This window comes from Pleomorphomonas diazotrophica, assembly GCF_002844595.1.
Classification (GTDB): Bacteria; Pseudomonadota; Alphaproteobacteria; order Rhizobiales; family Pleomorphomonadaceae; genus Pleomorphomonas; species Pleomorphomonas diazotrophica.
In genome coordinates, this window is record NZ_PJNW01000016.1 from 1 (window position 1) to 227,532 (window position 227,532).

General features: G+C 65.0%; 205 protein-coding genes, 3 tRNA genes, 3 pseudogenes and 1 riboswitch (1 of these 212 only partly in view). Of the genes and pseudogenes, 114 read left to right on the plus strand and 97 right to left on the minus strand.

All coding sequences use genetic code 11. The features are described 5' to 3' along the window. Nucleotides 1–82: 82 nt before the first annotated feature. The 5 genes from CXZ10_RS17720 to CXZ10_RS17740 form a co-directional block, all read right to left on the minus strand. Nucleotides 83–766, minus strand: coding sequence for a glycosyltransferase family 2 protein (locus CXZ10_RS17720; protein WP_101290703.1), 684 nt, complete (start codon nt 764–766; stop codon nt 83–85). Beyond that, nucleotides 763–1,341 carry a DedA family protein gene (locus CXZ10_RS17725; protein WP_101290704.1) on the minus strand — a complete coding sequence of 193 codons (579 nt, stop codon included), beginning with the start codon at nt 1,339–1,341 and terminating at the stop codon, nt 763–765. Before CXZ10_RS17725 ends, CXZ10_RS17720 begins: the two co-directional genes overlap by 4 nt. After that, nucleotides 1,334–2,476, minus strand: coding sequence for a ceramide glucosyltransferase (locus tag CXZ10_RS17730; RefSeq protein ID WP_101290705.1), 1,143 nt, complete (start codon nt 2,474–2,476; stop codon nt 1,334–1,336). The genes CXZ10_RS17725 and CXZ10_RS17730 overlap by 8 nt, the downstream gene beginning before the upstream one ends. Beyond that, nucleotides 2,473–3,282, minus strand: coding sequence for a UDP-2,3-diacylglucosamine diphosphatase (locus tag CXZ10_RS17735; RefSeq protein ID WP_210199960.1), 810 nt, complete (start codon nt 3,280–3,282; stop codon nt 2,473–2,475). Before CXZ10_RS17735 ends, CXZ10_RS17730 begins: the two co-directional genes overlap by 4 nt. Before the next feature lie 366 nt (nt 3,283–3,648). Beyond that, entirely contained in the window at nt 3,649–4,911 is a 1,263-nt protein-coding gene (locus CXZ10_RS17740; RefSeq protein WP_101290707.1) for an ROK family transcriptional regulator, read from the minus strand. Nucleotides 4,912–5,138: 227 nt separating this feature from the next. On the opposite strand from CXZ10_RS17740, the gene CXZ10_RS17745 reads away from it, so the two are divergent. The 4 genes from CXZ10_RS17745 to CXZ10_RS17760 all read left to right on the plus strand — a co-directional run bounded on the left by CXZ10_RS17745 (nt 5,139) and on the right by CXZ10_RS17760 (nt 9,884). Beyond that, nucleotides 5,139–6,770, plus strand: a complete 1,632-nt coding sequence (locus CXZ10_RS17745; protein ID WP_101290708.1) for an FGGY-family carbohydrate kinase — start codon at nt 5,139–5,141, stop codon at nt 6,768–6,770. A gap of 124 nt (nt 6,771–6,894) precedes the next feature. Beyond that, entirely contained in the window at nt 6,895–7,917 is a 1,023-nt protein-coding gene (locus CXZ10_RS17750) for a substrate-binding domain-containing protein (RefSeq protein ID WP_101290709.1), read from the plus strand. 180 nt (nt 7,918–8,097) lie between these two features. After that, the gene (locus CXZ10_RS17755) at nt 8,098–9,084 is read left to right on the plus strand and encodes an ABC transporter permease (RefSeq protein ID WP_101290710.1); all 987 of its coding nucleotides are present in this window, start codon (nt 8,098–8,100) and stop codon (nt 9,082–9,084) included. Continuing rightward, nucleotides 9,084–9,884, plus strand: a complete 801-nt coding sequence (locus tag CXZ10_RS17760; RefSeq protein ID WP_101290711.1) for an ATP-binding cassette domain-containing protein — start codon at nt 9,084–9,086, stop codon at nt 9,882–9,884. Before CXZ10_RS17755 ends, CXZ10_RS17760 begins: the two co-directional genes overlap by 1 nt. An 8-nt stretch (nt 9,885–9,892) precedes the next feature. Here the strand turns inward: CXZ10_RS17760 and CXZ10_RS17765 are convergent, their stop codons facing one another. Further along, the gene (locus tag CXZ10_RS17765; protein WP_180336064.1) at nt 9,893–10,717 is read right to left on the minus strand and encodes a DeoR/GlpR family DNA-binding transcription regulator; all 825 of its coding nucleotides are present in this window, start codon (nt 10,715–10,717) and stop codon (nt 9,893–9,895) included. Between the two features lie 215 nt (nt 10,718–10,932). On the opposite strand from CXZ10_RS17765, the gene CXZ10_RS17770 reads away from it, so the two are divergent. The 12 genes from CXZ10_RS17770 to CXZ10_RS17825 all read left to right on the plus strand — a co-directional run bounded on the left by CXZ10_RS17770 (nt 10,933) and on the right by CXZ10_RS17825 (nt 23,021). Next, the gene (locus CXZ10_RS17770; protein ID WP_101290713.1) at nt 10,933–12,249 is read left to right on the plus strand and encodes an ABC transporter substrate-binding protein; all 1,317 of its coding nucleotides are present in this window, start codon (nt 10,933–10,935) and stop codon (nt 12,247–12,249) included. Continuing rightward, on the plus strand, nt 12,246–13,193 hold the full coding sequence (locus CXZ10_RS17775; RefSeq protein ID WP_101290714.1) for a carbohydrate ABC transporter permease: 948 nt from the start codon (nt 12,246–12,248) through the stop codon (nt 13,191–13,193). Before CXZ10_RS17770 ends, CXZ10_RS17775 begins: the two co-directional genes overlap by 4 nt. A 10-nt stretch (nt 13,194–13,203) precedes the next feature. After that, nucleotides 13,204–14,049: a carbohydrate ABC transporter permease gene (locus CXZ10_RS17780; protein WP_101290715.1), complete on the plus strand. Its 846-nt coding sequence runs from the start codon at nt 13,204–13,206 to the stop codon at nt 14,047–14,049. A 5-nt stretch (nt 14,050–14,054) separates the two neighbouring features. Next, nucleotides 14,055–15,368, plus strand: a complete 1,314-nt coding sequence (locus CXZ10_RS17785; RefSeq protein WP_143741561.1) for an ADP-dependent glucokinase/phosphofructokinase — start codon at nt 14,055–14,057, stop codon at nt 15,366–15,368. Next, a complete protein-coding gene (locus CXZ10_RS17790) occupies nt 15,368–16,444 on the plus strand; it encodes an ABC transporter ATP-binding protein (protein WP_101290717.1) in 1,077 nt (358 codons plus the stop codon). The genes CXZ10_RS17785 and CXZ10_RS17790 overlap by 1 nt, the downstream gene beginning before the upstream one ends. A 71-nt stretch (nt 16,445–16,515) precedes the next feature. Beyond that, the gene (locus CXZ10_RS17795; protein ID WP_101290718.1) at nt 16,516–17,520 is read left to right on the plus strand and encodes a hypothetical protein; all 1,005 of its coding nucleotides are present in this window, start codon (nt 16,516–16,518) and stop codon (nt 17,518–17,520) included. A 210-nt stretch (nt 17,521–17,730) separates the two neighbouring features. Next, complete coding sequence (locus CXZ10_RS17800; RefSeq protein WP_101290719.1) at nt 17,731–18,504, plus strand: amino acid ABC transporter substrate-binding protein; 774 nt, start codon at nt 17,731–17,733, stop codon at nt 18,502–18,504. A gap of 126 nt (nt 18,505–18,630) precedes the next feature. Further along, nucleotides 18,631–19,311 (plus strand): amino acid ABC transporter permease, encoded by a 681-nt coding sequence (locus CXZ10_RS17805; RefSeq protein ID WP_101290720.1) that lies wholly within the window; start codon nt 18,631–18,633, stop codon nt 19,309–19,311. Continuing rightward, nucleotides 19,308–20,069 (plus strand): amino acid ABC transporter ATP-binding protein, encoded by a 762-nt coding sequence (locus CXZ10_RS17810; protein WP_101290721.1) that lies wholly within the window; start codon nt 19,308–19,310, stop codon nt 20,067–20,069. Before CXZ10_RS17805 ends, CXZ10_RS17810 begins: the two co-directional genes overlap by 4 nt. 76 nt (nt 20,070–20,145) lie before the next feature. Further along, entirely contained in the window at nt 20,146–20,460 is a 315-nt protein-coding gene (locus tag CXZ10_RS17815; protein ID WP_101290722.1) for a hypothetical protein, read from the plus strand. Nucleotides 20,461–20,469: 9 nt separating this feature from the next. Then, the gene (locus CXZ10_RS17820) at nt 20,470–21,465 is read left to right on the plus strand and encodes a ligase-associated DNA damage response exonuclease (protein WP_101290723.1); all 996 of its coding nucleotides are present in this window, start codon (nt 20,470–20,472) and stop codon (nt 21,463–21,465) included. After that, nucleotides 21,462–23,021 carry a cisplatin damage response ATP-dependent DNA ligase gene (locus CXZ10_RS17825; protein ID WP_101290724.1) on the plus strand — a complete coding sequence of 520 codons (1,560 nt, stop codon included), beginning with the start codon at nt 21,462–21,464 and terminating at the stop codon, nt 23,019–23,021. The genes CXZ10_RS17820 and CXZ10_RS17825 overlap by 4 nt, the downstream gene beginning before the upstream one ends. Nucleotides 23,022–23,076: 55 nt before the next feature. Here the strand turns inward: CXZ10_RS17825 and CXZ10_RS17830 are convergent, their stop codons facing one another. From CXZ10_RS17830 to CXZ10_RS17850, 5 genes are all read right to left on the minus strand, one after another. Continuing rightward, entirely contained in the window at nt 23,077–24,087 is a 1,011-nt protein-coding gene (locus CXZ10_RS17830; RefSeq protein ID WP_101290725.1) for an ABC transporter permease, read from the minus strand. A gap of 11 nt (nt 24,088–24,098) precedes the next feature. Then, nucleotides 24,099–25,586 (minus strand): sugar ABC transporter ATP-binding protein, encoded by a 1,488-nt coding sequence (locus tag CXZ10_RS17835; protein ID WP_101290954.1) that lies wholly within the window; start codon nt 25,584–25,586, stop codon nt 24,099–24,101. Between the two features lie 89 nt (nt 25,587–25,675). After that, nucleotides 25,676–26,623 carry a sugar-binding protein gene (locus CXZ10_RS17840; protein WP_101290726.1) on the minus strand — a complete coding sequence of 316 codons (948 nt, stop codon included), beginning with the start codon at nt 26,621–26,623 and terminating at the stop codon, nt 25,676–25,678. A gap of 126 nt (nt 26,624–26,749) precedes the next feature. Then, nucleotides 26,750–27,742 (minus strand): sugar-binding protein, encoded by a 993-nt coding sequence (locus tag CXZ10_RS17845; RefSeq protein WP_101290727.1) that lies wholly within the window; start codon nt 27,740–27,742, stop codon nt 26,750–26,752. Between the two features lie 41 nt (nt 27,743–27,783). Next, nucleotides 27,784–28,764 (minus strand): NAD-dependent epimerase/dehydratase family protein, encoded by a 981-nt coding sequence (locus CXZ10_RS17850; protein ID WP_101290728.1) that lies wholly within the window; start codon nt 28,762–28,764, stop codon nt 27,784–27,786. Nucleotides 28,765–28,909: 145 nt separating this feature from the next. Here CXZ10_RS17850 and CXZ10_RS17855 point away from each other — a divergent pair, with 145 nt between their 5' ends. From CXZ10_RS17855 to CXZ10_RS17865, 3 genes are read left to right on the plus strand one after another with little or no spacing between them, the layout of a single operon-like run. Continuing rightward, nucleotides 28,910–29,650 carry an ATP-binding cassette domain-containing protein gene (locus CXZ10_RS17855; RefSeq protein ID WP_101290729.1) on the plus strand — a complete coding sequence of 247 codons (741 nt, stop codon included), beginning with the start codon at nt 28,910–28,912 and terminating at the stop codon, nt 29,648–29,650. Nucleotides 29,651–29,663: 13 nt separating this feature from the next. Next, nucleotides 29,664–30,653 carry an ABC transporter permease gene (locus CXZ10_RS17860; RefSeq protein ID WP_101290730.1) on the plus strand — a complete coding sequence of 330 codons (990 nt, stop codon included), beginning with the start codon at nt 29,664–29,666 and terminating at the stop codon, nt 30,651–30,653. Between the two features lie 49 nt (nt 30,654–30,702). Continuing rightward, nucleotides 30,703–31,701 carry a LacI family DNA-binding transcriptional regulator gene (locus CXZ10_RS17865; RefSeq protein WP_244617199.1) on the plus strand — a complete coding sequence of 333 codons (999 nt, stop codon included), beginning with the start codon at nt 30,703–30,705 and terminating at the stop codon, nt 31,699–31,701. Between the two features lie 84 nt (nt 31,702–31,785). Here the strand turns inward: CXZ10_RS17865 and CXZ10_RS17870 are convergent, their stop codons facing one another. The 9 genes from CXZ10_RS17870 to CXZ10_RS17910 all read right to left on the minus strand — a co-directional run bounded on the left by CXZ10_RS17870 (nt 31,786) and on the right by CXZ10_RS17910 (nt 41,774). Then, nucleotides 31,786–32,556 (minus strand): 2-keto-4-pentenoate hydratase, encoded by a 771-nt coding sequence (locus CXZ10_RS17870; protein ID WP_101290732.1) that lies wholly within the window; start codon nt 32,554–32,556, stop codon nt 31,786–31,788. 86 nt (nt 32,557–32,642) lie between these two features. Then, a complete protein-coding gene (locus CXZ10_RS17875; protein WP_101290733.1) occupies nt 32,643–33,392 on the minus strand; it encodes a FadR/GntR family transcriptional regulator in 750 nt (249 codons plus the stop codon). 88 nt (nt 33,393–33,480) lie between these two features. Further along, complete coding sequence (locus CXZ10_RS17880) at nt 33,481–34,737, minus strand: four-carbon acid sugar kinase family protein (protein WP_101290734.1); 1,257 nt, start codon at nt 34,735–34,737, stop codon at nt 33,481–33,483. Nucleotides 34,738–34,780: 43 nt separating this feature from the next. Then, nucleotides 34,781–35,854 carry a sialidase family protein gene (locus CXZ10_RS17885; protein ID WP_180336065.1) on the minus strand — a complete coding sequence of 358 codons (1,074 nt, stop codon included), beginning with the start codon at nt 35,852–35,854 and terminating at the stop codon, nt 34,781–34,783. A gap of 168 nt (nt 35,855–36,022) precedes the next feature. Further along, nucleotides 36,023–37,033, minus strand: a complete 1,011-nt coding sequence (locus CXZ10_RS17890; protein ID WP_101290736.1) for an ABC transporter ATP-binding protein — start codon at nt 37,031–37,033, stop codon at nt 36,023–36,025. After that, on the minus strand, nt 37,030–38,031 hold the full coding sequence (locus CXZ10_RS17895; protein WP_101290737.1) for an ABC transporter ATP-binding protein: 1,002 nt from the start codon (nt 38,029–38,031) through the stop codon (nt 37,030–37,032). The genes CXZ10_RS17890 and CXZ10_RS17895 overlap by 4 nt, the downstream gene beginning before the upstream one ends. A gap of 32 nt (nt 38,032–38,063) precedes the next feature. Continuing rightward, nucleotides 38,064–39,020 carry an ABC transporter permease gene (locus CXZ10_RS17900; RefSeq protein ID WP_425298936.1) on the minus strand — a complete coding sequence of 319 codons (957 nt, stop codon included), beginning with the start codon at nt 39,018–39,020 and terminating at the stop codon, nt 38,064–38,066. Further along, nucleotides 39,017–39,973, minus strand: coding sequence for an ABC transporter permease (locus CXZ10_RS17905; protein ID WP_101290738.1), 957 nt, complete (start codon nt 39,971–39,973; stop codon nt 39,017–39,019). The genes CXZ10_RS17900 and CXZ10_RS17905 overlap by 4 nt, the downstream gene beginning before the upstream one ends. Before the next feature lie 193 nt (nt 39,974–40,166). Next, a complete protein-coding gene (locus CXZ10_RS17910; protein WP_101290956.1) occupies nt 40,167–41,774 on the minus strand; it encodes an ABC transporter substrate-binding protein in 1,608 nt (535 codons plus the stop codon). Nucleotides 41,775–42,020: 246 nt separating this feature from the next. Here CXZ10_RS17910 and CXZ10_RS17915 point away from each other — a divergent pair, with 246 nt between their 5' ends. Further along, entirely contained in the window at nt 42,021–43,898 is a 1,878-nt protein-coding gene (locus CXZ10_RS17915; RefSeq protein WP_180336066.1) for a sigma 54-interacting transcriptional regulator, read from the plus strand. A gap of 90 nt (nt 43,899–43,988) precedes the next feature. Here the strand turns inward: CXZ10_RS17915 and CXZ10_RS17920 are convergent, their stop codons facing one another. The 3 genes from CXZ10_RS17920 to pdxA are packed head-to-tail and all read right to left on the minus strand — an operon-like array spanning nt 43,989 to nt 47,091. Continuing rightward, on the minus strand, nt 43,989–44,879 hold the full coding sequence (locus CXZ10_RS17920) for a dihydrodipicolinate synthase family protein (RefSeq protein WP_101290740.1): 891 nt from the start codon (nt 44,877–44,879) through the stop codon (nt 43,989–43,991). Between the two features lie 26 nt (nt 44,880–44,905). Continuing rightward, a complete protein-coding gene (locus CXZ10_RS17925) occupies nt 44,906–46,036 on the minus strand; it encodes an iron-containing alcohol dehydrogenase (protein ID WP_101290957.1) in 1,131 nt (376 codons plus the stop codon). A gap of 8 nt (nt 46,037–46,044) precedes the next feature. Continuing rightward, nucleotides 46,045–47,091 (minus strand): 4-hydroxythreonine-4-phosphate dehydrogenase PdxA, encoded by a 1,047-nt coding sequence (gene pdxA, locus CXZ10_RS17930; protein ID WP_101290741.1) that lies wholly within the window; start codon nt 47,089–47,091, stop codon nt 46,045–46,047. Nucleotides 47,092–47,694: 603 nt separating this feature from the next. Between pdxA and CXZ10_RS17935 the strand changes: the two are divergent. Both CXZ10_RS17935 and CXZ10_RS17940 read left to right on the plus strand, forming a co-directional pair. After that, nucleotides 47,695–47,940: pseudogene (locus CXZ10_RS17935) on the plus strand (sugar phosphate isomerase/epimerase family protein); the annotation flags it as partial. 10 nt (nt 47,941–47,950) lie between these two features. Beyond that, a complete protein-coding gene (locus tag CXZ10_RS17940) occupies nt 47,951–49,135 on the plus strand; it encodes a Gfo/Idh/MocA family protein (protein WP_101290742.1) in 1,185 nt (394 codons plus the stop codon). Between the two features lie 80 nt (nt 49,136–49,215). On the opposite strand, the gene CXZ10_RS17945 is transcribed toward CXZ10_RS17940, so the two are convergent. Both CXZ10_RS17945 and CXZ10_RS17950 read right to left on the minus strand, forming a co-directional pair. Continuing rightward, nucleotides 49,216–49,292, minus strand: a tRNA-Met gene (locus CXZ10_RS17945). A gap of 245 nt (nt 49,293–49,537) precedes the next feature. Continuing rightward, nucleotides 49,538–51,091 carry an NAD(P)H-hydrate dehydratase gene (locus CXZ10_RS17950; protein WP_244617200.1) on the minus strand — a complete coding sequence of 518 codons (1,554 nt, stop codon included), beginning with the start codon at nt 51,089–51,091 and terminating at the stop codon, nt 49,538–49,540. A gap of 372 nt (nt 51,092–51,463) precedes the next feature. Between CXZ10_RS17950 and CXZ10_RS17955 the strand changes: the two genes are divergently transcribed. From CXZ10_RS17955 to CXZ10_RS17965, 3 genes are all read left to right on the plus strand, one after another. Then, nucleotides 51,464–51,802, plus strand: coding sequence for a P-II family nitrogen regulator (locus CXZ10_RS17955; protein ID WP_026790983.1), 339 nt, complete (start codon nt 51,464–51,466; stop codon nt 51,800–51,802). 142 nt (nt 51,803–51,944) lie between these two features. After that, a complete protein-coding gene (gene glnA / locus CXZ10_RS17960) occupies nt 51,945–53,354 on the plus strand; it encodes a type I glutamate--ammonia ligase (RefSeq protein WP_101290743.1) in 1,410 nt (469 codons plus the stop codon). A gap of 275 nt (nt 53,355–53,629) precedes the next feature. Next, a complete protein-coding gene (locus CXZ10_RS17965; RefSeq protein WP_101290744.1) occupies nt 53,630–54,457 on the plus strand; it encodes a shikimate 5-dehydrogenase in 828 nt (275 codons plus the stop codon). A gap of 4 nt (nt 54,458–54,461) precedes the next feature. Here the strand turns inward: CXZ10_RS17965 and CXZ10_RS17970 are convergent, their stop codons facing one another. The 4 genes from CXZ10_RS17970 to CXZ10_RS17985 form a co-directional block, all read right to left on the minus strand. Continuing rightward, nucleotides 54,462–55,202 carry a DUF7847 domain-containing protein gene (locus CXZ10_RS17970; protein WP_101290745.1) on the minus strand — a complete coding sequence of 247 codons (741 nt, stop codon included), beginning with the start codon at nt 55,200–55,202 and terminating at the stop codon, nt 54,462–54,464. A 134-nt stretch (nt 55,203–55,336) separates the two neighbouring features. Further along, nucleotides 55,337–55,819: a hypothetical protein gene (locus CXZ10_RS17975; RefSeq protein ID WP_143741562.1), complete on the minus strand. Its 483-nt coding sequence runs from the start codon at nt 55,817–55,819 to the stop codon at nt 55,337–55,339. Nucleotides 55,820–55,889: 70 nt separating this feature from the next. After that, nucleotides 55,890–57,137, minus strand: a complete 1,248-nt coding sequence (locus CXZ10_RS17980) for an Hsp70 family protein (protein ID WP_101290747.1) — start codon at nt 57,135–57,137, stop codon at nt 55,890–55,892. Nucleotides 57,138–57,204: 67 nt separating this feature from the next. Further along, nucleotides 57,205–57,411: a hypothetical protein gene (locus CXZ10_RS17985; RefSeq protein WP_101290748.1), complete on the minus strand. Its 207-nt coding sequence runs from the start codon at nt 57,409–57,411 to the stop codon at nt 57,205–57,207. 222 nt (nt 57,412–57,633) lie between these two features. Here CXZ10_RS17985 and parE point away from each other — a divergent pair, with 222 nt between their 5' ends. From parE to CXZ10_RS18005, 4 genes are all read left to right on the plus strand, one after another. Then, nucleotides 57,634–59,676 (plus strand): DNA topoisomerase IV subunit B, encoded by a 2,043-nt coding sequence (gene parE, locus CXZ10_RS17990; protein WP_101290749.1) that lies wholly within the window; start codon nt 57,634–57,636, stop codon nt 59,674–59,676. Between the two features lie 151 nt (nt 59,677–59,827). Then, complete coding sequence (locus tag CXZ10_RS17995) at nt 59,828–60,757, plus strand: prohibitin family protein (protein ID WP_244617201.1); 930 nt, start codon at nt 59,828–59,830, stop codon at nt 60,755–60,757. A gap of 424 nt (nt 60,758–61,181) precedes the next feature. Further along, nucleotides 61,182–62,753 (plus strand): DEAD/DEAH box helicase, encoded by a 1,572-nt coding sequence (locus CXZ10_RS18000; RefSeq protein ID WP_101290751.1) that lies wholly within the window; start codon nt 61,182–61,184, stop codon nt 62,751–62,753. A gap of 220 nt (nt 62,754–62,973) precedes the next feature. Beyond that, nucleotides 62,974–64,026, plus strand: a complete 1,053-nt coding sequence (locus tag CXZ10_RS18005; protein WP_101290752.1) for a GGDEF domain-containing protein — start codon at nt 62,974–62,976, stop codon at nt 64,024–64,026. Between the two features lie 2 nt (nt 64,027–64,028). On the opposite strand, the gene CXZ10_RS18010 is transcribed toward CXZ10_RS18005, so the two are convergent. Then, a complete protein-coding gene (locus CXZ10_RS18010; RefSeq protein ID WP_101290753.1) occupies nt 64,029–66,203 on the minus strand; it encodes a ComEC/Rec2 family competence protein in 2,175 nt (724 codons plus the stop codon). A gap of 158 nt (nt 66,204–66,361) precedes the next feature. Here CXZ10_RS18010 and gltX point away from each other — a divergent pair, with 158 nt between their 5' ends. Both gltX and gltA read left to right on the plus strand, forming a co-directional pair. Beyond that, nucleotides 66,362–67,786 (plus strand): glutamate--tRNA ligase, encoded by a 1,425-nt coding sequence (gene gltX / locus CXZ10_RS18015; RefSeq protein WP_101290754.1) that lies wholly within the window; start codon nt 66,362–66,364, stop codon nt 67,784–67,786. 363 nt (nt 67,787–68,149) lie between these two features. Continuing rightward, nucleotides 68,150–69,442, plus strand: coding sequence for a citrate synthase (gene gltA, locus CXZ10_RS18020; RefSeq protein WP_101290755.1), 1,293 nt, complete (start codon nt 68,150–68,152; stop codon nt 69,440–69,442). A 79-nt stretch (nt 69,443–69,521) separates the two neighbouring features. On the opposite strand, the gene lpxB is transcribed toward gltA, so the two are convergent. The 17 genes and pseudogenes from lpxB to CXZ10_RS21625 form a co-directional block, all read right to left on the minus strand. Continuing rightward, the gene (lpxB, locus tag CXZ10_RS18025) at nt 69,522–70,709 is read right to left on the minus strand and encodes a lipid-A-disaccharide synthase (protein WP_101290756.1); all 1,188 of its coding nucleotides are present in this window, start codon (nt 70,707–70,709) and stop codon (nt 69,522–69,524) included. Further along, nucleotides 70,706–71,566, minus strand: coding sequence for an LpxI family protein (locus CXZ10_RS18030; RefSeq protein ID WP_101290757.1), 861 nt, complete (start codon nt 71,564–71,566; stop codon nt 70,706–70,708). The genes lpxB and CXZ10_RS18030 overlap by 4 nt, the downstream gene beginning before the upstream one ends. Beyond that, nucleotides 71,563–72,369, minus strand: a complete 807-nt coding sequence (gene lpxA / locus CXZ10_RS18035) for an acyl-ACP--UDP-N-acetylglucosamine O-acyltransferase (RefSeq protein ID WP_101290758.1) — start codon at nt 72,367–72,369, stop codon at nt 71,563–71,565. The genes CXZ10_RS18030 and lpxA overlap by 4 nt, the downstream gene beginning before the upstream one ends. Before the next feature lie 123 nt (nt 72,370–72,492). Continuing rightward, the gene (gene fabZ / locus CXZ10_RS18040; RefSeq protein ID WP_101290959.1) at nt 72,493–72,921 is read right to left on the minus strand and encodes a 3-hydroxyacyl-ACP dehydratase FabZ; all 429 of its coding nucleotides are present in this window, start codon (nt 72,919–72,921) and stop codon (nt 72,493–72,495) included. A 65-nt stretch (nt 72,922–72,986) separates the two neighbouring features. Beyond that, entirely contained in the window at nt 72,987–74,033 is a 1,047-nt protein-coding gene (gene lpxD, locus CXZ10_RS18045; protein WP_101290960.1) for a UDP-3-O-(3-hydroxymyristoyl)glucosamine N-acyltransferase, read from the minus strand. Nucleotides 74,034–74,395: 362 nt separating this feature from the next. Further along, nucleotides 74,396–76,636, minus strand: coding sequence for an outer membrane protein assembly factor BamA (bamA, locus tag CXZ10_RS18050; RefSeq protein WP_210199963.1), 2,241 nt, complete (start codon nt 76,634–76,636; stop codon nt 74,396–74,398). 252 nt (nt 76,637–76,888) lie between these two features. Further along, a complete protein-coding gene (gene rseP, locus CXZ10_RS18055) occupies nt 76,889–77,998 on the minus strand; it encodes an RIP metalloprotease RseP (RefSeq protein WP_101290760.1) in 1,110 nt (369 codons plus the stop codon). Between the two features lie 134 nt (nt 77,999–78,132). Continuing rightward, on the minus strand, nt 78,133–79,341 hold the full coding sequence (gene dxr / locus CXZ10_RS18060; protein ID WP_101290961.1) for a 1-deoxy-D-xylulose-5-phosphate reductoisomerase: 1,209 nt from the start codon (nt 79,339–79,341) through the stop codon (nt 78,133–78,135). Between the two features lie 5 nt (nt 79,342–79,346). Next, nucleotides 79,347–80,204 (minus strand): phosphatidate cytidylyltransferase, encoded by an 858-nt coding sequence (locus CXZ10_RS18065; protein ID WP_101290761.1) that lies wholly within the window; start codon nt 80,202–80,204, stop codon nt 79,347–79,349. Beyond that, nucleotides 80,201–80,959, minus strand: a complete 759-nt coding sequence (locus CXZ10_RS18070; protein WP_101290962.1) for an isoprenyl transferase — start codon at nt 80,957–80,959, stop codon at nt 80,201–80,203. The genes CXZ10_RS18065 and CXZ10_RS18070 overlap by 4 nt, the downstream gene beginning before the upstream one ends. A gap of 56 nt (nt 80,960–81,015) precedes the next feature. Beyond that, nucleotides 81,016–81,579: a ribosome recycling factor gene (gene frr / locus CXZ10_RS18075; protein ID WP_101290963.1), complete on the minus strand. Its 564-nt coding sequence runs from the start codon at nt 81,577–81,579 to the stop codon at nt 81,016–81,018. Between the two features lie 81 nt (nt 81,580–81,660). Beyond that, nucleotides 81,661–82,377 carry a UMP kinase gene (gene pyrH / locus CXZ10_RS18080; protein WP_101290762.1) on the minus strand — a complete coding sequence of 239 codons (717 nt, stop codon included), beginning with the start codon at nt 82,375–82,377 and terminating at the stop codon, nt 81,661–81,663. Nucleotides 82,378–82,562: 185 nt separating this feature from the next. Next, entirely contained in the window at nt 82,563–83,489 is a 927-nt protein-coding gene (tsf, locus tag CXZ10_RS18085; RefSeq protein ID WP_101290763.1) for a translation elongation factor Ts, read from the minus strand. Nucleotides 83,490–83,729: 240 nt separating this feature from the next. Continuing rightward, nucleotides 83,730–84,497, minus strand: a pseudogene (gene rpsB / locus CXZ10_RS18090) (30S ribosomal protein S2); the annotation flags it as partial. A gap of 343 nt (nt 84,498–84,840) precedes the next feature. Further along, nucleotides 84,841–85,446 (minus strand): NADH-quinone oxidoreductase subunit E, encoded by a 606-nt coding sequence (locus tag CXZ10_RS21620; protein WP_180336067.1) that lies wholly within the window; start codon nt 85,444–85,446, stop codon nt 84,841–84,843. A gap of 148 nt (nt 85,447–85,594) precedes the next feature. Further along, nucleotides 85,595–88,027 carry a BON domain-containing protein gene (locus tag CXZ10_RS18100; protein WP_180336068.1) on the minus strand — a complete coding sequence of 811 codons (2,433 nt, stop codon included), beginning with the start codon at nt 88,025–88,027 and terminating at the stop codon, nt 85,595–85,597. A 220-nt stretch (nt 88,028–88,247) separates the two neighbouring features. Further along, nucleotides 88,248–89,264: a porin gene (locus tag CXZ10_RS21625; protein WP_180336069.1), complete on the minus strand. Its 1,017-nt coding sequence runs from the start codon at nt 89,262–89,264 to the stop codon at nt 88,248–88,250. Between the two features lie 660 nt (nt 89,265–89,924). Between CXZ10_RS21625 and CXZ10_RS18110 the strand changes: the two genes are divergently transcribed. From CXZ10_RS18110 to CXZ10_RS18135, 6 genes are all read left to right on the plus strand, one after another. Next, nucleotides 89,925–91,088: a benzoate/H(+) symporter BenE family transporter gene (locus CXZ10_RS18110; protein WP_101290767.1), complete on the plus strand. Its 1,164-nt coding sequence runs from the start codon at nt 89,925–89,927 to the stop codon at nt 91,086–91,088. A 21-nt stretch (nt 91,089–91,109) separates the two neighbouring features. Beyond that, entirely contained in the window at nt 91,110–91,682 is a 573-nt protein-coding gene (locus tag CXZ10_RS18115; protein ID WP_101290768.1) for a histidine phosphatase family protein, read from the plus strand. Nucleotides 91,683–91,793: 111 nt separating this feature from the next. Next, nucleotides 91,794–92,492, plus strand: coding sequence for a TerB family tellurite resistance protein (locus CXZ10_RS18120; protein ID WP_101290769.1), 699 nt, complete (start codon nt 91,794–91,796; stop codon nt 92,490–92,492). 54 nt (nt 92,493–92,546) lie between these two features. Continuing rightward, complete coding sequence (locus CXZ10_RS18125; RefSeq protein WP_101290770.1) at nt 92,547–93,182, plus strand: GNAT family N-acetyltransferase; 636 nt, start codon at nt 92,547–92,549, stop codon at nt 93,180–93,182. Nucleotides 93,183–93,308: 126 nt separating this feature from the next. Beyond that, complete coding sequence (locus CXZ10_RS18130; protein WP_210199964.1) at nt 93,309–94,808, plus strand: AMP nucleosidase; 1,500 nt, start codon at nt 93,309–93,311, stop codon at nt 94,806–94,808. Between the two features lie 42 nt (nt 94,809–94,850). After that, nucleotides 94,851–95,528, plus strand: a complete 678-nt coding sequence (locus tag CXZ10_RS18135) for an HAD family hydrolase (protein ID WP_101290771.1) — start codon at nt 94,851–94,853, stop codon at nt 95,526–95,528. Between the two features lie 24 nt (nt 95,529–95,552). On the opposite strand, the gene CXZ10_RS18140 is transcribed toward CXZ10_RS18135, so the two are convergent. The 9 genes from CXZ10_RS18140 to CXZ10_RS18180 form a co-directional block, all read right to left on the minus strand. After that, the gene (locus CXZ10_RS18140; RefSeq protein ID WP_101290772.1) at nt 95,553–96,080 is read right to left on the minus strand and encodes a hypothetical protein; all 528 of its coding nucleotides are present in this window, start codon (nt 96,078–96,080) and stop codon (nt 95,553–95,555) included. A gap of 113 nt (nt 96,081–96,193) precedes the next feature. Continuing rightward, a complete protein-coding gene (locus CXZ10_RS18145) occupies nt 96,194–96,454 on the minus strand; it encodes an EscU/YscU/HrcU family type III secretion system export apparatus switch protein (RefSeq protein ID WP_101290773.1) in 261 nt (86 codons plus the stop codon). Next, complete coding sequence (locus tag CXZ10_RS21405) at nt 96,451–98,844, minus strand: hypothetical protein (protein ID WP_143741564.1); 2,394 nt, start codon at nt 98,842–98,844, stop codon at nt 96,451–96,453. Before CXZ10_RS21405 ends, CXZ10_RS18145 begins: the two co-directional genes overlap by 4 nt. A gap of 123 nt (nt 98,845–98,967) precedes the next feature. Next, entirely contained in the window at nt 98,968–100,515 is a 1,548-nt protein-coding gene (gcvPB, locus tag CXZ10_RS18160) for an aminomethyl-transferring glycine dehydrogenase subunit GcvPB (protein WP_244617207.1), read from the minus strand. 2 nt (nt 100,516–100,517) lie between these two features. Next, the gene (locus CXZ10_RS21630; RefSeq protein ID WP_180336070.1) at nt 100,518–100,676 is read right to left on the minus strand and encodes a hypothetical protein; all 159 of its coding nucleotides are present in this window, start codon (nt 100,674–100,676) and stop codon (nt 100,518–100,520) included. Continuing rightward, nucleotides 100,673–102,019, minus strand: a complete 1,347-nt coding sequence (gene gcvPA, locus CXZ10_RS18165; protein ID WP_101290777.1) for an aminomethyl-transferring glycine dehydrogenase subunit GcvPA — start codon at nt 102,017–102,019, stop codon at nt 100,673–100,675. Before gcvPA ends, CXZ10_RS21630 begins: the two co-directional genes overlap by 4 nt. Before the next feature lie 103 nt (nt 102,020–102,122). Continuing rightward, entirely contained in the window at nt 102,123–102,494 is a 372-nt protein-coding gene (gene gcvH, locus CXZ10_RS18170; RefSeq protein ID WP_101290778.1) for a glycine cleavage system protein GcvH, read from the minus strand. Nucleotides 102,495–102,598: 104 nt separating this feature from the next. Continuing rightward, nucleotides 102,599–103,756 carry a glycine cleavage system aminomethyltransferase GcvT gene (gene gcvT / locus CXZ10_RS18175; protein WP_101290779.1) on the minus strand — a complete coding sequence of 386 codons (1,158 nt, stop codon included), beginning with the start codon at nt 103,754–103,756 and terminating at the stop codon, nt 102,599–102,601. Between the two features lie 152 nt (nt 103,757–103,908). After that, nucleotides 103,909–104,002: riboswitch (glycine riboswitch) on the minus strand. A gap of 97 nt (nt 104,003–104,099) precedes the next feature. After that, nucleotides 104,100–104,675, minus strand: coding sequence for a hypothetical protein (locus CXZ10_RS18180; RefSeq protein WP_101290780.1), 576 nt, complete (start codon nt 104,673–104,675; stop codon nt 104,100–104,102). A 226-nt stretch (nt 104,676–104,901) separates the two neighbouring features. On the opposite strand from CXZ10_RS18180, the gene ispH reads away from it, so the two are divergent. From ispH to CXZ10_RS18200, 4 genes are read left to right on the plus strand one after another with little or no spacing between them, the layout of a single operon-like run. After that, complete coding sequence (gene ispH, locus CXZ10_RS18185) at nt 104,902–105,888, plus strand: 4-hydroxy-3-methylbut-2-enyl diphosphate reductase (RefSeq protein WP_244617202.1); 987 nt, start codon at nt 104,902–104,904, stop codon at nt 105,886–105,888. A gap of 1 nt (nt 105,889) precedes the next feature. Further along, nucleotides 105,890–106,870, plus strand: coding sequence for a homoserine kinase (locus tag CXZ10_RS18190; protein WP_101290782.1), 981 nt, complete (start codon nt 105,890–105,892; stop codon nt 106,868–106,870). Further along, complete coding sequence (gene rnhA, locus CXZ10_RS18195) at nt 106,867–107,352, plus strand: ribonuclease HI (protein WP_101290783.1); 486 nt, start codon at nt 106,867–106,869, stop codon at nt 107,350–107,352. Before CXZ10_RS18190 ends, rnhA begins: the two co-directional genes overlap by 4 nt. Continuing rightward, entirely contained in the window at nt 107,342–108,217 is an 876-nt protein-coding gene (locus CXZ10_RS18200) for a diacylglycerol/lipid kinase family protein (protein ID WP_101290784.1), read from the plus strand. Before rnhA ends, CXZ10_RS18200 begins: the two co-directional genes overlap by 11 nt. A gap of 3 nt (nt 108,218–108,220) precedes the next feature. Here the strand turns inward: CXZ10_RS18200 and CXZ10_RS18205 are convergent, their stop codons facing one another. After that, a complete protein-coding gene (locus CXZ10_RS18205; RefSeq protein WP_101290785.1) occupies nt 108,221–108,703 on the minus strand; it encodes a peroxiredoxin in 483 nt (160 codons plus the stop codon). A gap of 39 nt (nt 108,704–108,742) precedes the next feature. After that, the gene (locus tag CXZ10_RS18210; protein ID WP_101290786.1) at nt 108,743–109,567 is read right to left on the minus strand and encodes a protein-disulfide reductase DsbD domain-containing protein; all 825 of its coding nucleotides are present in this window, start codon (nt 109,565–109,567) and stop codon (nt 108,743–108,745) included. A 221-nt stretch (nt 109,568–109,788) separates the two neighbouring features. Here CXZ10_RS18210 and CXZ10_RS18215 point away from each other — a divergent pair, with 221 nt between their 5' ends. Both CXZ10_RS18215 and CXZ10_RS18220 read left to right on the plus strand, forming a co-directional pair. After that, nucleotides 109,789–111,882 carry a methyl-accepting chemotaxis protein gene (locus CXZ10_RS18215; RefSeq protein ID WP_180336071.1) on the plus strand — a complete coding sequence of 698 codons (2,094 nt, stop codon included), beginning with the start codon at nt 109,789–109,791 and terminating at the stop codon, nt 111,880–111,882. 130 nt (nt 111,883–112,012) lie between these two features. Next, nucleotides 112,013–112,603, plus strand: a complete 591-nt coding sequence (locus tag CXZ10_RS18220) for a YqgE/AlgH family protein (RefSeq protein ID WP_101290788.1) — start codon at nt 112,013–112,015, stop codon at nt 112,601–112,603. Here CXZ10_RS18220 and purD read toward each other — a convergent pair whose 3' ends face one another. Continuing rightward, a complete protein-coding gene (gene purD / locus CXZ10_RS18225; RefSeq protein WP_101290789.1) occupies nt 112,604–113,887 on the minus strand; it encodes a phosphoribosylamine--glycine ligase in 1,284 nt (427 codons plus the stop codon). A 142-nt stretch (nt 113,888–114,029) separates the two neighbouring features. Here purD and ubiA point away from each other — a divergent pair, with 142 nt between their 5' ends. Then, nucleotides 114,030–114,974, plus strand: coding sequence for a 4-hydroxybenzoate octaprenyltransferase (gene ubiA / locus CXZ10_RS18230; RefSeq protein ID WP_101290790.1), 945 nt, complete (start codon nt 114,030–114,032; stop codon nt 114,972–114,974). A 50-nt stretch (nt 114,975–115,024) separates the two neighbouring features. Here the strand turns inward: ubiA and CXZ10_RS18235 are convergent, their stop codons facing one another. Then, on the minus strand, nt 115,025–115,585 hold the full coding sequence (locus CXZ10_RS18235) for a DUF6101 family protein (RefSeq protein WP_101290791.1): 561 nt from the start codon (nt 115,583–115,585) through the stop codon (nt 115,025–115,027). Between the two features lie 437 nt (nt 115,586–116,022). Between CXZ10_RS18235 and CXZ10_RS18240 the strand changes: the two genes are divergently transcribed. The 6 genes from CXZ10_RS18240 to lpxK all read left to right on the plus strand — a co-directional run bounded on the left by CXZ10_RS18240 (nt 116,023) and on the right by lpxK (nt 121,584). Continuing rightward, on the plus strand, nt 116,023–117,366 hold the full coding sequence (locus CXZ10_RS18240) for a TldD/PmbA family protein (RefSeq protein ID WP_101290792.1): 1,344 nt from the start codon (nt 116,023–116,025) through the stop codon (nt 117,364–117,366). After that, nucleotides 117,353–118,147, plus strand: a complete 795-nt coding sequence (locus CXZ10_RS18245; RefSeq protein WP_101290793.1) for a 3'(2'),5'-bisphosphate nucleotidase CysQ — start codon at nt 117,353–117,355, stop codon at nt 118,145–118,147. The genes CXZ10_RS18240 and CXZ10_RS18245 overlap by 14 nt, the downstream gene beginning before the upstream one ends. Before the next feature lie 86 nt (nt 118,148–118,233). Next, the gene (locus CXZ10_RS18250) at nt 118,234–118,467 is read left to right on the plus strand and encodes a DUF4170 domain-containing protein (protein WP_101290794.1); all 234 of its coding nucleotides are present in this window, start codon (nt 118,234–118,236) and stop codon (nt 118,465–118,467) included. 69 nt (nt 118,468–118,536) lie between these two features. After that, entirely contained in the window at nt 118,537–119,280 is a 744-nt protein-coding gene (locus CXZ10_RS18255; protein ID WP_101290795.1) for a lysophospholipid acyltransferase family protein, read from the plus strand. Further along, nucleotides 119,273–120,571, plus strand: a complete 1,299-nt coding sequence (locus CXZ10_RS18260; protein WP_101290796.1) for a 3-deoxy-D-manno-octulosonic acid transferase — start codon at nt 119,273–119,275, stop codon at nt 120,569–120,571. Before CXZ10_RS18255 ends, CXZ10_RS18260 begins: the two co-directional genes overlap by 8 nt. Beyond that, nucleotides 120,565–121,584 (plus strand): tetraacyldisaccharide 4'-kinase, encoded by a 1,020-nt coding sequence (lpxK, locus tag CXZ10_RS18265; protein ID WP_101290797.1) that lies wholly within the window; start codon nt 120,565–120,567, stop codon nt 121,582–121,584. Before CXZ10_RS18260 ends, lpxK begins: the two co-directional genes overlap by 7 nt. Nucleotides 121,585–121,620: 36 nt before the next feature. Here lpxK and CXZ10_RS18270 read toward each other — a convergent pair whose 3' ends face one another. From CXZ10_RS18270 to thrC, 10 genes are all read right to left on the minus strand, one after another. Further along, a complete protein-coding gene (locus CXZ10_RS18270; protein ID WP_101290798.1) occupies nt 121,621–121,845 on the minus strand; it encodes a DUF2093 domain-containing protein in 225 nt (74 codons plus the stop codon). Nucleotides 121,846–121,885: 40 nt separating this feature from the next. Next, nucleotides 121,886–123,235, minus strand: a complete 1,350-nt coding sequence (locus CXZ10_RS18275; RefSeq protein WP_101290799.1) for an MATE family efflux transporter — start codon at nt 123,233–123,235, stop codon at nt 121,886–121,888. Between the two features lie 51 nt (nt 123,236–123,286). Continuing rightward, a complete protein-coding gene (locus tag CXZ10_RS18280; protein ID WP_101290800.1) occupies nt 123,287–123,988 on the minus strand; it encodes a TerC family protein in 702 nt (233 codons plus the stop codon). 117 nt (nt 123,989–124,105) lie between these two features. Beyond that, complete coding sequence (locus tag CXZ10_RS18285) at nt 124,106–124,753, minus strand: HAD family hydrolase (RefSeq protein WP_101290801.1); 648 nt, start codon at nt 124,751–124,753, stop codon at nt 124,106–124,108. Between the two features lie 64 nt (nt 124,754–124,817). Then, a complete protein-coding gene (gene tldD, locus CXZ10_RS18290) occupies nt 124,818–126,239 on the minus strand; it encodes a metalloprotease TldD (protein WP_101290802.1) in 1,422 nt (473 codons plus the stop codon). A gap of 116 nt (nt 126,240–126,355) precedes the next feature. Further along, nucleotides 126,356–126,886, minus strand: coding sequence for an invasion associated locus B family protein (locus tag CXZ10_RS18295; protein WP_101290803.1), 531 nt, complete (start codon nt 126,884–126,886; stop codon nt 126,356–126,358). Between the two features lie 94 nt (nt 126,887–126,980). Next, entirely contained in the window at nt 126,981–129,971 is a 2,991-nt protein-coding gene (locus tag CXZ10_RS18300) for an EAL domain-containing protein (protein ID WP_244617203.1), read from the minus strand. A gap of 190 nt (nt 129,972–130,161) precedes the next feature. Continuing rightward, the gene (locus tag CXZ10_RS18305) at nt 130,162–130,749 is read right to left on the minus strand and encodes a GNAT family N-acetyltransferase (RefSeq protein ID WP_101290805.1); all 588 of its coding nucleotides are present in this window, start codon (nt 130,747–130,749) and stop codon (nt 130,162–130,164) included. Beyond that, a complete protein-coding gene (locus CXZ10_RS18310; protein WP_101290806.1) occupies nt 130,746–132,026 on the minus strand; it encodes a M16 family metallopeptidase in 1,281 nt (426 codons plus the stop codon). The genes CXZ10_RS18305 and CXZ10_RS18310 overlap by 4 nt, the downstream gene beginning before the upstream one ends. Nucleotides 132,027–132,154: 128 nt before the next feature. Further along, nucleotides 132,155–133,555, minus strand: coding sequence for a threonine synthase (gene thrC, locus CXZ10_RS18315; RefSeq protein WP_101290807.1), 1,401 nt, complete (start codon nt 133,553–133,555; stop codon nt 132,155–132,157). Nucleotides 133,556–133,731: 176 nt separating this feature from the next. Between thrC and CXZ10_RS18320 the strand changes: the two genes are divergently transcribed. After that, nucleotides 133,732–134,637, plus strand: coding sequence for a patatin-like phospholipase family protein (locus CXZ10_RS18320; protein ID WP_210199965.1), 906 nt, complete (start codon nt 133,732–133,734; stop codon nt 134,635–134,637). A gap of 85 nt (nt 134,638–134,722) precedes the next feature. Here CXZ10_RS18320 and CXZ10_RS18325 read toward each other — a convergent pair whose 3' ends face one another. Beyond that, nucleotides 134,723–135,163, minus strand: coding sequence for a nucleoside deaminase (locus CXZ10_RS18325; protein ID WP_425298938.1), 441 nt, complete (start codon nt 135,161–135,163; stop codon nt 134,723–134,725). Between the two features lie 129 nt (nt 135,164–135,292). Here CXZ10_RS18325 and CXZ10_RS22020 point away from each other — a divergent pair. Both CXZ10_RS22020 and rsmD read left to right on the plus strand, forming a co-directional pair. Beyond that, nucleotides 135,293–136,105, plus strand: a pseudogene (locus CXZ10_RS22020) (pseudouridine synthase); the annotation flags it as partial. A 538-nt stretch (nt 136,106–136,643) separates the two neighbouring features. Beyond that, entirely contained in the window at nt 136,644–137,204 is a 561-nt protein-coding gene (rsmD, locus tag CXZ10_RS18335; protein ID WP_101290809.1) for a 16S rRNA (guanine(966)-N(2))-methyltransferase RsmD, read from the plus strand. Between the two features lie 8 nt (nt 137,205–137,212). Here rsmD and CXZ10_RS18340 read toward each other — a convergent pair whose 3' ends face one another. Continuing rightward, nucleotides 137,213–137,875 (minus strand): HugZ family pyridoxamine 5'-phosphate oxidase, encoded by a 663-nt coding sequence (locus CXZ10_RS18340; protein WP_101290810.1) that lies wholly within the window; start codon nt 137,873–137,875, stop codon nt 137,213–137,215. Nucleotides 137,876–138,139: 264 nt separating this feature from the next. Between CXZ10_RS18340 and CXZ10_RS18345 the strand changes: the two genes are divergently transcribed. From CXZ10_RS18345 to CXZ10_RS18370, 6 genes are all read left to right on the plus strand, one after another. Then, nucleotides 138,140–138,844: a response regulator transcription factor gene (locus CXZ10_RS18345; protein WP_101290811.1), complete on the plus strand. Its 705-nt coding sequence runs from the start codon at nt 138,140–138,142 to the stop codon at nt 138,842–138,844. Between the two features lie 97 nt (nt 138,845–138,941). Next, nucleotides 138,942–140,714: a sensor histidine kinase gene (locus tag CXZ10_RS18350; protein WP_425298939.1), complete on the plus strand. Its 1,773-nt coding sequence runs from the start codon at nt 138,942–138,944 to the stop codon at nt 140,712–140,714. After that, on the plus strand, nt 140,711–141,163 hold the full coding sequence (locus CXZ10_RS18355) for an HPr kinase/phosphorylase (RefSeq protein ID WP_101290812.1): 453 nt from the start codon (nt 140,711–140,713) through the stop codon (nt 141,161–141,163). The genes CXZ10_RS18350 and CXZ10_RS18355 overlap by 4 nt, the downstream gene beginning before the upstream one ends. Nucleotides 141,164–141,426: 263 nt before the next feature. Further along, nucleotides 141,427–141,828: a PTS sugar transporter subunit IIA gene (locus CXZ10_RS18360; protein WP_026790909.1), complete on the plus strand. Its 402-nt coding sequence runs from the start codon at nt 141,427–141,429 to the stop codon at nt 141,826–141,828. Beyond that, on the plus strand, nt 141,825–142,118 hold the full coding sequence (locus CXZ10_RS18365) for an HPr family phosphocarrier protein (RefSeq protein ID WP_101290813.1): 294 nt from the start codon (nt 141,825–141,827) through the stop codon (nt 142,116–142,118). The genes CXZ10_RS18360 and CXZ10_RS18365 overlap by 4 nt, the downstream gene beginning before the upstream one ends. A gap of 5 nt (nt 142,119–142,123) precedes the next feature. Then, a complete protein-coding gene (locus CXZ10_RS18370; RefSeq protein WP_101290814.1) occupies nt 142,124–142,636 on the plus strand; it encodes a GNAT family N-acetyltransferase in 513 nt (170 codons plus the stop codon). Nucleotides 142,637–142,739: 103 nt separating this feature from the next. Here CXZ10_RS18370 and mutL read toward each other — a convergent pair whose 3' ends face one another. Then, nucleotides 142,740–144,611, minus strand: coding sequence for a DNA mismatch repair endonuclease MutL (gene mutL / locus CXZ10_RS18375; RefSeq protein ID WP_101290815.1), 1,872 nt, complete (start codon nt 144,609–144,611; stop codon nt 142,740–142,742). 148 nt (nt 144,612–144,759) lie between these two features. Between mutL and CXZ10_RS18380 the strand changes: the two genes are divergently transcribed. After that, complete coding sequence (locus CXZ10_RS18380) at nt 144,760–145,497, plus strand: NAD-dependent deacylase (RefSeq protein WP_101290816.1); 738 nt, start codon at nt 144,760–144,762, stop codon at nt 145,495–145,497. 32 nt (nt 145,498–145,529) lie between these two features. After that, a complete protein-coding gene (locus tag CXZ10_RS18385; protein ID WP_101290817.1) occupies nt 145,530–146,396 on the plus strand; it encodes a TIGR01459 family HAD-type hydrolase in 867 nt (288 codons plus the stop codon). Nucleotides 146,397–146,456: 60 nt separating this feature from the next. On the opposite strand, the gene CXZ10_RS18390 is transcribed toward CXZ10_RS18385, so the two are convergent. Together CXZ10_RS18390 and CXZ10_RS18395 are read right to left on the minus strand one after the other, a co-directional pair. Then, the gene (locus tag CXZ10_RS18390) at nt 146,457–147,092 is read right to left on the minus strand and encodes a protein phosphatase CheZ (protein ID WP_210199966.1); all 636 of its coding nucleotides are present in this window, start codon (nt 147,090–147,092) and stop codon (nt 146,457–146,459) included. Nucleotides 147,093–147,253: 161 nt separating this feature from the next. Then, nucleotides 147,254–147,637: a response regulator gene (locus CXZ10_RS18395; protein ID WP_026782148.1), complete on the minus strand. Its 384-nt coding sequence runs from the start codon at nt 147,635–147,637 to the stop codon at nt 147,254–147,256. A gap of 456 nt (nt 147,638–148,093) precedes the next feature. Here CXZ10_RS18395 and CXZ10_RS18400 point away from each other — a divergent pair, with 456 nt between their 5' ends. From CXZ10_RS18400 to CXZ10_RS18420, 5 genes are all read left to right on the plus strand, one after another. Then, entirely contained in the window at nt 148,094–149,068 is a 975-nt protein-coding gene (locus tag CXZ10_RS18400; protein ID WP_101290818.1) for a bifunctional riboflavin kinase/FAD synthetase, read from the plus strand. Between the two features lie 174 nt (nt 149,069–149,242). Further along, complete coding sequence (locus CXZ10_RS18405) at nt 149,243–151,144, plus strand: methyl-accepting chemotaxis protein (protein WP_180336072.1); 1,902 nt, start codon at nt 149,243–149,245, stop codon at nt 151,142–151,144. Nucleotides 151,145–151,525: 381 nt separating this feature from the next. Continuing rightward, complete coding sequence (gene ileS, locus CXZ10_RS18410) at nt 151,526–154,486, plus strand: isoleucine--tRNA ligase (RefSeq protein WP_101290820.1); 2,961 nt, start codon at nt 151,526–151,528, stop codon at nt 154,484–154,486. After that, on the plus strand, nt 154,483–154,986 hold the full coding sequence (lspA, locus tag CXZ10_RS18415; protein WP_101290821.1) for a signal peptidase II: 504 nt from the start codon (nt 154,483–154,485) through the stop codon (nt 154,984–154,986). Before ileS ends, lspA begins: the two co-directional genes overlap by 4 nt. A gap of 71 nt (nt 154,987–155,057) precedes the next feature. After that, nucleotides 155,058–155,723 (plus strand): hypothetical protein, encoded by a 666-nt coding sequence (locus CXZ10_RS18420; RefSeq protein WP_143741565.1) that lies wholly within the window; start codon nt 155,058–155,060, stop codon nt 155,721–155,723. 134 nt (nt 155,724–155,857) lie between these two features. On the opposite strand, the gene CXZ10_RS18425 is transcribed toward CXZ10_RS18420, so the two are convergent. Continuing rightward, on the minus strand, nt 155,858–157,264 hold the full coding sequence (locus CXZ10_RS18425; RefSeq protein WP_101290823.1) for an EAL domain-containing protein: 1,407 nt from the start codon (nt 157,262–157,264) through the stop codon (nt 155,858–155,860). 242 nt (nt 157,265–157,506) lie between these two features. On the opposite strand from CXZ10_RS18425, the gene CXZ10_RS18430 reads away from it, so the two are divergent. The 12 genes from CXZ10_RS18430 (at nt 157,507) to hisG (ending at nt 170,305) form a co-directional block, all read left to right on the plus strand. Further along, nucleotides 157,507–157,701, plus strand: a complete 195-nt coding sequence (locus CXZ10_RS18430; protein ID WP_101290824.1) for a heavy-metal-associated domain-containing protein — start codon at nt 157,507–157,509, stop codon at nt 157,699–157,701. 209 nt (nt 157,702–157,910) lie between these two features. Beyond that, nucleotides 157,911–159,239, plus strand: coding sequence for a sigma-54-dependent transcriptional regulator (locus CXZ10_RS18435; RefSeq protein ID WP_101290825.1), 1,329 nt, complete (start codon nt 157,911–157,913; stop codon nt 159,237–159,239). Between the two features lie 226 nt (nt 159,240–159,465). Further along, nucleotides 159,466–160,050 (plus strand): hypothetical protein, encoded by a 585-nt coding sequence (locus CXZ10_RS18440; protein WP_101290826.1) that lies wholly within the window; start codon nt 159,466–159,468, stop codon nt 160,048–160,050. Nucleotides 160,051–160,054: 4 nt separating this feature from the next. Next, on the plus strand, nt 160,055–160,543 hold the full coding sequence (locus CXZ10_RS18445; RefSeq protein WP_101290827.1) for a GNAT family N-acetyltransferase: 489 nt from the start codon (nt 160,055–160,057) through the stop codon (nt 160,541–160,543). A 132-nt stretch (nt 160,544–160,675) separates the two neighbouring features. Continuing rightward, complete coding sequence (locus CXZ10_RS18450) at nt 160,676–161,569, plus strand: DMT family transporter (protein ID WP_101290828.1); 894 nt, start codon at nt 160,676–160,678, stop codon at nt 161,567–161,569. 155 nt (nt 161,570–161,724) lie between these two features. Further along, complete coding sequence (gene groES / locus CXZ10_RS18455) at nt 161,725–162,012, plus strand: co-chaperone GroES (protein ID WP_026782155.1); 288 nt, start codon at nt 161,725–161,727, stop codon at nt 162,010–162,012. Nucleotides 162,013–162,065: 53 nt separating this feature from the next. Then, entirely contained in the window at nt 162,066–163,697 is a 1,632-nt protein-coding gene (groL, locus tag CXZ10_RS18460) for a chaperonin GroEL (protein ID WP_101290829.1), read from the plus strand. 443 nt (nt 163,698–164,140) lie between these two features. After that, the gene (locus CXZ10_RS18465; RefSeq protein ID WP_101290830.1) at nt 164,141–165,946 is read left to right on the plus strand and encodes an ABC transporter ATP-binding protein/permease; all 1,806 of its coding nucleotides are present in this window, start codon (nt 164,141–164,143) and stop codon (nt 165,944–165,946) included. Between the two features lie 169 nt (nt 165,947–166,115). Further along, complete coding sequence (locus CXZ10_RS18470) at nt 166,116–166,532, plus strand: DoxX family protein (protein ID WP_101290831.1); 417 nt, start codon at nt 166,116–166,118, stop codon at nt 166,530–166,532. A gap of 157 nt (nt 166,533–166,689) precedes the next feature. After that, a complete protein-coding gene (gene hisS, locus CXZ10_RS18475) occupies nt 166,690–168,183 on the plus strand; it encodes a histidine--tRNA ligase (protein WP_101290832.1) in 1,494 nt (497 codons plus the stop codon). Next, entirely contained in the window at nt 168,180–169,316 is a 1,137-nt protein-coding gene (locus CXZ10_RS18480; protein ID WP_180336073.1) for an ATP phosphoribosyltransferase regulatory subunit, read from the plus strand. Before hisS ends, CXZ10_RS18480 begins: the two co-directional genes overlap by 4 nt. Continuing rightward, nucleotides 169,313–170,305, plus strand: coding sequence for an ATP phosphoribosyltransferase (gene hisG, locus CXZ10_RS18485; protein ID WP_101290834.1), 993 nt, complete (start codon nt 169,313–169,315; stop codon nt 170,303–170,305). The genes CXZ10_RS18480 and hisG overlap by 4 nt, the downstream gene beginning before the upstream one ends. Nucleotides 170,306–170,344: 39 nt before the next feature. Here hisG and CXZ10_RS18490 read toward each other — a convergent pair whose 3' ends face one another. Both CXZ10_RS18490 and CXZ10_RS18495 read right to left on the minus strand, forming a co-directional pair. Next, nucleotides 170,345–170,965, minus strand: coding sequence for a DNA-3-methyladenine glycosylase I (locus CXZ10_RS18490; protein WP_101290835.1), 621 nt, complete (start codon nt 170,963–170,965; stop codon nt 170,345–170,347). A 118-nt stretch (nt 170,966–171,083) separates the two neighbouring features. Then, nucleotides 171,084–171,788, minus strand: a complete 705-nt coding sequence (locus CXZ10_RS18495; protein WP_101290836.1) for a protein phosphatase CheZ — start codon at nt 171,786–171,788, stop codon at nt 171,084–171,086. A gap of 305 nt (nt 171,789–172,093) precedes the next feature. Here CXZ10_RS18495 and CXZ10_RS18500 point away from each other — a divergent pair, with 305 nt between their 5' ends. Then, complete coding sequence (locus tag CXZ10_RS18500) at nt 172,094–172,801, plus strand: L,D-transpeptidase (protein ID WP_101290837.1); 708 nt, start codon at nt 172,094–172,096, stop codon at nt 172,799–172,801. Nucleotides 172,802–172,959: 158 nt separating this feature from the next. Next, entirely contained in the window at nt 172,960–173,631 is a 672-nt protein-coding gene (locus tag CXZ10_RS18505) for a L,D-transpeptidase (RefSeq protein WP_244617204.1), read from the plus strand. Nucleotides 173,632–173,638: 7 nt separating this feature from the next. On the opposite strand, the gene CXZ10_RS18510 is transcribed toward CXZ10_RS18505, so the two are convergent. After that, nucleotides 173,639–173,971, minus strand: a complete 333-nt coding sequence (locus tag CXZ10_RS18510; protein WP_101290838.1) for a lysozyme inhibitor LprI family protein — start codon at nt 173,969–173,971, stop codon at nt 173,639–173,641. A 317-nt stretch (nt 173,972–174,288) separates the two neighbouring features. Here CXZ10_RS18510 and CXZ10_RS18515 point away from each other — a divergent pair, with 317 nt between their 5' ends. From CXZ10_RS18515 to CXZ10_RS18530, 4 genes are read left to right on the plus strand one after another with little or no spacing between them, the layout of a single operon-like run. Further along, nucleotides 174,289–175,056: a (Fe-S)-binding protein gene (locus tag CXZ10_RS18515; protein ID WP_101290839.1), complete on the plus strand. Its 768-nt coding sequence runs from the start codon at nt 174,289–174,291 to the stop codon at nt 175,054–175,056. Beyond that, nucleotides 175,053–176,477 carry a LutB/LldF family L-lactate oxidation iron-sulfur protein gene (locus tag CXZ10_RS18520; RefSeq protein WP_101290840.1) on the plus strand — a complete coding sequence of 475 codons (1,425 nt, stop codon included), beginning with the start codon at nt 175,053–175,055 and terminating at the stop codon, nt 176,475–176,477. The genes CXZ10_RS18515 and CXZ10_RS18520 overlap by 4 nt, the downstream gene beginning before the upstream one ends. Beyond that, a complete protein-coding gene (locus CXZ10_RS18525) occupies nt 176,474–177,148 on the plus strand; it encodes a LutC/YkgG family protein (RefSeq protein ID WP_342212724.1) in 675 nt (224 codons plus the stop codon). The genes CXZ10_RS18520 and CXZ10_RS18525 overlap by 4 nt, the downstream gene beginning before the upstream one ends. 3 nt (nt 177,149–177,151) lie before the next feature. Further along, nucleotides 177,152–177,766: a LysE family translocator gene (locus CXZ10_RS18530; protein WP_101290842.1), complete on the plus strand. Its 615-nt coding sequence runs from the start codon at nt 177,152–177,154 to the stop codon at nt 177,764–177,766. A gap of 14 nt (nt 177,767–177,780) precedes the next feature. Here CXZ10_RS18530 and CXZ10_RS18535 read toward each other — a convergent pair whose 3' ends face one another. Further along, nucleotides 177,781–178,674 (minus strand): LysR substrate-binding domain-containing protein, encoded by an 894-nt coding sequence (locus CXZ10_RS18535; protein ID WP_101290843.1) that lies wholly within the window; start codon nt 178,672–178,674, stop codon nt 177,781–177,783. 273 nt (nt 178,675–178,947) lie between these two features. Here CXZ10_RS18535 and CXZ10_RS18540 point away from each other — a divergent pair, with 273 nt between their 5' ends. The 6 genes from CXZ10_RS18540 (at nt 178,948) to xseA (ending at nt 183,995) form a co-directional block, all read left to right on the plus strand. Beyond that, on the plus strand, nt 178,948–179,271 hold the full coding sequence (locus CXZ10_RS18540) for a YjiS-like domain-containing protein (protein WP_101290844.1): 324 nt from the start codon (nt 178,948–178,950) through the stop codon (nt 179,269–179,271). Between the two features lie 187 nt (nt 179,272–179,458). After that, nucleotides 179,459–179,797, plus strand: a complete 339-nt coding sequence (locus tag CXZ10_RS18545) for a DUF1127 domain-containing protein (protein WP_180336074.1) — start codon at nt 179,459–179,461, stop codon at nt 179,795–179,797. Then, nucleotides 179,794–180,030: a glutathione S-transferase gene (locus CXZ10_RS18550; RefSeq protein WP_101290846.1), complete on the plus strand. Its 237-nt coding sequence runs from the start codon at nt 179,794–179,796 to the stop codon at nt 180,028–180,030. Before CXZ10_RS18545 ends, CXZ10_RS18550 begins: the two co-directional genes overlap by 4 nt. Nucleotides 180,031–180,192: 162 nt before the next feature. Beyond that, nucleotides 180,193–180,936: a 16S rRNA (uracil(1498)-N(3))-methyltransferase gene (locus CXZ10_RS18555; protein WP_101290847.1), complete on the plus strand. Its 744-nt coding sequence runs from the start codon at nt 180,193–180,195 to the stop codon at nt 180,934–180,936. Nucleotides 180,937–181,059: 123 nt separating this feature from the next. Beyond that, entirely contained in the window at nt 181,060–182,448 is a 1,389-nt protein-coding gene (locus CXZ10_RS18560; RefSeq protein WP_101290848.1) for a glutamate--cysteine ligase, read from the plus strand. Nucleotides 182,449–182,510: 62 nt separating this feature from the next. Beyond that, nucleotides 182,511–183,995, plus strand: a complete 1,485-nt coding sequence (gene xseA / locus CXZ10_RS18565; RefSeq protein ID WP_101290849.1) for an exodeoxyribonuclease VII large subunit — start codon at nt 182,511–182,513, stop codon at nt 183,993–183,995. An 8-nt stretch (nt 183,996–184,003) separates the two neighbouring features. Here xseA and CXZ10_RS18570 read toward each other — a convergent pair whose 3' ends face one another. Next, nucleotides 184,004–185,632, minus strand: a complete 1,629-nt coding sequence (locus CXZ10_RS18570; protein ID WP_101290850.1) for a histidine kinase N-terminal 7TM domain-containing diguanylate cyclase — start codon at nt 185,630–185,632, stop codon at nt 184,004–184,006. Between the two features lie 212 nt (nt 185,633–185,844). Here CXZ10_RS18570 and CXZ10_RS18575 point away from each other — a divergent pair, with 212 nt between their 5' ends. The 8 genes from CXZ10_RS18575 (at nt 185,845) to CXZ10_RS18610 (ending at nt 197,653) form a co-directional block, all read left to right on the plus strand. Further along, the gene (locus tag CXZ10_RS18575) at nt 185,845–188,013 is read left to right on the plus strand and encodes a malate synthase G (RefSeq protein WP_101290851.1); all 2,169 of its coding nucleotides are present in this window, start codon (nt 185,845–185,847) and stop codon (nt 188,011–188,013) included. A 123-nt stretch (nt 188,014–188,136) separates the two neighbouring features. Further along, nucleotides 188,137–188,967 (plus strand): universal stress protein, encoded by an 831-nt coding sequence (locus tag CXZ10_RS18580; RefSeq protein WP_101290852.1) that lies wholly within the window; start codon nt 188,137–188,139, stop codon nt 188,965–188,967. A gap of 66 nt (nt 188,968–189,033) precedes the next feature. Then, nucleotides 189,034–191,739, plus strand: coding sequence for a bifunctional acetate--CoA ligase family protein/GNAT family N-acetyltransferase (locus CXZ10_RS18585; RefSeq protein ID WP_101290853.1), 2,706 nt, complete (start codon nt 189,034–189,036; stop codon nt 191,737–191,739). A 289-nt stretch (nt 191,740–192,028) separates the two neighbouring features. Beyond that, a complete protein-coding gene (locus CXZ10_RS18590; protein ID WP_101290854.1) occupies nt 192,029–194,416 on the plus strand; it encodes a methyl-accepting chemotaxis protein in 2,388 nt (795 codons plus the stop codon). Nucleotides 194,417–194,604: 188 nt separating this feature from the next. Then, the gene (tal, locus tag CXZ10_RS18595; protein ID WP_101290855.1) at nt 194,605–195,564 is read left to right on the plus strand and encodes a transaldolase; all 960 of its coding nucleotides are present in this window, start codon (nt 194,605–194,607) and stop codon (nt 195,562–195,564) included. Between the two features lie 123 nt (nt 195,565–195,687). Next, nucleotides 195,688–196,638, plus strand: a complete 951-nt coding sequence (locus CXZ10_RS18600) for a sugar-binding transcriptional regulator (RefSeq protein ID WP_101290856.1) — start codon at nt 195,688–195,690, stop codon at nt 196,636–196,638. A 55-nt stretch (nt 196,639–196,693) separates the two neighbouring features. After that, nucleotides 196,694–197,089 (plus strand): YybH family protein, encoded by a 396-nt coding sequence (locus CXZ10_RS18605; RefSeq protein ID WP_101290857.1) that lies wholly within the window; start codon nt 196,694–196,696, stop codon nt 197,087–197,089. Nucleotides 197,090–197,254: 165 nt separating this feature from the next. Continuing rightward, nucleotides 197,255–197,653: a dihydrofolate reductase family protein gene (locus CXZ10_RS18610; protein WP_101290858.1), complete on the plus strand. Its 399-nt coding sequence runs from the start codon at nt 197,255–197,257 to the stop codon at nt 197,651–197,653. A 110-nt stretch (nt 197,654–197,763) separates the two neighbouring features. Here the strand turns inward: CXZ10_RS18610 and CXZ10_RS18615 are convergent, their stop codons facing one another. Together CXZ10_RS18615 and CXZ10_RS18620 are read right to left on the minus strand one after the other, a co-directional pair. Then, on the minus strand, nt 197,764–198,462 hold the full coding sequence (locus tag CXZ10_RS18615) for a beta/alpha barrel domain-containing protein (protein WP_101290859.1): 699 nt from the start codon (nt 198,460–198,462) through the stop codon (nt 197,764–197,766). Nucleotides 198,463–198,689: 227 nt separating this feature from the next. Further along, nucleotides 198,690–199,217, minus strand: a complete 528-nt coding sequence (locus tag CXZ10_RS18620; RefSeq protein ID WP_101290860.1) for a hypothetical protein — start codon at nt 199,215–199,217, stop codon at nt 198,690–198,692. Nucleotides 199,218–199,418: 201 nt separating this feature from the next. Here CXZ10_RS18620 and CXZ10_RS18625 point away from each other — a divergent pair, with 201 nt between their 5' ends. Next, the gene (locus CXZ10_RS18625; RefSeq protein ID WP_101290861.1) at nt 199,419–200,132 is read left to right on the plus strand and encodes a response regulator; all 714 of its coding nucleotides are present in this window, start codon (nt 199,419–199,421) and stop codon (nt 200,130–200,132) included. Further along, nucleotides 200,129–201,442 carry an ATP-binding protein gene (locus CXZ10_RS18630; protein ID WP_101290862.1) on the plus strand — a complete coding sequence of 438 codons (1,314 nt, stop codon included), beginning with the start codon at nt 200,129–200,131 and terminating at the stop codon, nt 201,440–201,442. The genes CXZ10_RS18625 and CXZ10_RS18630 overlap by 4 nt, the downstream gene beginning before the upstream one ends. A 64-nt stretch (nt 201,443–201,506) precedes the next feature. On the opposite strand, the gene CXZ10_RS18635 is transcribed toward CXZ10_RS18630, so the two are convergent. From CXZ10_RS18635 to CXZ10_RS18650, 4 genes are read right to left on the minus strand one after another with little or no spacing between them, the layout of a single operon-like run. Next, a complete protein-coding gene (locus CXZ10_RS18635; RefSeq protein ID WP_101290863.1) occupies nt 201,507–202,514 on the minus strand; it encodes a DUF4340 domain-containing protein in 1,008 nt (335 codons plus the stop codon). Between the two features lie 22 nt (nt 202,515–202,536). Continuing rightward, nucleotides 202,537–204,411, minus strand: a complete 1,875-nt coding sequence (locus CXZ10_RS18640) for a Gldg family protein (RefSeq protein ID WP_101290864.1) — start codon at nt 204,409–204,411, stop codon at nt 202,537–202,539. 8 nt (nt 204,412–204,419) lie between these two features. Then, the gene (locus CXZ10_RS18645; protein WP_101290865.1) at nt 204,420–205,166 is read right to left on the minus strand and encodes an ABC transporter permease subunit; all 747 of its coding nucleotides are present in this window, start codon (nt 205,164–205,166) and stop codon (nt 204,420–204,422) included. Between the two features lie 26 nt (nt 205,167–205,192). After that, nucleotides 205,193–205,933 (minus strand): ABC transporter ATP-binding protein, encoded by a 741-nt coding sequence (locus tag CXZ10_RS18650; protein ID WP_101290866.1) that lies wholly within the window; start codon nt 205,931–205,933, stop codon nt 205,193–205,195. A gap of 253 nt (nt 205,934–206,186) precedes the next feature. On the opposite strand from CXZ10_RS18650, the gene CXZ10_RS18655 reads away from it, so the two are divergent. From CXZ10_RS18655 to hcp, 4 genes are all read left to right on the plus strand, one after another. Then, nucleotides 206,187–207,590, plus strand: coding sequence for an ethanolamine ammonia-lyase subunit EutB (locus tag CXZ10_RS18655; protein WP_101290867.1), 1,404 nt, complete (start codon nt 206,187–206,189; stop codon nt 207,588–207,590). Beyond that, nucleotides 207,587–208,336 carry an ethanolamine ammonia-lyase subunit EutC gene (eutC, locus tag CXZ10_RS18660; RefSeq protein ID WP_101290868.1) on the plus strand — a complete coding sequence of 250 codons (750 nt, stop codon included), beginning with the start codon at nt 207,587–207,589 and terminating at the stop codon, nt 208,334–208,336. The genes CXZ10_RS18655 and eutC overlap by 4 nt, the downstream gene beginning before the upstream one ends. A gap of 115 nt (nt 208,337–208,451) precedes the next feature. Continuing rightward, nucleotides 208,452–209,771 (plus strand): ABC transporter substrate-binding protein, encoded by a 1,320-nt coding sequence (locus CXZ10_RS18665; RefSeq protein WP_101290869.1) that lies wholly within the window; start codon nt 208,452–208,454, stop codon nt 209,769–209,771. A gap of 120 nt (nt 209,772–209,891) precedes the next feature. Beyond that, nucleotides 209,892–211,478, plus strand: coding sequence for a hydroxylamine reductase (hcp, locus tag CXZ10_RS18670; RefSeq protein WP_101290870.1), 1,587 nt, complete (start codon nt 209,892–209,894; stop codon nt 211,476–211,478). A gap of 84 nt (nt 211,479–211,562) precedes the next feature. Here the strand turns inward: hcp and CXZ10_RS21930 are convergent, their stop codons facing one another. Continuing rightward, complete coding sequence (locus CXZ10_RS21930) at nt 211,563–211,697, minus strand: hypothetical protein (RefSeq protein WP_280178924.1); 135 nt, start codon at nt 211,695–211,697, stop codon at nt 211,563–211,565. A 217-nt stretch (nt 211,698–211,914) separates the two neighbouring features. On the opposite strand from CXZ10_RS21930, the gene hydE reads away from it, so the two are divergent. Both hydE and CXZ10_RS18680 read left to right on the plus strand, forming a co-directional pair. Continuing rightward, complete coding sequence (gene hydE / locus CXZ10_RS18675; RefSeq protein ID WP_101290871.1) at nt 211,915–212,964, plus strand: [FeFe] hydrogenase H-cluster radical SAM maturase HydE; 1,050 nt, start codon at nt 211,915–211,917, stop codon at nt 212,962–212,964. A 199-nt stretch (nt 212,965–213,163) separates the two neighbouring features. Then, nucleotides 213,164–213,556 (plus strand): DUF1236 domain-containing protein, encoded by a 393-nt coding sequence (locus tag CXZ10_RS18680; protein WP_101290872.1) that lies wholly within the window; start codon nt 213,164–213,166, stop codon nt 213,554–213,556. 46 nt (nt 213,557–213,602) lie between these two features. Here CXZ10_RS18680 and hydF read toward each other — a convergent pair whose 3' ends face one another. The 3 genes from hydF to hydG are packed head-to-tail and all read right to left on the minus strand — an operon-like array spanning nt 213,603 to nt 217,677. Next, a complete protein-coding gene (gene hydF, locus CXZ10_RS18685; RefSeq protein WP_101290873.1) occupies nt 213,603–214,844 on the minus strand; it encodes a [FeFe] hydrogenase H-cluster maturation GTPase HydF in 1,242 nt (413 codons plus the stop codon). A gap of 16 nt (nt 214,845–214,860) precedes the next feature. Next, entirely contained in the window at nt 214,861–216,252 is a 1,392-nt protein-coding gene (locus CXZ10_RS18690) for an aspartate ammonia-lyase (protein ID WP_101290874.1), read from the minus strand. Nucleotides 216,253–216,276: 24 nt separating this feature from the next. After that, complete coding sequence (hydG, locus tag CXZ10_RS18695; RefSeq protein WP_101290875.1) at nt 216,277–217,677, minus strand: [FeFe] hydrogenase H-cluster radical SAM maturase HydG; 1,401 nt, start codon at nt 217,675–217,677, stop codon at nt 216,277–216,279. Between the two features lie 244 nt (nt 217,678–217,921). On the opposite strand from hydG, the gene hpaR reads away from it, so the two are divergent. The 7 genes from hpaR to CXZ10_RS18730 all read left to right on the plus strand — a co-directional run bounded on the left by hpaR (nt 217,922) and on the right by CXZ10_RS18730 (nt 220,928). After that, complete coding sequence (hpaR, locus tag CXZ10_RS18700) at nt 217,922–218,467, plus strand: homoprotocatechuate degradation operon regulator HpaR (RefSeq protein WP_101290876.1); 546 nt, start codon at nt 217,922–217,924, stop codon at nt 218,465–218,467. Nucleotides 218,468–218,478: 11 nt separating this feature from the next. Continuing rightward, entirely contained in the window at nt 218,479–219,066 is a 588-nt protein-coding gene (locus tag CXZ10_RS18705; RefSeq protein ID WP_101290877.1) for a DUF1349 domain-containing protein, read from the plus strand. Nucleotides 219,067–219,079: 13 nt separating this feature from the next. Continuing rightward, on the plus strand, nt 219,080–219,883 hold the full coding sequence (locus CXZ10_RS18710) for an ABC transporter ATP-binding protein (RefSeq protein ID WP_101290878.1): 804 nt from the start codon (nt 219,080–219,082) through the stop codon (nt 219,881–219,883). A 40-nt stretch (nt 219,884–219,923) separates the two neighbouring features. After that, nucleotides 219,924–220,000: transfer RNA gene (locus tag CXZ10_RS18715), tRNA-Pro, on the plus strand. 68 nt (nt 220,001–220,068) lie between these two features. Continuing rightward, complete coding sequence (locus CXZ10_RS18720) at nt 220,069–220,374, plus strand: ETC complex I subunit (RefSeq protein ID WP_101290879.1); 306 nt, start codon at nt 220,069–220,071, stop codon at nt 220,372–220,374. Between the two features lie 28 nt (nt 220,375–220,402). Further along, nucleotides 220,403–220,479 (plus strand) — tRNA-Arg (locus tag CXZ10_RS18725). A gap of 74 nt (nt 220,480–220,553) precedes the next feature. Continuing rightward, nucleotides 220,554–220,928, plus strand: a complete 375-nt coding sequence (locus tag CXZ10_RS18730) for a VanZ family protein (RefSeq protein WP_101290880.1) — start codon at nt 220,554–220,556, stop codon at nt 220,926–220,928. 2 nt (nt 220,929–220,930) lie between these two features. On the opposite strand, the gene CXZ10_RS18735 is transcribed toward CXZ10_RS18730, so the two are convergent. From CXZ10_RS18735 to CXZ10_RS18755, 5 genes are all read right to left on the minus strand, one after another. Then, nucleotides 220,931–221,695, minus strand: coding sequence for a DeoR/GlpR family DNA-binding transcription regulator (locus tag CXZ10_RS18735; RefSeq protein WP_101290970.1), 765 nt, complete (start codon nt 221,693–221,695; stop codon nt 220,931–220,933). Nucleotides 221,696–221,931: 236 nt separating this feature from the next. Next, complete coding sequence (locus CXZ10_RS18740) at nt 221,932–222,750, minus strand: ABC transporter permease (RefSeq protein ID WP_101290881.1); 819 nt, start codon at nt 222,748–222,750, stop codon at nt 221,932–221,934. A gap of 3 nt (nt 222,751–222,753) precedes the next feature. Further along, complete coding sequence (locus CXZ10_RS18745; protein WP_101290882.1) at nt 222,754–223,632, minus strand: ABC transporter permease; 879 nt, start codon at nt 223,630–223,632, stop codon at nt 222,754–222,756. Between the two features lies 1 nt (nt 223,633). Further along, on the minus strand, nt 223,634–224,740 hold the full coding sequence (locus tag CXZ10_RS18750; RefSeq protein ID WP_101290883.1) for an ABC transporter ATP-binding protein: 1,107 nt from the start codon (nt 224,738–224,740) through the stop codon (nt 223,634–223,636). Between the two features lie 73 nt (nt 224,741–224,813). Then, nucleotides 224,814–225,953: an ABC transporter substrate-binding protein gene (locus CXZ10_RS18755; protein WP_101290884.1), complete on the minus strand. Its 1,140-nt coding sequence runs from the start codon at nt 225,951–225,953 to the stop codon at nt 224,814–224,816. 302 nt (nt 225,954–226,255) lie between these two features. On the opposite strand from CXZ10_RS18755, the gene fabG reads away from it, so the two are divergent. Beyond that, nucleotides 226,256–227,032 (plus strand): 3-oxoacyl-ACP reductase FabG, encoded by a 777-nt coding sequence (gene fabG, locus CXZ10_RS18760; protein ID WP_101290885.1) that lies wholly within the window; start codon nt 226,256–226,258, stop codon nt 227,030–227,032. A 100-nt stretch (nt 227,033–227,132) separates the two neighbouring features. On the opposite strand, the gene CXZ10_RS18765 is transcribed toward fabG, so the two are convergent. Beyond that, nucleotides 227,133–227,532, minus strand: the 3' portion of a protein-coding gene (locus CXZ10_RS18765) for a TetR/AcrR family transcriptional regulator (RefSeq protein ID WP_101290886.1). The gene runs 155 nt beyond the window's last position; only the last 400 of its 555 coding nucleotides appear in the window; the start codon falls outside the window, past its right edge — the gene reads right to left on this strand; its stop codon occupies nt 227,133–227,135.

The window sequence follows — 227,532 nt, forward strand, 5'->3', positions numbered from 1 at the left end:
CCTGTCCCTGGCCATGGTCGACCTCGTCCTCGACGACTATTTCAAAGCCTGCCTCTGACCGAGTGCCCCGTCGACCAAAGCGTCACGGCGCCGCCAACCGTCGCAGCTCACGGATCTGGCCGACAAAGCCCATGACGCCGATGGTGCGGGCGATATCGGCGAGCATGCCGGCGTCGGCCAGAAGACCGCGCCACAGGCCGCGCTTGACGGACTTGGCGGGGCTGGCGACGCCCGGCCATTGCACGATGGCAATGGGTCGACCGCTGGCGACGAGAAGCTCGTTGAGAAAAACCTCGAAGCCAAAGCGGCGAAGATGATCCAATGCCTCCAGCCGGTCGGCGATCAGCGCCATCGGCAGGACGCGCTCACCGGAGATGTAGTCGATGCCGATTCGTCGCCAAACCCACGGCGCATTGCCGCGCAAGGATACCGAGGCGAAGGCTTTTCCGGCAACGACCGGGGCGATCAGCTGATCGATGACGGCCGGCGTCAACCCAAGGAGGTCGGCGTCGATCAGGACGACATGGCTGGTGCGTATGGTTGTAAGGCCGAGACGCAGCGCCCTTGTCTTGCCGCCATTCGTCGGCACACGCAGCAGTTCGGCACCGTGCTCAAGAGCAACGTCGCCGGTGCCGTCACTCGAACCGTCATCGACGACCAGAACGCGGTCGAAACGCGGATGGCCGACCACCGCGGCGAGGACGCCGGGCAGACGCTTCGCCTCGTTGAAGGCGGGGATGAGACAGGTGAAGCTCGGGCCGGTCATCGGCTCACCCGCCGGCGCTGCAGGTAGACGATGGTGAAAAGGCCAAGACCGAGGGCCAGCATGATCAATGCCGCCTCACCCGACAGCCACTTGCCGATGGTCTCATAGGCGCTGCCGAACAGATAGCCGAGAGCAATGAAGAAGAGACACTTCGGAATGCCGGCCAGGATATTGGCGACGAGAAAATCCGAAAATGGCATGCGTGCAGCGCCGGCGGCCGTCAGGGCGGCAAAGCCGGCGGCGTGGGTCAACTTGGCCGCCACCAGAATGCGGGTGCCATTGCGCCGGAATCCACGCATCAGGCAGTACAGTCGGTGCGGCGACAAGCCCAACCGACCGCGCCAGGCAGGGCTGAGACCGCCGAGTGCCAGGCGGCCGAGGAAATACAGCAGGCTGTCGCCCAGGATGTCGGCCACGACCACGCAAGGAACGACCTGCCAGAGGCTGAGGATCGACAGCTTGGCGAGGTAACCGGCGATGACGGTGACGATCGGCCCCTCCAGCACGGCGAGCGGTGTCAGCACCCACAGGCCGTAGCTCGACATCATCGAGACGAGTTCGGCGTGCTCAATCATGGTCGGCCAGGGCCGGCGTCATGCGCTCATCGGAACTGAGCGGCTCGATGGCATTGCCGCGCCATTCGATGTCGCGTTTCCGGAAGGTCGCCAGCCACAGGACCGGCAACAGCGCGTCCCGGAGCGGCAGAGCCAGAACGTCGCGCCAGGACGATGGCCAACCGGCCCGCCGCATCAGCACATACTCGGCGCCATACCAGATGGCGGCGATGGCCGGCAGCAGAACGATCGACATATCCAGCCGGGCAGCGGCGATCCCCGCCAGGATGAAAGGCACCATCGGCCCGTTGAAGGGTTCGGCGGCGAACAGGAGCGGGAAGCCGTCGCGGCGCACCCGGCTCCAGCGGAGCTGACGATTCCACACGTCGCGAAACGACCGCCGGCCGATCGGCTGGGCGAAGGGCAGCGGCGTCAATCTCACCTTGAGGCCGGCGCCGCGCACCAGCTTGGTGGCGTTGACGTCCTCGGCGAGATAGCGCCCGAGCGCCTCGAGACCACCTGCCTCGTTCAGCATCCTGCGGTTCCAGAACAGCGTCTTGCCCTGGGCGAACCCATTGCCGAGGCTGTCGGAGGCAAACTGCAGACGGGCCTGGTTGCCATTGAGGAAGGCGCATTCCAGCGAGCCGGCCAAACCATCGGGCCGCTCGCCCATCGGTGGTGAGGAAACGAGGCCGGTTTCTTCATCCCATGACGCGACGACGGTGCGAAGATAGTCGGCCGGCAGACGAAGGTTGCTGTCGGCCATGCACACCCAGTCGGCATCGGCAGCCTGCCAGCCGGACCAGAGATTGTTGAGCTTGGGATTGCGGGTCACCCGCCGTTCGCCAACAAGAAGGCGGGCCTGACGATGTGTATGTTCGGCAATCAGTTCACGAAGCAAGGGCACCGACGGATCTTCCTCCGACGGTGCACAGAAGATCACCTCGTAGTCGGGATAATCCTGCGCGAAGGAACTCGCGAGCGTTTCCCTGTCGAAAGCCTCCCGGCCGCAGACCGGTCGAAGCAGGGTCACCCTGGGCATGCCGATCGCGCCTTCCGCCGGCAACCGGCGTCGCAATCGGAAAAGATAGAGGCTTACGGTCAGGAGATGGGCGGCGAGCAAGGCTGCGGCAAGAACGATCACGGCTTCTGTCATGCGTGAACCACCTGGGCTTCAGTGCGGAGACCAGAGCCGAAAACCGACAGGGCCTGGCCGTCGACCAGATGCAGGCGGCCATTGTAGTCCTCGGACAGGCACGTGATGCTTGTAACCCAGTCGCCACAGTTGGCATAGAGGAGACCGTGGCGGTCGTGCAAGCCAGCCATATGATAGTGGCCGCAAATCACCCCGTCGACACCCCGCTGGCGCGCCAGCTCGACCAAGCGGCGCTCGTGCCCCCGGCCGAGATGCAACGCGGCGTTGACCGCGGCGAACGCCCTGTCGACCCGGCCGCCGAACCGCGGCGCGCCCCTCCCCTCGCTTGGCATGACAGCGGCGCAGAGCAGGCGGGCAAGGCTTTCGAGATAGGTGCCGATGCGCGTCAGGAGGTGGCTGCGAATGAAGGCCCGATCCTGACAGTCGCCGTGGACGACCAGATAGCGGCGGCCGTCGGCGGCGACATGCACCATCTCCTCGATGGGATCGACCGGCAGGCGGCGATGGTCGGGCGTGAGTGCGGGAGCCGGATCGTGGTTGCCGATCAGGTAGATCAGCTCGGCGCCCTCGGCATGCCGCCGGCGCAGATGGTCGATCACCGCGTCACAGGCGGCGGCGCGCCCCAGAGAGAACGGGACACCAGCGTCGAGAATATCCCCGACGAGGATGTAGGTGTCGGCCCGGTTCTGATCGAGGAAGCGGAGAACCAGATCGGCCCGCGCGCCGATCGCACCGAGATGCAGGTCGGAAAGAAACAGACTGCGATGGCGACGGACCGGTGCCTTTTTGGGTGCGGGATCGGACAAGGCGCTCTCCTTCAGTTCCTGCATCTTCCCCATGGGCAGAAGATCGACTGATTACCCGCCAAAGAAACTTTGCAGAATGATGACGGTTCCACCGGAATGCACGGTCAGAAACACAATACCTTTGCCAATGCGCAATATTATTCTGCAAATAGGACAGAATACATCGCTCGCTGCCTTATGTTTGTTCGATTATGCTTGAATGCAAGGGGCCCGGCTTTCGTAACCGAGCCGACAGGCGCCAGCGGTGAACACTGGCGCGTTTCCGCAGCGACGGCACGGCTGAGCCAGACGGAATGGTTCGGTGCAGACGGGACAGCTGGGGCTGACGCTCTCAAGAACAAGTCCGCATCTCGGAGCCTAAATGGATCAGTCGGCCCGCTCCATCGAACGCTCTCCGTTTGCCGACCGACCAGTGGGCGATCGGGCTGCGGCGGAGGCGATGCGGTTGAGCAAAGCCACCGCGCCGGCCGGAGAGAAGGCATTGTCGACCACCAGTTGGCCGGTGCCGAACAGGGCGATATCGGCCTGCGGCGGCGCAAGCACGATGGTCAGCTCCCGCGTCGCCAACGGCAGGCCGCGTTGGTAGACCAGCTCGCGAATACCTGACAGCAGGAAGTCGCCGCCGCGCGCCAGGGTCCCGCCCACCACGATCAAGCCTGGATTGAGGATACTGACCACGTCGGCCGTCACCTCGCCGATGACGCGGCCAGCCTTGCGCAGCATCATGATCGCTTCGGGGACTTGTTGCTCGACGAGCGCGATCACGTCACGGGCATTGTCGGCCTTGAAGCCACGCGTTCGCAAATCGCGCGCGATGGCCCAGCCTGCCGCGCGCGCCTCGACGCAACCCAGTTTTCCGCAACGGCAGAGGGGCGCATCGGCCGAATCGAACTGGATGTGGCCGATATCGCCCGAGGCGCCATGGGCACCGCGGAAGATCTTGCCGTCGGCGATGAAGCCGGCGCCGATGCCGGTACCAACCTTGATGAACAGCATGTCGTCGGCTTGCGGAAAGTGCCGGCGGTATTCGTAGAGGGTCATCAGGTTGACGTCGTTGTCGACATAAACGGGCACGCCGAAATGCTCGACCATCGGTCCGATGATGTCGACGTCGTCCCAGCCCCTCATGATCGAAGGCCCGACGACGCGGCCACGCTTGTAATCCACCGGGGCGGGCAGACTTAGCCCTATACCGAGCAGGATACCGTTGCCGCCACCGGCGTCCGACAGCAGGCGGCGGAATCCGTCGGCAATCTTGTCCAGCGTTGCCGCAGGTCCCTCGGCCACCTCGTAGCGCAACGTGCTCTGGGCGATGACCGCCGGCTCCGGCGACATCAGCGCCAAATGAAGGTGCGCCTCGCCGATGTTGGCCACCAGCACATGGCCGGCCCGCCTGTTGACGGCCAACACCCTGGTGGGCCGCCCGCCACTCGGTAGCGTCCGTGCCGCCTCCTCGATGAGATCGGCGGCGATCAACGCATTCAGTCGCTGGGTCACGGTGACCCGTGACAGGCCCGACCGTTCGAGCAGCGCCGAGCGCGATACCGCCTCGCCGGTGGCAATCAGCGAGAAGATGTCGCTGGCGTTGGTCAGCGCGGAGGCGTCGCTGGCGCTGTCTTTGATCGGCATCCCAATACTCCTGCTGGGTCACGTGTAGCCAAGAATCGGGGCCGGATAAAGCGTCGAGGAGCGTCGTCGCTATTACTTATGTATAGAAATATACAAAATGATGTTGACTTTTGACCATACCAAGCCTTTGTTCGGATGAGGAGAGAGCTCTGCCGGCCGGAAGCAATGTGGCCGAGGCCGCTTCCAGTATGGGGCGGACGCAGCAGCGTCGATCAGGGGAGCGGTGCATGACCGGGCGGTATCTCATCGGCCTCGACTTCGGGACGCTGTCAGTACGCGGAGTGCTGATCGACGCCGAGTCGGGCATCGCGATCGATTACCATGCCTCACCCTACCGCCATGGTGTCATGAGCGGGTCTTTGGCGGACGGCACGCCCCTGCCCTCCGGCTTCGCCCTGCAAGACGCCCATGATTACGTCGTTGCCGCCGAGGAGGTGCTCTGTCGCCTGGGGCAGCATCGCCATATCCTGTCGATCGGCATTGATTTCACGGCCTCGTCTCCCCTGCCGGCGACGGCCGACGGCACGCCTCTGTCGGCACTGTTGCCAAACGAGCCCCACGCCTATGTGAAGCTCTGGAAACACGCTGCCGCCCAACGCTACGCCGACGCCATCAACGCCGCGGGCGGCGCCTTTCTCGACAACTTCGGCGGGCGGCTGTCGGGGGAGTGGCTGCTCGCCAAGGCGGCGCAGGTGGCGAGCGAAGCGCCGACGGTCTGGGCGCTGACCGAACGCTTCATCGAGGCCGGCGACTGGATGGTCTCGCAGCTTACCGGATGTGAGGCGCGCAATCTCGGTTTCGCCGCCTACAAGGCGCAATACTCTGCCGCTACCGGCTATCCGGAAGGCATCGTTCCCGGTCTGAACGCCCGCCTTGCTCCGCCACTGAAGGCCGGCAGCCCGGCCGGTGAGCTCAACGCCGAGTGGCGCCGAAAAGCCGGCATCAAGGGGCCGGCAGTGGTGGCCGTGGCAGTGATCGACTCGCATGCAGTCTTGCCCGCGGTCGGCGCGGTCGAGGACGGCATGGCAGCCGGAGCTCTCGGAACATCGGCCGCATATTTGTTTCTAGCCGAGCGTCCGCTCAGCCTGCCTGCCGGTCTCGAAGGCATGGCGCGCGACGGCTCCCTGCCGGGCTTCTGGCTCCACGAGGCAGGACAAGCGGCCTTCGGCGACCTCCTCGCCTGGTTCGTCCGCACCTTCCCGCGCGGCTCAGATCTGGCGGCAAGCTTCGCAGCCTACAACGCCGAGGCGGCGATGCTGGAGCCGGGCGACAGTCATCTCGTCGGTCTCGATTGGTGGAATGGAAATCGCGTCCCCCACGCGGACTCACGGCTTTCGGGACTTCTGATGGGCTTCGGCATGGATACGACGGCCGCTGGCATCTACAGGGCTCTGATGGAGGCGATCTGCTACGGAACGCGGCAGGTCATGGAGCTGGCCGCCGCAGGCAGCCTCGGCACGGGGCGGGTCGTCATGACCTCAGGCCTCGCCGAGACCAACCCGCTCTTGTTGACGATCATGGCGGATGTCCTCGGCAGGGACATCGAGCTGCCGGAGATCGCGCATGCCACGGCGACCGGAGCCGCCATCCATGGCGCCGTCGCCGCGGGCGTGGTCGCCGATTTCCGCGACGGCGCCGCACGCTTCGGCGCGCGCTCGCGGCGGGTCTTCCATCCCGACCCGGACCGGTCCAAGCGCTATCAGCCGCTGTTTTCCATCTACTGCGAGTTGGCAAGCCTCACGCCTGTGCAGGCGGCGATGCGGCGTATCGGACCGCAGAGGCGCGCACCTGACAACGCGCCGAACGCCATCGCCGGCCCATCGCTTGAAGATGGCAAACTGACGGCTACTTTTGGATAAAAATATACAAATATAGATCGTTTATGTTTGACTTCATCCATAATAGGTGTCAAATCGAGGTGGCCTCGGAGGAAGGCCAGGAGCCGACGAGGAACCGGCTCCGAACATAAACCGGGAGGAAACGATGCAGGCTTCTCGTCACGGCAGGTCTCGCCATGCGATCTCGGAGTTCACGGCGGGCTGCGCCGCATTTGCGCTCGTCTTCGGCCTCGCCGGCGCAGCCGGTGTCTCCGGCGCCCAGGCTGCCGACGTTATCGTCGGTCTGGTGACCAAGACCGAGGTCAATCCATTCTTCGTCAAGATGCGTCAGGCGGCCGAGGCCGAGGCAAAGGCCAAGGGGCTGACGCTGATCGCCCGCGCCGGCAAGTTCGACGGCGACAATGAGGGTCAGGTCGCAGCCATCGAAGACCTGATCTCGGCCGGCGCCAAGGGCATTCTGGTGACGCCCAACAACTCCTCCGGCATGCTCGGCGTCATCAAGAAGGCACGCGACGCCGGCGTGCTGGTGATTGCGCTGGATACGGCCACCGATCCGGCCGACGCGGTCGATGCCACCTTCGCCACCGACAACTTCCAGGCCGGCGTGCAGCAGGGCGCCTATGCCAAGGCGGCGCTCGGCGACAAGACGCCGGTGATTGCCATGCTCGACGGCACGCCCGGTGGCACGGTGGACACCTTCCGCCACGACGGCTTCCTGAAGGGCTTCGGCATTGCCGAAGGCGATCCGGCCATTGCCGGCGCCGCCATCACCAACGGCGCCCAGGACAAGGGCCAGATCGGGATGGAAAACCTTCTGTCCAAGAACGGCGACATCAACGTCGTCTATACCATCAACGAACCGGCGGCGGCCGGCGGCTACCAGGCCCTGAAGTCCTTCGGCAAGGAAAAGGACGTGATCCTGACCTCGATCGATGGCGGCTGCGCCGGCGTGCGCAATGTCCAGGCGGGGGTCATCGCGGCAACCGTGATGCAGTTCCCCTACAAGATGGCGTCGATGGGCGTCGACGCGGTGGCCGAATATGCCGCGTCGGGCAAGAAGCCGTCCGGTTTCGTCAACACCGGCTCCTATCTGATCACCGACAAGCCGATGCCGGGGCTCGAGTCCAAGGACAGCGCATGGGGCCTCGAGAACTGCTGGGGTGACTGACCTCCTCCCAGTCCCGATGGTGCGCATTCGGCAGCGAAGGCGCGCCATCGGGTGCCGGCAGGCGTCTGGCGTCGCCGTTCTTCGGCTTCCCCCTGAGCCGACCGGCTGATGCCTTCACGGACCGGCGGGCTGACAGCGTCCGCCGGTCCGCTTTCACGATACGTCAGTTGCGAGGTCCCCATGAGCAGCGCAACCCCGTCAGCCCCCGAGGCCAGCGCCGGATTGCTTTCGCGCGTCAAGACCATACCCTCGGTGGGACCGGTCCTGGTTCTCCTGGCGTTTTGCCTGGTGTTCGCCGTCACCAACCCGCGCTTTCTTGCCCCACACAATCTGTCGATCATCCTGCAGCAGACCATCGTGGTAGGTACCCTGGCCATCGGCCAGACACTGGTGATCCTCACCGCCGGCATCGATCTCGCCGTCGGCGCCATCTGCGTGCTCGGAACCATCGTCGCCGGAAAACTCGTCAATCTCGGCTACGATCCGATGCTGTCTATGCTGTTCGCAGTGGTCCTCTGCACCCTCTCGGGGCTTGTCGCGGGAACGCTGGTGAGCCGGCTCGACCTGCCACCGTTCATCGTGACTCTTGGCACACTCGGCATTCTGACGGCCGCCTTACGCCTCATCTCGCAGGGCGGTGCCTTTCCAGTGCAGGACAGCTTTCTCGGCCTGACCGGGAACACCTTCCGGGTCGGAAGCTTCGTTCTCACCTATGGCGTGCTGGCCATGCTGCTGCTTTACGCGGCGGCCTGGTATCTTCTCAACGAGACGCGCTGGGGGCGACATGTCTACGCCATCGGCAACAACCCCGAGGCAGCACGACTGGTCGGCATTCCGGTTCGGCGACACCTCCTGCAGGTCTATGCGCTGGCCGGACTCATCTACGGCATCACCGCCTGGCTCGCCCTCGGCCGCATTCCCAACGCCGATCCCAACGCCCTACAGACCGCCAATCTCGATTCCATCACCGCCGTGGTGATCGGCGGTACCAGCCTGTTCGGCGGGCGCGGCGGCCTTGTGGGAACCTTGATCGGCGCCCTGATCGTCGGCGTTCTTCGCAACGGCCTGACGCTGGCCGGCATCGACCCGCTCTGGCAGGACCTCGTCACCGGCATCCTGGTGATCCTGGCCGTGGCCTTCGACCAGCTTTCCCGCAGGAGGCGCTGATGTCCGTGCTCGCCGCACCGGAGGCCAAGGCCGCCCCCGTTCGCAACGTGCTCGAGGCACGCGGCATCGTGAAAAGCTATGGCCATGTCGTCGCCCTCGATGGCGTCGATTTCGAGCTGCGCGCCGGTGAAATCCTGGCCGTCGTCGGCGACAACGGCGCCGGCAAGTCGACGCTGATCAAGACGCTGACCGGCGCCGTCGTGCCCGACAGCGGCGAGATCCTGCTCGACGGAGAGCCTGTGCACTTCAAGGGACCGCTCGATGCCCGCCACCGCGGCATCGAGACGGTCTACCAGGATCTCGCCGTGGCCCCAGCCCTCGACATCCCAAGCAACCTCTTTCTGGGACGCGAGTTGCTATCGCCAGGCCTCCTTGGCAGCCTCTTCCGCCGGCTCGACAAGCGCCGCATGCGCGACGAGGCGGAACGCGCCATGGCCGAGCTGAAGTTCCGCCTGCCGTCGATCGCCAGCCGCGTCGAGAACCTGTCGGGCGGGCAGCGTCAGGGCGTCGCCGTGGCGCGGGCGGCGGTCTTTGCCCGCAAACTGGTGATCATGGATGAACCCACCGCAGCCCTCGGTGTGCGGGAGACCGGCCAAGTGCTGGAGCTGATCCGAACGATCCGCGACCGGGGCCTGCCGGTGGTGCTGATCAGCCACAACATGCCGAATGTCTTCGACCTTGCCGACCGCATCTTCATCATGCGCCTCGGGCGGCGGGCGGCGGTCGTGTCGCCGAAGTCCCACAGCATGGCCGACGTCGTCGCCATCATGACCGGCGCCGTCAAGGCCGACGGCGGATGATGGCCGGGTCAGCCGGCATCCGCCTCGCCGTCGTCGGGCGCGACGATGAGCAGCGTGCCGGCGGCCTCAAGCGCCGCCTGGATATCGGACGGCGGCGGCGTGTCCGTAACCAGCGCGAAGACCCGCTCGAGCGAAGCCACCTTGGCGAAGGCATGACGACCGAACTTGCGACTGTCGGCCAGGACGATGGTCCGCCGCGCCGCCTCGATCATCGCCGCCATCATGGTGGCCTCGGACAGGTGGCTGGTCCAGAAGCCGGTGGCGTCGACGCCACCAACGCCGATGACGGCCGTGTCGGCGGCAATGGCTCCGGTGCCGACGAAGCCGACCGGACCGACCGTCACCTGGGCGCCGGTGCGGATTTCGCCCCCGAGCAGATAGAGGTTCAGGATGGCGGCCGGCGGCACGACCGGCGGCAATCCGAGATTGTTGGTGACGATGGTCAGGCGCCGACGCATCTCCAGCGCTGCGGCAAAAGCGAGCGTGGTGGTACCGCCATTGACCAGCAGCGTCTCGCCATCGGCGATCAGCTCCGCCGCCGCCTGCCCGATGCGTGTTTTTGCCGCATGATGCGACTTCATGCGGAGATCGAAGGGCGTATCGGCGGTAGCCATGCTGGACGAAGGAAGCGCACCGCCATGGATCCGGCTGACCAGACCCTGCTCGGCCAGGATGTCGAGATCGCGCCGGATGGTATCGAGCGACACGTCGAAACGCGCGCTCATATCCGTCACGGTGATCTGCCCCAACTGTTGGGCAAGACGGAGAATATCGGCCCGCCGTCGCGCCGGCAGCGTCGCGTCCGAGCCCGCCTTTTCCACGTCTTCCGTCATCATCGCCGCCTGGACCGCTGTTGCACATATTCAGATTTGATCGAACCCTAGCATACCGCATTTGACGTCACAAAGTGGCACAAAGACGCATAATGACGCAAAATATCGTGCTGTTTTATGCTTGACAGTTCCGCTTTATGCGGCTTTTATCGGCCAGCTCATGAGAGAAGTTTCGCCAATCGGACGAAACCCCGGAGCACAAGGGAGTGAAACGCATGACTGACAAAGACGATCATGTCGGCAAGCCCATGGGTGTCGGGCGCCGTCAATTCCTGAAAGTGGCTGGTCTCACCACCGGCGGCGTGCTGGCCGCACCGGCGATCCTGAAGCTCACGTCGGTCGCCTCCGCGGCGGACCGCACCAACATCACCTTCGCCAGCGCGAAGTTCTTCGGCAAGCGCACCGTCGCCGAGATGGTGGATGTGTTCAACCAGTCCCAGAGCCGCATCCTCGTCCGCTACGACGAGCTGCCGCCGCCGAGTTCCTCGACGGAAGTCCATCAGGGCTTGGTGCAGCGCCTCGCCAAGAAGGACGGCTCGCCCGACGTCTTCACGCAGGACGTCGTCTGGATCGCCGAATTCGCTGGCGCCGGCTGGGCTCTGCCGCTCGACGAGTATGTGAGCGCCGACGAGGCGGGAGCCTATTTCCCCGGCGTGCTGGCGGCCTGCAAATGGCAAGGCAAGCTGACCGCCCTGCCCTGGTATGTCGACAGCGGCATGCTCTACTACCGAAAAGATCTCGTCTCCAAGGCGCCGGAAACCTGGGACGAGCTGGTCGCCGCCGCGACGGACCTCATGAAGGCAGGCAAGGCCAAGATCGGCTTCTCCTGGCAGGCCAAGCAGGCCGAGGTGCTGATCTGCGATCTCGTGGAGTTCGTGACCTCCAACGGCGGCAGCATCCTCGGCGACGACGGCAAGACCGTTCACATCGCCGACGACGCGGCGATCGAGGCCGTGCAGTTCATGTATGACACCATCGAGAAGTACAAGATCAGCCCGCCGGACGTCCGGAGCTGGGACGAGGAGCCCTCGCGCACGCCGTTCACCGGCGGCGACGTCGCCTTCCTGCGCAACTGGTCCTACGTTTACTCCATCTGCCAGGACAAGGCGGCCTCCTCGGTGGTCGACAAGGTCGGCGTCGTGCCGCTGCCGCATTTTGCCAACGGCAAGAGCGCTGCCTGCCTCGGCGGCTACCAGTATGGCGTCAATGCCTCGACCAAGAACCGGGACGCGTCCGTCGAGTTCCTGAAATGGCTGTCGAGCCCGGAGACGCAGCTGCTGTTCGCCACCGAACTCGGTCTCGCTCCGAGTCGGCCGGCCGTGTTCGACAGCGCCGAACTCGGCAAGGCGCAGCCGTTCATGCAGACGCTGAAGCCGGTGTTCGTCGGCGCCACGGCGCGTCCGGTCACGCCGAAATACTCTCAGGTCTCCCTGGCGCTGCAGTCGGCCGTTTCCAAGGCCGTCACCAACGGCAACGTCGCCGACGCGCTCAAGGACGCCAAGGCCAAGCTTGAGGGCATCGTCGGCGCATGACCACGCTTCCGTCAGCCGGCCTCACGGCCGGCAACCGACGGAGCAAACGACTGACGCAGAGGAGCCGTGCCGAACGGTGGGCGCCTCTGCTCTTTCTCCTGCCCGCGGTCCTCACCCTCATCACCGTCTCCGTCTATCCCGTTCTCGACGGCATGCGCCTTTCCTTGCGCAACACCATGCTGTCGACCCAGGAAGACGACTTCGTCGGCCTCGCCAACTATGTCCGGCTCACCGGCGATCCGCAATTCTGGTCGGCCTGGCAGCACACCATGCTGTTTACCGCCGCATCGACGCTGCTCGAGACGGTGATCGGCATGGCCATGGCGCTGGTTCTCTACGAGACCTTCAAGGGCCGGGGCTGGGTGAGGGCCGCGATGCTGGTTCCCTGGGCCATTCCCACCGTCGTGACCTCCAAGATGTTCGGCTGGCTGTTCGACGGCCAGCACGGCGTGGTCAACTGGTTGCTGAGGCAAGCCGGCCTGATCGACGGCTACGTCAACTGGTATGGCGACAGCCAGACCGCGCTTCTCACCATCATCATCGCCGACGTCTGGAAGACGACGTCCTTCATGGCGCTGTTGCTGCTGGCCGGTCTGCAAACGGTGCCGCATTCGCTGGTCGAGGCCGCACGGATCGACGGCGCGGGTTCCTGGCAGTGCTTCTGGTCGATCCGGCTGCCGCTGTTGTTCACGACGCTGCTGATCGCCGGCATGTTCCGCGCCCTCGACGCCTTCCGCATCTTCGACCTCGTCTACGTGCTGACGGGCGGCGGGCCGGCCGACTCCACCGAGGTTCTGTCGACCCTGTCCTACAAGGTCCTCTTCTCGGGGCTCGACTTCGGCTACGGCAGCGCGCTCTCGGCGGCCATGTTCATCACCGAGGCGATCATCGCGCTGGGCTTCGGTCTTTTCATCGTTCGCCGCATGCGGCGCGACAACGGCTGAGGAGGAAACCATGCTGTCTTCCTGGCGCACCCAGCTCCTGATCACCCGGATCGCGCTCTACGTGGCCTCGGCCCTGATCGTCGTCTGGTCGGTGGCGCCCTTCCTGTGGCAGGTGTCGACGTCCTTCCAGGAGGATCGACTACTGTCGGCGCCAACACCGAGTTTCCTGCCCTGGCCGGGCACCCTCGACCATTTCCGCAACATCTTCGTCGAGAAAGAGTTCCACCTCTACATAGTCAACTCGGCCATCGTGGCGGGATTGACCACGCTGTTCTGTCTCGCCATCGGCGGAGCCGCCGCCTTCGCTCTGGCCCGTCTGCGCGTCTACTACCGCTTCGGCATCCTGGCGCTGATCCTGTCGGTGTCGATGTTCCCGCAGATCGCCATCGTCGCGCCGCTCTATCTCGCCGCGTCGGCGCTCGGGCTGATGAACACCTACACCATCCTCGTCATCATCTACCTGTCGCTCGGCCTGCCGCTGGTGATCTGGGTGCTGTTCGGCTACTTCCAGACCATTCCGCGAGAGATCGACGAGGCCGCCATCATCGACGGCGCCGGGCCGTTGCGCCTGATGATCTCGGTCATCCTGCCGATGTCGCTGCCCGGCTTCGTCACCACCGGCCTCCTCGCCTTCATCATGGCCTGGAACGAGTTCATGTTCGCGCTCGCCTTCACCTCGGGCGTCGATCGCCAAACCATTCCCGTCGGCATCGCCAACTTCACCAACCTCTACTACGTCCCCTGGGGCGACCTCGCCGCCGCCTCCGTGGTGGTGACGCTGCCGCTGGTCCTGCTGGTGCTCGGCTTCCAGCGCTGGATCATCCAGGGGCTGACGCAGGGCGCGGTCAAGGAATGATCGCCATGAGCATCCCCCATGCCAAACCCACGGCGTCGATCGATTGGGCCCGCGCCTATGACCGGCTCGTTGACGGGATACCGGCTGTCGTTGCGGACGCGACAAGGCTGGTCACCGGCTTTGCCGTCTGCCTCGATCGGCGGATCGACCTGCACGCCGTCGCACCAATCCTCGCCGATCGCCCGGAAGTCGGCGCCCAGCGCCTGTTCGCCGAGTTGATGGCCCGCGCCAAGGCCGGTCGCGGCGGTGAAATGCTGGTAGGCGACTGGCCCGGCGGGCCATCCTTCTTCGATCCGCATACCTTGCCGGGCGGCACGGCGATCGGCGGCACGTCGGCCCAGGCGGCCTGGACGCTGGCGGCGATCGGAGCGCCCTCCCTGCTCGCTCTCGGCGAGGTCGGGCCGGAGGAGCTCGCCGCGCTGCACGCCGGCATCGGATTGGCCGAAAGCGAGACGACGGTCGGCTCGCCGCGCCGCCGCTGGCCGGCGCTTTGCGACAAGCCGGCGCACTACATCGTCGAGTATACCGCCGGCCACCCCCTGCCCGGCTTCGTTGCCGAACGGTCGACCCGCATCATCGTCCGTTTCGCCGACGAAGCCCTGCATGAAGACGCCCTGTTCGACCGTTGGGTCGCGGCGAATGGACATCAGTTGCGCGCCGGTCTGCTGTCATCTCCGAATACCATTCCGCTTGCCGAGCTGCCGGTCGCCCTTGCGCGCCTGTCAGGGGCGGCACGGGCCTGGCGCAGGTCCGGCTTGTCGGTCGTCCACCTCGAACTCGGCGCCTATCCCTGGCCCGGAACGCTCGATGCGACGCTGGAAAGCCTGGCGCCCGAGGTCACGTCGATCGGTCTCAATCAGAACGAGCTGCGCGGCCTGGTGCCGGGCGATGATCCGGTCGAGCAGGCGGACGCGCTGTCGCGGTGGCTCGGCGTCGATCGCCTGGTCGTTCACGCCGACGGTTGGGCGCTTGCCGTCACCCGCGGCGACGCAAGGGTGGAGATGGACGCGCTCGCCATGGGCTGCCTGCTCGCCGCCTCGCGTGCCGAGGCCGGCCAGCCGTCGTCGCGACCACGTATCCCGCATGGAGCGCGCTTCGATCCGCCGCCTGCTCCGCCGGTGTCGCGGCTGCCGGATGGTCGCCAGATCGTCTGCGTCGCCGCTCCCTATCTCGAACGCCCCGCCTCGACCGTCGGCCTCGGCGACAGTTTTACCGCCGGCTGCCTCCTCATTCATTCCATCGTCGATCACCAGCCCGTTCTCGGCTTGGCCGATTTGGCCGCGCCGGCTGGCTCCGAAACAGACTTACGGAGACCGTAATGGCACCCGTTTCCCTCAGGTCCGTCACCAAGGCCTATGGCTCATTCGAGGTGATCCACGGCATCGATCTGGAGATCGAGGACGGTGCCTTCGTCGTCCTGGTCGGCCCGTCGGGCTGCGGCAAGTCGACGCTGCTCCGAATGATCGCCGGCCTTGAAACGATCAGTGGCGGTGAGGTGGTCATCGACGGCGAGGTGATGAACGATGTGCCGCCCAAGCACCGCGACATTGCCATGGTGTTCCAGAACTACGCGCTTTACCCGCATATGACGGTGGCGCAGAACATGGGCTTCTCGCTACGCCTCACCAAGGTGCCCCAGGCGGAAGCGGCGGAAAAGATCAGGGCCAGCGCCGACATCCTCGGCCTCACCGACCTGCTCGACCGCTATCCCCGCCAGCTGTCCGGCGGTCAGCGCCAGCGCGTCGCCATGGGCCGGGCGATCGTCCGCAACCCCAAGGTCTTCCTGTTCGATGAGCCGCTCAGCAACCTCGACGCTGCCCTGCGCATGCAGATGCGCGTCGAGATCGCCGAACTGCACCAGAAGCTCGGTACCACCATGATCTACGTGACGCACGATCAGGTGGAGGCGATGACGCTCGCCACCAAGATCGCCGTCGTCAACAAGGGCAGGCTCGAACAGGTGGCGCCGCCGGTTCGTCTCTATGAGCGGCCGCAGAACCTCTTCGTCGCCCGGTTCATCGGCGCACCGCAAATGAACATTCTGCCCGCCCGCCTTGCCGGCGCCGCTGAGGCGCGCCTTGGCGATGGAAGCGTGATCGCCCTGCGGCGATCGATGCCGCTTGGCGAAGGGAGCGGCGTGAGCGTCGGCATCCGCCCCGAAGCCCTGCTGCTTTCAGAAGACGGACCGCTCGGTGGCCGCGTCACCCTCGCCGAGCATCTCGGCGGCCTGACGCTCGTCCATATCGCCCTCACCGACGGAACGCCGGTGGTTCTACAGGCGGTCGGAGCTCCCACCGTCGCAGTGGGCGACCTCGTCCGCCTGCGCATCGATCCGGCTGGATTGCATCTGTTCGATCCAGAGGGGCGCCGCATCTCCACCCCCGGCGAAAGCTGACCTTCCCGCAACGCCGCCACGAAAGCCGGCGGCAACCCAACCCAAGAAACCAAGTACCCAAGGAGAACTCGATGTTTCGCATGAATGCCAAGCTCGCCAAGATCCGGGCCGGCAACTACGCCAAGGGCGACTTCATCATCGCCGACGCCAAGGACGGCGACATGTCCAACCCTATCCCCGGCACCGGGCCGATCCGCGACAAGGACGGCAAGTTCGTCCGTTTCCGGACGCGAGCCGAGTTCCTGGAGATGATCACCGATCTGATCCGCCAGGACCTGCTCGACATCATGCTGGTGTCCTGTTCCAACCTTGAGCTGCTGCAGGAGGCCGGTGCCTTCAAGAACAGCCCGGTGCGGCCGGCCTTCCGCGCCAACGACACCACCGACATCTGGGGCGCCCGGCCCAACGGCTATGGCAAGCTCGGCCCGTCGCGCCCGTTCCGCACCCCGTCGCTGAAGCGGATATCCGAGGCCAAGCTCGGAAACCTCGGCCTTTACTCGATCACCTTCGTCAACGACATCGAGGCCGACTTGAGGTCGCTCGAAGCCTTCAGCGAGTTCCGCGAGGACGCGGCCAAGAACGGCATCGAGTATTTCCTGGAAGTGTTCAATCCCAACGTCGAGTGCGGCATCGCGCCGGCGGACGTCGGCTCGTTCGTCAATGACAACCTCGCCCGCTGCCTGTCGGGCGTGCTGCGCGCCGACCGGCCGCAGTTCCTGAAGTATCCCTACAACGGCGCCAAGGCGCTGGAGGAACTGGCCTCCTATGACCCGCAGCTGGTGGTGGGCGTGCTCGGCGGTGGTGCCGGCACCACGCGCGACACCTTTGAGCTGCTGTTCCAGGCCGAGAAATACGGCGCTCGCGTCGCCCTGTTCGGCCGCAAGATAAATCTCGCCGAAAGCCAGCTCGACATGGTCCGCCACATGCGCGCGGTGGCCGACGGCGAGATGAGGCCGCTCGAAGCCGTCAGGTCCTACCACGCCGTGCTCAAGGAAAAGGGCATCTCCCCGGTCCGCAGTCTCGACGACGACAGCATCGTCACCGAGGCGGTCCTGAAGGCCGCGGCCTCCGCCTGACACCGTTTCCATGCAGCCTCTCGCCCGGAGCGATCCTCCCGCTCCGGGCGTTTTCCGGACGCCGGGGTGGAGCTGTCGATCCAGAGCGCTTTAGAAAAAAATTCTACCCACCCCGAGAATTCGCCCACTTCTTGCCCATACTGCCAACCGAAATGATGCGAGGATAGGCAATCAGAAAGTTTTTCCTCCATTTTTCGGGGCAAGAAGACAATGAAATCTGTTGGTCTCTGGGCGGCCGCTGCTGCCATCAATCTCGCGTTTGCCGGCGCAGCCGTAGCTGCCGACGACCTCGCCGCTGTCAAGGAAGCCGGCGTTCTCCGCATCGGCACCGAAGGTACTTATGCGCCCTTCACCTACCATGACGAGAGCGGCAAGCTGGTCGGCTTCGACGTCGAGATCGGCGAGGCGATTGCCGGCAAGCTGGGCGTCAAGCCCGAGTTCATCGAGGGCAAGTGGGACGGCCTGATCGCCGGCCTCGACGCCAACCGCTACGACACCGTCATCAACCAGGTCGGCATCACCGAAAAACGCAAGGAGAAGTATGACTTCTCCAAGCCCTACATCGTGTCCAAGGCTGTGCTGATCGTCCGCGCCGATGACGAGAGCATCAAGGGCTTTGCCGATCTCAAGGGCAAGAAGTCGGCTCAGTCGCTGACCAGCAACTTCGGTGCGTTGGCCACCGAAGCGGGAGCCGAACTGGTCGGCACCAACGGCTTCGACGAGTCGATCCAGCTCGTGCTGACCCGGCGTGCCGACGCGACCATCAACGACAGCCTGTCCTTCCTGGACTTCAAGAAGCACAAGCCCGACGCGCCGGTGAAGATCGTCGCCGAAAAGGAGGAAGCCGACGCCTCCGGCATCATCGTGCGCAAGGGGCAGACGGACCTGGTCGCCGCCATCGACAAGGCGCTCGATGACATCAAGGCCGACGGTACCTACCAGAAGATCGCTGACAAGTATTTCGGGCAGGACGTGTCGAAATAATCGGTGCCCCAGGCCGGAACCGAACATCGACGTTGCGTTTTCCTGACAAGTGCTCTGAACTGACCGGGGTGGCAACCTGCCGCCCCGGCTCTGCTGTGTCTGCTTTCCGAATTCGAGGAGTCCGAGGTGCCCCCCTGGCTTCATCTCATGGCGGAGTCGCTGCCTTCCCTGCTCTGGGCCGGGCTCGTCTTCACCATCCCGCTGACCCTTCTGTCTTTCACCTTCGGACTGGCGCTGGGTCTTGTGACCGCGCTGGTGCGCCTGTTCGGGCCGCTGCCGCTCGCCCTCCTCGCCCGTTTCTTCGTCTGGGTCTTCAGAGGAACGCCGCTGCTCGTCCAGCTGTTCGTGATCTTCTATGGACTGCCGAGCCTCGGCATCTATCTCGACGCTTTCCCGGCCGCGCTGATCGGCTTCACCCTCAACGTCGGCGCCTATGGCTCCGAGACCATCCGCGCGGTGATCTCGGCGGTTCCCAAGGGGCAATGGGAGGCCGCCTACTCGATTGGCATGAGCTGGCGGCAGTGCCTCATCCGAACCATCCTGCCGCAGGCCACCAAGATCGCCGTGCCGCCGCTCTCCAACAGCTTCATTTCCCTGGTGAAGGACACATCGCTCGCTGCCGCCATCACCGTGCCGGAGCTGTTCCAAGCGGCACAGCGCATCGTCGCCACCACCTATGAGCCGCTCATCCTCTATATCGAGGCGGCGCTGATCTACCTTGCGCTGAGCTCGGTGCTGTCGCATCTGCAGCAGCGCCTCGAGCAGCGCTTCGGCCGCTATGGTGGCAGCCTGGAGGCGAACCCGTGATCGAGCTCAGGAACATCGTCAAGCGCTTCGGCGAGACCACCGTTCTCAACGATATCAACGTCGCCATCGCCGAGGGTACGGTGACGGCGCTGGTCGGGCCATCCGGCGGCGGCAAGAGCACGCTCCTGCGCTGCATCAATCTCCTGGAGATTCCCACCTCCGGCACGCTCCTCCTCGGCGGCGAGAGCCTCACCTTCCGGCCGGGCCACCGACCCGGCTGGCCGGCGATCCAGGCCATCCGCCGCCAGACCGGCATGGTGTTCCAGAACTTTCAGCTCTTCCCCCACCGCACCGCCATCGAGAATGTCATGGAGGGACCGCTGACGGTGCTGAACTGGCCGAAGGACAAGGCACGGCAACGGGCCGGCGAGTTGCTCGAAAAGGTCGGCCTTTCGCAGAAGGCGGATGCCTGGCCCTCAACGCTGTCGGGCGGCCAGCAGCAGCGCGTCGCCATCGCCCGGGCGCTCGCCATGTCGCCGCGCGTGTTGCTCTGCGACGAACCGACCTCGGCGCTCGATCCGGAACTGGCGCTCGAGGTGGTGGACGTGTTGAGCCGGCTCGCCGACGAAGGCACCACCATGGTGATCGCCACACACGATCTCCGCCTCGCGTCCCGCATCGCCAGGAACGTCGTGTTCCTGGAAGGCGGCCTCGTCGTGGAAACCGGTCCGTCGCAGCAGATCTTCACCAACCCGGCCCAGGAGCGCACCAAGCGCTTCGTGTCGTCGATCACAGCGCCGCAGGTCTACGACATCTAGAGTCCAACATTCGATGCGGGAACCTTTTCGATTGCTGCATGTTTGCAAGCGATCCACTGGTAACTGGAGTCGCGTGATGGCCAATGCCTATGAAATCCGCGCCAACCTGGAAAAGCAGGTTGCCGATCTGATGAAAGAAGTATTGCACATCAACAAGTTGCTATCCTCGCGAGCGTCCGGCGCAATGGAAGATGCGCAAGAGGTATTCGAGGACGGCAAGGGTCATGCCCGCCACGCGGTCGCTCATGTGCGCGAACAAGCCAATGTTGCGGTCGGCGCAATGCGCGATAATCCCGGCACTGCCGCGACCATCTTGTCGACCGTTGGTATTCTCGGCGTCGTAGCAGGCTTCGTGCTTGCCGGAATTGTCTTTGAGAATCGTCGCCGCTGAGGGTTTGGCATGACACGGAGGGCGGAGGAGGTCATCTACCCCACTGACGCGGGGCTTTACTGCGTGCCGGGGGACTTCTACATCGACCCGCTCCGTCCTGTTCCCCGCGCCCTCGTCACACACGGCCATGCCGATCACGCCCGTCCCGGCCATGGCGCAGTGATGGCCACCCGCGAGACGCTCGACATCATGGCGATCCGCTACGGCGACGATTTCGCCGGTAGCCGCCAGATCGCCGAGGGACCGGTCCGGATCGGGGCCGTGACGGTGAGCTTCCATCCGGCGGGCCATGTGCTCGGCTCGAGCCAGATCCTGATCGCCCCCGATCACGGCCCACGCATCCTGATCTCGGGCGATTACTGTCGCACGCCGAACCCGGTCTGCCAGCCTTGGGAGCCGGTTAACTGCGATATCTTCATCACGGAGGCGACCTTCGGCCTGCCGATCTTTCGCCACCCAGATCCCATGACCGAGGCCGGACGGTTATTGACCAGCATGGCCGAGTTTCCGGGCCGCCCTCACCTGATCGGGGCCTATGCCCTCGGCAAGGCGCAGCGCGTGATCGCGTTGGCGCGGGCGGCGGGCCATCATGGCCCCATTGCCATTCATGGCGCGCTGAAACGCCTCTGCGACTATCACGTCGACCAGGGGATTGACCTTGGCCCGCTGGTTCCGGCAACCGATCCCGGCGAGGCGCAACTGATTTTGGCGCCGCCCTCGGCCTTTGCCTCACCCTGGGTGCAGCGCTTCCGCGATCCGGTTCTCTCCTACGCCTCCGGCTGGATGACCGTCCGCGCCCAAGCCCGCCGGCGCGGCATCGAGCTACCGCTGGTGATCAGCGACCATGTCGACTGGCCGCAACTGACCGCTACCATCCGCGAACTCGCCCCACAGGAGGTCTGGATTACCCATGGCGCCGAGGACGGCCTGACGCGGTGGTGCGAGATCGAGGGCATTTCCTCCCGTCCGCTCAGGCTGATCGGCTATGAGGACGAGCCGGAATGAAAGCCTTTGCCCGCCTCTTGGAGCGCCTGGCCTTCACGCCCGCCCGCAATGCCAAGCTCACCATCCTCTCGCATTATTTCCAGACCACGCCCGATCCCGATCGCGGCTATGCCCTGGCGGTTCTGACGGGAACGCTGGATCTCAGACAGGTGTCGCCCTCGCTCCTGAAACGTCTGGTCTCCGAGCGCGTGGACGAGCAGCTTTTTCGTCTGTCCTATGATTTCGTCGGCGACCTGGCCGAGACCATCGCGCTGATCTGGCCAACGGACGCGGAGGCCAGAGCGGAGGAGGTTTCCCTCTCGCAGGCGGTGACGGTGCTGCGCGAGACCGGCAAGCTGGCGCTGCCCGGCGTGATCGCCGACCTTCTCGACCGTCTGACCCCACCCGAACGGCTGGCCCTCCTGAAGCTTGCGACGGGCAATCTCAGGATCGGCGTCTCGGCGCGGCTCACCCACACGGCGCTGGCGATGGGCACTTCCCGCAGCAGCGAGGAGATCGAGGAGATCTGGCACGGCCAAGCTGCTCCTTTCCTGCCGCTCTTCACCTGGCTCGCCGGCGGCGCGTCCCCTGCCGTGGCACTCGCACCGTTTCGCCCGGTGATGCTCGCCACCCCGATCACCCCGGAGGAGCTCGCGCCGCTCGACCCCGCTGCCCATGTTGCCGAGTGGAAGTGGGACGGCATCCGCGTCCAGGCGGTTGCCGAGGGTGGACTGCGCAAACTCTATACCCGCGCGGGAGAGGAGATCGGCACCGCCTTCCCCGACATCATCGAGGCCATGACCTTCGAGGGCGCGGTGGACGGGGAACTGCTAATCCGCCGCGGCGAGGAGATCGCGCCTTTCGGCGACCTGCAAAAGCGGCTCGGCCGCAAGTCGATCAGCCGGACCATGCTGCAAAGCCATCCGGCGGCGCTCATGCTCTACGATATACTGACCTGGGAGGGCGAGGACCTGCGCCCGCTGCCGCTTTCCGCCCGGCGCGCGCGCCTGGAATCCGCGCAGTTCGACAGTCCTCGAATAGGCCTGTCGCCGCTTCTCCCATTCGAAACCTGGGAAGAGCTCACCCGGATACGCGCCGAGCCCCATTCCCCGGTGATCGAGGGCGTGATGATCAAGCGCCTGGACACGCCCTATATCGCCGGTCGGCCGCGCGGTCCCTGGTTCAAATGGAAACGCGATCCGATGGTGATCGATGCGGTGCTGCTTTATGCGCAGTCCGGGCATGGGAAACGCTCGGGTTTCTACAGCGATTTCACCTTCGGGCTCTGGGAGGGTGAAGAGCTGATCCCAGTCGGCAAGGCCTATTTCGGCTTCACCGATGAGGAACTGCGGGAACTCGATCGCTTCGTGCGCAAGAACACCGTCCAGCGCTTCGGCCCCGTGCGCCAGCTGGCACCCAACCTGGTGGTCGAGGTGGCGTTCGAGGGGCTGAATGTCTCGCAGCGTCACCGCTCCGGCATCGCGATGCGCTTTCCCCGCATCTCGCGCATCCGAACCGACAAGCCCGCTTCCGAAGCCGACCGGCTCGAGACGCTCAAGGCCATGCTGCGATCATAGTGTCAGGCAGACGTTCGAGGCAGCGGCCCCATCCCGCCCGCAGGTCATCTTCACCTCAGGCGGCATCCTTGGCCGGATCGCCAAGACCCACCGTCAGCGCCGATCTGGCAGCCGCCTGACGAACTCTTTCGCGATAAGCCCGAAACTGGACGTCGGCGATGACACCCAAGAGGATCACGGTGCCCATCACGGCGAAGTTCAGCGACGAGGGAATGCCCAGGAGGTTCACCAGGTTCTGCAATATCTGTAGGAGCACCACACCGAGGACGACGCCGACGATCGATCCCTCCCCTCCGCGAAGCGAAAACCCGCCGAGCACCGCGGCCGCAATGCCATAGAGTTCATAGAAGTTTCCATGCGAGGACGGCTGGACGGACTTGGTGTACATGGCGAAGAAGACGGCGGAGACGCCGGTGAGGAACATGCAGATCACATAGGCGCACACGATCACCCGCCTGGTGTCGATCCCCGAATAGCGCGCCGCCTCCTCGTTCTTCCCGACAGCAAGGAGATGACGGCCAAACACCGTCCGATGCAGGAGAAACCACGCCGCGACGGCGAACACCGCGAAGGCGATCACGGAATGGGGGACGCCCGCCGTTCGTCCGACGAAGAGATAGTCGAGCGTCGGCATGTCGGCCCCGAATGTGAAGCCGGCCGTACCGTCCTTGGTGTAGAAGCGCGCGACGCCGCGATAGATCAAAAGTCCGCACAGCGTCACGACAAATGGCTGCAGTCTGAGTCTGGTGATCAGCCAGCCATGCAGAAGTCCGATGACCACCGCCAGCGCGAGAACAACACTAAGCGCGACGGGCCATGGCACGCCGTAGGAGGCAATCAGGTCGACGAAGACGACGCCGAGAAGGGCAATGACGGAGCCAATCGAAAGTTCTATGCCGGCCGTCACGATGACGAAGGCTTCGGCGATCGAGAAAAGGCCGAACAGGCCGATCAGGTTGGCGGTGTTGGCGAGGTTGATCGGGGAGAGGAAGCGCGGGTTGACGATCGCGACGATGGCGCCGACCGTGATGACGAGCAGGGCTAGGCCGATATCTTTCTTGTGCATCTCTTCCTCTCTTACTCGACCGCAAGATGCAGGATGGCTTCTTCGCTGAGATCCTGTCGCTCCAGAAGCCCGGTAATCCTGCCCCGGGACATGACCCCGACCCTGGTCGATACGCCGATCACCTCTTCCATGTCCGACGAGATCATCAAGACCGCGACACCTTGGGCCGCGAGCTCGCCCATGAGGTGATAAACCTCGGCCTTTGCGCCGACGTCGATCCCTCGGGTGGGTTCATCGAGGATGACGAGACGGGGGGCCATGCCCAGCCATTTGGCGAGCACCACCTTTTGCTGGTTTCCGCCGGAGAGCTCACCCGCCGCGCGATCGAGGCGGTGGGTTTTGATCGACAGACGCGAGCGAAATCTGTCCGCGAGTAAGTATTCGCGTCGCCGATCGACAAATCCGCGCCTGGAGACGGCGTCGAGGTTCGGCATGACCATGTTCTCGGAAATCGAGAAATCGAGGAAGAGTCCCTCGCTCTTTCTGTCCTCCGGAACAAGACAGATACCTGCCTTGATCGCTTCCGCCACCGATCCCGGCGGAACCCGGTCGCCGTTCATCTCCACCGTTCCCGCCAACGGAGGGTCCAGGCCAAAAATTGTCCTTGCGAGTTCGGTCCTGCCGGCACCGATAAGGCCTGCAAGGCCAAGAATCTCCCCGGCGTGAATCGCAAGTTCGACCTCGGCGCTCGGATAGGCCGCGGTTCTGAGCCCCTTGACCCGCAAGACCACCTGCCCTTCTCGAGCGGCTGCGCCTTCGTGGAATTGCTTGATGTCGCGACCGATCATCAGGCGCACCATGGCGTCCCTGTCGATCATGTCGCGTTGCAGCTCGCCGGCGTTTTTCCCGTCGCGAAGCCCGACGACGCGGTCGGCGACAGTCTTTACCTCCGACAATCGATGGGTGATGAAGAGCACGGCGACCCCATCGTCGCGCAGCTTCCGGATTACGCTCATGAGGCGCTGCGTTTCAGTGAGGGTGAGACTCGAGGTCGGTTCATCGAGAATGAGCAGCCGAACGCTGATCGACAAGGCCTTGGCGATCTCCAGCAGTTGCAGATCGGCAAGGGACAACTCCGACGCCGCCGTGGAGGGCGAAAATCTCGCGCCCAGCATCTCCAGGATCGGATGAACGTGGCGTTCCATGGCACCCTGGTCGAGCAAGCCGAAGACGCCCTTGCGGATCTCCCGCCCGAGCAGGATATTGCCAGCGACATCAAGGTTGGTAAGCGGATTGAGCTCCTGGTGGACAAAGGCAATTCCGTGCCCGAGGGCCTGAGCAGGTGAGAGTTCGGCAAAGCGCTGGCCGTCAATCACGATCTCGCCCTTGTCCGGACGGATCGCTCCGCCGAGGACCTTCATCAAGGTGGACTTGCCGGCGCCGTTCTCGCCAATCAATCCGACGACTTCGCCACCTTTGATGCCGAGAGACACCGCATCGAGCGCGACAGCACCTGGATAGATCTTGGTGATACCGAGCAGATCGAGCGTGATCGGCATGTTCCGCCGATGATCCATTGGCAGCCCCTCCCCGATCGGCTGGGCCTGGCGGAAGCATGTCCGCGCAGGCCCAGGCAAGTGTCAGCGGATCAGCCGCCAATGCGCTCCTTGAGTTGTTTCTCGAACGCATCGACATTGCCCTTGTCGATCACCTGCGTCGGGACGATGATCAGCCCGTCGGCCGGAATCTGCGACCTGTCGCCCTTCAGGTAGGATGCCATCAGCTTCATGCCCTGATAGCCCCACTGATAGGGATCCTGGACCACGGTTCCGGCGAAGGATCCTTCCCGAACGGCGCCGAGCGTGATCGGATCCTCGTCGAAGGCGATCACCGTGACGCTTCCGAGCTTGCCGGCCGCTTGCAACGCCTCGTAGATCTTCGGCGGGTTGTAAGAGTAGAAGCCAACCATGCAGTCGATCTCGGGATTTGCCGCAAGCACGTCGTCGACGTTGGAGCGGGCGCGGGCGAAATCGACATCGTCGCCACGCACGTCGATGAGTTCGATCCCCTTGCCCTCGACCGCTTGGCGGAAACCTTCGATCCGCTCCTTGGCGTTGTCCGCGCCAAGAAACCCGACGAAGCCCATGCACTTTCCGCCTTTTGGCAGGGCCTTGACGGCGATCTCGCCGGCCTGAATGCCTGCCTGCGTGTTCGACGAGCCGAGATAGGCGATGCGCTTGGACTGCGGTGCGTCGCTGTCGGTGGTAAACAGCGGCACCTGTTCGGCAATGCGATTGAATGCATCGACGGAGCTCTTGGGATCCACCGAGGAGATCATGATCGCATCCGTCCCGGCCGCGACAAGATCGTCCATCAGGGCATTCTGCAGCGCCGCCGTCCCTTGCGCCGGATAGCGGAACTGCAGTTCGTAATCGGGGAGTTCGGCTTGGGCGGCCTTCACTCCGGCTTCGGCGAGTTTCCAGAAATCGGATGCCGCGTTCACCACGAAGGCGAGCGCCTGCTTTTCCTGTGCAAGCACTGGGGTCGCGGTCATGGTCAGGATGGCCGCAAGGGCCGCAATTGAAACTCGTTTCATCTCATCCTCCCGCAGCCTCTCCTCCGGCTGCCAATGTGGTGGGGTCGCGATCCGGACGCCGCATACGGCCTTCCGGATGGCTCTACGCGGTGCGATGTGGGAGACGTTGCCTCTCCTCGGCGTCGCTCAGTTGTCCTTGCAGAAGCCAGGATCTTCCGTGTTGCAGACGTCGAGGCCGGTGAACAACGGATCCTCCACGCTCTCGCCCTTGATCAGCTGGATCATCACGTCGGGCGCCTTGTAGCCCATCTCGAAGGGCCGCTGGCCGACCTGGGCATGGCTGCGCCCCTCCCGGAAAGCCTGGGCCTGCGGCGGCAGCGTGTCGCCGGCGACGATGATCAGCTCCTTGGACTTCAGCTTGGCCATCACCTGGTCGGTCACCTGGGTGTAGGCCTGCGGCGCAAACTGCGCCCAGCCCCCAACAAGAATGAAGGCGTCGAGGTCCGGATTGGCGGTGAACACGTCCGACATCTGCTGATTGGCGAGATCGGCCTGGTCGTTGGTGTAGACCGGGCAGCCGGCGATCTCCGTCCAGCCGTTCTGTCCCGTGAGGCGGTCGACACCCTTGACACCGGCGATCGTATCGCGGAACCCTTGGGCACGGGCGTTGATGTTGGCAGCAGCAACATTGCCAAGCTGGAGGCAAACCGAGCCTCCCTCCGCCTTCAGCTTCTTGGCCTCCTCGGCCATCTTCACGCCCATCAGGTAATTGTCGGTTCCGAGATAGGTCTTGCGAAGATCGTGGTCCTTCTCGAGGAAGTCCGCGTCGACGGTCATCACGGGAATGGTTGGAGCGATCTCGCGTATCCGGTTTGCCATTGCCGGCGCATTCGATGGCGAGATCGCGATCGCGGCAACGCCTCGCGAGAGAAGATCGTCGACGATCTGCACTTCGCCTGCCTCGTCGGCGGACGATGCCGGACCGGTATAGAGGCATGCGTATTCGCTGTCGGGATTCTCCGACAGCCACTTCTTGCATCCGAGGTTGATCTGCTCGAAGAACGGATTATCGAGACCCTTGACGACAATCGCCAGCGTCTTCTTGTCCTGGGCGGCCGTTTCTCCTGCCAGAAGCATGAGGACGGGTATCGCCGTACCTGCCAAGACTTTGATATCCATTGCCGTTTCCTCCTCCAAACCCCCGGCGAAAGCCCTCATGCTCAGCCGGGATACCAAATGATGCGGGGATCATTCTCCGCGCGGCGGTAGCTCCAGGCGCGGTCGATAAGCCCGGAGAGATCGATGTCGGGCGTCCAGCCGAGCACCTTGCGGGCCTTGGAGTTGTCGAGCCAGTTGCTGTGAAACGATGTCTCGACGTCGCAAGGGGCAAGATCTGCGACCCGGGCGGCGAGGTCGGCGGCTCGCCGGTAGTCGACCGGTTCGTTCATGGCGATGTTGAAGAGCTCGCCGAAGGCCTTTTCGTTGTCGATGCTGGCCAGGATCGCGCGAACCAGATCATCCACGTGGATGAAGCCGCGCTTCAGCGGTCGCCCTTCCGCATCCCGCATGACCGGGAAAGCCCGTTGGCATCGAAGCTGGGCAAGGCGCTCCGGCTCGACGATCTCATCCCAGGAAGGTCCCCCGAACTGCGCGTCCGACAGATCAAAGGCGAACCGAAAGTCGTCCTTCTCCATGACCCAAGGCGCTCTCAGCGTCGTCCAGTTGAGGCCATACTGGATGCCGAATTGCTCCAGCATGACCTCCTCGAGAACCTTGGTGAGGGCATAGCTGCCTTTATAGGCCTTGCGAGGGGACTGCTCGGTGATCGGGTCGGCATATTTCTGGAAGACATGTCCGACGACGCAGTCACCGCTCAGCAAGATGAACTGACGCGCATCCGCCTTGTGTCGGAAACCTTCGAGCAGAAGGAAGAGCCCCTTCAAGGCCACGTCGATGGCCCGATCCGGGCTTTCCTTGACCGCGGCGAGATGCAGCACATGGGTCACGCCGTCGAGAGCTCGTGAAACCGTCTGCGCATCAGCGATCGACCCCTGCACGACAGACAGTCTGGCACGCGTCTCCACCGGCCGATTGTTGCAGAGCGCGACCACATCCCACCGCGAGAACCGCGGCTCATCGAGGAAGGCTGGCAGGAAGACCTGACCAACCTTTCCGGACGCGCCAGTCACAAGCAGCTTCATTCGCGCCTCCCTTCTTTCCCGTTGACCATTTAATGTTTAGTAATAATATTAAGTCAAGACGCGATTGATAATATTTATAGCCGGCATGACCTCCGGCCATTGATCGGGGTCGCGTCGGTTGGGAGAACAACGGGAGGAGTCAGCAGTGACGCGACTGAAACTTGAAGGGATTTCAAAACACTATGGGGCAATCCAAGCGCTGTCGGCGGTGTCTCTGTCGATCGCGCCCGGCGAGGTGCTGGGCCTCATGGGAGACAACGGCGCTGGCAAGAGCACACTGGTGAAGATCATCGCTGGGAATTTTTCGCCATCTTCCGGCGAGATCCGGATCGATGATCGCCCGGTCGCCTTTCATAGTCCCCGCGATGCACAGCGTGAGGGGATAGAGGTCGTCTACCAGGACCTCGCCCTGTGCGACAACCTTTCGGCCGCGTCCAACGTCTTCTTGGGGCGTGAACCGGTAAGGCGGGTCGGTCCGGTCGCATACGTCGATTATGCCGAGATGAACCGCGTATCAGCGAGGCTCTTCAGCCGCCTCAAGTCGGAGACGCGGCCGCGCGATCTCGTCCGGCGCATGTCCGGCGGGCAACGTCAGGCGGTGGCGATCGCCCGCACCCTTCTGTCGGAACCGAAGATCGTCATGATGGACGAGCCGACGGCCGCCATCTCGGTGCGCCAGGTGGCCGAGGTGCTGGACGTCATCCGCCGCCTCAGGGATCACGGCATCAGCGTCATCCTGATCAGTCATCGCATGCCGGATGTGTTCGCCGTCTCCGACAGGATCGCTGTCCTGCGGCGTGGGGAACTCGTGGCCAACAAGAAGGCTGCCAACTCTTCGCCAGAAGAGGTCACCGGTCTCATCACCGGCGCGATCCAGGCGGCGTAACGGAGGAAAGCCGATGACCACAGTTGACGACGTCATTTCGACGAGCGAGCACAAGAACTGGTTTTCACGGATCACAAGCCTGCAGTCATTTTGGGTGTTCATGGCAGCTATCGTCGCCTGCCTTGCACTCACCTTCCTCACGGATTCCTTTGCGAGCGAGAGAAACCTCTTCAACGTCGCCCGGAATTTCGCCTTCGTGGCGATCATCGCCATCGGCATGACGGCGGTTATCGCATCCGGCGGCATCGACCTGTCGGTTGGGTCGAGCGTGGTCCTGAGCGCCATGGTCATCAGTATCACGATGGCTGCCGGTTCGCCCTTCTGGCTGGCCGCCGCTCTGGCGCTCGGGGCCTCGCTGCTGGTCGGTCTGCTCAATGGACTGCTGGTGGCCTATGCCGGAATGCCGGCATTCGTCGTCACACTCGGTACCCTGTCGGCCGCGCGCTCTCTCGCAATGGTGCTGTCCGACAACAAGATGATCTGGGAGTTTGGTCCCGATCACAACGTCCTCCTGTGGGTCGGCGGCGGCTCGACACTCGGCGTTCCGCATCCACTTTTCGTACTGACGGCCCTAGCCGTGTTGATGTCTTGCATCTTCAGGTGGACGCGCTGGGGCCAGCATCTCTTTGCGATCGGCGGCAACGAAAACGCGGCCCTTCTGACCGGAATCCCCGTGCGACGCATGAAGGTCAGCATCTACATGTTTTCGGCTTTCACCGCCGGGCTTGCCGGCATTCTGATGGCGGGCTGGCTCGGCAGCGTCACCACCAATCTCGGACAGGGGATGGAGCTGACGGTCATCGCGGCAGCCGTCATCGGCGGCGCCAATCTCGCCGGCGGCGAAGGCAGCGCATTGGGCGCGGTGGTCGGAGCGCTGCTGATTGAGGTCATTCGCAACTCCCTGATCCTACTTGGCATCTCGACATTCTGGCAAGGAATGTTCATAGGTACCTTCATCGTGGTCGCCGTCGCCTTCGATCGTGTCCGGCATTTCAGGTCCTGAAGACCGGGCCGCTGCGCTGGCGACCAGGATGCTTGCCGGGGAGACTGCCTTGAAACCGACGATGATGGATGTTGCCGCGCTGGCGCGCGTATCTCAGGCGACAGTCTCCCTCATTCTCAACGGCAGCTCGGGCGCCCGCTTCAGCGAAGCCACTCGAAAGCGGGTTTTGGATGCAGCGCAGGAGCTCGGATACCGTCTTTCCAGCAGATCGGTGGCATCGGCGAACTCGAACAGCAAGGTGATCGTCTTCGCCGTTGACGAGCTCACCACGGATCCATGGATGTCACTGGCCTTCGAGGGGGCCCGCGAGAAGGCGCTGGAGCTTGGCATCAGGGTCGTCCTTGGGGTCTTTCGGCAGGACGAGGATCCCGAGGGAAGCATCTTTTCCGTCTCCGACAGCCAGTCCTTGGTGGGCTATATCTTCGGGACGATCCTTACGCGCAAGATCGACCCACCCGAGCCTCTCTTCAAGGTGCCGTCAGTTCTGGTCAACTGTTACGATCAGCAACGACGCCTACCCTCGATCTTGCCGGGCGATGTGGCGGGAGGGCGCGCGGCAACCGAGCGGCTGATCGCGGCCGGCTGCAAACGCATAGCGTTGATCAACGGACAGGAAGGATTGGACAACCCGCGCGACCGCCTGCGAGGCTACAAGCAGGCCCTCGCGAGCAACGATCTCGCCTACGACCCGGAGCTCGTGCATTACGGGAACTGGGAACCTTCGTCCGGCTACGAGAAAACGCACGCCCTGATGAAGCTGCCGGATCCGCCGGACGGCATATTCTGCGCCAATGACCTTATGGCGCTTGGCTGTATCGAAGCCCTGAAGGAAATCGGAAAGACCATCCCGTCCGACGTCGCGGTCGTCGGCTTCGACAATCGCGACATCGCCCAATTCACGTTTCCGCCGCTCACGACCTTCCACCTCCCCATGTTCGAGATGGGCGGAATGGCGGTCGAGATGATGACCGACATTGCCGGCGGCCTGAACAGCTCGCACGATCAGCTGAAGGTGGAATGCCGTCTGGTGGAACGACAATCCGCTTGAAACCATAGTCCCGGGTGGTGACCTCGAGACCGACATTCTCTGGAAGGACTGATTTAGTCTGCAACACCCGATCCTTCCGCGCCGTCAGACTTGAAGCGTGAAGCGGATAGGAGCGAAGCCTTCGATGGTGGCGACCGCTGTCTCGCCTCTAGCGATGGGGTGGCCGCCGCCGAAAGCGCCAGTGGTCACCACATCGCCCTTCTTCAGCGGATGCCCGACCGCCGCGAGCGCGTTGGCGAGCCATGTCAACGCATGCGCGGGATGGCCGGAGGGATGGCCGCCTTTCTGGTCCACCACGGCGCGCCCTCCAACTTCGAGCCGAACGGAAAGGTTGGCGTGCACGCGGGTGCTCCAGTCCGCGGCGACAGGGCTGCGAACGAGCCCCCAGTTGCTCAGGAAGTCGGCACGGCTCAGTAGGGGGGACGGTTTCGGCTCGGCGGCGAGACGGGTTTCCAGGATCTCGAAGGCGACAAAAGCCCCCTCGACCGCCTCACCGACCTCGCCCGCCGAGTAAGGGGTGCCATCTGCCTTGCCGGGCAGATCGCGGGCAAACAAGAAAGCCACCTCGGCCTCGACCTTGAGATCGGACAGTGAATAGCCAACGGCGGCGGGCGCCTCATAGATGCGCTCGGCTAGAATGGGCGACCAGGCGCCGGCGGCATCGCCCACCTGCAGCACCTTGTAACCGCCGATCGGCCCGAGGCGACCGGCAACGGCGAGTTGCACCGCATCGGCTGACGCGCCATCCTTCGGAACAAGGCCGCCTATCGCCTCAGGCGTGAGTTTTGTTCCCTTGCTGCGCGCCTCAATCAACAGATCGACCAGCGCGGCGACGGACCTACTATCCTGACACACCTTTGAAACTCCCTGTCCCGAACCAGCAGCCGGATCGGCTGATGGTCATTGTTCGTCAAGAACATGTCTCACGAGGCTTTCACCGCTCAGTTCCGACCGCCATCCGACGTGGGCGGAGAATGGCGCGACATGCGAAGGTCCAAAAGGCCACCGCCAAACAAGCGGTCGCGCGAATGCTCGAGATGAGCCCGCATCAACGCCGCCGCTTGCGGACCGTCGCCCGTCGAGATCGCGGCAAACAGGCCGGCATGCTCCGCCAGCGTCTCCTCCAAGCCGCCGCCGCTGATCAGCGACATGCCATGCAGGCGCATGCCGACGTTGATGTGTTCGCGGAGAGCCCTGAAAGTCGCCTCGAAATACTGGTTGTTGGACGCCTGTGCGATCGCCAGATGGAACGCAAAATCGGCGTCTTCCCGGTGCTGATGGGAGCCCGTCGCCGCGCGCATCAGATCGAGGGCCTGGGCGATCCTGTCGAGCGCCACCTCGTCATGTCGGTCAGCGGCAAGCATGGCTGCCTGCGTTTCGATGGTCAGGCGAAACTCATAGCAGCGCTGGATGTCGGCCAGCGTCTCCACCGGAGAAAACCCGACCGGGGTCGAAATGGCCCCGCGCACATAGCTGCCGGCGCCCTGACGGGAGAGGATCAATCCCTCTTCGCGCAAGCGCTCGAGGGCCGCTCGAAGAACCGGTCTCGAAACGCCGAATTCCTGCGACAGCACGGCCTCCGGCGGCAGCTTCTCGTTCACCTGATACTCGCCGTTGGAGATGCGGCCGAGCAGAGCTTGATAGACGCTGTCTGCCAACGTCGTCCGGCGCCTAGCGCTCTGGTTTGTCACGATCTCTGGCCTCGGGTGATACGGAGGGGGAACCAGAGACAACTAAGCCCAATTTGTAAACTTGTGCAAGCCGATTGGCCGGAAGCGGTCAGGCACTGACACAGCGGGCGTCGATTTCTGTAAGGAGACTGTCATCGCCGAAGCCGCCGGCTTTCGAAATGAACCATTCGATGCTGCCATCCGGTTGATTGCAGGCTCCGACGACGATACCCGGCAGGATCTCGTCGATGAGATCGACCGACTCGATGCCCAGGGCTTCGGCAACTGCCATCGATGTGCTGCCGCCGGTCGATACGACCGTCCGGCAAGGCACGAGAGAGCAGATGCTCGCCGTGGCAAGGCCCAGCTTCTCGGCCACCCGCTCGCCATCCTCGCGGGAAATCTTGTCCGGCCGTTCGCCGTCCACCACACGCAACAAAATGTTCGGCTGGCTCCGGCTGGGATCACTGAGGCGCGTCTCGCAGGCCATGCGGATGTCGGCAGCCGGCGCATCGGAGGAGATATCTATGGTTCGGAACAAGCCGCTCTTGTCAGCATGTGCGGCCTGGCGGCGAGAGACTTCCGTCAGGCTGCCGACCACCGAGACGATCGGCCGCTGCAACAAGAGCTTGCGCTCTTCGCGGCCCTCCAGCCCTTCCGGGGCGCAGAGCCGAGCCAACGCTTCGGCCAAACCACCGGCGCCGACCGATAGGAGATCGCCCGCCGCCAGTTGCTGCGCCAGCGCCGCAAGGTGCCGATCTTCGGTAGCGTCCGCAATGATCAGGCGGATTCCCCGCTCCAGCATGGCAAGAATGGTCCGCCGTAGCGCCGCCTCGCCGGCCTCGATCTCGTTGAGACCGACGAAGCCGATCGGCAGGTCGGTCTGAAGGCGCAGGAGATCGGCGATACTGGAGCTTGAGAGCGGATGGAAGGGGTCGTGGCCGATATCGCTTTGATGCAGCGGAACTCCGTCGAGATAGATCTCCCCGTCGACACAGGTTCGTCCGGTCTTCGGCATGGCGGGGCAGATCAGGGCGGCGGAGAGACCGGTGGCCGCCAACACGGCTTCGATCTCACTGCCGGGGTTGCCGCGCATTGTGGAGTCGATCTTCTTGAAGATACGGTCGTAACCGGCGGCCCGGCATTGCCGCACCATGTCCGACACCACACCCTTCGCCGCGTCGGGATCGAGAAACCGCGTCTCGCTGGTCAGGGCGATATCGATATTATCCCGGCGCTTTCGCGTGAGGGCATCGATATGAAGTAGAAGCTCCACCTTGCGGCCGAACCTTGCAAAATGAATGCCCGCGTCTCCAGCCCCCGTGTAGTCGTCAGCAATAATTGCGATCTTTTCAATTCTTATCATGACGAGCTCCTGCTCGGATCGGCTTGAGTTCGAGCAAAGACATCTAGGCGGCAAGCGTCACGTGCTTGATGTAATCGCGAAGGTAGGAGTAGCTGACGTGCACCAGACCATCGTTTGACTGGATAATCGACGGATAGGAGTAGTCGCCGACGAAGGCGCCGCGCTCGTCGTGGGACGAGCGGAGCGTGGCATCCGCCTCCAGCACCAGATCCTCGCGCCAGGTCAGCCCGAGATCGGTTGAGGTTGCGAGAATGAGGGGATGCCGCGGCACGCCCCAGATGGCGCCGTTCTCGATGGTCCCGCAGGCGGCAAGGAACGCCTGTCGGTCCTTGATCCAGGGCGGAACGGCACTTTCGCTCGCACGACCGGCGGCGGAGATGTGATTGTAGACGATGGCAAGGCGTCCGTCGCTGAGCGAGCGAGCCTGGATGGAAGAGTTGTTGTTGGGCAAGGTAGTGGCCGCCGGTACCGACCAACTCAGCCCGCTATCCTCGGAAACACTGCGGAAGATGAAATCGGACTGGCGGCGGCGAAAGAAGGCCACTTGGCAGTTGCCGAGGATGTTCATGTGCACGCATCCCCGGCTGCCCGGCACCGGCACGATATCCCAGGTGCGCCCACCATCGGCGGACACCTGAACCAAGCTTGAGTCATCACCGAAGGCGTTCCGCATGTCGCTATGCCAGACCGGCAGGAGCAGCAGGCCGGACGGATTGACCACCGGCGCATGGCGGATGAACGTACCCGGCCGCGCGATGAGATCGACCGTCTTGCTCCACGTCAGCCCGTTGTCGGCCGACCGCCGCAGGCGGACCACGGCGGTTCCCTGATCTGCCTTGTCCTGCGCGGTATAGAGCAGCCACAGCTCGCCCGCCGGATGCCTGAACAACGCCGGATTCTGTTCCGAACGCGTCGCATCGTCCGACATCTTCTCCGGGGCGAGCCAGACATCGCGGCCACGATCGTATCGCGCCATGTAGATGCTGATGTCGGAAGATCCCTCCATGGAACCGCCGAACCAGACGCAGAGAAGATCGCCGTTGTCGAGCTCCATGAGATTGGAGGCATGATTGCTCACGCAGGGCGTCGGGATCTTCCTCTCTTGAAGCACTTTCATCGGCGTATTCCCGTTTTCATGTCTTTCAAGTCGCCGCAGCACAACGGTGCTCACCATTTGAGGCGTCGCCGGAGGGTACTTTTATCAAGCACAGCACTCCTCCCCTCCCGTTCGCCTCTGGCTAGGCTGAACGGGGCGACATCTCGGTCCGGCTGGTCTGTCAGTGGGCTAGGCGGTCTCTTTTTCAATCTCGGCCAGGCGAAGGCAGGCGACCCGATGCCCGCCCCCCTGGTCACTGAGTTCAGGAATCGATTGGGAGCAGATCTCCGTCGCGTAGGCACAGCGTGGGTGGAACCGGCAACCGGCCGGGGGATCGATGGCGTTCGAAACGTCGCCCTGCAGGATGATGCGCTGGCGCGACCGCTCCAGATCCGGATCGGCCTCCGGAACGGCCGACAGCAGCGCCTGGGTGTAGGGGTGCATCGGGTGTCCGAACAGGTCATCCTTGGAGGCGATCTCCATGATCTTGCCGAGATACATCACGGCGACCCGGTCGGAGATGTGCCGAACCACCGCGAGATCGTGGGCGATGAACAGGTAGGTCAGGTTGTATTTTTCCTGGATGTCCATGAGCAGATTGATGATCTGCGCCTGGATCGACACGTCGAGCGCCGAAATCGGCTCGTCGCAGACAATGAACTCCGGATTGCTGGCCAACGCCCGGGCGATACAGATACGCTGCCTCTGGCCGCCCGAAAACTCATGCGGATAGCGGTTGGCAACGTTGGGATTGAGGCCGACATCGCGGATCAGCTGGGCGACGCGATGCTGGATCTCCTTCTCCTCGCAGATCTTGTGGACCCTCATCGGCTCGGCCAGCGCCTCGCCGATGGTCATGCGCGGATTGAGCGTCGAATAGGGGTCCTGAAAGACGATCTGGACCCGCTTGCGCATCGCCCTCAACTGCTTGGTGGGCAGTTGGGCAAGATCGACACCATCGAACTTCACGCTGCCGGAGGTCGCCTTGTGCAATTGCAGGAGGGCAAAGCCGGTGGTCGACTTGCCGCATCCCGATTCACCGACAAGGCCCAGCGTTTCGCCCTGATAGATCTCGAAGCTGACGCCGTCGATGGCGTGAACGACGGCCGACTTGCCGCCAAAGGCCCCGATCTTGACCGGGAAATGCTTGACGAGGTTCTCCACCACGACAAGTGGCTTCTGCTGCGCGCGCGTGCTCATTGCTTCACCCCCTTGCCGCGCATGTCGACCCAGCAGGCAACGCGATGCGGCCTTTCCCCCGTCTCGCCCGGAACGGCGGTCAATGCCGGAACTTCGCTCTGGCAGCGGTCGACCCGATAGGTGCACCGCGGCGCAAAGGGGCAGCCCGTCGGCTGGGAGAACAGGTTGGGCGGCGCGCCGGGGATCGACGGCAGGCGGCTGCCGGCCTCGGTCTTCAGGCTCGGGATCGATTTCAGGAGACCGATCGTGTAGGGGTGCAGCGGCGACTTGTAGATGTCGTCGAGCACCGCCTCTTCGACGACGTAACCGCCATACATGACCATGATCCGGTCAACCATGCCCGCCAGCAGGCTGAGGTCATGAGTGATCCAGATGATCGACATGTTGAGCTTTTCGCGAAGGCTCTTCACCAGCTCGACGATCTGCGCCTGGATGGTCACGTCGAGCGCCGTCGTCGGCTCGTCGGCGATCACCAGGGACGGCTCGTTGAGCAGCGCCATGGCGATCATCACGCGCTGCCGCATGCCGCCCGACAGTTGGTGGGGATACTCGTTCAGCCGATGCTCGGCGTTGGAAATACCGACCATCTTCAGATATTTGGCGGCCTGTTGCAGCGCATCGGCCTTCGTTATCTTCTTGTGATAGACGATGCCCTCGATGAGCTGGTCGCCGATCTTCATGAACGGATTGAGCGAGGTCATCGGATCCTGGAAGATCATTCCCACCTTGGATCCGCGAATGGCATTGACCCGGCTCACGCTGGCGTGGGTGATGTCCTCCCCGTCAAGCAACACTTCGCCTTCGGTGATCTGAGCCGCCGGCGGCAGCAGGCGGATCAGGCTCATCATCGACACGCTCTTGCCGCAGCCCGACTCGCCGACCACGCCAAGCATCTCTCCCTTGTCGAGGCTGAACGACACGCCGTTGACGGCATGAAGGTAGCCGTTTCGGACCTTGAAGCGGGTGTGCAGGTTGTTGACTTCCAGGAGCTTGGCCACAGCGCCCTCCCTTGCTTCTTGTTGTTGTGGGCTCATTTCCACTGCCGCGGATTGAGGGCGTCGTTCAGGCCGTCGCCGAGGAAGCTGAACGCGATGGTGACCACCGCCAGCACCGCCGCCGGCGCCGCAAGGACGTGCGGATAAAGCTGCCAGATGCGCAGGCCATCGCTGATCATGTTGCCCCAGCTCGGAATGGGCGGGCGCACGCCGACGCCAAGGAAGCTGAAGGAGGATTCCAGCACCATGGCCTCGCCCAGCGCTGCGCTGATGTAGACGATGATCGGACCGATCGCGTTGGGAATGACGTAGCGCCGGACGATCTTGGAGGTCGGCACACCGAGCGCCTCGGCCGCTACAACATAGTTCTTGTTGCGGATCGACAGGATCTGGCCACGGATGATGCGAGCCGCCTTCGGCCACTTGATCAGTGCGAGCGAGCCGAACACCAGCACAAAGTCGACCCAAATGGTGTTGCGGTAGAACTCGTTGCCGGTGGCGACGAACTGGGCGTCCATCCAGTTGACCAGCGGCGGCTTCAGCGACACGTTGATCACGATGACGAGCAGCAGCGACGGGATCGACATGGTGATGTCGATCAGCCAGACGATGAAGGCATCGACCTTGCCGCCGAAATATCCGCCGAGCGCGCCCAGGAACAGGCCGATCACCAGACTGAACGATACGGTCGAGAAGCCGACGATCACCGCGGTCCGCGACCCATAGATGACGCGGCTCAGGATATCGCGCCCGAGGTCGTCGGTGCCGAACCAGTGCTCCCAGGAGGGCGGCTTGTTGCGCGCCAGGAGATCCTGGCTGAGGAAGTCATAGGGCGTCAGATACGGGCCGAAAATGGCCACGAAGAACAGGAAGACCACAAGCACCATGCCGACGACGGCCAGGCGGTTGGCAACCAGACGGATGAAGGCGTCCTTGGCCAAGCTGAACTGCTTTTCTTCCTGCGGCAAAAGGAGAGCTTGGTCAGTCATCATTCATCCTCCGTCTTCTTCGCGGCGGCGCGGGGATCGAGCAAGGGATAGGAAATGTCCACGAGAAGGTTCGAGGCCATGACTACGACTGAAAAGATCAGAACGATGGCAAGTATGACCGGGTAGTCCGAAGACTTGATGGCCGTCTCGGTCATGCGCCCAAGACCTGGGAGACCGAACACCTTCTCGATAAGGATCGAATTGTTCAGCGTGGCGATCACCAGAAGACCGATTTGACTGACGACCGGCGTCAGCACCGGCCGCATGATGTGGCGCATGACCACCTGATAGTTTGGAATGCCTTTGGCCCTGGCGGTGCGCACATAGTCTTCGCTCAGAACCTCCAGCACACCGGCGCGCGCCTGGCGGATGATCAGCGCCATGGGGTTGAGGCCGATGACGAGAAGCGGCACGATGACCTTGGGGCTGAACAGGCCGCCCCAGCCGTAAGGGACGTCAAAGTCGAGAACCAAAACGAGAAAGACGGTGATCAGCGGACCGGCGACGAACACGGGAATGCCCCAGATGACCAAGGCAAAACCCACGATGAGATTGTCGAGCCACTTGTTCTGGTTGAGGGCCGCGATCACGCCCAGAAGGATTCCGAGCAGCGACACGAGGACGATCGCCGTGAGGCCGATCTTGAGCGTCACCGGCACTGCCGCGGAAATCATCGCGTTGACCGACCGGCCCGACACCAGCGAATTGCCGAAATTTCCCTGGGCTACATTCAGAATGTAGTCCCAGAACTGCAAGAGGAACGGCCGGTTGAGGCCGGCCGCCTCGCGAATTGCGTCAACACGTGCCGGATCGTAGGCAACATCGCCCGGCGCCTGCAGGAAGATCAGCTTGATGGGGTCGCCTGCACCAAAGAACACCAGTGCATAGACGAGCAGGAGAAGGATGAAAACAGATGGTATCCACCTGACAAGTCTATTGATTATATAGCGCCCCATGGCGTGTTCCTCCGGCAAGTTCTGGAGCGTTCGGCTGAACGAAGAGCCGTGCTGTCAGACAAACGCTCCAGCTTCTTTTTCTTGAGCGACCGCCTTCCGGTCGGGTTGAGCTACCCTAGTCGGCGGACGCTTTGGGCATAGGGGAGCGGGCGAAGAAATCGCCTCTCAGCCCACCCCCTTTTGGTATTGGTCGTTACGGGCGCTTCTCTTCGTCGATGCTGACGTTCCAGGGCTCGATGACCTGCCAGTCGTCGTTCTTGTCGAAGCTCTGCACCCAGGGCATCGCCCACTTCGACATGACGTCGTAGTAGTAGGGGATATACATCCAGTCCTCGCGGAACAGACGCTGCGCCTTCTGGGCGTTGCCGATACGGTCCGGGTCGTCGACGCCCTTGACGGAAGCCTCGTCCAGAAGCTTGTCGACCTCGGGGTTCTTGTATCCGCCCATCTTGTTCAGGGCGTTGCCGGAGCCGGAGTGAATCGAGCCCATCAGGTAGGAGACGGCGTCCGGCACGCGTGTACCGACGTCATCGCGGAAGACCTGAACACTCTTCTGGTCCGGGCCGGCATAGGTTTCGATGGCCGGCTTCATCTCGGTGCCCTGGATCCCCAGAACCTTGCGCCACTGCTCGGCGATATACTGGGCGGCAGCCTCGTGGGTCGGCGTCGAGATGCCGACGAACATGATCTTGGGCAGCCGATCGGAGCCCTTGTACTTGGACGCGGCGAGCGCCGCCTTGGCCGCTTCCGGATCGTACGTGTACTTGGGATAGTCCGGATCGACGCCGGGCACCTTGTTGAGGATTTGATCGGCGACCGTGAACGGGCCGTCCGGGAAGGCGGCGAGCGCCAGTTCCTGCGGGTTGACCGACATCGTCAGGGCCTTGCGGACGTTGATGTCGTCCATCGGCGGCTTGGAGGCGTCGAACCAGAACTGCTGGCCCTTGGCGAGCGCCGGGCCTCCGAGGAAGTCGGCACCGAGATCCTGGATGACCGTCGGCGTAATCAGCTCGGTGGCAGCGTCCATGTCGCCGCGCTGCAGCATCAACGTGGCGGTGATCGGGTCGGACACCGTGGTGATGACAACCTTCTCGAGCTTGGGTTTCGGCCCGAAGAAGTGGGGGTTCGGCACCAGCGTGACGATGCCCTGGTCAAGGTCCATGCTCTCGGGCATGAACGGACCGGACACGACGACACCGTTCTCGGGCCGCCACCAGTCGGCCTTCTGTGCGCCGCTCTCGTCCACTGCCTGCGAAATCTTCACCGGCGGGATCAGCGCGGTGGCAATCTTCTGATCGAAGATCGGATCGGCCGTCGCCAGGGTGACGGTGACGGTCTGATCATCCTTGACGACGAGACCTGCCATGTCCTTGGCCTTGCCGACGACCACGTCGTTGAAGCCTTCGACGTCGCCGAGGAACAGGTTGACACGAGCGTGCTTGGTGGCCGGACGGGCACAGAGATTCCAGGTGCCGACGATGTCCTGCGCCGTGATCTTCGAGCCATCCGAGAAGACGGCCTTGGGGTCAATCGTCAGTGTCCAGGTCTTGAAACCTTCGTCATGGGTGGCGCTGGCCAGAACGTAAGGCGTCAGCTTGCCATCCTTGTCGAAATACATCGGCGCCGCCCACCAGAGCGACTGCCAGCGAGCAACATGCCCACCACCCTGCAACGGCGACCAGCTCTGCTCGAGGACGGGATGAGCGATGTTCAGCACCTGATCGGCCCACGCGGGCAAACCTGCGGTCGACAACGCCGTCGCCGCAAGACCGATCATGAGATATTTCCGGAAGCCCTTCATCATGGATGTCTCCTCTCCACTTGTCATCATCCGTTCCTCAGCGCTCCTCCAGCGCCTTGGGACTATTAATCGCAAACGGCGTGCCAGACAGGTTAAAATACTGAATTTCTTAATCTTTCCCTTGGAGACACGTTAAAACACGGCATTAGGCGATGAAAAATGCCGGCGCGTCCGATGCAATACGCAACAGCGACATCTTGCCTTTCCTTTCAACCGCTCCCATCCTCGACGGTGGGAGGACAATCGATGGCCATCGCATTCATTGCGCCGCACGAGCGCATAAGCATCGCTGCCCAGAGCATCGTCGAAGCGACGGGTTATCCTGCCAAGGTCTATCTCGGTGACCTGCAGCAGGGCGTCAGGGCGGCCCGGCAGGCCCTGGCCGAGGGCGCCAAGATCATCATCAGTCGTGGCGGGACGGCGCGGCTGATCCGCGAGGAACTCGGCGTCGAGGTCATCGAGGTCGAAGCCTCGGTGCAGCGCACCCTCGCCTATGTCTACAAGGAAACCACGGAAGAAACGAAGATCGCCGTTGCCGGCTTCGAGCCGCTGATCAATCTGGTGGCGCCGGTGTGCGATGTCCTCGGCCGCACCTACCGCTCCTTCGAGCTGAAGGAAAAACCCTCCTTCCAGTCGCAGATGGAACAGATTGCCAAGTGGAACCCGGATGTCGTGATCGGCGACGCCATCGCCTATCACTGGGCTCAGGCAAGGGGCTTTTCCGCCTATCTGATCGAGTCCAGCCTCGAAACCCTGCTCGACGCCTTCGAGCGCGCCATGCTGGTCTACAACAATCTCTGTCGTTACATCCTGGCCGAGGAAAAGCTGGCGACGGTGCTCAACTGCTCGCGCGAAGGCGCCATGCTGGTGAACCGGGAGGGCGTCATCGAGGAGATCAATCGGCAGGGCTGCGACATTCTCTCGCAGTCGAGAGACGAGCTGATCGGCTCCACCCTGCCCGAGTATTTCGATAGCGCCGAGCTCATCAAGGCGTTCGGCAAGCACCAGACGGCCCGCAACATGCTGGTCAACTATCGCGAGGAGAAGCTGGCGCTCGACCACATCACGGTCTCGGCCGGCGACAACGTCAACGGCGCGTCGGTCATCCTGTTCCAGCCCGTCCAGAAGATCCAGGACACCGGCAACGCCATTCGCCGGAAGCTCGCCGACAGTGGCTTCTATGCCAAGTACACATTCGACGACATCGTCTTTGCCAGCGAGAAGATGCGCCAGTTGGTCGCCGTGGCGAAGCAATACAGCCAGACCGACAGCAACATCATGATCGTCGGCGAAACCGGCACCGGCAAGGAGCTGTTCGCCCAGTCCATTCACAACGCCGGACCGCTCGCCAAGGGGCCCTTCGTCGCGGTGAACTGCGCGGCACTGCCCGGCGAACTGCTGGAAAGCGAATTGTTCGGCTATGCGCCGGGCGCCTTCACCGGTGCGTCCCGCTCGGGCAAGATCGGCCTGTTCGAGCTGGCCCACGAGGGAACGCTGTTTCTCGATGAGCTGACCGAGATGGACTTCTTCCTGCAGTCCAAGTTGCTCCGGGCGCTGCAAACCCAGGAGATCATGCGCATCGGCGGCAACAGAATCATCCCGATCAAGGTCCGCATCATCGCCACGACCAATAGGAAGCCGCTCGAAGAAATCCGCGAGGGGCGCCTGCGCGCCGATCTCTTCTATCGCATCAATACGCTGGACCTGAAGATCCCGCCGCTCCGCGAACGCGAGAGCGATCCCGAAAGGCTGTTCGAGCTGTTTCTCGCCAAGAAGTGCCAGCGGCGCGGCATTGCCGTTCCCACCGTCCCGGAACAGATCACCTCGCTGCTTCGCCATTACGCGTGGCCGGGGAACGTCAGAGAGCTCGAAAACTTCGCAGAGAAATACGCGACGCTGCACAGGCTCACGCCCTTCGATGTATCGCTGATCAGCGAGTTCACCGATACTGACACGGCGGAGACCGGCGGCGAGGCCGAGGACGGAGCGACGCTCGACGACTTCATCGCCACTAAGGTCAACAAGGTCTTTCGCGCCGAAAACGGCAACGTGACACGGACCGCCCAGCGGCTTGGCATCGACCGCAACACCGTCAAGCGCTGGCTGGAAAAGGCGGTGAGCTAACGGAAACGGGGACCGGCGCGCCAATCCGCCCGCCGCTCACCAGGAATCTGGCTGTGGCGGGGGACTGGACGAGATCTGATCAGCCTATCGTCAGGCCACGGCCTCGGCGAAGGTCTTCGAGACGAGCGCCACCTTGTCGTTGACCTCGTCGCTGACGATGGCCGGGCCACGGCTCTTGCCGACCTCCGGCATGGCGAGATAGAGGGCGCGCTTGACCATGGTCGGCGGGAAGCCATGGGCGTAGAGAGCCTTGCGCAGGTCGCCATAGTGGGCCTGGGCGGCATCCGCGGCGGCTGCATCGCCGGCGACATGGGCGTTCCAGATGGCGTTCAGCGTCAGCGGGGCGATGTTGCCGAGACCGGAAATGCAGCCGGATGCGCCATTTCTGAGACCATGCAGGATCAAATGGTCCGGGCCGACCAGCACGTCGAAATTCTTGCGTGACCTGGCAATGGCAAGGAAGCCGTCGAGACTTTCCTCCGAGCCGGCACTGTCCTTGATCCCCACGATATTCGGATGATCAGCCAGCCGCGCGGCCGTTTCCGGCTCGATCTTGTTCCCAGTGCGAGCAGGTATGTTGTAGAGATACACCGGCACCGACAGCGCATCGGCAACCCGCGTGTAGTGGGTGATGAGCTCATCCTGCGAGCAGGCGATGAACGAGGGCGCTACCACCGAAACGGCTGCGACACCGAGTTTTTCCACCGCCTTGCCGAGCACGATGGTCTGATGGGTCGAGATCTCGCCGACGTGGGCGAGCACCGGCACGCGACCGGCGGCGGCCTCGACCGAGGTCTTTGCCACCAGAACCTTCTCCTCGAAGGAGAGCGTGTAGAACTCGCCGTTGGTGCCGGCGCAGAACACACCGTTGCCGGCGGCCGCCTGCCGCTCGATCTGGCGGGTGAGAGCGGTGACGTTGACCTCCTCGCGGTCGTCAAACGGCGTGACAATGGCGACGAAGGGGCCCTTGGGGTTGCTCATGAGGCTTTCCACTTCCGTTGAACGCGTCAGAAGGCGGCGCGATAGATCGCGAGGATGTCGGCTTCGCCGAGATCGCGCGGGTTGTTGTCGAGAAGGCGCCGGATGGCATGCGCTTCCCTCGCCATGTCGGACAGCGCGCTTTCCGGCACACCAAGGGCAGACATGCGCATCTCGCAGCCGAGCTGCACGCACCAATCCCGAGCGGCGGCGAAAACCCTTGCCGGCTCGGAGGAAACGGGCAGACCGAGGGCCTCCAGTATCGCCGCCGTCCTCTGGGATGTCGCAGGTGCATTGAAGGCAAGCACATGCGGAAAGATCAGCGCGTTGGCCGCACCATGGGCCACATGGTAGCGCGCACCGAGCGGATAGGACACGGCATGGCCACCGGCCGTATTGACCGGTCCCAGACAATAGCCGCCATAGAGGGACGCCAGCGCCATGCCGGCGCGGGCCTCTGGATCGTCGAGATCTTGGGCGGCCTTGGCCAGCCAGCGGCCGGCAAGACGAATGCCCTCGAGCGCATAGATGTCGATGAGCGGATGCGCCTTCTTGTTGGTGAAAGCCTCGACACAGTGTGCGAGCGCGTCGACGCCCGTTGCCACCGTGATCGACCGAGGCATTCCCAGCGCCAGATCGGGGTCGACAACGGCCAGATCGGCCAGCATGTGCCGGCTCTGCACCGCACATTTGGCCGCCTTGGCAAGGTCGGTGACCAGCGCCCGCGTCCCCACTTCGCTGCCCGTACCGGCCGTCGTCGGTACCTGAACGATCGGCAGCTTCTTGCCTGCGACCTTTTCAGGACCGATCACTTCCGAGAAGCTCTGATCGCTCCCCGAGAGAACGCCAACCAGCTTGGCAAGATCCATCGAGCTGCCGCCGCCGAAGCCAACCACGGCATCGGCCTTCGCCGCTTCCGCCGCCGCGATGACGCGAGCGAGATCGTCGGTCGTCGGCTCGCCAGCCAGCTCCCCCCAGACGATCGGATCGCCCGGCAGACCAAGGCTTCCGACGCGGGCGGCATTGAAGGTGTCGGTGACCACCATCGGGCGGCGGCTGCCGCACTGTTCCAGCCATCGGCCGGCCTCGGCCGCCGTTCCCCGGCCGAAAACCAACCGGGGCGGCTGCATCATGTCGATGGGAGTCGTCAGCGGGTTCAACGGGGTGATCACGATTTGACGCTCCCCTCAAGTCCGGTGATGCGCGTCGCAGCCAGACGTACGGCGTAGTCGATCGCCTCCAGAAGGCTCAGCTCGTTGGCGATGCCCTTGCCGGCAATGTCGAAGGCCGTGCCATGATCGACCGAGGTGCGGATGATAGGCAGCCCCAGCGTGATGTTGACGCCGGACAGGGAGTCCCACTTGCCGGTCTTCGGATCGACGTTGAAGCCGAGCAGCTTGACCGGGATATGGCCCTGGTCGTGATACATGGCGATCACCGCGTCGAACTGGCCGGCATGCAGCTTGACGAACACCGTATCGCCGGGCACCGGTCCAACGACGTCGAGCCCTTCGGCAACGCACTGAGCAATCACCGGCATGCTCACATCGATGTCCTGCCGGCCGAAAAGCCCACCCTCGCCGGCATGCGGATTGAGAGCGGCGACGGCTATGCGGCGGCGCGGAAGGCCTAGGCCGGTCAGGGTCTCGGCCGTGAGGTCGATGACATAACGCAGCCGCTCCGGCGTCAGCTTCTTAGGTACGTCCTCAAGCGCAATGTGCGTGGTGACGTGGCTCACGCGCATATTGCCGTGGGCCAGCATCATCACCGATCCCTTGGCGCCGGTCAGATGGGCCAGCAGGTCGGTATGTCCGGCGAAGTGGAAGCCGGCCTTGTTCAGCGCTTCCTTGTTGAGCGGCGCGGTGACGATGCCGTGGATGCGGCCGGCCTTGGCCAATTCGACGGCCTGCTCCACCGCGTGATAGGCGAAGCGGCCGCCATCGGTCGATAGCACGCCGGGCAGGATGGGCTCCCCTTCGGGGCAGGCCTGAAGTGAGGCAAGCCCCGGCCACTGCCCCATCGCCTGCACGGACGGGATTTCAATTTCGGGCGCGAAGGTACGGCAGGCCCGGTTGAGCGCATCGTTCGAACCGATGACCAGGAGACGCAGCTCATCCGAATCAAGGCGCGGCTTCAGCGCTTTGCAAGCCTTGGCGATGATCTCGGGGCCGACGCCGGCCGGGTCGCCCATGGTGATGGCTAGATGTGGGATCAACGGGTGGCTCCTCTCGTGTCCGGAAAGCGGACGCTGCCGGTAAACGTCGGAAAGAGAAGGGACGAACTGTCTCGGTTGACGCGCCGCGACGCTTTGCAGCCATCACCGCCCCTCACGCGACGTATCGACTGGCACGCCACGGGCCTCTCTCCCAACCCCAGAAGGCGCGCCATTTGGCCACTTGTCAATATGTTGTCACATGATTTGTATTTAAGCGTAGACAGAAGGGCATCACGCCCTCATTCACCAACTTATCTATACCAACGATATCAATGCAGTACCCGAACAGCGCCAAATCCACGCTCTGATCTGAATCCAGAGAGACGACGGACACGCTTTGCCACGTTCGTTTCTGACTATCCAAAATATGGGTTTATCCGTTCATATTCAATTATTTACCAGATTCATCAAACACAGCCTCAGCACGCCGCTATCGCAAGTTAACAACTTTCATGATGAACTTACAACTTAATGACATATTCTGAACGGTGATGAAGACGATCAAGGGACCGGCGATCTTTCTCGCCCAGTTCGCTGACCACGCGGCACTGTTCGCCAGTCTCGTCGATCTTGCCGCTGGGTGACCGCCCTCGGCTACAAGGTTTCCGGTCGCTCGGCGACGGTCAGGTCGACTTCTCGTCCATGTTCTCCAAGCTCGCTCAATACGGCTTCGACGGCTGGGTGGTGCTGGAATGGGTATGCTGCCTGAAGCACCACGAACAGGGCGCGGCCGAGGGCGCCCAGTTCATTGCGGATCACATCATCCGTGTGACACAAAAGGTGTTCGACGACTTCGCCGGAACGGGGACCGATCTTGCGGCCAACAAGGCGATCCTTGGCCTCACATGAAGGAGTTGCCATGACAATCGAAGCATCTAGCACCACCACAGTGAGCCGGCGTTTGCGGCTTGGCATGGTCGGCGGCGGGCGCGGCGCCTTCATCGGTGCCGTCCACCGCATCGCCGCTCGGCTCGACGACCGCTACGAGCTGGTCGCGGGGGCGCTATCATCCGATCCCGAACGGGCGCGGGCCAGCGCGGCCGATCTCCACATTGCGCCGGACCGGGCCTACTCCGATTTCAAGGCGATGGCGAAAGCCGAAGCGGCGCGCCCCGATGGTATCGACGTCGTGGCGATCGTTACGCCCAACCACATGCACGCCCCCATTGCCACCGCCTTTCTCAACGCCGGAATCCACGTCATCTGCGACAAGCCGATGACGCGCACTGTTGCCGAAGCGGAAGCGTTGGCGACGCTGGTCGCGGATACCGGGCTGATTTTCGTGCTTACCCACAACTACAGCGGCTATCCGATGATACGGCAGGCCCGGTCCATGGTCGCAGCCGGCGAACTCGGACCGATCCGGCTGGTTCAGGTCGAATATCCGCAGGACTGGCTGACCGTCGCCGCCGAGACCATGGGCTCCAAGCAGGCGGAATGGCGGACCGACCCGGCGCGCTCTGGCTTGGCCGGAAGCGTTGGCGATATTGGCAGCCATGCCATGCAGCTCGCCGAGTATGTATCCGGGCTCCAATGCGAAGCGCTGATGGCTGACCTCACCACGTTCGTGCCGGGCCGGCGTCTCGACGACAACGCCGGCATGCTGCTGCGCTTTGCCGGCGGCGCGCGCGGCATGCTCTGGTGCAGCCAGGTGGCGCCGGGAAATGCCAACGCCTTACGCCTCAGGATCTACGGTGAGCGCGCAGGCCTCGAATGGGCCCAGGAGACTCCCAACGAACTCGCTCTCTCGCCGTTCGGCGAACCGACGCGGACAATCACCCGTTCAGGACCGGGCGCCAACGCCGTTGCTGCCCACGCGAGCCGCATTCCCGGCGGACACCCGGAGGGCTATCTCGAAGCCTTCGCGCAGATCTACGCTGACGCCGCCGAGCTTATCCTGGCCCGCCTGGAGAGACGTAGTCCCGATCCGGCCGCGCTGGTGGTACCGACAGTCGGCGATGGCGTACGGGGCGTTCGCTTCATCAACGCAGCGGTCGCATCAAGCCAAGCCAACGCCGCCTGGACGAGGATCGCCGACGTCTGAGCTGTTTGTACCTGCGTGCCCGTGAGCTGGCACCGGGCATATAAAAAACCCGTTAAGTCTCTGACTTAACGGGTCTATTTTGGTTGCGGGGGCAGGATTTGAACCTGCGGCCTTCAGGTTATGAGCCTGACGAGCTACCGGGCTGCTCCACCCCGCGTCAAGCGCCGTGTTTGCGGCGACGGGCGGTATATAGCGACTTGCCGGCGAAAGGGAAACCCCCGTCAGGCATTTTTTCGACTAAATAGACGGGGCTGTTCAAAAAACTCGGATCGATCGGGAGAAAATCCCGGAATTCCGGGATTTTTGTAAGCCGCGCCCCTAGACTTTCTGGTGCGGAAGGCAATCCGGTAGCCTTTTTCCAGCCACCGCCGCAATCGACACTACCGACCTAGCAGTGGCGCCTCAGTCGGTGGCGACGACCTTGTCCTCGCCTGTTTCCTCTCCCATTGGCGCCTTGAACTCGGGGCAGCCGGCGGCCAGCACACCTCGCAGGGCCGACGCGATCTCGTCAGCGAGCGAGCCGAGGCCGGCGATCCGCCCGGCCTCGCCATGCATCCAGGCGGCAAGCGCCGTCGCCTCGAAGGCGGGACGGCCGGCCGCCAGCAAGCCGCCGATGATGCCGGCTAGCACATCGCCTGATCCCGCCGTAGCGAGCGCCGCCGTGCCGTTCTCATTGATGACGGCGCGGCCGTCGGGGTGGGCGATCACCGTATCCGGCCCCTTGAGCAGGACGATGGCGCCCGATCGAGCCGCCGCCGCGCGGGTGCGATCAAGCTTGGAGCCCCCAATATCTGGAAAGAGGCGCTGAAACTCGCCCTCGTGCGGAGTGAATACCAAGCCGGCTTGTCGGCGCTTTATGAGCGCGAAGGCTTCCTCAGGTCGGCGCGAGGCCTGGGTGATGGCATCCGCATCGAGCACCAGAGCCATGTCGCCCTCAAGCGCCGCGCGGATGGCCTGCCAAACATCGTCGCCGAGCCCCAGCCCCGGACCGAGCACCGCCGCCCGAAGGCGCGGTTCGCCAAGAAGCGTCGCCAGTTCTGCCATGTCGGCGGCCGGCTTGACGACAAGAGCGGCGCGCCAGGCGGCAACGGTGGCGACTGCGTCGGGCGGTGTCGCCACGGTGACGATGCCGGCGCCGGCCCGAAGCGTCGCCTCCGCAGCAAGGCGGGCCGCTCCACAGGAGGCAAGCGGTCCCGACGCCACCAGCGCCGCTCCCCGGCTGTATTTGTGGCTGTCGACGGCGGCCTCCGGCCAGCAGTCGGCCCAAAGCGCCGGCCCATTGGCGGCCGTCATCGGCGCGATCTCAGTCAGTACGTCTGGAGCGATGCCGATCTGAGCAAGACGCATCCGGCCGCAATGCGTGCGTCCGGGAAGAAGGAGGTGGCCGGGCTTGCGACGGAAGAAGGTAACCGTTTCGTCGGCGACGATCGCCGTTCCCCGAACCTCACCGGTGCGACCATCGATCCCCGACGGCAGATCAACGGCGTAGACCAGTACGCCCCTTCGGCGGGCGGCGTTGACCGCCGCGATCAGCTCGGCATCGCGGCCGGTAACGTCGCGGCTGAGGCCGGCGCCATAGAGCGCATCGACGATGACCATCGCGCCATCGAACAGATCGGGCGTTGCCGGCAGCGTCTCGCCGCGCCAGGCCCGCTCGGCACCAGCGGCGTCGCCCTTGAGATCGCGGACGGTCATACCCTCGGGCAGCGCGAGCGCCACGCGCACAATGAAGCCTCGCTGCTTGAGCACGCGGGCGATGACGAAGCCGTCGCCGCCGTTGTTGCCTGCGCCGCAGAGCACGACGGCACGGGTTCCCTGACTGAAGCGCGCGCAAATGACGTCGGCGACAGCGTAGCCGGCGTTTTCCATCAAACGTTCACCGGGAATGCCGCCTGCGATGGTCAGCGCGTCGGCGCGCACCATCTCGGCCGGTGTCAACAACAGTTCGCCGCGCATTCATGCCCCTCCGTCGTCCTTCGGGGTCCAGCCCTGGTTGAAATGGCGGACCGCATAGGCTCTACACCCTTGCAGTGAAAGCGACAAATCCGGTGACGATATGGTTGCTGCCGGAGATCCGGACCGACTAAACAGCCTCTTAACGGAGCGGTGTTTTGCCCAATCAGCATCCATTTGCCCAAGATTTAGGCCGCTTCCTTGGGCATTCTTCATCATCTTTCGCGCCAGTGAGCGGTCGGTCGCCTCATTTTTCGCCAGGAACCGGATACCCCGGGAACTGGCACGTCGAATGCTAGAGTGGCTGCGTCTCGGTCGGCGCAGGGTGAAAAATCATCCCGCGCGGGCGCCAGGAGCAACGGAGACAAGGGGTCGATGAAAAAAATCGAGGCTATCATTAAGCCCTTCAAGCTGGACGAGGTGAAGGAAGCGCTGCAGGAAGTGGGGCTTCAGGGCATCACCGTCACCGAAGCCAAGGGTTTCGGGCGGCAGAAGGGTCATACCGAGCTCTATCGGGGCGCCGAATATGTCGTCGACTTCCTGCCGAAGGTGAAGATCGAGGTCGTCATGACCGATGACATGGTCGCCAAGGCCGTCGACGCCATCCGCAACGCGGCTCAGACCGGCCGCATCGGCGACGGCAAGATCTTCGTGTCGCCGGTGGAGGACGCCATCCGCATCCGTACCGGCGAATCCGGCAACGACGCGATCTGACCCCGCGCCCGGTTACGGGCGGCTGGAGATAGGCGGCACCGCCGCCAGCAAGGACAATCCAGGAAATTGGAGCGCCCCGACCGGCCAAACACCTGGCCAGGAAGCGCTCCGGCAAGACCAGAAAACCCGAAAGGAAGGGCAAATGACCACTGGTGCTGACGTTCTGAAAATGATCAAGGACAACGACGTCAAGTACGTTGACCTGCGCTTCACCGACCCGAAGGGCAAGTGGCAGCACGTGACGTTCGACATCGGCCTCGTCGACGAGGACATGTTCGAGAACGGCACCGCCTTCGACGGCTCGTCGATTGCCGGCTGGAAGGCGATCAACGAATCCGACATGACGCTGATCCTCGATCCGGAAACGGCCTTCATCGATCCGTTCTTCGCTCAGACCACCCTGGTCATCGTTTGCGACATCGTCGACCCGGTCTCCGGCCAGTCCTACAGCCGCGACCCGCGCTCGATCGCCAAGAAGGCCGAGGCCTACGTCGCCTCGCTCGGTATCGGCGACACCGTCTTCTTCGGCCCGGAAGCCGAATTCTTCGTGTTCGACGACGTCCGCTTCTCGTCGACGCCCTACAACACCGGCTTCAAGCTCGACATGGTCGAGCTGCCGACCAACGGCGACACCGAGTACGAGTCGGGCAACCTCGGCCACCGCGTCCGCACCAAGGGCGGCTATTTCCCGGTTCCGCCGATCGACAGCCTGCAGGACATGCGTTCCGAGATGCTGTCGGCCATGGCCGAAATGGGCGTCGTCGTCGAGAAGCATCACCACGAAGTGGCCTCTGCCCAGCACGAGCTCGGCATGAAGTTCTCGACGCTGACCCGCATGGCCGACCACCTGCAGATCTACAAGTACGCGATCCATCAGGTTGCCCATGCTTATGGCAAGACGGCCACGTTCATGCCGAAGCCGGTGTTCGGCGACAACGGTTCGGGCATGCACGTTCACCAGTCGATCTGGAAGGACGGCAAGCCGGTGTTCGCCGGCAACCAGTACAACGACCTCAGCGAGACCTGCCTCTACTACATCGGCGGCATCCTGAAGCACGCCAAGGCGATCAACGCCTTCTCCAACCCGTCGACCAACAGCTACAAGCGTCTGGTGCCGGGCTATGAGGCGCCGGTTCTGCTCGCCTACTCGGCTCGTAACCGTTCGGCGTCTTGCCGCATCCCCTACACGACGAACCCGAAGGCCAAGCGCGTCGAGACCCGCTTCCCGGATCCGGCCGCCAACCCCTACCTCTGCTTCGTCGCGCTGCTGATGGCCGGTCTCGATGGTATCAAGAACAAGATCCATCCGGGCGATGCCATGGACAAGAACCTCTACGACCTGCCGCCGGAAGAGCTGAAGTCCATCCCGACCGTCTGCGGCTCGCTGCGCGAAGCTCTGGCCTCGCTCGATGCCGACCGCGACTTCCTGAAGGCCGGTGGCGTCATGGATGACGACTTCATCGACAGCTGGATCGAGCTGAAGATGGAAGAGAACATGCGCTACGAGATGACGCCGCATCCGGTCGAGTTCGACATGTACTACTCGGTCTGAGGCACGTCCTTGGACAGGCCGGACGCCGCCAAGGCGTCCGGTTTTGATGAAGCCGCCCGCCGCAAGGCCGGGCGGCTTTTTCTTGTCGGCGCGGGGGATAGTCATTGCCCACCGCTTTCCGGCGGGAAGCCAAACGCCTATGGTTGTTCGGCTTTCCAGAGCATATCTGGCGAACCCGGGGTCGCCGTCATGCTCTAGCTCTTTGTTTCCGCGCAACTCCGGACGCAAAGCCGGTTCCCACTTTTGCTGGAGTTGCCCCAACGGGAGACCGAACCATGCCCGACAAGCCCGCCATCGGTCCGTCGACGAAACTCTGCATGTCCCTGGCCGGCCGGCCAGGAAAGTTCGGCTCACGCTTTCACAACCGGCTCTATGAGCTCACCGGGCTCGACTACATCTACAAGGCCTTCACCACCAAGGATCTGCCGGCGGCGATCGGCGGCATCCGGGCGCTGGGCATCCGCGGTTGCGCCATTTCCATGCCGTTCAAGGAGGCCGTCATCCCGCTTCTCGACCATATCGAGGGATCGGCGGCTGCCATCGACAGCGTCAACACCATCGTCAACGACGATGGCTGGCTGACCGGCTACAACACCGACTACAGCGCGGTGCTGGACCTGCTCGATCATGCGGAGATCGCACCTTCCACCCCGTTCCTGCTGGCCGGCTCCGGCGGCATGGCCAAGGCGGTGACGGCGGCGCTGCGCAACCGCGGCCACCGCTCTGGCGTCATCATTGCCCGCAACGCCGCCACGGGACAGGCGCTCGCCGACCTCTACGGCTTCGACTGGGCCAGGTCGTCGCAGGATCTGACGGCGCCGCTGATCATCAACGCCACGCCGGTCGGCATGGCCGGCGGCGCCGAGGCGGAAACCCTCGCCTTTCCGGCAATGGCGATCGAGGCAGCGGAGACCGTGTTCGACGTCGTGGCGCTGCCGGTCGAGACACCGCTGATGCGGGCGGCAGCAGCGGCCGGCCGCAAGCGCATCTCCGGCGCCGACGTTGCCGTGCTGCAGGCGCTCGAGCAGTTCGCACTCTACACCGGCGTCCATCCCAGCGAGGAGCAGGTGAAGGACGCCGCCATCTTTGCGCGAGATGCCTGAGCGGTCAGGCAGCAAAGACTTCAGGCGCATCCCTTTCAATGATGCGGAACATCGTGGTGGAAAGTGCCCCGGTTACCACGAGGGACATGCCGGTGAAGACGGGGTCCAACACGGCGAGCATCAAGACCTGAGCCGCAATACGGCCAAGACCGAGCATATGCAGAACTGCGGCAAACAGCAGGCTGATGCAGACCAGGGCGATGAATCCGACAACGGCATAAACAAGCCAGATGCCGAGGAGGCGCCATCGACGCCCTTCGGTCGCCGCCCAACTCACGTTCATGCTTTCCGATACGCCCAGCCGCCGAAGTGCCAGCGTGGGTACGGCCAATGAGAAGGCAATCCAGAGGAAAATCCCGGGGATGATCAAGAGGAGCGTGCCGACGATCACGACTAGGCCCATCAGCAGCGCCATTGCCAGACAATCCCAGAACCGATCGGAAGCTATCCAAAGTGTCTGAGCCGCCTGCAGGGGCCTGCCAGCCAGCCGCATGTCGGCGGCATGGATGGCGGCGTAATGGACGAAGCAGGCCATCACAGAAGTAGCGATCGAGAAGAACACGGCGGCAAGGCTTGCCGCGAGACCGCCAACACCGAGCCCGTACTGCAATGCAAAGCTCAGCAAGTTCAGGACGCCGGCGAATCCGCTGAACATCATCAACAGAGTGATCGACTCCAGTCCCAAAACTTTGGGAAGCAGCCGAAACACACTGTTGATCGTGAGGTCTCCGGTTGCGAGTGCCATCCTGCATCCATTCCGCGCCATCCGTTGTCGCGACGGAAAATAGCAGAAGGCAGCTCAACCCAAAGACGAGAGAAGAGGCCGGACTAACTTTCGCTGGAGATGGTTACCGAAGACACCAAGCCGAGCGCTGAGGGTCAGCTGTAGCAGGCTTGCTCGACCTTGCCGATCGCCGCCGATGAGCCTTTCAAAGTGAAGATCGCGGCCGGCAGGACGCCACTCTTGTCGGTCACGGTCAGCGGTCCCGCGGATTTCAGGACGCGGACAAGTTCGCTGTCGCGACGTGGCGTCGCCGTCATCGCGCCGTCCATCGCCTCATAGCGAAGGGTGATCTCGGCATTGAGCGCCCCGCTCGCAAATATGAAGGTCGCGTGATGGTTCATGTCGCCCTTGGGCGGAAAGCCATCACCGGTCATCGGCAGGAAGCGCAGGCCGATCTTGTCCTCCCCGCCGCAGGTGATCAGCAGGATGTCGTCCGGCCGGCCGGTCGCGCAGATCGACGCGGTCATCATCATTCCGCCCTCGTCCTGTTCGAGCCCGGCTTTCCACGCTTCACAATCGCCGGCCAGAGCCGGTGTTGCCAGGACGGCGGCAAGTACCGCCATACCGCAGACTCTCATGGGCTCCCTCCCCGTCAGGTTGCGGCATCAGGCATCCGCATTGCCGCTTCGGCAAGCTCGACCTTCGGCGTCAGCCGTAGCGTCGGGCCGCCTCCACCGCGAGCCCCGTTCCGACCGAGCCGAACACGTTGCCGGTGACGACGCGCGCCTCCGGGACCGAGGCCAGAATGGCGGAGCGTACGTGTTCGAGCCTGGTGGATCCGCCGGTCAGGAACAGGGCATCGATATCGGCAGCGGCGACGCCGGCCATAGCAAGGCAGGCATCGACGCGGGCACCGATGCGCGTGGCCAGATCGCCGGTGTGCCGGACAAGGCAGGGATGATCGATATGGGTGGAAAGGCCACGCTCCAGCCAGTCGAAGGGAACGGTGACCGCGCCGGTCTCGGCAACGGCAATCTTGGCGCCCTCCACTTCGATGGCGAGGGTATGGCCGCGCTCATCGTCGACCACCCGCATCAGGCGATGAATGAGATGCGGCTCGGCGGCGCGCCTTTCCAGATCGACGAGTTCGCGGTGCACGCGCGGCTCGTAGAGCCGGTTGATCGCCGACCATGTGGCGAGGTCGTGATAGTAGACCGAGGGCACATCGATCTCGCCGCGGGCAAGCTTGGAGCGGAAGCCGAGGAGCGGCATCACCGTGCCCAAGCTGAGGTGGCGGTCGAAGTCGGTGCCGCCGATACGGACGCCGTCGTTGGCCAGCACGTCGGAGGCGCGTTCCGCCTTCTTCGCTCGGTCCGGCCCGAGACGAACGATGGAAAAGTCGGACGTGCCGCCGCCGATGTCGGCGATCAATGCCAGTTCCTCATGGGAGAGCTGCTGCTCATAGTCGAGGCTGGCGGCGATCGGCTCGTACTGGAAGGAAATTTCCTGAAAGCCGAGGTCGCGGGCAATGGCATGCAGCGTCGCCTCGGCCAGACGATCGGCTTCCGGGTTGCCATCGACGAAATGTACCGGTCGGCCGTGAACGAGGTGGGTGAGCGGCGCGCCGGACGTCGCCTCGCCGCGCTTCTTCACTTCCGCGAGGTAGCGCTTCAGCACGTCGCGGAACTTGACGCGGCTCTTGCCGACCAGCGTCGTCTCGTCCATCAGCGCCGAGCCGAGCACGGACTTCAGCGCCCGCATCAGGCGGCCGTGCTCGCCGCCGACATAGGCGGCAATGGCGGCGCGGCCGACCGAGATGGAACCGTCCTGGTGGTAGAAGGTGGCGCTCGGAAGCGTCTCCTCGTCGTTCTCGAGGCGCACCATGTCGGCCCGGCCGCCTGTGACGACGCCGAGCGTTGTGTTGGACGTGCCGAAATCGAGGCCTGCCGCCGCCATGACCGCTCTCCGAATAAATTGGGGGGCGGTTTCCCTAGCGCTTCGCGTCGGCGATTGCCAGTGCAAATCAGGCGAGCAGGATCACCAATGCCGTCAAGGACAGCAGCACCAGCAGGGCCGGCAGCGTGAAGAGGCCACCGGTCAGCGGCGGTTCGGCTGCCACCTCCTCTAGATGGCGTCGCATGCCGCCAAGACGATGGCCGGCAACGAAGGCGCGGGTGTGGACGGCTCCGAGTTCCCGGAGCACGGCATCTTGATACTGGTTTCGACGCATGACAAACCACCAATGAACATTCTGGAGCTTGCCGCCTCCACGGTTAAGAACGCCTCAACGGCGTTGACGACACCGGGATCGCCGGTGTACGAGCCGGAACACATGTAGAACGAGATTGGCGCTTCCGCCGCCGGCGTGGCAAACTCCGAGGCGCGCGAATCAGCGCTCCCCGGCGGGCGGCGGAAGGCCGGCATCGCCGGCAACGGACGAAGACGGGAACGCATGGAAAAGGACGATCTGTTCGGAACCCTCCCTCCGCCGGCAAGCACGGCAGCCCCGGCGGCGGCGCCCATTCGTGCGCCCAAGGCGGCGCGCACGCGACCCGAGATCACCACTCCGGTGGAAGCGGTCTATGACGCGTCGGCGATCGAGGTTCTGGAGGGTCTGGAGCCGGTGCGCCGGCGGCCGGGCATGTATATCGGCGGCACCGACGACAAGGCGATGCATCACCTTTTCGCCGAGGTGATTGACAACTCGATGGACGAGGCGGTGGCGGGCCATGCCTCGTGGATCGAGGTGCGGCTCGATGCCGACGGGTTCCTGACCGTCAACGACAACGGACGCGGCATTCCCGTCGATCCGCATCCCAAGTTTCCGGGCAAGTCGGCGCTGGAGGTGATCCTCTGCACGCTGCACGCCGGCGGCAAGTTCGACAGCAAGGTCTACGAGACCTCGGGCGGCCTGCATGGCGTCGGCGTTTCGGTGGTCAACGCCTTGTCCGAATGGCTCGACGTCGAGGTGGCGCGCGGCCGCCAGCTCTACAAGCAAAGCTTCTCGCGCGGCATTCCCCAGGGAGACTTGCAGCGGCTCGGCGAGACGATGAACCGACGCGGCACCAAGACTCGCTTCAAGCCGGACCCGCAGATTTTTGGTGAAGACGCCCGGTTCGAGCCGGCGCGTATCTTCAAGATGGCTCGCTCGAAGGCCTATCTGTTCGGCGGCATCGAGATCCGCTGGTCCTGCGATCCGTCGCTGGTCGAGGGCTCGAAGACGCCGGCCGAAGCCGTGTTCAAGTTTCCCGGCGGCCTCAAGGACTTCCTCGTCGAGGCGCTGGACGGCGAGAAGCGGGTCGCCGACGACCTGTTCGCCGGGCGCGTCGGCACCGGCGGTCATGGCACGGTGGAATGGGCGGTGTCCTGGTTCGCCGGCGACGGCTTCGTCAATTCCTACTGCAACACCATTCCGACGCCGGATGGCGGCACGCATGAGCAAGGCCTGCGCCTTGCACTCACTCGCTCGCTGAAAGCCTATGGCGAGATGGCCGGCAACAAGCGCGTGGCGCAGGTGATGCCGGAGGACGTGATGACCTCGGCCGGTGCGATGCTGTCGGTCTTCGTGCGCGAGCCGGAGTTCGTCGGCCAGACCAAGGACAAGCTGGCAACCGCCGAAGCGTCCCGGATCGTCGAGACGGCGGTGAAGGATGCCTTCGACCACTGGCTGACCGCCTCGCCGCAACAGTCCGGCCGGCTGCTCGACTGGATCGTCGAGCGCGCCGACGAGCGCCTGCGCCGCCGTCAGGAGAAGGACGTTCTCAGGAAGAGCGCAGTGCGCAAGCTGCGCCTGCCGGGCAAGCTCGCCGACTGCACGCAGAACGCCGCGCAAGGGTCGGAGCTGTTCATCGTCGAGGGCGACTCGGCCGGTGGCTCGGCCAAGCAGGCGCGCGACCGCGCCAGCCAGGCGGTGATGCCGCTCAGAGGCAAGATCCTCAATGTGGCGAGTGCGGGCCGCGACAAGGTGACGGCCAACCAGCTGCTGTCCGACCTGTTGCAGGCGCTCGGCTGCGGTACCCGTTCGCACTATCGCGAGGACGACCTCCGCTACGACAAGGTCATCGTGATGACCGACGCCGACGTCGACGGCGCCCACATCGCCTCGCTCCTGATCACCTTCTTCTATCGTGAGATGCCGCAACTCATCCGTGGCGGACATCTCTATCTGGCGGTGCCGCCACTCTACCGCCTGACCCACGGCGGCAAGACCATCTATGCCCGCGACGATGCTCATCGCGAGGAACTGCTCCGCACGACGTTCAAGAACAAGAAGCCGGAGATCGGCCGTTTCAAGGGCCTCGGCGAGATGATGCCGTCGCAGCTCAAGGAGACCACCATGGACAAGAAGACGCGGACCCTCCTGCGTGTCGTCCTGGTGGAAGACGAGGCGGAGCAGACGGCGGATTCGGTGGAGCGTCTGATGGGCAACAAGCCGGAAGGCCGTTTCCAGTTCATTCAGGAGAATGCGGAGTTCGCCGAGGATCTGGACATTTAGGCTGGAGACCCCGGTCCCTGACGGGCTTCAGGTTTTCGCGCAGCTCCCACGCAAACTTGGTCCGCACTTTTGCTGAAGTTGCTCTTGAGCCTCCTCCAGGTCTACTGTCCTCACCGCTTAGAAGTTGCGAACCGGGCGTAGGCAGCGCACCATGCCGGCAGTCGATTTTCCGAAAGACACTTCCGCAATGACATACATTCGCTTAGCCCTGCTGGGCGTCCTAGTGGTGGCCATTTTGGCGCTTCTGAACGGCGGCTGGTACACGGTTCAGGAAACGGAGCGCGGTGTCCTTCTGAGAAATGGCGCCTTCGTCGCGACCGTCGAGCCGGGGCTCCATTTCAAGCTGCCGGTCTTCGAGAGCGTCGTAAAGATCGACGTGACGCAGCGGGCCTTGAGGTGGGCGAGCGACAACAGTCTCGAGGCCTATAGCCAAGACCAGCAACCGGCCAACCTATCGGTCTCCGTGGTCTACCATGTGCCGCCGGTCGACGTGGACAAGGTCTACCGGCAGTTCGCCGGTGTCGAGGGCTTGGAGTCCCGTCTGATCGCCCGCAAACTGCCACAGGATCTCAAGACGGTATTCGGGCGCTACACCGCTGCGTCGGTCATCCAGAACCGGGGCAAGTTCGTCGCCGACGTCGAGAGCGCCGTACGGGCGGGCATTGTCGGCCCCCTGGTGGTCGATCAGGTCAACATCGAAGACATTATCTTCTCCGACGCCTACGAGAACTCCGTCGAGCAGCGCATGCTGGCGGAGATCGAAGTGATGAAGCTGCGCCAGAACGCCGAACGAGAGAAAGTGCAGGCGGAAATCACCGTGACGCAAGCCAAGGCTGCCGCCGACAGCCAGCTCGCCACCGCCACGGCTGCGGCACAAGCCACCGAAATCCAGGCCAAAGCCGATGCCGAGCGCATCCGCTTGAGGGGTGAAGCGGACGCCGCGGCAATTCGCGCCCGGGCAGACGCGCTTGGCGTGAACGGCGATGCGATCATCCGTCTGAACAACTCCGAGAAATGGAACGGGCAGTTGCCGGCTACCATGCTGCCGGGAACGACGTTGCCGTTCGTGGAAATAAAGTAGACAGCGCCAGCGGGGGCGTCTGGTCTCGTGCGGCTTTCGCGGCACGAGACGGTGTCGTCGTTGCGCTTCAGCCACTCTGCCGATCGTTGGCTCGTTTTGCATCGCTCCCCGGCCGCTCGAGGACAGGATGCGTAGATTTGCGCTGGCGGCAAGAAGATCGACCGATGAACTGCGGATACCGATGGGATCCTCGCGTTCATCTCAATGGCAGCATCATGCAAATCATGCCGCGAAAGGCCCCGAACTCGCTTCCATGACCTCGGAAGTAACAATAAACGCTCAATTCGGCAGGAATTGATTGACATGCGGACGATTCCACATATGGTCTCCCACCATATCCGGATCGTTCCAAGACGGTCCGGACGCGCGTGGATTCGCCTGCCTCCAGTGTTCGAATCCCCCTATCCAAGAGACCGCACACCACATGAATTTTTCTGATCTCGGACTGAGCGCCAGCGTAATGGCGGCCGTTGAAGCGGCCGGCTATACGACTCCGACGCCGATCCAGGCCGAAGCCATCCCGCATGCCGTCGCCGGCCGCGACGTGATCGGCATCGCCCAGACGGGCACCGGCAAGACCGCCGCTTTCGTGCTGCCCATGCTGACGCTCCTCGAGAGCGGCCGCGCCCGTGCCCGCATGCCGCGCACGCTGATCCTCGAGCCGACGCGCGAACTCGCGGCGCAGGTCGAGGAGAACTTCGTCAAGTATTCGATCAACAACAACCTCAACATCGCTCTGTTGATCGGCGGCGTGTCCTTCGACGACCAGAACCGCAAGCTCGATCGCGGCGCCGACGTACTGATCGCCACGCCCGGGCGACTCCTCGACCACTTCGAGCGTGGCCGGCTGCTTCTGACCGGCGTCGAAATTCTTGTCATCGACGAGGCCGACCGCATGCTCGATATGGGTTTCATCCCGGATATCGAGCGCATCTGCAAGCTGGTCACCAAGAACCACCAGACGCTGTTCTTCTCGGCCACCATGCCGCCGGAGATCCAGGCGCTGACCGAGAACTTCCTGAACAACCCGGTGCAGGTCGAGGTCGCCAAGCCGGCGACCGCCGCGGCGACGGTGGCCCAGCGCCTCGTCGTATCCGGCACTGAGGATTATGAGAAGCGCGAAACCTTGCGCGCCCAGATCGCGGCGGCGCAGGATCTCAAGAACGCCATCGTGTTCTGCAACCGCAAGCGCGACGTCGCGGTGGTGTTCCGCAGTCTTGTCCGCCATGGCTTCAACGTCGGTGCCCTGCATGGCGACATGGACCAGCGCGCGCGCATGGCGACGCTCGACGCCTTCAAGAAGGGCACGCTGACACTGCTGGTCGCTTCGGATGTCGCCGCTCGCGGCCTCGACATTCCCGACGTCAGCCACGTCTTCAATTACGACGTGCCGATCCACGCCGAGGACTATGTCCACCGCATCGGCCGCACCGGTCGCGCCGGTCGGTCGGGGACGGCGGTGATGATCGTCACCCAGGACGACGAGAAGCATCTCTCGGCCATCGAAAAGCTGATCACCACCGATATCGAGTGGATCGGCGATCCGATCGTCTTCGACCCCGAGGCCCGCAAGCGGTCGCGCGGTCGCAAGAGCGCTGAGGGCAAGGAGTCGCGCCGATCGCGCGCCAAGGCCGAGGGCGATGAGGCCCGTGCACCGTCACGCTCGCGCCGCACCCGCCAAAGCACCGAGGCGGTCGAGGCGACCGCCGAGGAGGCGCCGCGCCAGAGCCGCAGCCGCAGTTCCCGTCCGGACCGTGAGGCGAGGCCAGAGCGCGAGGCAAGGCCGGAACGCGAGCCGAGACAGGATCGTGAGGCAAGACCGGACCGCGAGCCAAGACCCGACCGGTCGGCCGAACGGCAGCCCGTGCGCGCCGGCGAACGTCCCCGTTCGATGCCGCGCCGCGATGTCGATGACGGTCCCGCCGTGGTCGGCCTCGGAGACCATGTGCCGGCCTTCCTGCTGCGGCCGGTACGGATCGCCAAATCGGCGAACTGAGTTCTATCCAGCGATACCCTTCAAACGGCGGCCCTGCGGCCGCCGTTTTCTTTTGGCGTGCGTGGCAAATCGCTTCGCAGGACCGGAAAAAACGTCCGCCCGCCGTTTGGCGGACGGCGGAAAGCTCAAGCTTTACTGATGCTGTGCACCATTGCTTAACGCTCAATTCATGCCTGCGGTCTATCAAGAGTGAGGGCAAGCTGGGCAATGGGCGGAGACCATGACGAACCGGGAAGAGTTTCTGCGGACAATCGGCTATGGTGAAGCGGCCGTGGCGCAACTCAGGCGCAACGAGAACGCGGCCTACCCCCGCAACTACGAACTCTGGTACAATTACTGCGCCGGTTTCAATCACGCCCTCAATCGCGCGGTGAATGACATCCTGCGCGCCAAGGGCCGCATCGAGACGGCCGAACTCCAAGCCATCTACAATCAGTTCATCTCGCCATCGCGCCTCTCCGACCGCATCGAGGACGTCGGCGGCCGCATCTCCGGCGAGATCGATGGCGTCATGGCGGCAATGAGCAAGACGATCACCGCCAATGCCTCCTACGCCGGCACCCTGTCCGAGGCGTCAACGGAGCTGAGCGCGGGCCCGGACCTGTCGCGACTGCGCGGCATCGTGGGAGAGCTTCTGGTCGCCACGGAAGAGACGGAGAAGATCAATCGGGAACTCGAGGGGCAGCTTGCCGACAGCCACAGGCAGATTTCCGAGCTCAAGGAGAGCCTCGAGTCGCTGCGCTTCGAGACCCTCACCGACGAACTGACCACGCTGGCCAACCGCAAGCATTTCGACCAATCACTGGAACGAGCGGTCGCCAACGCGGCCGAAACGGACAGCGTTCTGTCGCTGCTCATCACCGACATCGACAACTTCAAATCGTTCAACGACAGTTTTGGCCATCAGACGGGCGACCAGGTGCTGCGTCTGGTTGCCCTCTCGGTCAAGCAGGCGATCAAGGGGCATCACCTCGCCTGCCGCTATGGTGGCGAGGAGTTCGCCATCATCATGCCGAAGACCAGCCTGTCGCGGGCCGAGACGCTGGCGGAACGCATCCGCACGAGCGTCAAGGAGAAGGAACTCAAGAAGCGGTCCACCGGTGAAACGCTGGGCTTTGTCACCGTTTCGGTGGGCGTCGCTACCTACCATAGAGGCGATACTGCCATCTCTCTGATCGAGCGGGCTGACACCGCGCTTTATCTTGCCAAACGGGCCGGTCGCAACCGCGTCTGCACGGAAGCGATGCTCGCCGCTACCGCGGAAGATGCATAGCATCACCGCATCGGGGGGAACCACGGCCGACGGGGAAGGCCGAGCACCCTGCCGGTCTCCCGCAGGTGGACGCGACCATCCACATCGGTCTGCATTTCGTAGGTGAGCGTACCGGTCAGGGCGAGCCGGCGTCCGTCGATGAGTGCGCCAGCGGGCCGGCACCATGGCGGCGCTTCCAAGCCGGACACCACAATGGAAATGGTCGCGCAGTCATCGCCGAAGGCGAGCGGCCGGCTGGTGACCGAGACCGACGGGCGGCCTGCCGCTGCCTCCAGAAGGCATGCGTCGGCGTCGCAGGGCGAGTTGCGACCCGGCAAAAGAAGTTCGGCCGGATCGACTCCCAGGGCCGCCATCCAAACGTCGAGCGTAAAGCCGCCTTTGGGTCCGATCTTGTACCAGGCTCCGCTTTCCTCACGAACCAGGACGAGCGAGCCATCACCAGCGACGACCAGGCCTGGCGGCGCTCCAGCCCCGATGAAGGCGAGCCCCAAAAACACGGCAACAAGTCCCAGCCATCGCTTGCGGCCCCGCCACAGGCATATCCAGAGCCCCCCGGCGGCAACGACGAGCATCGTCCAGCCCGGAGGCCGGCCATAGAGCCCGCCGCCCGGCGTCCAGTCGGCGACGACGCGCGCCACCGCGATCATCGCGTCGATGCCGGCGCCCATGATGGCAAGCGGCGCGCCTTCGAGGCCGAGCGGCATCGTCAGCGCCGCAAGGAGCGCCATCGGCATGATCAACAAGGACACCAACGGTTCTGTAACGAGATTGGCGATCATGCCGAGCGGCGCCAGACGACCGAAATGGTAAAGCGCCATCGGCAAGGTGGCGAGACCGGCTACCACCGTCGCGGCAAGCGCCGCCACGAACCAGAGGGCGAACCGCCGCACCATACGGGCCAGGAAACTGACGTCGCCGCCATCGTTCACCTCGTCGCGCCCGGCACGCCATGCCTCCAGCCCGGCCATCAGGGCCACCACGGCGGCGAAGGACATTTGTGCACCGGGCTCCATCACCGCCTCGGGTGACAGCGCCAGCGTGACGAGGGCCGCCACCGCGATCACCCTCAGCGACAGGGCGCGGCGATCGATCAGCACCGCGAGAAGCGACACCGCCACCATGATCATGGAACGCTCCGCCGGCACGTCCATGCCAGAGACGACGAAATAGGCGCCGGTGCCCAGCATCGACAGCGCCGCGGCGATCTTCTTGATCGGCAGGTTGAGTGCCAGTGGTGGTACCAGCGCCAGAATGAGGCGGATGCCGCCGAACAGGAAGGCGGCGACCAAGCTCATGTGCATGCCGGAGATCGACAGCACGTGGGAGACGCCAGCAATGCGCATCGCCTCGTTGGTCGCATCGGATATGCCGGCGCGGTCGCCGACGATCAGCGCCGCCGCGATGGCGCCGGTGTCGCCGGGAAGCGCGGCGCGGATGCGGCCGGCCGCCTTGGTTCGCACCGTCTCAATGCTGCTCAGGGCAGTCAGCCAGATGCCGGGCGGGGGTGCTTCCGGCCAGGGTTTGACCGCGCCATAGGTGAAGCCGCTGGCGCCGATCCCGGTGAACCATGCGACGCGGGCAAAGTCATAGCCCCCCGGCAGCGGCGGCGGTGGCGGGGGAGCCAGGCGGGCAAGCATGACAACCGCCTCTCCCGGCGCCGGCACCACTCCACGGGTCGTCACGCGGATGCGCGGCGGCAGGCCGTCCCTCGAAGGCGGATCCATCTCTGCCGGCCTGACGAGCAGGCGCGCCGCGCCCTTGCCGCGATCCTCGACAGCCACGACATGGCCGCGCAGCGTCACGGTCCGCTCGAAAGGAAAGACCGGGTGGGCGGCAAGGTATGTCACCAACGCGGCGTGCAGGAAGCCGAGGCAGACCAGACCGGCAAGAATCGCCGGGAACTGCCAGACCGAGGAGCGGCGAAGGACCAGCGTCAATGACGCGATCATCCCGAGGCCGGCGACCGCCAGCGCGATGACCGGGGGCTCGCTTGTCGGGGCAAAGTAGAAGGCCGCACCGACGGCGACAGCCACCGGCCACCAGAGAAAACCCCGGCCGTCGTCGAGATCGCGGGCAAAGGATTTCCGGAGATCGAAAAGGCGGCGGCGCCATCCGTCTCCGTCGGTCCGGCGCCCATATGGAGCGCTTTCGATACTGGTATCCGTTCGGACCGTCACAGTCGGCGCCTATTTCGGTTGCTTACCCGGCCCATGCCGCGATCTTATTTTGCGAAACGCACGGCTTTCCTGTAAGACGCCGTCCACGCAATGGTCCAGCCGACGACGATCCGCCGTCCTGTCCGGGCCAACCCTGGTATTTTTCGGAACTATCGTCGATGTCCACGCCTGTCGTCACGCGTTTTGCGCCGTCTCCCACTGGTTTTCTGCACATCGGAGGCGCGCGGACGGCGCTCTTCAACTGGCTCTACGCCAAGCGGCACGGCGGCAAGATGCTGCTCCGCATCGAGGATACCGACCGCGAGCGCTCGACGCAGGCGGCGGTGGACGCCATCATCGACGGGCTCTCCTGGCTGGGCCTCTCCTGGGAGGGGGAGCCGATCTCCCAGTTCCAGCGGGCCGACCGCCATGCCGACGTGGCGCGCGCGCTCGTCGCGGCGGGCAAGGCCTACTACTGCTACTGCACGCCGGACGAGCTGAACGAGATGCGCGAGACCGCCAAGGCCAACGGCCTGCCGCCGCGCTACGACGGCCGCTGGCGCGACCGCGACCCGTCGGAGGCGCCGGCCGGCGTCAAGCCGTCGGTGCGCATCAAGGCGCCGCTCGATGGCGAGACGGTGATCGAGGATGCGGTTCAGGGCACCGTCACCTTCCCCAACAAGGACCTCGACGACTTCATCATCCTTCGGTCCGACGGCACGCCCACCTACATGCATGCCGTGGTGGTCGACGACCACGACATGGGCGTCACCCAGATCATTCGCGGCGACGACCACCTTACCAATACGGCACGTCAGAAGATCATCTACGATGCCCTCGGCTGGGACATGCCAAAGGTGGCCCACATTCCGCTAATCCATGGACCGGATGGCGCCAAGCTCTCGAAGCGGCACGGCGCGCTGGGCGTCGAGGCCTATCGCGCCATGGGCTACCTGCCGGTGGCGCTTCGCAACTATCTCGTCCGCCTCGGCTGGGCACATGGCGACGCGGAAATCCTGTCCACCGATGAGATGATCGCCCTGTTCGACCTCGAGGGGATCGGCCGCTCGCCGTCGCGCTTCGACTTCGGCAAGCTCGAGAACCTCAACGGACACTACATTCGCCAGACGCCGGATGACGAACTGGTGGGCCACGTTGTCGCCCTCCTCGATCACATCCCCGAGGGAGCCTCGCTGAAGGCGAAGCTCGACGAGCACAAGAAGGCGCAGCTCGCCGCCGCCATGCCGGGCCTCAAGGAGCGCGCCAAGACGCTGCTCGAGCTGATCGACAATGCCGGCTTCCTGTTTGCCAGCCGGCCGCTGGCCCCGGACGAGAAGGCCGCTGCGCTGCTTGATGACGCCGGCAAGACGGCGCTCGGCGACCTGTTGCCGCGCCTCACCGCGCTGGCCGAGTGGACTGCGGCCTCCACTGAGGAAGTGGTACGCGCCTATGCCGCCGAGACCAGCCTCAAGCTCGGCAAGGTGGCCCAGCCGCTTCGCGCTGCCGCCACCGGACGCACTACGTCGCCGCCGATTTTCGACGTGCTCGCCGTGCTCGGCCGCGACGAGGCGCTGGGGCGCATCAAGGATGCGCTGGCCGGCTAAAAGGCCAAGAACTTTCGGAAAATTGCAAACCCCGCCCGGTTCGACCGCGGCGGGGTTTTCACTTCCTTGCGAGGGCCATGTGGCGAGACAGGAAAGCCTGCTGCCCAGCCGGTTCAGAGATATGAACTCTATCGGCAAAAAGCCCAGCGGAACAATAACTCGCGCCTCATGGTCCGGTTCCCGGTCTCCACCGAAATGGCAAGGCTGACCACCAATTCGACGGCTTGCCGGAGTAGGGATTTTCCGCTACGTGAAGATCGACATGCGACTGGGAGGTTGGTCGGCAGTTTACGTAAACGTAATCGCTTTATCCTTCCCCTCATTGGCCTGGTCCACCCGATCACCTCTTGGAGATCCGACCGAATGACCACGAAGAACGCGACCGTCACCATCGATGACAAGACCTATGAGTTCCCGCTCAAGGACGCAAGCATCGGCCCGAGCGTGATGGACATCTCCACCTTCTATGGCAAGACCGGCCACTTCACCTACGATCCGGGCTTCACGTCGACCGGCGCCTGCGAATCCAAGATCACCTATATCGACGGCGACAAGGGCGTGCTGCTCTATCGCGGCTACCCGATCGAGCAGTTGACGCTCGACGGCGACTATCTCGAAACCTGCTACCTGCTGCTTTACGGCGAACTGCCGACCAAGGCGCAGAAGCAGCAGTTCGATCGGCATATCACCCGCCACACCATGATCCACGAGCAGATGACCCGCTTCTTCCAGGGGTATCGCCGCGACGCCCATCCGATGGCGGTCATGGTCGGCACGGTCGGCGCGCTGTCGGCCTTCTACCATGACTCGATCGACATCTCGGACCCGCATCAGCGGATGATCGCCTCGCACCGGATGATCGCCAAGATGCCGACGATCGCCGCCATGGCCTACAAGTATTCGATCGGCCAGCCGTTCATCTTCCCGAAGAACGACCTCGATTACGCGGCGAACTTCCTGCACATGTGCTTCGCCGTGCCGGCCGAGGAGTACAAGGTCAATCCGATCCTTGCCCGCGCCATGGACCGCATCTTCACCCTGCACGCCGATCATGAGCAGAACGCCTCGACCTCGACGGTGCGCCTTGCCGGCTCGTCGGGCGCCAATCCGTTTGCCTGCATTGCCGCCGGCATCGCCTGCCTCTGGGGTCCGGCGCATGGCGGCGCCAACGAGGCGGCGCTCAACATGCTGGCCGAAATCGGCACGGTCGACCGCATCCCCGAGTATATCGCCCGCGCCAAGGACAAGAACGATCCGTTCCGTCTGATGGGCTTCGGTCACCGCGTCTACAAGAACTACGACCCGCGCGCCAAGATCATGCAGCAGACCTGCCACGAGGTGCTGCAGACGCTCGGCATCAAGGACGACCCGCTGCTCGACGTGGCGGTCGAGCTGGAGCGGATCGCGCTCAGCGACGAGTATTTCATCGAGAAGAAGCTCTACCCGAACATCGACTTCTATTCGGGCATCACGCTGAAGGCGATGGGCTTCCCGACGTCGATGTTCACCGTGCTGTTCGCCGTCGCCCGCACCGTCGGCTGGATCGCCCAGTGGAAGGAAATGGTCGAGGATCCGAGCCAGAAGATCGGCCGTCCGCGCCAGCTCTACATCGGCGCGCCGCAGCGCGACTACGTGTCGCTCGACAAGCGCGGCTGAGCCGAGCCCCACCTGACAAGACGAAGCGGACCTCCGGTGGCAACGCCGGGGGTCTTTTCTTGTCGCTTGGCAGAGCGGATCAGCGTCCGGCGAGCCGCAGGACCACGGCGGCGGCGGTATCGGCGGCGGGGCGGCCGTCCGGCAGCGCCATCACGTCCCTGAGGCGGGCGAAGGCGGCGACTTGGGCCGCACGGGCTGGTGTGTCGGAGAGGAGTGGCGCGAGGGCATCGGCCAGCCGTTCCGGCGCGAGATCGGGGTCGAGAAACTCAGGGCTCGCCTTCTCGCCGAGTATGATGTTGGCAAGGCCGAACATGCTGATGTTCACCAGTCCCGGAACGCGGCGGGCGACCTCCGAGATGACCCGGAACAGCGGGTCACGAGCGTAGGCGATCACGCTGGGAACGCCGGCGAGCGCCAGCTCCAGCGTCACCGTTCCCGAGGTGGCGAGCGCCGCGTGTCCCGACCGAAAAGCTGCCCACTTCTCGGCCTCGCCGGTAACGATGACGGGGCGTACAGACCAGCCGGCCGTTTCCCTCTCGATGCGCTCCCTGAGCCGTTCGACGGCCGGAAGCACCGGTCGAACGGCAAGGCCGCGTACCGACAGGACATCCAGCACGCGCCCGTAGAGCGCCAGCATGCGGTCGATCTCACCGGATCGGCTGCCCGGCAGCACCAGCAGCGTCGGCGGGACGCCCCCGCCCAGCGGTGGACGCTCGCCGGGCGCCGGCGTCAACTGCTCGGGTCGATCGATCAGCGGATGACCGACATAGGTTGCGTCAGGGCCCTTCAGACGGGCCAGGACGGCCGGCTCGAATGGCAGCAGCGTCAGCACATGATCGACGTAGGCGGCCATCCTGCGGGCTCTGCTGGGCCGCCAGGCCCAAACGGACGGGCAGACGTAGTCAACGACCGGCAGGTCCGGCAGCGCCGCCCTGACATCACGCGCCACACGGTGGGTGAAGTCGGGGCTGTCTATGATCACCAGCACGTCCGGGCGCCAAGCGATGACAGCGCCGGTGGTCTCGGCGGTGCGGAGCTGGATGAGCGGCAAACGCTTCACCACCGGGCCGAAGCCCATGACGGCGATGTCGTGAAGGGAGAAGAGGCTCGGCATTCCCTCGGCGGCCATGCGATCGCCGCCGACGCCGAAAAACGCGATGGGCCGCGCCGACAGCCTCTTGAGCGCCGCCATCAGCCGCGCGCCGAGCTGGTCGCCGGATTCCTCGCCGACGACAAGGGCGACGCGGAGCGGCGACGGCTCGCTCATGATGCGCCATCCGGGAACGACCGAACCTGCAGGAACAGTCGGGCGGCATCGGCGGCCGCGATGGTGGCGGGACGATCGACGATCATCACCCGCCCGGATTCCACGGCGATGCCGGCCAGACCGGCGGCCACCGCCATCTCGATCGTGCGGGGGCCGATGGTCGGCAGGTCGACGCGCAGGTCCTGCTGCGGCTTGGCCGCCTTCACCAGCACGCCGGAGCGATGCGCCGCCTTGAGGCGCCCGCGCTTTCTGAGATCGGCGACCCGCTGCAAGAGCTCGTCGGTGCCCTCAATGCCCTCGACCGCGACGACGCGGCCAGAGATCGCCACCACGGCCTGGCCGATATCGAGGCGGCCCAGCGTCAGCGACGCCTCGACGCCCTTGACGATATCCGCCTCGGCGTCGTCAGTGGGCTTGATCCGGCCGAGGTTGCCGCTGCCGCCGACCAATCCGGGCGCCACCTCGTGGGCGCCCACCACGCGATAACCGCGATCTTCGAGGAAGCGGACGACGTTCTTCAGCACCGTGTCGTCGCCGCCGACCATCAGAGACAGGATCTTCGGCAGGCTCAGCACAGCGCCCAGATCGACGCGGATCGCCGAGAAGTCCGGACGGTTGACGGCGCCGCAGATCACCACCTCACCGACGCGCTCGCGGGCCAGAAGATCGAACAGCCGGCCGATCTCGCCCCAGCGCAGCCAGTGATGATGAAAGGCTTCGATATCCAGATCGGCTTCGCCGACGATGCCGAACAGCACCACCGGCCGCCCCACCTCTTCGGCCGCCCGCGCCACGATGAGGGGCACGCTGCCGCCACCGGCGATGATGCCAAGGGTCGGACGGTCGGGCGCGGTCATTCGGCCTCGCCGTCCCGGCTGCGTGGCGTGCAGATGGCGCGGTCGCCGCCGGCTCGGATGAACTCGACCATGCGATCGACCAGCGGGCTACCGCCGTAGGTTTCCACGACGCGGTCGATGCGAACCGACAGAGGATCGTCGCCCTCGAAGAGCAGCTTGTAGGCGTTGCGCAGGGCGTGGATGTCGTCCCGCGGATAGTTGGCACGCCGAAGGCCGACCAGGTTCAGGCCGCCGAGACGGGCGCGGTTGCCGGTCACCATGCCGAAGGGGATGACGTCGTTCTCGACGCCGGTCATGCCGCCGACCATCACGCCCTCGCCAACGCGAACCCACTGGTGCACGGCGCTGAGACCCCCGAGAATGGCGTTGTCGCCGATGTGGACATGGCCGCCGAGCGTGGCGCAGTTGACCAGGATGACGTTGTTGCCGACCACGCAGTCATGGGCGACATGGGCATTGGCCATCAGGAGACAGCCGGCGCCGACGCGCGTCAGCATGCCGCCGCCCTCCGTGCCGAGATGCAGCGTCACGCATTCGCGGATCACCGTCCGCTCGCCAACCTCGAGCCGGCTCGGTTCGCCCCGGTACTTGAGGTCCTGCGGCACCATGCCGACAGTGGCGTGCGGAAACACCGTGACGCCGGCGCCCAGCGTCGTGCGGCCATCCACCACGGTGTGGGCATGCAGCACCACGCCATCGCCAAGCCGGACATGCGGACCGACGACGCTGAAGGGGCCGATGCTGACGCCTTCGCCGATCTCGGCAGCCGGATCGACGACGGCGGTGGGATGAATGCTACGCATGCGGATGATTCCTCGGCGGCGAGGCGGCCGGTGGCCGCTCATTTCCCTATAGCTTCCGTTGCCGGCGAAGGGCCGCAATTTATGTTTCAGCGTGTTACGGCAGACCGATGCGGCGACCGACCGTCAGGCGTTCACCAGCATGGCGCTGAGTTCGGCCTCGGCGACCTTGGTGCCACCGACGATGGCCGTAGCCTCATACCACCACATGTTGGCGCGCTTCTTGAGCTTGCGGACGTGGTATTCGACAACGTCGCCGGGGCCGACCGGCTTCCTGAACTTCACCTTGTCGATGGTCATGAAATAGACCAGCTTCGGCGCAGCGCCGTCCGTCGAGTTGACGCAGATGGCGCCGGCCGTCTGGGCCATGCCCTCGATCATCAACACGCCGGGCATCACCGGCGCGTCGGGGAAATGCCCCTGGAACTGCGGCTCGTTGATGGTGACGTTCTTGATGCCGATGGCCGAGTTGTCGCCGTCGATCTCGATGATCCGGTCGATCATCATGAAGGGGAAGCGGTGCGGCAACGCCTTCAGGAGCGCCTGGATATCCATGACCCCCAAGGTGCCCTTGACCGGCGCCCCGGTTTCGGCCGGTGCCGTTGCGGTATCGGTTTCGCTCACGTTTCGTCCCTTCCCGTCGCCTGCGCGGCCCGCTTGAGGGCCATCTGTTCCCTGGTCCACTCGCGGATCGGCTTCGCCGGACTACCGACGTAGCGCGCCCCCGCGGGAATGCTGTCCTTCACCATGGCGCCGCCCGAGATCTGAGCGCCCATGCCGACGCGAATATGTCCGGCAAGACCGGTGTGTCCACCGATGGCCACGAAATCCTCAAGCTGCGTCGAGCCGGAAATGCCAACCTGCGCCACCAGGACGCAGTGGCGGCCGATCTCCACATTGTGGCCGATCTGTACGCCGTTATCGATCTTGGTACCTTCGCCGATGACCGTGTCACGGTTTGAGCCGCGGTCGATCGTGACGTTGGCGCCGATCTCCACGTCGTCCTGAATCACCACCCGGCCGATCTGCGGCACCTTGAGATGGCCGCGCGGCCCCATGGCAAAGCCGAAACCGTCCTGGCCGATGCGGGCGCCCGGATGGATGATGACCCGGTTGCCGATGAGCGCGTACTGCAGCGTAACCCCGGCGCCAATGTAACCGTCGCGGCCGAAGCGCACGCCCCGCCCAACCACGGCATTGGCCGACACCACGGTACCCGCGCCGATCTCCGCCCCCGCGCCGATGACCGCTCCCGGTTCCACAGTCACGCCATCCTCCAGGCGCGCCGTGGGATGCACGCTGGCAGCCGGCGAGACGCCGGGTTCGCCGAACGGGCCTTTCAGGCGGAAGGCATCCGGGAACAGCGCTTGCATGATCAGCGCCATCGCCCGGTAAGGCTGTTGGGTCACCACGACGGCCGCGCCCTCGGGAGCATCGGCAGCATGAGCGGCGGAACAGATGACCACCGATGCCCGCGTTTCCCGAAAGGCTGCGATGTAGTGGGGATTGTCGAGGAAGGAGAGATCGCCCGGCCCAGCCTGATCGAGGGGAGCGACGCGCCCGATGGCAACGTCTTCGTCGCCCCGCACCACTTCGCCGCCGGCGATGCGAGCCACCTCGGCAAGGGCGAGCCGGCCGGCGGGCGCGAAGAATACTGGATCGGTCATGACAACACTCGCCCGCCCTTCCCCGGTCACGAACCGCGCCGGACGCGCGCCTTCCATCTTCGTTTCGGCTGAAGCACCGCAGGCTCTGCGACCGCCCGGGTTCCCCTCGCGGCCGGCTGCGTTCTTCCCGGAACGGAAGGCATTAGCCATTGCTCCGGGCCGGTGTCAACCGATGCAACGCAGCAAGCGACGGCCAAGGCGAGTTGTCCAGCGATCCCGGCCCATCGGAGCCCGAATTGGCCGGCCCATGAGGCCGAATGGCTCTGATGGAGAGGACGCACGAAGCGTCCTCGAAGTGATGCGTCAAAACAGAACCGCCGCGCTTGGGGGCGCGGCGGTCGGATGCATTCCGGAACAACCGATCAGAACTTGGTACCGCCAGAGAAGCGGAAGACCTGGGTCCGGTCGGTGTCTTCTTTCATGACCGGGTAGGCGAAGTCGGCGCGGAGCAGACCGAAAGGCGACTGCCACATCAGGCCGGCACCAACCGAGGCGCGCAGGGCGAGGCTGTTGTCGGTGCCGGCGGTGGGAGCGTCGGTCGACCACAGCGTACCGGCATCCGCGAACAGCGATCCCCAGAAGCCATATTCCTGCGGAATGAACGGAACCGGGAAGATCGTCTCGGCGCTCGCGGCCACATAGTACTTGCCGCCGAAAGCGTAGCCGGTGGCCGGATCACGCGGACCGATGCCATTGGCATCGAAGCCGCGAATGATCGAACCGCCCACCTGGAACTGGTCGATGCTGGCAAGATCGCCGTCCATGCCGAACATGGCACCGCCCTTGGCGCCGACGTGACCGATCAGATCCCAGTCCTCGACGAGTTCCTTGTAGTACTCGGCACGAGCCGTGGTGCGCAGGAAGGTCGCGTCGCCACCGACGCCGGCGAACTCCTGCTTGACCTGCGCATAGACGCCGTTCCGCGGGAAAGCGAAGTCGTCGATCGTGTTGTAGGTCAGGCTGGCGCCGACGATGGAGATGAAGCGGTTCTCCGTCTCCACGAACTGACCATAGGGCGACTGGACATCGGAAATCTTCTGCCGATAGCCCTCGTAGAACAGGCCGAGCGTCGTGTTGTCGTCGAGCGGCACACCGAAGCGGATTTTGCCGCCGGTGGTCTTCTCGTCATAGGGATGAACGCCATCATCGCCATCGGTGTAGTTCCGCTGGTAGATGTCGAAGCCACCCTCAAGACGACGATCGAACAGGTAAGGTTCGGTGAAGGACAGCTCGTAGGACGAGTCGCCCGCCTTGCCGTCGGTGGTGATGCCTCTCGACACCGAAGCGCGCACATACTGGCCACGGCCGAGGAAGTTCTTCTCGGTCAAGGAGAGTTCGGCCAGGATGCCGTTCGACGTGGAGTAGCCGGCGCCAATGCTGACTTCGCCGGTCGGCTTGTCATCGACCTGCACGTTGACGATGACCTTGTCGACCGACGAGCCCTGCTCCGACCAGATGCGAACATTGCGGAAGTAGCCAAGGTTCTTAAGCCGGCGCTCGGCCTTCTCGATCAGCACCTGATTGTAGGCATCGCCCTCGCCGATATCGAACTCGCGGCGGATGACATAGTCACGGGTACGGTCGTTGCCGATGATGTTGATGCGCTCGATATAGGCACGCGTGCCCTCATCGACGAAATAGGTGACGGCGATGGTGCGATTGGCATAGTCACGATCGCCGCGCGGCCGCACCTGCACGAAGGCATAGCCCTTGGCGGCAACGGCCGTGGTGATCGCTTCGAGCGACTTGTCCACGTCGGCGGCCGAATAGGTATCGCCGGGACGGGTCAGCGCCAGCGACTTGAGATCGTCCGGATTGACGTCGGACAGGGTCGTCTCGACCTTGACGTCACCGTACTTGTAGCGCTCGCCCTCATCGACCGTGAAGGTCAGGAAGAAGGAGTTCTGCTGGCGATCGAAATCGGCGGTGGCCGAAACCACGCGGAAGTCGGCGTAGCCGTGATTGTAATAGAAGCGACGCAACGCTTCCTGGTCGGCCGTCAGCTTCTCGGGGCTGTAATTGTCCGACGACTTGAACCAGCCGAACAGACCGGACTCCTTGGTGGAGATGACGTTGGACAGCCGGTAGTTGGAGAACGCCTTGTTGCCGACGAAGGTGATCTGGCTGACCTCGGTGCGCGGCCCCTCATTGATCTGGTAGATGAGGTCGACACGGCCCTTGCCGAGATCGACCTGCTTGGGCTCGACGGTCGCATCGTAGCGACCGCTGCGACGATAGAGCTCAAGAATGCGCTGGGTGTCCGACTCGACCTTGCCCTGCGTCAACACCGAGCGCGGCTGCAGCTCGACGGCGCCTTTCAGCATTTCGTCGGACTGAACGTCGTTGCCCTCGAAGGCGACGCGAGCGATCACCGGATTTTCGACAACCTTCACGGTGACATGCCCGCCGGACTGGCTGATCTGCACGTCCGAGAACATGCCGGTGGCGAACAGGGCCTTGACCGATTCGTCGACCTCGGCTGCACTGAGCGAGCGGCCCGGCGTGCCCTTGATGTAAGCGGCGACTGTCTCGGCCTCGACACGCGTGTTTCCGACCACGGTTACCCGACCGACGGTTGCCGCCTCGGCCGAGAGTACGCCCAATTCAGGGACAAATCCGCCCCACAAAGGTGCCGCGACGAGCAAGGCAGCGGAAGCGGCGACGACTTTCGTCCATTCTCTGAATGAGCGCATTTAATCACGTACCCGAATTTCTGCGGCCAAGGCCGATTGGGAACCCTTGTTACAGATTCCGATCAAGAGGTTTTTACAGTCTTTGCCACGATGCGCAAGCGACCTTGCCATAAGTGGTGCCGTTTTCCATGTCTTGCGTGACCCGAAGGTCACGAGCCGAGCCTAACCCGATGCAATCTTGGCGATATCGTTCAGCACGCCAAAGGCCATCAGGCCCAAAACGATAGCGAAACCGATACCGAAGCCGATCTCCTGAGCCCGTTCGGGCAGCGGCCGCCCGCGCAGCGCTTCAACCGCGTAGAATGCCAGATGTCCACCGTCCAGCATGGGGATTGGAAAGAGGTTAATGAGACCGATAGAAATCGACAGAATGGCCGCAAGGTTAATAAGTGGTATCAGGCCCAGCGCCGCTACCTGACCACTGACCCTGGCGATGCCGATCGGACCGCTGATCTGCGTCGTCGAGGTGCGTCCGGAGAACATGCCGGCCACCGAGGACAGCGTGCTGTCGACGATCGACCAGGTCTCGCCGACCGCCTCGCGCACGGCACCAACCGCCCCGAAGCTGCGCAATTCGACGGTAGGATTGATCTGCCTCAGGCCAAGGACCGGCACGATCTGCTTCTCGCCGAAACCGTCGACGATCTCGCGTGAGCGCGGCGTGGCGTGCAAAGTCAGTCGATTGCCCGACCGATCGACGTCGATGGCCAGCTCGACCCCATTCTGCAGCATGACGACGCGCTGAATGTCGGCAAAACTCTCGATCAGGCGACCGTCAATGGCGAGAATCCGGTCCCCCGGCAAAAATCCCGCTTCCGCAGCCGGACTGTCCGGCTCGATCGCGCCGGCAACCGGAGCGATCATCGGCTTGCCGAAGGCATAGAACAGAACCGTCAGCACGGCGATCGCGAACAGGAAGTTGGCGGCAGGGCCTGCGGCCACCACGGCAGCGCGGGCGCCAAGGCCCTTCGACTGGAAGGCGCCCGGGTCGGAGGACTTCTGGCCGGGCTGGCTGGCCGCGTTGGCGTCATCAATGAAGCGCACATAGCCGCCAAGCGGAATGGCCGACAGTTTCCAGCGTGTCCCCTTGCGGTCGGTCCGTCCCATGAGCTCAGGCCCGAAACCGATGGAAAAGACGCTGACGGCGACACCGGCCCGGCGTGCCACCCAAAAATGTCCGAGTTCGTGGACAAAGACCACGACGGTCAGCACGACAAGAAACGGAACCACCGTTCCCATCAGCGTGCCACCGGTTGCCGCGAGAAAATCCAATGCTTCATCCTCTCGTGATCCTGCCCGCCTCCGTCGCCGGCGGCCTCACGCCCCTGGTTTCCCTCGCCCCATTCGCGACGCCTTCGGCGTCCGAAACCGCAACACGGCGTCGAAAGGTGCTTCGCCCCTTCTCACTATAGGCAGGCCGAAGCGATCTTGCGAGCCCAACCGTCAAGATCGGTCGCCGCAGCCAGCGATTCCGGCTCCGCTAGGCCACCCTCCCGGTCAATTCTGGCAAGGGACGTCTCTACGACGCGGGGAATATCCAGGAAGCCGATTCGGCCGGCAAGGAAGGCCTCGACCGCAATCTCATTGGCGGCATTGAGCACGCAGGGCGCTCCCTCTCCCCGGCGCATAGCGGCTTCCGCAAGCGGCAGGCAGGGAAAACGGTCCCGATCGGGCGCCTCGAAGGTCATCGTTCCCACCGCTGCGAGATCGAGCGGCTTTACCGTGGTCGGCCTGCGCTCGGGCCAGGCAAGACAATAGCCGATCGGAGTGCGCATGTCGGGCACCCCAAGTTCGGCCAGCAGCGAGCCGTCCTTGTAGCGGACGAGGCCGTGCACCACCGATTGCGGGTGAACAAGAACAGACAGCTGGTCCACCGACACCGGGTAGAGCCGGTAGGCCTCGATCAGCTCCAGGCCCTTGTTCATCAGCGTTGCCGAATCGATGGTGATCTTCGGTCCCATGCTCCACTTGGGGTGCTTCAACGCCATCTCCCGCGTGACGGCGGCGAGCTCGGACTTCGGTGTCCTCAGAAAGGGACCGCCGGATGCTGTGATGATCACCTCGGAAACATTGGCGGCGTTGCCAGTCTCAAACACCTGGAAGATGGCGTTGTGCTCACTATCGACCGGCAGGATGCGCGTGCCAGCGCGACGCGCCGTGGCCAGGAAGAGTGGGCCGGCCGAGACCAGCGTCTCCTTGTTGGCAAGCGCGAGGATTCGCGTCGCACCGAGCGCGGCGAGGCTGGGTGCCAGGCCAGCAAAGCCGACGATCGCCGATACCACGATGTCGGTCGGCCGGGCGGCGGCGGCGGAGACCGCCTCTGGACCGGCTGCCGCTTCGATGCCGGTACCGACGAGGCACTCGCGAAGCTCTCCGTAAGCGTCGGGGTCGGCAACCACCGCCGTCCGGGCCGAGAAGCGAATGGCAAGCGCGGCGAGTTCACGCGCGTTGCGACCGGCGGTCAGCGCCTCGATCTCGAATCGCCCGGGTTCCGCCGCAACCAGGTCCAGGACATTGAGGCCGATCGATCCGGTCGCGCCGAGAATGGACAGACGCCGCGGCGTGTTCCCGCCCGATACGCTGGCGCCAGCCCCCGTTCCCGCGCTCACTGCCATGACCATCACCAGACGAGAAGGCCGGCAGCGACGCCGCCGCCCGACAACCAATCTCGCCCAAAGCCGATCGCCATCGCAAGGGCGAGCGCCGCCACGAGGCCATCGACGCGATCCATGATCCCGCCATGGCCGGGGATGAGGACGCCTGAGTCCTTCACGCCAAAATGCCGCTTCATGGCCGATTCGACGAGATCGCCCACCTGTCCCACAATCGACAGCAACAGCGCGATCAGCATCAGCGGAAGGCTCACCTCGATGCCAGCTGCGACCGCCACCAGACAACCAACGATCACACCGGACGCCGCTCCCCCGAGAGCGCCTGACCAGGTTTTCTTCGGCGAGAAGCGTGGCGCCAGCTTCGGTCCGCCGATCAACCGGCCGAAGAAATAGGCGGCCGTATCGGTTGCCCAGACTATGGCGAGGATAAAAATCACCGCGACGGCTCCGGTCGAGGCGAAGGTGAACATGTCCGCGCCGCGCAGTGCCACGGCGGCGATCGCCGGGAGGCCGGCATAGAGGACGCCGGTCGACAGCCAGGCGACACGCGGCTCGGTGACCCGTGCCAGAAGGAGCGCCGCCGCCACAAGCACGGTGAAGCCCAGGGATTGCAGCGGTTCGTCGCGCGCCGTCATCGCGGTGACGGCAACGAAGGCCATCAAGGCCCAAGGCGCGGCTCGGAATGAAAACGGCCCGCTCATCGCCATCCATTCGCGCAGGATCAGCACGGCGGCGACCGCCGCGAGCGCTGCGAAGACCCAACCGCCAGCCCAAAGCGCCGCGACGGTCACCGCTGCCAGAACGACGGCGGACAGCAGGCGCAGAACGAGTTCGGAGCCGGGCTTGCCGGCGCTTGGCGGGGTCATCGAGCCTCGTCCTTCTGCGGCAAGCCGCCGAAACGGCGCTCACGGCCGAGATATTCGGTGATCGCCCGATCGAAGACGGCTCCATCGAAATCCGGCCAGTAATCCGGCACGAAGACGAACTCGGCGTAAGCGGCCTGCCACAGCAGAAAGTTGGAAAGCCGCTGCTCGCCGCTGGTACGGATGATGAGATCGGGATCGGGCATCCCGGCGGTGTCGAGCCTTGCAGCAATGAGGTCGGGGGTAATCCGGTCCGCGCTGAGCCGACCCGCCGCGACCTCGCCGGCAATAGCCCGCGTCGCGCGTGCGATCTCGTCGCGGCTGCCGTAGTTGAAGGCAATGACCAGGTTGAGGCCGGTATTGCCGACCGTCTTCTCTTCGGCCTCGAGCAGCAGCCCTGCTATGTCGCCGGAAAGGTTATCGCGTCCGCCGATGACCCGGACGCGGACGTTCCCGCGCGTCAACTCGGCAAGATCACGACGGATGAACAGCTTCAGGAGCCCCATCAGCTCACTGACCTCATCGGCCGGCCGCGACCAGTTCTCGGACGAGAAGCCAAAGACCGTCAGCCATTCCAGACCGATGGTCTGGGCATGCCTGACGACGTCGCGGATCGACTGCACGCCGCGCCTGTGGCCTTCGGCCCTCGGCAGACCGCGCGAGCGTGCCCACCGGCCGTTGCCGTCCATGATGATGGCAACATGGCGCGGCAGACCCGCCTTGGGGGCGTTTTCCGCCGGCACCGCTCCGAGCCGCATCATGTCCGACCTGCCCCTCCCCTAACGTCCCGATGATCCGCGATCGCCCTTTCAGGTCAGACCTGCATGATCTCCTGCTCCTTGGCCGCCAGCATCCGGTCCGCCTCGGCGATCGCCTCATCGGTGATCTTCTGCACGCGGTCGGAATAGACGCGGAGCGAATCCTCGGAGATCAGGCCTTCCTTTTCGAGATCCTTCAGCTCGTCGAGACCATCACGGCGCACGTGGCGGATGGCCACCTTGGTCGCCTCCACATACTTGTGGGCGATCTTCACCAGTTCCTTGCGGCGCTCGGTGTTGAGCTCGGGGATCGGCAGGCGCAGAAGCGTCCCCTCGATGATCGGATTGAGGCCGAGGTTCGATTCGCGGATCGCCTTGTCGACCGCGTGGACCATGCCCTTGTCCCAGACCTGAACGGACAGCATGCGCGGCTCGGGCACGGACACCGTCGCCACTTGGTTGAGCGGCATGGTGCTACCATAGGCCGCAACGACGATGGGATCGAGAAGGCTCGCGCTGGCGCGGCCGGTGCGGAGGCCGGCGAGATCGTTCTTGAACACGCTGAGCGCGCCCTGCATGCGGCGCTTCAGGTCGTTGATGTCATAGTCTTCATCGGCCATCTTGCGAACCTTCCAGAACTGACCGGCGCCGTGCCGCTCCTTCGCCACTTGCGGGCGGCGGGCGGCCGGCGCTCGCTGTTGTTACCCGTCGATGACGGTGCAGAGACCCTTGCCCTTCAGAACATTGACGAAAGCGCCATGCTCATGAACCGAGAACACCACTACCGGAATCTTGTTGTCGCGGGCAAGCGCAATTGCCGCCGCGTCCATGACCTGCAGGTTCCTTGACAGCACCTCCTGGTGCGTCAGCCGCTCATAGCGGCGCGCAGTGGGATCCTTCTTGGGATCGGCGGTATAGACGCCATCAACCTGCGTGCCCTTGAGCAAGGCGTCGCAGTCCATTTCGGCGGCGCGCAGCGCGGCACCCGAGTCGGTGGTGAAGAAGGGATTGCCGGTGCCGGCGGCGAAGACGATCACCTTGTTGGCTGCGAAGTGACGAAGCGCCTCGCGCTGGGTGAAGGTCTCGCACAGGGCGGGAATTGCGATGGCCGACAGCACGACGGCCGGCGCCCCCAGCCGCTCGATCGCCGAGCGCATGGCGAGCGCATTCATCACCGTGCCGAGCATGCCGAGATAGTCGCCGGTCGTCCGGTCGCCGCCGTCGGCCGCCACCGACACGCCGCGGAAGATGTTGCCGCCACCGACCACCACGCCGACCTGAATGCCCAGCCGATGCGCCTCGACGATCTCGCCAGCCAGGCGGTCGACCACCTTGGGGTCGATGCCGAAGCCACGATCGCCCATCAGGGCCTCACCCGACAGCTTGAGCAGGACACGGCGATACTTGAGCTCGGTCATGGGCAAAACTCCAATTTTCGAGAGAAAGCGATTCCGGAAAGGCAATCCGTTCCAACTAACCCGCATCCGAGCCGTTGGAAACCCCCATGAGGCGCATAATCACCGCAGCGGCCATGCGGGTGGGCAGACATGACAAGGGCGCCGAACCAGTCGACGCCCTCATCGCAATCAGACGGGAAAGACGCTCAGCCCTGACCGGCGGCAGCAGCCACTTCGGCGGCGAAATCGCTCTCGCCCTTGTCGATGCCTTCGCCGAGAGCAAAGCGCACGAAGCCGGTGACCTTGATCGGCGCGCCGACGGTCGCCTCGGCGGCCTTCACGGCAGCTTCGACGGTGAGGTCGGGGTTGATCACGAAGGCCTGCTTCAGGAGCGTCGACTCCTCGTAGAACTTGCGGATGCGACCCTCGACCATCTTCTCGATGACGGCGGCCGGCTTGCCGGATTCCTTGGCCTGCTCGATGAAGATGGCGCGCTCGCGCTCGACGACATCGGCGGAGATCTCCTCGGCGGACAGCGCCAGCGGCGAGGTGGCGGCGACATGCATGGCGATCTGGCGGCCGAGCTTGATCAGCTCGTCGACGTTGCCGGTCGACTCGAGAGCGACGAGCACGCCGATCTTGCCGAGGCCGTCGGCAATGGCGGAATGGATGTAGCTCGCGACAGCACCGGCCGACACCTTGAGGGCGGCGGCCCGACGGAAGCCCATGTTCTCGCCGATGGTGGCGATCAGCTCCTTGACCTCGGCCTCGACCGAATGCGCCTTGCCCGGATAGGTCGCGGCGGCAATGGCGGCGGCATCGCCGGCCTTATCCACGGCCACGGCGGCCACGGCGCGCACCAGCGCCTGGAAGGCGTCGTTGCGGGCGACGAAGTCGGTTTCCGAGTTCACTTCGACGACGGCGGCCGTCTTGTCGCCGGTGGCAACGCCAACCAGGCCTTCGGCGGCAACGCGGCCGGCCTTCTTGGCGGCCTTGGAAAGGCCCTTGGCGCGCAGCCAGTCGATGGCGGCTTCGATGTCGCCGTTGTTCTCGGCCAGAGCGTGCTTACAGTCCATCATGCCGGCGCCGGTCTTCTCGCGGAGATCCTTCACCTGTGCGGCGGAAATGTTCATGTGACCCTCGTCTTTTGTCGTGAAACCTCGAACGCCCGCAGCCGGCTTGATAGCGGCCCGTCCTGACGGGTCGATGAATGTCGGAGCGCCTAATCGGCCACCCCGATGCCAGCTGGCATTTTCGGCTCAAATGCCCACCGACCGGTGGGCTTGCTAACAGGTCGGGCGGACCCTCAGAGGACCCGCCCGAAAAGCATTGGCAAGATCACGCCGAAGCGTGGATCAGGCGTTGGCCTCGGCGGCGGCCGCATCGTCGGCGAGCGCCGGCTCTTCGATCGGCTGCTCGGCTTCACCGAGGTCGACGCCCATGGCGCCAGCCGAACGGGACAGGCCGTCGATGGCAGCACGGGAGATCAGGTCGCAGTAGAGCGAGATGGCGCGGCCGGCGTCGTCATTGCCCGGCACCGGGAAGGTGATGCCGTCCGGATCGCTGTTGGAGTCCAGGATAGCGGCGACCGGAATGCCGAGGCGACGAGCCTCGTCAATCGCGTTCTTTTCCTTGTTGGTGTCGATGACGACGATCAGGTCGGGCGTACCGCCCATGTCCTTGATGCCGCCGAGCGCGCGCTCCAGCTTGTCGCGCTCGCGGGTCATCACCAGACGTTCCTTCTTGGTGAGACGGGCCGACTGCTCGGAGTTGAGCGTCTCGTCGAGCTTGCGCAGGCGCTGGATCGAGCCGGAAATGGTCTTCCAGTTGGTCAGCATGCCGCCGAGCCAGCGGCTGTTGACATAATACTGGGCCGAACGATGCGCCGCCTCGGCGATCTCTTCCTGGGCCTGACGCTTGGTGCCGACCAGCAACACGCGGCCGCCGCGAGCGACGGTGTCGGACACCGCCTTCAGCGCCTGGTGCAGCAGGGGAACGGTCTGCGCAAGATCGAGGATGTGAACATTGGCGCGCGAGCCGAAGATGTAGGACTTCATCTTCGGGTTCCAGCGGTGGGTCTGGTGACCGAAGTGGACACCAGCCTCAAGGAGCTGGCGCATGGTGAACTCGGGAAGAGCCATAGAAGTAGTACCTTTTTCCGGTTTAGCCTCCGCGGGAGGAATCAGCCAAGGCAATCTTGCCAGGACCGACCGGAGGGAACGCCAAAGCGCACCCGCGGCTCCCGCGTGTGGAATGGCGCGGGATATAGGGGAAACGGCGATGTATGGCAAGTACCAACGATGACTGTGCCGCGCGGAAACGCGCCCTTGACGTCCAGCCCGCTCCCACAAAAAACGCGCCAGCCATGACGGAAAGACTGCGGTGGCCCGTTTATCCTCAACCAGGCCCGATCTCTTGTGACGCCTTCATCACACTGCCGGTCTCCATCGCCGGGCCGGCGCGACGCCCTTCGGCCTTCCAAGCTCAGGAGGCCTCCACCTCAGCCTGACCGCCCGCCAGGAGCGCCTTAGCCTGACCGACCCAATCCTCGCGCTCGATGCGGCCCGGGAAGGCCAGATAGGCGCCAACCCAGCGCGTCTCGATTGGCGTCCAGGCCGCAATCTGATCAAGGTGATAGATGCCGAGGGCGTTGAGCCGGGCCGCATTCTGCGGACCGATACCCTTGATGCGCCGGAGGTCGTCGGCGCCGCTCGCCCGCGGCGCCGGCAAAGCCGGCGGCCGCTCTCCGACCCGGTCCGCGGCGGCGATGCGGTCAAGCCCCGCCGACACCTCGGCTGCCGGGCTGGTCAACCCTTCCGCAGCCACCAGCTCCACGATCGGCGGCGGCGCAACCTCGGCGGACATGCTCGCCGTCGGCTCCAGCACCGATGGAGACAGATCGGGCCTCACCTCAGCCTCGCCAGCTGCCGCGCTGGCTTCCGCAGCCTCGGCGGCGGCCATCGCCTCCGTCAGGCGTTCGCTCCCAACGGTGCGGCGGCCGAACCATTGCTTGACGAGAATGCCGACCAACACGCCGGCACCGACAGCAAGTGCTGTCAGGATGAAGGCTTCGATGATCAGGATGGTCATGATGAACCCCGAGGAAGAGAGGCAAACGATCGACCGATCAGGCCTCGATACGGTCAGAGCCGAACCAACCGATGACCAGACCGGCGGCAAAGGCAATCAGCAGATAGGGCCAGAGCATGATTGCGAGATAGAGCATCACCGCCTCCGATCAGGGCACAGCCAGAGTGATGGAGAACACGTCAGCGTCTCCGTGGAGACCCTTCGTTGCTAACCGGGCCGGGTCGACCCCGGCTTCCGCCAAGGCACCAGCCACGGTGCGGGCGCGCGCTTCGCCGAGCGCCTGGGATTGCGCAGCGTCAACGCCCGGCACCGTTGCCGCCAACACAAGCTGAGCAGCGGGGCAGCGGAGCGCCAGCGCACTGAGCCGATCGATCACACCCCGACTGTCGGGAGCGACGGCCGCCGCCCCCTCGTCGAAGCGGATGGGATTGCGGGCGAGAACGGTGGCAATGGCTTCGCCGCAGGCAGCCGCCTCAAGGGGAGGTTCGGTTGGCATGGCACCAACGGCAATTTGAAGCGTGTAGCCGGGCGGAACCGTCGCCGAGAGTTCGGATGGCAGGCGCGCAGCACCAGCGGCGGTGAAAGCGCTTCCCGTCACTCTGACCGCTCCCTCCTCGACGCTGACGCTGCCCTTGGCGAGAAGCGACGCCGCCCGAACGGCAAACAACGCAACCTCGCGGGCGTCCCCCGGTACGCTGGCTGCCACCTCGGAGGAATCGAGAATGTCAGCCTTGCCAAAGGCCCTTTCCGCAGCGGCCCGGAGCGCCTTGCGCATGGCCTCGTCGGCAAGATCACCGTCTAGGGTCACCGTGTCGAGACCACGCTCGATAAAGAAGTGGTATGCGACCGGCGCCGAAACTTCGACGCTTCCCTTGATAATAGCGTCCGGCAGGTCGTCGAGCTCCCTGTCGATCGCCGCACGCCCTTCGCCTGTCACGGCCTTGCCAGTCACGGACAGGGCGTTGCCGACGAGCCGCACCTCGCCAAGTTCGAGATGAGCCAGAATGGCAGCCGCCTTGCGGGCGACTGCGACCAGATCGACGGCCGGGTCGAGACCGGCGCCGAGTCCCGACCGATCAACGAGACCAAGATCGTTCGACGTGCCGTCAATGACGGCGCGGATGGCGGCGCGAACAGCTTCCGACGGAGCCGAGCCATTGATGGTCAGCTGTTCGGCATCCTTGGTCATGGACCAGACGTATGGCGATACGACCGGTGGCGTGACGCCGTTGCCGACCTGATAGCCGGCAGGCGGGTTGGCGATGGCCGCCTCCAGTTCGAGAAGGTCACCCGACGTCGACGCGGCGCCCGACAAAGTCAAATGCGTGCCCGACAGAAGAGCTGTGCCCTCATCAAGCTTGGCGAGAAGCTCCACGGCAAAGACCGCGGCAGCACCGAAATCCTCCGGCGCCCCATCGGCAAGCGTGGTTTCGATCACCGGCTCGCCATCGCCGGCGATGGCACGCGCCGCCGCGGCAACGTCATTCCGCACCTCTTCGGTCGGCAAGAAGCCCGTGACGGTGACACGGCCCCGGCTCTTCGAGACGGTCAGCGTGAATGGTTCGACGATCGGCAGGGCGATGGATTTCTGAAGAGTGAAGCCGGACGGGTTCCAGGTCTCCAGATACGCGTTGAGCGTGCGATAAGCCTCTGGGCTTCCCGCACGGCCGGACACCACCAGTCGCCGGTCATTCAGCGAGATATGCGCCGAGGCCAGGAGATCGACATAGTCTGCGGCCGCCTCGGCAACCTCGGCAAAGCCATCCGGCGCGCCCGATGCATAATCGAGATTGTCGAACACGTTGCGCGGGCCAACGGCCTGTCTCACCACGGCGAGCAGGCTGTCGCGCGTTGCCGGATCCGGGACGAAACCTGATATCGTGATGCCGTTGTCGTCCCTATCGATGGACCAAACGAAGGGCGAAGCCAGCGGACGCGACACGTTTACGGGCTCCATGCCGTAGCCTTCCGGCAGCATCGGCGAAAAGGCCTTCAGCCGATCGTAGGCGGCATTGCTGGCGGCCTCGCCCTCGATGATCACGGTTCGATCGGTCAACGTCACCTGACCGTGCGCAAGCAAGGCCGGCACGCTATAAAGCGTCCGCAGAGCATCGAAATACCGGTCGTCGGCTTTGCCGCGTGCCAAAAGGCTATGATCGACGACGCCGAGATCCGGCGCACTGGCCGCCAACGCGCCGAGAATGCGCGCCCTGTCCGGCAGCGAGGGTACTGCTCCAGTCAGAGCGATGGTATCGCCGCTGCGCTCAAATCTCGTGACGTAGGGATGAACCTCCGGCAACAATCCGGCCTCCGAGGCGTCGACCGCGCGAACGCCATAAAGCCGACTCAACCGCTCCACCGCCAGTTGGCGCTGCTCTTCCGACGGCGCGTCGCCCCGCAAAACGACATCGCGTCCGTGAATATCGACGGAGGCCCAGCTGGTCGCCTCGCCGGCCAACACCTGTCCGGCGCGCGTTCCGAGGTCGACAGCGATGTCCGTCGATCTGGTGATGAGAGCCGCCGCCGTGACGGCAACTGCCGCCGTCACGCCCAGTATCGCCGAGATCTGCCAGCGAACCATCTCCCGCCTCCGACCGCCCGGACGTTCACCCATCCGCTCACGGAACCGAGAATACGAAACGGCATTTGCGGAAAGCAATTACCGGCGGAACACACTCGTCAAACAAATGACAAGCAAGGCAAAAATGTCGTCGTGCCCGGATGCTGGCATCAGCGGTCGCGAAAATAGAAAAGGCCCGGACGAACCGGGCCTTTCCCTCAATCCCTGGAAGGGATCGATATTACCAGTTACGGGTCAGCTTCAGCATGGCCGACCAAGAGTCGTCAGCCGGGGTGTTGATGCCGCCGTCGGTGGTGTAGTTGCCTTCGGCCGTCAGGATGAGATCCGGGGTGAAGGAGTAGTCGGCACCGATCTGAGCGGTGACGACTTCGTCGGCGTCGTCCCAGAAGGTGGCGCCAACACCGGCGTAGACGGCCAGGGCATCGGTCGCCTGGTACTTCAGAGCACCGGCAATACCGGCCATGCTGTCGTCACCCGGGAAGCCACCATCTTCATAGGCAGCCGACAGGCGAGCGGTCAGCTTGTCGATCAGCTTGAGATCGGCAGTGGCCTTGACGCCCCAAGTGTCGGCGTCGTTACCGTCAACGGCAACATACACGGCCGACAGGTCGAAGGAGCCCCAGGATTGGCCGTTGATACCGACAGCCGCAGCAGCGGTATACTCAGCCTGCGAACCGGTTTCCCAGATCACGGAGTTGGCCTCAGCACCATGGATGCCGGCACCAACGTAGAAGCCACCGCCGAGATTGTCGACGAGGATCTGGGCGCCCGAACCACCACGGTCGAACAGGCTCCAGATGACGTCGGCGTCGCCGTAGAACGAACCGCCGTTGGCGATGTCACCGAACTTACCGACGGTCAGATAACCAACCTGAATGAAGGCATCGCCGAGGGTGATGTCGCCGCCATCCGTTCCGCCGAGATCGGTCTCGAAGAACGAGCGAACGGTGCCGAGATCGGAAGCCGTGCGAGCGTCGAACTGGATGCGACCGTCGGTCTTGAAGCGAACGAGGTCGGCATCGCCTTCGCTCTCATAGACAACACGGGCGCGGACGCGGCCGGAGATGTCCAGGCAGGTCTCGGTGCCGGGGATGTAGAAGAAGCCGGCGCCGTAGGCGTCGCAAACCTTCACGTAGTCAACAGCGGCCGGAGCAGCTTCGCCCGGCAGGTCGGCGGCGTAAGCACCCGTGGCGACCATCAGGCCGGCGGCGGTGCCGAGCAGCGTCTTCATGTTCATTTCCTGACCTCCAAAGTCATCTAGAGAAGGAACCCTTCCTTGCCTGACAACAAACGGCCTGACCGTCATCATCGCTGGCGTGGAACCGGTTCCGGTTCTTTGCCGCCTTGCTCCGCCGCCTAACCACCCCAGGCAGATCGACTTCACTTGGCGGTGAGTTCCGTCTCCCGAAATCTCACGGTGATAGTGATGGCCGATCCTGAGCCGGTCTTCAACGGGAAAGACGCCGCCAATCCGCCCGGTATGGCTAATCGAAAATCCATGTTGCAGTTTTGTCACTCCCCTCCCCACCCCCGGGAGCAGAAGGATTAATGAGAGATTAAGGCCCTGCTTCAAAAGGAAATTGTCGGTTTCCAACCCATTAGCATCCGAGGATTTTCCACAGGCCTCAGGGAACCTACTCATAACCAAACGGCTAGCGTCGGCCGGTTCTTTCAACAGCCGCGCCCATGCACAACCGACCCGACGACGGCGAATCTCTCCCGGCAGAGTCGTCATGTCGGGACGAGGCAGGCGAGCCAAGTCACAGCCGCTTCCCAACAAGGCCATCCGATGATCGTCCGGCAGCAAGTCGCGTCGTTCGCAAGCCACCCCTTGCTGCGCCGTCGCCTTTCGGATTGGATGGTGGCGCCTTTCTTAATGTCTTTCCGGAACTGACAAATGACCTCCCGTCCCTCGCCGCAGGCCATCGCGGCCGGCCTCATTGCAGCCTTCGTCGGATTCGGCGGCGCGTTTACCGTCGTCGTGCGTGGCCTCTCGGCGGCCGGCGCCTCGCCGGCCGAGGTCGCCTCCGGACTGATGGCCGTCACCATTGCCATGGGATTTTCGGGCATCCTGCTCAGCCTCAGATTCAGGATGCCTATCTCGGTGGCCTGGTCGACGCCGGGTGCGGCGCTGCTCGCCTCTTCCGGCGCGGTGGCCGGCGGCTATTCCTACGCGGTTGGTGCGTTCCTTATTACCGGTGCACTTCTGATGCTCTCCGGCGTGATCAAGCCGCTTGGCCGCGCCGTGGCCGCCATCCCGACGCCGATTGCTTCGGCGATGCTGGCCGGCGTGCTCCTGACGCTCTGTCTCGCGCCGGTGAAGGCGGTGGCCATCTCGCCGCTCGCCGGCCTCGCGGTGGTCTTGACCTGGCTGATCGTCGGCCTGTGGCGCAAGGTGCTGGCCGTGCCGGCCGCGGTAATCGTCGCCGCCGTCATCATTGCCGCAACGACGCCGATTCCATCGGCGGTGAGCGAAGGCCTCGTGCCGGCTCCCGTTCTCATCGCGCCGCATTTCAGCCTCGCGGCGCTGATCGGCACGGCACTGCCGCTTTATGTCGTCACGATGGCAGCACAGAACATTCCTGGCATGGCCGTCCTGAACGCCAACGACTACCGACCGGAGTTCGGACCGATTCTTCGCAACACCGGTGCCTTCACCCTTCTCGCCGCGCCGTTCGGCGGACACGCCGTCAACCTCGCGGCCATCACCGCCGCCCTTTGCGCCGGCCCCGACGCCGATCCCGACAAGGACAACCGCTATTGGGCGGCGGTGGTCTGCGGCGTTGCTTATGTGCTGGTCGGCCTGATCTCAGGCGCCGCCACTGCCTTCATCGCGGCGGCGCCGCCCGTCCTCATCGAGGCTGTGGCGGGGCTGGCGTTGCTCGGTGCGTTCGGGGCCTCGACCTCGACAGCGTTATCGGCTCCCGACACACGCGAGGCGGCCGTCGTCACCTTTCTGGTCACGGCGTCCGGCGTCGGCTTTCTCGGCATCCCCGGTGCCTTCTGGGGGCTGATTGCCGGCATTGCCTTCCATCTCATCAACCGTGCAAGAGTTGCCTGAGCCCTCCAGCGGATCCACCGAATGCTCTATCTCATACGCCATGGACAAACGCTCTGGAACACGGAAGCCCGGTTCCAGGGCCAGTTCGATTCGCCGCTCACCGATCTCGGCCGCGATCAAGCGACGCGTATCGGCCGCGCCCTTGCCGCCGAGATCGGTCCGCGCGCCGAACCGATCCGCGCCTATGTCAGTCCGCTTGGCCGCACCCGCACGACAGCCGACCTCATCGGCCGTTCGTTGCCGATGAGCATCGTGGAAGAACCGAAGCTGATGGAAGTGCATTTCGGCGATTGGGAGGGCCTGACGCGCGACGACATTCTCTCCCGCTTTGGCAGCGACCAGTCCATCCGGCCGCTCGACTGGCAGTTCCAGGCGCCGGGAGGCGAAACGCTGGACGTCGTACTCGCCCGCGTCAGCGCCTGGTATGAGACGGCTGAGAGCCCGGCCGTCGTCATCACCCATGGCATCATCAGCCGCCTGGTGCGCGGCCTCCATGCCGCCCTTCGGCATGAAGACATGCTGACGCTGCCCGTATCCCAGGATGGTTACTTCCGGCTCGATGGCGGGCAGATCGAGTTCGTGCCGGCGCCTTGAGCTGGCACGGCCAGGTTTCATTGACCGAACCGGTCAAATCCTGGTGTGAATGGCGTGATCGGCCGCCTCCGGGCTCGCCAGGGTAGCGATAATGCCTTATGGTTTCTCATCATGACCTTCTGGCAGCAATTTTCCGCCGTCATTGCCCGCATTCCCGATGCGGTCACCTGCGTTTTTCAGTGCGTCGTCGACGTGCTGAGAGAAACCTTATCGCCGGAAGCACGGCGCGAGGTTGCTTTCACCTCTGCCATGATTGCGCTTTCCGCCAAGATGGCGAAGGCCGACGGCGTCGTCACGGCTGACGAGGTGGCTGTGGTCGAGCGGCTTTTCCAGGTGCCGCCGGAAGAAAAGCGCCACGTCGCCCGCCTGTTCAACCTCGCCAAGCAGGATACAGCCGGCTACGAGTATTATGCCGAGCGCATCCGCGCGCTCTATGAAACCGACATGGAAACGCTCGAGGACATTCTCGATGGCCTGTTCGTGATCGCCACCGCCGATGGCAGCCTGCATGACGACGAACTCATCTTCCTCGAAACCGTGGCCGCTATCTTCCGCGTGCCTCAGGCAGCCTTCCACCGCGTCTTCGCCCGCCATGTCGGGGAAGATGCCCGCTGCCCCTATGCCGTGCTCGGACTTCCGCCCGGCGCCGACGACGCGGCGGTGAAGAAGGCGTGGCGGCGTCTCGTTGCCGAGCACCACCCGGACCGCCTGCAGGCGCGCGGCCTGCCAGCCGATTTCATTCGGGTGGCAACGGAGCGGATGGCGACCATCAACGCCGCCTACAGCGCCATCACGCGGCAGGCGGCGTAAGAGCTGGGCGAGTCCCTTCCGACGGACGCCGGCATCGGCTAAACACGTCGGACCATGACCGAAACGCCCTTCCTCCCCGACGGCTATCACGCCCTCGCGCCCGGCAAGCTCGCCAATCTCGTCACCTTCCTGGAGATGACCGAACGGCCCGACCGTCCCCGCCGGCCGGCGCCGGCTGGCTACTCACTCGAACCCGTCAGCCACTGGGATACAGATGTCTTTCTCGCGCTCTACAGGGAGATTGGCTGGGAATGGCTGTGGAGTTCCCGCCTGCTCATGCCCCGCGAGAGGCTCGAAGCCAAGCTCGACGCGCCGCACATGCGATCCTGGTGCCCGGTGAAGAACGGCCGACGCATGGGACTGGTCGAGATGAACCTCTCCAAGCCGGGCGAAACGGAAATCTCGTTCTTCGGTCTGGTTCCGGACGCCGTTGGCGGCGGCATCGGCGGCTGGATGATGCGCGAAGCCATAGAGCTTGCCTTCGCCAGACCGGGTGTGACACGCCTCTGGCTGCACACCTGTCATTTCGACAGTCCGCAGGCCCTGCCCTTCTATATGCGCATGGGCTTTGTGCCCTATGCCCGCGCGGTCGAGGTACATGATGACCCCCGCCTCATCGGACGGCTGGACGAAAGCGCGGGGCCACATATCCCGATGATCCGGAACGGCCGTTCGCCCGATCTTGGATAAGCCTCAGGCGAGGTCGAACCTCCCGCGAACAAACGGGACTGGCTTCGCCGTCATCTTGTGGTATTGACCTTGCGGTACCAGCCCGAGGGTGAACAGCCTGACGGGCACGTACCGCAAGAGACCGACATGATCGCATCCGAGCGCCCGGCTCCCGTTTTCATCGATAGTCCCCCTCGCCTGCCCATGACCAGCTTCCGTGACGCGGAAGCCGCCGTCGACCGCCTGATCGAGATCTACGCCCGCAATACGGCCTTCCTCCGTTCCTCCTTCGAGGCGGTGGTGCAGGGCGCCGTTCCCGAGGGACGCATCCGCGCCTATTACCCGCTGATCCGGGTCTCCACCGACACCCATGGCCGCGCCGATTCGCGCCTTTCCTACGGCCAGTTCAGCGGCCCCGGCATCTACGAGACCACGGTGTCGCGGCCGGAACTGTTCCGTACCTATCTCGTCGACCAGTTGTCGGTGATCATCCGCAACTATGACGCGCCGATCGAGATCGGCGAGAGCTCGCTGCCGATACCCTTGCATTTCGCCTTCTTTGAAGGCGCCTATGTCGAGGGCGCCCTGATGGACACGTTGCCGCGCCCGTTGCGCGACATGTTCGACGTGCCCGACCTCGCCGTCACCGACGACGCCATCGTCAACGGCACGCTCGATCCCAAGATCGGCGATCCGCTGCCGCTCGCCCCGTTCACGGCGCCGCGCGTCGACTACTCGCTGCATCGGTTGCAGCACTACACGGCGACCTCGCCGCGGTTCTTCCAGAATTTCGTGCTGTTCACCAACTATCAGTTCTACGTCGACGAGTTCGCCGCCCGCGCCCGCGAGATGATGGCCTCGGGCGAGAGCGACTATGTCGCCTTCGTCGAGCCGGGTAACCAGGTGACACCGCTCGGCGAGGCGGCACCGGTCGAGGGCGAGGAGCTTCAGCGCCTGCCGCAGATGCCGGCCTACCACCTCGTGCGCGGGGATCATTCCGGCATTACCCTGGTCAATATCGGAGTCGGCCCCTCCAATGCCAAGACGATCACCGACCACGTCGCCGTTCTCCGGCCGCATGCCTGGGTAATGCTCGGCCACTGTGCCGGTCTCAGGAGCAGCCAGCAGCTTGGCGATTACGTCCTGGCCCACGGTTATGTGCGCGACGACCATGTGCTCGATGCCGATCTGCCGCTGTGGATTCCCATTCCGCCGCTGGCCGAGATCCAGGTGGCGCTCGAAGGCTCGGTCGCCGAGGTCACTGGCCTCAAGGACCTCGAGCTGAAGCGCATCATGCGCACCGGCACCGTCGCCACCATCGACAATCGCAACTGGGAACTGCGCGACCAGCGCGAGCCGGTGCAGCGCTTTTCCCAGTCGCGCGCCATCGGGCTCGACATGGAATCGGCGACCATTGCCGCCAATGGTTTCCGCTTCCGCGTGCCCTACGGAACACTGCTCTGCGTCTCCGACAAGCCGCTGCATGGCGAGCTGAAGCTGCCGGGTATGGCGAGCGCCTTTTACCGGCGGCAGGTCAGCCAGCATCTGACCATCGGCATACGTGCCATGGAAAAGCTGCGTGAAATGGCGCCGGAGCGGCTGCATTCGCGCAAGCTGCGCTCCTTCATGGAAACGGCGTTCCAATAGGATTCGCCGTTTTCACCCCGCCCATCGAACCCGGATTGTCTCATGCTCACCATTTTCGACTGCGACGGCGTGCTCATCGATTCCGAGATCATTTCCTCGGCAGTTACCGCGGAAGTGCTCAACGATGAAGGCTTCGCCATCACGGCCGAGGAAGTAACATCCCGCTTCGCGGGTCTTGCCAGCGGCGAAATGGAAGCCATCCTTTCCGAGGAGACCGGTTTGCCGGTCAGCGGCCGCATCAAGGACCTGATACAGGCGGAGTTCGACCGGCGCATCGTCCACGTGAAAGCGGTGCCCGGCATCGCCGAACTGCTCGATGCGCTCGACGGTCCGCGCTGCGTCGGTTCCAATGCAGATTCGGCCTATCTCAAGCGGGCGCTCACCAGCGCCGGCCTCTACGACCGCTTCAAGCCCTATGTGTTCTCGGCGGGCGAGGTGGGAACTCGCCAGGGCAAACCCGATCCAAACGTCTTCCTGCACGCCGCCCGCGAGTTCGGGGTCGATCCGGCCGAGGCGATCGTCATCGAGGACTCGTTCGCCGGTGTTACGGCTGCCGTCCGGGCCGGCATGCGGGCCATCGGCTTCACCGGTGGCGCCCATTCGTGGCCGGGGCATGCCGAGGCACTGATGGAAGCGGGCGCCGAAACGGTCGTCCGCCGCCACGCCGACATTGTCGCGGTGATCGAAGCCTTTCGCGGCTGGGATGGTCGAGGCGTCTGACGCGGCCGTTCCTAGGTGGCAATCTCAGTTGGCGATGATTGCCTTCAGCGTCTCGACGAGCGAGTAGCGGTCGTCGTCGTCACCTGAGACGACATCGGCGATCACCGGTCGGCCGCTTTCCGAAACCACCAGGAAATGCACTTCCGAGAGGGCGTTGCGCTCTTCCTCGGATGAGCCTTCCATGCAGGCGAAACGCTTGAAGCGAGCGACCACGTCCGTTGCCGATCCGTCTTTTCCTGCCGGCTCGATGGTCAGCTCCTCCAGCGGACAGCCATCCTGCCCGAGGATGATCGGATCGTAGTCGAACGGACTGCCGGTTCCGTCTTCGGTGTCGAAGGCTGGATGCTTGGTCGCCTCGGCATAGAGGGCGCGCAGGTCCTTGCTGAAGTTGCCGATGTGCGTTTCGTCGAAGTAATCGCCCGCCTCGCCATCGGCACTCGACCAGAGAGCCGACGCAACGTCCATGATGGCCCGAACCGGCGTCACGGCATCGGCGGCAGCGGCAGGATTGGCTAGGGCAAGCGAAACGGTGACGAGAAGATACTTCAGCATCGGAAACTTCGTCCTGACATCAACAGAGAGGGCAACTCTAGGCGTTGAGAGTTGGCCGCGCAATCAGTCCGCTCGCGAACGTTCGGACGAGGCTTCACGGCCCTGCGAAACGGTCAGGCCTTCTTCGCGGCCCGCAAAACGGCGGCGATCACCGATGCCACCGCCTTGTAGAGATCGACTGGGATCGTCTCGTCGAGTTTCAGCGTCGACAGCGCGTCGGCAAGCGCCGGGTTCTCCTCGATGGGCACGCCGGCTTCCCGCGCCTTGTCAATGATCGCCTCGGCGACGGCGCCTTTACCGGTGGCGACCACCTTCGGTGCGTCCGGTGCGGCATACTGCAATGCCACCGCCTTGCGGATGTCCTTGTCGCTCATAGTTGCAGATCCAGGCGGTGATTGGCCGCGACGGTTGTCTCGTCCCGGGTTTCGGGCGGATGACCGCGATGCAAGTCGACACCCGCGACGACCATGCCTTCCTGCTCGAGACCCAGCACGATGTTCTCTCGTTCCGCCTCCATGCGGACCAGACCGTCGTCGCTCTCGCACCAGACGCCGACGGCCACGCGCCGCCCCTCCATCAACCCCACACGCACGGCGACAGGGCCGAGGGGGGCGACGTCGAAGGCGATGTCCACTTGGAACACCCGCCGCGGCGGCGCGCCCGGCTCGCTTGGCGCGTGATCATCGCGCTCGATACGAAGCTGGGCGACGGAGGTGCCGTTCGGTCCGGCGATGGGGATCTCGAAGATCAACGCCGGCGTCGGCTGGGCGACCTTCGCATCGCGGCTCTCGGCGGTCGCGGCCTGATGCAGAAAGACGCGCGACAACGAGCGCTCGGCTTCGCCGAGGGCGCGACCGGCCAGCGCTTCCGTCGAGGCCATCTCGCCGTCGTCGCCATCGGGAAGCGGCACAGCCGGCTGACCGCGCACCGGTCCCCCCTTGCGTGGCGGTAGCGGCCGATCGACGCGCGTCACCGCGTCATCGCCGCCTCCATCAAGGCTGGCCATCACATTGGCGTTGCGACCGAGCCAGACGGTCAGCTCACGGCGCAGCACTTCCAATGCCCCCTTGAGATCGACGCCGGCCGTCATCGGACCCGCAACCGTCGGCATAGTGACCGTGGGGGAAGCGGGTTGCCGGACGGGAGAGGCAGGAGCTTCGGCACTGATAACCACGCCCGGACGCCCTTGCGATAACCCAGGCGGTGACTGGATTGCGCCCGGCCCGGCCACGGGACCTGCCTCCGGCTGGGACGCTGAGACGGCTATGGGAGAAGATGTCGGGGATGGACTGATGCCCGGTTGCGCCGGCATGCCCGGTTGCGCCGACATGCTCGGTGGGGCGGATGTCGCCGCAGGCCCGACGGTCGGCCGAGGTGTCACGGTGCCCGGTGAGGCATTCGGCAAGCTCTCCACCGTCGAGGGAACGAAAGGAGCCTTGTCGCCGGCAACGCGGTGAAGCGACAGTTCGCCGGTCGAGGGAACGGCGGGGGAAGCGGGCTGGGCATGGCCGGGATCGGGAGGCGAGCCGGCCACGCTCGCCGGAGCGGTCGCCGCAGGCATTGGCGGCGCCATCGGGCGCCCGGGTGTCCACGGTGCAAAGGCGCGTGAGGCTGCGGCAGTGCCGGCAGGGTGACCCGGCGATGTTGGCGGAGAGGGCGCCGGCGTTCCCACCTCGGCGTGATTGGGCGCCGCCCCCTCGGGCAATACCGACTGAGCAATGTTGCCGGGAACAGGAACGGTCGAGCCGGCGAGATGAACCGTTGGGGGCGCAGTCGGTGTTGCGGGAGAGGCGGCCGGAGACGACGAGGGCACCGCGCCACCGGTGGGTGGCGGCAATGTTGCCGCTCGACTATCCGCGGCCGACGGTGTCGGTGCCGCAACCGTTGGCGGAGCACTACCCGGAACCGGACCCGATACCGCCGGCAACGTGGGCATCGGCGTGCTGCCAGCAGGGGACGCCAGAGGCTGGTCTCCCGTGGTCATCACAACCTGGGCAGCAGGGGCAGTGGCGGGTGTCACAACACCGCTTGCTGACGGCACGACAGCGCTGGGAATCGGGGTAGCGGCAACAGGCCCCACCGCCGATGCCGGCATGCCGGCAACCGAGCTAACAGGTCCGCCGGTACTGGGAGCCATGCCTGCAGACGGAGCAGACGTCGTGATCGGAGCGCCAGCTTGGCTCACATAGGCACCTGCGCCCGTCGGTGGCCTGTCGACGGGCGGCGAGGAGGGGACGGCAGCGGCCGGAACCGGTCTCGCGGCAACGACTTGGGTAGCGGACAAGGCAGTCGTCGCCCCGGGGCGCGCGGCCTGCCGCTTTTCCGTCGGCACACCACCGAGCGCCTGGCGGATCGCCGGCGGCAGAACCGCCGCCATCCGGCCGGCCGCTACCGCTTCATGGAACAGGCCCGACGAACGGATTGCCTCGGCGACCCGCTCGGGCGTGACGTTGCCATCGCCAAGGCGGAAGGCGAGCACCAGGTTAATCGCCGTTTTCACCGTGTCCGGCAGATCCGGCGCGTCGGCAAGCTCGGCCAGCGTTGCATAGAGCGGCGCCAAACCGCCCTGACGGCCGAGTGCCTCGGCCACCGCCTTCTCGATCAGCGTGGTCTCTGGAACGATCGCAACGGTCGGCTCGGCCGTTGCCGCTGCCTGAAGGTCGAGCAGCGAACCGGCCGCCGTCTGTTGGGCAAGCGTCTTGCCCGGCTGACCGGAGTTCGCCTGGATTTCGTTGGTCACCGGCGGCAGCGAGCCGATCGCCATGGGCATGCTCCCGGAGAAGGGGTTCCGGAAGGGTGCGTTGAAACGGCCCGTCTGGCAAGCCGTCACATTGGCTCTGTCATCGCGCCGGTTCGAGCGGCAGCCAAAGCCGCCGCTCCATCTCGGTCAGCCCTGGTGGACCAGCTTCGGCTGGCGAGCAGCCAGCGTTTCGTCGACGCGTCGACGCGGTGCCAGTTGCGGGGCCATCTTGAAGGCGGCAACGTCGCCCGACTTCGCCTTTTCGGCAAGATGCCGCAGCGTGCCGACGAACTGGTCGAGGCTGGTTTTGGACTCCGACTCCGTCGGCTCGATCAGCAAGGCGCCGTGGACGACCAACGGGAAGTACATGGTCATCGGATGATAGCCCTCGTCGATCATCGCCTTGGCGAAATCGAGCGTCGTGACGCCAGTGCCCTCAAGGAACCGGTCGTCGAAGAGAACCTCGTGCATGGCCGGGCGCTCAGGGAAAGCAACCGTCATCACGTCCTTGAGGCGGGCCTTGACGTAGTTGGCGGCGAGTACCGCGTCCTCGGACGCCTGTTTCAAACCATCCGCGCCATGGCTCAGCATGTAGGCGAGCGCGCGCACGAACATGCCCATCTGGCCATGGAAGGCGGTGATGCGGCCAAAGGGCTTCAGGCCGCGCTCGCCCGCTGCCTTGCGCGTCTCGACGAACTCGGCCGTGCCGTCCCCGCCAAAGCGCACGAAGGGCACCGGGGCGTAGGCGGCGAGCCGCTCGGACAGCACCACCGGACCAGCGCCGGGACCGCCGCCGCCATGGGGCGTCGAGAAGGTCTTGTGCAGGTTGATATGCATGGCGTCGACGCCGAGATCGCCCGGCCTGACCTTGCCGACGATGGCGTTGAAGTTGGCACCATCAGCGTAGAAATAGGCGCCGGCGGCATGCACCGCCTCGGCGATCTCCAGGATGTCGCGCTCGAACAGGCCGCAGGTGTTGGGGTTGGTCAGCATGATCGCCGCCACCTCGGGGCCGAGACGCTTCTTGACATCCTCCGGGTCGACGGTGCCATCGGCACGCGCCGGCACCGCTACCACGCGGAAGCCGAGCTGAGCGGCGGTCGCCGGGTTGGTGCCATGCGCCGACTCCGGCACCAGCACCACGTCGCGGGTTTCGCCGCGATCGACGATCGCCGCCTTGATCGCCGCCATGCCGCACATCTCGCCATGGGCGCCGGCCTTGGGACTCATGGCGACCGACGCCATGCCGGTCAGCTCCAGCAGCCAGCGGCCAAGTTCGGCGACCAGCTCTACCGCGCCGGGCACTGTCGACAGCGGCTGCAGTGGATGCACATCACCAAACCCCGGCAGCCGCGCCATCGCCTCGTTGAGACGCGGATTGTGCTTCATGGTGCAGGAGCCGAGCGGGTAGAGACCGAGGTCGATGGCATAGTTCTGCCGGCTGAGGCGCACATAGTGGCGCATCGTCTCCGGCTCGGTGAGGCCGGGAAGGTCGAGGGGCGCCGTGCGGGCGAGACCGCCAAGGCGAGGCTCGAACGCCTCGACATCCTCGAAGTCGACGCCGGTCGCATCGAGACGGCCCACCTCGAACAGCAGCGGCTCCTCGATGGCGAGACCCTGGTTGCCGGTGAAGGTGGAAGCGGCAATGGCGGCATCGGTGGCGACGGGCGCGGTCGGGCGGCCCACATTGTTCATGTTCATCGGTCACCTCCAAAGGTGAACAGCGTCGAAAGCAGGAAACTGCGATAGCGGCTCGGCGTCTTCACTGGGCTGTCGCTGAAGAAACGGCGCTGGGCGAGGGAGGGATTGTCCTTGGTCCAAGGAGCGCCACCGTCTGTTGTTCGCCTGTCGGTCATGCCAAGGCCTCCCGCAGCGCGGCCGTCAGCGTCGCCCTGTCCTCCTCGGTGTTGACCTCCGTGGCGGCGATGACCAGGACATTGTCAAGCTCCGGCCGGTTCGGCTCCAGCCGGCTTGCCGGCACGCCGGCCAGAATGCCCCGCCCTGCCAGTGCCTCGACGACGGCGGCAGCGTTTTTCGGCAGACGCAGGGCAAACTCGTTGAAGAAGGCGCGGTTGAGCAACTCGACGCCGGGCAGCGCAGCCAGTTGGTCGGCGAGGCGCACGGCGTTGGCGTGGTTGACGCGGGCAAGCCTTTCCAACCCGATGCCGCCTAACAGCGTCAGGTGGATGGAAAAAGCCAGCGAACAGAGGCCGGCGTTGGTGCAGATGTTGGACGTAGCCTTCTCGCGGCGGATGTGCTGCTCACGCGTCGACAGCGTCAGCACGAAGGCGCGCTTGCCATCGGCATCAATCGTCTCGCCGCACAGGCGGCCGGGCATCTGACGGACATGTTTCTGACGGGTGGCGAACAGACCGACATAGGGACCACCGAAGCTGAGCGGGTTGCCCAGCGACTGGCCTTCGCCCACCACGATGTCGGCGCCCTGTGCGCCCGGCGGCTCGATCAGGCCGAGCGACACCACCTCGGTGAAGACGGCGATCAGCAGCGCACCGACGGCATGCGCCTTTTCGGCGATCGGCTTCAGGTCGTAGAGGTGGCCGTAGAAGGACGGCGACTGCACCACAACGCAGGATGTGCTCTCATCGATGGCTGCGAGGATGTCCTCGGTGCCGGAGATATCCGGCGGCAGGCTCTCCACAGCATGGCCCGGAAAGCGCGTCACCGTCTCGACCACGCCGCGATAATGCGGGTGGACGCCGCCCGACAGCACAGCCCGATCGCGGCGGGTGATGCGGTGAGCCATCAGCACCGCCTCGGCCAGCGCCGTTGAACCGTCGTACATCGAGGCGTTGGCCACCTCCATGCCGGTGAGACGGGCGACCTGCGTCTGGAACTCGAACAAGACCTGCAAGGTGCCCTGGGCGATTTCCGGCTGATAGGGCGTGTAGCTCGTCAGGAATTCCGAGCGCTGGATCAGGTGATCGACGGTGGCCGGAATATGGTGCCGATAGGCACCGGCGCCGACGAAGAAAGGCACCGATCCCGCCGGCATGTTCTTGGCCGCCAAGGCGCCAAGGCGACGGGCGACGGCCTGCTCGCTGGCGTGTGGCGGCAGCTTAGGCAGCGCTGCCAAGCGCTTTTGGGGCGGCAGGTCGGCGAAGAGATCGTCGATGGAGGCGGCGCCGATGGCGGCCAGCATTTCGCTCCGATCGGCTTCAGACAGGGGAAGATAGCGCATGGATGACTCCAACGGCCTTCAGGGAACGGTCTCCAAAGCTCGCATCACCGAAGCAGCAACACTGCCCGGTGAACACGACCTTTCATAACCGGCTGATCGGTGATCAAAGCCCCTCGACGAAGGCCTTGTAGGCAGCCTCGTCCATCAGAACTTCGAGTTCGGCAGGATCGGACATTTCGATCCGGCAGAACCAGCCGGCGCCCTCTGGGTCCTCGTTGACGGTGATCGGGCTGTCGGCCAGCGGACCGTTGGCCTCGACAACCGTGCCGGTCACCGGCGAATAGACTTCGCTCGCCGCCTTGACGCTCTCGACGACGGCCGTCTCCTCGCCCTTCTTCACCTTCCGGCCGACGGTCGGCACCTCGATGAACACCACGTCGCCGAGCTGGGCCTGCGCATAATCGGTGATGCCGAGGGTGGCGATGTTGCCCGCGACGACGATCCACTCGTGCTCTTCGGTGTAATACTTGGTCATGGCTTTGTTCCGTTATCTCTGGAGGTTTTAGAGACCGTCTTGAAACTCCACTCCGGCGGCCGTCTGATCAGCCGACTCCCCTGAGCGAGTTTCCAAACGGCCTCTTACTTGGGCGCGCGATGGAAGCGCGCCGGAACGAAGGGAAGGGAAACGATCTCGGCCGGCAGCGTCTTGCCGCGCACCACCAGTCCGACCTTGGTCCCCGGCCGGGCATGAACGGCGGCGACGTAGCCCATGGCAACCGGGCCGCCCACCGTTGGTCCGAAGCCGCCGGAGGTGACGACGCCGATGGCGACACCAGTGTCGTCGACGATCTCGGTGCCGTCGCGGGCCGGCGCGCGTCCATCGGGCCGGATGCCGACGCGCTTGCGGGCGACGCCCTCGGCGATCTGCGCAAGAACGATATCGGCGCCAGGAAAGCCGCCTTCCTCGCGACGGCGCTTCTGGATCGACCACACAAGACCGGCCTCGATCGGCGTCGTCGTCTCGTCGATGTCATGGCCGTAGAGGCAAAGTCCGCCCTCAAGGCGCAGCGAATCGCGAGCGCCGAGACCGATCGGCCGGACGCGAGGATCGCGCAGCAGAACCTGCCAAAGACCGACAACGGTATCGGCGTGTACCGAGATCTCGAAACCATCCTCGCCGGTGTAGCCGGAGCGGGACAGGAAGACCGGAATTCCGGCGAGGCTTGCCGGCCCAACATCCATGAAGTCCCAGCCGGCAACGTCGGCACCGAGCGAGACCAGGACGTTCACTGCCTCTGGTCCTTGCAGGGCGAGCAAGGCCCGCTCTTCATGGATTTCCAGTAGAACGCCGGCGGGCAGACGAGCCGCGATATGGGCGTAGTCCGAGACCTTGCAGGCGGCGTTGACGACGAGACCGAGCGTGCCATCGGCGCCGGGGGCGCGATGCACCATCAGATCGTCGAGAATGCCGCCGCGCTCGTTGAGGAGCTGCGAATAACGCTGCCGGCCGGGCTCCAGGCCCAGGATGTCGGCCGGGACCAGCGTCTCAAGGGCGCGGGCGACCGTCTGATGATCGGCCCCGCGGAGCGTCGCCTGTCCCATGTGCGACACGTCGAACAGGCCGGCGGCCGCGCGGCAGTGAGCATGTTCGGCAAGAATGCCTTCGTATTGCACCGGCATCAGGTAGCCGGCGAACGGCACCATGCGGGCGCCAAGCGCCACGTGGGCGTCGCAAAGCGGCGTCTTGAGCGGCGCGCCAGAATGCGGGTCGTGATCGGCATCGACGGGGGTCGTCATGCGTCAGCTCCGGATAGAGGTGGGCGGACGACGGGATTCGTCTGTCCGCGCCCCCTCTGTCACGTAACCTGAGAGATTTCCCCGGGCTCCCTGCCCAGGTTACTCCTTCGGTGAGTCGAGGCCTGAACCTCGCCTGCTTTCCAGAGCGTCGCCCGCTGCGTGCGGTCCTTTTGCCTGAGAGTTTCCGGGGCGGTTGCTCCTTCGGCGCCGACGGTAACCACCGCCGATCTCTCCCGCGCAGCGTCTCGGAGCCATGCAGCCCCGCGTCCGGATACGACCTTTTCCGGACAGCCGCCAGCATGACCTGTCGGCGGCTCAATTTCAAGCGGCTTCGGCCGAAGGCCTACTTCTTCTTCGACTCGTCAAAGCCGACGTAGATGACGAAGTTGCCCTGGCTCTTGTCGCCGGTCACGACGAGGTCGGGCGCCACGAGGTCCCAGTCGGCAGCAGCCGTGCCGGGCGCAATGGTGACGTTGACCGGATAGAGCTTGGAATAGAGCACCTCGTCGCCGTCGCGGACCAGCACGACGCGCACCGGCAGCGTCGTGGCGCCGGTCGCCCCCTTGGGGCCGGCGAGGAGACGGCCAGCCACGCCCACCTTGATGGTGGTGGTACCCGAGGCGTCGGTGCGGCACTCGCGTGCGTATTTGCGGATGGTGCCCTGGAAGCGGATGGCGCCGTAGTCGCCGTCCTTGCCCTTCTCGAACACCGCCATCATCTGCGTACCGTCGCGCACCTGCACGTCCGGGCAAACCGCGACCGTCGCGAATTTCTCCAGCGACTCCTGTTCCGCCTTGGGATCGGGCCCACCGGAAACCAGGGACCGGGGGGAGAAGCCACCACCCGAGGAACAGGCCGAAAGCGCCATGGCAAGTGCCAGTGCCGACAAAAACTTACCGCTGAAACCGACAGACATCATGAGAGCGTCACCTCCGCTTCGCCGCTTCCATAGCATGCAGCCCCAGCCTTGGCGACTCGTTCGATGCGGCTCGTTTTCGGCCGTGCATCCAGTGCGATGCGGGTCGCCTCCGGCATTCGAGACCACCCTTCGGACTTTTTTCGGGCAACCGCTCAACAGCCGCCTTTCCCTTGACAGTGCCAGGGCAAACACTTCTATTCCGCTTCTCCAGCAAGAGGTACCACGGTTGACGCTGCCGAAGCTCAAGATCCTGCTCTGCGCGCCGCGCGGCTTCTGCGCCGGCGTCGACCGGGCGATTCAGATCGTCGATCTGGCGCTCGCCCGTTATGGCGCGCCGGTCTACGTGCGGCATGAGATCGTCCACAACAAATACGTGGTCGAAGAACTCCGCGCCAAGGGCGCCGTGTTCGTCGAGGAACTCGACGAGATTCCAGCTACCGACCAGCCGGTGATCTTCTCGGCGCACGGCGTGCCGCGCTCGGTGCCGGCGGCGGCCGCAGCCCGCAACCTCTTCCAGCTCGACGCCACCTGCCCGCTGGTCACCAAGGTGCATCGCGAGGCGGAGATCCATCACAAGAAGGGCCGGCACGTGATCCTGATCGGTCATGCCGGTCATCCCGAGGTGATCGGCACCATGGGCCAGTTGCCCGAGGGGTCGGTGACGCTGATCGAGACGGTGGACGATGTCGGCAAGCTCGATTTTCCCGCCGGCACGGTGCTTTCCTACACCTCGCAGACCACGCTGTCGGTCGACGATACCCGGATGATCGTCGAGGCGCTCTCGCTCCGCTATCCGGACATCGTGCCTCCGCATAAGAGCGACATCTGCTACGCCACGACCAACCGGCAGGCGGCCGTGAGGGCCGTGGCGCCCCAGGTCGACGCCATGCTGGTGGTGGGCGCTCCCAACTCCTCGAACTCGCAGCGCCTGCGCGAAGTGGCGGCCCGCGAGGGTTGCGCCCGCGCCTTCCTGATCCAGCGGGCTTCCGACCTCGATTGGGATGCGCTCGACGGCATCGCAACGCTCGGCATCACCGCCGGCGCCTCGGCGCCGGAAGTGCTGGTCGAGGAGATCATCGACGCCTTTGCCACCCGTTACGAGGTGACGGTGGAGACCGTGCGAACGGCCGAGGAAACCATCGCCTTCACCCTTCCGCGCCCCTTGCGCGACATCACCGACCATGGGGCCGACAAGAGCGGCCCGGAGCTCTAGAATGGCCGTCTACACGGATGTTTCCGACGAGGAGCTTTCCGATTTCCTGACCCGCTACGACATCGGCGCGCTGGTCTCCTGCAAGGGCATCGCAGAGGGCGTCGAAAATTCCAACTTCCTGCTCGGCACCGAGACGGGGCGCTTCATCCTGACGCTCTACGAGAAGCGGGTGAACGAGGGCGACCTGCCATTCTTCCTCGGCCTGATGGATCATCTGGCCGACCGGGGCATCAACTGCCCGCAGCCGGTTCGCGATCGCGACGGTGAGGCGCTCGGCCGTCTTGCCGGCCGTCCGGCCACCATCGTCAGCTTTCTTGACGGCATGTGGGTGAAGCGGCCGGAGGTGAGCCATTGCGGCCAGGTGGGTGAGGCACTGGCCCGCCTGCACAAGGCCGGTGAAGGCTTTTCCATCCGTCGACGCAACGGCCTCGGGCCGGACGGCTGGCCGCCACTCTATGCCGGCAGCGCCGATCGCGCCGACGAGGTGCTTACCGGCCTCGGCGGCGAAGTCGAGACCGAACTCGCCTTCCTCCAATCCAACTGGCCGAAAGACCTGCCGGAAGGCGTCATCCACGCCGATCTCTTTCCCGACAACGTGTTCTTTCTCAAGGGGCAGTTGTCCGGGCTCATCGATTTCTATTTCGCCTGCAACGATTTCCTCGTCTATGACCTCGCCATCTGCCTCAATGCCTGGTGCTTCGAGCCGGACGGCGCCTTCAATATCACCAAGGGTCGGGCGATGCTCTCCGGCTACACCTCTGGACGGCCGCTGACCGACGCCGAAATGGACGCGCTGCCGGTGCTCTGCCGCGGGGCGGCGCTGCGCTTTCTGCTGACGCGCCTCTACGACTGGCTGATGACGCCGCCCGGCGCCCTCGTCCGCAAGAAGGATCCGCTCGAGTATTACAAGAAGCTGCGCTTTCACCGGACCGCGACGACGGCGAGCGCCTATGGCCTCGAGCTCGCCGGAAGCGGCGCATGAGCGTGGGCAGACGCGTCACCGTCTATACCGACGGCGCTTGCTCGGGCAATCCCGGTCCCGGCGGCTGGGGAGCAATCCTCGTCTACGGCGACAAGAGCAAGGAGCTTTGCGGCGGCGAGCAACTGACCACCAACAACCGGATGGAGCTGACCGCTGCCTGCGCGGCGCTCGAAGCGTTGACGCGCCCCTGCGCCGTCGATCTCTATACCGACAGTCAGTATGTGAAGGGCGGCATCACTGGCTGGATCTTCGGCTGGAAGCGGAACGGCTGGAAGACCGCCGACAAGAAGCCGGTGAAGAATGCCGATCTCTGGCAGCGGCTCGAGGCGGCACGCGAGCGCCATAGCGTCGACTGGCACTGGGTGAAGGGGCATGCCGGCCACGACATGAACGAGCGGGCCGACGAACTGGCCCGCCTCGGCATGGCGCCGTTCAAGCCAGGCTACGTGCCGGCGCCTCCGGAGAGCGGCGATGCCGCATGACCCGGCACCGATCCTCATCGTGGCCAACCCGGTGGCGGGCCATTTCAGCCACCGGCGCCTGATGCGGCTCGCCGACCGGTTGGACCGGCTCGGTCTCGGATTGGATATCCGGTTGACCCGCCATTCCGGCGAACTGACGGACATCGCGGCCGACCTGCCGTCCTCGGTGCGCACGCTGGTGGTTGGCGGTGGTGACGGCTCCATCAACGAGGCGATCACCGGCATCATCCGGCGCGACGGCGACGGCCCTGCCCTCTCCGTCCTGCCGTTCGGCACGGCCAACGTGCTGGCGCACGAACTAGGTTTGCCCTTTTCGCCGGAGAAGCTGGCCGAGCGCATCGCGGCAGACCGCAGGGCGCCGCTTCATCTGGGCATGGTGGGCGAGCGCCCCTTCGCGCTGATGGTGTCGGCCGGTTTCGACGCCGACATCGTCCACGCCGTCGACGCCCCGTTCAAACGGCGCTGGGGCAAGCTCGCCTACGGCTGGCGCGGCCTGACCCTGGCGCTCACCCGAAAGGGCCGTGATGTCACCGTCATCGCCGACGGCGAGACGATCGCCTGCCGGATCGCCGTGGTGACCACGGCGCGCTTCTATGGCGGCCCGCTGATGATCACGCGGCACACCCACGCTACCGAGCCGGGCTTGCGCCTTGTGACGCTTGCCGAGGACAGCCCGGCAACGCTGCTCCGCGCCGCCGTCGCGCTTGCGCTCGGTCGTCTCGACAGGCTGGCCGCAGTTCAGGATCGAGCCGTGCGCGAGGTCCGCTTCTCAGGTGACGGCATCCTCATGCAGATCGACGGCGATCGCATGGAAACGACCGGCGCGATCGTGCGCGCCGGCCAGATCATCGAGGTCATAAGCTGAGCCTCAGAGCCTTTCGACGATGCTGGGTGCGGCCGAGCAGGTGGTCTCGCTTGCCTTCTCTTCGACCTGCAGGTCTTTCACGACACCATCTTCGACAATCGCGGCGTAGCGCCTGGAACGCACGCCCATGCTGGCACCGAAATCCTGACTGAGGCCGATTTCCTTGGCGAAAGCCGCCGAACCGTCGCCGAGAAAGAGGATCTTGTCGCCCGCGCCGAGCGTGTTGCGCCAGGCGCCGAGCACGTAGGCGTCGTTGACGGCCACGACCGCGACCGTGTCGATGCCCTTGGCCCTGATCTCGTCGAACTTCTGAATGAAGCCGGGCACGTGGTTCTTCGAGCAGGTGGGGGTGAACGCGCCGGGCACTGCCACGAGAACCACCTTCTTGCCGGCGAACACGTCATCGGTCGTGATTTCCGTCCGGCCGCCATCGGCGGTCGGCGTCAGGAAGGTGAACGCGGGCAGTTTGTCTCCGACCTTGATCATGTCCGTATCCTTTCACAGGGTTGATACCCGTGATTATACTTATTCAGCCGCAGCGTCGAGGCGACGGATGATCTCGTAGGCCCCGTCCTTCTCGGCCAGCACGAAGCTCAGCTCGACACCGTCCACCCCGGTCGCCCGCGAAGGTCCTTCAAGTGCAATGGTGAAGCGGCGGCGCCCGCCATCGATGCCGACGGGCGCGGGCGGCGCGGCATACCATTTGGCCGGACCGGTTACGAACAGGTCGACGAGACGTCCGTCATCGACGACCGATACGTCGACGCTGCCCCTGGCCGTCTTGGCATCGAAGCCGAAGCGATCGATGGCCAGGCGATCGTCGTCGGACCGGACCGGCACGCGCGCCTCGAAGGCGGCGATCTCGGCGCTGGCAGCCGCATCGACGGCGGCGGCCGGGTCGAGATGCGCGGTGACGTCCGCCTCGGCCGGCACACAGATTTCGGCGCAGAGGCCATAGAGTACGTGGATGGTCAGCGCCACTGGGTCGTCCGCTTCCTGTGGCACCACCCGGATCGGCAGGAGAAGGCGGCCCGTGTAGATCATCGACGTGCCGGTACCATCGGTATGGCGAACCGGGACGGGATAATCGACGCTGAACTCCTTGAGGTTGTCGCTGCGGGCCACGTCGAAGATCGGCGGGATGCCGGCATCTCCGGGATTGCGCCAATAGGTATGCCAGCCCTTGGGCAGGTCGAGTTCCAGCGCCGTCCGATAGGCGCCGCCCTCGATGCCGCCCGCGACAACGAGGCGCGCTTCAACCGACGGAACCTCGAAAGCCCAGACCGGCGCCGCAGGGCCGAGGAACAACGCCAGGAGAAAGGCAAATCGCAATGGGGCCGATGTCTTCAATGCAGTTTCTCGGTTCTGGGAAGCGTTCGCGACTAGATAGCATCAGGCACGCCTGCGTCCCTACGAAAAAGCGTCGGGGCAGACGGTCCAAGATCACAATCTCGTGGTTGAGACCTTGGATGCGGCGACATCCGTCATTGTCATTATCGGCAGTATTTTCTGTTTCTTAAGAGCTGTTGGGATTGATGGGTACACCTTTTGTATATGCCGGCGAGGACGAAATGCGCCTGTCGATTCAGAAATCGATTATTCTCGTGATTTCAACCCTCAGCCTGGTCCTTCTGGCACTGACTGGCAATGGGGTCTGGTCGGCCTATCAAGCATGGTCGACGGCGGAAACGTTGAGCCGTCTCGCCGGCGTCGAGCGCAACCTGTTCGATGCCATGTCCAACTTCCGGATCGAGCGTGGTGACACGCCTCTGGCTCTCGGCGTGCCGCCTGAGCAGAATGGCGACGCGCTCAAGGCGATTGCCGAGCGTCGCGCTGCAACCTCGGCCGGCCTGGAGGCGACGATCGCCGGCTTGGGGGCGATCGACGATGCGGCTCTGAAACAGGCGCTCGACGATCTCAAGGCCCGGCGCGACGCGCTTCAGGCGTTGCGGGCGGCCGCCGATGCCGAACTCGCCAAGCCGCTCGCCGAGCGCGACAAGACGGTAGGGAAGAATTATCTCGCCGGTGGCAATGACATTCTGACCGCGATGGACGCCGCGACGGGTACCATCGAAAGCAGCATGCAGACCATGGCCCCGGAGCTTGCCGCCCTGGTCAATGTCCGGGCTCTCGCCTGGAATGCCCGTAGTTACGCCGGCATCACCGTGACGGGGCTATTGCCCGCCGTCACAGAGAAGCGTCCGTTCCGCGACGGCGAGGCAGCGCCGATCACCGCTGCCTTGAAGCAGGCGCAGTCGCTGTGGGACCTCGTGCGCAGCATGGTCGCCTCGCCCGGCATTCCCGAGGCCGTCAGGCAGAGTTTTGCGGAGGGCGACGCAGCCTTCTTCACCGGCGATTTCCGCAAGCTTCATGACGAGCAGATCAAGAAGATGACCTCCTGGCAGCCGCCGAGCGTCAAGCTCGCCGATTGGCGCCAGAAAGGCACCCAGGCGACCACGGCGGTCGGCAATGTGGCCGGCACCGCCATCGAGGCTCTCGGCGCACGGGCCGGCGGCTATTCGGCCGCCGCCAGCCGGCAGCTCGCCATCAATGCGGGCATGCTCGCCATTACCGTCCTGTTGTCAGTTGCCGCCGCCATCATCACCCGCGTCCGCCTCGGCCGGCCGATGGCGCTGATGACCGCCGCCATGAGCCGGCTGGCCGCCAACGACACGTCCGTGGAGATCCCGGGCCTCGGCCGCAAGGATGAGATCGGAGCGATGGCTGCCGCGGTCGAAGTGTTCAAGACCAACGCCATCCGGGTCAGCGAGCTGGCCAGCGAGGCGGCCGAACGCGAGGCCGGCGAAGCAGCCGAACGCCAGCGGCTGCGCGATGAGACGGCCGCAGCCTTTGAGAACACCGTCGGCGGCGTCCTGCAACGCGTCGTCGCCGCCATCGACCTTTTGCACGGTGCGGCCGAGACCCTGACCGGCAACGCGGAGGAAACGGCGATGCAAGCGGCGTCGGCCGCGGCCGCCGCCAACCAGGCGACGGCCAACGTCCAGACGGTCGCCGGCGCCACGGAGGAGCTGTCGTCGTCGATTTCCGAGATCGGCACCCGCGTCGCGGCCGCCGGCTCGGTCGCCACCGAGGCGCGAGAGACCGCCGCGACCACGCGTGAGAACATCGCCAGCCTGCAAGCGGCCGCCGATCAGATCGGCACCATCGTCGAGCTGATCGACAGCATCGCCGGCCAGACCAATCTTCTGGCTCTCAACGCCACCATCGAGGCGGCGCGGGCCGGCGAAGCGGGCAAGGGCTTTGCCGTCGTGGCGGCGGAGGTGAAGCAACTCGCCGACCAGACGTCGAAAGCGACATCGCAGATCTCCCGCCAGATCGGTGGCATCCAGTCCTCGACGGGCACGTCGGCCACCTCGATCGGTGCCATCGCCGAAATCATTCACCGCCTCAACGAAATATCCGGTGCCATTGCCACCGCCGTCGAGCAGCAGTCCGGCGCGGCGAGCGAGATCGCCCACAATGTCAGCGAGGCGGCGCGCGGAACCGCCGCCGTGTCGGAAAATGTCGAAGGCATCCGGAAGGCTTCGGAGCACACCAGCACCGTGTCGGCCACCGTTCTATCGGCCGCCGATGACCTCGCGACGCAGGCCGGTGAGCTGCGCCGGGCGATGGATGAGTTTTTGGTGACGCTGCGGGCGGCGTGATGTTCCGACTTTCAACGCGTTAGGCGACGGGAGATGGCAGGCACCGCCTCCCTCCTCGCTTTCATGCCTTGAATAATCGCCATGGCGGTTCATATTGGTCATTCGGAGCCTACGAACCCCGGGAAGCACCATGGCCGGAAAGGCAGCCTATCTCGACGGTAAGTTCCTGATCGCCATGCCGGCGCTCGACGACGGTGAGTTCGGGCGCTCGGTGATCTACATGTGTGCCCATTCGCCCGAAGGCGCGATGGGCCTCGTCATCAACAAGCCGCTTGACCACCTGTCCTTCCCAGACCTCCTGGTCCAGCTCGAAATCATCCCCGATGAGAAACGAATCCGCCTGCCGTCGGAAGCGCGGGACATGCGTGTTCACCAGGGCGGCCCGGTCGACACCGGCCGCGGCTTCGTGCTGCATACGTCCGACTTCCACCTCGATGCGTCGACGCTGCCGATATCCGAGGATCTGTCGCTGACGGCGACGGTGGAAATCCTGAAGGCGATTGCCGAGGGACGCGGACCCGAGCATTCGCTCCTGACGCTGGGCTACGCCGGCTGGGCACCGGGCCAGCTTGAAAGCGAGATTCAGGCCAACGGCTGGCTCATCACCGACTCCGATCCCGACATCATCTTTTCCGCCGCCGACAGCGACCGCTACCGCCGGGCACTCGCCACGCTGGGCGTCGATCTCGCCGCACTGTCGCCGGTGAGCGGCCGGGCCTGATCACATTGCGGCTTTCTCGCGTGCCACGGCCCGCCACCCGATGTCACGGCGGCAGAAGCCATCGGGCCAGCGGATGCGGTCGACAGCCTCGTAGGCCTTGGTCTGCGCCTCGGACACGCTGTCGCCGAGCGCGGTGATGGCGAGCACCCGCCCCCCGTTCGAGACGATCCCGCCGTCCTTTGCGGCGGTGCCGGCGTGGAACACCGATATATCCGGCAGTGCGGTGGCTTCATCGAGGCCCTCGATGCGGCTGCCCTTGCTGTAGGGTCCAGGATAGCCGTTCGCCGCCATCACCACTGTCAGCGCCGTGCGCTCATCGAAATTGGTGGTGTGACCTGACAGGCGTCCTTCGGCGGACCTCAGCATCAACTCGAGAAGGTCGGACTTGAGCCGCGGCAGCAGTACCTCGGTCTCGGGGTCGCCGAAGCGGACGTTGTATTCGATCAGCTTGGGGCCGTCCGCCTCGATCATCAGGCCGGCGAACAGCACGCCGACAAAGGGCGTGCCGCGCCTGGCGAGGCAGCGGACCGTCGGCACGACGATCTCGTCCATGATGCGCAGCTCCATCGCCTCGTCGACCACGGGCGTCGGCGAATAGGCGCCCATGCCCCCCGTGTTGGGGCCAGTGTCGCCATCGCCCACCCGCTTGTGGTCCTGGGCAGCGGCGAGCGGCAGCACATCGATGCCGTCGCTGATGGCAAAGAAGCTCGCCTCCTCACCGACGAGGCAGTCCTCGATCACCACCTCGGCGCCGGCAGCCCCGAAGGCGCCGGAGAAACAGGCGTCAATGGCATCGAGCGCCTCCTCGACTGAGGATGCCACGACGACGCCCTTGCCGGCAGCGAGACCGTCGGCCTTGACGACGACCGGCGCACCGCGACCGAGCACGTAGGCGCGAGCCGCCTCGACATCGTCAAAGCGGCCATAGGCGGCGGTCGGGATGCCCGCCTCGGTGCAGAGTTCCTTGGTGAAGGCTTTCGAGCCCTCAAGCCGGGCCGGCTCTTTCCTGGGGCCGAAAGCCTTGATGCCGGCGGCGGCAAGATCATCGACAAGACCGGCGACCAGTGGCGCCTCCGGCCCGATCACCACGAAATCGACGCCTTCAGCCTTGCAGAAGGCGATCACGGCAGCGTGGTCGGCCGGGTCGATGGCGACGAGATCGGCGACCGTGGCGATGCCGGCGTTGCCGGGCGCGCAGGTCAGACGCGTCAGCTTCGGAGAATTGCGAAGCGCCAAGGCTATGGCGTGTTCGCGTCCGCCGGAACCGATAAGGAGCACGTGCATCTCTGGGCCTCCAACGTCGCCAAGCCGATGCCGCGCGCCTTACCATGGCGGGCCGTGGAACAAAAGGCCGGAGGGGGATGCGGCCGGCGATTTCCGCGACTAAGCTGTCGCGCGTCAACAACGGGACGGCTAGACTTCCCTTATGAACGCGCCTGATTCCGAAGAGATCGTCATTCCCGATGCCAAGCGCGGCAATTGGGTCGACCGGCTGTTGCCGGCCGGCGCCAAGCCCTACGCGCAGCTCGCCCGGCTCGATCGGCCGATCGGCTGGTGGCTGCTTCTCCTGCCCTGCTGGTGGTCGCTGGCGCTGGCAAGTGGAGCGGCCGGCCTGGCCTTTCCATCGCCCTGGCATGCGCTGCTGTTTTTCGTCGGGGCCGTTGCGATGCGCGGCGCCGGCTGCACCTATAACGACATCGTCGACCGGGACATCGACGCCGCCGTGGCACGGACGCGAGCGCGACCCATCCCCTCGGGCCGCGTCAGCGCCGCCGGAGCAGTTGTCTTCCTGGTGCTGCAGGCGCTGGTGGGCCTCGCGGTTCTGCTCCAGTTCGACCGCTTCTCGATCATTCTCGGCCTCTGTTCGCTGGTGCCGGTGGCGATCTACCCGTTCATGAAGCGGATCACCCATTTCCCGCAGATCGTGCTGGGCCTCTCCTTTTCCTGGGGCGCCCTGATGGGTTGGAGCGTGGTGTTCGGCCGTCTCGATGCGCCGGCCGTTCTCATCTACGTGGCGGCCATCCTCTGGACCTTCGCCTATGACACGATCTACGCCCACCAGGACCGCGAGGATGACGCTCTGATCGACCTCGGCTCGACGGCGCGCTATTTCGAGCGGTCGACGCCGAAGCTGCTGACCGTCTGCTACGGCGCCGCCGTGCTGCTGCTCGGCGTGGCCTTCTATCTCGCCGACGCCAAGATCATTGCCTTCGTCGGTCTGGCAGCCTTTGCCCGCCATCTCGCCTGGCAGGTGGAGAAGTTCGACGCCGACGACGGCGAACTATGCCTTAGGATCTTCAAATCCAACCGCGATGCCGGTCTTGTCCTGACGGCCGGCCTCGTCATCGACGGGCTGCTCAAAGGCATGTAGCCGGCCTCCGTTCAACGGACGCCGGCTACGGAACGCTTTCTGGAGTATGGTTACTCGTAGCTGATGATCTCGCGCCAGTCGCGCAGAACCGGCATTTCGCCAGCGGCGCCCATCTTGCGGCGAACCAGGAAACGCGGCCGGCGTTCGGACATGGATGCGTGGCGACGCCGCGGCGCCGGCTCGCCAACCGGAACCGATGCCTGAGGACCGACACGCTCCGCACCGGAAGCCGTGACCAGCAACATCGGCAAGCCGAGCCGACTGGACCAGCCCTGCCAATCGGCGGCGGCGGCCTCCATGTCGCGGGTTACAGTCAGCGGAATCGACATGGCCGGATCGCGATGCCGCAGCTCGACATGGGCGGTCAGGTCACCAGCGGCGTTGGGCTCGATCCTGACCGAGACGCCCTCGAAGGCGGCGAACGGCAGGCTGAGCGTCAGCGGCAAACCGGACAATTTGCGTTGGACGACGACGCCGTCATCATCCATGTAGATGGCGGCTTCCTGAACAGGCCGACCGGCCTGCCCGACGTTGACGCACCACTTGGCCGGCAGATGCCCCGGATCGAGCCTAAGCGCCGTTTTCAGGCCCAGGGGAGTGGCTCCCGTCATGCTCTTTGCCTCACTCGAAATCTTTTGACTATCCCTGTCGGGCCAAGCGTCATTTTTTGCGCCCGGTCCCGAAACCATGGCGAGCATAGGTCGAACGTCATCCCCGGCGGCTTAAGGGATTGGGTAAACTTTTTCTCGATTTTTGAGAGGGTTAGCGGAGTCTGAAGCGCCAAATCGCAGCAGGCCGTCAACCCTCGGTCAACCTTCGTTGACAACGAAGCTCCGGCCACCATGCCGGCTGCCGGGCCGGAACGACCCATAAAAGGCTTGCACGTCAAATGCTTGGCCGGCACAGTCCAAAGGCGGGTGAAAGACGCTTACGGTGAAGACCGGCAAGGAGTTGCCGCAATTCTGTAGGAGGAAGGCGGCGACAAGGCTTGTCGGCCGGCACCCCCAAGCCCTAAACACGGAACTCCCCGAACCGATCGGACACCCGCATGAGCGATCTCGTCGACCTCGACCAACTGACCCAACAGGCCGCCCGCCTTGTCGAGGCGGCGCGCGCTGCCGGCGCCGATGCCGCCGATGCCGTTGCCGTTCGCTCCGTCAATCAGGTGGCGAGCGTCCTCAAGGGCAAGGTCGAGAAGATCGAGCACGCCGAGAATGACGATTTCGGCCTCCGGGTGTTCGTCGGCGACCGCAACGCCACCATCTCGGCGACGCTCGGCTCGGATGTGGAAGCACTGGCCGCCCGCGCCGTGGCCATGGCCCGCGCCGCGCCTCCCGACCGCTTCGCAGGCCTTGCCGACCACGCCCTGCTGGCCACCTCCTGGCCCGATATCGATCTTCTCGACGAGACGCCGGTCTCCGCCGCCGACCTTGCCGAGCGCGGCAAGGCGGTCGAAGCGGCGGCCATGGCCGTCGATGGCGTGACCAATACCACCGGCGCCAGCGCCTACTGGGCGCGCGGCGGCATGGCGCTGGTGACTTCGAGCGGCTTCTCGGGCGCCTATGAATCCTCCGGCCACGGCCATTCGGTCGCGGCCATCGCCGGCAGCGGCACTGGCATGGAACGCGACTGGGACTCGTCATCGAAGACCCACCTCGCCGACCTCGAAAGCGCCGAGACCGTCGGCACCCGGGCCGGCGACCGCGCCGTGCGCCGCCTCAATCCGCGTCAGGTGGCGACCCAGACGGCAACGGTGGTCTATGACCCGCGCGTTGCCACCAGCCTGATCGGCGCGCTGATCGGCGCCATTTCGGGCGCGTCGATCGCCCGCCGTTCGTCCTTTTTGAAGGATCGGCTCGGTCAGCAGTTGTTCGGTCCGAACATCCGAATCACCGACGATCCCTTGCGGCGACGCGGTCCCGGCTCGCGCCCCTTCGATGGCGAGGGCGTCGGCGCCGCGCCGCTGGACCTCGTCGAGGACGGCGTCCTCAAGACGTGGCTGCTCGACAGCGCCACGGCGCGCGAACTCGGCCTTGAGACCAACGGCCGGGCCGGCCGCGGCACGGGCGCGCCGAACCCCTCGTCCACCAACGTGCTGCTGCATCCGGGCGATCAATCGCCGGCCGAGATGATCGCGGCTGTGGGCACCGGCCTCTACGTCACCGACTTCATCGGCCACGGCGCCAATCTCGTCACCGGCGACTACTCGCGCGGCGCCGCCGGCTTCTGGATCGAGAATGGCGAGATCGCCTATCCGGTGGCCGAGATCACCGTCGCCGGCAACCTTCTCGACATGTTCCGCGAACTGGTGCCGGCCGACGACATCGAGTTCCGCTCGGCCTTCACCGCGCCGACGGTGGCCATCGGGGGACTGACGATTGCCGGCCGCTGACAGCGCACGCATCGACGAGGACACAGCGCTCCTTTCGGACGCGGCGCTCGCCGCCGCCAGCATCGGTCTGTCCTTCTTCCGCCGCGATCCGCGGGTCTGGAAGAAGGACAACGACTCGCCGGTCAGCGAGGCGGACCTCGCCATCGACCGTTTCCTGAAGGAACGGCTTCTGGCCGCCCGCCCCAACTACGGCTGGCTGTCGGAGGAAACGGAGGACGATCCGGCCAGGCTCGGCTGCGAGCGGGTCTTCGTGGTCGATCCGATCGACGGCACCCGGGGTTTCATTGCCGGTTCCGATCAGTGGACCATTTCGCTCGCCGTGGTCGAGAACGGGCGACCGGTGGCGGCGGCACTCCTGCAGCCGTCGGTGAGCCATCTCTACACCGCCGGCCATCGGCGCGGCGCCTTTCTCGACGGCAACCGCCTGCGCTTGCAGCCGCGCTCCAGCCTTGCCGGAGTGCGCGTCGCCGGACCGGCCGTGCTGATCTCGCGCCTGTCCAGGCCGGTGCCAACGTTGAGGAGCCGGGGCTATGTCGCCTCACTGGCGCTCCGGATCGCCATGGTCGCCGACGGCACGCTCGACCTCGCCTTTGCTCGCGGCGGGGCCCATGACTGGGACCTCGCGGCCGCCGACCTGATCGTGGCCGAAGCGGGCGGAACGCTTGAGACCATCGACGGCGCGCCGATGGTCTACAACCGGCCCGATGCCCATCATGACAGCCTCGTCGCCGGTCTGCCGACGCTGACGCGAGCGGCGGCGGCGGCAATCGGCCCTTACTGAACAGGCACCCTTGCAAAATAGGCCGGGCTTGACGAAAAGAAGCTGGGCGGCCTGCGGGAGGTGCCCGGTGCGGAAGGCGGAGTTTCATGACGACCGAAGTCACCTCAAAGCAACTGCTTCATCTGGTCATCGGCGGCGAGATGAAGGCGCTCGACTCCACTGAGTTTGCCGATATCAATGCCATCGACATCGTCGGGGCCTTTCCCAACTATGCCGCCGCCTATGCCGCCTGGAAGCAAAAGGCGCAGGCCACCGTCGATCAGGCGCAGACACGCTATTTCATCGTCCACCTGCATCGCCTTCTGGACCCGTCGACCTGATGCCGAGCCTGAACGAACGACACGTCGAGACGCTGCACGCGCAGCGTCTTTTGTTCCCGGAGATGCCGCTTGCCACTTGATCGGAAAATCCTTGGCAGCGCGCCCGTCAGCCGTGCCCTGTCGCATCTGCTCGCCTGGCATGTTCTGACCGTATTCCGCACGGCCCGCCTGACGGTGGTGCCGGCCGAGGCGTTCGATGTGGCGCGGGCCGAGGCGCCGGCGATCTTCACCTTCTGGCACGGCCTTGCCATGATGACGCCACGCGCCGTGCCGATCGACCTGCCGATCGTGCCGATGATCGCCCGCAACGCGGCGGCCGGTGTCGTTGCCGATGCCGTCGGCACACAGGGCATCCGAACCATCAGGGCCTCCGGCTCGCAAGGAGCCCATACCCAGCACAGGAAAGGTGGGGCTGCCGGCTTCCGCCAAGCCTTGCGGGAGCTCAAAGCCGGCAACTCCGTGCTGATGACCGCCGACGTGCCGAAAGTGTCCCAGGTCTCCGGCAAGGGCGTCATCCATCTGGCCCGACTGTCCGGCCGGCCGATCATTCCCATCGCCTATGTGTCGCGTTACGGCCTTCGCTTCAACAACTGGGATCGCATGGTGGTGGACCTGCCCTTCTCGCCGGCCACCCTCCGGCACGGCGCGCCGATCCGCGTTCCGGCCGATGCCGATGACGAGGCCGTCGAAAGGCTGAGGCGCTACCTCACCGAAGAGCTTGATCGGATCACGCAAGACGCCTACGAACGCACGGGAATCGCGGGGAAGTTCATACCCGGTCCAACCAACCAAGACCCTGCCGCCGATGGCTGATCTCGGAGACGCGCTGCTTTCGACGTGGATCGCCCTGACCCGGCTTGTCAGCCCGGTCGGCGCGATCATCGTTGGCGCGCGTCGGCGTCGCGGCAAGGAAGATCCGGCTCGGTCAGCCGAACGCCTCGGCCATCCTTCCGCGCCGCGGCCGGAGGGACCGCTCGTCTGGGTGCATGCGGTCAGCGTCGGCGAAGCGATGGCTGCGATGCCGATGGTGGATCGGCTGATCGCCGAAGGCAAGGGCGTGCTGGTCACCACGGTCACCACCACCTCGGCCGCGCTGGTCGGCCATCGGTTGAGACCGGGGCTGATCCATCAGTTTGCTCCGCTCGACCTTGCCGGCCCGGTCGATCGCTTTCTTGCACATTGGCGCCCGGATCTGGCTCTGTTCGTCGAAAGCGAGATCTGGCCGGTGGCCATCGGCCGTCTTGCGGATCATGGCATACCCCTGGTCGTCGCCAATGCCAGGCTGTCGCCGCGCTCGTTCCAGGGCTGGCAACGGGCAACGCCCGCGGCCAGGGCGGTGTTTCGCCGCATGTCGCTGGTGCTCGCCCAGACCGACGACGACGGCGCGCGCTTCTCCCGGCTCGGGGCGCCTGAGGTGACCGTAACCGGAAACATCAAGTTCGATGCCGGTCTGCCGGATGTCGGCGTCGCGGATCTCGACGCGTTGCAGGATGGCATCGGTGAGCGGCCGATGGTGCTTGCGGCCTCCACGCACCCCGGCGAGGACGAGGTGGTGCTGACGGCGTTCCTGAAGCTCAGGGAAAGTCGTCCGCAGGCGCTGCTCGTCATCGTGCCTCGCCACCCGGTGCGCGGAAGCGACATCGCGCTTCTGTCGCAAGCGGCCGGCCTCGAGACGCGCCGCCGCGGCGCAGGAGATGCTCCGGACGCCACGACCGACGTCTATGTGGCCGATACGCTCGGCGAGCTGGCCGCTTTCTTCCGGCTCGCCGACGTGGTGTTGATGGGGGGAACCTTCATCGACGGCATCGGCGGTCACAATCTCATCGAGCCAGCCCGCCTCGGCGCCGCCGTCGTTTGCGGCCAGTATTTTTCCAACTGGCTCGACATCTACCGTGCCTTCATCGAAGCCGGCGGCCTTAAGGTGGCCCGATCAACAGACGAACTCGCGAATGCGACGCTGAGCCTCATCAACGATCCCGCTCTCAAAGCCACTCAGGCCGCGGCCGGCCAGCGGGTCGTGGCGGGCTCAGCCGGTGCCGTAGCACGCACCATAGAGGCGATCACGCCGCTGATCGGGCGACACGCAGGTGGCGGTCCATGCTGACACCGGCCTTCTGGTGGAAACGCAAGGGTATTGCCGCCCTGCTGCTGGCACCGATCGGCCTCCTCTATGGCGCTGTCACAGCGCGGCGCATGCACCGACCTGGCGGGGCCGAGCCACCACTGCCTCTGGTCTGCGTCGGCAACTTCGTGGCCGGCGGCGCCGGCAAGACACCCACCGCCATCGCATTGGCCCATTCGGCACGCTCGGTCGGTCTCGACCCTTGCTTTCTCACCCGCGGTCACGGCGGCCGCCTCAAGGGACCGCTGCTCGTCAACATCGACCGTCACACGGCGGCCGAGGTTGGCGATGAAGCCCTGTTGCTCGCCCGCGTGGCGCCAACGGTGGTGTCACGCCGGCGCGCCGATGCCTTTTCTCTTCTCAAGGCGACCGGCACCGACCTCTGCATCATGGACGACGGTTTTCAGAACCCGTCGGTGAAAAAGACCTTCAGCTTCGTGGTCGTCGATGGCGCGGTTGGCGTGGGCAATGGCCTGCCGCTGCCGGCCGGCCCGCTCCGGGCACCGCTTCGGCGGCAGATGCTGCTCGCCGACGCAATCATCGTGTATGGCGACAGCAAGAACGGCCAGCGCATTGTCCGCACCGCAGCTCGCGCCGGCAAGCCGGTATTCCGGGCGGCGCTGGTCGCCAACGCAGCGCCTGCCGACCCGCGCCGCCGGCTCTATGCCTTCGCCGGCATCGGCCGGCCGGAGAAGTTCTTCCGCTCGCTCGAGGACGAAGGCTACCGCCTCGCCGCCCGCCGCGCTTTCCCCGATCACTATCCCTACCGTTTCCAGGACTTGGCCCATCTGCTCGACGAGGCCGACATGCTCGATGCGGTGCCGGTCACCACCGAGAAGGATGCGGTGCGGCTGCCGCGCGGCATCGTCGGCAGCAACTGGTCGCGCGATCGCGTCGCCGTCTTCGGCGTGCACACACGCTTTTCCGAAGAGCATGCAGTGGGGTCGCTGCTTCTCGACATCCGCCGACGCTGGATGGCGCGGCATTTCAGCTGAAATCTGCGTCGGAAGCCGAGCCTGTCGGCGCCCCGCTCAGCGGGCGCCGGTGTGCCGACGATAGGCCGTCAGCGCCGCCTCGGCATCGATATAGGGTTCCTGGTGCTCGACGGACCAGTATTTCAGGTCCTGCAGCAGGATCGGACGGCCGGTGATCGCGCAGCGGACGTAGTTTCCGTTGCGAAGGATCTGGTAGTCGCCGTCGAGGTAGCGGATCTGCGCCTCGCCGCCGCCGAAAGGGGTGTCCGTGCTGTTCAACATGGAAGGTGAATAACCTCCGCCCGACCGCCGCGCAAGAGGTTCATGCCCTGGCAGCGAGGCGGTCGATCGACCGTCCGGCCAGCCAGAGGGCCGGCAGGCCGAACAGGGCGGCCCCGATGCTCCACCAGAGGATCACCGCGTCGGCGCTGCCAAACCAGATGCCGAGCCAGCAGAAAGGCAGCGTGCCGAGCGTGGCGCGGCCCCAGTTGAACATGGTCGAGTAGGACGCAAAGCCGAGGTTGTTGAAGGCGGCGTTAGCAACGAACAGCGCGCCGGTGAAGATGAAGGTGGGCGCCGCCCATAGGCAGTAGAAGGCGATCATCTCCGCAACGCGGCCGGTCGCCTGGAAGGCCCAGTTGATGGCATCGGTACCGAGGAACAGCAGCAGCCAGATCGCTGCCACATAGATGGCCGTGAACAGGGTGCTGTCGGCCAGCGTCTTGCGAACCCGGTCGAAGCGGCGGGCACCGACATTCTGGCCGAAGATGGCGCCGACCGAACCGGTGAGCGCGAAGATGCCGGCAAAACACAGCGGATAGATGCGGCCGATGATCGACCAACCGGCCACCGCTTCGGTTCCGAAGCGGGCGACATAGGCGGTGACGATCATGTTGCTGATCGGCGTCGCAAGGTTGGTGAGGATGGCCGGGAAGGCAATGGTGAGGAGCGGCGCGATGTCGTGGCGGACGCTGTCCATCGTCGGGCGTGCCAGCGCATTGAGGCGCGGGACCAAGCCATACCAGCCGACACCGATCGCCACGAAGCGGATCAGCACCGTGACGATGGCGGCGCCGGTGACGCCGAGGTCGAGCGCGAAGATGAAGATCGGGTCGAGGATCGCCGTCGCGGCGGCACCAGAGACGTTGATCCAGAGCGTCATGCGCGGTGCGCCGAAGGCCATCAGCACGCCACCCATGGCCATGCTGAGGGCGAGCGGCGGCATGCCCAGCATGGTGATCCAGAGGAAATGTCGGGTCACCTCGAACTCGCGCCCAGCAGCGCCGAGCAAGGCAAGGCAAGGGTCGAGTACCATGGCGATCGCCAAGGTCACGGCGCTGGTAGCGGCGAAGGAAATGATCAGACCGGAGGTGGCGACACGCCTCGCCGCGGCCCGATCGCCGGCGCCGATCCGCCGGGCGGTCAGCGCCGTCACGCCGATGGAGAAGCCGATGCCGACCGAGACCAGCACGAACAGCACGGCGCCGGCATAGCCCATGGCCGCCGTCAGCACTTCGTCGCCGAGGAGCGAAATATAGAGGAGGTTGACGAGGTCGACGGTGAAGATCGCCATCAGCCCCAGCGAACCAAGGGCGGTCAACGCCACCACGTGGCGGAACACCGATCCTTCCACATAGGCGGCGTCGGCGGGCGCACTGGCGGCATGCGTCATCTTGGACCTCTCGCGATCAGAAGCAGGCGAAACGACGGGAGGCCCGTCGGCTCAGTTCAGCATGTCGCCTGTAGCATCCTGGAGGTCCTGAATCTGGCAGCTTTGTTCGCCAGTGATGCCGGTACAAACCTCGACCGAGCCCCGGTGGATCATGTCGATCGAAACGTAAAAGATGACCAGGAGGCCAACCCAGGCGATCCAGCGGAAACGGTGCAGCAGGCGAGCGATCAGCGTGGCCGCGGCGCCCATCAGCCCCACCGAAAGCAACAGGCCGATCACCAGAATACCCACGTGGTCGCGCGCCGCACCGGCCACAGCCAGAACGTTGTCGAGCGACATGGAGACGTCGGCGAGGATGATCTGGGTGAGGGCCTGACGGAAGGTCTTGCCGGACGAGGCCGGCGTCACGTCACAGGCGGCGGAATCAAGCGCCTGCTCGGCAGCTTCCACGCCGCGCTCCTCCTCGTGTCGGCTCGACCAGATCTCGCGGAACATCTTCCAGCAGACCCAGAGCAACAACACGCCGCCGGCCAGCGTCAGGCCAACGATGGCAAGGAGGTGGGTGGTGATGATCGCAAACAGAATGCGCAGGGCAACGGCGCCGCCGATGCCCCAGAAAATCACCTTGCGCCGTATGGTGGGATCGACGCCGGCCGCCGCCATGCCGACGACGATGGCATTGTCACCGGCCAGCACGACGTCAATGAAGATGACCTGTGCCAGCGCAGCGAGTTCAGCCGACAGAAAATCCATTGAAAACACGGCGTCCGTCCCAACCCTGTTCGGCGAGACGCCGATATCCGCCGGGCATATTCCCGGATGCCGGTGAGGTAAGGCGTTGGGGCGAGAATTTCAATGCTCGACGAGAATTTAAGTCCTCGTCATTTCTACGGACACGTCGCTGAGGAGGCCGTAGGCAACCAGCGCCGCTTCAAGCGCCGAAGGGGTGGTGAAGACAGCGGCGGCAAGACCGGCGGTGCGGGCGCCTTCCACATTCTCCGGCATGTCGTCGGTGAAAAAACTCTCCTCCGGCCGGAAGCCCAGTCTGTCGAGGGCACGCTGAAACACCCGAGGATCCGGCTTCATCGTCGAGAAGGCGGACGAGACCAGAAAGCGGTCACCGACGAGGCGCGCCAGATCCGGGGCCAGCGTTTCGCGGTAGGCATGCACCAGTGGACCGTTGTTGGTCAGCACGCCGACCGCCATGCCCTCGGCCAGCAGCCTTTCGATGAGCGCGAGTGTGCCGGGAATGAGACGCATGCCGAGCCGGCGCGCCTCAACCCAGTCGTCGATGGCAAGCGGGTAGCCGAGGCGATCGCGCCAGGAGGCGATGTAAAGCTCCGGCGTCGGAAAGGCGCCGCCGTCGGCGGCGGCCTCCAGCCCCTCACCCCAGATGCGTTCATTGATGAAGGCCGGATCGAGGCCGGTCACGCTGGAAAGATGGGCGATGCGATCGGGACGCGAATAGGCATAGACGACATCGTCCATGTCGAACAAGGCAAGACGAATGGGACGCATACTTCCTTCTCTTTGCGGTCGCACGCGCCGCCGAAAACCAGGGCCTTATCCGAGCCCCGCGAAATCAGGTCGCGGTACCGCCGACGGTCACCTGATCGATCCTCAGCGACGGCTGGCCGACACCGACCGGCACACTCTGGCCGGCCTTGCCGCACATTCCAATACCCCGGTCGATCTCAAGGTCGTTGCCGATCATCGACACGCGCTTCATCGCGTCGGGGCCGTTGCCGATCAGCATGGCGCCCTTGATCGGCTCGCCGACCTTGCCGTCGCGCACGCGATAGGCCTCGGTGCAGTCGAAGACGAACTTGCCGGAGGTGATGTCCACCTGCCCTCCCGAGAAGGACACGGCGTAGATGCCGTCCTTCACCGAGGCGATGATCTCCTCGCGGCTCTTGTCGCCCGCGAGCATGTAGGTGTTGGTCATGCGCGGCATCGGCACATGGGCGTAGGACTGGCGGCGCCCGTTGCCGGTGGATTTGGCCCCCATCAGGCGGGCGTTCTGGCGGTCCTGCATGTAGCCGACGAGGCGGCCATCCTCGATCAGCACCGTCTTGCCGCTCGGCGTTCCCTCATCGTCGATGGTCAGCGAGCCCCGCGCGTCCGGCAGCGTGCCGTCGTCGACGATGGTCACACCCTTCGCCGCCACCTGCTCGCCCATCAGGCCGGCAAAGGCGGAGGTCTTCTTGCGGTTGAAGTCGCCCTCAAGGCCATGCCCCACCGCCTCGTGCAGCAGCACGCCGGTCCAGCCCGGTCCGAGAACGACATCGAAGGTGCCGGCCGGTGCCGGCTTGGCCTCAAGATTGACCAAAGCCTGACGAAGGGCCTCGTCGACGGCATGCTGCCAGCGCTCGGGCGTGATGAAGCCGTCGAGCGCCAGACGGCCGCCCTCGCCGTAGGAGCCGCTTTCCTGGCGGTCGCCGCTGCCAGCAATCAGTGATACGTTGACGCGGACCAGCGGACGCACATCCCGGAGATGGACGCCGTCGGCGCGGACGATCTCGACGATCTTGTGGCTGGTGGTGATGGATGCCGTCACCTGCCGCACGCGCGGATCGCGGGCGCGCGCCCAGGCGTCTATCTCGGAGAGCAGCGCCACCTTGTCGGAGAAGGCCGGCGAGAGCAGCGGATTGACGTCGCCGTAGAGCTTGCGATTGGTCGGGCGCGGAGGCTCGGCAAGCGTGCCGGAATAGCCCATTGAGACCGCCTTCACCGCGTCGGCGGCGCGGCGCAACGCCTTCTCAGAGAGATCGTCGGCATGGGCGTAGCCGACCGCCTCGCCGGCCACCGCCCTCAGGCCGAAGCCCTGGTTGACGTCATAGGTGGCGGTCTTGAGGCGGCCGTTGTCGAAGGTCAGCGCCTCGCCTTCCGCGCGCTCCAGATAGAGTTCGCCATCGTCGGCGCCGGCGAGTGCGTCGCGAACGAGGCGCTGCGTCGCGTCGGGATCGAGACCGGCGAGGGCGAGAAGATCATGGCGTTCGGTCATCGGCGGCGGCGTCCCATGGTGAGGAGGATCGGATCCTCATAAATGCAAACGTCCGGATATTTTGTCCGGACGCGCAACATGTCGTGTTTCCGGCTGGGCCGTACAAGTGCGGCCGCTCACGGCAGGGCGTCGAAGCCTTCCTTGAAGCCCTTCAGCGAGATCGGAATGCCGATACCGTCCTCGGGCGAATCGTAGATGATGAACAGCGCCTTGCCGCCACCTTCGAGCTGGCCGATCAGGTCGTCCTGCAACACCACCTCGGCGTAGCAGCCGCGCGCCCGGCAACGGACGAAACCGACGCGGCCGATGTCCTTGTCGTCGATGCGGAGGCCGAGGCCGGCCATCAGGTAGACGCCGAGCGGCGCCAGCACGCGCATGATCCTGGCCTTCTTGTCGACCGTCTTCACGATCAGCACGGACAGGCCGATGTTGTCGCGATCCTCGGCGGTGACGTTCTGCACCATGGCGCATTGCTTGTCGCGGGCGCCCACCGGCTGGTCGCAGCGGATCTGCCAGTCGCCGTGCACGGATTCCACCTTGCCGTCGACGAACTCCTGCGCTGCCGCCGAAGAGAGCGTCGCCGGCAACGAGCCCAGGGCGAGCAGAACGGAAAGGCAGGCGGAAAGAACGGTCCTCATGACGGTCATGATCCTCTCGTCAACGTCCCAGAACCCCAGAGGCCAGCGACGAATCGCCGACCGGTCCTTATTCCCACACTTGCGGCGGCGCGAAAAGATCGGCTCAGGCAGCCGGCGGCCCGGCCGTCGCTTCGCCGACCGGAATGGCCGTGGCGCCCGGCACCCGATCGGGCACGCGTAGCGGGGCGTCGGGCACGGCGGCAACCGGCGCCACCTTGGCCACCGCCTTCTTTGCCTTCTCCATCAGCTTGCGCACCTCATCGGCGCTCATCGGCGATCCGAACAGGTAGCCTTCGAGATAGTCGGCACCGAGGTTGGCGACCTCATCGAGATCGATGGCGCGATCGACACCCTCCACCACCAGCTCCAGCTCAAGATCGTGCGCCAGCGAAGCGATGGTTTTGAGGAGCGCCTGCCGGTGACGGCCGGAACTCCGCAAGACGTTCTGGTCGACCTTGAGCGTGCCGGGCGGCAGCCGCTGCAAATAGCTCAACGAGGAGAAGCCCATGCCGAACTCGTCAACGGCAAAGCCGGCGCCGAGCTCCTTCAGCTTCATCAGCATCTGCAACGAGAACTCCGGGCTCTCCATCAAGAGGCTCTCGGAGAACTCGAGGTGCAGCACGTCGCGCGGCAGGCCGGTGCGCGACAGGATGGCCTTGACGTCGTTCAGGAGCTCGTGCCGGAGCACCTGCCGGTTGGACAGGTTCACCGACATGGTCAGCGTGTCACCGAAGGGCAGATGGTCGCGCCAGTCGGCGAGCTGCCGGGCCGCCCGGTCGAGCAGGAACATGCCGAGTTGCATCACCAGGCCGGAGCGTACGGCGATCGGCATGAACTCGGCCGGCGGGATCGACCCTTTGCGCGGGTGGTTCCAGCGCAGTATCGCCTCGAAGCCGGCCACCGACCGGTCACCGGCCCGGATGACCGGCTGGTAGAGCACCGTGAGCTCGCCCTTTTCGATGGCGCCACGCAGGTCCTGCTCCAGCGAGGTGAGATCGGCCGACATGATGCGCAGCGCCGGCCGGAAAGTCTCGATACGGTCGCCGCCGAGCTTCTTGGCGAAGGCGAGCGCGATCTCGGCATCCTGCACCAGCGTCCGTGCCTCCTTGTCGTCGGTATCGGGCACGGCGATGCCGATCGAGGCGGTGAGGAACACTTCCTTTTCGCCAACGACGATCGGCGCACGCACCGCCCGCTTGACGGTGTCGGCGAAGGCGGCGAGCCGGTCCGAAGCCTGTTCGGACACCAGCACGATGCCGAAGCGGTCGCCTTCGAGGCGCGACAGCGTGTCGAGCGGCTTGATGAGGCGGCCGAGCCGGCGGGCCAGCGTCAGCAGAATGGTGTCGCCCACCGACAGGCCGAGCGTCTCATTCACCTGCCGGAAGCGGTCGAGATCGACGAGGAACACTGCCGGCCGGCGCTGGTTGTCCACCTTGGCGCGGGCAAGGTCGGAGGCGAGACGATCGAGATAAAGCTCGCGGTTCGGCAGCGAGGTGAGGTTGTCGTGGATGGCGTCGGACAGCAGCCGTTCCTGGGCCAGTTTCATGTCGGTGATGTCGAGCAGCGTGCCGACGCAGCGGATGACCTCGCCGTCCGACCCGAGGATGGGACGGGCTCGCAGGCGGAACCACTGATAATGGCCATCCTGGGCGCGCATTCGGAAGGTCTGGCTGAGGCGGCCCTTGCGCGTTTCGACCACGGCGTCGAGCGTTGCCTTGAACCGCTCCCGGTCCTGCGGATGCAGGTAGTCGAGCCAGTCGCGTGCCGGCCCTTCGAGGCGGCCGCGCTTGAGACCGAGGCTTTCCTCGGCCTCGGCCGAAGTGACGATCTGGTCCGCGAGCACGTCCCAGTCCCAGATCATGTCGCCGGATCCGGTGAGCGCCAGCGCCTTGCGCTCGCTGTCGTCCACCTGCCCTTGCGTGATGGCGCCGCCGGCAAAGGCATGCTGCATGACCGTGAAGCCAAGCAGCAGGACGACCAGCACCAGACCGCCGGCCAGCGCCGGCTGGGCGAGATCGCTGACGAGGCGGCCGGAGACGGCAAGGCCCGTGCCGGCCAGCCAGGCCAGGAACACCAGCCAGGTCGGCACCAGCATGATCGCCCGGTCGTAGCCGCGCAGCGCCAGCGCCACGATCAGCACGAAGCCGACGCCGCCGAGGGCGGCCAGCGCCATGCGCGCGATGCCGGCGGTGATCGAGGGATCATAGAGGGCGAGTGCGAACAGGCCGGTCAGCGCCAGAAGCGTGATCAGCATCACGTGGCTGTAGCGCACGTGCCAGCGGTTGAGATTGAGATAGGCGTAGAGGAAGATCACCATCGTCACGGCGATCATCACCTCCGAGCCGGCGCGGTAGAGCTGGTCGGTTCCCGAGCCGACGGCAAACACCTTGTTCCAGAAGCCGAAGTCGATGCAGAGATAGGCGAGTACCGCCCAGGCCAGCGCCGCCGTGGCCGGAAACATCATCGATCCCTTGACCACGAACAGAATGGTCAGGAACAGCGCCAGAAGGCCGGAGATGCCGAGCACGATGCCGCGGTAGAGCGTATAGGCGTTGACGCTGTCCTTGTAGGCATTGGGCTCCCAGAGGCCGATCTGCGGCAGATCGCGCGTCCGGAGTTCGACGACGAAAGTCACTACCGTGCCGGGATCGAGCGTCACCAGGAAGACGTCGGAATCCTGGCTGGTCTGCCGCTCGGGAGCGAAGCCGGAACTCGGCGTGATCGCAGCGATGCGCGAGGCGCCGAGGTCGGGCCACATGACGCGCGAGCCGACCAGATGGAAATGCGGCGCGACGATCAATCGGTCGAGCTGCAGATCCGACTGGTTGGATAGAGAGAACACCACCCAGGACGGATTGGAATCGATGCCCTTGGCGCGCACCTCGATGCGCCTTACGACACCGTCTGGACCGGGCGCCGTCGAAACCTGGATCGAGTTGCCGGCGTCACGTCGGTACTCGACGGCGTGGGTGAGATCGAGGGCCTTGACGTCGGGTTCGACCAGGATGGGCTCGGCGGCCAGCGCGACATGCGGGGCGAGGCCGGCGGCGAACACCAGCAGGAACAAGGCGACGACGGCGCGGACGAAGGCCAAGGACACTCTCCAGCTCGACTGGCGAACATTCGGTTTCGTGGACCGCGCCGGACACGCGGCAGCTTTGTCAGGGTGCGGGGAAGCTGCGACAGCGCCCGCCGGAAATCCTTTGCGCGGCTTCCTCAGAAAGCGCGTCCGGAGAGATATAGCCGAGGACGACGGCCATGCAAACCGCCCGTTCGGCGGCCCGTCAGGCGGCACCGTCGTCATCAACCATCCGCGACAGCAACACGTGATCCTGCCAGCGTCCGTCGATCAGGAGATAGCGCCGTGCATAGCCTTCGCGAACGAATCCGGCTTTTTCGAGAAGGCCGAGGGAGCGGTCGTTGCCGGGGATGCAGGCAGCTTCGACCCGATGGAGCCGAAGGTCGCCGAAGGCGAACTCCAGGACGAGGTTTACCGCCCGGCGCATGTAGCCATGGCCGGCGTGGCGCACGCTCATCCAGTAGCCGAGGCTGCAACTCTGCGCGACACCACGGCGGATGTTGGACAGCGTGACGCCACCGAGCAGGGCGTCGTCCTCGCGGCGGAAGATCAGGAAGGCAAAGCCGGTCTGTTCGGCCGCCTCGCGCTGGACACGGCGGACGCGGCGCTTAAAGGCGGCGCGCGTCAGGTCGTCGGCCGACCATGTCGGCTCCCAGGGCCTCAGAAAAGCGCGACTCTCGGAGCGCTCCCGCACCCAGGCGACATAGTCGGACACCGCCGGCAGGCGCAGGGAGACGGCGTCGTCCGCCAGCACCGGAAGAGTTCCGGAGGCCACGACGCCGAAAAACGTCATGCTGCGCTCGCCTTGGCCGAAATCACACTGCCGGCGATGGAGCCGACCGAGGGAACCTTGCTGATCGGGCCGATGGCGGCGAGCGTCGGGTTGGGCGCGACGGCGATCTTTTCAAGGAACTCGCAGACCTTCTGCGGCGTCACCGCGTTGATGCGGGTAACCAGTTCGTCGAGCGGCAGCGTACGGCCATGGAACATGATGTGGCGGGCGATCTGGCCCGCCCGGGCCACCGGGCTTTCGAGCGCCATCAGCAAGCCGGCGCGAAGCTGCGACTGGGCGCGCTTCACTTCCGTTTCGGTGACGGCCGTAGAGGCCCGGGCGATTTCGTTCATGGTCTCCTCGACCACCGCGCCGGCGTCGCGTTCACCGGTCGCCGCCGATATGCCGAAGATGCCAGCGTCCTCGAAGCCCCAGTGGAAGGCGTAGATGGAGTAGCAGAGACCGCGCTTCTCGCGAATTTCCTGGAAGAGGCGCGACGACATGCCGCCGCCCAGGATCGACGAGGCGATCTGGGCGGTGATGTAGTCGTCATCGCCGTAGGCGATGCCCGGGAAGCCAAGCACCACCTGCGCCTCCATCAGGTCGCGCTCCTCGCGCGCCTCGCCACCGACATAGAGCGCCCGTTCGGGGACGATCGACTCCGCCTCGCCGAAATGCTGGAATTTGCGGCGCGCCATGCGCACGAGTTCGCGATGTTGCAGCTTGCCGGCGGCGGCGATCACCGTGCGACCGCCCGTATAGTGGCGATTGAGATAGCCACGAAGGGCATCGTCGGAGAAGCTTTTCACCGTTTCGATCGAGCCAAGGATCGGCCGACCGATTGCCTGCCCCGGAAAGGCGGCCTGCTGGAACATGTCGAAGACGAAATCTTCCGGCGCGTCGAGGGCGGCGCCGATCTCCTGGCCGATGACGTGTTTCTCGCGATCGAGTTCGTCGGGGTCGAAGAGGGAGTTCTGCAGAATGTCGGAGAGGATGTCGAGGGCGAGCGGCACGTCGCCGGCCAAGACGCGGGCGTAGTAGCTGGTGCTTTCAATCGAGGTGGCGGCGTTCACTTCGCCGCCGACATTCTCGATTTCCTCGGCTATGTCCTTGGCAGATCGCTTCTTGGTGCCTTTGAAGGCCATGTGCTCGAGAAGATGGGAGATACCGTTCTCGTCCGCCGCCTCCGATCGTGATCCGGCCGCCACCCAGACGCCCAGCGCCGCCGATGCCAGATGCGGCATGGAATGGGTGACGACGGTGATGCCGTTTTCCAACTTGGTTACTTCGACGGCCATCCGACCAATTCCTCCCTAGAAGGTCAGCTTTTGTAGCAAACTCTGCATGGAACGACGCGCCACTCAACACAAAGTTTCACAAGCCCCTTCACTTTTGCCGGCGTAACCCCTCCCACCGGGCAGTACGCTTATGCCAGAACCCGTGCCCGCTGACGAACAAAGCCTTCGACGGTGGCAAGATCATTGGCAAGCACCGTCATGCGCTCCGGCCGCTGCATCAGGTCGCCAAGGAACACCGGCAACGGCGGCCGCTCGCCGCAGGCCGCTTGCACGGCATCGGGGAACTTCGCCGGATGAGCGGTGGCGAGCGTCACCATCGGCACGGCGCCGCCGGTGAAGGCCTCGGCCACCACCACGCCGTTGCCGCCATGGGTGTCGATCAGGTAGCCGGCCTCGCTGCGCAGGCGCCGGATGAGCGCTGCCGTGGCCTCGACCGATGCCCGGCCGGCGCCGAACTCGCCACGGATGCCGGCATAGGCCGCCTCGGGCAGCGTGAAGGCACCTGACTGCGACAGGGTCTGCATCAGGCGCGTCACGACGCCCGCGTCGCGGCCGCAAGCCTCGAAGACAAGACGCTCGAAGTTGGAGGACACTTCAATGTCCATCGACGGAGACGTGGACGGCACCACGCCGGTCACCTCGTAGCGGCCGGTCTCCAGCGTGCGGGCGAGAATGTCGTTGACGTTGGTGGCGATCACCAGCTTCTCGATGGGCAGCCCCATCTTCTTGGCGACGTAGCCGGCGAAAATGTCGCCGAAGTTGCCGGTCGGAACGGTGAAGGACACCTTGCGGGCCGGCGCGCCCAGTGCCACGGCGGCGACGAAATAGTAGACCACCTGCGCGGCGATGCGGCCCCAGTTGATGGAGTTGACGCCGGAGAGGCAGAGCTCGTCGCGGAAGGCGAAGTGGTTGAACATGCCCTTCACGAGGCTCTGGGCATCGTCGAAGGTGCCCTCAAGGGCGATGCAGTGGACGTTGCCATCGGCCACCGTCGTCATCTGCCGGCGCTGCACGTCCGAGACGCGGTCGTTCGGGAACAGGATGAAGATGTCGGTGTTGTCGCGGCCTCGGAACGCCTCGATCGCCGCCCCGCCGGTGTCGCCGGAGGTGGCGCCGACGATGGTGGCCCGGACGCCGCGCTGGCCAAGCACATGGTCCATCAGGCGGGCGAGCAACTGCATCGCCACGTCCTTGAAGGCCAGCGTCGGCCCGTGGAACAGCTCGAGGAGGAAGTGGCCGGGGGCGATCTGGACGAGCGGCGTCACCGCCGGGTGGCGGAAGGTGCCGGTGTAGGCGGCGTCGATCATCTCGCGCAGGTCGGCGTCCGCGATATCGCCATCGACGAAGCGGGAAATCACCTCGAAGGCGACATCGGCATAGGAGCGGCCGGCGAAGGAGGCGATGGTCGCCCTGTCGAGCGTCGGCCAGGTTTCCGGCACGTAAAGGCCGCCGTCGCGGGCGAGACCGGCGAGAACGACGTCGGAGAAGCCGAGGACGGGGGCGTTGCCACGGGTGCTCACATATCTCACGGAATTCTTCCCTGTCCTTGCGCGGCGGCTGACCGGCTCGCCTCTCTTCCCCAAGATGCTCTAGCGGCGGCGCGACAGCGCCGCAAGCGCGGTGAGCCCTGTGAAAGACCGTTTTTTGACTGCCGGTCTCGCCAAAGCGTCGTGAAGACGCCATATCGGTCCGGCATGTCCACCCCATGACCGAGATCGCTGCCATGGCCGATGCCGCCCCACCGCAAACCATTCCTCATCTCGGGCTGGCGCTCGGCGGCGGCGGCGCACGGGGCCTTGCCCATGTCCATGTGCTCGCCGCCCTCGACGACCTCGGCATCCGCCCGTCGGCTATCGTCGGCTGTTCGATCGGCGCCTTGATCGGCGCGGCGGCGGCGGCCGGCCTGTCGGGCGCCGAGATCGAAGACGAGATTCTCGCCGCCCTGGGGCGGCCGGCCGATGTCTGGGGCAAGATCTGGAAACTCAGGCCCCGTAGCCTCGCCGACATTGCCGGCGGTCTGCCGCTGTTCGATCCCGAGGCTGTGATCGCCGAGTTTATGCCCGACCGCATTCCCGACGATTTCGCCGATCTCCCCATCCCCTTTTCGGCCGTCGCCGCCGATTATTACGGCGCGGCCGAAGTCGAGATCGCTGCCGGCTCGCTCAGGCGTGCCGTCGCCGCGTCGATCGCCCTGCCCGCGCTGTTTCGGCCGGTGGACATCGGCGGCCTGACGTTGATCGACGGCGGCGTGGTCAATCCGCTGCCCTTCGACAAGCTGCCCGAGGACATCGGGCTGATCGTCGCCGTCGACGTCGTGGGCATGCCGGTGCGAACCCAGAAAGGCCGACCCGGCGTCCGCGAGGCGCTGTTCGGCTCCAGCCAGATCCTGATGCAGTCGCTGATTTCGGAAAAGCTCAAGTCGCGGCAGCCGGACGTGCTGATCCGTCCTCCGATCCACGGCATCGCCGTGCTCGATTTCACCAAGGCGAGGGATATCCTCGCCGCGACCACCGGCGTCCGCGAGGAGGTGAAGGCGGCAGTCGGGCGCCGCCTCGACGCCGCCCGCGTTGCTATGCCAACTCGCGAAGATGCTGACGCATCCGCTCATTGATGTCATTGCCGATTTCTCATTCGCGTCAGAGGCATGAGAAATCGGCAAGCGGAATACCAAGCCGCATTTTCAATGCATCTTGGTATTATCGCCTGCCGGCGAAGAAGTCCCTGAGAAGCGCGCCAGCCTCACTTTCGCCGATGCCGGAATAGACCTCGGGCGCATGATGGCAACCGGGAGACGCGAAGAAGCGGACGTTGTGCTCCACCGCGCCGCCCTTCTCGTCGGCCGCGCCATAGTAGAGGCGCCGCAGGCGGGCGAAGGATATGGCACCGGCGCACATGGCGCAGGGTTCAAGACTGACATAGAGGTCGCAGCCGACGAGCCGTTCGGAGCCGAACTCGGCTGCCGCCGCCCGGATCGCCAGCATTTCGGCATGGGCGGTCGGGTCTCTGAGTTCCAGGGTTCGGTTGCCGGCGGCGGCAAGCACGGCGCCGTCCCGGACGATCACGGCGCCAACCGGCACCTCGCCGCGAGCGGCGGCGGAGCGTGCTTCCTCGAGAGCGAGATCCATGAAGCCGGACATGCTGATCCTCGGTTTGATGGAAGGGATATAGCCCGACACGCGCCTTGCGAACATAGTTCGAGTTCGAGCGCTCCCCGAGGCCAACAGACCGGCTGCACGTCGCCTCCATTTCCTGCTAAGAGCGTCGGCATGATCAAGACTCCCTCCCCCGCCGCCAAGGCGAAGAAATCTCCGGCCAAGGCCCCGGCCAAGACCGACGACGGCGCCGACCGCATCGCCAAGGTGATCGCCCGCGCCGGCCTGTGCTCGCGCCGCGAGGCCGAAGCCTGGATCGCCGACGGCCGCGTCAAGCTCAACGGCCGCGTGCTCGATACCCCTGCCATCACCGTCAAGGCCGGCGACAAGGTCGAGGTGGACGGCCAGCCCTTGCCCGAGCGAGACCGCACCCGTCTCTGGCTGTTCCACAAGCCACGCGGCACCGTCACCACCACCTACGACCCCGAAGGGCGGCCGACGGTGTTCTCGATTCTGCCGGAGGACCTGCCGCGCGTCATGACCATCGGCCGCCTCGACATCAACACCGAGGGGCTGCTGCTGCTCACCAACGACGGCGGCCTCGCCCGCGTGCTGGAGCTGCCGGCCACCGGCTGGCTGCGCCGTTACCGCGTGCGCGCTCACGGCGACATCGACCAGCCGCGGCTCGACGCGCTGAAGGATGGCATCGCCATCGACGGCATTCTCTACGGCTCGGTGGAGGCGACGCTCGACCGGCGCCAGGGCGACAACGTCTGGCTGACCATTGGCCTGCGCGAAGGCAAGAACCGCGAGGTGAAGACCATCCTCGCCCATCTCGGGCTCGACGTGAACCGGCTGATCCGCGTCTCCTTCGGTCCGTTCCAGCTCGGCGAGCTGCCCGACGGCGCCGTGGAAGAGGTGCCGCGCCGCGTGCTGCGCGCCCAGCTCGGCGACCGGCTGGCCGGCGAAGCGGGAGCCGACTTCGAGCTGCGCGAGGACGACCGTGCGCCGATCCAGACCGTGATCGCCAAGGGCGGAAAGGGTGCGCCCGGTCCGAAGGAAAAAGTACCGGCACGTCCCAAGGGCGTATCGGCGGCGGCGAGCCGCAAGCGTCACGAGGCCGATCTCGACGGCCTGCCGCCGCGCCACCCGGGCGCGAAAGGCAGCAAGAGCGGATCGGCAAAGCCGCCGGTCCGCGTGGCCAAGGCGGAAAAGCCCCAGCGTGCCACGCTGACGCTCAAGACCGGTACCGCCGACGAGCGCCGAGCCGGCCGCCTGAGCCGCCGCGCCGAGACCGAGGACGCACCGCGCGCCTACAAGTCGGGCAAGAGCTTCGACGTCGACCGCAAGCCGCGCGCCCATGGCGACGAGCCGGCCCGCGTGCGCGGCGATCGGCCGCAGCGGGGCATCACGCCGAAGGGCAGCCGCATCCAGGACGGCAGTCCGATGAAGGCTCCTGGCGGTAAGGGCGGTCGATCGAAGGACGGTGGCGGTCGGACCGGCTCCGGCAAGCCGAGGGGACGCGATGCGGATCGTCGCCGGTAAGCATCGCGGCACGGCGCTGGCCACCCCGGCGGCCGGCAGCCTCGCCATTCGCCCCACCTCCGACCGGCTGCGCGAGAGCCTGTTCAACATTCTCGAGCACGCCTACGAGGGGGTGTTCGAGGGCGCGCGCGTGATGGACGTCTTTGCCGGTACAGGCGCCCTCGGCTTCGAGGCGATGAGCCGCGGTGCCAAGACCTGCCTGTTCGTCGAGGAGGCGGCGGAAGCGCGCGGTCTCATCCGCCGCAATCAGGAAGCGCTCGGCCTGATGGGGACGACGCGCATCTTTCGTCGCGATGCCACCAGCATGGGGTCGATCGGTCCGGCCGAGCCCTACACGCTTGCCTTTCTCGATCCGCCCTACGGCAAGGGCCTCGCCGAAAAAGCACTCGCCTCGCTGCTGGCGGGCGGATGGCTCGCCAGCGGCGCCCTCGTCGTCATCGAAGAGACGGCCAAGGCCGAGGTGGCGCTGCCGGACGGCCTCGAACGGCTCGACCAGCGCACCTATGGCGAAACGCAGGTGATCTTCGCCCGTCGTAGCTGAGCAAACGCTCAGTCAGGGCCAATGAGAAGGTCCCTCATCTCTCCCGGATGCTCGGCGCGGCGCGAAAAGTGTAGCCGTGTCACGCCCCCGTCCAGGAGATCCGCGCCATCGGGATCGACTGCCACCAACCGAGCTCCCGCACTGCTGAAGTTCTTCAAAAACGCCGCTTCGGCCTTGGCGAAAGCCTCGGCCACAGTCGGCTGCACCAGAAAATCGGTGGCGTCGAGGCGCGCGATCCGGCCGAAGCCGGCGACAAGATGAATACCCTCCACCATCATGCGATGAATGGAGAAGTCAGCGAAGTCGGCGTAGCCCTCGGCTTCGGGATGGCGGGCGAGGAAGCGCCAGAAGAGACGATCGTGATCGTCTTCATCGCGGGTGACGCGCCTCAAGCGACCGATGATGGTAGCGCGGGCACCGGTCAACGGATCCTCGTCGTCATCGGCCGGCGCCTGCATCAGCAACGAAGCCCGCTCGTCGCGTTCGAGGTGGCGCGTATGGGCGGCAAGGCTCGAGAGAAGAAGAAGCGGCGACCCGTCGAAATCGGTTGCCACCGTCACGAAGGTGACGAACGGTCCGCCATCGGGCGTAAGCGTGCCGAGCGAGGCGGTCGCCGCCGACCGCACGATCCGGCGTGTCATATCTCGAGCATCGAAGCGGCTGTCGTCCATCCGAGATCTCCCTTCAGCTCCCCGGCAGCCTTTCTGGTTACAATCGAAGCGGAGCGAACTTTTCGGAAAGATAGCCGGGGCGTCATCGCTTTCGATCGGAAATCACTCCTCTCGCGCCGAAAGAGGGTGAAAAAGCGAGTGAATTCTTGATCTTTCTACATTGTCGCCCAGATTCTGCTCAACTCTGCTACAAAGGTCCGGCTGTCGAAACCGACCGAATATGACATGAAGAGCTGAGGCTCGGAACTGACGGGGACCTGGGGCATGCCGACCATCGCGCTCGTGGACGATGACAGAAACATCCTGACGTCCGTCTCGATCGCCCTCGAATCGGAGGGCTATCGGGTGGAGACCTATACCGACGGCGCCTCCGCCCTCGACGGCCTCAGCAAGGTACAGCCCGACCTTGCCATTCTCGACATCAAGATGCCGCGCATGGACGGAATGGAGCTGCTCCGCCGCCTGCGGCAGAAGACCGACATGCCCGTCATCTTCCTGACTTCCAAGGATGATGAGATCGACGAGTTGTTCGGCCTCAAGATGGGCGCCGACGATTTCATCCACAAGCCGTTCTCGCAGCGCCTCCTGGTCGAGCGCGTCAAGGCGGTGCTGCGCCGCGTCGCCCCGCGCGACACCTCGGCCGCGCCGAAGCCGTCCGACGCCAACCGTAACATCGAACGCGGCAACCTCGTCATGGACCAGGAGCGGCACACCTGCACCTGGAAGGGCCAGAACGTGGTGCTGACCGTCACCGAGTTCCTGATCCTGTTCGCCCTCGCCCAGCGCCCCGGCGTGGTGAAGAGCCGCAACGCGCTGATGGACGCCGCCTATGATGATCAGGTCTATGTCGACGACCGCACCATCGACAGCCACATCAAGCGGTTGCGCAAGAAGTTCAAGGCCATCGACGACGATTTCGAGATGATCGAGACTCTCTACGGTGTCGGCTACCGCTTCAAGGAGACGTGAGGCGGGCGCTAGCGGAGCGAGTTTGACATTTGAAGCCAAGGCTAGCATCTGGCGGAGACAAATGTCGGAGTCACTGCACTAGCAGGATATGTGGTCGATGAGGGGAAGCCAGGAAGCCGATCGGGCCGACGGCGGGCGCATCCAGACGATGCGCCGGCTGGTGCCGGTTATCACCCGCCGCATCAAGCGCTTCGCGGCGACTTCGATCGGCACCTCGCTCAGCCGTCGCATTCTGGTTCTCAACCTCGCTGCGCTGGTGGCGCTGGTTTCCGGCATTCTCTACCTCAACCAGTTCCGCGCCGGTCTGATCGACGCACGCGTCGAAAGCCTGCTGACCCAGGGCGAGATCATGGCCGGCGCCATCGCCGCCTCGGCCTCGGCTGTGTCGAACACCATCACCATCGATCCAGAGCGTCTGTTGCAGATGCAGGCCGGCGGTGAGGTGACCGCGCCAACCGATACCGAAAGCCTCGACTTTCCCATCAATCCCGAACGGGTGGCGCCGCTCCTGCGCCGCCTGATCACGCCGACCAAGACGCGGGCACGCATCTACGACCGTGACGGCATCATGATCCTCGATTCCCGCTTTCTCTATTCGCGGGGACAGGTGCTGCGCTTCAACCTGCCGCCGGCCAAGCCGGAACCGCCGTCGCTGATCGAGCAGGCGATCAACGCCATCAACTTTCGTCTGAGGCGGATCGACCTGCCGGTCTACAGAGAACTCGGCGGCGGCAACGGGCGCGGCTACCCGGAAGTGGAGCGGGCGCTCAACGGCTCGCCCGGCACGGTGGTCCGCGTCAACGAGGCCGGCGAGATGATCGTTTCGGTCGCCGTGCCGGTGCAGCGCTTCGGCGTGGTGGTCGGCTCGCTGCTGCTATCCACCGAAGGCGGCGACATCGACGCGATCGTCGCCGCCGAGCGCTGGGGGATCTTCCGCGTCTTCCTGGTGGCGGCCGCCGTCACCACCACGCTGTCCTTCCTTTTGGCCGGCACCATCGCCCGGCCGCTCCGGCGCCTTGCCGCCGCCGCCGACCGCATCCGGCGTGGCGTCAAGCAGCGCGAGGAGATCCCCTCCTTCGACCGCGAAGACGAGATCGGCGATCTTGCCCGCGCCTTCCGCGACATGACCAACGCGCTCTACAGCCGCATGGACGCCACCGAGAGCTTCGCCGCCGACGTCGCCCATGAGCTGAAGAACCCGCTGACCTCGCTGCGTTCGGCGGTGGAAACGCTGCCGCTCGCCAAGAGCGACGCCAGCCGGGGGCGGCTCCTCGACATCATCCAGCACGACGTCCGCCGTCTCGACCGGCTGATCACCGACATCTCCGACGCCTCGCGCCTCGATGCGGAACTCGCCCGCGAAGACGCGGCGCCGCTCGACGTCGGCCGGCTCGTCGAAGGCGTCGTCTCGCTGGCCCGTGAAACCGGACGCCACCAGGAAATCGGCATCGTCCTCAAGATCGATCGTGGCGAAGGCGGCAAGCCATTGATGGTGCTCGGCCATGACAGCCGGCTCGGTCAGGTGTTCAACAACCTGATCGACAATGCCCGCTCCTTCTCGCCCGAAGGCGGGCAGGTCGAGGTGACGGTGCGTCGCGAAGACGGCACGATCGAGGTGATCGTCGACGACCACGGCCCCGGCATCCGAGCCGAAAAGCTGGAGCGGGTGTTCGAGCGCTTCTACACCGACCGTCCGGAAGGCGAGGGTTTCGGCAACAACTCCGGCCTCGGCCTGTCGATTTCCAAGCAGATCGTCGAGGCCCATCGCGGCACCATCACGGCGATCAACCGCAAGGACGATCCCGGCGATCCCGATCGCGTCACCGGCGCGCGCTTTGTCGTATGCCTGCCGGCGGATCTCGCAGCATGAGCCCGCCCACCGTGCATGCCACCGCCGTGGTCATCGGTGAGATCGGCGTGCTGATCCGTGGCGCGTCGGGCACTGGCAAATCTTCCCTCGCCTTCGCCCTTGTCGAAGCCGCTCGGCAGAGCGGCCTCCACGCCGCCTTCGTCGCCGACGATAGGGTGGCGCTTTCCCATGTGAACGGCCGGCTGATCGCCCGCTGCCCTGAGACCATTGCCGGGCTCGCCGAACGGCGCGGCCGTGGCATCGAGGGCGTGGACCACGTGCCGGCGGCGGTGATCCGGCTCATTGCCGACCTTGTCGATGCCGACGCGGTGGTCCGGCTGCCCGAAATCGGCGAGGAAAAGGCCGAACTCGAGGGAGTGATGGTGCCCCGGCAGGCGATTCCGGCTCGGCAGACAAGTGTTTCATTGCCCCTGCTTCGCGCCGCGCTCATGGAAATGAACAAGATTTAACGATTGCCGCCACAATTCCGACCCAAGATAGTCTTTTCCCCTAAAGCCCCTTCCGAGCCGGGTTTTTCGGGCCGGTCGCGGGCGTCTTTTGTTGAGTTGGTATCCCTCGTACGGCATTTCCGAAGCGCGCCGAACCGGCCGCCGGTCCGATTCCCTCTTGCAAGAAGTCCCGCTCTGGTGAAGATGTGGCCCGTTCCAGCTTGGAGCGAAACCAACATGGCGTGCCGCATGATCTTCGCAATCTATAGGGATCGGACCCCAGCATGATCGGGTTGGTTCTGGTGACACATGGTCGCCTGGCAGACGAATTCCGGTCGGCACTCGAGCATGTGGTCGGTCCTCAGGCCGATTTCGAGACGATCTGCATCGGCCCCGAAGACGACATGGAACAGCGGCGGAGCGACATCATCGCCTCTGTCGGGCGCGTCAACTCCGGCAAGGGCGTCATCCTGCTCACCGACATGTTCGGCGGCACCCCCTCCAATCTCGCCATTTCCGTCATGGATATCGGCGATGTCGAGGTGATCGCCGGAGTCAATCTGCCGATGCTGGTCAAGCTCGCGACGGTGCGCAAGGAGCGGCCGTTGGCCGAGACCGTCACCGAGGCCCGCGACGCCGGCCGCAAATACATCTCCGTCGCAAGCCAGGTACTCGCCGGATCATGACAGACGACCCAGCCGATGGCGCCATTGTCCGCGAGCTGAAAATCCTCAACAAGAAAGGCCTGCACGCCCGGGCCTCGGCGAAGTTCGTCCAGTGTGTCGACCGTTTCGAGTGCGAGGTCTATGTGCTGAAGGACGGACAAAGCGTATCGGGCACGTCGATCATGGGCCTGATGATGCTGGCCGCCGGCATAGGATCGTTCATCGAGGTGCGAGCCGCCGGCGCCGACGCCGAGGCTGCCATCGAAGCGATCGCCGCGCTGGTCAACGACCGCTTCGGCGAGGGCGAATAGACCCGATGGCTGCGCCTCTTCGGGTTGTGCCGGCAACACCGGAGCTGCTGGCGCCCCTTCCCGGCTGGTTCCCAACGCCGGAAGCGCTGGCCCAATGGGGCGGCAGCGCACTGCGCTTCCCGCTCGATGCGGCCCAGATCGACGCGATGCTCTCGGAGACGGTGACCGAACCGCCGCTTCGGCTGGCCTTTGTCGGCCTCCTCGCGACCGAAACCGTCGCCCACGCCCAGATCGTGCTCGACTGGACGGATGGTATCGCCCGGCTCGCGCGCTTCGCCATCGCCCCATCGCACCGCAGCCAGGGGCTGGCGAGGCCATTTCTCGCCGACGTGTTCGCCCGGCTCGATGAGGTCGGCGATTTTCCCCGGCTGGAACTCAACGTCTACACCTTCAACACGCCGGCCATCGCACTTTATGAATCCCTCGGCTTCGTGTGCGAGGGCGTCCGCCGTTCATCGGTGAAGGTGGGCAATGCCCGCTGGGACACGGCGATCTACGCCATCATCCGCGAGAGCTGACTTAGTGCGCCGTTCGATCTGATTGAATCAGATCGGCGCTCTAAGTTCTTGTTTGTGAGGCATCATCTTATCGATCCTCGTTTCACTCCGGTCGGATGATGCCTTAGCGTCTGCCGAACAGCCGCTCGATGTCGCTGAGCTTCAGCTCGACGAAAGTCGGGCGACCGTGGTTGCACTGGCCGGAATTGGGCGTCTCTTCCATCTCGCGCAGCAGCGCGTCCATCTCCTCCACCCGGAGACGGCGGCCGGCGCGGACCGAGCCGTGACAGGCCATGGTGGCGGCGATGGCGTCGAGCTTTTCCTTGAGGCGCGTCGCCTGGTCCCACTCGGCGAGATCGTCGGCGATGTCGCGCAAGAGCGCTGCCGTATCGGTACGGCCGAGCAAGGCCGGGATCTCGCGGATGGCAATGGCACCCGGACCGAAGCTCTCGACGACAAGACCGAGCTCGGCAAGCTCATCGGCGCGCTCGACGAGGCGATCCACATCCTCTTCGGGCAGGTCGACGATCTCGGGGATCAGCAACATCTGCGTCTCGACGCCCTTGGCGATCTCCCGCTTCAGCCGCTCGTAGACGAGGCGCTCGTGGGCGGCATGCTGATCGACGATGACGAGGCCGGTCTCGGTCTGGGCGACGATGTAGGTCTCATGGATCTGGGCGCGCGGCGCACCGAGCGGTCGCGACAGGCTCTCCACGGGAACGTCGCTGAGGCCGGGGCGCGCATCGGCGGACACCGTGCCATCAACGACGGCAAACCGGGCCTGGGGCGCGCCGGCATCGAAGGGTGCTTCTTCTTCGGCGAAGCCGCGCGCCACGGGCGCCTCAGTGGCAAGCGGCCGGTCGGGGGCGGTTCGCCAGTCGAAGGCAACCGGCCGGCTTTGGTAGTCCGTTCGCCAGGTTGACGCTGACGCCGGCATCGGTCGGGAGGCGGCAACGGCGAGCACGTCGAGCGTTGCGGCGCCATGGGTCGAGGCCGCACGGTGGCCGGCGTCGGCATGGGCCCGGCGGAGCGCGCCGACCAGCAGGCCACGCACCAGACCTGGATCGCGGAAGCGGACGTCGGCCTTGGTCGGGTGGACGTTGACGTCGACCTCATGCGGGTCGAGGTCAACGAACAGCACTGCGGCCGGAAAGCGGTCGCGGGCCATGACGTCGGCGTAGCCGGCCCGGATGGCCCCGAGCAGCAGCTTGTCGCGCACCGGTCGGCCATTGACGAACAGATGCTGGCTCTGGGCGTTGGCCTTCTGCAGCGTGCCAAGACCGGCAAGGCCGGTCAGCCGCACGCCTTCGCGCAGCGCATCGATCTCGATGGAGTTCTCGGCGAAGTCGGCACCCATCACCTGCAACGCCCGCCCCCGGAAGTCGCCTGTCGCGAGCGCCGGATAGTCGAGCGGCGATCGATCGGAGCCGGACAGGGAAAAGCGGATCTCCGGATGGGCCAACGCCAGGCGCTTGACGACGTCGGTGATCGCGCCGGCCTCGGCGCGCTCGCTTTTCAGAAACTTGAGGCGGGCCGGCGTCGAGAAGAACAGGTTGCGAACCTCGATGCGGGTGCCCTGGCTAAGGCCCACCGGCACGATGTCCGAGCGGCTGCCGCCGGATACGGTGATCGCCCAGCCATTGTCCTCGCTGGCGTGGCGGGTCTCGATCCTGAGATCGGCTACCGAGCCGATCGACGGCAGCGCCTCGCCACGGAAGCCGAGGGTGCGGATATCGAGAAGATCATCCTCGATCAGCTTGGAGGTGCAGTGCCGCTCGACGGCCAGCGACAGATCGTCCGCCGTCATGCCGAGACCGTTGTCGGTGACGCGGATCAGGGTCTTGCCGCCGCCGGACGTCACGATCTCGATGCGGTCGGCGCCGGCATCGATGGCATTTTCCACCAGTTCCTTGACGACGCTCGCCGGCCGCTCCACCACCTCGCCGGCGGCGATGCGGTTGATGGTGACGGGCGAGAGCTGAATGATGACGGACATGGAAGCCGGGAATCGCTAGCATCTGGTGGCGGAAGAGCGACCATAGCCGAAGCGGCCGCATGGCGCGAGACGGAGGCCGGCCACGAAATCGTCAACGCCCCCGCCCGTCCACGGGTCTATAGTCCGCGGCGGATCACGAGGAGCGACCATGAAGGACATCGAGATTTCGGCGGCGACGTCGGTCGTCGTGCTGACCGGCGCCGGCATATCCCAGGAGTCGGGCCTCGATACCTTCCGCGACGCCGGCGGCATCTGGGCGCGCTATGACATCGACGACGTGGCAACGCCCGAAGGATTCCGCCGCAACCCGCCGCTGGTGCACGACTTCTACAACACCCAGCGCCGCGAGGCTGCCGTCGCCCTACCCAACCGGGCGCATGTCGCGCTGGCCGAGCTTGAAAAGGCCTGGCCGGGGCGGTTTCTTCTGGTGACGCAGAACATCGACGGCCTGCATGAGAAAGCCGGCTCCAAGGCGCTGGTCCACATGCACGGCACGCTCGACGGCTTCCTGTGCGAGGCTTGCGGCAGGCGCGGCTCCTGGACGGGCGAGATGTCGACCGCCTCGGCCTGCCCGCTTTGCGGCAGGAGCGGCGGACTGCGGCCCGACATCGTCTGGTTCGGCGAAATGCCCTATTTCATGCCGGAGATCTACCGGGCGCTCGGGGAGGCCGATCTTTTCCTCTCCATCGGCACCTCGGGCACCGTCTACCCGGCCGCCGATTTCGTGCGCGAGGCCCGGCTGGCGGGCGCGGTCACCGTCGAGCTGAACCTCGAAGCCTCCCGCAAGGGGCGCGGTCTTTTCGATCTGGAGATCGAGGGCAAGGCCGGCGATTGCGTGCCGGCTTTCGTCAAGGATCTTCTCGAAAGCAGGCTGTCGTTGCCTTGACCTTGTCATGTCCCGCCCTTATCGGGAAGGGCATGCAACAGATAGACATGATCGCGGGGCTTTCCTCCCTTGCAGAGGCCTATGACGGCGTCATTTGCGACGTCTGGGGCGTTCTTCACAACGGCATCTCGCCCTATCCGGCCGCTGCCGAGGCGCTCGCCCGTTTTCGCGCGCTCGGCAAGGCGGTCGTGCTGCTCACCAATGCGCCGCGTCCGGCGAAGGCGGTTGAAGACCTCCTCAGCCGGCAATATGCCATCGGCCCCGAGAGCTACGACGAGATCGTCACCTCCGGTTCGGTTGCCCGCAAGGCCTTCGAGATCGAGCCGCACCGGCGGCTGTTCCATCTCGGACCGCCGCACAATCTCGGCCTGTTCGAGGGGCTTGACGTGGAACTGGTCGGCGAGGACGAAGCCGAGTATGTCGCCCTCACCGGTCTCTTCGATGACGAGACCGAGACGGCCGACACCTACCGGCCGATGTTCCAGCGCTTCGTGGAGCGCGGCCTCAAGGTCTACTGCGCCAATCCCGACGTGGTGGTCGAGCGCGGCGATCGCCTCGTCTACTGCGCTGGCGCGCTTGCCCAGCTCTATGTCGAACTCGGCGGCGACGCCACCATCATCGGCAAGCCCTACAAGCCGGTCTACGATGCGGCGCTCGCCGCCATCGACCGGGCGCTCGGCCGGCCGGCGGACCGGCGCCGCGTGCTCGCCATCGGCGACGGGTTGCCGACCGACATCAAGGGCGCCTGGGGCCAGGGCATCGACGTGCTGATGGTAACGGCCGGCATTCACGGCCCGGACTTCGGCGACCTGCTCAACCCCGATCCGGTGCGGCTCGCCAAGCGGCTCGAGGCCGAGGGCTTCGGCATCCGGGCCGCCATTCCGCGTCTCGCCTGGTGAGATGATGCGAAAAGAGGCCCGACCGGGCCTCTTTTTCAACTTGAAAGCGTCTGTCGCCGCTCAGAAGTAGGCGTCGATGTCGTCCTGGCTGACGCCTTCGCCCTTGAACTGCGGGCCGTGCAGCATCAGCTCGCGGGCGCGCTTCTCGGCGGCCGTCTCGTCGCCGGCGGCATCGGTGATACGCATGATCTTCAGCTTTTCGACCAGGGTGGTGATGCGCTTGTCGAGGGCGTTCAAGGTGGACACGACCTTGGAAATGCGCTGCCCGGTGATGTCCTGGAAAGAGCAGGCCTGGAAGATGTCGATGACCTTCTCGCCGACCAGCGCCTGATAGGCGTCGTTGTCCGTCGCGTCGGCTGCCATGATCTCCTCCGCTGCCGACATGATGGTGTTGGTGGCCTCCTCGGTCGCCTCGACGATGGCGTCGAGTTCGCGGCCGGCGGTGGGAATATGCTCGTCGCGCATGTCGCTCAGGCGAAGGAGCGCCAGTTCTTCCTTCATGTTGGCGATCTCTCGCGCCATTTCGCCGAGTTCGGCGTAGATGGCGAGGTCCATCGTCTTGAAGAAGGACTGGAAGCTTTCGGCCATCAGCTCGGCGAGACGCATGACGTCCTCGAGCGACACATCCTCCGCCTTGCGGCCGTTGCGAAGGAAGTCGATGATCTTGGCCACGTGCTCTGAAGACATGTCAGACATCGAGGGGCCTCTTTCTGAGGTGCGCGCCGGCGTCCGCCCGACAGGGACGGCAGTACGGACGTCTGGATCTCTCGGTAGGTGCTTCGGCGACGCCGCGCCTTTCCGGGTCCGCGGTAAGCGGTGCCACCACCGCTCCGCGTTGTCCCGGCCCGTTCACGGCATCAATCGCCGAACACGGCTTCGATCTTGCTCTTCAGCGTCGGCGCGTTGAAGGGCTTGACGATGTAGTTGTTCACGCCGGCCTTCTTGGCGGCGATGACGTTCTCGGTCTTGGACTCGGCCGTCACCATGATGAACGGCGTCTTCGACAAGGACGAATCCGAACGGACCTGCTTCAGGAGCTCGTAGCCGGTCATCGGCTCCATGTTCCAGTCGGAGATCACGAGGCCGTAGCGGCGTTCCTTCATCTTGCCGAGGGCTTCGGTGCCATCGGCCGCCTCATCCACGTCCTCGAAACCGAGCTGCTTCAGGAGGTTCCTGATGATTCGGATCATGGTCTTGTAATCGTCGACCACGAGAACCGGAATCGATGTGTCAAGTGCCATCGTTTACTCCACACTGCCGCGGCGCCACCCGCGCCTCGATGACGAGCTCATATGCACGGGCGGGTGAACGTCCCTGACGGGGCCCGTGCTTGAAGGAAACCATACGACGGGGACCTGAAAAGTCGGTTAATTCCCGTGCCCCGCGCCTTTTCGGCCATGGTTGTTCAGTGAGACGCTTGATTTACTTTTCCTTTTTCCTTTGAATCGTTTTTATGGCGCTGTTCGGCGGTTTTTGGTTCGAGTTTATCGTAAATCTGCGGCCGGCTGGTTTACGCTTTGCCAACCATGCCGAAGATTCCCTTGCCAATGCGGAGTCTCTTAGGAGCCCACATGACTTGGCCATGCTGGCATTTAGCTGCTTGACCTTGCCTGGAGCAGAAGGCACGGTCACGCCGCGCCGCCGAGCCCGCCTGGTGCGGACCGCGGCTTCCCCGACGACAGCAGATTCCAGAGACCATGCCCCCGTTCCAGTCCGTCGACCGTCAGTCCGTTTCTCCATCCCTTCGGGGAGGCGCCGTCGCCATCGGCAACTTCGACGGCGTGCATCGCGGGCATCAGGCCGTGCTGGAGACGGCGCTGGCCGTAGCGCGGCAACGCGGCATTCCCGCCGTCGGCGTCACCTTCGAGCCGCATCCGCGCGACGTTTTCCGGCCCGAACATCCGGTGTTCCGCCTGACGCCGGCGCCGATCAAGGCACGGCTGGTCGAGGCGATGGAGCTCGACGGGCTGGTTTCCATCCCCTTCTCCTCGTCCTTTGCCGCGCAAAGCCCCGAGGAATTCGTGGAAAGGGTGCTGGTGGAAGAACTTGGCATCCGCCACGTGGTGGTCGGATGGAACTTCCACTTCGGACAGGGACGACATGGCACGCCGCAGAAGCTCATCGAACTCGGCGACCGCCATGGCTTCTCCGTCGACGTGATCCCGCCTTTCGAGACCGAGGACGGCTATACAGTATCCTCGAGCGCGGTGCGTGACCGCCTCGCCGAAGGCGTGCCGGCCGAGGCGGCGGGGCTGCTGGGCTGGCACTGGTTCTTCGAGGGCACCGTCGTCGACGGCGACAAGCGCGGGCGCACCATCGGCTTTCCGACCGCCAACATCCGCCTGCCCAGTCAGGTCCGGCTTTCAGAGGGCGTCTATGCCGTCTTCGCCGAGATCGATGGCGTTCGCAGGGCCGGGGTGGCGAGCTGGGGCCGGCGGCCGACCTTCGACAACGGCGCGCCGGTGTTCGAGACCTTCGTGTTCGACTTCTCCGGCGATCTCTATGGCAAGACCATCACCATCATGCCGATCGCCTATCTTCGGCCGGAGCTGAAGTTCGACGGCGTCGCCCCGTTGATCGAACAGATGAACCGGGATGCCGAGGAGGGCCGGGCGCTGCTGACCACCTTCGATGGCTTCACCGCGCTCGACCGCGCGCTCTGGCGGGATTGACGACCCCTAGTCGTTTTGACAGTAGTCACTTTACTATTTGTGATTTTAAAGGTCATTTTTAATAAATCAACGCCAACCTGTTCGCAGCTCAAGCCGTGAGTCACGAACATGCTTGGTAAAATTCGCATCGGACATCAGATTCTACTTAGTGTGATCATCGCAAGCATTGGCTTTGTGATAATCGCCACGAACCTGTTCCACATGGGCCGACAGGTGGATGCGGCGACGGCCGCGGCTCGCCTTGGGCGAGAGGTCGGTTCCGACGCGGCCGGATTTCAAGAGCTGATGCTGCAGGTACGGCGATCCGAAAAAGACTTCCTGTTGCGGTCCGACAAAACCTATGCCGATCGCAATCTTGCGCAGGTGGCCGAGGCGCGAGCTGGGCTCGCCGCTCTCAGCGGCAAAGCCAGTCCCCTTGGCGACGGCAAGATCATGACCGCCATCGATGAGATCGGCCGTCCGCTCGGTGCCTATCAAGCCGCCTTCTCCAAGTTGGCGGCGACCCGGATTGCCATGGGATTGACGCAAGATGAAGGTCTCGAAGGCGACCTTCGCAAAAAGGTGCATGACCTTGAGGGCGCATTCAACAGCTTGCAGGACAAGGACCAGACGATCCGCGTACTGATGCTGCGCCGTTATGAGAAGGACTTCATGCTGCGGCGGGACGATGCCTCCCTCGACAAGCACTCCAAGATGATGCCCGAGTTTCTGGCAGCGATCGCTGCCGCGCCGATCGATGAGACCCGAAAGGTGCAGCTCGCAGAACTCGCCAACGGCTATGGCGCCTCCTTCAAGGCTTGGTCCGCCGCGGCGCGGGAGCTGCAAGCCGACCAGAAGGCCGTTTCCGAAGCCTATGCCGCGCTCGAACCACTGGTCACGACCGTCACGAAAGTAGCCGCCGATCTTGGCCGCACACTCGAAGCCAGTGCCGAGACGACGCGGAGTACCTCCAACCGGCTCGCTTATCTGACCATCGTTCTGGCCATGCTCACGGCCACCGGTTTCGCCCTGGTTGTCTGGCGCTATGTGTCAAGCTCCCTCGCACGCATCGAGGGATGGATGGGGCGTCTGTCCGCAGGCGACTATAACGCCCGGTCGTCCGACACGGTGGCTCGCAACGAGATCGGTTCGATGGCCCGCGCCCTCGCCGATTTTGCGGGCAAGCTCGCCGAGGCGGACCAGCTCCGTCGCGAGGCGGCCGAAGCGGAGGCGCGCCGGCGGCGCGAGCGCGCCGAGGAAATGCGGGCCCTCATGGCCGCCTTCGACTCCAATGTCGGCGAGATCGTCGCGACGGTCTCGTCGGCGGCGCAGGAACTGCAGGCGGCCGCCGGCACACTGACCGACACCGCCACCAACACCTCGACGCGATCGACCGGCGTCGCCAGGGCAACCGAAGTGATCGCCGCGCAGGTGCAGGCGGTGGCCGCCGCGTCCGAAGAGCTGTCCGCCTCGATCGGCGAGATCGGCCGGGGCATCAGCCAGTCGCACGACATATCGACCCAGGCGGTGGGCGAGGCGCGCGAGGCGGCCTCCACCGTCGGCGACCTTGCCACGACCGCCGAGAAGATCGGCGAGGTGATTCAGCTCATCGACAGCATCGCCTCGCAGACCAACCTTCTCGCCCTCAACGCGACGATCGAAGCGGCGCGCGCCGGCGAGGCCGGGCGCGGTTTTGCGATCGTCGCCGCCGAGGTGAAAAACCTGGCGGGCCAGACCTCTCAGGCCACGTCGCAAATCAGCGATCAGGTCACCCGCATCCAGGTGGCAACCAGCAACACGGTGGAAGCCATCCGCCGGGTGTCGGAGATCATCGACCGGGTCAACGCGATCGGTTCCTCCATCGCCTCGGCGATCGAGGAGCAGGCCGTGACCACGCGCGAGATATCGAGCCGCATCCACGACGTCGCAGCCGAGACCGGGCGCACGTCGGCCAGCATCGGCGACGTTCTGATGGCCGCGGAGGAGACATCCGGCGCCGCGACGCAGGTGCTCGCTTCTTCCGGCGACCTGTCGCAGCAAGCGGCGAACCTGTCCCTCAGGGTGCGCCATTTCATCTCAAATCTCGCGGCCGCCTGACGGCTGACGCCGGTCGCAGACGGGTCGGGATCGGTTCGCCGGACAGAGAAATCTGCCGGCGAACCCTTTATTTCGCCGCGCTTTGTCGCTAGAGCTTCTCGGAGAAATCATAGGGCTTGAGCCGTCCGTTCCGGTCGGGCTCGACCCCGGTGCGCCATGGCGACATGCGCGGCGCCGTCTCTCATTATTTTCTGTCGGAACAGCCCATGCGGATCCGAGCCTTCGGCGCCCCGACGCGCCGGATCAGAGAGCGAATTATCGGCCCGGCCCCGATGCACCACCGCTGAGGCGGGGAGATCGAGGGACCGGGAGCCGAACCCTGGCCGATCGCCGGTATCGCGCCGGCCAGTCCTTATTCCTGCTGCACCGACGAGACACTCCATGACCGACACGCCCGCCCCGACGTCAGAAGCGACGCCGACCCGCGACTATTCGTCCACGCTCAATCTCCCGGCCACCGAGTTTCCCATGCGTGCCGGCCTTCCCGAGAAAGAGCCGAAGCTGATCGCCCGCTGGGACGAGATGAAGCTCTACGAGAAGCTGCGCGAGACCGCAAAGGGGCGCGAGCAGTTCGTCCTCCACGACGGCCCTCCCTATGCCAACGGCCACCTGCACATCGGCCACGCGCTCAACAAGATCCTGAAGGACATCATCACCCGCTCGCGACAGATGATGGGCTTTGACGCCAACTATGTTCCCGGCTGGGACTGCCACGGCCTGCCGATCGAATGGAAGGTCGAGGAAGAGTATCGGGCCAAGGGCAAGAACAAGGACGAGGTGCCGATCAACGACTTCCGCGCCGAGTGCCGCCAGTATGCCGAAGGCTGGATCAAGGTGCAGGCCGAGGAGTTCCGCCGCCTGGGCGTCGAAGGCGACTTCAAGCGTCCCTACACCACCATGGCCTTTGCCTCGGAAGCGGTGATCGCCACCGAACTCCTGAAATTCGCCACGTCCGGCCAGCTCTATCGCGGCTCCAAGCCGGTGATGTGGTCGGTTGTCGAGCGCACGGCGCTGGCCGAGGCCGAAGTCGAGTATCAGGATTACCAGTCTGACACGATCTGGGTGAAGTTCCCGGTGAAGTCGAGCGCGACCGAGCTCGCAGGCGCCTTCGTGGTGATCTGGACCACCACCCCCTGGACCATCCCCGGCAACCGTGCCGTCAGCTTCTCGCCGAAGATCGCCTACGGCTTCTATGAGGTGACCGAGGCGCCGGAGGGCAACTGGGCGAAGGTCGGCGAGAAGTACATCCTCGCCGACGCGCTCGCCGACGCCGTGTTCAAGCAGGCCAAGGTGACCGGCTACCGGAAGGTGACGACCGTCGCCGCCGACGCGCTTGCCGCGCTCGTCTGCACTCATCCGCTGAATGGTCACGGCGGCGGCTATCGGTTCGACGTGCCGCTGCTTGCCGGCGATCACGTCACCGACGACACCGGTACCGGTTTCGTCCACACGGCGCCGAGCCATGGCCGCGAGGACTTCGAGGTGTGGATGGAGCACGGCCGGCATCTGGCTGAGCGGGGCATCGATCCGGCCATCCCCTTCCCGGTCGATGACGCCGGCTTCTACACCACCGATGCGCCCGGCTTCGAGGGGCGGCGCGTTCTCACCGACAAGGGCGAGAAGGGCGATGCCAACCAGGCCGTCATCGAGGCATTGGCGGCCGGCGGCATGATGGTGGCGCGCGGCCGCCTCAAGCATACCTATCCGCACAGCTGGCGCTCCAAGAAGCCGGTGATCTTCCGCAACACGCCGCAGTGGTTCGTCTACATGGACCGGCCGATCGGCGGCGAGGCGGCCGGCTCGAACGCCACCACGCTGCGCGCCCGGGCACTCGCCGCCATCGACGAGACCGCCTTCTATCCGCCGGCCGGTCAGACGCGCCTGCGCTCGATGATCGAGAACCGGCCCGACTGGGTGCTGTCGCGCCAGCGCGCCTGGGGCGTGCCGATCGCCGTGTTCCGCAACACCGAGACCGGCCAACTGCTGCCCGGCCCGGATTTTGCGGATAACGACGCCTATGCCGCCCGCCTACGCGAGGCCTTCCTTGCCGAGGGCGCCGATGCCTGGTTCGCCGACGGCGCGAAGGAACGCTTCCTCAAGGGCTTTGTCGAAGACATGTCCGCCTGGGAGCAAGTGCGCGACATCCTCGACGTCTGGTTCGACTCCGGCTCGACGCATGAGTTCGTGCTGAAGGGCCGCCCGGACCTCAAGTGGCCCGCCGACGTCTACCTCGAGGGGTCCGACCAGCATCGCGGCTGGTTCCACTCCTCGCTTCTCGAATCCTGCGGCGTCAACGGCGTCGCGCCCTACAAGACGGTGGTGACGCACGGCTTCATCATGGCCGAGGACGGCCGCAAGATGTCGAAGTCGCTCGGCAACCAGGTTCTGCCGCAGGACGTCATCAAGCAGTCGGGCGCCGATATCCTACGCCTCTGGGTCGCCTCAAGCGACTATTGGGAAGATCTCAGGATCGGAAAGACGGTGCTCAACACCAACTCCGACGCCTATCGCAAGATCCGCAATACCTTGCGCTGGATGCTCGGAACGCTCGCCCACTACGATGGCGACGCGGTGGCCTATGCCGATCTGCCGGAACTCGAGAAGGTGATGCTGCACAAGCTGGCCGAGGTCGGTGCCCAGGTGGAGGAGGGCTACCGGGAATACGATTTCAAGGCCGTGTTCTCGTCGGTGCTCAACTTCATGAACATCGAGCTCAGTGCCTTCTACTTCGACGTCCGCAAGGACGCGCTCTACTGCGATCCGAAGTCGAGCCTCAAGCGCCGCGCCGCGCTTCACGTGGTGGCAGTGCTCTACGACCATCTCGTCAAGTGGCTGGCGCCGCTGATCCCGTTCACCGCCGAGGAAGCCTGGCTCGAACGGCATCTGGGCGAGACCTCGTCCGTCCATCTCGAACTGTTCCCGACGGTACCCCAGGAATGGACCAACGCGGCGCTCGACGAGAAGTGGGAGAGGGTCAAGAAGGTGCGGCGGGCCGTTACCGGCGCGCTTGAGATCGAGCGGCGGGAAAAGCGCATCGGCTCGTCCCTTGAGGCGGCGCCGGTGGTCCACGTCGAGGACAAGGATCTCCTCTCGGCGCTCGACGGTCTCGACTTTGCCGAGATCTGCATCACCTCGCAGATCGCCGTCACCGATGCCCCGGCGCCCGACGGTGCCTTCCGGCTCGACGACGGCACGCCCGTCGCGGTGGTGCCCAGGCTTGCCGAGGGGCGCAAGTGCGCCCGCTCCTGGAAGATCCTGCCCGAGGTGGGCAGCGATCCGGAGTATCCGGACGTGACGCTCCGCGACGCCCAGGCGTTGCGCGAGCTGGCGGCCGGCGCATGACGGCGACGTCAAGCGATCTTCGGACACGGCGGACGCGGCTTGCCGCGCTCGCCGTCGTCCTGTTGACGTTCATCGCCGATCAGGCGAGCAAATACTGGGTGCTCAATCACACCAGCCTGCCGGACGGCGACCGCATCTCGGTGCTGCCGGTGTTCGATTTCGTGCTGACCTGGAACATGGGCATTTCCTATGGGCTGTTTCAGCAACACGAGGCCCTCGGACGCTGGCTGCTAATCGGTCTCACGGCGCTGGCGACGGTGCTGCTCGCCATCTGGCTATGGCGGTCGCGCGACCGGCTGGTCGCCTGCCTGGCGCTGGCGCTGATCATCGGCGGCGCGCTCGGCAATCTCGTCGACCGCGTGGTGTTCGGCGGCGTCGTGGACTTCCTCTATCTCCACTATGGCTCGTTTTCCTGGTATGTATTCAATTTGGCTGACTGCGCCATCGTTGCAGGGGTGGGCGCACTCCTGTATGAGTCTCTGCGCTTGAAGCCACAGTGATGCCTCAAAAGTCGGCTAGTCGCTGACCGGAACGAGGGTCGGGTCATGGCTGACCCGGCACGAGAGCGAGAGTGACGATATCGATGACCAATCTGCTGACCGGCAAGCGTTACGCTCTTCTCGCCGTCGCTGTCCTGAGCCTCTCCGCCTGTTCGGCGCTTGGCACCTCGGTCGCCGAGGACGATCCGGAGACGGAAGTTCCCAACGTGTCGATGGGCCGCGCCGTGATGGAAGGCCTCGGAGCCGTTCCCTCGCGTAAGACGGCGATCAACTACACGCCGCGCGCGCCGCTCGTCGTGCCGCCCAACCGCATGGCCCTGGCGGCGCCCGAGGATCCCAACCGGCTTGAAGCGACCGGCACCTGGCCGGAAGACAACGATCTCAAGACCCGGCGCACGCTGGCTGCCGCTTCCGCCCGGGAAGCAGCGCGTGGCGACGACGAGAACCAGATTTCGCCCTCCGAGCTGACGGCCGTTCGTCTGCCGGAGAGCAGCCGCCCCATGTCGTCGCCCAACAGTCTTGAAGAGCAGGCCAAGCCGATCATGCCCAGCCAGCTCGGCAACATGCCGCGCGAGGGGGCGAGCAGGCTCTACGACGCCAACGGCCGGCCGGTACGCAAGGCGCTGGTCGAACCGCCCGTCGCCTATCTGGAACCGGCGGCCGGCGTGCCGGTGACCACCGACGACGGCACCCCGCCTCCGGGCGCGTCCAAGAAGTCCTGGTGGAAGTTCTGGTAAGGCGGCAAGCGCCGTCCTCTTCTCGGAAGACCAAGAGAAAAGCCGCGGATCCCGCGGCTTTTTTGTCGTCCGGCAAACGGTCTTTCCCATCAGGGCAGGTCGGCGCATCTCTTCGATGCTTGTCCACGTGGTACTTACCGACGCGGGGCTCCGACCCGCTCGCCGGCAGCCGCCGCAGGCCGCGTCGCGGCGCCGGTCGCAGCCTGGGCGCCGAGCACTTCCGGCCGGACCTGACGCGGGCTGGAGAACAGGTTACCCTGTCCGAAGGCGAGGCCGTAGTCTAGAAGGTCGATCACCTGAGCTTCCTGCTCGACCCGGTCGACGATCAGGGTCAGGCCCTGGCGCTGAAGATGGCCAGCCATGTCCTCGACATGGATATCGCCGGTGACCAGCGGTGCCCGACCAAGCAACCGGTCGGCGGCCACTTTGATCGAGCGAAAGCCGAGGTCGGACCAGCGGCGGAAGTCGGCCCGCAGATCGGTGACGTTGTCGATCGAGAAGTGGAAGCCGAGGTCGGCCACCGCCCTGAGGCTCTCGATCTCCAGCGGCCCCATGTCGGCAAGCGCCTCCTGGCGAAACTCGAACTGCACGAGGTCGGCCATGACCCTGTTCTGCGAGAGGAAGCCCTGGAACTCGCGGAAGAAGGTGGACGAGGCGAGGCTTTCCGACGACAGGTTGATATAGAGGCCGACGTCGCTGTTACGCTGGGTCAGTCGCTTCAGGATCTGGAAGGCGCGGATCACCTGATAGGTGTCGAGCTTGGCGATCAACCGGCTCTTCTCGGCAACGGGAATGAACTCGGCGGCCGGTATCAGACCGGAGGCGCCCTTCAGGCGGGTCAGCACCTCGTAGGACCGGACGAGCCGCTGCGGCAGTGTCACAACCGGCTGCAGATGCAGCTCGATCTGCTCCTCGCGGATCAAGCGCTCCACGTCGCGCTCGAAAGCCGGATCGGTGTCCGGAACGAACAGCGCACTTTTCATGCTGGCCGAGACGTCGCCTCGCGCATCGCTCATCCGTCCGTGACGCCCCTCGTCGACATAATCGTCGGATCGTACCCGGCGCACCCGTCGGTTGGTGGCGTCCTCGGCCTCCCGAATGTGCCGCTCCAGGGCACCGAAACGGGCGTTGACGCCGTCGAGGCGCCCTTCAACGGTGGATTCCAGCTCGGCCAGCGTCTCGGTCACCTGTCGCAGCAGTTCCCCCACCACCTCGACCTCGGCGGCGAGTTCGCCGGTCTGCTCGCGCACGCGACCGGGTAACGCCTGCTCCAGGCGGTTGAGGCGGGCGGCGACTTTCTCGATCTCGGCCTCACCGTCGCCGGCGACGGCGGCGATCTCGGCGAGACGGCTCTCGATCCAGGCTCGCTCCCGCCGCCGTTCCATCGGTTGCTGCACGGTGACCATGGTGAGCATCAGGCCGATGCCGATCACCAGTGCCGATCCTGCCGACAGGCCAAGCTGGAAATACAGCACCACCGCGACCGAAACGGCGATCACGCCCATGGCGATCAAGATCATCGTCGATGACGACCGGTTCATTCGCCTGCCCACTCCAACACGAAACCACGCAACGAATCACATGGCATTGTTGCCGTTTTCGTGAGCGGAAGCGAAGACGGACAATGGTTTTCCAAGGGTTTTCAGCCGATTTCGCTACTCGAAGGTCGCTTTATCCATCCTGCGACCACCGATCGCCGCCTTGACCCCTGCCCGCCAACGTCCCATGTTCGTCGCGGCTCGTCGGCAGGCAGTCGCCGACCGCAGAAAACCTGAGGGCAAACATGATCGAACTCAACGTCAAAGGCATGATGTGCGGCGGCTGCGCCAACTCGGTCGAGAAAGCGATCAAGCGTGTCGACGCCGATGCCACGGTCACCGTCGACCTCGCCGCCGGTAAGGTCAGCGTCAACACCAAGGCCGATGCCAAGGTACTGGGCGACGCCATCGAGGCGGCCGGCTACGAAGTGGCGGCGTGATGCCGATTCTTCTGGGCGGCTCCAACGTCGCTCGCGAGGACTGAGCGGAAGCACCTGTTTTGAGACAGGCTTCCGCCGCAGGAATCCGGTTCTCAGGACCGACCGTGACGTCCTGTTAACGGTTATCAACCCTTTATTTACCATGATCGGGGCAGAGTTCCGCCAGTACGCAGTGCAATTTGCAACTGGTTGACAGGGAACGCTTTCCGATGTCGGTTGGCCCGCGCAGCACATCGACGGTTCGTCTTTTGATCGTCGATGCGGACGTCTCGTCACGGCGGGTCGTGCGCAAGGCTCTTGAGGCACGCATCGCCCGGCCGATGCTGATCCTCGAGACGGCCGAGCATGATGCCGCGCGCGTCATGGCCGGCAAGCAAACCTTCGATGTCGTTGCCATCGACCTCGAGACCATCGGCGGCCCGGCGGCTTTCCGAGCTTTCACCGAGCAGCTCACGCCCACCACGGTCTATGCCATGGGCGACCCCACCGACGTGCAGGCGGCCGTTGCCTGCGTCCGGGCGGGTGCCGCAGACTTCATCGAAAAGCCGGTCGACGGTACCGCCTTCGCCCGCCGTGTGGAGCGTCAGTTTGTCGAGAGCATTGCCAACACGGTCGATGAAGCTGATGGCTTGATCGGTTCCTCGCCGGCGACACGGGCACTGTCCGAACAGATCCTGCGCGTTGCGCCGTCGCTCGGGCCGGTCTTCATCTCCGGCGAGGCTGGCAGCGGCAAGTCGCTGGTGGCTCGTGCCGTTCATGGGCGGTCGCGCCGCCGCAACGGGCCGTTCGTAACGCTCGATTGCGCGCGAACTCCAGTCGATCGTCTGGTAGCCGACCTCTCCGAGCCGGACGGAGCGCTCGCCACGGCCGACGGCGGCACGCTGTTCCTTGATGAAGTGGGGCACCTTCCCGATCCCGCGCAGATGGCCTTGATGCGTTTTCTCGATACTGGGGAGATCGCCGGTTTCGATGGTGGTCACCGCCTGTCGGTCCGCATCATCGCCTCGTCGCGGCGCCCGCTCGACGACCTCAGTGGTCCCGCGGGCCTCCGGCAGGATCTCTATTTCCGCCTCAACGTGCTGACTCTGGCCGTACCGCCGCTCAGGGACCGGACCGAGGACATCCCGCTGCTGGTCGATACCATGGTGCGGCAGATCAACCGAGACAGCGGGTCGCGCTACACGCGCTTCACCGCGGCCGCCGTGCAGTGTCTGGCCGGTCGCACCTGGCCGGGCAACGTTGCCGAGCTCAGGGCCGCGCTCGAAAATCTGATGACCCTCTACCCCGGCGATCTCGTCACCGCCGACATGGTGGTTCCGATCATCGTCGCGCCGGCGGCCATCGCCGCTACGCCCAGAAAGAAGCTGGCGGCCGAGGTCAGGCCGCTCTGGATGGAGGAGGCGCGGGTGATCGACGAGGCGATCGCCGCCTTCGACGGCAACATAGCCAAGGCCGCAGCGGCTCTTGAGATCAGCCCTTCGACCATCTATCGAAAGCGCCGCGACATCGAGGAAGCAATGGCTGCCCGAAGCGCTTGAGTAGTTCTCCGAAGAAGCGGCCGTGATCTTGGAAAAGCGGCAACGGATCAGTAAGATAGTCGCGGGCCGCAATCGCCCTGGCAGCAAGGCCTACCGCCCCACCCGGGTGTTCGTCAGATGCCTGCCGCGTTTTGTGGAATGACTAGGGCATTCGCATGGCGACCGTCTGCTGTTCAGGCCGGTTCAGCCTGATCGGCGAATGCTCCCGGGGGAAGGACAAGTGGTCATGCACCGGTTGGGTTTTCTTGCGGCGTTTTCCGCCTCGCTGATGGCGGCGTCGACGGCGATGGCGGGACCGATCCTTGACGAAGCCAAGGCTGCTGAGGCCCTGCTTGCGGAAGGCAAGTCCGTCGAGGCCCTGGCCGCGCTCGAAGCGGCCTTCAATGCCGCCTGGGATGCCGCGCCGCTCGGCTTCTCGGAAGCCACCTTCGTGACCGGCAAGCCGGCTGGCTTCGGCATCTACTCGACCCGACCCAACGCGGTCTTCCAGCCCGACGAGCAGATGCTCGTCTATGCCGAACCCTTCGGCTACGGCTTCGGCAAGGACGGCGACCTTTTCAAGATCGATTTTTCGGCCGATTTCGAGCTGCGCACTCCCCGCGGCCAGATCCTGCACGCCCAGGAGGGATTTGCCTCGCTCGACATGGTGTCGCGTCGGCGAAACAAGGAGTTCCAAGTCTATATAGTCTACAATTTCAAGGGGCTGAAGCCCGGAGACTATGTGCTGGTGACCAAGCTCAGCGACCGCAACTCGGACAAGAAGGGGGAGTTCGAGCTGCCGTTCACCATCGCCGAGAAGCCGGCCAACTGACCTCATGATCGAGCAGCCCCTCATTCGGCCCGCCATCGATGCCGACGGCGCAGGCATTGCTCGTCTGATCGCCGCCGTTTTCGGCGAGTATGAGGGCTGCCCCTTCGTCATCGCCGATTTTCCCGAACTCGCCGCGCCGGCCAGCCATTACCAAAGGCGGGGCGGCCGGTTGTTCGTTGCCGAGCATGGCGGTGCCATCGTCGGTTCCTTCGCCGTATCTTCACCGGACGGTGATGGCGTCTTCGAGATCAACAAGGTCTATCTCGACCGTCGGCAGCGCGGTTCCGGACTGGCGCAACGCCTCTATGCAACGGCGATCGAGGAAGTCGTCCGGCGCGGCGGGCGGACGCTGAAACTCTGGAGCGACACTCGCTTTCTCTCCGGCCATCGGTTTTACGAGAAGCTCGGCTTCGCCCGCCAGCCGGTCGTCCGCTTTGTTCCCGACGCCACCGATTGCTGGGAACTCGCCTATCGCCTGGAGCTCGGCCGCTGAGGATTCCGCAAGCCGCACCGCCTGTTGCCAACTTTCCGCCGCACAGGTCTTTCAGCCTGCCTTCCGGCCTTGCCGCCGAAGCAGGCGAAGCGTAGAAGCCGCCGTTCGCCCGCGTTTCGTCCCGGAGATGTCATGCAGCCGTCGATGCGCCTTTACGCCGCAGGCGCCGCCCTTCTCGCCGTCTTTCTGTTCTCGGGCCTGGACGCTCTGGTCAAGGCGACGACCTATGGCACACCGCTCGCGATGGTCGTGTTCCTGCGCTATGCCGCCGGCCTGATCTTTTCGGCGGGATCTGCGGCAGCGCAAGACCAGCTCCGCCCCGCCTGGCCCACCGTCCGGCGCGCCGTCGGCCGGTCGCTGGCCGGTCTTTCCTGCGCCACGCTGTTTTTCGGCGCGCTTAACCTATTGCCGCTCGCCCAGACTGTGGCGCTTACCTTCACATCCCCCTTCTTCATGGTACTGATTTCGGCGGCGATGATTGGCGACCCGATAACGCGCCGCGCGCTGTTCGCCGCCGCCTTCGGCTTTCTCGGCGTGGTCGTCATGCTCGCCGAAAAGCTTAGCTCGGAGGTGGGAAGCCCGCTCGGCTTTGCGATGGCGCTTGCGTCGGCCGTCGCCTACGCTCTCTCCATGATCATGTCGCGCCGGGACACCGTTCACGACAGCGTGCCCCAGATGATCCTGGTTCAGAATGCCATCAGCGCCGTGGTGGCGCTTCCCTTCGCGCTCTACTGGTTCCAGCCGATACCCGGCGAAACGTTGTTGATGTTCCTCGCCATCGGCGCGCTCGGCACCGGCGGCAACTATGCCATCACCTGGGCCTACAAGCATGCGCCGGCAACGCTGCTCGGCCCCTTCGAGTTCACGGCTCTGATCTGGGCGGTTACCTTCGGCGTGATATTCTTCGGTGAGGTGCCCAGCGTCCACACTCTCGTGGGCGCGGCGATCATCGTCGGCGCCTGCCTCGTGGTGGTCCAGCCGGCCGCCACACCTGCCAGGCGCGGTCTGGATGACGCTCGTCCGTAAAACGCCGGACCCACTCTTGACAGACAACCGACTTGAGCCTATCTCCGGCCCGCTTAGCACTCGTCACTCATGAGTGCTAACAGTAGATATTTTCGCCGTGGCCTGTGAGGCAAAAGCGCGCAGACCACGGGCATTTGACAAATGAGGAGCCGAACATGAAGTTCCGTCCCCTGCACGACCGCGTCGTCGTTCGCCGGCTGGAGTCCGAAGAGCGCACCGCTGGTGGCATCATCATCCCGGACACCGCCAAGGAAAAGCCCCAGCAGGGCGAAGTCGTGGCCGTTGGCCCTGGCGCTCGCAATGAAAAGGGCGAGCTCGTCGCTCTCGACGTCAAGGCCGGCGACAAGGTGCTGTTCGGCAAGTGGTCGGGCACCGAGGTGAAGATCGACGGTCAGGACCTCCTGATCATGAAGGAATCCGACGTGATGGGCATCATCGGCTGATCCGATCAGTCCGTTCAGTCCTCCGTTAACCTCTCATTTCAAGGAAGAATCCCATGGCTGCCAAGGAAGTCAAATTCAGCTCCGACGCCCGCGAGAAGATGCTGCGCGGCGTCGACATCCTCGCCGATGCCGTCAAGGTCACGCTGGGTCCCAAGGGCCGCAACGTCGTGATCGAAAAGTCCTTCGGCGCTCCGCGCATCACCAAGGACGGCGTGTCGGTCGCCAAGGAAATCGAGCTTGCCGACAAGTTCGAGAACATGGGCGCCCAGATGGTCCGCGAAGTCGCGTCCAAGACCAACGACAAGGCCGGCGACGGCACCACCACTGCCACCGTTCTCGCCCAGGCCATCGTCCGTGAGGGCGCCAAGGCAGTTGCCGCCGGCATGAACCCGATGGACCTGAAGCGCGGCATCGACCTCGCCGTCGCCGAGGCCGTCAAGGACCTGAACGCCCGCTCGAAGAAGATCTCCACCTCGGCCGAAGTCGCCCAGGTCGGCACGATCTCTGCCAACGGCGAGACCGAAATCGGCCAGATGATCGCTGACGCGATGCAGAAGGTCGGCAACGAGGGCGTCATCACCGTCGAGGAAGCCAAGACCGCCGAGACCGAGCTCGAGGTCGTCGAAGGCATGCAGTTCGACCGTGGCTATCTCAGCCCCTATTTCGTGACCAATGCCGAGAAGATGGTCGCCGAGCTCGACGACCCCTACATCCTCATCCACGAGAAGAAGCTCTCCAACCTGCAGGCCCTGCTGCCGGTGCTCGAGGCCGTCGTCCAGTCGTCGCGCCCGCTGCTGATCGTCGCCGAGGACGTCGAGGGTGAGGCTCTCGCCACGCTCGTCGTCAACAAGCTGCGTGGCGGCCTGAAGATCGCCGCCGTCAAGGCGCCGGGCTTCGGTGATCGTCGCAAGGCCATGCTCGAGGACATCGCCATCCTGACCGGTGGCCAGGTGATCTCGGAAGACCTCGGCATCAAGCTCGAGAACGTCACGCTCGCCATGCTCGGCCATGCCAAGCGCGTGTCGATCTCCAAGGAGAACACCACGATCGTCGACGGCGCTGGCGCCAAGGCCGACATCGAGGCCCGCGTTGCCCAGATCAAGGCGCAGATCGAGGAGACCACCTCGGACTACGACCGCGAGAAGCTGCAGGAGCGTCTGGCCAAGCTCGCCGGTGGCGTTGCCGTCATCCGCGTCGGCGGCTCGACCGAAGTCGAAGTCAAGGAGAAGAAGGACCGCGTCGACGACGCGCTGAACGCCACCCGCGCTGCCGTCGAAGCCGGCATCGTCCCGGGCGGTGGTACCGCTCTCCTGCGCGCCAAGGCCGCCGTTGCCAAGCTGAAGTCGGACAACCTCGACATCGAGCGCGGCATCAAGATCGTCCTCGCCGCCCTTGAGGCGCCGATCCGCCAGATCGCCGTCAACGCCGGCGTCGAAGGCTCGGTCGTCGTTTCCAAGGTGCTGGAGCAGGGTGAGACCTTCGGCTTCGACGCCCAGAACGAGACCTATGTCGACATGATCCAGGCCGGCATCATCGACCCGACCAAGGTCGTGCGTACGGCTCTGCAGGACGCCGCTTCGGTCGCCGGCCTGCTGGTCACCACCGAGGCCATGGTCGCCGAGCTGCCGAAGAAGGACGTGGCGCCTGCCATGCCGGGCGGCGGCATGGGCGGCATGGACTTCTGATCTAGAAGATCTGAAAGTCCGTAAAGGCCGCCCATCACGAAAGGTGGTTCAAGTCGGCAACAGCCGACTTGAACGGGCGGCATGGACTTCTGATCTAAAAGATCTGAAAGTCCATAAAGGCCGCCCATCACGAAAGGTGGTTCAAGTCGGCAACAGCCGACTTGAACGGGCGGCATGGATTTCTGGTCTAGAAGATCTGAAGGTTCATAAAAGCTAAGACGGGAAATGGGGCGTCGCGAAAGCGGCGCCCTTTCCTTTTGTTCGCCAACAGCCGCATCTTACAAAAGCTTCATCTCGTCCGCCGCAATGTCGCCGCGATCGGGACGTGCTGTCTCATCAAGAAATCGGCAAGGTCCTTATCGGGGACAACGAATTTCGTTGTGTCCGCCGCGGGATTCTGCATCAGTTCATTACCATATATCGGCCGTTCCTGAGGGCACCTGATGAAAGCACTGCTTGCGACGCTCGCATTGGCCTGGCGTCTTGCCGTTCCCTACTTCAAGGAGAAGCGACAAGGCGAACTCGTCTTCCGATGGTTCAAGATCCGCATGCAGGAGCGCTGGATCGGGCTTGGCTTCCTAGGGCTGATCCTGGGGCTCAACGTCGCCCAGGTCTACCTCAACGTCTGGTTCAACAGCTGGTACAACACCTTCTATACGGCGATGCAGGACCGCAACGGTCCGGCCTTCTCGGCGCAGCTCGTGCTTTGGTGCGTGATCGTCGCGCCGCTGATCGCCTCTTTCGTGATCGAGGTGTATCTCACCAACTGGCTGCGCATCCGCTGGCGGGACTGGATGACGGAGCACTTCGTCAATCGCTGGATGAGCAACGCCAACTATTATCGGCTTTCACAGGTGGCCAGCGGCACCGACAACCCCGACCAGCGTATCGCCGAGGACATCCGCGACTTTATCACGTACACGCTGACCATCTTTGTCCAGATCTTCAACACCGTCCTGACGCTCTTTGCGTTCACCATGGTGCTGTGGGCGATTTCCGCCGACTTCCCCTATTCGATCGGTGGCTTCAATCTGGCCAGCATTCCCGGCTATCTCGTCTGGGCGGCCGCCCTCTACTCGATCATCGGCACCTACTTTACGCATGTGACCGGCCGGAAGCTCATAACCTTGCGCTTCCGCCAGCAGCATGTGGAAGCCGACTTCCGCTTCGCCATGATGCGTCTCCGCGAGAACGCCGAAGAAGTGGCCCTGCTGAAAGGCGAGGAGCCGGAGAAACGGGTCTTCAAGAGTGCCTTCGAGCGGCTGAAGGACAACTTCTATGAGATCATGGACGTCACGCGGAACCTCAACATCGTCACGAACTTCTATGGGAACCTGTCGGTCATCTTTCCGCTCGTGATGCTGGCGCCGGCCTATTTCGCGGCCGGCTCGACCATGCAGCTCGGCGTGATGATGCAGGCCTCCCAGGCCTTCGACAAGGTCCAGAACAACTTCTCGATCTTCGTCTCCCTCTACGACACCATCGCCAACTGGAAGGCCGTGCTGGATCGCCTCACCACCTTCGAGCGGGCGATGTCCGAGGCCGAGGCCAGCGCCTCCCGGCCAGGCGTGGCCTTGAAGCCAAGCCGCGGCGACGCGATCACGGCCGACGGAGCCGTCGTTTCCCTGCCGGACGGCCGGCCGCTGGTCCGCCTGGACAACGCCGCCTTTGAACGAGGCAAGGCCGTGCTGATCTCCGGTCCGTCCGGGGCCGGCAAGACGTCAGTGTTCCGGGCGCTCGCCGGTATCTGGCCGTTCGGCAGCGGTGACCTCAGCATCCCTGAGGATGCTCGCGTCATGGTGCTGCCGCAGACCGCCTATCTGCCGCTCGGCACACTGCGCGAGGCGCTCGCCTATCCGAATCCCGCCGAGATGCAGGACGACGCCAAGGTGAGGGACGTACTCGCCGCCGTTGGGCTTGGTGCCTTTGCCAACCGTCTCGATGATCTGTCCGAAGGTCCCAACCTCGCCTCCCGCCTCTCCGGCGGTGAACAGCAGCGCGTTGCCATCGCCCGCGCCATCCTGGCCGAGCCCGATTTCCTTCTTCTCGACGAAGCAACCGCGTCGTTGGACGAAGCGTCGGAAGCGTCTCTCTACCGGTTGCTGCGCGAGCGGCTACCGAAGGCGGCCATCATCTCCATTGGTCACCGCTCCTCGCTCAAGGGCCTGCATGACGAGTTCGTGGAGCTGCGAAAGCAGGAGGGTGGCCCCTCGATCCTTGGCGCTGCAGCACCCGTTCCCATTGGCTGACCGACCGAGTCGCATTTTCCGAACGTGAAGCGGAACGAAGCGACGCATTGTTTCCTTGACGGGAACAATGCGTCGCTCTTTTCATGTCTATGCCCGCGCCACCTGCGTAGCTATACGGACAGCAACGGCGTCAGGCGATGCCGCCTTTCTCGATTGCGGAGTTTTCGACATGGACAGCATCAAGGCCCCGGCTCTGCTCGCCGGACGTATCCTTCTCTCCATCATCTTCATCACCTCGGGCTGGGGCAAGATCACCGGCTACGCCGGGACCGCCGGCTACATGGACGCCATGGGCGTGCCGTCCATCCTGCTGCCGCTGGTCATCCTGACCGAGCTCGGCGCCGGCCTTGCCGTGCTGGTCGGCTTCCAGACGCGGATCGCCGCCTTCCTGCTGGCCGGCTTCTGCGTCGTCTCCGGCTATCTCTTCCACTACAAGGCGATCACCGGCACCGCCGGCCAGGAAATGATGGACATGATGAACTGGCTGTCCTTCATGAAGAACGTCACCATTGCCGGTGGTTTCCTTGCGCTTGTCGGCGCCGGCGCCGGCGCGCTGTCGGTCGACGCCAAGCTCGGCAAGGCCTGATCGGACAACACAACCGAAAGGGCGGGCGACAGCCGCGGAACGGCCGGTTCGCCTTGCCCTTTCCCCGCTTATCGATTACTTGGAAACCCGCGCGCCCCGCTCGCGGGTTTTCGCGCGTTTTGGCCGATTAGGGCCGCTATTCCAGGGCACAGGACTGATGTCGGATTATCTCAAGGCGCGCCTGCCGCGCGGTCTCGTCGATCGTACCCCCGCCGAACTCAAGGCGACCGAGGCCATGATCGAGACCATCCGACATACCTATGAAATCTACGGCTTCGAGCCGGTGGAGACGCCGCTCATCGAGTATACCGACGCGCTCGGCAAGTTCCTGCCCGATCAGGACCGGCCGAACGAGGGCGTGTTCTCCTTCCAGGACGACGACGAGCAGTGGCTGTCGCTGCGCTACGACCTCACCGCGCCGCTCGCCCGTTTCTATGCCGAGAACCATGAGAAGCTGCCGAAACCCTATCGCAGCTATCGCAACGGTTGGGTGTTCCGCAACGAGAAGCCCGGTCCCGGGCGCTTCCGCCAGTTCATGCAGTTCGATGCCGACACGGTCGGCGCCCCATCGGTCGCCGCCGACGCCGAGATCTGCATGATGATGGCCGACAGCATGGAGGCGCTGGGCCTCAAGGGGCAGTTCGTCGTCCGCGTCAACAACCGCAAGGTGCTCGACGGTGTGATGGAAGTGATCGGCCTTGCCGGCGACGACAAGGCTGGCACACGCCTCACCGTGCTGCGCGCCATCGACAAGCTCGACAAGATCGGTCCGTCCGGCGTGCGCGATCTCCTAGGCGCCGGCCGCTGGGAGAATCCGGAAGAAAAGTCCGGCGACTTCACCAAGGGCGCCGGCCTCCCCCCCGAGGCTGCCGACGTGGTGCTCGCCTTCGTGGCCAGCGGCGCCAATAGTGCCGCCGAGACCGTCGCCAATCTCGGCAAGCTGGTGACCGGCAGCGTCCGCGGCAGCGAGGGCGTCGAAGAACTGAAGCTGATCGCCAGCCTCGTCGATGCGGCAGGCTACGCCGACCGGGTGAAGATCGATCCGTCGGTGGTGCGCGGCCTCGAATACTATACAGGCCCGGTCTTCGAGGCGGAACTCACCTTCGAGGTGACCGGCGATGACGGTCGTCCCGTGCGCTTCGGTTCGGTGGGTGGCGGCGGCCGCTACGACGGCCTGGTTGGCCGCTTCCTGAAGGAGCCGGTACCGGCCACTGGTTTCTCCATCGGCGTCTCCCGCCTGATGGCGGCGCTCAGGACGCTCGGCAAGGTCGGTGTCGAAAAGGTGAACGGTCCCGTCTGCGTGCTCGTCATGGACAAGACGCCTGAGGCGCTGGCCGGCTACCAGAAGATGGTGGCCGAGCTGCGCGCTGCCGGCATCGCCGCGGAAATGTATCTCGGCGCCTCCGGCATGAAGGCGCAGATGAAATATGCCGACCGCCGCAATGCTCCTTGCGTGATCATCGAAGGCTCCAACGAGCGCGAGGCGGGCATCGTGCAGATCAAGGACCTTGCTCTCGGCAAGGAACTGTCGGCGGGCATCTCCGACAACGCCGAATGGCGCGCCTCGCGCCCGGCCCAGAAGGAAGTCGCCCGCGCCGACCTGATCGCCGAGGTGAGGACGATCGTCGAAGCGGCGGGGGGCGCGGCATGACCGACGCCATCCAGATCGCCCTCGACAGCTTCAAGTCGGCCGGTTTTGCTGTCGTCGACGTGCCGGTCCTCCTGCCGATGGAGGACTTCGTTCGCATCTCCGGCGAGGAGTTCCGGCGCCGCATCTTCGTGACGTCGTCCAACAACGGTCATGACTGGTGCCTGCGCCCCGAGTTCACCATCCCCGTCGTGCGCACCATGCTGGCAGCCGAGCCGGCCGGCGGCCGCTTCTGCTACTCGGGACGCGTCTTCCGCAACGGCCGTCCCGGCGAGGCGGACGAGGTGTGGCAGGTGGGCGGCGAAATTCTCGGCGATCACGACCCTGTCGCCACCGACGCCAGCGCGCTCGCCCATGCCGTGGCCATCACCGCGGCCTGTGGCGCCACCCGGCAGCGCATCATCGTCGGCGACGTGGCGCTGTTCTCGGCGCTGCTCGCCGCGCTCGACATCCCGCCGGCCTGGCGCGCGCGCCTCACCGCCCTCTTCGGCGAACCGGACAAGATTGCCGACACCCTGGCGCGTCTTGAGCAGCGCCGCTTCGGCTTCCCCAGCTTTGCGGCCCATGCCGAGATCATCGAGGCATTGTCCGCCTTTCCGGCCGAGAAGGTCGGGCAGCTCTTCGCCGACATCCTGTCGATCGCCGGCGTCAAGACGGTTGGCGGTCGCACCACCGGCGAAATCGCCGAACGCGTCCTGGAACAGGCCATGCTCGCCGCCTCCGACGGCGTACCGGCCGAGACCATCGCGGCGATCGCCGAGTTCATGTCGATGCAGGACGAGAACGGCGGCGACCTCACCATCGCCGACGGCGTCCTTCGCCTCGAGGCCCTGTCGGGCCGCATCGGCGACCGCGCGCCGTTCCGTGCCGCCGTCGACCGCTTCAAGGCGCGCGTCGCGGCCATCGCCGCGCTCGGCGTCGATCTCACGACGCTGCATTACGCCGCCGGCTTCGGCCGTCGCCTCGGCTACTACGACGGCTTCGTGTTCGACATTCATGACGCGACCCGTGTCGAGGTGGGACAGGTGAGCGGCGGCGGCCGCTATGACGGCCTCGTCCGCCATTTCAAGGCCGCCGATGCGGTCAAGGCGGTCGGCTTCGCCGTCTGGCCAGAGCGTTTCCGGAGGGCGACATGACCGAACCGCTGATCGTCGCCGTGCCATCCAAGGGGCGGCTGCAGGAGCAGACCCTCGCCTTCTTCGAGCGCGCGGGGCTGCCGATCCGGCAGGCGCGCGGCGCCCGTGACTATTTCGGCACCATCGACGGACTGAAGGGCGTCGAGGTGCAGTTCCGCTCGGCCTCGGAGATCGCCCGAGAGATCGGCGCCGGCAACGTGCATCTCGCTGTGACCGGCATCGACTTGCTTCACGAGACGCTGGGCGGCGATGACGGCGCCCGCGTCGTTGCCGAGGAAGCGCCCTACCCCGCCCATATCGTGACGCGGCTCGGCTTCGGCCGTGCCGACGTGGTCGTGGCCGTGCCGCAGGCCTGGCTCGACGTGCAGACCATGGCCGACCTTGCCGACGTCGCTGCGCGCTTCCGCCTCAAGCACTACCGGCCGATGCGTGTCGCCACCAAATATGTCGCGCTGACGCGCCGCTTCCTCAACGCGCATGGCGTCCACGACTACCTGATCGTCGAGAGCCCTGGCGCCACCGAGGGCGCGCCGGCCGCCGGCACCGCCGAACTGATCGTCGACATCACGTCGACCGGGCAGACGCTGGTCGAGAACGGTCTCAAGATCGTCGACGATGGCATCATCATGCGCTCGGAAGCGGCGCTTGCCGCCTCGCTCTCCGCCCGCTGGACGGACGCCGCCCGTGCCGCCTGTCGGGGAATGCTCACCCGCATCGCCGCCGACGACCGGGCGCGGTCGGTCCGACGCATCGACGCGGTGATGCAGCCATCGTCGGTGCTGCCCGAAGAACTCCGCGCGCGCGCCGACCTGACGCTGCTCTCCTTGCACGATGAGGGGCTGAGCCTCCTGGCGCCGAAAGCCCGCGCCCAGGCCGAAGCCGAGGCGTTGATCGCCCGTGGCGCCACGACGGCGGTCGTCTCCTCGGTCGAATATGTCTTCGAGGCGAAGAACGCGCTCTATGAGAAGCTGGAAGCCAGGTTGGCCTGACAGGCGGTCGGCGCGGGCCTCGTCTCGCGACGCCGCCGGTTACGTCGGCCGGACGAAGGCGGCGCGCTCGGTCTCGACGACATCGCGGATGTCGCAGCCTTCGAGATGGTCGTTGACGAGGCCCATGGCCTGCATGAAGGCGTAGACCGTGGTGGGCCCGACGAAGCTCCAGCCACGCTTGCGCAGCTCCTTGGAAAGCGCTGTCGATTCCGCCGTCTTCGGCTGAATGTCCTTCATCGTGAAGATGGCCGGCCGGCTTGCCGGATCCGGCTCGAAACGCCAGATGAAGGCAGCGAGCGAACCGGCCTCGGCCTGTAACTCGAGCGCGCGCCGGGCGTTGTTGATGGTCGAGACGATCTTGCCGCGATGGCGCACGATGCCGGCGTCACCCACCAACCTCTCGACGTCGGCATCAGTGAAGGCGGCGACGGTCGGAATGTCGAAGCCGGCGAAGGCGGCGCGGAAGTTCTCGCGTTTCCTGAGGATGGTGATCCAGGCAAGACCGGACTGAAAGCCCTCGAGGCAGAGCTTCTCGAAGAGGCGCGTGTCGTTGGCGACCGGCCTGCCCCATTCCACATCGTGATAGCGACGATAAAGCGGGTCGGTGCCCGCCCAGAAACAGCGCCTGATGCCGTCTTCGCCCGTGATGATGCCGTCCATGCAGCTGCCCTCGACAATTAAGCCGAGCCGACCGTAGCGGTGCTTGCCGCCGTGAACTGGCAGCAGCAAAAAAGGCGGCCGTGTTCGGGCCGCCCTACCATCGTTTCTGGATAGCGTCTCAGGCGAACAGCGCGTCGATGTCGTCCTGTGTCGCACGATCGGCGGTCGGCAGCGCCGGACCATTGAGAAGCGCGGCATCGCCAACGCGACGCAGCGATTCGTCGGCCTCGATCGAGTTGAAAGCTTCCATGCCGCCCCAGATTTCCATCATGCGGTTGACGCGGTCCTCGATGAAGCGAAGGACGTTCACCACCTTAGTAATGCGTTGTCCGGTGAGATCCTGGAAGTTGCAGGCCTCGTAGATGGCCAGAACGCGCTCCTGGATGTCGGCCGCCATTTCCTCTTGCTCGCCCTTGAGATGGGCAACCAGGTTGTTGGCATCCTCATCGATCTTTTCCACCGCCGCCAAGATGCTTTCGGTGGCGTGCTCGGTACCCGCCACCACGGCGTCGAGCTCGTCCGTGACGCGGCTCATGTCCTCGCCCTTGAAACCGGAGACATGAAGACTGGCTATTTCCTGCTTGGTGCGGGAGATCGCTTCCTGGATGGTCTCCATCTCGGTCTTCAGCTTGTAGGCTTCGGTGAACTGCTTCTGATAGTCGGCGATGATGTCCTTGCTGATCTCCTGATGCGGTTTGACCAGCTTCTTGATCTCGTTGAGCTCGTGAAGGATCGTGTCGGTACGAAGATCACCTGCCGGCTCAGGTCCTGCGCCGACGCCAAGCATAGCTTCGATACGATAAGCCTTGCGAGCCAACGCCATATTTCACCCCTCGCGGAAGAAAAGGTCGCCAGTCAGGCGACGCCGCTCAATGAGCCAATTCTAGGGTCGGGCGGTTAACAACGTGTATTCCCGAACCAGTCCGACACAAAATTTCCCATAGAGTTTCAGATAGTTGGGTGAGCTCTCGCTACTGTTTCTTAACCATGGCGGCAGATCGGTCGACTTGAATGGAAATAGGTTGCATCTCGTTCACCATTCCTAGACCGCCGGTCCCTAGCCTCTTTTCGGCACGCGGCCAGCAACGCCGCCGTCCGCACAGCTATTGAGCAACCGAGGTCCCACCGATGAGAACTACCGCCTTGTTCCTCGCCGGGATTGCCGTCGTCGCGGTTGCGACGGGTTCGGCCTTCGCCCAGGCAGGCCGCTATCTCGCACCGCCGCCGATCGTGTTGTCGCCCAATCTCACCGACCCCTGGGTGATGCAGCTTCAGCCCGGTAACGTGCCGATCTACGCCATGCCCCAGGCACGCAGCCCACGCGCCTGGTCGGCGCCTCCGGAAGCGGAGGCGAGGACGGCGCGCAAGATCGATCCGCGGTCGCTACCACTGGCGCCGGAGTTCCTGCCGCAAGAGGTTGCCTATGACGGCCCCGGCGCACCAGGCTCCATCGTCATCGACACCGTCAATCGCTTCCTCTACCTCGTCGAGGCCGGGGGCACGGCGCGCCGCTACGGCGTCGGCGTCGGCCGTCCGGGCTTCACCTGGGCGGGCGAGCATCGCGTCACGCGCAAGGCCGAATGGCCCGATTGGCATCCGCCGATCGAGATGCGCCGGCGGCAGCCCGGTCTGCCGGTCATGATGCCTGGCGGCCCCAAGAATCCCCTTGGAGCGCGCGCCATGTATCTCGGTTCGACGCTCTATCGCATCCACGGAACCGCCGAACCGTGGACCATCGGGCATGCCGTGTCGTCGGGCTGCATCCGCATGCGCAACGAGGACGTGACCGACCTCTACGAACGGGTCAAGGTTGGCACCCGCGTGATCGTGTTGTAGCCGCCTCACCTTTGGCCTTTTTTCCTCGAACCCGGGCGATGCGTACCCTTTTGGAGGGCGGCGATCTCGACAGCCGAGAGCGCCGCCCTCTAGGTTCCGGAATTGTCGTGATTCGCTTCTGTTGCGCCGTCTGCGGCGCCCCATCTTCAGGTCAGTCCATGGTCAAACCGTCCGCCATTCCGGCGCGTTCGCTGATGCTGGCGTTCGCTGCCGGCCTTGCCCTCTCCGCTTGTGTTTCCTCGAAACCCGTGGAGCCTCCGAAGGCTCCCGTCGTCGAGACTCCCGTCAAGACGCTGTCCTATCTGCCCGATGACACCGCCGACGATCCGCGCGACCTCGGTCTGGTCGGCGACCAGTTGCCTCCCGAACCGTTCCGGCGCGTCGAGATCGATTTTCCCACCGAGGAAGCGCCGGGCACGGTGATCATCGACACCAGCGAGAAGCACCTCTACCTCGTCGAGGAAGGCGGCAAGGCACTTCGTTACGGCGTGGGTGTCGGCCGCGAGGGTTTTGCCTGGAAGGGCACGGTGGAAGTCGGCAGCCGACAGAAGTGGCCGCGCTGGTTCCCACCCAAGGAAATGATCGCTCGCGAGGCAGCCCGCGGCCATATCATTCCGGAGATGATGGAAGGGCAGATCGGCAACCCGCTCGGCGCCCGGGCGCTCTATCTTTATGACGGCCCCAAGGACACGCTGTTCCGCATCCACGGCACGTTCGATCCGAAGAGTATCGGCACCAATGCCTCGTCGGGCTGCATCCGCATGGCGAACGCCGATGTGATGGACCTCTACGAACGCGTCAAGGTCGGCACGCGCGTGGTGGTGCGCTGAGGACCGCTCAGAACTCGGCGATCCTCCTCGTGTAGGCTTCGAGCACGCAGCCTCTTGGATCGCCGGTTCGGGCGCATTTCAGCATTTGCGTTCGCCAAGCGCGTTGTGACGCCCTGAGGTCGGGAACCTGATCTGCGCTGGCCCGCGCCAGGGCCTGCGCGAAATCGCGCGCAAGGCGCAGATCGAGATCGGCGAGCGCGTCATCGCCGCAGATCATCTTCTCCACCTCCGACCTCGCACCGTCGCAATCGAAGCTGGGCTGCGCCGCCTTGGCCGGCAACGCCAGCATCGCCATGAGGACGATGGCGACAATGCCCGAACCTGCCACCAACCCGCTCATGCCAGTTCCCTTTCGTCGAGCGATCGCTGCCGAGTGGAGAGCCGTTCACTCGCTCGGCAGCGCCACGCCAGTTTCCAAAAGATTAGCGCATGATCCCGCTGTCCGTCCATGGTCGCCTTAGGTGCAATCGGGACAATCGCCACCCCTAAAGGATACTGTAAAGGCGACGTTTTTGGGGGCGAAAGCGGGCTTTTGATAGCCGAGCGCAGTTTCCTTGTGTCAGGTGGCAAAGCTGGTTCGCGATTGCCGTTCTCCGATTGCGAAGATCGATCGTTGCGCGTATCACCTTGGCCGCGAAATAAATAGAATGGACCATCATGACGACGCCGAAACCGCGGGTCGGGCTGTTCGTGACCTGTCTCGTAGACTTTTTCCGCCCAACCGTCGGCTTTTCGGCCGTCAAACTGCTCGAAGATGCCGGCTGCGAGGTCTCCGTGCCGGCCGCGCAGACCTGCTGCGGCCAGCCCGCCTATAACTCCGGCGACCGGGCAGGCGCGCGAAGCCTGGCCGAACAGGTGATTGCCCTCTTTGAAGATTTCGACCATGTGGTGATCCCGTCCGGTTCTTGCGCGGGCATGATCACGACGCATTATCCGAGCTTGTTCTCTGGTGAGCCCAACTGGCGGCTCCGTGCCGAGCGGCTCGCCGCCAAGACCCACGAACTCACGTCGTTCCTGGTCGACGTGCTTCACATCTCCCCGCTGCCCGTGACCTGGGAGGGCACGGCGACATACCACGATTCCTGTTCCGGCCTCAGGGAACTCGGCATCAAGGAACAGCCGCGCCAGTTGCTGTCGGCGGTCGATGGTCTTGCCGTGAAGGAAATGCGCGATCCCGAAGCCTGCTGCGGTTTCGGCGGTGCCTTCTGCGTCAAGTATGACGAGATTTCCAACGCCATCGTCGAGCGCAAGGTCGCCGATGTCAGGGCAACCGGCGCCGACCTGCTGCTGTCGGGCGATCTCGGCTGCCTGCTCAACATCGCCGGCAAGCTCAAGCGCGAGGGCTCCCGGGTCGAGGTCCGCCATGTCGCCGAGGTCCTGGCCGGCATGACCTCGGGACCGTCCATCGGGGAGGCAAGAAAATGAGCGGCGGCCTCACGTCCCTGTCCTTTCCGAAGAACGCCCAGGCGGCGCTGGCCAATCCGCCTTTGCTGAAGGCCATCGCCCATATCGAGGAAACGCTGGTCAGCGGCCGTCGTCGCGCTGTCGATGCACTGCCGGAGTTCGAGGCGCTGCGCGACGCCGGGCGCGACATCAAGGCCCACACCCTCAAGCATCTCGACCTCTACCTGGAGGCTTTCGAGAAGAAGGTGGTGGAGGCTGGCGGCTTCGTTCACTGGGCGGCCGATGCGGCCGAGGCCAGCCGCATCATCCTCGACATCTGCCAGTCAGCCGGCGCCCGCCGGGTGACCAAGGGCAAGTCGATGATCACCGAGGAGGTCGGCCTCAACGCCTTCCTTCAGGAGAACGGCATCACCCCGGTGGAAACCGATCTCGGCGAGTACATCATTCAGCTCCGGGGCGAGACGCCGAGCCACATCATTGCGCCGGCCGTGCACGTCAACAAGGAGCAGGTAGCCGCCGACTTCCGACGGGCGCATGCCGACCTCGACCCTGCACGCAACCTCGACGAGCCGACGTCGCTGCTCGCCGAGGCGCGTGGCGTGCTGCGCGAGCGTTTTCTCGCGGCCGATGTCGGCATCACCGGCGCCAACTTCCTGGTGGCTGAAACCGGCTCGGCGGTGATTGTCACCAATGAGGGCAACGGCGACCTCACGCAGATCCTGCCGAAAACCCATATCGTGCTCGCCTCGATCGAGAAGGTGGTGCCGACGCTCGAGGACGTTGCCACCATCATGCGGCTCCTCGCCCGCTCTGCCACCGGGCAGGAGATGGGGGTCTATACCACGTTCTCCACCGGTCCTCGCCGGGCCGGCGATCCGGACGGCCCGGAGGCCTTCCATGTGGTGCTGCTCGACAACGGCCGCTCGGCCATGCTCGGCAGCGAGTTCGAGGACATGCTGCGCTGCATCCGCTGCGGCGCCTGCATCAACCACTGCCCGGTCTACCGTTCGATCGGCGGTCACGCCTATGGCTCGGTCTATCCGGGACCGATGGGTTCGGTGTTGACACCATCGCTGCAGGGGCTCGAGAAATCGGCCCATCTCGCCAATGCCTCGACGCTGTGCGGCCGCTGCGAGAGCGTCTGTCCCATGCGCATTCCCTTGCCGAAAATGCTGCGACACTGGCGGGAGAAAGAGTTCGAGCGGCATCTCACGCCAAAGACCGCTCGCTTCGGTCTCGCAGCCTGGCGCTTTCTGGCCGTGCGGCCGCGTCTTTATGGACTGGTAACGCGCCTCGGCGCCTGGGGCCTCATGCGCCTTGCTAGGCGAAACGGCGCGCTTCGCCAAGCGCCGCTTGCCGGCGGCTGGACGCGCTGGCGTGACCTGCCGGCGCCGGAAGGCGGCACCTTCCGCACCGAATGGGCCAAGCGGGGGAGGACATGATGTCGAGCCGTGATGCCATACTCGGGCGCATCCGCCGATCGCTCGACGTGTCTGGGACCGACGCCACCCGGCTCGCCGCCGCTCGCCACCGTCTTGTCGAGACGCCCGTCAATGTCGTGCCGGCGCGCGGACAACTGCCGGACGCCGAGAGGGTTGAGCTGTTCGTCCGCAAGGCGGGCGACGTGTTCGCCAGCGTCGCTCGCCTCGACAAACGCGACGACATCCCGGCCGCCGTCGCCGACTACCTTCGCACGCGCAATCTGCCGCAGGCGATCCGGCATGGCAGCGACCCGCGTCTCGCCGGCTTGCCATGGGGGCGGGAGGCACAGCTCGCGGTGACCGTAGGCCCGAGCGACGGCAAGGACCTTGCCGGGCTCAGCTATGCCGATTCCGGCGTCGCCGAGACGGGCACGGTCGTGCTGACCTCCGGGCAGGACAATCCGACCACACTGAACTTCCTGCCGGATCACCATATCGTGGCCGTCGACGCCTCGACGATTGCCGGCGACTATGAGACGGTGTGGACCAACCTTCGCCGGCGCTTCGGCGCCGGGGCCATGCCGCGCACCGTCAACTTTATCACCGGCCCGTCGCGGTCGGCCGACATCGAGGAAACGCTGCTGCTCGGTGCCCATGGTCCGCGCAGCCTTCACATCCTGGTGGTGGGGTAACCGATGCCGATCCTGACGCTCGTCTTCTATACCGGCGCTCTCGCCGTGGCGGCGGCCTCTCCAGGTCCCGGCATGACGGCCGTGGTGGCGCGGGCGCTCGGGGGCGGCTTCCGGGCCGGCATGACCTTCATCATCGGCATCGTCTTCGGCGACCTGTTCTATCTGACGCTCGCCATCTTCGGCCTCGCGTCCCTGGCGCAGGAGTTCAACCTTGCCTTCCTGGTGATCCGTTACGTCGGCGCCGCCTATCTTCTCTATCTGGCCTACAAGCTCTGGACCTCGCGCGCCGACCCGGCCGAGGTGGCGGCGAAGGTGCGCTCCGAAAGCGCCTGGCGCACGGTGTTGGGCGGCTTCACGCTGACGCTGGGCAATCCGAAGACCATTGTCTTCTACATGGCTCTCCTGCCCTCGCTGATGCCGATCGAGAGCATCACGCTCACCGGCTACCTGGAGCTGATCGGCGTTTCCATCGTGACGCTGACAGCCGTCGGCGTGGTCTACGCGGCAGCTGCCGCCGGCGCGCGCGAGTTCTTCCGGAGCCCCCGGGCGATGCGACGCCTCAACCGCACCGCCGGCGCCATGATGGCCGGCGCGGCGGCTGCGGTGGTGGCCCGGTAAACGGCTCTTCCCGATTACTCTGCCGCGAGGTTGACCATCTGCTCGCCAGCGCCGAGGTTGCCGAGCGAGGTGACGATGTGCTTGGCCAACGCATCGTGGATGGGGCTCTTGGCGTGCTCGGCGCGCAGGAGGCCAATCTCGGCCGGCTCGAGCTCGGGGAAGCCCTCGCGCAGGCCAAGAATACGCATGTTGGCCTTGAGGGCGCTTTCCGGCAGCACCGACACGGCGAGGCCGGCCAGCACCGCGCCCGACAGGGCCAGCGCCGCGCTGGAGATATAGGCCACGCGGAAGCGGCGCCCCTCGCGGTCGAGGGCGCGGACGACATTGGCGCGCCAGCAGCAATCGTCCGGGCCGAGGGCCAGCGGCACCGGATCGAGTTCATGCACGCTGTGATCGCGCGAGCCGACCCAGAACAGCGGCTCGCGCCGGATCACCTCGCCGCGCAGCGAGCCGTAATAGCCATGATTGATGATGCCGAGGTCGAGCCGGCCATCGCGGATCATGTCGGAGACGGTGACCGAGCGCTGGCACTCGACGGTGATCTCGATCATGGGATTGATGCGCGAGAAGCCGGCCAACACCGGTGGCAGCAAACGGTCGGCGTAATCGTCGGGAATGCCGAGGCGCACCGAGCCGGTCAGGCCGGGATCCTCGAAGGCGGACAGCGTCTCGTCATTGAGACGGATGAGACGGCGCGCATATTCAAGAAGACGGCGACCATCCTCGGTGAGCCGGCTCTGGCGACCATCGCGGGAGAAGATGGGCTTGCCGACTCGGTCCTCGAGGCGACGCATCTGCATGGACACGGCCGACTGCGTCTTGTGAACGACGTCGGCGGCGGCCGTGAACGACCCCACCTCGGCAATGGCGACGAAGGTCCTGAGTTGATCAAGGTCGAGAACGTTCATCTTCAACAATCCTGATGAATGACCGATCGGCGGGCGAATAAGGGAAACCCCTTCGGTTTTCGGGTGGCGTCCCATCGCCCCGCGTGATCTCATGGCTTCAAGAGAGTGATATCAACTTCCGTCATGAAAAGCATCAAAAACATGCGTTGGACTGATTGATAGCCCCATGAGATAAATCCACTATCGAAACACCGCAGCGGCGTTCCTACCTCAGATACGCAATGCTGCCATGTTCTGCCCTCTTGGTAGGACAAGCTCGCAGGAGCCAAGAGAATGACCCTGATCCTCGATCATGCGTCCTCGCGCCGCGTCTCCTCCCTTCGCCCCGTTCACGAGGCGATGCGTCTCGTAGGCACGTTGTTCCGCCGTCTCGGCGCGCTGATTGCCGCGGAAATCGACCGCCGGCAAACCATGCAGCTGCTTGAGTTCGACGCGCATGCCCTGAAGGACATGGGCATTTCGCACGCCGATGTCGAAGGCGCCCTGCTCGTGCCGATCAATCGCAAGCCGAGCCTCACGCTGGCTGCCCGCCGTGCCGAGGCCCGCCGCGCCGAACGTGAGCAGGCCCTTGAGGCCGCCGCAGCGCTTCGTGACTAACACGTACGTGTTTCATAAGAGATGCGGATAAGTCCGCAGGAAAACATTCGCCGGACTTATGAAGAAGTAAACGAAATCTGAACGGGGCTTCCAGGTGAAGCCCCGTTGCCGCCTCCACCCCTAACCCTCAACCCCTGACCCAACGCGCAATGCGCAAACCCATCCAAGCCCCTTGATGGAGCCGATCATGTCCACGACCTTCGCGTCCAGCACTTTCGCCGCCGCTTTCGTCACGACGTTCACCACGCTGGTGCGCGCCGCTGCCGAGCGCACGGGGCTTGTTGCGAAGATTATGGTCAATCGCTGGATGGCCAAACAACTCTGCGACTTCACCGATCACGAGCTGGCCGATATCGGCCTCAGCCGATCCGACGTACGCGCAGCCCTCGACGGTCCGCTTCACGCCGACCCGTCGCTCAGGCTCGCCGCCATCGCTCGCGGCAATTCGGTGAATATGGCCAGCGTTGTGCTGCATCGCACGGAGAGCGTGGATTTCACGCCCTTGGTCAGGGGGAGGGAAGAATGATCGCACCCAGACTGGAAGACTGCGTCAACGATCTCTGCCCGATCACCCGCCGTCCCGTCAGCCCCGATGCCCTGACCTATTACAAGGGCAAGGTGGTCGGCTTCGCTGACCGTCAGGCGCGCGACACCTTCCTGGCCGCCATGCTGGCCTTCGAGACGGCGATCCAGCCGCCACCTGAGGTTCGCTATTCGATGCCGCTCAAGAAGCGGCAGAAGGAGCTCGAAGCGGCCTGATTTCCTGCAGAGGCGCCTCTCCACCCCGATGCGCCTCATCCAGGGTCCGGACCCGCCTCCCTTCCGGACCCTTCCCATCCCGGCCCCCTGCCGGATCACCTGGCGGCGTCGCAAGGCGCCGCCTCTTTTTTTGCCCCGTCGGGGCATGCTATTGGCGTGCTCATGGCCCATTCCGATTTCCGCACGCCGCGCGTCTTTGTCGCAACGCCGCTCGACGGCGCGTCGCTGTCTTTTGACCGCGACCAAAGCAACTATCTGCTCAATGTTCTGCGCCTCAAGGACGGCGACGACGTGCTGGTGTTCGATGGCCGGAACGGCGAATGGCGCGGTCGGATCGGGCTTGCCGGCCGCAGGTCGGCCGAACTCGTCGACCTCCGGCCAAGCCGGCCGCAGCCCCCTGCCCCCGACCTTCTCTATCTCTTTGCGCCGCTGAAGCATGCCCGGCTGGACTATATGGTGCAGAAGGCGGTGGAGATGGGCGTCGGCCGCATGCGCCCGGTACTGACGCAGCACACCCAGGCGAGCCGGGTGAACATCGAGAGGATGCGGGCCAACGTGATCGAGGCGGCCGAGCAATGCGGCGTCCTGCATGTGCCGGCCGTCGAAGATGAGGAAAAGCTGGATCGGGTGCTCAGTCGCTTCGAGCGGGACGAGCCGCTCCGCCGGCTGATCTTTTGCGACGAGGGCGAGGAGACGACCAACCCGCTCGCGACCCTTTCCTCTTTGCCGCGCGGACCTCTCGCAATATTGATCGGGCCGGAAGGCGGGTTCTCCGAGGACGAGCGGCGAACCCTGCGCGCCCTGCCCTTCGTCACGACGATCCCGCTCGGCCCGCGCATTCTGAGGGCCGATACGGCGGCGGTGGCGGCGCTGGCCGTCATCCAGGCCACCCTCGGCGACTGGTAGGGCCGGCTCCTGACACGCCCCAGCCAAGGCGAGGCACAAAAGCTTTCCTGCCGCCTGCTTGGCGACAATTGAACAAACGGCGGCGGGCGGCTAGGTTGCCGCCCTATCCGAGGGAGCCTCTTCATGGCGCGCGACACGTCCGACACCACGCCGATCTCGTCCACCGCCGATCTCGTCGAGCGGATCGCCGGCGGCTGCAAACCCAGGGAGCGCTGGCGGATCGGCACCGAGCACGAGAAGGTCGGCTTTCGCAAGTTCAGTCATGCGCCGGTCCCCTATGAGGGGTCAGGCGGCATCCGCCAGTTGCTCGAGGGCATGGAAGGTCTGCTCGGCTGGGAGCCGATTGCCGATCACGGTCGGCCGATCGGCCTGCTGGATCCCACGCAGGGCGGCGCCATCAGCCTCGAACCGGGCGGCCAGTTCGAGCTGAGCGGCGCGCCTCTTTCCAACCTGCACCAGACGGCCACCGAGCTGCAGGCGCACATGATGCAGGTGCTGGAGATCGCGACACCGCTCAAGATCGGCTTCCTGGCGCTCGGCGCCAGCCCAATCTGGACGTTGCCCGAGACGCCGGTGATGCCGAAATCGCGCTACGCCATCATGTCGGACTACATGCCGACGGTCGGCACGCGCGGCCTCGACATGATGTTCCGCACCGCCACGGTTCAGGTAAACCTCGACTTCGCCTCCGAGGCCGACATGCGCCGCAAGATGCAGGTGTCGATCGCCCTGCAGCCGATCGCCACGGCGCTATTCGCCAACTCGCCCTATCTCAACGGCCGGGCGACCGGCCGCCTGTCGGAGCGGTCCGAGATCTGGCGCGATACCGACAATGCGCGAGCCGGCATGATTCCCTTCGTGTTCGAGGAGGGCTTCGGCTTCGAGCGCTATGTCGAGTGGGCGCTCGACGTTCCCATGTATTTCATCAAGCGCGGCGACACCTACCACCGGGCCACCGACATCACCTTCCGCCAGTTCCTGGCCGGAGCGTTCCGCAACCGGCTGCCCGGCGTGGAGCCAACCATCGGCGACTGGGACAATCACCTGGGCACGCTGTTCCCGGAGGTGCGCATGAAGCGCTATCTCGAAATGCGCGGCGCCGATTCCGGCTCGACCGATCACATCCTGGCGCTGCCGGCCTTCTGGGTGGGCCTTCTCTACGATCAGGCATCCCTCGACGCCGCCTGGGACCTGATCAAGGGATGGAGCGCGGAGGAGCGGCAACGCTTGCGCGACGACGTGCCGACACTGGCCCTCCGGGCGGAGATCGGCGGACGGACGGTGCGCGACATCGGCCGCGAGGTGGTGGCACTGTCGCGGGCCGGCCTTGCCCGGCGCGCCCGGCTCAACCGCTGCGGCCAGGACGAGACGCAGTATCTGAGGCCACTCGACATCATCCTCGACCGCGGCAAGACCGAAGCCGAGGTGCTGCTGGAGAAGTTCGGCGACAATCTCGACGGCATCTTCTGCGCGCTCGACATGCAGCCGATGGGCGACCTCGGCTGCCTCTGACGCGGATTCTGAACGCCGGGAACGTTTGACGTCCCGGCTACCGGCCGCCATCATCGCCAGTCATGAATCGAGTCGCCGCGCGCGGCTCGCCCAACCCTGCCGGACAACCATCGGTGACCGACCCCACTTCCAACGCCGCCGAATACACGGTTTCGGAAATCTCCTTCGCGCTCAAGCGCAGCATCGAAGACCAGTTCGGCTTCGTGCGCGTGCGCGGCGAGATTTCCGGCTATCGCGGGCCGCATTCCTCGGGGCACGCCTATTTCGCCCTCAAGGATGAAGGCGCGCGCATGGAGGCCGTGGTCTGGCGCGGCGTTCTCGGCAAGCTGCGCTTCAAGCCCGAGGAAGGCATGGAGGTGATTGCCACCGGCAAGCTCACGACCTACCCTAACTCGTCCAAATATCAGATCGTCATCGACGCCCTGGAGCCGGCCGGGGCCGGCGCGCTGATGGCGCTTCTCGAAGAGCGCAAGCGCAAGCTCGGTGCCGAAGGCCTGTTCGACCCCGGACGGAAGCAGCTCCTGCCCTACCTGCCGCGCGTCGTCGGCGTCGTCACCTCGCCGACCGGAGCCGTCATCCGCGACATCCTGCACCGCCTCGCCGACCGCTTTCCGGTGCATGTGCTGGTGTGGCCGGTGAAGGTGCAGGGCGAGAGCTGCGGCTCCGAGGTGGCGGCAGGTATCGCCGGCTTCAACGCGCTGCCCGAGGGAGGCCGCATTCCGCGCCCCGATGTCATCATCGTGGCGCGCGGCGGCGGCAGCCTTGAAGACCTTTGGGGGTTCAATGACGAGGTGGTGGTGCGCGCCGCCGCAGCAAGCGACATACCCCTGGTCTCCGCCGTCGGCCACGAAACCGACTGGACGCTGATCGACCTTGCGGCCGACGTGCGGGCGCCGACACCGACCGGCGCCGCCGAGATGGTGGTGCCGGTGCGGCGCGAACTGATGGACCGGGTGGACGATCTCGGCCGCCGGCTCACCGGTGCCAGCCTCAGGGCGGTCGATCTGCGGCGGACGCGGCTCATCGCCGCCGCGCGCGCCCTGCCTCGCGCCTCGGACATCCTTGCACTGCCGCGCCAGCGCTTCGACGCCGCCGCCAACGCCCTGCCCAAGGCGCTCACCGCCAACACGACCCTGCACGCCCGGCAGTTCGAGCGCGTCACCGCCCGCCTGACGCCGGCAAGCCTTCTCCGGACACAGGCACAGCTCGCCGAGCGGCTGTCGGTGCTGTCGGCACGCGGCGGCCGCGCGGTGGCCGAGCTGATCGCCCGCCGGCGGGCGCGCCTCGACCAGGTGACTTCGGTGTTCGACGCAGTCAACCACATGGCGACGCTGCGGCGTGGCTATGCGCTGGTGCGCGACGATGAGGGGAAACCGGTGTTCCGCGCCGGCGGGCTCGCGGCCGGCGCATCGATCGAGATCGAGTTCGCCGACGGCCGGGTGCGCGGCCGGGTGGGCGATGAGGCGCCGACGGCAATCGAGGCGAAATCGCTGCCGCGCCGGCCGAAGACGAAACCCGGCCCCGAGGACCAGGGCAACCTCTTCTGAACGGAACCTCAGGCGGAACGCATCCGTCCGTCCGCGGCTTCGCCCGGCTGGCGGGCGACGACGACGCGGTTGCGCCCGGCCCGCTTGGCGGCATAGACCGCCTTGTCGGCCTGCTGCAGCATCTGCTCGAACGAGGCGGCTGTTTCCGGATAGGCAGAAATGCCGGCCGAGAAGGTGATCTCGGCGGCTCCCAGGCTGGTCGCCACCGGCTGGGACCGGATGACCGCCCGCCAGGCCTCGGCGCGGGCGCGCGCCTCCTCGATGTCGGCATGCGGCATCAGGACCAGGAACTCCTCACCGCCCATGCGCACGGCCACTTCGCCGGGGCGCAGCGAGCGGGTGAGGACGCCGGCCATCGCCACCAGCGCGTCGTCGCCGGCTTTATGGCCGAAGGTGTCGTTGAGCCGCTTGAAGTGATCGAGATCGAGCGAAACGGCCACCAGCGATCGCCCGACGGCGTCGGCGTTGTCGATCAACCGATCGGAGATCGTCTCGAGAATGCGCCGGTTGTTGAGGCCGGTCAGGCTGTCGCGGTGCGCCATGTCGTGCAACTGTTCCTGCAGGCGCAGGTTGGCTTCGAGGCGCTCCTCCATCAGCCGGGTCGAGATTTGCAGGCTTTCCTGGGCACGAAGATAATCGGTGATGTCACGCAGTACGTAAGCAACGCTCTCGGACTGGCGCGCCGCGTCGACGGCGACGGTGCGCACTTCGTAGATACGGCCATCCCGTCGCCAGCGCCGAACCTGATTGTTGCCATCGAACAGGCTGGCCCCATCGGCCGGTCCAAAGCTGGTGCCAAGGCTGGAGAACGGTTTGCCGACAAGCGGCTTGCCGTCAAAGATCGCACGCATCGCCGCATTGGCCTCGGCGACCAGGCCGTTTCCCGACACCACCAGAATGCCATCGGGATGAGCGGAAAACACCGCGCCAAGGGCGACAGGCGCCAGCGACAGGAACTGGTTGCGGCTAACCAGGAAGCTGTAGATTACCGGCACCACGACATAGGCAAGCGGCGTCGGATCGAAGCCGAGGATGCGCACGCCGGCGAAGTTATAGGCGGCATTGGCCGCCCAGGGCACCATGGCCGAGAGGAGAAGGCCGGCGAACTGGGCGCGATGTACCGGCGGGGCGTGAATGGCCGCCCAAAGGGTCCGGATCGCCGTCAGCGCCATGAAGAAATAGATGGCGATCATCGCCGCGAAGAAGACAGAACCGTGCTCGTAGTGGAGCTGGTGCGGGTAGGCCGGCGTCGGATCGGGTGTCACCGCAACATAGACGAGGTGATGCAGGTCGTTGGTGGTAGCGATCGCCAGCATCGCGAGGCCGGCCGCGACCGACAGGCCGGTGTAGAGCGAGGCGCTCGGCAGGTCGGCTCCCCGCACATAGGCGCTCATGAACAGCATCCAGGAGATCGGGGTGGTGATGATGCCGTACCAGGCGAGCTCGGAGTAGAACAGCTTGAGTGCCGGCGCGTCGGAGCTGACGTCGAGAATGGCGCAGATGGCCCACCAGCAGCCCGATGCCATCAACATGAGATAATCGGTGCGCCCCGGGAAGCTACCGATACGCAGCGTATGCCAGGTGGTCGCAGCCGTCCCGACCACGACGAGAGTCAAAATGACGGCGGCGGGCTGCACGTGAAGGGCTCCGCAGAAATCGATTACAGAAAATGATTCGGGGGCATATATCCTGCGGAGCCTTTCGATTTGGTTTCAATTTTATGCATTCGCCACCCTTGATCGTGGCAAAGCCTGCGTACGGGGGGCTGGACAGCGCGGGGCGCAACGGCTTTTGTGAGGCCAGCACCATGCGGGGTTTTGCGGAACCCCTCGGAAACCAGGACGCCCACATGACCGCCTATCGCACGCTGAATGGCCTGAAGGTCGCCACGGAACTCGCCGAGTTCATCGAACGGGAGGCGCTGCCCGGCACCGGCCTCGATCCGGAGCACTTCTGGGCGTCGCTCGCCGACATCGTCGACCGCTTCGGGCCGGAGAACCAGAGCCTCCTCGACAAGCGCGACAGCCTCCAACAGCAGATCGACGCCTGGCATATGGCCCATCCCGGTGCGGTGGATCCGGTGGCCTACAGGACCTTCCTCACGGAGATCGGCTACGTCACTCCCGAACCGGCGCCATTCTCGATCGAGACCGCCGGCGTCGATCCGGAGATCGCCGAGGTCGCCGGTCCGCAGCTCGTCGTTCCCGTGATGAACGCCCGCTACGCCCTCAACGCCGCCAATGCCCGCTGGGGCAGCCTCTATGACGCCCTCTATGGCACGGATGCTCTCAGCACGCCGCCGCCGAAGGGAGGCTTCGACGCCGAGCGGGCCAAGGCGGTGGTGGCGCGCGCCAAGGCCGTACTCGACAGTGCCGCGCCGCTCGCCTCGCGTAGCCACGCCGACGTCGTCGCCTATGTGGTCAATGCGGGCCAGCTCAAGGTGCGCTTCTCCGATGGCAACGAGGAAGAGCTTGCCGATCCCGAGGTCTTCGTCGGCTATCGCGGCGATCCCGAGGAGCCGGCCGGCATCATCCTGAAGCGAAACGGCCTGCACATCGACATCCAGATCGATCGGGGAGAAGCCACCGGGGCGAGCGATCCGGCCGGCATCGCCGACATCCTCGTCGAGAGTGCGCTCACCACCATCATGGACTGTGAGGACTCGGTCGCCGCCGTCGACGCCGAGGACAAGGTGGCCGTCTACCGCAACTGGCTGGGGCTGATGCGCGGCGATCTCGAAGCGAGCTTCGACAAGGGCGGCGTCGGCACGACGCGTCGGCTCGCCGCCGACCGCAACTTCATCCGGCCCGACGACTCGGATGGCGCCCTCAAGGGCCTCAGCCTGATGCTGGTGCGCAACGTCGGATCGCTTCTCATGACCGATGCCGTGCTGGACGCCGACGGCAACGAGACCGCCGAGTGCCTTCTCGACGCGCTGGTCACCTCGGCCATCGCGCTTCACGACGTCGGTCCGAACGGCCGGCATGCCAACAGCCGCACCGGCGCCGTCTATATCGTCAAGCCGAAGATGCACGGTCCCGAGGAGGTCGCCTTCGCCGACCGGCTGTTCTCGGCCGTGGAGACGGCACTGGGCCTCAGGCCGCTCACCCTCAAGATGGGCATCATGGACGAGGAGCGGCGCACCTCGGTCAATCTCCGTGCGGCGATCGCCGCGGCGAAGTCACGCGTGTTCTTCATCAACACCGGCTTCCTCGATCGCACCGGCGACGAGATCCACACATCGATGCTGGCCGGGCCGATGGTCAGGAAGGGCGACATGAAGTCGTCCGCCTGGATCGCCGCCTACGAGGCGGGCAATGTCGACGCCGGCCTTGCCCTCGGCTTTGCCGGCCACGCCCAGATCGGCAAGGGCATGTGGGCAGCGCCCGACCGCATGGCGGCAATGCTCGCCGAAAAGATCGGCCACCCGCGCGCCGGCGCCTCCACCGCCTGGGTGCCGTCGCCGACGGCGGCAACGCTGCATGCCCTCCACTATCTCGAGGTGGACGTCGCCGCCCGCCAAGCCGAGCTTGCAACACGCGAGCGTGCCTCGCTCGACGCGCTGCTGACGCTGCCGATCGCCTCGGACCGTCCCTGGATCGCCACGGAGATCGCCGAGGAACTCGACAACAACGCGCAAGGCCTGCTCGGCTACGTCGTTCGCTGGATCGATCAGGGCGTCGGCTGCTCCAAGGTGCCGGATATCCACGATATCGGCCTGATGGAGGACAGGGCGACGCTCCGCATTTCCAGCCAACACATCGCCAACTGGCTGAAGCACGGCGTCGTCAGTCGCGAACAGGTCATGGAAACGCTTGAGCGAATGGCGGCCGTCGTCGACAGGCAGAACGCGGGTGACCCATCCTATCGACCGATCGGCAATGACTTTGCGGGGTCGCTGGCTTTCCAGGCGGCGGTCGAACTCATCCTCACCGGCGATCGGCAGCCGAACGGCTATACCGAGCTGGTGCTCACCGCCTTCCGGCGTAGGCGAAAGGTGGAGATCGCCATGAGGTGAATTGATCGGCGCCAAGACCTATCTAAGGATTGTGGCGCCGGTTGTTTTGCGGTCCCGAACAAGACCTTGCCGCCGGTGCCGGGTCGCCAGGACCCCGATTGAAGTCGCTGAGGAGGCGCTGCCATGACCGTCAGGGACATCTTCACCATCATCGACATCTACAACGAAAAGATGAACGCCTCGACGGCGGCATTGGAACTCGCATCCCGACGAAAGGCCCACGTCACCGGGCTCGCATTGGCCCTCGAACCGATAGCACCCGGCTTCCTCGCCTCGCCCGTTCCGGCGGAATATCTCGTCGAGGCTATCACCAATGCCGAGACCTCGGCCAAGGAGGCCGCCGCCGCCTTTGCCGCCGAGGCGACGAAATACGGCGTCGACGCCGAGGCGCGCACCGCCACCGTCTACTCGGGCGGGACGCCGGCCATCGTGCGCCAGGCACAGCTCTCCGACCTGATCGTCATCGGACAGGACGATCCCGAGCATGGCGAGCCGATGCGCGCCGCCATCATCGAGACGCTGCTGTTTGAATCCGGCGTGCCGGTGCTGATCGTTCCCTCGGGCTGGAACAAGCCGATCACCTCGGAGAAGGTGATGATCGCCTGGGATGGCTCGTCGACGGCGGCGCGCGCCGTGCACGCCGCCCTGCCCGCCTTGCGGGTCGCGACGTCGATCGAGGTGGTGATGGTGGCCGGCTCGAAGAACTGGTCCGGCGAACCGGGCGCCGATGTCGCCGCCTATCTCGCCCGGCACGACCACAAGGTGACGGTGACGACGCTGCCACGCTCGGCATCCGAGGTGTCGGCCGTGCTTCTCAACCATGCCGCCGAAAGCGGCGCCACCATGCTGGTCATGGGCGGCTACGGCCACAACCGCTTCCGCCAGTTCGTGCTCGGGGGCGTCACCCGCGACATGCTGGAAAAGATGACCATTCCGACCCTGATGACCCACTGACCGCCCACGCCGGAACGCGGCCGCCCGGCCGCGTTCCGTTCCTCCTCCGCCGAGCTTTTGCCCGACATGAGTCTTGAGAGCCTCGACCCCTTCTTCCGGCCGAAGCGCGTCGTGCTGATCGGCGCGACGGCACGGCCGAACTCGGTTGGCTCGGTGCTCGTTCGCAATCTCGCGACCTACGGCCGCGACCGCATCTCTTTCGTCAATCCGTTCTTCACGGAAATCGACGGCATTCCGGTTCATGCTTCGCTCGCCGACCTGACGGTGGCAGCCGATCTCGCCGTCGTCGCGGTACCGCCCGAAGCGATCATACAGGTGATGGAGGACATCGGCAGCGTCGGCATCCGGCATGCCGTGGTGATCACCACCGGTCTCGGCCATGGGCCGGGCAGCCTGCTTGAGACGATGATGGCGGCGGCGCGGCGGCATGGCATCCGTGTGCTCGGCCCCAACAGCGCCGGCCTGCAGATCCCGCCGATCGGCCTCAACGCCAGCTTCGCCCAGCGGGCAGCGGTGCCCGGCGACCTTGCCCTCGTGTCGCAGTCGGGCACGCTCACCCATGCCGCCCTCGACTGGGCCGCCAAGCATGGCATCGGCTTTTCCGGCATCGCCGTGCTGGGCGATGCCGTCGACGTCAACTTCGACGAAATGCTCGACCATTTCGCCCTCGACCACCGCACCAGGGCGATCCTTCTTTATCTTGAGAGCATTCGCGACGCCCGCGCCTTTCTGTCAGCGGCGCGCGCCGCGGCCCGTTCCAAGCCTGTTGTGGTGATCAAGGCCGGTCGGCATGCCGCCGGTGCCCGCGCTGCACGCTCGCACACCGGCGCATTGGCCGGCATCGACGCCGTCTACGACTGCGCCTTTCGCCGCGCCGGCCTGCTCAGGGTCGCCGACCTCGACGAGATGTTCGCCGCCGCCGAGACGCTCAGTCTGGTGCCGCGCATCCAGGGCAAGCGCATCGCTGTCATCACCAACGGTGGCGGTGCCGGCGTGCTGGCCGCCGACCGCGTCGTCGATCTTGGCGGCGAACTCGCCACGCTCGCCGACGACACCATCGTCGCCCTCGATCAGGTACTGCCGCCGGGCTGGTCACGCGGCAATCCGGTGGATCTCATCGGCAACGCCGCCGCCGATCGCTACGGCGCCGCAACACGGGCGGTGCTCGCCGACAGCGGCGTCGACGCCGTGGTGGCGATCAACTGCCCGACGCCGCTCGCTCCATCGAGGCTTGCCGCCGAGGCAGTGGTCGAAGCGGTCTCCGACTATCGCCGCGGCCGCTACGACGGCAAACCGCTGATCGCCGCCTGGCTCGGCGAGGACGACGGCTGGAGCAACACCTTCGCGCGGGCGCGCATTCCGGCCCTCGAAACGCCGCATGGCGCCGTCGAGGGGTTGATGCAACTCGTCCGCCACGCCGAAGCGCAGGCGGCGCTGACGGCGACGCCGGCCGACGTTCTAGCGGGCTTCTCGCCCGACCGGGCGCGGGCGGCGGCGGTGATCGCTGCGGCGCTGGCCGATGGCCGTCTCTGGCTCAAGGCGAGCGAGGTGGTGACGCTTCTGGCCGCCTACGGAATTCCCATCGTACCGGCGCTGGCCGCCGCCGACGCCGCCGAGGCGCGCCTGCTCGCGGCCGGCCTTCTCGCCGAGCACCGTTCGCTGGTGGTGAAGATCGCCTCGCCCGACATCGTCCACAAATCCGACGTGGGTGGCGTGGAACTGGAGCTTTCCAGCCCCGAAGCGGTGGGGATGGCGACCGATGCGGTGATCGCCCGCGCCAAACTCGCCCGGCCCGGTGCCCGCATCGACGGCGTGACGCTCCATCCGATGATCGTGGCACCCAAGGCGGTGGAGCTGATCGCCGGCGTCACCGACGATCCCATCTTCGGACCCGTGATGGTGTTCGGGCGCGGCGGCACGGCCGTCGAGGTCATCAACGACCGGGCGCTGGCCCTGCCTCCCCTCGACGCCAACCTGGCGCGCGATCTGATCGCCCGGACGCGCGTCGCCCGGCAGCTCCAGGGCTATCGCGACCGGCGACCCGTCGACGTCGACCGCCTTGCCGTCATCCTGCAACGGCTGGCGCAGCTCGTCGCCGAACACCCCGCCATCGGCGACATCGACCTTAATCCGCTGATCGCCGAGGCGGATCGCCTGATGGTCGTCGACGCACGGGTCACGCTCGTCGCCAACTCGCCGGCGTCGGGGGGCGCCGTGCATCATCCGCGCCTGTCCATCCGCCCCTATCCGACCGATTGGGAGGAGTATATCGCGCTGCCGAGCGGCCGATCGGTGTTCGTACGACCGGTCCGGCCGGAGGACGAGGGCCGCTACCTCGACTTCTTTTCCAAGATGACCGCCGAGGACATGCGCCTCCGCTTCTTCCAGCGCGTCCACGATCTCGGCCACGCCTTCGTCGCCCGTCTGACCCAGATCGACTATTCCCGCGCCATGGCCTTCGTGGCACTCGATCCCGAAAACGGCGAGATGCTCGGCGGCGTTCGGCTGCATGGCGATCCCGGCGGCGGCGACGGAGAATATGCGGTATCGGTGCGCTCCGACCTCAAGGGCCTCGGCCTCGGCAGGGCCTTGATGATGCAGATCATCCGCTATGCCCGCCGCGAGCATTACGGTCGCATCCACGGCGAGGTGCTCGCCGAGAACGGCCAGATGCTCCGGATGTGTGAGCGGCTTGGCTTTACCCTGACGCCCGATCCCGACAGCCCGGAGATCATCAGGGTCGCCCTCGACCTCCGGTCGACTGCGGATTGAACCAAAGTCTAAGTGCAGCGCCATTCGCGGTCGCGAGCCGGCCGGCGACTGTCGGCCACCTGGGAGCACTTGGTTTTACACACGTTTCCATCTGTGGAACCTGCAGGGCTTTTGTCTGGCGGTGATCTTTGGGTCATTTGTCCACGCAAGCGTTTGTGAAGCCGACAAATTTTCGCTTTTTGAGCGGATTTCATCCACTTTTTCTTTACCGGGCTCACGGCACAGTCCGCGCATACTTGCGTGGAGCTTGCGCGCCGTCCCGTGGCGGGCGCCTATCCGGGGGGAGAAGATGTCGCTCACCGCTTTTCTGTCGAACCGTTCGATCTCGATGAAAATCGGCGGCGGTCTGGTTTCCCTTGCGGTATTGGCCGCAATCGTCGGAGGGGCCGGCTTTCTGGGCCTCAACCGCCTCGGTCTTGCTGTGGACATGACGTCGAAGTCGGCTTCGGTGCTGGCGACGGTCAACGATGCTGGCAATGCCGTAACCACCTTCATCCAGAATCGCGACAATGGCGCCGTCTCCCAAGCCGGCCACCTGCTGGAACAAGTCAACGCCAGCCTGGACGAGCTCGGTGGAAAATCCGATCCGGGCCTGGCCCCCGCCTACGCGGCCGTCGACCAGTTCAAGGCGTCGATAGGCGTTCTGTCGTCATCCTCGGACGCGGTGGCCTCCAACGCTGCCTCCACGGCGGAGCTGCTCTCCAACATGCAGAGCAGGGCCGGCCAGATCGAGTCCGACGCCGCCACCAAGGCCAAGGAGTTCCAGACCAAGGCCAGCGAAGCCGCCCTCGCCACGAACTCCGCCGCGAACCTCGCGGTGACCGCCTACAAGATCGAGATTTCCGCTCTCAAGGCCAACGAACTCCTGGCCAAGTTCGCGGCAACCGGCGACAGCGCCAACGTCGATGCCGCCCTGAAAGCGGTCATGTCGGTGCGTGCAATCGTCAATCAGATCCGAGCCCTCGGCGCGAACGATGAAATCAAGGCACAGGCGAGCGCGATCGAGCAGGTGGCCAAGACCCTCGTACCGCTGCTCGACGAGATGAGGAGCAGCTCCAATCCGTTTGCTGTCGAACAGAAGCGCCTCTTCGCTCTTGACGGCCTCGGCAAGCTGAGCACGGGCACGGACGAAATCATTCGCTTGGCCGGTCAACAGCGCGATCTCGCCAGCTACAACATGCAGTCGCTGCTCGACGACGCTGCGAAGGCGCGCACGCTTTCGGACCTCGCCACTGTCTTCGGCAGCGAGATCGACCAGTTGGCGCTTCAGACCACCACCTATCGCTACGATCCCGACGCCGTCAGCACCAAGGCCATGCTGAAAGCCGCCGATGCCGCCAAGGAGACGGGACAGAAGATCGTCGCCGCCGGCGGCGTCGACCCATCCAAGGACATCGATCGCTTCAAGGCGGCCTTCACAAAGCTGGTCGACGCATCCAAGGCCTTCATGGGCGCGAGGGCGGACTCGCGTAACCAGTCGGCCGCCGCCATCGCCGCCATCAAGACCGTCGTGGACGATCGCGCCGCCGCCGCCAGCCGCAACCGCGCGTCGAGCACCTTCACCATGTCCGGCACGCTTGGCGCGGCCCTGGTCTTTGCGCTCATTGTCGGCGTCGTGCTGTCGCGGCTGATCACCCGTCCGATCACCAATCTCACCTCGGCCATGCGGCGACTGGCCACCGGCGACACCGACATGGCGCTCGACCTTGCCGGCCGCAAGGACGAAATCGGCGGCATGTTCGGCGCGGTGCGCGTCTTCCGCGACAATGCCATCGAGCGGCGACGTCTCGCCGAGCAGACCGAGGCCGAGCAGCAGGCTCGGGCGCTCCGCCAGGAAACCATCGAGGGGCTCATCAACGACTTCCGCCTGGAGATCGAGCAGCTTGTCGGTGTGGTCGCCGGCAATGCCGACCAGATGGAGGCAACCGCTCGTGCGCTGGCTGCCATTGCGGAAGAGGCACGCGACCGCGCCGGCACGGCGGCTTCGGCCTCCGAGCTTGCCTCCGATGGCGTCCAGACGGTGGCCGCGGCAGCGGAAGAGCTGTCGGCGTCGATCGGCGAGATCTCGCGGCAGACCGACACGGCCACTGCAGTGGCCCAGCGGGCCACCGGGGAAGCCAAGAAGACCGACGCCACCATTTCGGGTCTTGCCGACGCGGCGACACGGATCGGCAACGTCATCACCCTCATCAAGGCGATCGCCGAGCAAACCAACCTGCTGGCGCTCAACGCCACCATCGAGGCGGCGCGTGCCGGCGAGGCGGGCAAGGGCTTTGCCGTCGTCGCCTCAGAGGTCAAGAACCTTGCCGGCCAGACCGCCAAGGCCACCGAGGAGATCGCCTCCCAGATCGCCCAGATCCAGGCATCGACCGGAGAGGCCGTGGCAGCCATTCGGGCCATCTCGGACATCATGGGCGAGGTCGACAGGACGACCAACGTCATTGCCACCGCCGTCGGCGAGCAGGGCCACGCCACCGCCGAAATCTCGCTCAACGCCCAGAAGGCGGCGGGCGGCACCAAGTCGGTGGCCGACGAAACCCAGGCTCTGACCCGCGTCGTCGGCGAGACGTCGCAGTCGGCAAGTCAGGTGCTCGCTGTGTCCAACGACATGAACGACCAGGCGACGCGTCTGCGCGCGGTTGTGGAGAGCTTCATCAACCGGGTGATGGCGGCCTGACCCTTTTCGGGGGAGAGGGGAGAGGCGGGGGGGCTCCGAAGGGCCCGCCCGCTCCATTTGCGTCATGAAAATGCAATTAATTTCTTTTTATCCATTTCTTGCATTTTGATTGCGGCAACCCCATAGTCTTCTGCGATGGAAAGCGGCGGGCATCGGAGGATGCACCGGACGGATATGGAGTTGAGGACATGGCTTCCAAGCTAGACCAATTGCGCGAGATGACCGTCGTGGTCGCCGACACCGGCGACATCGATGCCATCAAGAAGTTCAAGCCGGTCGACTGCACGACCAACCCGACGCTGGTGCTGAAGGCCATCGGCCTGCCGGCCTACGAGCCGATCCTCGCCGACGCGGTTGCCTGGGGCAAGAAGCAGGCCGGCAGCCAGGAAGCTGCCGTCAAGGCGATCGGCGACCGCCTCGCCGTTGCCGTCGGCACCGAGCTCACCAAGCTCGTGGAGGGACGCGTGTCCACCGAGGTCGACGCCGGCCTCTCCTTCGACACTGCCGCCACCGTCGAGAAGGCGCGCGCCATCATCGCCGCCTACAAGGCCAATGGCGTCGATCGCGAGCGGATCCTGATCAAGGTCGCCGGTACCTGGGAAGGTATCCGCGCCTCGGAGATCCTGCAGAAGGAAGGCATCGACACCAACATGACGCTGATCTTCGACATCGCCCAGGCCATCGCCTGCGCCGATGCGAAGGCCTTCCTGATTTCTCCCTTCGTCGGCCGCATTCTCGACTGGTACGTCAAGAGCGAGAACCGCACCTTCACGCCGGAAGAAGATCCGGGCGTCATCTCGGTGCACGGCATCTACGACTACTACAAGGCGCACGGCATTCCGACCGTGGTCATGGGTGCTTCCTTCCGCTCGCAGGGTGAAGTCGAGGCCCTGGCCGGCTGCGACCGTCTGACGATCTCCCCGGCGCTGCTCGATGCGCTGGCCGCCGACAACGGCACGCTGAAGCGCGCCCTGTCGCCGAACAAGCCCGGTCCGAAGCCTGACGTCGTCAACCTCGACGAGAAGGCCTTCCGCTGGGCCATGAACCAGAACCCGATGGCCACCGAAAAGCTGGCCGAGGGCATCCGCCTGTTCGCCAAGGACCTCGGCGAGCTGCGCAAGATCGTCGCCAAGCGCTTCGTCGCCTGACGACCAGCGGCCGGGGCGTTTTCAAGCCAATGCCCCGGCCCTCTCCCCGGGCCGGCACGTCGACGACGGACGACGTGCCGGACGCCGGTGACCTTGTTTCACTCCCCGTCCAAGGCGCGTAGCATGCCCCGGCCTCGCCGCAGCGAAGACATGATCGTCGAGATCGCCCGCCTCCGCTACGAGCAGCGCCTGCCGCAGACCGAAATCGCCCGCCTTCTAGAGATCTCGGAGGCCACCGTCAGCCGGGCGCTGAAATCGGCCCTCGATCTCGGCTACATCGAATTCCAGGTGACGCCCAAGGCCTTTCGAGACAGCGCTGCCGAGCAGCGGCTGAAGGCCCATCTCGGCCTGCGCCTTGCCGTGGTCGTCGAGAACAGGGCCGGAGCCCATGCCGACACGCTCGGCAAGGCCGTCGCCCGCGTCATTGAGGACACTCTGAAGAGCGGCGACGTGCTGGGCGTTTCCGATGGGGCAACGGCAGCAGCCATTGCTGCGGCGGCGCGGCGCGCACCGGCCCGCGACCTCAACGTCGTCGCCCTGGTCGGTGGCGTCGGTGCGCCCGAGCATTATACCCATTCCTCCGAGGTCTGCCGCCGGTTTGCCGCCGGTTTGGGCGCACAAGCCTGGCAACTGCCGGTACCGGCCATTGTCGATGACGCCGGCGCGGCCCGCCTGCTGCGCGAGACCGGCACCGTGCGGGGCGTCTTTTCCATGATGGACCGCCTAGCCGTTGCCGTGGTGGGTGTCGGCGCCATATCGGCCACGGCCATGGTGTTCCGCGAAGGCTTCATCGCACCGGGGAAGCTCGAAGAGATACGGGCTCACGGTGCCGTCGGCACCATCTGCGGCCGCTTCTTCGGCAAGGACGGTCGTCCGGTCGGCACCGAGTTCGACGACCGCACCCTTTCGATCTCGCTCGAACGCCTGTCCCGCGTGCCGCTGTCCATCGCCGCCGCGCTGTCGTCGATAAAGGCCGAGGCGATCCGCGCCGCCGTCGCCGGCGGCCTCGTCAACGCCGTCGCCACCGACGTCGAGACCGCCGAGGCGCTGATGGCGCTGCCCGCCCGCTGCTGACAGACACCGGCATCGCGCAAGCCTAATCTCCCAGGAAAACCAAGGGGAGATTGCCATGACCATCGCCGACGACATCATTGCCCTCGAGAAGGACGCGCTCGACCGCTGGTGCGCCGGCGATCCCGATGCCTTTCTCGACCTTTCGGCCGATGACGTCACCTATTTCGATCCCTTCCGCGAGACGCGACTCGATGGCAAGGCGGCGCTGGCCTCGCTTTATGGCGAGTTGCGCGGCAAGATCTTCGCGCCGCGCCATGAGATGATCGAGCCGAAGGTGCAGGTCATCGGGGACGCCGCCGTGCTCACCTTCCGGTTCGTGTCGTGGAACGGCAGCGAGGGCGACCGCGTCGCTTGGAATTGCACGGAAGTCTACCGGCGCGCGCCCGAGGGATGGCGCATCGTCCAGACGCACTGGTCGTTCACGGGCGCCGGCCTCGCCGGCGGCCAATAGAAAGCCCGACTCCCCCTTTGCCCGACCCACGGCGCTCCATCCTCCGGGCTCGATAGCATTTCCTCACACAGATCGGTGCCTGCCTTGCTCGAAAATGCTCTATTGGGTTTTCCGCTTAGGCATTGCTATGTTCGCTGGCAATCGCAACAACCGGCGGACGGAATCATGGCGGATGTCAGGGCTATCTGCGCGATCGGCCAGCGCGGCCAGATCGGACTCAACGGCGAGCTTCCCTGGGAGGGCAATCCCGGGCGCGAGTTCGTCGCCGACGTCGAGCGCTTCTATGAGGTGACGCGCGGCCATGTGATGCTGGCCGGACCGCACACCATCTCCACCCTGCCCGGCTTCATGCAGTTCGACCGCACGCTCTGCCCCGTGCGCTCCAGCGACCGGCCGGAGGAGGTGCTCGCCCGGTTTGCCGACCGTGTCGTCTATGTTGCCGGTGGGCCCGCGGTATGGGAGGCCTATGCGGGCTTCATCCGCCATTGGGATATCAACCGCCTGCCCTACGACGGCCCGGCCGACCGCTGGTTCAAGCCGGAATGGCTGGTGGCGGCCCGCTAAACCCCATCGGACAGCAGAAAGGCGCCGGAGCCATGCCTCGGCGCCTTTCGTGTTTCCATGGTATTGAAAAGCGTTTCCGAACTCCCGGATCAGCGGGCTCTGTTTCCGCCTCAAAGGCTCTTCAGCCACTCCATCCGCTTGCCGAGATCGGGAGCGTCGAACACCAGCTTTCCGGCGACGATCGCCTGTGCGCCCGCCTTTCGCAGCAGCGGCACGGTGTCCTCACGGATGGCGCCGTCAGCCACCAGCACGATGCGATGATCGCTCGGAACCCCGGCAATGTATTTCCGGGCCTCCTCAAGGCGCTGCGTGGCAGACTGGCTGATCCCCTCGCGCTCGCCGATGCCGGCGCCGAACAGGGTGACCAGTTGGACGCGCGGCAGATGGCGGATCAGCTTGGCGACCGGCGTATCGACCTTCAGCACGACGCCAGCGACGAGCCCCAGCTCGTTGATGCGGGCGATGCCGCTATCGGTGAGAAGCGTGTTCTCGGCATGAATGGAGATGGCATCGGCACCGGCGGCGGCAAACTGGTTGATCTGGTTGATCAGCGCCGGCTCGCCCACCATCAGATGGACGTGAATGGGCTTGTCGGTGATGGAACGGATGCGGGCGACGATCTCCGGAAACATCAACAGCGTGTCGGCGAAAACGCCGTCCGAGGCGTCGATGTGAATGACGTTGGCATAGGGTTCGATGCGAGCCACTTCGTCGGCGATGCGCAGAAGATCCGACGACCACATCGAGAATTCGGTGATCAGGTGGTCGGTCGGGAGGCGGTCGATCCATCCGGCGGCGGGGCGGTTCATCAGGCGATTCTCCGGGGGTCAGAACATGCGATGCACCTGCCGGCCGACGGCCCTCGCCGGCCCGCTGGCGCGCCATGTTCAAGATTGCGCACAAGCACTTGGATAGCACTAGTGCTTTCGTAGCGAAGAGACTTTTTTCCGGCAGATCCCCGGCGATGCATAGCTCCCCTGCCTGCAACGCAAAGCGGCGGGCCTGGCCCGCCGCTCTGTCCGCGTTCGCTGTTCGGTCAGGCAACCAGATCGAACAGATAGCTGGTGCTGCTCGACGAGTTCGACGAACCGTTGGCACCGTAAGAGGTCTGGCTGCTTTCGGCGAGCGCCTCCTGAAGTTGCTTCAGAATATCGGCGATCGACGTGCCGGACGACGAACCATCGTTCAGGGCATCAGTCGACTGATCATCTTCGGGCGGCGGCCCCGGAGGCGGTCCACCGGCACCCTGAGCGTCCTTTGAGAAGGCTTCATCGAAGACTTTGGCCAACTCATCGGCCTGATCGGCGGTCAGCGTACCGGCATCGACCTGCTGCTGGATCAGGTCGGTGATCTTCTCTTTCATCTCGTCGGGAGACGGCGGCTTGCCGCCTGGCGCTTCGCTCGAGCGGCCGCTCGACAACGTCTCGTCGATGCTCTCGAGTGCCGAAGCAAGCGCGGACTGGTCAGACGACTTGATGCTGCCCGTGCTGATGTCCGACTGGAGTGTCGACTGCAGCCGGGCAAGCGGCGACTGATGTAGGCTGGTGGAAGAAATCGAGGTCATTTTCAACCCTCGGGTTGGAGCCTTACGCATTACCTGCAAGGAGCCAAACGCCCTGTCCGTTAACGAGCGGTAACCACTTCATCCACGCGGTAACGGGGTGTTTCGACAGTCACGAGAAGAAACATCCGGATACAAAATAACTGTCGTGGCAGGCCACCCGAGTGCTAAAGCTCGGCCGTTGAATGGAGATGGCCTTTCTTCATGCAGAACCACATCCTGCTTGTCGAAGACGATAACGACATCAATACGCTGGTCTCGCGCTATCTGAAGGCGAACGACTGCCGCGTATCTGTGGCCCGTGACGGCCGTGAGATGGATCGTATCCTGACGACTTCTCGCGTCGACATCGTCTTGCTCGACATCATGCTGCCCGGCGAGGATGGGCTCAGCATCTGCCGGCGTCTGCGCAACACCTCGACCATGCCAATCATCATCCTGTCGGCGCGCGGCGAGGAGATCGACCGTGTGGTCGGCCTGGAGATCGGGGCCGACGACTATCTCGCCAAGCCCTTCAGCGCCCGCGAGCTTCTGGCTCGCATTCGGGCCATTCTGAGAAGAAGCAGTCTGCCGGCCGCCAAGACGACACGGTCGGAAGCACGCCGCCTCAGCTTCTCCGGTTGGGTGATCGACACCCGCGAACGCAGCCTGACAACGCCATCGGGCGCCAGGGCGACACTGACCGGCGCCGAGTTCGACCTCCTGGTCGCCTTCGCCGAGCGATCCGGCATTACGCTCAGCCGCGACCAACTCCTGGAGTTGACGCAGGGCCGTCTCGCCGCGCCTTTCGAGCGGTCCATCGACATTCTGGTAAGCCGCCTGAGGCGCAAGCTGTCGCCCGATGACGACAAGTCGGATTTCATCCGAACTATCCGCTCGGAAGGCTATCTGTTCACGCCGGAAGTGACGGCCTCATGATCGGCAGAATTCTGCGCCTGGTTTTCGGCTCTGTCGCAGGTCAGGTCATCGTCTTGCTGGTGCTTTCGATTGCCACGATGCACGGGCTTCTGACCGCTTATTTCTTCCTGTCCAATCCGCGCACCGTCCTCTCCACTTCACCGGGCGAGACAACGGGTGAAATAGGCGCGGCGGCTCACATGCTGGCCTCCGCCAGCCCATCTGACAGGCCAAGGCTCGTGGAGTTTCTGAAAGCGGCGCTGCCGTCCATCGCGGCCTGCGGCACGCCGGTGCCCGAGAATGCCGAAGAAGTCAGGTTCGGGCCGCTCGCCTCCCGGCTGGGAAACGCTGCCTCCGCCTACAAGGTGTTCGACGACCCGCCGGCACCGGGCGACGAACTGGCCGGACCGCTCTTTTTGGTACTGTCGGACAAGAGCTGCTATCGACTCGATCTGCCCAAAGCGCAGGGCCCGCGTTTCTTCGGACCGACCACTATCGTGCTTGGTTTCCTTTTGCTCACGACCGTGGTGCTGGTCAGTTGGGCCATGATGGTCATCATCAGGCCGCTTCGGCGTTTCGAAGCTGCCGTCGAGCGTTTGCGTGACATGCGTTCCGACGTCTCGGTTCCGGAAATCGGTCCACGCGAGCTGCGATCGACAATCTCTGCCTTCAATCGCATGCGCGCACGTATCGGCAAGCTGATGGCCGAGAGGACCACCATGCTGGCCGCCGTCAGTCACGATCTCAGAACCCCGATCACCCGCCTCAGATTGCGCGCCGAGTTCATCGAGGATGAGACGATCCGCGAGCCCATGCTGGCGGATCTCGACCATATGGCAGCCCTGGCCCAGGCCGCTCTCGTTCATCTCTCCGGCACCGACAGTCCAGGACCTTTCGATCAGACCGATCTGCCGAGCTTGTTGCAGACCGTTGCGGATCAGTTCGCCGATCTTGGTCACGCCGTTTCCTACGAAGGTCCGAGCCGGCTTACCGCTCGCGTTCGCCATCGAGATATCCTGAGGGCGGTGTCCAATCTCGTCGAAAACGCCGTGCGCTACGGCGACAAGGTCGTCGTGTCGCTCAAGTCGTTACCGGATCGCCAGCTTGCCATTTCAGTTGCCGACAATGGCCCCGGCATTCCCGTTGCCGAGCGCGACCGCCTGCTCGAACCCTTCGTGCGTGGCGACAGTGCCCGCAGTTCGCTGCCGAACTCCGGCTTCGGACTGGGGCTCACCGTTGCACGCGATGTGGCCGAAGCCCACGGCGGTCGCATCGTGCTGACGGACAATCCGCCGCGGGGCCTGCTGGCGACATTGGAAATCGACAGATAGGCCCGAAATCATACGGCCGGCGAGTTTCCCCGCCGGCCGTCTGTTCTTACAGAAGCGACCGAGGTCAGCCGTCCTTGGCAAGGCTCGCCAACGTCCAGCCGAACATCTCGGTGTGGATGGTGTTGACCTTGAACTCGTAGCCAGCTGCCTTGGCGTTGATCGCTTTGGCGGCATCGGCTGCCTTGGGGTCGATCGCCTCGGCGGTGAGACGGATCCACCCCCTGCCGGGTTCATCCGCTGCCGGCACGGCCGTTGCGGTCACCACGAGACCATTGGACGTCTCGTAACGCAGGCGCGTGGCGTTGCCGATGGTCGCTGGCGTTTCCTTGCGGACATCGGTGAAGTCGAAGCCTTGCAGGAAGGCGGTGACGCGATTGGCCTTGCCTTCGTCGGGCGCCTTGCCGTCCGGCAGCGACGCCGGCAGCAGCTTGTCGCCGGTGCGCAGGAAATCGACCGAAGTGCCCGATGCATCGGTCAGCGTCACCTTGGCCAGATCGGCCGGTTTGATGTCGGTGAGACGGGCATCGAACCAGTCGGCGCGGGCCGCGGGCATGTCGAGCGAGCCGCGCACCAGATAGGCCTGCGGGCTGCCTTCGAGGCGGACATACTGGCCGCCGCGGCTGCCGCCGACCGTATAGTCCTTGGAACCGGCATAAACGGCAGCGATCGGCTTGCCCGCCTTGTCGAGCAGCTCAACCTTGGTGGCCGCGCCCTCGGCGGCCGCAGGATCGGCAAGACCAAGATCGACGTAGCGGTCCGGCTTGTCGGTCTTGTCCTCGTCGATGGTCAGCGTTGCCAGCGACGACACCAGCTTGCGCACCCCTTCGATCTGCGCCGGATAGCCCGAGGCATCGACGAAGCGCTCGCCGTCACGCGTCAGCGTGGTGGTGTCCTTGCCGACGGTGACAACCAGGCGATCGACCGAAGCGGAGGTTTTCACGAGCCCCGGCAGGAGTGCCCGGCCGCGGTCGGCGACGGCACTGTCGGCAGCGGTTCCGCCTGCGACCACTACGGCTGCGATGACGGCAGCGGCGGTAACGACGGCAAGACCAATGAGCGATTTCGGCGTCATGTGTTGTAACTCCTCATTGGACTCAGGCTTTGCGAGCCGGCACCGGCCGCCGAGGCCGGCGGAGGGCGAAGACGAGAGCGATGAGCGCCACCGCCGCCGGCACGACGCCGATGATCAGGATCATGATCCAGTTCTTGAGGCTCGCGACATCGGCGCGGAGCTGATACTGCACCTCACGCAGTTCGGCACGCGCCGACAGAAGATCGGACTTGAAGGTCTCGATCGTCTTGGCCTGCTCGGCGGAGACCAACTCGCCGTCCTTGGCCTCGCCGGTGACGGACGCATCCTTCAGCTTCTTTTCCGTGTCGGCGATGCGCTGCGTCAGCTCCTGCTGCTTGGCGAGGAAGCGCTCCTCGGCGGCCCGTTCCAGCGCATCGATGCGGGTGAACGGACGCCAGGAGACGGTGCGGCTGCGGAGATCGGCCAGCGCCACGCCGCCGGCCATCTGCTCGATGGCATTGAGCAGGAAGTCGCCATTGTTGGCGAAGGCCTGCGCCACCTGCCGGCCGAGCACGTTCTGCTTCTGAAGCCAGTTGCGGTCGGACAGCATGTCGGCATCGCCGACCAGGATGACGTTGGGCGACGAAGCGCTTTCCTTGATCGGCGCCGCTTCGGCAGCCGAATCCTTCGGTTTGCCGTCCGGGAAGGCGGTGTGAAGCTTGCCTTCGAGGCGCGCCGCGACCACAGGACGAACACCGGCCCTCTCGATCTTGGCGAGAAGCGCGCGCGGGTCGCCGTAGGGATCGGCCGCTTCGCCGGCCGGCAGAAGTCCGGCATCGGCAGAGGCGTACATCAGCGGCTTCAGCGTCGCATCCTTGCCGGTAGCGGTGAAGCTGCCGGCGGTGGTCATGACCACGGCGTTCAGCTTGGACGTGACGGCATCGCCCCGGTCGAAGCCGTCGTCATGGATGGCGAACCAGGGATAGTTGGCCACCTCGGCCTGACGACCACCGATGTTGCGGACGGTGCGGATCGCCCAATCAGGATCGCCGACCGCCTTCTTGGCGTCGAAGCCGACGCCCCAGGCGTCGAACATCTTCTGGAAGTCGGTGGCGTTGTTCTCCACCGGCATTCCGGGCTGGGGTCCCACCTGCGTTTCCGCGAAAGGATCGGCGAACACCAGCGTGGCACCACCGGACAGCACCCACTGATCGAGCGTATAGAGGGTGCGATCGCTGAGCTTCTGCGGCTGCACCACCAGCACGACGCGGGTGTTGTCGGGCAGCTTGTCGATGTCGCCGCCGATGGTCTCGACGCTGTAGGTCTCCTTCAGCATCGTGAGGATCTGGGTCGGCTCCTGCCCGGCCATCGGGTTGCCGGCCATGCCGAGACCGTCGAGAAGCGCGACCACCGGCTTCTTGGGTTGGCCCAGCTCGGCGACGAGCCGCGTCAGGTCGTATTCCAGGAAAGCCTCGCGGTCAGGCGTGAACACCGGAATGTTGGCCGAACCGTTGGTCGAGTTGGTGGCGGCGAGGCCGAAATAGATCGGGTCGGAACTGCCGTCGAGGCTGATGCGGTTGATGCCGAGGCCGACGGCGCGGTCTTCTTCTTCCGAATAGGGCTGCGGGTCGATTACCTCGAGCGTGATCTTGCCGTGCGACAGGCTCTCGTACGTGTCGAGCATGGCCCGGACGCGCGAGGCATAAGCGGACAGAGCCGGCGCCGCCTCGTGCAGGCCCGCCGACATGAAGAGGCGCATGTGGATCGGCTCGTCGAGCTTGTCGAGCATGGCCACGGTGCCGCCTGACAGCGAATAGAGCCCGCCATCGGTGAGATCGATGCGGCTCGAACGGAATAGCGTCGCCGACAGCGAGTTGACGGCAAGATAAAGGATGACCGCCAGAACGGCGCCGACGGCGACGAGACGGGACTTGGGGATCCGGTTGAACTTGGACATCGCGGACCTCAGGCGGCTTTCTTGGCGTCGACGACCTGGACGTTGATCCAGAGCGCGAGCACGATGGTCGACAGGAACAAGATGACGGCCGGCACCTCAAGGACACCGCGCGTCAGCCGGTCGAAGTTGGTGATGAAGGACAGCGACTGCACCAGATCGACCACGAAGGCCGGCGCCCAACCGCGCAGCGCCGCCAGCACCAGGTTGGTGCCGGACATCACCAGCAGGAAGGACACGATGGCGGCGAGGATGAAGGCGATGACCTGGTTCTTGGTCATGGCCGAGATGCAGGCGGAGATCGCCAGGAAGGCACCGGCCATCAGGAAGGAACCGATGTAGCTTGCCACCACGATGCCGTTGTCCGGCGAGCCGAGGTAGAGCGTCACCAGCCAGAAGCTCATGGTGAGCACCAGCGCCACGGCCGTGAAGGCCCAACCGGCCAGGAACTTGCCGATCACCACCTCATGGGCACGTACCGGCAGCGTCATCAGCAGCTCGATGACACCGGAGCGGCGCTCGTCAGCCCAGAGCCGCATGCCGATGGCCGGCATCAGGATCAGGAACAGCCAGGGGTGCCAGGCGAAGAACGGACCAAGGTCGGCCTGCCCGCGCTCGAAGAAACCGCCGGCGAAGAAGGCGAGGCCGGCCGAAAGGGCGAGGAATACCAGAAGGAACACGGCGGCGAGCGGCGTCGCGAAATAGGCGCGGAACTCGCGGCCGAACACCAGTGCAATGGTGCGGAAAGAGGTTTTCATCGGATCGTCTCCGGAAGGGAAGCGGCTCAGGCGGCCTTGCTGCCGGTGATGGAGCGGAAGACCGTTTCGAGCGACGGCCGCTGGCCATCGACGGCGGCGGCATCTAGCAGGGCGGACGGGGTCGCATCGGCAACCACCCTGCCCTCGGCGATGATGACGACGCGGCTGCAGATCGCCTCGACCTCCTCGAGAATATGCGTCGAGATGACGATGGCCTTGCCCGGCGCGATCGCCGAGATCAGCTCGCGCATGTCGTGCTTCTGGTTGGGATCGAGGCCGTCGGTCGGCTCGTCGAGGATTAGCACCTCCGGGTCGTGGATCAACGCCTGAGCGATGCCGACGCGCCGCTTGAAGCCCTTGGAGAGCGCATCGATCGGACGATTCCAGACAGCGGCGAGATTGACCCGCTCCACCATTTCGGCGAGGCGCTCGCCAAGCACGGCACCGGACAGGCCACGCATGCGGCCGACAAAGGCAAGGAAATCGGCGACCGTCATGTCGCCATAGGCCGGCGCCCCCTCGGGAAGGTAGCCGAGATGACGACGGGCAGCGATGGGATCTGCGAACACGTCATGGCCGGCGATCGAGGCGGTGCCGGCATCCGGCTCCAGAAAGCCGGTCAGCATCTTCATGGTCGTCGACTTGCCGGCGCCGTTGGGGCCGAGGAAACCAACGACCTCGCCACGGCTCACCTCAAGGCTGACACCATCGACGGCGCGCAGTCTCGAAAACGTCTTCACCAGGCCGGTGGCCTGAACGAGTTGCATGCCTTTTCCTCCAGCGTTCGTAAAGTCCATCCGGATGCCTCGCGGTGCCGGACCTCCGAGGGCCGCAGCTACCACAGGCGGGCAAGCAGGGATATCGGATTCTTGGCAAAATCGTGTTCAAGAACAGACCTTACCGATTGTTCATCAAACGACCGGCGGTACATCGGTAGGGACCCGTAGATGATTGTGTCGGAGGCGGGCGCTGCCCAACAAAACGCCTTGGCCAATCCTTGAGCGATGGTAGACTGACGTCATGTCCAGCTATGCCATCCTCCTTGGCCGCCAGCGCCATGTCTTCGACGATCTCAAGGCCGTCATGGCCGCTGCCTCGCCGGAGAAATCCGGCGATCGGCTGGCCGGCATCGGAGCGGACACCAACGAGCGCCGTGTCGCCGCCCGCTATCTCCTCGCCGACATTCCGCTTCGTACCTTTCTTGAGGAACCGCTGATCCCCTACGAGGTGGACGAGGTCACCCGGCTGATCCTCGACAGTCACGACGCCGCCGCCTTTGCGCCGGTGGCCCATATGACGGTCGGCCAGTTCCGCGACTGGCTGCTGTCCTACGAATGCACTACCGCCGCGCTCTCCGCGCTGGCGCCCGGCCTGACGCCGGAGATGGTGGCCGCCGTTTCCAAGATCATGCGCAACCACGACCTGATCGTCGTGGCCGCCAAGACCAGCGTCGTCACCGGTTTCCGCACCACCATCGGCCTCAAGGGCCGGCTGTCCAGCCGGTTGCAGCCCAATCATCCGACCGACGATCCCGAGGGCGTCGCCGGTTCGACCCTCGACGGCCTTACCTATGGCGTCGGCGACGCGGTGATTGGCATCAATCCGGCCGGTGACAACCTCGACGCCTGCATGCGGCTGATGGAGCTGTTCGACCGGCTGCGCCAGCGCTTCGACATTCCCATGCAGTCCTGCGTGCTGACGCATGTGACGACGTCGATCAAGGCGGTGGAAGCCGGTGCGCCGCTCGATCTGGTCTTCCAGTCGATCGCCGGCACGGAAGCCGCCAACCGCGGCTTCGGCGTCGACCTCAACGTCCTGCGTGAGGGGCGCGAGGCGGCCCTCAGCCTGAAGCGCGGCACGGTCGGCGACAACGTCATGTATCTTGAGACCGGTCAGGGATCGGCGCTGTCCGCCGACGCCCACCATGGCGTCGACGAGCAGACCGTCGAGGCGCGCGCCTACGCCGTCGCCCGACACCTGAAGCCGTTGATCGTCAACACCGTCGTCGGCTTCATCGGCCCGGAGTATCTCTACGACGCCAAGCAGATCATCCGCGCCGGCCTCGAGGATCATTTCTGCGGCAAGCTGCTCGGCGTGCCGATGGGCGTCGATGTCTGTTACACCAACCACGCCGAAGCCGATCAGGACGACATGGACAACCTGATGTTCCTGCTCGCCTCGGCCGGCGTCAACTTCCTGATCGCCGTCCCCGGCGCCGACGACGTCATGTTGAACTACCAGTCGCTCAGCTACCACGACATCGTCAGCCTTCGGCATTCCTTCGGCCGGCCGCCGGCGCCGGAGTTCGAGGCGTGGCTCCATCGCATGGACCTGCTCGACGGTGAGGGGCGTCTGGCGCCTCAGGCCAGCTCCGTCGCACGTCGCCTGATCGACTACCGTCCTGACTTCCGGGCTTCGGCATGAGCAATCCCATCGACCTCGATCCGTTCGCCCGCTTCCGTGCCGTCACCCGTGCCCGCATCGGTCTCGGGCGGGCGGGAGACTCGCTGCCGATCCGCGCCGTGCTCGATTTTCAGCTCGCCCACGCCCGCGCCCGTGATGCGGTGCACGGCCACGTCGACTTCTCAGCCATGGCCGAGCGGATCGGCGCCACTCAGTCCGTAATCCGCCTGAAATCGCGCGCCGCCGACCGGCCGACCTATCTCGCCCGTCCTGACCTTGGGCGGCGGGTCGATCCGGCCGCGCTGATGCTCGTCGAGAAGGGCGATTGGGACGTGGCCTTCGTCATCGCCGACGGCCTGTCGGCCGCGGCCGTCGAGGCCCATGCCGAGATCGTGCTGTCCGCCTGCCTGCGCCGGCTCGGAGATCTCAAGGTCGCGCCGGTCATACTGGGCGAACAGGCGCGCGTCGCCTTCGGCGACGAAGTCGGCGAAACGCTCGGCGCCCGCATGGTCGTGGTGCTGATCGGCGAACGGCCCGGCCTGTCGGTTCCCGACAGCCTCGGCGCCTATCTGACCTTCAGCCCGAAGGTCGGCCGGCGCGACAGCGAGCGCAACTGTCTCTCCAACATCCATGCCGACGGGCTGGCGCATGAGACGGCGGCTGACAAGATCGTCTGGCTGATCCGCGAAGCCCTTCGGCTCGGCCTCACCGGCGTCGACCTCAAGGAAGACATGGGTGGGGCGGCGGCGCTTCCTTCCGCCCTCTAAGCTTTTTCTGAACAATCGCCGCTTGAGCGACCCTTCGCCAGTACCTTCTGGACCGTTGCTGCACTAACATCCGCTATAGTGGATCAGCGCAACTGAATCGGTGGAGGTAGCGACGATGCGCTTCAGCGCAGTTCTGGGAGTGGTGGCGCTGATCGGCGCGACCGGCGCCGCGCTACCCGCCGAAGTACTGACGATCGCCGCCGTCGACAATGCCGACATGATCCGCATGCAGGAGCTCACCGACGATTTCGTGGCGCACAACCCTGAAATTCATCTCAACTGGGTGATCCTGGAAGAAAGCGTTCTGCGGCAGAAGATCGCCACCGACATCGAGACGCACGGTGGCCAGTTCGACATCATCACCATCGGCAATTACGAAGTGCCGATCTGGGCGCGGCAAGGCTGGCTCAAACCACTCGACAACCTCGGCGCCGCCTACGACGAAGATGATCTTCTACCGCCCATCCGCAAGGCGGTCTCCTACAACGGCAGGCTCTACGCCTCGCCCTTTTACGGCGAAAGCGCCATGCTGATGTACCGGGCAGATCTGTTCCGGCAGGCCGGCCTCGAAATGCCACCGTCGCCGACGTGGACCTTCGTGCGCGAGGCTGCGTTGAAACTCACCGACAAAGCGGCCGGACGCTACGGAATCTGCCTGCGTGGCAAGGCCGGCTGGGGAGAGAACATGGCGCTGCTGACCGCCGCCGCCAACTCCTTCGGCGCCCGCTGGTTCGACTTCAGCTGGCGGCCGGAGTTCGATACGCCGGAGTGGCAGCAAACGCTCGCCTTCTACGTCAGCCTCATGCAGGCGGCCGGCCCACCGGACGCCGCCTTTTACGGCTACCATGAGAATCTTGATCTGTTCCGGACGGGCAAGTGCGCCATGTGGGCCGATTCCACCGTTGCCGCCTCGACGCTGAGCGACCCCAAGACGTCTGACGTCGTCGGCCGCGTCGGCTACGCGCCCTTTCCGACCTATGGCACCCTCGGCAACCATGGCAACTGGCTGTGGACCTGGAATCTCGCCATTCCCGCCAGCACCACCAAGGCAGGCCCGGCCCAGCGCTTCATCGCCTGGGCCACAGACCGGGAGTATGCCGATCTGGTCGCCGCCCATGCGGGCTGGACATATGCACCGCCCGGTACGCGGGTGTCGCTTTACAACAACCCCGGCTATCGATCGGCGGCGCCGTTCTCCGGCCACACGCTGACCGCCATCAACACCGCCAATCCCGAACAGCCGACCGTCAAGCCGGCGCCCTACACCGGCAGCCAGTTCGTGGCCATCCCGGAGTTCCAGCACATCGGCAATGCCGTTGGCCAGATCTTCGCCGCCGCCGTCGTGGGACAGATGAGCGTCAAGGAGGCGCTCGCCGCGGCAAATGAGATGACGCTCCGAGAAATGACGCGGGCTGGCTACATCGCCCCACGGTGAAAGCGCCGGCAGTTTGTTGCCGCGCAACGTCGTTGGGCGGAGCTCCTCCTAGGTTCCACTCCATTCCGCCGGCCCCGCCGGCAAGAAGGGCCAAACGCCCCCGAGGATGGAGACGGACAGATGTTTTGCTATCAGTGTGAACAGACCGCCCGCGGAACCGGCTGCGTGACGCGCGGCGTCTGCGGCAAGTCGCCGGAAGCTTCGGACCTGCAGGATGTGCTGGTTCACGCGGCCAAGCGTCTGGCGACGCGCTACGCGAACGTACCCGCCGCCGAGCGGCCGGCGAGCCTCGCCCCGATGCTTGAAGACGCGCTGTTCGTCACCGTCACCAACGTCAACTTCGACACCGCCTCGATTCTCGGCATGATCCGCGATGTGGTCGCCGCCGCTGGAGCTCCCGCCGCCGGTGTCGCCGCCGAAGCCCCGGAAGACACGCTGCTCGCCTGGTCGCGCGCCTCGATGATCGACGCTCGCAAGGCGACCCTCGGCGATGACGTCACCGGCCTGCAGGAACTGCTGCTCTACGGCCTCAAGGGCATGGCCGCCTACGCCCATCACGCTCGCCAGATGCACCGCGCCGACCCGGTGGTCGATGCCTTCATGGTCGAGGCGCTGGCCAAGCTCGACGCGGGCGTCGCCGATATCAACGAGCTGCTGGCCCTCAACCTCAAGTGCGGCGAAGTCACCATCAACGTGCTGGCGCTGCTCGACGCCGCCCATTGCGACACCTACGGCAAGCCGACCCCGACGCCGGTGCTGATGGGTCACGTGCCCGGCAAGGCGATCCTCGTTTCCGGCCACGACATGGTCGACCTGAAGGCACTCCTGGAACAGACCGAAGGCAAGGGCATCAACATCTACACCCATGGCGAGATGCTGCCGGCCCACGGCTATCCCGAACTCAAGAAGTTCAAGCACCTCGTCGGCCATTTCGGCGGTGCCTGGATGCTGCAGCAGCGGGAGTTCCCGAAGTTCCCCGGCGCCATCCTGATGACCACCAACTGCCTGATGCAGCCCTTCGAGGACTACGAAGGCCGCCTGTTCACCCGCAACCTCGTCGCCTGGCCGGGCATCGCCCATATCGAAGACCGTGACTTCACGCCGGTCATCAAGGCCGCTCTGGCTGCTCCCGGCTTCACCGACACGGTCAGGACGGGCGAGCATCTGGTCGGCTTCGGCCATGACGCGGTGCTGGGCGCCGCCGACAAGATCATCGGTGCCGTCAAGGCGGGCGAGATCAAGCACTTCGCCGTCATCGGCGGTTGCGACGGCTCGGAAGGCGAGCGGTCCTACTACACCGACCTCGGCACGACCATTCCCAAGGATTGGGTGATCCTGACGCTTGGCTGCGGCAAGTATCGCCTGCTCGGCCACGATTACGGCACGGTTGCCGGCCTGCCGCGCCTCCTCGACATGGGCCAGTGCAACGACAGCTTCTCGGCCGTCAAGGTGGCGCTGGCGCTGGCCGATGCCTTCGGTTGCACCGTCAACGAGCTGCCGCTCTCCATCGTGCTGTCGTGGTTCGAGCAGAAGGCGGTCTGCGTGCTGCTCGCCCTCCTGCACCTCAACGTCAAGAACATCCGCATCGGACCTCGCCTTCCGGCCTTCCTGACGCCCGCCGTCCTGAAGGTGCTGGTCGATGCCTTCGGCCTGAAGCCCGTCGGTGAAGTCGAGGTCGACCTCCAGGCGATGTCCAACGCCGCCTGACGCACGCCCCGCGAGGAGGGAAAAAAGAACCGGCCGGGCATCGCTGCCCGGCCGGCGGTTTCCAACAAAGTCGCTGAGCGCGTATCAGACGCCGACGGCGATGGCCTGAAGGCCGAACAACACCGTCAGGAATGCCGCGGCTACGGCGATCCGCAGACAGAAACCAGCGGACGGACAGGTAAGCGCCCGCCCCACTTCCTTGACCACGGTGACAATCACGGCCGCCTCCCTGTTGCGTTCGCAGGTCACCCATGAACGGTGAGACCCGGCAGGCTCCTCCCAAGCCGGACCGCACGTCCGTAAAAATTAGAATCGAATCTGCCCGAGAGTCATCCAAAACGTTTCGCCTAAGTATTCGGAGGGATGGGGATCGCCTGTCGCTAGGCTCTTGTTCAGGCTATAACTTTCCTAACACATATAAGTTTTCGGACAGGCCATGAGCACAGTTGCAGCCCTTCAGGAAAACATCTCCGCCGACGGCGTATTCGATCGCTCCACTGTCAAGGCACTGTTCGATCTGCCGCGCGAGGCTTTGTTCGCGCGCGCCGATGCGGTGCGCAAGGACAACATGGGCGACGAGGTGTTCCTGCGCGGCATCGTCGAGTTCTCCAACGTCTGTGCCAACGACTGTCTCTATTGCGGCATCCGCAAGTCCAACCACGATGTGCGTCGCTACCGCATCGATGAGGAGGAAATCCTTGAGGTGGCTCGCCGCATGGAGGGCTGGCAGCAGACGACCATCGTGCTTCAGTCGGGCGAAGTGGCGGCGGAGAAGGAAGACGAGCGCATCGAGCGCATCATCCGCCGCATCAAGACGGAGACGCGCCTCGCCGTCACCATGAGCGCCGGCAACCGGCCACGCGACACCTATGCCCGCTGGCGGGCAGCCGGCATGGATCGCTATCTTCTGCGCTTCGAGACGTCGAACCCCGAGCTTTTCGCCTTCCTGCATCCTGACTGCGATCTCCACGAACGCATCCGCTGTCTCAAGGATCTTCGCAGCCTCGGCGTACAGGTGGGCTCCGGTTTCATGATCGGCGTGCCCGGCGAGACGCTGGACATTCTCGCCGACAACATCCTGCTCTGTCGCGACCTCGATCTCGACATGATCGGCATCGGGCCGTTCATCGCCCATCCCGATACGCCGCTTGCCGGCCAGTCCAATGCTTACGCCGACGACCACGACATGTTCTTCGCTGCCGTTTCAGCGCTCCGTATCGTCAATCCGAAGGCCCACATTCCGGCGACGACGGCCTTCGACGCCATCTTCCCGCATGCCGGCCGCGACCTCGTGCTGCAGCGCGGTGCCAACGTGTTCATGCCCAACGCCACGCCTGGTCGCTTCCGCAAGAACTACATGCTCTATCCGGACAAGCCCTGCGTCGACGAGGATGACCATCAGTGCTCGGGCTGCGCCGCCGCCCGCGTCTGGTCGATCGGCCGGGTGATCGGCCAGGGACCGGGGCATTCGATCAAGGCCAGATGATGCTTTGAACCAGCAGGCATCGCTAAGGGAGACCGCATCCACTTCTCTTGCGAAGCCATGTCGGCGCGCTAAGAAATGCAAGCAGAAATAGGGATATAGCCGGCCCGACCGACGCCTGCCAAACGTCAGCCGAGACCGACGATTGGAACTTTTTCATCCGCTCAGCCGTTGACCACGCATCAACTGACAGGAGTCTGAGATGAAAAAGATCCTTGCAGCCTCGCTTATCATCGGCGGTCTCACCGCTGCCCCGGTTGCCTTCGCTCAGGAAGGCACCGTCTCCGGTGCGGCCGGTGGCGCCGCTACCGGCGCTATCGTGGGTGGTCCGGTTGGTGCCGTCGTCGGCGGCGTCGCTGGCGCCGCGGTCGGCACCATTCTTGACCCGCCGCCGCCGGAAGTGCGCACGGTCGTTATCGAGCAGACCACGCCGTCGGTCGTTTACGAGCAGCCGATCGTGGTTGGGCAGGCGCTGCCGACCACCGTGGTTCTCCACCCGGTCCCCGGCTACGAGAACTACTACTATACGGTCGTGAACAACGAGCGTGTCATCGTCGATCCGCAGACGCGCGTCGTGATGCAAGTGCTGAACTGATGTTGCGATGGCGTCTGAAAAGCGGGGCTTCGGCCCCGCTTTTTCGTTAGGCGATTTGGGGGGCAGCGTTGGCGCGCTCGAAGGCGATGCGCGCCGAGGGGAACGGCCCGAGCGACCGGTGGAGAACGCCCTGCACGCGACTGATGGCGACACCGTAGTTTGTGATCGGCACGCCCTGGCGTTCCGCCTGGCGAATCCTGAGAAGAGCCTGCTTGCGATTGACGGTGCAGGCGCCGCACTGGACGACGAGCGCGTAGGGGCTGAGATCCTCCGGAAAGACGCGGCCGGCCATCGTCTCGAACTCGATATCGCCGCCGGCATATTGGCGGAACCAGCGGGGAATCTTCACCCGGCCGATATCGTCGGCCATGGAGTGGTGGGTGCAGGCCTCGGCGATCAGCACGCGGTCGCCCGGCTTCAACTGATCGATGCGGGCTGCGCCCTCGGCGAGGCGCACGAGATCGCCCTTGAAGCGCGCCATCAGGATCGAGAAGGTGGTGAGCGGCACGTCGTCGGGCGTATCGGCCGCCGCCTTCAGAACGATCTGACTATCGCAGACCACGAGATCCGGTTTCTTGCTCAGCGACTTCAGCGTCGCCGCGAGCTCGCGCTCCTTCACCACCGTGCAGCTGGCGTCGGCGTCGAGAATGTCGCGGATCGCCATGACCTGCGGCAGGATCAGCCGGCCCTTGGGCGCCGACAGATCGATGGGAACGACCAGCACCACATGGCCGCCGGCCGGTACCAGATCGGCGAGAAGATGCGGCACCTCGAAAGAGCTTTCCGGCGCGGCCTCCAGGATCACTTCGCGTACGCGGACGGCGTCTGCCTTGGTGGCCGTGGAGATCGAAGCGAACGGAATGTCACGCGCCTTCACGACCGCCAATGCCTCGGCCGGCGGCGCGCCGAGATCGGCCTTGGTGAAGACGACGCAATAGGGCGTTTCGCGGTCGGCCAGCGCGTCCATCAGCTTGATCTCGTCGTCGCCAATCGGGCCGTCGGTGACGATGATGCCGAGATCGGTGTGGTCGAGCGCCTTGAGCGTCTTCTCGACGCGCATCTCGCCGAGGTCGCCGACATCGTCGATGCCGGCGGTGTCGACGAACAGCACCGGACCGATCGGCAGCAGCTCCATCGCCTTCTCGACCGGGTCGGTGGTGGTGCCGGCGACGTCGGAGACGATCGACACCTCCTGACCGATCAACAGGTTGACCAGCGACGACTTGCCGACGTTGCGCCGGCCATAGACGCCGATGTGCAGGCGAAGACCCTTGGGCGTGGCGAGCATGGTGTCTGGTCCTTGTCTATTTCGTGCCGAGGGCAGTCATGGCGTTGGCGGACAGCAGGCGGTCAAGATCGGCCGGTTCGATGAGCTTGCGTTCGAGGACGATCTCGATGACCGAGCGGCCGCTGTCGCGCGCGGCGACTGCCACCTCGGTGGCGGTTTCGTAGCCGAGACGGGGTAGCAAGGCGGTGACGACCGCGCGGCTTTCGCCAACCTGTTTGCGGCAAGCCGCCTCGTCGACCGATAGACCCTCGACACACCGCGTCCGGAAGATGGTCGAGGCGGCTTCCAACAGGCTGAGACTGTCGAGCAGCGCATCGGCGAGGAGCGGCAGGAAGGCGTTGAGCTCGAGCTGGCCGTTCTGGGCGGCGAGCGTCACCACTTGATCATTACCCATCACCCGCATGGCCGCCTGCCCGATCGCTTCGGGGATCACCGGATTGACCTTGCCCGGCATGATCGAAGAGCCCGCCTGCACGGCCGGCAACAGGATCTCACCGAAGCCGGCCTGCGGACCTGACGACAGAAGGCGAAGATCCGACGAGATCTTGAACAGGTTGACGGCGTTGGCCTTGAGGATGCCCGACACCTCGACGAAGGCATCGGCATTCTGGGTGGCGTCGACGAGGTTCTCGGCGCGGGCAAGGCCAAGGCCGGTCACCTCGCGCAGCACCTCGGTGACCATGAACACGTAATCGCGCGGCGCGGCGATGGCCGTGCCGACGGCCGTGCCGCCGAGGTTGACGACGCGCAGCCGCTCCTCGCACTTGAAGACGCGCCAGCGGTCGCGCGCCAGCGCCTCGGCCCAGGCCGAGAACACCGCGCCATAGGCGATGGGACAGGCATCCTGCAGCTCGGTGCGGGCGATCTTGACGACGCCGGACCAGGTCCGTTCCTTCTCCTGAAAGGCGACCTGAAGGTCGGCAATGGCTTTCTCAAGGCTATGCAGCAGGCGGATGGCGGCGATCTTCAGCGCCGTCGGGAAGGTGTCATTGGTCGACTGGTTGAGGTTGACGTGGTCGTTGGGATGGACGCGAAGGTGCTCACCGCGCCGGCCGCCGAGCATTTCCTCGGCGCGGTTGGCGATCACCTCGTTGACGTTCATGTTGAGCGAGGTGCCGGCGCCGCCCTGCAAGGCATCCACGACGATCTCTTGGAGGAGAGTGCCATCCTCGATCTCGCGAGCGGCCCGCACGATGGCCTCCGCCACATCCTCCTTGAGGAAGCCGAGGCGGTGATTGGTCTTCGCCGCGGCGATCTTCACCGCCGCATAGGCCTTGATCAACTCGGGATGCGCCGGCCGACCGGAAAGCGGGAAGTTCTCGCGCGCCCGCGCCGTATGGATGCCCATGAGGGCATCTTCCGGAATGTCACGTTCGCCGATCAGATCGGCCTCGCGCCGCGTCGCCATCGCCTGCCTCCAGGCGCCGTCACCTCAGCGGTAGACGTCGCGCTTGCCCTCGCGCACCTTGCGCATCATCGTTTGGGAATACCGGGCGATCTTCGGTTCCATTGTCGCCACCTCGGCCGCCACGGCCTTCTCGCCGGCGGCGCAGGTGTCCTCGGAGCCGTAGTCGAGCATGTATTCCATGAAGGACGACAGGGCGTTCGGTCCGCACATTTCGCGGATGAGGCCGGGCTTGGCAAGATCCATGAAGTCGGCGCCCGTGCGACCCATGCGATAGCAGGCCGTGCAGAAGGACGGCACGCAGCCACTGGCGGCGATGTCGCGCACCACCTCATCGAGAGGACGATGATCGCCGCGCGTGAACTGGGCGGCCTGCTCCTCGACCGGCGTCGCATAGCCGCCGGGGTTGGTGCGGCTGCCACCGGAGATCTGCGACACGCCGAGCCGGAAGGCGTCGCGGCGCATCTCCGGGTTCTCGCGCGTCGACAGGATGATGCCGGTATACGGGACGGCAAGGCGCAAGATGGCGATGATCTTCTTGAAGTCGAAGTCCGAGACCATGTGCGGCGGCGCCATCGACACGTCGGAGCCGACGGCCGGCTCCATGCGCGGCACCGAGATGGTGTGCGGGCCGACACCGAAGGCATCTTCCAGATGGGCGATGTGCTGCATGGTGGCCAGCACCTCGAAACGCCAGTCGTGCAGGCCGAACAGCGGACCGATGCCGACGTCGTCGATGCCGGCAGCCATGGCGCGGTCCATCACCGACACGCGCCAATCGAAGTCGGCCTTGGCGCCCGACGGATGCATCTGCTCGTAGACCTTGCGGTTATAGGTCTCCTGGAACAGTTGATAGGTGCCGATGCCGGTATCCTTGAGACGGCGGAACTCATTGGTCTCCAGCGGGGCGACGTTGACGTTGATGCGGCGGATCTCGCCGCGGCCGCGCTTCACCGAATAGATACGCTCGATGGCGTCGATCAGATACTGGAAGCCGGTCTTGGGGAAGGCCTCGCCGCCGATCAGCAAGAGGCGCTTGTGGCCCTGGTCGATCAGCGCCGCCGTCTCGGCCTCGATCTCCTCCATGGTCAGGATCTTCCGGTCGAGCTCCTTGTTGGAGCGGCGGAAGGCGCAATAGACGCATTCGTTGAGGCAGATGTTGGAGAAGTAGAGCGGCGCGAACAGCACGATGCGCGGGCCATAGATCTCGGTCTTCACCTTCTCGGCCGTATGGAACAGCTCGGCCACGAGATCGGGATCGGTGACAGCGCAGAGTACGGCGACGTCATCTTCCGAAAGACCGCCCAGTGTCGACGCCTTTTCCAGGATCTCACGGACGCGCAGCCTGTCGGCCCCGGCGGCCGTGGCGGCGATCTCCGTCTCGATGCGGTTTTCGTCGAGCCAGGTGATCCGTTCGGTCTTCGTCATCGTCGCAGCCTTTCACCGGCCCGTCCGCCGGAGCTTCTCTGAAAGCGACAGTGCCCGATATCGGCCGAAGGCGATTTGCGCGAGATCAATCCTAACTCGGTTAAACTGGAATGACGGGGTAATAAAACTCGGAAAAGCCGCCTTGGGCCGGCGTTCACCTTTCCCATGAGCATCGTTTGCGTATCGGCGTTTCCTGACAGCATAAAAGCGGATAGGCTCGACGCAAATCAGCGAGGTTCGTCGAATGATCGAGAGGGACAATGAAGCCTTGTCCAGCGGTATTGCCGGGCAGGAACCCGGCACCCGCGGTCGGGGGCGCCTCAGGGATGTGTCCCGCTCGCTGCCGATCGCCCTTTTGAGGACGCGGGAAGCGGTGATGCGGCAGTTTCGGCCGGCACTGCGGTCTGTCGATCTCACCGAGCAGCAATGGCGTGTGCTGAGGGCACTCGACTCAGTGCCGGAAATCGATGCCACCGGCCTCGCAATGGCGACGTTCCTGCTGCCTCCGTCGCTGTCGCGCATTCTTCGCGACCTGGAAAAGCGGCACCTCATCAGCCGGCGCCCCGATCCCGCCGATCTCCGGGCCTGGGTGATCTCATTAACGCCGGAGGGGCGGACGTTCATTGACGCTGCGGGAGTTCCTATCGAGACGATCTACACCGAGCTGACCGAGAGGATCGGCAAGGAGCGGCTCGATACGCTGATGCAGCTTCTCAGGGACATCGAGCAGGATCTCAACGCTGCATCGACCGATGAGGACGACGGCGCGCCGGAAGAGCCGGCGGAATGACCGGGGGAGACATGTCGAAAACCGGATTTGGCGGCGGCGCATGGCTGAACGAGCCTGCCCGCTGGACCATCGATGGCGACCGGCTGACGGTAGCCACAGAGGCAGAAAGCGATTTCTGGCGCGAAACCTATTATGGCTTCGTGCATGACAATGGCCATGCCTACCTGTTGCCGGCCGACGACGGCTTCACCGCCATGCTGCGCGTCCGCGCCGACTACACCGCCAACTTCGATCAGGCCGGCCTGATGCTGTATCTCGACGAGCGGCACTGGCTGAAATGCGGTGTCGAACTGACAGACGGCGACCGCTTCCTCTCGGTGGTGGTGACCAACGGCCGTTCCGACTGGTCGGTGTCCCAGCCGTTCCGCGAGCTCGACGATTTCCGCCTGCGCATGACGGTGAAGGACGGATCCGTCTTGGTGCATGCCTCCCGCGACGGCGCCCGCTGGTCGATGCTGCGCGTTGCCTCCTTCGCGCCGGCGCCGCGCTACCGCGTCGGGCCGATGACCTGTTCGCCGTCGCGCGCCGGCCTTGAGGTCACCTTCTCCGATTTCTCCATCGGCCCGGCTTCCACCGAGCCATTGCACGCCGAAATCTGAGGGCAGAGTTACGATGACCGCTGTACCCGCGCTCCGGCTGGCCGGCGTCGGCAAACAGTTCGCGGCGGAAGCCGGTGGTACTGTGACGGCGCTTGCCGGCGTCGACCTCGAGGTGGCGACCGGCGAGTTCGTGGCACTGATCGGTCCATCCGGCTGCGGCAAGAGCACGATCCTGAGGCTCGTCGCCGGCCTCGACCGGCCAAGCGACGGATCGGTGATCGTCCACGGCGGCGAACCCGAGGCGCTCAGCCGAGCCCACAAGCTGGGCTTTGCCTTCCAGGACGCGGCCCTGCTGCCCTGGCTCGATGTTCGCGACAACATCGCCATGCCCTTCCGTCTCGCCGGGCTAGAGCGGAACATGGATCGCGTGGCGGCGCTCATCGATCTCGTCGGTCTCACCGGCTTCGAGCGGGCAAGGCCCGATGAACTCTCCGGCGGCATGCGCCAGCGCGTCGCCATCGCCCGCGCCCTGGTACTGGAGCCGGAGGTCTTGCTGCTCGACGAGCCGTTCGGCGCGCTCGATGCCGTAACGCGGCGGCAGATGAACCTCGAGCTGCAACGCATCTGGAGCGCCACGCGCACGACGACGCTGCTCGTTACCCACGCCGTCGACGAAGCGCTGTTCCTGGCCGACCGCGTGCTGGTGATGAGCCAGCGCCCCGGGCGTATCGTCGAAACGATAGCCGTGCCCTTCGGCCGGCCGCGCGCGCCGGCGCTGCTGCGGGAGGCCGCTTTCCATGCCCTGGAAGACCGGCTGACGGAAGCGCTGATCCCCGATGCCTATGGCGATCCGGCACGCATCCAGCCTATTGCGTAGCCGCTCCTGAAACGCTAGGTAAACCCTCACGTTTCGGTCGCGGGGCATAGCGCAGTCTGGTAGCGCACCTGCTTTGGGAGCAGGGGGTCGCAAGTTCGAATCTTGCTGCCCCGACCAAAACGGCGGCCCTCGATCGCGGACCCGCCCGCGGCGGGCCGGGACGGCGACAGAGGAGAAGGGCCACGATGACGGCGCGAATCTACAAGCCTGCCAAGACCGCCATGCAGTCGGGACGCGGCCGCACGGAGCGCTGGTTGCTGGAGTTCGAGCCCGAGAAGCCCAAGAGCATCGAGCCGCTGATGGGCTACACCTCATCGCGCGACATGAAGCAGCAGGTGCGCCTCTCCTTCGACACGCGCGAAGAGGCGATCGCCTATGCCGTTCGCGAGGGCCTCGCCTATCAGGTGATGGAGCCCAAGGAGCGGACGCCGAAGAAGCTCTCCTATTCCGACAATTTCAAGTACGGCAAGGCGGAAACCTGGACGCACTGAGGCGCCCATCCGCGCCGCCCGGCCCGACGGCTCCATAGCTCAGCTGGATAGAGCAGCCGCCTTCTAAGCGGCAGGTCGCAGGTTCGAGCCCTGCTGGAGTCGCCATTTCTGCCCTGTTTTCCTGTCGCATCGCGCGGTCGCCTTGCAGGCGCGACTCACGACCAAAGGAGCCACTTCCCATGGACATTGAGCGTGTCGGGCGGCGGCTTTTTCAAGCCACGGGCGTCATTTGCCTCGTCGTGATCGTCGTACTGTCCGTTCTGCCCGGCTCCGCACGCCCGCATGTTCTGGGGTCAGGAAACGTCGAGCATCTCATCGCTTATGCCGGAGCCGCCTTTTTCGCGTCGTCGCTGCCGGCATTGCGCGGATGGCGCGTCCTGCTGTTTCTGTCGGCTATCTCGCTGGCGGTCGAGGGGCTTCAGACACTCATACCCGGCCGTGATCCCGGTCTCGACAATTGGATCGCTTCGACCCTCGGCGCTGCGATCGGGCTGATTTTCGCCCGCGCCTTCGTCACCGTGGCCCGGACCGCACTTTCCATCGCCACGCGCTAAACTCAGCTTGCCGTCACCAGTTCCACGTTCGACTGCCGCAGGGCCATGGCCAGCTTGTCCGGCGGAGCGGCATCGGTGACGAGCGCGTCGACATCGCGCCATGGCGCGTAGCGCGAGGGAAAGATGGCGTCGAACTTGGAGTGGTCGGCCACCACCACGCATTTGGCGGACCGCGCCACCATCGCCGTATAGACGGCGCCGCATTCCAGCAGCGCCTCCGACGGTCCGTCGGCCGCGAGACCCGACGCGCCAGTGACGGCATAGTCGGCGTAGAAGTTGCCAAGGAAGGACACGGTGTGCACGCCAACGGTGGCGCCTTCGCTGGCATGATAGTCGCCGGGCAGCATCAGCACCTTGATGGTCGGGTTGAAGGCCAGCACCGTCGCCACGCCGAAGGAATGGGTGATGACGGTGATGTTCTTCATCTCCACGGCGATGCGGCGGGCCACATGAACCGTGGTGGCGCCGGAGCCGATCATCAGCACGCTGCCGTCGCCGACGATCTTCAGCGCCGCGCGTGCCATCCGCTGGCGCTCCTCGACGTAGAGGCGATGGCGCTCAGTCACCGACGGCTCGCTGGACAGCGGCCGCACGGCGCCGCCATAAGTCCGGTTGAGCAGGCCCTGCGTCGTCAGTTCGTCCAGATCGCGGCGAATGGTTTCGGTGGAGACGTCGAGCCGGCGAGCAAGTTCGGCCACACGTAGCGACGGACTCGAATCCAGCTCGGCCAGGATCTGCGTCTGCCGCGATGATTTGGTCCGCTTCATGCTGCGCGCCATGCTTCCGTTTTGACCGGCCGGCTTCGCACCGATTCGGCCATCCCCTTGATCAGTGAGGTTTTCAGGTCGAGGTGATAACGGTCAAGGAGTACTTATTAGTTGCCTCAATCGCCGGCGAGTCTCCGGCTCTTGGCTTCCGCTTCGCTTCCGTCTTCGAGACGCTTCGTGTCTCGAAGACTCGCTTCGCGCGCCGCCGCTTGGCGCCGGAAGCCACTGGCGCGGCTTCATCCCTCTCTCTCCCGCAGCTCGGCTCGACGGCGAAGCAGCAAGCGGATGAGACCGCCCCCCAGGAGAAGCGCCGCCGCCGTCAGCGTGCTCATGGTGCCGAGGGCCGGCACCATGGGCGTATAGCCGGCCACCATCTTGGAATAGAGCCATTTCGGGATCGTCGAGTCGGCGCCGGCGGTGTAGAGCGACAGCGGGAAGTTGCCCCAGGAGAGGAGAAAGGCGAAGAGAGCCCCCGACCAGATGCCCGGCCAGAGGATGGGCAGCGTCACCGTGCGCAGTGTGAAGAGGCGGGAGGCGCCAAGGTCGCTCGCCGCTTCCTCCAGAACGGGGTCGAAGCTGAACACCTGGATGGCGATGACCAGCGTCACCACCGGCACGATCCAGACGAGATGGGCGACGACGGCGGTTTTCCACGTTGGACTGATGCCGAGCGCGTTGAACCAGAGCAGCAAGGCGAGCCCGAGTACCGGCTGCGGAAAGAAGATCGGCAGCAGCAAGAGGCGCTGGAAGGCGCGACGACCCTTCCAGGGGTATCGGGCGAAAGCCAGTGCGCCAAAGAAGGCGAAGAGCACGCTGAGCACGGTGACGATCAGCGCGATCAGCACCGAGTTCTGCACGAGGACATGGATTTCCAGGGAGTCCCAGGTCTTGCCCCACCATTCGGTGGAAAAGATCCGGATCGGGAAGGCGAAGTAACGCCCCTTGGAAAGCCCGGCCAGCGCGCCGCAAGCGATCGGCAGGTAGATCGCCAGCACGACGAAGGTCGTCCAGGCGCGAATGAGGAAGTGGGTACGGGTGCGTCCGACGGTCTGCATGGCTCAGCGCTTTCCGAGGATCTTGTCGAGGTCGAGCCGTGCCATGGCGGTGAGCGCCAGTCCGGAGACGATGAGAACGAGGATGAGGGCAAGCGCCGATCCCATCGGCCAGTTCTGGGCGTAGGTGAAGGCCACCTCGATGTCCTGGGTGATGGTGATCACCGACTGTCCGCCGAGGATCTTGGCCTCGGCCACCGCGCCGGCGGACAGCACGAAGGTGAGCAGCGCGCCGATCAGGATGCCGGGCATGGCGAGCGGCAGCTCGATCTCCCGCCAGATCATGAAGCGCCCCGCTCCCAAATCGCTGGCGGCGTCGACAAGGTCGCGCGGGATCATGGCGATGCCGAGCGTCATCGGGAACAGCATGAACGGCAGGTAGACGTAGACCATGCCGAAGAGAGTGATGCCCGGCGTATAGAGCAGTTCCGGCCCACCGGAAAAACCGAGCCATTTCAGCGCGCCGTCAAGCACGCCATTCTTGATGAAGAACAGCACCCAACCGTAGAGCCGAACGTTTTCCGAGACGAACAGCGGAAAGACGAACAGCACCGAAACCAGGCCGGACCACTTGCCGAACACCTTGTTGAGGCCGAAGGCGATCGGGTAGCAGACGACGAGCAGAATGGCGACGCAGGCGAAGGCGAGCGCCAGCGCCCAGACGAAGGATGTCCAGACCGTGTTGTTCGGGTCGAAGATCGCGGCGAAGTTCTGAAGCGTGAAGGAGCGGAAGACGTCGAAGCTCTTGGGCGTCGCGAAAGCGTAGGCGGCAACGGTGACGAGCGGGGCAAGAAAGCCGGCGACCAGCAGGAACAGCACCGGCAATGAGGCGCGGAAGCCCGACGTGAGTTTCGGCGCGGGAGCGGAAAGGGAAGCGTCGGCCATCTCAGCCTCCCACCACGATAGCATTTCCGGCGTCCCAGCCGATCGTCACCTCACCATCGCCCTTCCAGGCGGCGGCGCGCGGCACCTCAACGAGGAAGGTGCGGCCAGTCCGGCTCCTCACCTGATACTGCAGGCGGGAGCCCAGCGAATACTCGTTGAAGATTGTGCCGGAGAGCGTGTTGTCGGCACCGGCCTCATGGGTCACGAAGCGCATGTATTCCGGTCGGATGACGACGTTGGCTTCATCGCCATCGATGGAAACGCCCGATGCCACCGCCACCGGCTTGCCGTCGCGGCGAACCCAGCCGCCCTCGGCACGCCGGATCGGCACGATGTTCACCTCGCCGAAGAACTCGGCGACGAAGCGGTCGGCCGGCGTCGAGTAGATCTCCTCGGGCGTGCCGATCTGCACCACCTTGCCGGCGCGCATGACACCGATGCGGTCGGACATCACCATCGCCTCTTCCAGCGAATGGGTGATGTAGACGAAGGTTTTGCCGCTTTCGCGGTGCAGGTCCTTGAGCTCCTTTTCCAGGAGCTTCTTGAGTTTGTAGTCCAGTGCGGACAGCGGTTCGTCGAAGAACAGAACGTCGGGGTCGTAGGCGAAAGCGCGGGCCAGCGCCACGCGCTGCTTCTCGCCGCCGGAGCAGAGCATGACGTTCTTGGCATAATAGTCTTCCGGCAGGCGCACCTTGGCCATCAGTTCGAGTGCCCGCTTGCGCCGCTCCTCGGGCGCCATCTTGCGGACGCGTAGCGGGAATTCGATGTTGTCACCCACCGTCATGTGCGGAAACAGCGCCAGGGACTGGAAGACGAGGCAGGTGGGCCGCCGGTTGGAGGGCACGTCGTTGATCAGTTCGCCGCGGAGCGTGATGTAGCCCTCGCTGGGGCTTTCGAGGCCGGCGAGCATTCTGAGCAGCGTCGTCTTGCCAGACCCGGACGGGCCGACGATGGTGACGAACTCCCCCTCCTCGATGTCGAGGCTGATGCCGTCCACCGCCGCAAAGCCGTCGAACACCTTGCGGACGTCGACGAGTTGCAGCACAGGCCGCGGCGACTTCGTGGCGGCGGATGAATCGGGCAGGGAAGAGGCGGCAACAGACGACATGGGCGAGCGATCCTGAAAGCAAACCAAAGGGGAGCCGCCCGCCGCAGGCGGACGGCAGCGTTCGAGCACGCGATCAGCCGCGCTGGCGTTTGGCGCCGAGCATGATTTCCAGCGCCTTGTCGTAGTCCGGCACGATGTCGTATTCGGCCGACCGGGCCATCTCCTCCTCGACGCTGTCCCATTGGATGGCGTCGAGCTCATCCTTGGTGAACAGGTCGAAGCAGGCCTTGTTGCCCATCTGGGCCACCGGGTTGAAAGTGCCTTCGGCGAAGGCCACGGTGTGCGCCACCTCGGGATCCTGAACATATTCGAGAAACTGGGTGGCGAGCGGCGACAGCTGCGGGTTGTTGACCGTCGAGGTGATCTCGATCCAGGACACACCGCCCTTGCCGTCGATCGGCCCCTTGAGCGGCGTGATGGCGCGCAGGTTTGGATAGCCGTCGGCACGAGCCGGCGACACGGAGTAGGTGCCGCCGGTGAAGTGCAGGTCGATCTCGCCGGAGATCAGCGCCTGGTTCATGGTGGCAATGTCGCCGATCATCTTGGCGCCCTTGAAGATGCGGACGGCCGTCTCCTCGAAAGCCTTGAAGTCGGCGTCGGTGTGCTCGACGAAGGGGTTGATGCCGGCGGTCAGGAAGATGTCGAAGACGTTCCAGTCATCGGACTCGAGAATGCCGTACTTGCCGGCGAGCGACGGGTCGTTGAAGAGGTTCCAGCCCTGCTCCTCAGCCGTCGCACGGCTGATCTTGTCAGTGTTGACCACAAAGGAATAGGGCCCGAAGCGCTGGGCCATGCCGAGAAGATCCTTGCCGTCGTCGCTCATCGCCCAGCGATAGGGCGCCTTGAACTCGGGCAGCATCTTGTCGAAGTAAGGTTCGAAGGTTTCGCGCGGCAGCGGCTTGATCAGGCCGGCGGGTGCCATCACCTTGCGCGCCCAGGGATTGTTGACGTTGATGAGGTCCCAGACGGCGGTCTCACCGGCCCGGAGGCGGTTGATCATCGTCGGATCGTTGGTGAGGCTCTCGGCCTTCACCGTGGCACTCTTGGCGGCCCGGAACGGGTCGAGCACCTGCGCCGAGTTGTAACCCTCCCAGCAAAGAATGTTGAGCTCGCCCTCGCGCGCGGCGAAGGCACGGCTCGCCGAAAGAAGCGGGCCCACGAAGGCGGCCGCCCCCATCATCTGCAGCATGTTGCGCCTGGACATCGGTCCCATCGGAAAACCCTTTCCTGCTGACGGTTGGTCTGTTCCCTTTTGTTATGTTGGAAGTCTGTCGCAAAAATGTGTTGTTTACAACATCAATTTCGTTGGGCATGCTATCGGGCATCGAAGGGCAGCCGTGCGGCTCGCGAGGGGCTGGAAGGTTGCACGCACCGGATCGATGCGCGCTAAATTCCCCTGTTTTCCGGGGAAAATTACAGTTCTCCCGGCGTTCGCATCTTTTTTGATCGACCGCTGCCGCAGCCGTAATCGATGTGCTGGATTTTTGATCAAACAACAACAGAAGGTGGAACAGAATGTTGAAGTCGCTACAAGGAAGGACGGTGATCGTCACCGGCGGCAGCCGGGGCATCGGCAAGGGAATCGCCCTTCGTTTTGGCGAGGCAGGCCTCAACGTGCTGGTGGTGTCGCGCAGCGAATCCGATGCCTCGGCGGTCGCCAAGGCGATCGGGCCGAATGCCAGCGGCTTTGCTGCCGACGTATCGACGCCAGAAGGATGCACGGCCATGGCCAAGGCAGCCGTCGATCGCTACGGCAGCATCAATGTGCTCTGTGCCAACGCCGGCATCTTCCCGGCTGCCAAGCTGTCGGAAATGACGCCGGCCGACTTCGATCACGTCATCTCCACCAATCTCCGCTCCACCTTCCTCAGCGTCTCGGCGGTGTTGCCGGCGATGACGGCGGCAGGCAGTGGTCGCATCGTGCTCACCTCATCGATCACCGGCCCGGTCACCGGCTATCCCGGCTGGGCGCACTATGGCGCCAGCAAGGCCGGCCAGCTCGGCTTCATGCGCACGGCGGCGATCGAACTGGCACCCAAGGGCATCACGGTGAACGCCGTTCTGCCGGGCAATATCTTCACCGAGGGACTCGAGGGGATGGGACCGGACTATATCGCCAAGATGGAAGCCTCGATCCCGGTTCGGCGCCTGGGCACGGTGGTCGACATTGCCAATGCCGCGCTGTTCCTGGCGTCGGAAGAAGCCGCCTACATCACCGGCCAGACCATCACCGTCGACGGCGGCCAGATCCTGCCGGAGAGTCTGGGGGCACTCGAAGCCATGGGGGGCTGACCGGCCCCAGGAGTTTGTTCCAAACTGTTTTGTGACCTACCGAACAATCGACGCCGCTCCACTACGCGACGGAACTCCCGTCGACTGCATGAGGAAGCGTCTAGACGCTACATATCATCTGATCGGTTGCTTCACTCCTTGCCGGGATCATCGTCAGTATGACACGCCGGAGGCATTCAATGGCGGCTTCCCGGTCAACAGCACCCATCGCAGCCGCGGCGGACAGGGCGTCCGCGGCACCCAGGACCGCAGTGGTGCTTGTCCGCGCCACTGCTCCCTTCGTATAGGGGGCGAGTGCCTGTTTCAGAACCTCGTGATGTCGCTCCCGGCATTCCTCCAAGAAGGCCTGCAGCTCCGGCGTCGTTTGGAGAGCGCCGATCAACCAGCCGATCTCTACGCCTGCCGCTATGGTGCAGTCCACATAGGCGGCAGCAACGATGCTAGCCATCATCTGCGCGGATTGCACACCATCGGATAGCGCGGACCGCATCGCCTCAGTC

Coding starts and splice junctions, on each gene's coding strand:
- CXZ10_RS17720 (WP_101290703.1), bottom strand. CDS start 766: ATGACCGGCCCGAGCTTCACCTGTCTCATCCCCGCCTTCAACGAGGCG.
- CXZ10_RS17725 (WP_101290704.1), bottom strand. CDS start 1,341: ATGATTGAGCACGCCGAACTCGTCTCGATGATGTCGAGCTACGGCCTG.
- CXZ10_RS17730 (WP_101290705.1), bottom strand. CDS start 2,476: ATGACAGAAGCCGTGATCGTTCTTGCCGCAGCCTTGCTCGCCGCCCAT.
- CXZ10_RS17740 (WP_101290707.1), bottom strand. CDS start 4,911: ATGCCGATCAAAGACAGCGCCAGCGACGCCTCCGCGCTGACCAACGCC.
- CXZ10_RS17745 (WP_101290708.1), top strand. CDS start 5,139: ATGACCGGGCGGTATCTCATCGGCCTCGACTTCGGGACGCTGTCAGTA.
- CXZ10_RS17750 (WP_101290709.1), top strand. CDS start 6,895: ATGCAGGCTTCTCGTCACGGCAGGTCTCGCCATGCGATCTCGGAGTTC.
- CXZ10_RS17755 (WP_101290710.1), top strand. CDS start 8,098: ATGAGCAGCGCAACCCCGTCAGCCCCCGAGGCCAGCGCCGGATTGCTT.
- CXZ10_RS17760 (WP_101290711.1), top strand. CDS start 9,084: ATGTCCGTGCTCGCCGCACCGGAGGCCAAGGCCGCCCCCGTTCGCAAC.
- CXZ10_RS17765 (WP_180336064.1), bottom strand. CDS start 10,717: ATGACGGAAGACGTGGAAAAGGCGGGCTCGGACGCGACGCTGCCGGCG.
- CXZ10_RS17770 (WP_101290713.1), top strand. CDS start 10,933: ATGACTGACAAAGACGATCATGTCGGCAAGCCCATGGGTGTCGGGCGC.
- CXZ10_RS17775 (WP_101290714.1), top strand. CDS start 12,246: ATGACCACGCTTCCGTCAGCCGGCCTCACGGCCGGCAACCGACGGAGC.
- CXZ10_RS17780 (WP_101290715.1), top strand. CDS start 13,204: ATGCTGTCTTCCTGGCGCACCCAGCTCCTGATCACCCGGATCGCGCTC.
- CXZ10_RS17785 (WP_143741561.1), top strand. CDS start 14,055: ATGAGCATCCCCCATGCCAAACCCACGGCGTCGATCGATTGGGCCCGC.
- CXZ10_RS17790 (WP_101290717.1), top strand. CDS start 15,368: ATGGCACCCGTTTCCCTCAGGTCCGTCACCAAGGCCTATGGCTCATTC.
- CXZ10_RS17795 (WP_101290718.1), top strand. CDS start 16,516: ATGTTTCGCATGAATGCCAAGCTCGCCAAGATCCGGGCCGGCAACTAC.
- CXZ10_RS17800 (WP_101290719.1), top strand. CDS start 17,731: ATGAAATCTGTTGGTCTCTGGGCGGCCGCTGCTGCCATCAATCTCGCG.
- CXZ10_RS17815 (WP_101290722.1), top strand. CDS start 20,146: ATGGCCAATGCCTATGAAATCCGCGCCAACCTGGAAAAGCAGGTTGCC.
- CXZ10_RS17820 (WP_101290723.1), top strand. CDS start 20,470: ATGACACGGAGGGCGGAGGAGGTCATCTACCCCACTGACGCGGGGCTT.
- CXZ10_RS17825 (WP_101290724.1), top strand. CDS start 21,462: ATGAAAGCCTTTGCCCGCCTCTTGGAGCGCCTGGCCTTCACGCCCGCC.
- CXZ10_RS17830 (WP_101290725.1), bottom strand. CDS start 24,087: ATGCACAAGAAAGATATCGGCCTAGCCCTGCTCGTCATCACGGTCGGC.
- CXZ10_RS17835 (WP_101290954.1), bottom strand. CDS start 25,586: ATGCCGATCACGCTCGATCTGCTCGGTATCACCAAGATCTATCCAGGT.
- CXZ10_RS17840 (WP_101290726.1), bottom strand. CDS start 26,623: ATGAAACGAGTTTCAATTGCGGCCCTTGCGGCCATCCTGACCATGACC.
- CXZ10_RS17845 (WP_101290727.1), bottom strand. CDS start 27,742: ATGGATATCAAAGTCTTGGCAGGTACGGCGATACCCGTCCTCATGCTT.
- CXZ10_RS17850 (WP_101290728.1), bottom strand. CDS start 28,764: ATGAAGCTGCTTGTGACTGGCGCGTCCGGAAAGGTTGGTCAGGTCTTC.
- CXZ10_RS17860 (WP_101290730.1), top strand. CDS start 29,664: ATGACCACAGTTGACGACGTCATTTCGACGAGCGAGCACAAGAACTGG.
- CXZ10_RS17880 (WP_101290734.1), bottom strand. CDS start 34,737: ATGATAAGAATTGAAAAGATCGCAATTATTGCTGACGACTACACGGGG.
- CXZ10_RS17885 (WP_180336065.1), bottom strand. CDS start 35,854: ATGAAAGTGCTTCAAGAGAGGAAGATCCCGACGCCCTGCGTGAGCAAT.
- CXZ10_RS17890 (WP_101290736.1), bottom strand. CDS start 37,033: ATGAGCACGCGCGCGCAGCAGAAGCCACTTGTCGTGGTGGAGAACCTC.
- CXZ10_RS17900 (WP_425298936.1), bottom strand. CDS start 39,020: ATGATGACTGACCAAGCTCTCCTTTTGCCGCAGGAAGAAAAGCAGTTC.
- CXZ10_RS17905 (WP_101290738.1), bottom strand. CDS start 39,973: ATGGGGCGCTATATAATCAATAGACTTGTCAGGTGGATACCATCTGTT.
- CXZ10_RS17910 (WP_101290956.1), bottom strand. CDS start 41,774: ATGAAGGGCTTCCGGAAATATCTCATGATCGGTCTTGCGGCGACGGCG.
- CXZ10_RS17915 (WP_180336066.1), top strand. CDS start 42,021: ATGGCCATCGCATTCATTGCGCCGCACGAGCGCATAAGCATCGCTGCC.
- CXZ10_RS17920 (WP_101290740.1), bottom strand. CDS start 44,879: ATGAGCAACCCCAAGGGCCCCTTCGTCGCCATTGTCACGCCGTTTGAC.
- CXZ10_RS17940 (WP_101290742.1), top strand. CDS start 47,951: ATGACAATCGAAGCATCTAGCACCACCACAGTGAGCCGGCGTTTGCGG.
- CXZ10_RS17950 (WP_244617200.1), bottom strand. CDS start 51,091: ATGCGCGGCGAACTGTTGTTGACACCGGCCGAGATGGTGCGCGCCGAC.
- CXZ10_RS17955 (WP_026790983.1), top strand. CDS start 51,464: ATGAAAAAAATCGAGGCTATCATTAAGCCCTTCAAGCTGGACGAGGTG.
- glnA (WP_101290743.1), top strand. CDS start 51,945: ATGACCACTGGTGCTGACGTTCTGAAAATGATCAAGGACAACGACGTC.
- CXZ10_RS17965 (WP_101290744.1), top strand. CDS start 53,630: ATGCCCGACAAGCCCGCCATCGGTCCGTCGACGAAACTCTGCATGTCC.
- CXZ10_RS17970 (WP_101290745.1), bottom strand. CDS start 55,202: ATGGCACTCGCAACCGGAGACCTCACGATCAACAGTGTGTTTCGGCTG.
- CXZ10_RS17975 (WP_143741562.1), bottom strand. CDS start 55,819: ATGAGAGTCTGCGGTATGGCGGTACTTGCCGCCGTCCTGGCAACACCG.
- CXZ10_RS17980 (WP_101290747.1), bottom strand. CDS start 57,137: ATGGCGGCGGCAGGCCTCGATTTCGGCACGTCCAACACAACGCTCGGC.
- CXZ10_RS17985 (WP_101290748.1), bottom strand. CDS start 57,411: ATGCGTCGAAACCAGTATCAAGATGCCGTGCTCCGGGAACTCGGAGCC.
- parE (WP_101290749.1), top strand. CDS start 57,634: ATGGAAAAGGACGATCTGTTCGGAACCCTCCCTCCGCCGGCAAGCACG.
- CXZ10_RS17995 (WP_244617201.1), top strand. CDS start 59,828: ATGCCGGCAGTCGATTTTCCGAAAGACACTTCCGCAATGACATACATT.
- CXZ10_RS18000 (WP_101290751.1), top strand. CDS start 61,182: ATGAATTTTTCTGATCTCGGACTGAGCGCCAGCGTAATGGCGGCCGTT.
- CXZ10_RS18005 (WP_101290752.1), top strand. CDS start 62,974: ATGACGAACCGGGAAGAGTTTCTGCGGACAATCGGCTATGGTGAAGCG.
- gltX (WP_101290754.1), top strand. CDS start 66,362: ATGTCCACGCCTGTCGTCACGCGTTTTGCGCCGTCTCCCACTGGTTTT.
- gltA (WP_101290755.1), top strand. CDS start 68,150: ATGACCACGAAGAACGCGACCGTCACCATCGATGACAAGACCTATGAG.
- lpxB (WP_101290756.1), bottom strand. CDS start 70,709: ATGAGCGAGCCGTCGCCGCTCCGCGTCGCCCTTGTCGTCGGCGAGGAA.
- CXZ10_RS18030 (WP_101290757.1), bottom strand. CDS start 71,566: ATGACCGCGCCCGACCGTCCGACCCTTGGCATCATCGCCGGTGGCGGC.
- lpxA (WP_101290758.1), bottom strand. CDS start 72,369: ATGCGTAGCATTCATCCCACCGCCGTCGTCGATCCGGCTGCCGAGATC.
- fabZ (WP_101290959.1), bottom strand. CDS start 72,921: ATGGATATCCAGGCGCTCCTGAAGGCGTTGCCGCACCGCTTCCCCTTC.
- lpxD (WP_101290960.1), bottom strand. CDS start 74,033: ATGACCGATCCAGTATTCTTCGCGCCCGCCGGCCGGCTCGCCCTTGCC.
- dxr (WP_101290961.1), bottom strand. CDS start 79,341: ATGGCAGTGAGCGCGGGAACGGGGGCTGGCGCCAGCGTATCGGGCGGG.
- CXZ10_RS18065 (WP_101290761.1), bottom strand. CDS start 80,204: ATGACCCCGCCAAGCGCCGGCAAGCCCGGCTCCGAACTCGTTCTGCGC.
- CXZ10_RS18070 (WP_101290962.1), bottom strand. CDS start 80,959: ATGCGGCTCGGAGCGGTGCCGGCGGAAAACGCCCCCAAGGCGGGTCTG.
- frr (WP_101290963.1), bottom strand. CDS start 81,579: ATGGCCGATGAAGACTATGACATCAACGACCTGAAGCGCCGCATGCAG.
- pyrH (WP_101290762.1), bottom strand. CDS start 82,377: ATGACCGAGCTCAAGTATCGCCGTGTCCTGCTCAAGCTGTCGGGTGAG.
- tsf (WP_101290763.1), bottom strand. CDS start 83,489: ATGAACATTTCCGCCGCACAGGTGAAGGATCTCCGCGAGAAGACCGGC.
- CXZ10_RS21620 (WP_180336067.1), bottom strand. CDS start 85,446: ATGACCATCCTGATCATCGAAGCCTTCATCCTGACAGCACTTGCTGTC.
- CXZ10_RS18100 (WP_180336068.1), bottom strand. CDS start 88,027: ATGGTTCGCTGGCAGATCTCGGCGATACTGGGCGTGACGGCGGCAGTT.
- CXZ10_RS21625 (WP_180336069.1), bottom strand. CDS start 89,264: ATGAACATGAAGACGCTGCTCGGCACCGCCGCCGGCCTGATGGTCGCC.
- CXZ10_RS18110 (WP_101290767.1), top strand. CDS start 89,925: ATGACCTCCCGTCCCTCGCCGCAGGCCATCGCGGCCGGCCTCATTGCA.
- CXZ10_RS18115 (WP_101290768.1), top strand. CDS start 91,110: ATGCTCTATCTCATACGCCATGGACAAACGCTCTGGAACACGGAAGCC.
- CXZ10_RS18120 (WP_101290769.1), top strand. CDS start 91,794: ATGACCTTCTGGCAGCAATTTTCCGCCGTCATTGCCCGCATTCCCGAT.
- CXZ10_RS18125 (WP_101290770.1), top strand. CDS start 92,547: ATGACCGAAACGCCCTTCCTCCCCGACGGCTATCACGCCCTCGCGCCC.
- CXZ10_RS18130 (WP_210199964.1), top strand. CDS start 93,309: ATGATCGCATCCGAGCGCCCGGCTCCCGTTTTCATCGATAGTCCCCCT.
- CXZ10_RS18135 (WP_101290771.1), top strand. CDS start 94,851: ATGCTCACCATTTTCGACTGCGACGGCGTGCTCATCGATTCCGAGATC.
- CXZ10_RS18140 (WP_101290772.1), bottom strand. CDS start 96,080: ATGCTGAAGTATCTTCTCGTCACCGTTTCGCTTGCCCTAGCCAATCCT.
- CXZ10_RS18145 (WP_101290773.1), bottom strand. CDS start 96,454: ATGAGCGACAAGGACATCCGCAAGGCGGTGGCATTGCAGTATGCCGCA.
- CXZ10_RS21405 (WP_143741564.1), bottom strand. CDS start 98,844: ATGGCGATCGGCTCGCTGCCGCCGGTGACCAACGAAATCCAGGCGAAC.
- gcvPB (WP_244617207.1), bottom strand. CDS start 100,515: ATGAACAATGTGGGCCGCCCGACCGCGCCCGTCGCCACCGATGCCGCC.
- CXZ10_RS21630 (WP_180336070.1), bottom strand. CDS start 100,676: ATGACCGACAGGCGAACAACAGACGGTGGCGCTCCTTGGACCAAGGAC.
- gcvPA (WP_101290777.1), bottom strand. CDS start 102,019: ATGCGCTATCTTCCCCTGTCTGAAGCCGATCGGAGCGAAATGCTGGCC.
- gcvH (WP_101290778.1), bottom strand. CDS start 102,494: ATGACCAAGTATTACACCGAAGAGCACGAGTGGATCGTCGTCGCGGGC.
- gcvT (WP_101290779.1), bottom strand. CDS start 103,756: ATGACGACCCCCGTCGATGCCGATCACGACCCGCATTCTGGCGCGCCG.
- CXZ10_RS18180 (WP_101290780.1), bottom strand. CDS start 104,675: ATGATGTCTGTCGGTTTCAGCGGTAAGTTTTTGTCGGCACTGGCACTT.
- CXZ10_RS18190 (WP_101290782.1), top strand. CDS start 105,890: ATGGCCGTCTACACGGATGTTTCCGACGAGGAGCTTTCCGATTTCCTG.
- rnhA (WP_101290783.1), top strand. CDS start 106,867: ATGAGCGTGGGCAGACGCGTCACCGTCTATACCGACGGCGCTTGCTCG.
- CXZ10_RS18200 (WP_101290784.1), top strand. CDS start 107,342: ATGCCGCATGACCCGGCACCGATCCTCATCGTGGCCAACCCGGTGGCG.
- CXZ10_RS18205 (WP_101290785.1), bottom strand. CDS start 108,703: ATGATCAAGGTCGGAGACAAACTGCCCGCGTTCACCTTCCTGACGCCG.
- CXZ10_RS18215 (WP_180336071.1), top strand. CDS start 109,789: ATGCGCCTGTCGATTCAGAAATCGATTATTCTCGTGATTTCAACCCTC.
- CXZ10_RS18220 (WP_101290788.1), top strand. CDS start 112,013: ATGGCCGGAAAGGCAGCCTATCTCGACGGTAAGTTCCTGATCGCCATG.
- purD (WP_101290789.1), bottom strand. CDS start 113,887: ATGCACGTGCTCCTTATCGGTTCCGGCGGACGCGAACACGCCATAGCC.
- ubiA (WP_101290790.1), top strand. CDS start 114,030: ATGAACGCGCCTGATTCCGAAGAGATCGTCATTCCCGATGCCAAGCGC.
- CXZ10_RS18235 (WP_101290791.1), bottom strand. CDS start 115,585: ATGACGGGAGCCACTCCCCTGGGCCTGAAAACGGCGCTTAGGCTCGAT.
- CXZ10_RS18240 (WP_101290792.1), top strand. CDS start 116,023: ATGAGCGATCTCGTCGACCTCGACCAACTGACCCAACAGGCCGCCCGC.
- CXZ10_RS18250 (WP_101290794.1), top strand. CDS start 118,234: ATGACGACCGAAGTCACCTCAAAGCAACTGCTTCATCTGGTCATCGGC.
- CXZ10_RS18260 (WP_101290796.1), top strand. CDS start 119,273: ATGGCTGATCTCGGAGACGCGCTGCTTTCGACGTGGATCGCCCTGACC.
- lpxK (WP_101290797.1), top strand. CDS start 120,565: ATGCTGACACCGGCCTTCTGGTGGAAACGCAAGGGTATTGCCGCCCTG.
- CXZ10_RS18270 (WP_101290798.1), bottom strand. CDS start 121,845: ATGTTGAACAGCACGGACACCCCTTTCGGCGGCGGCGAGGCGCAGATC.
- CXZ10_RS18275 (WP_101290799.1), bottom strand. CDS start 123,235: ATGACGCATGCCGCCAGTGCGCCCGCCGACGCCGCCTATGTGGAAGGA.
- CXZ10_RS18280 (WP_101290800.1), bottom strand. CDS start 123,988: ATGGATTTTCTGTCGGCTGAACTCGCTGCGCTGGCACAGGTCATCTTC.
- CXZ10_RS18285 (WP_101290801.1), bottom strand. CDS start 124,753: ATGCGTCCCATTCGTCTTGCCTTGTTCGACATGGACGATGTCGTCTAT.
- tldD (WP_101290802.1), bottom strand. CDS start 126,239: ATGACCGAACGCCATGATCTTCTCGCCCTCGCCGGTCTCGATCCCGAC.
- CXZ10_RS18295 (WP_101290803.1), bottom strand. CDS start 126,886: ATGACCGTCATGAGGACCGTTCTTTCCGCCTGCCTTTCCGTTCTGCTC.
- CXZ10_RS18305 (WP_101290805.1), bottom strand. CDS start 130,749: ATGACGTTTTTCGGCGTCGTGGCCTCCGGAACTCTTCCGGTGCTGGCG.
- CXZ10_RS18310 (WP_101290806.1), bottom strand. CDS start 132,026: ATGGCCGTCGAAGTAACCAAGTTGGAAAACGGCATCACCGTCGTCACC.
- CXZ10_RS18320 (WP_210199965.1), top strand. CDS start 133,732: ATGACCGAGATCGCTGCCATGGCCGATGCCGCCCCACCGCAAACCATT.
- CXZ10_RS18325 (WP_425298938.1), bottom strand. CDS start 135,163: ATGTCCGGCTTCATGGATCTCGCTCTCGAGGAAGCACGCTCCGCCGCC.
- rsmD (WP_101290809.1), top strand. CDS start 136,644: ATGCGGATCGTCGCCGGTAAGCATCGCGGCACGGCGCTGGCCACCCCG.
- CXZ10_RS18340 (WP_101290810.1), bottom strand. CDS start 137,875: ATGGACGACAGCCGCTTCGATGCTCGAGATATGACACGCCGGATCGTG.
- CXZ10_RS18345 (WP_101290811.1), top strand. CDS start 138,140: ATGCCGACCATCGCGCTCGTGGACGATGACAGAAACATCCTGACGTCC.
- CXZ10_RS18350 (WP_425298939.1), top strand. CDS start 138,942: ATGAGGGGAAGCCAGGAAGCCGATCGGGCCGACGGCGGGCGCATCCAG.
- CXZ10_RS18355 (WP_101290812.1), top strand. CDS start 140,711: ATGAGCCCGCCCACCGTGCATGCCACCGCCGTGGTCATCGGTGAGATC.
- CXZ10_RS18360 (WP_026790909.1), top strand. CDS start 141,427: ATGATCGGGTTGGTTCTGGTGACACATGGTCGCCTGGCAGACGAATTC.
- CXZ10_RS18365 (WP_101290813.1), top strand. CDS start 141,825: ATGACAGACGACCCAGCCGATGGCGCCATTGTCCGCGAGCTGAAAATC.
- CXZ10_RS18370 (WP_101290814.1), top strand. CDS start 142,124: ATGGCTGCGCCTCTTCGGGTTGTGCCGGCAACACCGGAGCTGCTGGCG.
- mutL (WP_101290815.1), bottom strand. CDS start 144,611: ATGTCCGTCATCATTCAGCTCTCGCCCGTCACCATCAACCGCATCGCC.
- CXZ10_RS18380 (WP_101290816.1), top strand. CDS start 144,760: ATGAAGGACATCGAGATTTCGGCGGCGACGTCGGTCGTCGTGCTGACC.
- CXZ10_RS18385 (WP_101290817.1), top strand. CDS start 145,530: ATGCAACAGATAGACATGATCGCGGGGCTTTCCTCCCTTGCAGAGGCC.
- CXZ10_RS18390 (WP_210199966.1), bottom strand. CDS start 147,092: ATGTCTGACATGTCTTCAGAGCACGTGGCCAAGATCATCGACTTCCTT.
- CXZ10_RS18395 (WP_026782148.1), bottom strand. CDS start 147,637: ATGGCACTTGACACATCGATTCCGGTTCTCGTGGTCGACGATTACAAG.
- CXZ10_RS18400 (WP_101290818.1), top strand. CDS start 148,094: ATGCCCCCGTTCCAGTCCGTCGACCGTCAGTCCGTTTCTCCATCCCTT.
- ileS (WP_101290820.1), top strand. CDS start 151,526: ATGACCGACACGCCCGCCCCGACGTCAGAAGCGACGCCGACCCGCGAC.
- lspA (WP_101290821.1), top strand. CDS start 154,483: ATGACGGCGACGTCAAGCGATCTTCGGACACGGCGGACGCGGCTTGCC.
- CXZ10_RS18425 (WP_101290823.1), bottom strand. CDS start 157,264: ATGAACCGGTCGTCATCGACGATGATCTTGATCGCCATGGGCGTGATC.
- CXZ10_RS18430 (WP_101290824.1), top strand. CDS start 157,507: ATGATCGAACTCAACGTCAAAGGCATGATGTGCGGCGGCTGCGCCAAC.
- CXZ10_RS18435 (WP_101290825.1), top strand. CDS start 157,911: ATGTCGGTTGGCCCGCGCAGCACATCGACGGTTCGTCTTTTGATCGTC.
- CXZ10_RS18440 (WP_101290826.1), top strand. CDS start 159,466: ATGCACCGGTTGGGTTTTCTTGCGGCGTTTTCCGCCTCGCTGATGGCG.
- CXZ10_RS18445 (WP_101290827.1), top strand. CDS start 160,055: ATGATCGAGCAGCCCCTCATTCGGCCCGCCATCGATGCCGACGGCGCA.
- CXZ10_RS18450 (WP_101290828.1), top strand. CDS start 160,676: ATGCAGCCGTCGATGCGCCTTTACGCCGCAGGCGCCGCCCTTCTCGCC.
- groES (WP_026782155.1), top strand. CDS start 161,725: ATGAAGTTCCGTCCCCTGCACGACCGCGTCGTCGTTCGCCGGCTGGAG.
- groL (WP_101290829.1), top strand. CDS start 162,066: ATGGCTGCCAAGGAAGTCAAATTCAGCTCCGACGCCCGCGAGAAGATG.
- CXZ10_RS18465 (WP_101290830.1), top strand. CDS start 164,141: ATGAAAGCACTGCTTGCGACGCTCGCATTGGCCTGGCGTCTTGCCGTT.
- CXZ10_RS18470 (WP_101290831.1), top strand. CDS start 166,116: ATGGACAGCATCAAGGCCCCGGCTCTGCTCGCCGGACGTATCCTTCTC.
- hisS (WP_101290832.1), top strand. CDS start 166,690: ATGTCGGATTATCTCAAGGCGCGCCTGCCGCGCGGTCTCGTCGATCGT.
- CXZ10_RS18480 (WP_180336073.1), top strand. CDS start 168,180: ATGACCGACGCCATCCAGATCGCCCTCGACAGCTTCAAGTCGGCCGGT.
- hisG (WP_101290834.1), top strand. CDS start 169,313: ATGACCGAACCGCTGATCGTCGCCGTGCCATCCAAGGGGCGGCTGCAG.
- CXZ10_RS18490 (WP_101290835.1), bottom strand. CDS start 170,965: ATGGACGGCATCATCACGGGCGAAGACGGCATCAGGCGCTGTTTCTGG.
- CXZ10_RS18495 (WP_101290836.1), bottom strand. CDS start 171,788: ATGGCGTTGGCTCGCAAGGCTTATCGTATCGAAGCTATGCTTGGCGTC.
- CXZ10_RS18500 (WP_101290837.1), top strand. CDS start 172,094: ATGAGAACTACCGCCTTGTTCCTCGCCGGGATTGCCGTCGTCGCGGTT.
- CXZ10_RS18505 (WP_244617204.1), top strand. CDS start 172,960: ATGGTCAAACCGTCCGCCATTCCGGCGCGTTCGCTGATGCTGGCGTTC.
- CXZ10_RS18510 (WP_101290838.1), bottom strand. CDS start 173,971: ATGAGCGGGTTGGTGGCAGGTTCGGGCATTGTCGCCATCGTCCTCATG.
- CXZ10_RS18515 (WP_101290839.1), top strand. CDS start 174,289: ATGACGACGCCGAAACCGCGGGTCGGGCTGTTCGTGACCTGTCTCGTA.
- CXZ10_RS18520 (WP_101290840.1), top strand. CDS start 175,053: ATGAGCGGCGGCCTCACGTCCCTGTCCTTTCCGAAGAACGCCCAGGCG.
- CXZ10_RS18525 (WP_342212724.1), top strand. CDS start 176,474: ATGATGTCGAGCCGTGATGCCATACTCGGGCGCATCCGCCGATCGCTC.
- CXZ10_RS18530 (WP_101290842.1), top strand. CDS start 177,152: ATGCCGATCCTGACGCTCGTCTTCTATACCGGCGCTCTCGCCGTGGCG.
- CXZ10_RS18535 (WP_101290843.1), bottom strand. CDS start 178,674: ATGAACGTTCTCGACCTTGATCAACTCAGGACCTTCGTCGCCATTGCC.
- CXZ10_RS18540 (WP_101290844.1), top strand. CDS start 178,948: ATGACCCTGATCCTCGATCATGCGTCCTCGCGCCGCGTCTCCTCCCTT.
- CXZ10_RS18545 (WP_180336074.1), top strand. CDS start 179,459: ATGTCCACGACCTTCGCGTCCAGCACTTTCGCCGCCGCTTTCGTCACG.
- CXZ10_RS18550 (WP_101290846.1), top strand. CDS start 179,794: ATGATCGCACCCAGACTGGAAGACTGCGTCAACGATCTCTGCCCGATC.
- CXZ10_RS18555 (WP_101290847.1), top strand. CDS start 180,193: ATGGCCCATTCCGATTTCCGCACGCCGCGCGTCTTTGTCGCAACGCCG.
- CXZ10_RS18560 (WP_101290848.1), top strand. CDS start 181,060: ATGGCGCGCGACACGTCCGACACCACGCCGATCTCGTCCACCGCCGAT.
- xseA (WP_101290849.1), top strand. CDS start 182,511: ATGAATCGAGTCGCCGCGCGCGGCTCGCCCAACCCTGCCGGACAACCA.
- CXZ10_RS18575 (WP_101290851.1), top strand. CDS start 185,845: ATGACCGCCTATCGCACGCTGAATGGCCTGAAGGTCGCCACGGAACTC.
- CXZ10_RS18580 (WP_101290852.1), top strand. CDS start 188,137: ATGACCGTCAGGGACATCTTCACCATCATCGACATCTACAACGAAAAG.
- CXZ10_RS18585 (WP_101290853.1), top strand. CDS start 189,034: ATGAGTCTTGAGAGCCTCGACCCCTTCTTCCGGCCGAAGCGCGTCGTG.
- CXZ10_RS18590 (WP_101290854.1), top strand. CDS start 192,029: ATGTCGCTCACCGCTTTTCTGTCGAACCGTTCGATCTCGATGAAAATC.
- tal (WP_101290855.1), top strand. CDS start 194,605: ATGGCTTCCAAGCTAGACCAATTGCGCGAGATGACCGTCGTGGTCGCC.
- CXZ10_RS18600 (WP_101290856.1), top strand. CDS start 195,688: ATGCCCCGGCCTCGCCGCAGCGAAGACATGATCGTCGAGATCGCCCGC.
- CXZ10_RS18605 (WP_101290857.1), top strand. CDS start 196,694: ATGACCATCGCCGACGACATCATTGCCCTCGAGAAGGACGCGCTCGAC.
- CXZ10_RS18610 (WP_101290858.1), top strand. CDS start 197,255: ATGGCGGATGTCAGGGCTATCTGCGCGATCGGCCAGCGCGGCCAGATC.
- CXZ10_RS18615 (WP_101290859.1), bottom strand. CDS start 198,462: ATGAACCGCCCCGCCGCCGGATGGATCGACCGCCTCCCGACCGACCAC.
- CXZ10_RS18620 (WP_101290860.1), bottom strand. CDS start 199,217: ATGACCTCGATTTCTTCCACCAGCCTACATCAGTCGCCGCTTGCCCGG.
- CXZ10_RS18625 (WP_101290861.1), top strand. CDS start 199,419: ATGCAGAACCACATCCTGCTTGTCGAAGACGATAACGACATCAATACG.
- CXZ10_RS18630 (WP_101290862.1), top strand. CDS start 200,129: ATGATCGGCAGAATTCTGCGCCTGGTTTTCGGCTCTGTCGCAGGTCAG.
- CXZ10_RS18635 (WP_101290863.1), bottom strand. CDS start 202,514: ATGACGCCGAAATCGCTCATTGGTCTTGCCGTCGTTACCGCCGCTGCC.
- CXZ10_RS18640 (WP_101290864.1), bottom strand. CDS start 204,411: ATGTCCAAGTTCAACCGGATCCCCAAGTCCCGTCTCGTCGCCGTCGGC.
- CXZ10_RS18645 (WP_101290865.1), bottom strand. CDS start 205,166: ATGAAAACCTCTTTCCGCACCATTGCACTGGTGTTCGGCCGCGAGTTC.
- CXZ10_RS18650 (WP_101290866.1), bottom strand. CDS start 205,933: ATGCAACTCGTTCAGGCCACCGGCCTGGTGAAGACGTTTTCGAGACTG.
- CXZ10_RS18655 (WP_101290867.1), top strand. CDS start 206,187: ATGTCCAGCTATGCCATCCTCCTTGGCCGCCAGCGCCATGTCTTCGAC.
- eutC (WP_101290868.1), top strand. CDS start 207,587: ATGAGCAATCCCATCGACCTCGATCCGTTCGCCCGCTTCCGTGCCGTC.
- CXZ10_RS18665 (WP_101290869.1), top strand. CDS start 208,452: ATGCGCTTCAGCGCAGTTCTGGGAGTGGTGGCGCTGATCGGCGCGACC.
- hcp (WP_101290870.1), top strand. CDS start 209,892: ATGTTTTGCTATCAGTGTGAACAGACCGCCCGCGGAACCGGCTGCGTG.
- hydE (WP_101290871.1), top strand. CDS start 211,915: ATGAGCACAGTTGCAGCCCTTCAGGAAAACATCTCCGCCGACGGCGTA.
- CXZ10_RS18680 (WP_101290872.1), top strand. CDS start 213,164: ATGAAAAAGATCCTTGCAGCCTCGCTTATCATCGGCGGTCTCACCGCT.
- hydF (WP_101290873.1), bottom strand. CDS start 214,844: ATGCTCGCCACGCCCAAGGGTCTTCGCCTGCACATCGGCGTCTATGGC.
- CXZ10_RS18690 (WP_101290874.1), bottom strand. CDS start 216,252: ATGGCGACGCGGCGCGAGGCCGATCTGATCGGCGAACGTGACATTCCG.
- hydG (WP_101290875.1), bottom strand. CDS start 217,677: ATGACGAAGACCGAACGGATCACCTGGCTCGACGAAAACCGCATCGAG.
- hpaR (WP_101290876.1), top strand. CDS start 217,922: ATGATCGAGAGGGACAATGAAGCCTTGTCCAGCGGTATTGCCGGGCAG.
- CXZ10_RS18705 (WP_101290877.1), top strand. CDS start 218,479: ATGTCGAAAACCGGATTTGGCGGCGGCGCATGGCTGAACGAGCCTGCC.
- CXZ10_RS18710 (WP_101290878.1), top strand. CDS start 219,080: ATGACCGCTGTACCCGCGCTCCGGCTGGCCGGCGTCGGCAAACAGTTC.
- CXZ10_RS18720 (WP_101290879.1), top strand. CDS start 220,069: ATGACGGCGCGAATCTACAAGCCTGCCAAGACCGCCATGCAGTCGGGA.
- CXZ10_RS18730 (WP_101290880.1), top strand. CDS start 220,554: ATGGACATTGAGCGTGTCGGGCGGCGGCTTTTTCAAGCCACGGGCGTC.
- CXZ10_RS18735 (WP_101290970.1), bottom strand. CDS start 221,695: ATGAAGCGGACCAAATCATCGCGGCAGACGCAGATCCTGGCCGAGCTG.
- CXZ10_RS18740 (WP_101290881.1), bottom strand. CDS start 222,750: ATGCAGACCGTCGGACGCACCCGTACCCACTTCCTCATTCGCGCCTGG.
- CXZ10_RS18745 (WP_101290882.1), bottom strand. CDS start 223,632: ATGGCCGACGCTTCCCTTTCCGCTCCCGCGCCGAAACTCACGTCGGGC.
- CXZ10_RS18750 (WP_101290883.1), bottom strand. CDS start 224,740: ATGTCGTCTGTTGCCGCCTCTTCCCTGCCCGATTCATCCGCCGCCACG.
- CXZ10_RS18755 (WP_101290884.1), bottom strand. CDS start 225,953: ATGGGACCGATGTCCAGGCGCAACATGCTGCAGATGATGGGGGCGGCC.
- fabG (WP_101290885.1), top strand. CDS start 226,256: ATGTTGAAGTCGCTACAAGGAAGGACGGTGATCGTCACCGGCGGCAGC.